Consider the following 216,972-nt stretch of genomic DNA (forward strand, 5'->3'; position numbering starts at 1 on the left):
TCTATGCCAACTTCCATGTCACGCGCGACCTGCTCGAACTGCGCAACCTGGTGCAGGTGGCCGAGCTGATCGTGCGTTCCGCGCAGGCCCGCCACGAGAGCCGGGGCCTGCATTTCAGCCGCGACTATCCTTCGCTCGCCGAGCCCACCGCGCCCACGGTGCTGGTACCGGCCGACCGATAGACCCACCCGTTCCCGCCTTCTTCAACCCAGGATGCCCGGCCACCGACGCCCGCAGGGAGAAACCCAACCATGTCCAACGCCTCCACCCCGAACGAAGCCACCACTGCCACGCCCTACGGCACGCTGCCGCCGGCCTCGCAGCCCGCCACGCGCAAGCCGCTCGGCCTGCCGCGGCTGGCCGAGCTGCATGCGCGCGGCGAGAAGATCGCGATGCTCACGGCCTACGACGCCACCTTCGCGGCCGTGGCCGATGCCGCGGGCGTCGAATGCCTGCTGGTCGGCGACTCGCTCGGCATGGTCTGCCAGGGCCTGTCGAGCACGGTCGGCGTCACGCTCGAGACCATGCGCCACCACACCGACAGCGTCTCGCGCGGGCTGCGCCGCGTGCAGGGCACGGCCTGGCTGATCGCCGACCTGCCCTTCGGCAGCTACCAGGAGTCGCGCGAACAGGCGCTGCGCAGCGCCACCGTGCTGATGCAGGCCGGCGCCCACATGGTGAAGCTCGAGGGCGGCGGCTGGACCACCGAGACCGTGCGCTTCCTGGTCGAGCGCGGCATCCCGGTGTGCGCGCACCTGGGCCTGACGCCGCAGACCGTGCATGCGCTCGGCGGCTACCGCGTGCAGGGCAAGGGCGACGCCGCCGCGGCCCGGCTGCGCGAGGAGGCCCAGGCGCTGCAGGATGCGGGCGCCGCGATGCTGGTGCTCGAGATGGTGCCGGCCGCGCTGGCCGCCGCGCTCACGGCCGAACTGACACGCTGCGCCACCATCGGCATCGGGGCCGGCCGCGGCACCGCGGGCCAGGTGCTCGTGCTGCACGACATGCTGGGCCTGAACCTGGGCCGCATGCCGAAGTTCGTGCGCAACTTCATGGACGGCGCCGGCGGCATCCCGCAGGCGCTCGCGGCCTATGTGCGCGCCGTCAAGGACGGCAGCTTTCCCGACGACCGGCTGCACGCCTGGTAAGCCCCCCTCTTCTTTTTTTCCATCGTTCCAAGGAGGACCGCCTCATGTTCATCGCCCGCACCATCCCCGAGCTGCGCGACCACCTGGCGCGCTTCGAGCGCCCCGCCTTCGTGCCGACCATGGGCAACCTGCACGACGGCCACATCGCGCTGGTCACGCAGGCGAAGCCGCTGGGCGACGCCACCGTCGCGAGCATCTTCGTGAACCGGCTGCAGTTTTTGCCGCACGAGGACTTCGACACCTATCCGCGCACCTGGGACAGCGACTGCGCCAAGCTGGAAGCCGCCGGCTGCGACGTGCTGTTCGCGCCCGACGAGAAGGCGCTCTATCCCGAGCCCCAGACCTGCAAGGTGCATCCCGACCCGGCGCTGGCCGACATCCTCGAGGGCCACTTCCGGCCCGGCTTCTTCGTCGGCGTGTGCACCGTGGTGATGAAGCTGTTCAGCTGCGTGCAGCCGCGCGTGGCGGTGTTCGGCAAGAAGGACTACCAGCAGCTGATGATGATCCGCCACCTGGTGCGGCAGTTCGCGCTGGCTATCGAGATCGTGGGCGGCGAGACCCGCCGCGCCGACGACGGCCTCGCGCTCTCCTCGCGCAACGGCTACCTGAGCGAAGGCGAGCGCGCCGAGGCGGTGCAGCTCTCGCGTGCGCTCAAGGAGATCGCCGAGGCCGTGCGCGGCGGCGGCGAGCTCGCGGCGATCGAGGCGCGCGCGATGCAGGCACTGGCCCAGCGCGGCTGGCAGCCCGACTACCTGACGGTGCGCCGCCGCCTCGACCTGCAGCCGCCGGCCGCGCTCGACGGCACCGAGCCGCTGGTGGCGCTCGCGGCCGCGCGCCTGGGCAGCACGCGGCTGATCGACAACCTCGAGATCGAGCCCTGGGCGGCGACGCGATGAGCTATAGCGTCAAGGAGATCTTCTACACGCTGCAGGGCGAAGGCGGCCAGGCCGGCATGCCGGCCGTGTTCTGCCGCTTCGCGGGCTGCAACCTCTGGAGCGGCCGCGAGGCCGACCGCGCCAGCGCGGTCTGCCGTTTCTGCGACACCGATTTCGTCGGCACCGACGGCACGCTGGGCGGCAAGTTCAAGGAGGCCGATGCGCTGGCCGACACCATTGCCGCGCAGTGGCCCGCCGACGATGCCGGCCACCGCCTCGTGGTGCTGACCGGCGGCGAGCCGCTGCTGCAGGTCGACGCCGCGCTGATCGATGCGCTGCATGCGCGCGGCTTCCGCATCGCCGTCGAGAGCAACGGCACCGTGGCCGCGCCCGAGGGCATCGACTGGCTCTGCATCAGCCCCAAGGCCGGCGCGCCCTGGGTGCAGCGGCGCGGCCAGGAACTCAAGCTGGTGTGGCCGCAGGAGGGCATCGACCTCGACGCGATGGCGCGCAGCGGCGAGTTCGCGCACCGCTTCCTGCAGCCCATGGACGGCCCGCGGCAGGCCGCCAACACCGCGCTGTGCATCGACGCCTGCCTGCGCCAGCCGCGCTGGCGCCTCAGCGTGCAGACCCACAAGTTCACCGGCATCCGCTGATGCCCGCTTCCCCGTTCCTGCGTTCCCCATGCGATTCACGATCAGCCAACGCTTCTTCTTCGACGCCGCCCACACCCTGAAACGCGAGATCGAGGCCGAAGGCAGCCGCCGCATCCACGGCCACACCTACCACGCCGAGGTCTGGCTCGCGGGCGAGCGCGATCCCGCGACCGGCATGGTGATCGACCTGGGCCTGCTGCGGCGCCGGCTCGACGACGTGCGCGATCGGCTTGACCACCGGCTGCTCGACGAGGTGCCGGGGCTGCATCCGCCCACGCTGGAGAACCTGTGCCTGTTCATCGCCGAGGCGCTGGGCGAGCTTCAGGCTTCGCTGGCGCGCGTGCGGGTGTGGCGCGAGGCGCTGGGAGACTCCTGCACGCTGGAGTTCTAGCCCCGGCCCGGCTGGTCAGGCCGCGCCGATCCCCGCCACCAGGCTGCCCGGCGCGATGCCGTTCTTCAGCCCGGCCGTGAAGGCCAGCATGCGGTCGATCGGCACGCGCGCGCGCAGGCCCAGCGCCGGGTCGACGTGGATCTCGCCGGCGCCGGTCTCGAGCGCGTTCGCGAGGTCGGCCAGCCCGTTCATCGCCATCCACGGGCAATGCGCGCAGCTCTTGCAGGTGGCGCCGTTGCCGGCCGTGGGGGCCTCGATGAAGGTCTTGCCCGGATTGAGCGTGCGCAGCTTGTGCAGCATGCCGTTGTCGGTCGCGACGATGAACTCGGTCGCGTCGAGCTGGCGCGCGGCATTGAGGATCGCCGAGGTCGAGCCCACGGCATCGGCCAGCGCGATCACCTCGGCCGAGGACTCGGGATGCACCAGCACCTTGGCGCGCGGATGGGCCTGCTTGAGCAGCTCGAGCTCGAGCGCCTTGAATTCGTCGTGCACGATGCAGGCGCCGTTCCAGCTCACCATGTCGGCACCGGTCTGGCGCTGGATGTAGTCGCCCAGGTGGCGGTCGGGGCCCCAGAGGATCTTGCGGCCCTGCGCATGCAGCGCGCCCACCACGTCGAGCGCGCAGCTCGAGGTGACGAGCCAGTCGGCGCGCGCCTTCACGGCGGCGCTGGTGTTGGCGTAGACGACCACGGTGCGGTCGGGATGGGCGTCGCAGAAGGCGCTGAACTCGTCGACCGGGCAGCCCAGGTCGAGCGAGCAGTTGGCGTCGAGGTCGGGCATCAGCACCCGCTTCTCGGGCGACAGGATCTTGGCGGTCTCGCCCATGAAGCGCACGCCCGACACCACCAGCGTGCCGGCCGCATGGTCGCGGCCGAAGCGCGCCATCTCGAGCGAATCGCTCACGATGCCGCCGGTTTCCTCGGCCAGGTCCTGCAGGTCGGGGTGGACGTAGAAGTGCGACACCATGACCGCGTTGCGCTCGCGCAGCAGGCGGCGGATGCGCTCCTTGAGCGCCTCTCGCTCGGTGGGCGTGGGCTCGGGCGGCACGCGGGCCCAGGCGCGGCGGGTGTCGCAGACGCTCCCTTCGGCCGGCTGTTCGTACTCGACATCGATGACGGCGGAGGAAGCCATGTGCGCGTCTCCCTCAGCGGTCCTGGAAGCGCATCGAGAAATCGATGGCCTTGACGTCCTTGGTCAGCGCACCGACCGAGATCCGGTCGACGCCGGTCTCGGCCAGTTCGCGCAAGCCCTCGAGCGTGACGCCGCCCGATATCTCGAGCACCGCGCGGCCTTCGCCGGCGGCGTCGTTGATGCGCACCGCCTCGCGCAGGGTCGGCAGGTCCATGTTGTCGAGCAGCACCATGCGCGCGCCGGCGTCGAGCGCCTCGCGCAGCTGCGCCAGGGTCTCGACCTCGATCTCGACGAAATCGGCACGCTCGGCGGCCGGAGCCACGGCGCGCAGCGCGGCGGCCACGCCACCGGCCGCGGCGATGTGGTTTTCCTTGATCAGCACGGCGTCGTACAGGCCGATGCGGTGGTTGAGGCCGCCGCCGGTGCGCACCGCGTACTTCTGCGCCAGGCGCAGGCCCGGCAGGGTCTTGCGCGTGTCGACGATGCGCGCGCGCGTGCCCTCGACGATGTCGCTGTAGAGAGCGGCCTTGGTCGCGACGGCGCTCAGCAGTTGCAGGAAGTTGAGCGCGGTGCGCTCGGCGGTCAGCAGCGCGCGGGCCGGGCCTTCCATCTCGAGCACGACCTGGTTCGGCTCGCAGCGCCCGCCCTCGGCGCAGCGCCAGTCGATGCGCACCTGCGGATCGAGCTGCGCCAGCGTGGCCTCGACCCAGGGCGCGCCGCACAGCACGGCCGGCTCGCGCACCAGCACGCGCGCCTGGGCGCGGCGGCCGGCATCGACCAGGGAGGCGGTGAGGTCGCCGTCGGCGACGTCCTCCTGCAGTGCGCGGGCTGCATCGGCCTGGGCCAGCGCGGCGATGGCCGGCGCGGAGAAATCGAAACGGGAACGCATGGGGCGGCTTGTCTTCCGGATGTTGTTATGGGGGCCGCCTTCAGGGCGGCGGCCGGACCGATTCGGGCACCGGGTCGCGCCCGGTCAGCGCGGCCACGGCGTCGGCGGGGCTCACGCGGCCGTCGAGCAGCGCGACCACGCCTTCGGCGATGGGCATTTCCACGCCCAGCCCGCGCGCGCGCTGCACCACGGTGCGGGCGCAGTAGACGCCCTCGGCCACGTGGCCCAGCGAATCGACCGCCTGCGCCAGGGTGCGGCCCTGGGCCAGCAGCAGGCCGACCTTGCGGTTGCGCGACAGGTCGCCGGTGGCGGTGAGCACCAGGTCGCCCAGGCCCGACAGGCCCATGAAGGTGTCGGTGCGGGCGCCGAGCGCGAGGCCGAAGCGGGTCATCTCGGCCAGGCCGCGCGTGATCAGCGCGGCGCGCGCATTGAGGCCCAGCGCGAGGCCGTCGCACAGGCCGGTGGCGATGGCCAGCACGTTCTTGACCGCGCCGCCGACCTCGACGCCGACGATGTCGTCATTGGCATAGACGCGCAGCGCGGGGCCATGGAAGGCGTCGACCAGCGCGTCGCGCACGGCGGCATGCGGGCTGGCCGCGACCAGCGCGGTCGGGCGGCCCTCGGCCACTTCCTGCGCGAAGCTCGGGCCGCTGAGCACGCCGGCCAGCAGATCGGGCGCGACCTGCGCGCGGATCTCGTGCGCCAGCAGGCCGAAGGAGGAGGCGGTGGTGTTCGCGGCCTGCGCGGGCTCCACGCCCTTGCAGAGCCAGGCGACCGGCACGCGGGTGCCGCTGTCGCGCAGGGTCTCGAGCTGCCGGCGCAGCGCGGCCATGGGCGTGGCCACGATGACCAGGTCGGCGCCGGCCTGCGCCTGGCAGATGCCGCCCGCGCGCACCGCGAGCGAGGCCGGCAAGGCCAGCCCCGGCAGGTAGCGGGTGTTCTCGCGGGCCCGGGAGATGGCCTCGGCCTGGGCCGCGTCACGGGCCCACAGCGTGACCTCGTGGCGGGCGGCCGCATTGACGGCCACCGCCGTGCCCCAGGCGCCGGCGCCATGAACGCAGATCTTCATCGGCGTCGCGGCGTTGCGTGCCGTCAGGCTTACTGCGTGACGATGGGCGAAGGCTGGCCGGCGGCCTGGGCCTGCTGCTGCTCGTACATGGCCTGGAAGTTGATCTCGGCCAGGTGCACGGGCGGGAAGCCGCCGCGCTGGATCACGTCGGCCACGTTGCCGCGCAGGTAGGGGTAGACGATCTGCGGGCAGGCGATGCCGAGGATCGGGCCCATCTGGTCTTCGGGCAGGTTGCGGATCTCGAAGATGCCGGCCTGCTTGGCTTCGACCAGGAACACGGTCTTGTCGCCGATCTTGGTCTGCACGGTGGCGGACACCGACACCTCGAAGATGCCGTCGGCCACGGGCTGGGCGTCCACGCCGAGCTGGATGTCGACGGTGGGCTGTTCCTGTTCCAGCAGGATCGCGGGCGAGTTGGGTTGTTCGAGCGACAGGTCCTTGAGGTAGACGCGCTGGATCTGGAACACGGGATCTTGGGCTTGCTGGTCGGCCATGGCTGAACTTTCGAGGGTCAAAACAAGGCCCGCCGGGGGATGGTTTCCCGCGGCGGGCCGCAGATGGTGAACGGGCGATTATCGCCCGGCGATGTGACGGCTACGGACCGGCGGTCGGCCGGCCTTGAATCAGGCCGCCTGGCCCTGCAGCAGCGGCACCAGGCCGCCGCGGCTGTCGAGCGCCATCAGGTCGTCGCAGCCGCCCACGTGGGTGTCGCCGATGAAGATCTGCGGCACCGTGCGGCGCTGGGTGATCTCCATCATGGCCATGCGCGCCTGGGGATCGCTGTCGATGCGGATCTCCTCGATCTGCTCGACGCCCTTGGACTTGAGGATCTGCTTGGCGCGTGTGCAGTAGGGGCACACGGCGGTGGTGTACATCTTGACGGCTTGCATGGTTCGTATCTCGGTGGGGTTCAGGCCTTTTCAACCGGCAGGTTAGCCGCTTTCCACGCCTTGAGCCCGCCGGACACCGCTTGGGCCTGCTCGTAACCCAGCTTCTTGGCCGCGGCCACCGCGCGCTGCGCGCGCGAGCCGTTCTCGCACACCAGCAGCAGCGGCACGTTCTTGTTCTTGACCGTGGAGGCCAGCTTTTCCTCGAGCTGGGCCAGCGGCACGTTCTTCGCGCCGATCATGTGGCCGGCGGCGAATTCCTCGGGATCGCGCAGGTCCACCAGCACCGCGCGCTCGCGGTTGATGAGGTGCACCGCCGCGTCGGCCGTCAGCGTGCCGCCCCCCGCGCCGCGAATCAGCGGCCAGGCCAGCATGGCGCCCGAGCTGAGCACGATCAGGACCAGCATCCAGTTCGCGGTGACGAATTCGATCAATTTCACGGGGGTTCCTTGGAGAGAGGCAAACCCGGGATTTTAGAATGTCGGGTTTACAAAGCGCTGCCAAAGGCCTCCGACATGCACAAACTGGTACTGATCCGCCACGGCGAATCGACCTGGAACCTCGAAAACCGCTTCACCGGCTGGACCGACGTCGACCTGACCGAGACCGGCGTCGAGCAGGCCAAGCAGGCGGGCCGGCTGCTGAAGGCCGAGGGCTACGACTTCGACGTGGCCTACACCAGCGTGCTCAAGCGCGCCACCCGCACCCTGTGGCACACGCTCGACGAACTCGACCGCACCTGGCTGCCGGTGGTGCATTCGTGGCGCCTCAACGAACGCCACTACGGTGGCCTGCAGGGCCTGAACAAGGCCGAGACGGCCAAGAAGTACGGCGACGAGCAGGTGCTGGTCTGGCGCCGCAGCTACGGCACCCCGCCGCCGCCGCTGGAAGCCGACGACCCGCGCAGCGAGCGCGGCGACGTGCGCTACGCCAAGCTCGCGCCCGAGCAGATCCCGCTGACCGAATGCCTGAAGGACACGGTGGCGCGCGTGTTGCCGTTCTGGAACGAGTCGATGGCCCCGGCCGTCCGCACCGGCCGCCGCCTCGTGGTGGCGGCGCACGGCAACTCGATCCGCGCGCTGGTGAAGTACCTGGACGGCATCTCGGACGACGACATCGTCGGCCTGAACATCCCGAACGGCATTCCCCTGGTGTACGAGCTCGACGACGATCTCAAGCCGCTGCGGCACTACTACCTGGGCGATGCCGCCGCCGCCGAGAAAGCCGCCGCCGCGGTCGCCTCGCAAGGCAAAGGCTGAAGCCGCGCTGTAGAAAAACCGTGCCCGCCGCTCCACCCGTGGAACCCCGGCGGGCAATTTGTTTCCAAGCTGTGTATATTGGTTCGACAGCCGACAAGGACACTTACCCATGGGCCAGAAACTCAAGATCACCGGCTGGGTCGCCGCCGGCGCCGTCGCAGGCGTCCTGACCACCGCCTCGCTGCAGACCGTCGCGCGCGGCTCGCTCGCGCCACTGCCGCTCGAGGAACTGCAGCAACTCGCTGCCGTGTTCGGCATGGTCAAGAGCGACTACGTCGAACCGGTCGACGAGAAGAAGCTGATTTCCGACGCCATCTCCGGCATGGTCGCCGGGCTCGACCCGCATTCCCAGTACTTCGACAAGAAGTCCTTCAAGGAATTCAGGGAAGGCACCACCGGCCGCTTCGTCGGCGTGGGCATCGAGATCTCGCAGGAAGACGGCCTGATCAAGGTGGTCTCCCCGATCGAGGGCTCGCCCGCGTTCCGCGCCGGCCTCAAGCCCAATGACCTGATCACCAAGATCGACGACACCGCGGTCCGCGGCCTGTCGCTCAACGAGGCGGTCAAGCGCATGCGCGGCGAAGCCAACACCAAGGTGCTGCTGACGATCTTCCGCAAGGACGAGAGCCGCACCTTCCCGGTCACGATCACGCGCGAGGAAATCCGCACCCAATCGGTGCGCGGCAAGATGATCGAGCCGGGCTACGGCTGGATCCGCCTGTCGCAGTTCCAGGAGCGCACGGTCGACGACTTCGTGAAGAAGATCGACGACCTGTACAAGGAAGACCCGAACCTCAAGGGCCTGGTGCTCGACCTGCGCAACGACCCGGGCGGCCTGCTCGACGCGGCCGTGGCGGTATCGGCGGCCTTCCTGCCCGAGAACGCCACGGTGGTCACCACCGACGGCCAGCTCGCCGAGAGCAAGGCGGTCTACAAGGCGGCGCCCGAGTTCTACCAGCGCCGCTCCGGCAGCGACCCGCTGCGCAGCCTGCCGGCCGCGCTGAAGTCGGTGCCGCTGGTGGTGCTCGTGAACGAAGGCTCGGCCTCGGCCAGCGAAATCGTCGCGGGCGCGCTGCAGGACCACAAGCGCGCCACCATCATGGGCAGCCAGACCTTCGGCAAGGGCTCGGTGCAGACGGTGCGTCCGCTCGGCCCCGACACCGGCCTGAAGATCACCACCGCGCGCTACTACACGCCCAGCGGCACCTCGATCCAGGCCAAGGGCATCGTGCCGAACGTGCTGGTCGACGAGAGCGCCGAGGGCAGCCCCTTCGCCGCGCTGCGCATGCGCGAGGCCGACCTCGAGAAGCACCTGGCCAGCGGCCAGGGCCCCGAGGTCAAGGACCCCGAGCGCGAGAAGGCGCGCGACGAGGCCCGCAAGCGCCTCGAGGAAGAAGCCAAGAAGCCGCCGCAGGACCGCAAGGTGCCCGAGTTCGGCTCCGACAAGGACTTCCCGCTGGTGCAGGCGCTCAACCGCCTCAAGGGCCAGCCGGTGCTGGTCAGCAAGACGCAGGTGATCGTCGACAACAAGGAAGAGAAGAAGGAGAACTGACCGGCCGGGGCGCGAGCCCCTTCCGCACGCTCCGACTTCGCATCCCACCGCAGGGGACCGGCCAGACCGGTCCCTTTTGCTTTCTCCCCGCCATGAACGAAGACGACGACCTGCTGCGCTATTCGCGCCACATCCTGCTCGAGGAATTCGGCATCGATGGCCAGGCGCGCGTGAGCGCCGGCCGGGTGCTGGTGATCGGTGCCGGCGGGCTGGGATCGCCGGCCGTGCTCTACCTCGCGGCGGCGGGCGTGGGGCGCATCGTGCTGGTCGACGACGACGAGGTCGACCTCACCAACCTGCAGCGCCAGGTCGCCCACACCGAGGCGCGCGTGGGCCAGCCCAAGGTGGCGTCGGCGGCGCAGGCCATGCGCGACATCAATCCCGGCATCGCCATCGAGACCCACGTGCTGCGCCCCGACGCCGACCAGCTGTCGGCGCTGGTCGCGGCGGCCGACGTGGTGCTCGACTGCACCGACAACTTCGTGACGCGCCAGGCCGTCAACCGCGCCTGCGTGGCGCACGGCAAGCCGCTGGTGGCGGGGGCCGCGATCCGCTTCGACGGGCAGCTCAGCGTATACGACGTGCGCGATCCGGCCTCGCCCTGCTATGCCTGCCTGTTCCCGCCCGACGCGGCCTTCGAGGAGACGCTGTGCGCGGTGCTCGGGGTGTTCGGGCCGGTGGTCGGCACCATCGGCACCCTGCAGGCGCTCGAGGCGCTCAAGCTGCTCGCGGGCATCGGGCCGTCGCTGGCGGGCCGGCTGCTGATGTTCGACGGGCGCAGCGCTTCGTTCGACACGCTTCGCGTGGCGCGCGATCCGCATTGCGGCGTCTGCGCGGCGCACCGCCCCGCACCCTAGCCCCGCTCGGGGTCAGGGCTGCTGCTTCGCGCCCTTGGCCCGTGCCGCACCGTTGGCGGCGGCACCGGCGGTCGGCTTGTTCGCCTGGGCCAGCACCGCCTTGCAGTCGGAATCCTCGCCGGGACCGGTCTCGATGGTCGCGGCCAGCGCCAGCAGCGGATTGACCGCGCCCAGCGCCAGCGCAGCCAGCCCACGGCCCGCCAGCGGCCCGACCTGCAGCCCGCCCTTGGGATCGCCGAAGCTGCCGCTGACCACCAGCGGCGTGCGGATCGACAGCAGGCTCTTGCTCTTGGGCTCCTGGTGGACCACGAAGTCCAGCCCCTCGGTGGCGAAATTGGCCTGCCCCGTGGCCGTGAACAGCGCGTTGGTGGTGTCGACCATCAGCGTGCGGCCGGTCGCCAGCCCCTTGTTCACGTCGAAAGCCACGGCCGCGCAGCGCAGTTCGACGTCGCGGTCGCCGCGCAGCAGGAACTTGAGGATGTCGCCGCCCACCAGCGTCGCGAACACCGGCAGCAGGTTGCCGAACTGGCCGCGGCCGGCCAGCACCGCCACGTCGCCCGAAGCGCCGCCGAGCCAGTTGGCGACCGTGCTGCCCGAGCCCGAGAGGTTGATGCGGCCGTCGAGCCGGCCCAGGCTGTTGCCGGTGGTCTCGAGCTTGGGGAACAGCCGCGCGAGCTGCATCGCGCGCACGTCGAGCGCGGCGCGGATGTCGGCCGGGTTCTTCGAGCCGTCGATGCGGATCGCGCCGCCCAGCTTGCCGCCGGCCACGCCGAGCAGCAGCGGATCGAGCGTGAGCACGCCGTCCTTGAGCTTGACCTGCACGCTGCCGCTGTCGAGCGGGACGTCGCGCACGTTGCGGATGCGCTCGGCCGTGTACTTCACGTCGGCATTCATCGCGCGCAGGCGCTCGAAGTCCAGCGGCGCGGTCGGCAGCACCTTGCCGCCCGGGCGCTTGACCTGGGTCACGGTCGGCGGCGGCGCCACGCCCTCGACGGTGGCGGCGGTGCGCGCGGTCGGCGGCAGGCCGATCAGCGGGCCGAGGTCGTCCATGTCCATCACCTTGGAGCGCAGTTCGCCCGCGAGGTAGGGCACCTGGGTCGCCTGGTCGAAGCGCATGTCGCCCGCGATGTCGGACAGGCCCAGCTTGCCCTGCAGCGCCTTGGCCTCCCACAGGCTGCCGCGCTTGCTGAGATTGCCGCGCACCGCGTAGGGCGAGGTCTGCGGCAGCGCGATGCCCAGCAGCGGGAACAGCGCGCCCAGGGTCTGGCCACGGATGTCGAACTTCGCATCGATGCCGTCGAGGTCGGCGAGCGAGCCCACGGTGCCGCCCGCCTTGAGCTTGGTCTGACCCGCGGCCGCGTCGATCTCGAGCGGGAACGGCGGCGCGCCGGCCGCGTTGATCTGCATCACGTTGCCGGTGCGGCCCTGGGCCGTGAGCGGCTGGCCCTTGTAGCGGCCCTTGATTCGGTAGCGCACCGGCAGCGCGCCGCGCGCGGTGTCGTAGCTGACATCGGCATGGATGTCCACGCCCAGGTGCTTGGCCAGGAAGTCGATGGCGCCGCCATCGACCTCGATGGTGCCGATGGTGGGCGCGGTGCCGGCGTCGGAGGTGTCCTTGCCGAAGGCCCAGGTGCGCCGGCCGTCGGCTTCCATCTGCAGGCCCACGGTGGGCGAGGCGAGCACCAGCCGCGGGATCTCGATGCGGCGCGACACCAGCGGCCAGAGGCGGATGTCGAACTCGGCGCGCTCGGCCTTCACGAGGTAGGGGTCACGCGCCCACGAGGGGTTGGCGAACTCGATGCCGTCGAACTTGACGGTGGCGCGGCGCCAGCCGAGATCGACGTCGAGCCGGCGCGTGATCTCGAACTTGCGGCCGGTCTTCTCGCTCACGTAGCGGTTGACCGGCTCGCGCAGCACGTCCCAGGGAAAGAACAGGATGGCGATCACCAACGCCGCGAGCAGCGCGAGCAGCAGCACGATCAGCTTCTGCCACAGCGGAAATCTGCGCGGTAGGGTGGTGCGGGTGGAATCCATCGCCATGGCTGCATGATGACCGCATCGCGCGCGCCGTCCAGGTCGGCGCAGGGCCGCAACCCACGTGCGGCATCACCTACCGCGCGCCGAGCGACGCCAGGGCCCTCGCCTGCGGGGGCGTCGGAACCCGCCTACAGATGCCTCGCACTGAACCCTGCATGATGCGCGGCAGGGAGGCCTCATCGTCCAGAGCCCGGTCCAGCCGCCGCCAGCCACGAGAACACGGCGGGCGCCGCGGCCCACATCATTCGGGCAACGTCGGAGGAAGCGCGGTTCGTCATGGATTCCAGATTGAAGACCTACATCGTCGAGGACAACCTCACGATCCGTGAAAACCTCATCGGCACCCTGGAAGAACTGGCGCGCACCGTGGTGATCGGCTACGCGGAAACCGAAGACCACGCGGTCGAATGGCTGCGCACGCATGCCGCCGACTGGAACCTCGCGGTGGTCGATCTCTTTCTCAAGCAGGGCAGCGGGCTGGGCGTGCTGAAGGCCTGCACCGAGCGGCGCCCCGAACAGAAGGTGGTGGTGCTCAGCAACTATGCGACGCCCGACATCCGCAGGCGTTGTGCGCAGTTCGGCGTGGACGCGGTGTTCGACAAGTCCAACGAGATCGACGCGCTGGTCGATTTCTGCCTGCGCGCGGTGGCGCTGCAGCCACCGGAGCCGGGCTGAGGCCCGGCGCGAACGGTGGCTTTCTCAGTCGATCAGCTTGTTCTTGAGGGCGTAGTACGTGAGGTCGCTGTTGGAGGAGAGGTTCATCTTTTCCATCAGCCGCGTGCGGTAGGTGCTCACGGTCTTCACCGACAGCGACAGCGTCTTGGCGATGTCGCCCGCGGTCTCGCCCTTGGCCAGCTTCAGGAACACCTGGAACTCGCGCTCCGAGAGCTGCTCGTGCGGCGCGGCGTCGTCCTTGCGGTCGAGCTGGCGGGCCAGCAGTTCGGCCACGGCCGGGGTGATGTAGCGGCGGCCCAGCGCGATGGTGCGGATCGCGTTGACGATCTCCATCGGATCGCACTCCTTGTTGAGGTAGCCGCTCGCGCCCTGCCGGATCAGGTTCATCGCGTAGTGCTCCTCGGGGTACCCGCTCAGGATCAGGATGCCGACGTCGGGCGCCTTGGCACGGATCATGGCGAGCGCATCGATCCCGCTCTGGCCCGGCATCGACAGGTCCATCACCAGCACGTCGAGCTCGGTGGTGCGCACGAGCTCGATCGCCTCGCGACCGCTGGCGGCCTCGCCGGCCACGCGCAGATCCACGTGCTCGGAGAAGAACTGCCTGAGGCCCGATCGCACGATGGCGTGGTCGTCCACAATTCCAATTTTGATCATCTGTTACTTTCGTCGTTGTGTTGCCGGTCCGCGGGCCGCAACATGCCGGTTCCCTGATCGTTGTCAATTATTCACGATCTTGTCTTGAAAGCGGATCCAAAAGTTTCATGCGTTGGCTAGCGTTCCCAAAAATGGCCTTGAGCCTGCTGCTCGCCGCACTGGCGGCGCTGGCGCTCGTCGGCATCAACGAGGCGGGCTACCGGCAGTCCAGTATCGCCCTGGCCGAGATCGACGCCGCGCAGAAGGTGCGCAGCGTGCTCAACCAGCTGCTGCAGAACATCCTCGATGCCGAAACGGGCCAGCGCGGCTATCTGCTGACAGGGGAAGCCGCCTACCGGCAGCCCTACGACAACGCCATCAAGCAGATCGACGGCAACCTGGCGAGCCTGCGCGAGCAGTACGCCGGCCGGCCGGCCGAGACGGCCCAGCTGGCCGAGCTGTCGAAACACGTGCTGCGCAAGGTGTCCGAGATGGACATGAGCGTGCGCCTGCGCTCGGACGGCAAGGAGGACGCCTGGAAGTTCGTCATCACCACCGACGTCGGCCGCGAGGAAATGGATGCCATCCGCGAGAAGGCCCGGGGCCTGGTGGAACTCAGCAACAAGACCCTGCACGACAGCCAGACCCAGGTGATGCTGTCGCTGCGGCTGGCGCGCTTCGGCACCAGCATCGTGGCGCTGGCCGCCCTGTTCGCCTTCTTTCTGTACCTGCGCCAGACGCACGTGCTGCGCTCGATCGGCGAGCGCCAGCAGGAGACCCTGCAGCGCGAGCGCAATGCCCTGGAGGACGAGGTGCGCGAGCGCACCGCCTCGCTGGCCGAGCTGGCGACCCACCTGCAGGACGTGCGCGAGACCGAGCGCGGCTTCCTGGCGCGCGAGCTGCACGACGAGCTGGGTTCGCTGCTGACCGCCGCCAAGCTCGACGTGGCGCGGCTGAAGTCGCGGCTGGCCGACGCGCCCGATGCGATCCAGCGGCTGCAGCATCTGACCGAGCTGCTCAACAGCGGCATCGCGCTCAAGCGCCGCATCATCGAGGACCTGCGCCCGTCGTCCCTGGCCAACCTCGGGCTGGTGGCCTCGCTCGAGATCCTCGGGCGCGAGTTCGGCGAGCGCTCGGGCATTCGCGTCGACATGCAGCTGGAGCCGGTCAGCACCGACGAGTCGCGCCAGCTCACCATCTACCGGATGGTGCAGGAGAGCCTCACCAACATCGGCAAGTACGCCGAGGCCACCGAGGCCACGATCGCGATGAAGAACCACGACACGCACGTGGTGGTCGAGGTGCTCGACAACGGCAAGGGCTTCGACGCCCAGAAGATGCGCCCGTCGACGCACGGCCTGGCCGGCATGCGCCACCGCGTGGAGGCCGCGCGCGGCAAGCTCACGGTGGCATCGACGCCCGGGCACGGCACGCGCATCGCGGCGATGCTGCCGGTGGCATAGGCCCGGACCACGCCCCCCCGCGCGGGCGCATCCGTGCCGGAATTCACGCGATTTCCAGGGCCGCCGGGCGGACTCGGCCATCTCCTACGCCCCGCCCCCCCTGTCACTGACAGGTCCGCCATGGGCCGGCCCTTAAGGTCTGTCCATGCCGTGTTCCTCCTCCTCGGACACGCGGCTTTTCCAACAACGAGGGCAGCCTCCAAGGAGTTCCGCATGTTGCACTACGCAGTGGTCTTTCTGGTCATCGCGCTGATCGCCGCCTTGTTCGGCTTCGGCGGTATCGCCGCCAGCGCCGTCGGTATCGCCAAGATCCTTTTCGTGATCTTCGCGGTGCTCGCCATCGCGAGCTTCCTGGCCGGCTTGCTACGAAGCAAGTAGCGTCGGTACGATCCACAGGCTCTCGCAATTCATTCCCGGAAAGGACTTTTCATGAACACGACCAAGACCCCCCAGCAACTCGCCGACGACGCACGCCAGACCGCCAACGACGCTGTCGATACCACGCGCGCCTATGCACAGAATGCGGTGAATGCGGCGGGCGAAAAGGTCCGCGAGCTGCGTCGCGACGCGGAACCGGCGGTCGAGCAACTGGCGGCGCGCGTGCAGCAGGCCGTGCAGCGCGGCCTCGATGCCGCCTCGACCACCAGCGCGCGCGCGCAGCGCCGCCTCGAGCAGGCCGCCGACGTGACCGGCCGCTACATCTCCGACCAGCCCGTGCGCTCGGTGCTGATCGCCGCCGCGGCCGGTGCCGCCATCACCGCACTGATCGTGCTGGCCAGCCGCCGTCGGGACGACTATTGATCGACTGAAGCATCGGCTCCGCTCCGCAGCACCATGCTTCATCCGATCTTTTCCACGGTGCTCGGGCATCCGGAGCTCATCGCCGAACACATCGCCAACTACGCGGCCCTGGTCCGGCAGGAGTCGGGCACCGCGGCCCGCGGGCTGATCGCCCGCATCGTCGCGGGTATCCTGGCCGCAGCCACCTTCGTGCTGGCGCTGGGACTCATCGGCGTGGCGGTGCTGCTGGGCGTGCTGCACGGCAGCTTTCATTGGGTGCTGGTCGCGGTCCCCGGCGTGGCGCTCGTGATCGCCGCGATCTGCGCCTGGATCGCATCCCGTCCCTTCATCGCCCATGGGTTCGACGATCTGCGTGCGCAGGTCGACGCCGACCTGCAGGCCCTTCACGAAGCCGGAGGCCGCCATGGCCGGCACTGATCCCCGCGCCCTGCTGACGCCGAAGGAACGGCTGGCGCTGTCGCGCCGCGCGCTGGTGCGCGAGCTCAACGGCGGCCGCGATCCCGAGCCGGAGCACCGCACGCCGCAGCAGGAACGCGCCCGGCGCGATGCCGAGGCGGCCTTCGCGCCATCCGACCCCGACGATGCCGGCGCCGCCTTCGAAGGCCAGCGCGCGCACGATCCGGGCGGCGGCCGCGGCGGCAATGCCCGCATCTGGGCCTCGGTCGCGCGCAGCATGGCCGAGCGCTGGTGGCGCCGCCATCCGGCGCATGCGGCGGGCCAGCTGGCGCGGCCGCTGCTCGAACGCTATGCGCGCAAGGAGCCGGCCAAGCTGATGGCGATCGCCGCCGCCACCGGCGCGGTGGTGGTGCTGGTCAGGCCCTGGCGGCTGCTGTCGGTGACGGCGGTGCTGGCGGCGGTGCTCAAGACTTCCGACCTGGCCGACATCGTGAACACGCTCATGCAGCAGAAAACAACTCCCCCACGAAAGGATCCCCCATGAAAGCCAATGCCTCCACTCCGGCAAAGGACCATCAGCACCTGGTGCTGGACCAGAAGGGCCTCGACGCCGCGGCCAAGAGCCTCGACGACGGCGCCGTCACCCCGGCCTACGGTCCGTGGCGCGACGACATCGTCAAGCTGCTGAACGACGCGCTCGCCACCGAGCTGGTCTGCGTGCTGCGCTACAAGCGCCACTACTTCACCGCCAACGGCGTGGAATCGCCGGCCATCGCCGACGAATTCCTCGTGCATGCCAACGAGGAATCGGCGCATGCCGACCGCATCGCCGAGCGCATCGTGCAACTGGGTGGCGAGCCCGATTTCGCGCCCGAACACCTGCGCGAACGCAGCCATGCCGGCTACGACGAATCGACCGACCTGCAGGCCATGGTGCGCGCCAACCTCGTGGCCGAGCGCATCGCGGTCGAGTCGTACCGCCAGATGATCAACCTGATCGGCGACAAGGACCCGACCACCCGCCGCATGCTCGAGGACATCCTCTCGGACGAGGAAGAGCATGCCGATGAACTGAAGGACTGGCTGGGCCACTGACCCAGCAGCCACCCAAGAGAAAGCCCGGCATGCCGGGCTTTCTTTTTGGGGGAGCCGGAAAAGCGGGTCCGGAAACTCAGCCCTTCACCTCGAGCCGGTTGTCGACCGAGGTCACGCCCTGCACGCCCTTGGCGATCTGCTCGGCGCGCTCCTTGGCGGCGGCGCTCGGTGCAGGTCCCTGCAGGCTCACGGCGCCGGCCTTGGTGTCGACGTCGATCTTGATGGCGCTGAGGTCGGGATCCTTCGCCAGGCCGGCCGAGATGGCGGCTGTGATGGCCGCGTCGTCCACCGTGTTCGCCACGGCGGTACCGGCGTCCTTCACGGCTTCCTTCGCATTGGCTGCGCCGTCCTTCACGCTCTGCGAATCGATCTTGGCCTTGGCCTCCTCGGCCATCTGCACGGTCTTGTCGCGCGCGGTGTCGACGGCCTGGCCCGTGCGCGCCACCGCGCTGTCGAGCTTCTCGCCGGCGGTGCGGCCATCGTTCCTGTCGCAGGCGGCGAGCGCGAGGCTGCCGCCTGCGATCGCCAGCACGGCAAGCCAGGTGCGCGTGCGCGAGGCGGACGGCTGTATCGAGATGGTCATGGGAACCTCCACATCGATGGAATGAAAAGAAAAATGGCTGCGCGCCCGCGGGCCGCAGCCATGTTGCATCAGAGCTTGTCGGCGCCGGACTTGATGGCGTCCTTGGCCTTTTCCTTCACGTCGCCGTAGGTGCTCTGCACCTTGCCGGCGGCCTGGTCGGCGATGCCCTCGCCCTGGAGCTTCTCGTTGCCGACGACCTTGCCGGCGACTTCCTTGATCTTGCCCTTGGCCTGGTCGACGCGGCCTTCCACTTGATCCTTGTTCATTGCGATGTCCTTCCTGATGCGGTCACGAAGCGCCCGGAGACTGGGCGCATGAGCCGGCGGCCCATGACTTCAATCTAGCGACGCGACCTGTGAGCCACGCCACGACGGGGGCGCAAAGCGCTGTAGGACAACCGGGGCCGGCCGGGGTCAGGCGGAGACGATCCAGCCCTCGAGCGGATCGAGGCCCGCGGGCAGTCCGTAGCCAGGGCCCGCGCTGTCCGCGCGCTGCAAGCCCCAGGCCGCCTGCATCAGGCACAGCACGGCATCGAGGTCGTCGCCGCGCGGGTCGTCGAGCAGCTCGCGGCGCCGCCCGGGCGAGAGCTCGAGGCGCAGGCCGAGCCGCGTGCGGCCGGCCTCGAGCGCGGCCAGCAATTCGACCCGCACGTCACGGCGCTCGGGCGTCTGCCTGGCGAGCTCGTCGCTCTTGTAGCTGCGACGGCCGACGAGCTCGCGCGCCAGCAGCCCGGGATAGGCCTCGAGCGCCACCCGATCGGCCGGCTGCACCGCGCGCAGCCCCGGCAGATGCGCACCGGCCGCGAGCAGCGGCGGCACCCCGGCGTGCAGCATGAAGGCCACCGGCGGATTGACCCACTTCATCGACGGGCTGGAACCCGCGGGCGCATCGGTGGCGCGATGCGCGAATTTCCCGCCCACCGGCCGCGCGGCGCAGAAGGCCGCGAAGGTCTCGCGGATCTCGGCGCGGGTGAGCGCGGCGTAGTGCGCGATCAGCGGCTCGAAGTGCAGCGGCCAGCCCAGGTGTTCGACCAGCTCGCGCGGCAGGCTGAACGGGAAGTCGAACCCGCCGACCCAGGCCGGCGTGGCGTGCAGCCAGCGGCTCCAGGCCTCGAGCGTGCTGAAGCGCTGCAGCTCGCGCAGCGCCAGGACGCCATCGGGCATCGATTCGCCGGTGGCGACCACGATCGGCTTGCGCGCGGTCGGAGCGCTCGAGAAGTCGCAGCCGAACAGCACCACCGGGGCCGGCAGCGTCGCGCCCATGGCTCAGCCCAGCGCGAGCGCCACCACGCCCGCGGCGATGAAGAGCGCGCCCAGCAGGCGCAGCAGCCGGTCGCCCTCGCGCAGCAGGTGGCCGCCGATCAGCGCCGCGAACAGCATCGACACCTCGCGCGCGGGCGCCACGTGCGAGATCGGCGCCTGCTGTACCGCGTAGAGCACCAGCACGTACGACACCGGGCTCACGGCCGCCACCACCAGCGCGTACTTCCACTGCGCGCGCCACATGCGCGCGGTGGTGGCGCGATCGTGCAGCGCGGCCGGCAGCAGCAGCACCAGCCGCACGAGGTTGCCGAAGTAGTCGAGCAGGATCGGCGACATCGCGAGGAACTTGACGGCGTAGCTGTCGGCCACGGTGTAGGCCGCGATGAAGCCGCCGGTCAGCACGCCGTAGCGGATGCCCTTGTGCACGCGTTCGCGCTGCGCCGGGTCGTGCGCCTTGTGCCAGAGCTTCGGGCCACCGGCGACCAGGAACACGCCGCCCACCACGCCCAGGATGCCCGCCACGCCCACGAGACTGATCTTCTCGCCGAGGAACAGCACCGCCACCAGCGACGACAGCAGCGGGCCCGAGCCCCGCGCCAGCGGATAGACCACCGTGAGGTCCGACTTGCGGTAGCCGCGCAGCAGCACGATGAAATAGAAGATGTGCAGCACGCCGCTGAGCACGACGAAGCCCCACTCGGTCGCGCCCCAGTGGGGCACCACGTTCCAGCCCAGCGCGATGCCCACGGGCGCCCAGATCAGCATGTTGAACACGCTGGTCTGGAAGCTGAAGCGCACGTCGCCGTTGGCCTTCTTGGCGACGATGTTCCAGCCCGCGTGGATGAGCCCTGCCAGCAGGATCAGCGCGAATGCGGAAAGAGGCACGGGATCAGATCAGGGAAGTCGCTCGCCCGCCGGCCGGCGGGCAACAAAAAGGGGGCCGAGGCCCCCGACGCATTTCAGTGGCGCCCGACGATGGCCGCCGTGGCCATCAATTCCTCGAGCAGCGCCAGCGAGACCTTGCCCGAGACCTTGTACGGGTCGAGCTCGGGCTTCTCGGAGTACTTCAGCAGCGTGGAGGCGTTGAGCTTGGAGAGGTTGACCTGCCCCATGGTCCAGCCGCCGAAGCGGCGCTCGAAGATTTCCTCGTAGTGCAGCAGCACCACGTCCTTGTGGCGCGCATCGCGCTGGATGTGGCCGTAGAGCTCGCTGATCGCCATGCGGCCGCCTTCGATCGCCTGCAGGAAGGTGCCGCCGCCATAGCAGAGGATGCCCGTGATGCCGCAGGCCGTGTTGTGCGAGCGCGATTGCGTGAGGATCGCCTCGATGGCCGCGGGGCTGGTGTCGACGGCGCGGCTGGCGTAGAGGAGTCGGACCAGCATGTCAGCTCTTTCGGGGCAGGAGGGACAGGAATTCGCGCCGCAGGCTCGGGTCCTTGAGGAACACGCCGCGCATCACGGAATTGATCATCTTGCTGTCCATTTCCTTCACGCCGCGCCAGGCCATGCAGAAGTGCTCGGCCTCCATGACCAGCGCGAGGCCGTCGGGCTGGGTCTTTTCCTGGATCAGGTCGGCCAGCTGCACCACGGCCTCTTCCTGGATCTGCGGACGGCCCATCACCCATTCGGCGAGGCGCGCGTACTTCGACAGGCCGATGACGTTGGTGTGCTCGTTGGGCATCACGCCGATCCAGAGCTTGCCGATGATCGGGCAGAAATGGTGCGAGCAGGCGCTGCGCACCGTGATCGGGCCGACGATCATCAGCTCGTTGAGGTGCTCGGCATTGGGGAATTCGGTCAGCGGCGGCGCCGGCACGTAGCGGCCGCGGAACACCTCGTTGACGTACATCTTGGCGACGCGCCGCGCGGTGTTGTCGGTGTTGTGGTCGTTCTCGATGTCGATGACCAGGCTCTCGAGCACGCCCTTCATCTTGACCTCGACCTCGTCGAGCAGGGCCTCGAGCTCGCCGGGTTCGATGAACTCGGCGATGTTGTCGTTGGCGTTGAAGCGCCGGCGCGCCGCGTTCAGGCGCTCGCGGATCTTCACGGAGACGGGCGTGCCCTCGTCGTCGTCTTTGGGAACGGGGAGCGTGTCCACTTCGGTTTTCCTCAGCATCGGGCCATCGTACCAGTGAATCGATGCCCGCCGTTCGGGCCGCGAATGCCCGCCCCTTCTGCGGGCCTTGCTATCAATTCGGCAGCAAGAAATCTGTGACCAGCGGCAGGTGGTCCGACATGCGGGCCCAGATCGGGCCGCGCGGCACGCTGCTGGTCAGGGGTTCGAGCTCGCGCCCGTAGATGAAATCGAGCTGCGCCACCGGCAGCCGCGAGGGATAGGTCAGCGTGCGCGGGCCGCGCAGGTCGCTGGTGTCGCGCAGGCCCATGGCGTTCATCGCGTAGCGCATGCGCGCGCCCCAGTCGTTGAAGTCGCCGGCCACCACCACCGGCTCGCCATCGGGTACTTCGCGCTCGATGAATTCGCGCAGCCGCGCCACCTGCCGCACGCGGCTGCCCTTGATCAGCCCGAGGTGCACCACGATGGCGTGCACCGGCCGCCCTTCGACCTCCATCACCACGTGCAGCAGGCCGCGCTGCTCGAAGCGGTGGTCGGAAATGTCCTGGTGGTTGGTGCGCAGCACGGGCCAGCGCGTGAGCAGCGCGTTGCCGTGCTCGCCGTGGCGCGTGACGGCATTGGTCTCGTAGACCGCCGTGTAGCCCTCGGGCGCGAGGAAATCGGCCTGCGGCAGCTCGGGCCAGCGCGGAAATCGCACCGCGGCCTGGCGGTTCATCTTGCGCACTTCCTGCAGGCAGACGATGTCGGCGTCGAGCTGCTCGATGGCGTGGCCGAGGTTGTGGATTTCGAGCCGCCGCGCGGGCCCGATGCCCTGCACCCCCTTGTGGATGTTGTAGGTGGCGACCCGGAAGTTGGGCGTCTGCGAGTTCATCGCGCAAATTCTGGCAGCAACAGAATGGCTTCGGCGTTCGATGGGGAAAAGCAGGCATCGGCCGCCTCGCGGTACGGCAGCCAGCGCCAGTCGGTGTGCTCGCGCGGCGCCAGCACCGGCACGATGCGTTCGGGCACGCACAGGCCGAACAGGTGCTCGGTGTTGTGCGTGACACCCGGCGCATAGCGCGCACGCCAGCGCGGATAGATCTCGTAGACGTTGCGCAGGCCCCAGTCGACCAGCTGCGCCGCGAGCGCACTGCCCTGCCCGCACAGGATGCCGGTCTCCTCCGCGACCTCGCGCGCGGCCGTGAGCGCGAGCGGCTCGTCCTCCGCGTCCTTGCTGCCCGTGACCGACTGCCAGAACTCGGTCTCGGCGTCGGCGCGGCGGATCAGCAGCACGTCGAGGGCGGGCGTGTGGATCACGACCAGCACGGACTGGGGGATCTTGAAAGACCGCATGGGGCGAAGCTCCTTCATGTCACCGGCTTCGCAAGGAAGCTGACAAGAAAAAAAGGGCACTCATCGAGTGCCCCTGTCGCCGATCAGGCCGCCTGCTGCGGCTGCACGTTGCGCAGCCGGATGTGCAGCTCGCGCAGCTGCTTCTCGTCGACCGGGCTCGGCGCCTGCGTCAGCAGGTCCTGCGCGCGCTGGGTCTTCGGGAAGGCGATCACGTCGCGGATCGACTCGGCGCCGGTCATCAGCATGACGAGGCGGTCCAGGCCGATGGCGATGCCGCCGTGCGGCGGGGCGCCGTACTGCAGCGCGTCGAGCAGGAAGCCGAACTTGAGCTGCGCGTCCTCCGCGCTGATCTTCAGCGCGCGGAACACCTTGCTCTGCACTTCCTCGCGGTGGATACGCACCGAGCCGCCGCCCATCTCGATGCCGTTGAGCACCATGTCGTAGGCCTTGGCGATGCACTTCTCGGGCGCGGTGTCCATGAGGTCCTCATGGCCGTCCTTCGGCGCGGTGAACGGGTGGTGCACGGCGCTCCAGCGCTGGCCTTCCTCGTCGAACTCGAACATCGGGAAGTCCACCACCCACAGCGGTGCCCAGCGGTCGTCGAACAGGCCGGTCTTCTTGCCGAAGGCGCTGTGGCCGATCTTCACGCGCAGCGCGCCGATGGCGTCGTTGACCACCTTCTCCTTGTCGGCGCCGAAGAACAGGATGTCGCCGTTGCGCGCGCCGGTGCGGGCGATGATCTCGGCCAGCGCGTTGTCGTCGAGGTTCTTCACGATCGGGCTCTGCAGGCCCTCGCGGCCCGCGGCCGCGTCGTTGATCTTGATGTAGGCCAGGCCCTTGGCGCCGTAGATCTTCACGAACTCCTGGTAGGCGTCGATCTCGCCGCGCGACAGGCCGCCCTCGGCACCGCCGCCCGGCACGCGCAGCGCGACCACGCGGCCGCCCTTCATCGTGGCGGCGTTCGAGAACACCTTGAATTCCACGCGCTTCATCAGCTCGGTGAGTTCGGTGAATTCGAGCTTCACGCGCAGGTCGGGCTTGTCCGAGCCGTACTTGAACATCGCCTCGCCGTAGGTCATGGTCGGGAACACCGGCAGCTCGATGCCCGCGGCGTTGCGGAACACGTTGCGGATCATGCCTTCGAACATCTCGCGGATCTCTTCCTCGGCGAGGAACGAGGTCTCGATGTCGATCTGCGTGAACTCGGGCTGGCGGTCGGCGCGCAGGTCCTCGTCGCGGAAGCACTTCACGATCTGGTAGTAGCGGTCGTAGCCGGCCACCATCAGCAGCTGCTTGAACAGCTGCGGCGACTGCGGCAGCGCGAAGAAGCTGCCGTCGTGCACGCGGCTGGGCACGAGATAGTCGCGCGCGCCTTCGGGCGTGGACTTGCCGAGCATCGGGGTCTCGATGTCGATGAAGCCGTTGGCGTCGAGGAACTTGCGCGTTTCCATCGTCACCTTGTAGCGCAGCATCAGGTTGCGCTGCATCGCCGGGCGGCGCAGGTCCAGCACGCGGTGCGTGAGGCGCGTGGTTTCCGACAGGTTGTCGTCGTCGAGCAGGAACGGCGGCGTGACCGAGGGGTTGAGCACCTTGAGCTCGTGCGCCAGCACTTCGATCTTGCCGCTCTTGAGCTGGTCGTTGGTGGTGCCTTCGGGGCGTGCGCGCACGAGGCCCGTGATCTGCACGCAGAACTCGTTGCGCAGGTTCTCGGCGACGGCGAAGGTCGAGGCGCGATCCGGGTCGCACACCACCTGCACGTAGCCTTCGCGGTCGCGCACGTCGATGAAGATCACGCCGCCGTGGTCGCGGCGACGGTTGACCCAGCCGCAAAGGGTGACGGTTTGGCCCAACAGGGCTTCGGTCACGAGACCGCAATAGTGAGTACGCATGGCCATGGCTAGATTCCGGCGCCGTTGCGGCGCGTTCGTTTTTATGGGTTGGACGGTTTGGTCGTCGCGATGCTGGCGGGGCTGCCAGGAACGACCACCCCCATCGAGACGATGTACTTGAGCGCCTCGTCCACGCTCATCCGGAGCTCGATGCAGTCGCTGCGCTTGAGCATCACGAAGTAGCCGCCCGTGGGATTGGGCGTGGTGGGCACGTAGACGCTGAGGAACTCCTCGTTGCCCAGGTGTTCCGCGACCTCGTTGCCGGGCGCGCCGGTGACGAAGGCGATGGTCCACACGCCCTCGCGCGGCCACTGCACCAGCACCGCGGTGCGGAAGGCGTTGCCGTTCTCGGAGAACAGCGTGTCGGAGACCTGCTTGACGCTCGAATAGATCGAGCGCACCACCGGGATGCGGCGCACCACGGCGTCGCCCCAGCCGAGCAGGCGCTTGCCGACGAAATTGCTCGCGGCGGCGCCCACCACCAGCAGGATCGCCAGCGTGAGCAGCACGCCCAGGCCGCGCACCCGGTGGTCGCTGAGCCAGACCTGCCACTGCTCGGGCAGCAGCCACAGCGTCTGGTCGAGCGTGCCGATGATCCAGTTCAGCACGCCGAGCGTGATGACCAGCGGCACGATCACCAGCAGGCCGGACAGCAACCATTTGCGCAGGGCGAGCATCGGGAGGTTTCTCTTCTGGGACAGCGGCGGGCGGTTCGGCGCCTCAGTCGGCGCTCTTGGCGGCCGGCGCGGGGGCGGGAGCCGGCGCGGGTGCCGGGCTGGGCGCGGCGGCGGGCGCATCGGCGGACTTGGCGGCGCCATCGCCCGAGGCGACCGGCGCGGTGGCGGCTTCGGACTTCTTGCCGCCGCCGTCGCGGAAGTCGGTGACGTACCAGCCCGAGCCCTTGAGCTGGAATCCGGCCGCGGTGACCTGCTTTTCGAACGCGCTCGCGCCGCATGCCGGACACACCGTCAGAGGCGGATCGGACATCTTCTGCAGGGCATCCTTGGCGAAGCCGCAGGCGCTGCACTTGTAGGCGTAGATGGGCATGGGAAATCGAGTGGGGAAAGCGGCCAGGCGGCCGCTCGCAAAGCCCTCGATTATAGGGGCGCCCCCCGGCCGCCCGACGTCCCCGGGGGATTGCGCCCCGGGCCGGATTCAGGCCGTTTCGGTCGCCAGCGGGCGGTGCGGCGTGTGAGTGTTCACCACCCACTGCGGCGCCAGCGAGCCGAGCACCATGCCCGCGAACGAGGCCAGCACCCCCGCGAGCTGGGCCGGGAACACCGCGCCCCAGGGCATGGCCATGAACAGCAGCCAGGTGCCGATGCCGAACAGGATCGCGGCGATCGCTCCCTGGGTGGTGGCGCGCTTCCAGTAGAGGCCGAACACCAGCGGGACGAAGGCCCCGACCAGCGGCACCTGGTAGGCGCCCGAAACCAGTTCGTAGATCGGCGTGCCCTGCATGCGGATCGCGTAGGCCAGCACCGCGGCGCTGAACAGCAGCACCGTGATGCGCATCGTCATGAGGTTTTCGCGGTCGGTGCCCGAGGGCCGGAACTGGCGCCAGATGTTCTCGGTGAAGGTGACGCTGGGCGCCAGCAAGGTGGCCGAGGCGGTCGACTTGATGGCCGACAGCAGCGCACCGAAGAACAGCACCTGCATCACGAACGGCATCTTCTCGAGCACCAGCGTGGGCAGCACCTTCTGCGGATCCTCCTTGAGCAGCGTGGCGGTCTGCTCCGGCATGATCAGGAGCGCGCTGGCCACGAGGAACATCGGCACGAAGGCGAACAGGATGTACGCCAGGCCGCCGATCACCGGGCCACGGGTGGCGGCCTTGACGCTGTTGGCCGACATCACGCGCTGGAACACGTCCTGCTGCGGGATCGAGCCAAGCATCATGGTGATGGCGGCCGCGAAGAAGAAGACCATGTCGTGCCAGTTGGGCTCGGGCCAGAACTTGAACAGGTCCTTGCTGACCGCGAAGGCGACCACCTTGTCGGCGCCGCCGGCCATGTTGCCCGCGAACATCGCGATGATGGCCAGGCCGGCCACCAGGATGATCATCTGGATGAAGTCGGTGACCGCCACCGACCACATGCCGCCGAACAGCGTGTAGGCCAGGATCGAGACCACGCCGATCACCATGCCGGTCGACAGCCCGATGGCGCCGCCCGAGAGCACGTTGAACACCAGGCCCAGCGCCGTGACCTGCGCCGAGACCCAGCCCAGGTAGCTCAGCATGATGATCAGCGTGCAGGCCACCTCCACGCCGCGGCCGTAGCGCTCGCGGTAGTAGTCGCTGATGGTCAGCAAGGTCATGCGGTAGAGCTTGCCCGCGAAGAACAGGCCCACGAGGATCAGGCAGGTGCCGGCGCCGAACGGGTCCTCGACCACGCCGTTGAGGCCGCCCTCGATGAACTTGGCCGGGATGCCCAGCACCGTCTCGGAACCGAACCAGGTCGCGAAGGTGGTCGTGACGATCATGAAGAGCGGCAGGTGCCGTCCGGCGATCGCGAAGTCGGTGGTGTTCTTCACGCGCCGGGCCGCATACAGGCCGATGGCGATGGTGAGCAACAGATAGACGATGACCAGGGTCAGCAGCACGTCAGGTTCTCCTCTTTCCTCGTTCCAAGGCAGCACGCCTTTCTTTCAGGCCGTGGCGGCCAGCGCCCGCGCGGTTCAGAAAATCCGAACGCGCACCAGCAACTGCATGGCCAGCAGACCCAATACAAAACCTATGCCACCGTAGAGGATGGACTGGAGCAACCGGTTGGTGCGCTTCTGCGCGGCCAGCAGCTCCAGCAGCTCGCGCCGGTGGTCGGGCGGCCGATTCTCCAGGAAATCGTGCAAGAGGCGCGGCAATTCCGGCAACAGCTTGGCGTACCGCGGCGCCTCGTCCTTGAGCTGCTGGAACAGCTTCTTGGGGCCGATCTGGTCGACCATCCACTTCTCGAGGAAGGGCTTGGCCGTGTGCCAGAGGTCGAGTTCGGGGTCGAGCTGGCGGCCCAGCCCCTCGATGTTGAGCAGCGTCTTCTGCAGCAGCACCAGCTGCGGCTGGATCTCGACATGGAAGCGGCGCGAGGTCTGGAAGAGGCGCATCAAGACCATGCCGAGCGAGATCTCCTTGAGCGGCCGGTCGAAGTAGGGCTCGCAGACGGTGCGGATCGCGGCCTCGAGCTCGTCGATGCGCGTGCCCTCGGGCACCCAGCCGCTCTCGAGGTGCAGCTCGGCCACGCGCTTGTAGTCGCGCCGGAAGAAGGCCACGAAGTTCTGCGCCAGGTACTCCTTGTCGGACTCGGTGAGCGTGCCGATGATCCCGAAGTCCAGCGAGATGTAGCGCCCGAAGGTCTGGGGCTCGAGGCTGACCTGGATGTTGCCCGGGTGCATGTCGGCATGGAAGAAGCCGTCGCGGAACACCTGGGTGAAGAAGATGGTGACGCCGTCGCGCGCGAGCTTCGGGATGTCGACACCGGCGGCGCGCAGCCGCTCGAGCTGCGCGATCGGCACGCCCTTCATGCGTTCCATCACGATCACCTCGGGATGGCAGAAGTCCCAGAACATCTCGGGGATCAGCACCAGGTCGAGCGAGGCCATGTTGCGGCGCAGCTGCGCGGCATTGGCGGCCTCGCGCACCAGGTCGAGCTCGTCGTGCAGGTACTTGTCGAACTCGGCCACCACCTCGCGCGGCTTGAGCCGCTTGCCGTCGGGCGAGAGCTTCTCGACCCAGCCGGCCATCATGGCCATCAGGCCCAGGTCCTTCTCGATCACGCCGCGCATGTTGGGGCGCAGCACCTTGACCGCCACCTCGCGCAGCTGGCCGTCGCCGGTGCGGATGGTCGCGAAGTGCACCTGCGCGATCGAGGCGCTCGCGATCGGCGTTTCGTCGAACTGCACGAACACGTCGCCGACGGGCCGGCGGAACGCGCGCTCGATGGTCGCCACCGCCACTGCCGAGGGGAACGGCGGCACGCGGTCCTGCAGGAAGGTCAGTTCGTCGGCGATGTCGGGCGGCAGCAGGTCGCGCCGCGTGGAGAGCACCTGGCCGAACTTGACGAAGATCGGGCCCAGCCGCTCGAGCGCCTCGCGCAGGCGCTGGCCGCGCGGTGCATCGAGCCGGCGGCCGAAGGAGACGATGCGCGCGACCACGCGCAGCCAGGGCTTCTGGAAGCTCGTGAGCACGAGCTCGTCGAGGCCGTAGCGCAGCGCGACCCAGACGATGAAGAGGCTGCGGTAGAAGCGGCTCATTCGGCGGTGCCCGCCGAACCGATACCGGATCTGCCGGCCGCCGCGCGGTTGCCCACGAACTGGCGCAACGCGCCCACCACGCGCCGCACCGCATTGCCGATGGCATGCGCGGGCACGTCGCCGATCACGCGCGCGAGGTCGTCCTCGACGTCCCAGCGCACGTGGTCGACCAGCCAGTTGACCTCGGCCGCGAGCTGCACGTCGCCCACGATCTGCACCGAGGGCTTGTCGCCGCGCAGCGTGGCGCGCGCGATCTCGAAGGGGTTGTCATCGGTGACCGACAGCGTGAGCTCTGGCACCGAGCCCGGCGGTGCCAGGTCGAGCAGGCCGGCGGGCGTGGCCACCAGTTCCATCGTGACGAAGCGCCACTGGAAGCGTACCACGCGGCCCTGCTGGCGCACCAGCCGCTGCTGGGCCTCGGGCTCCTGCTGCAGCACGTGGTTGAGGAACAGCACGGCGCGGTGCTGGATCTCGTGCACGGCCCAGGGCGGGGGCTGCAGGCGCTCGCCGACACGATTGAACAGATCGCCGAGCAAAGAAAAAGGGGACGATGGTGTGGCCATGGTCCCCATTATCCTTTCTGCAGGCGGCCGGGCCGCCCTCGAAGCCGCTGCTTATTGCAGGGCTTGCACGCCGGCCACGAGCCAGCCGTTGCCGCCGGTGGTCGGGCGCGTCATGTTCCAGACTTCGCGGAACGGGCCCGGGCCCGCCGAGGCGTCTTCGCGGATCATGCCGGAGAACTCCACGCTGGCCATGTAGGCATCGGCCAGTTCCTCGATGCCGAGCAGCTTGGCGTCGAGCATCACGACCTCGGTCTTGTTCGACGCGCCACCGGTGTGGCTGGCGCGGTCGGCGAGCTGGCTGCGGATCTCCGCGATCATCTCGTCGGTCATCATCGAACGCAGCATGGTGATGTCGGCGCGGTCCCAGGCGTCCTGCAGCGTCACGAAGTTGCGCTTGGCCGCGGCCAGGAAACCGTCGACGTCGAAGCCGGCCGGAATGCCCCAGCTCTGCGAACCCGCGAGGGCCGAGCCGATCATGCTGCCGCCACCGGCCGCGGCACCCGCGGACGAGAGGCTGCTGCCGTGCGAGGTCGCGGCGGGCGTGGCATCGAAGTTCGTCGTGTTGCGCTCCCACGGACGGGCCGAGGCATCGTTGCCGACGTTGTTCGGGCTGTACTGCGCCGGCGCCGCCGGGTTGCCCGGACCGCCCGCGCCCTGGAAGGCGAAGCCGCCCTGGCGTGCACCGGCGGGCTGCGAGCGCGACTTGATCATGCGCCACACGAACACCGCGGCCAGCACCAGCAGGCCGATCAGCAGGATGTTGGCGAAGCCCGCGCCCAGGCCCAGCGAGTTCGCGAGCCAGGCGAGGCCCAGGCCCGCGGCCAGGCCGCCGAGCATGGCGCCCCACGGACGCTTCGGAGCCGCGGCGGCGGGCGCCGGCGTGCCGGGCTTCGGCGCCGCGTTGGCGGCGTTCTGTTGCGCGGGCGCGGCCGGCGGCGTGGCCTGGCGTTGCGTCACGTTCGAGGATTGGCGGCCGACCGACTTGCCACCGCCCATGCGTGCGGCGTCGGCCTGGATGCTGACGAGCGCCAGTGCGCCGGCCAGAAGCAAAGTACCCAAACTCTTCATAACGTCTCCTCTCGAACGAAATCTCGTCTGATCAACACTTGATTCCAACATGGAGGGCGACCACGCCACCCGTCATGTTGTGATAGTCCACATGCCCGAAACCGCCCTCTTTCATGAGGGACTTGAGCTCGTCCTGGCCCGGATGCATGCGGATCGATTCGGCCAGGTAGCGGTAGCTCGCGTCGTCGCCCGCCACCACCTTGCCCAGGCGCGGCAGCACGTTGAAGGAGTACCAGTCGTAGACCTTCTCGAGCGGCTTCGCGACCTTCGAGAACTCGAGCACCAGCAGCTTGCCGCGCGGCTTGAGCACGCGGTTCATCTCCTTGAGCGCGACGTCCTTGTGCGTCATGTTGCGCAGGCCGAAGGCGACGGTGACGACGTCGAAGTGGTCGTCGGGGAAGGGCAGCTTCTCGGCGTCGCAGACCGTGGTGGGCAGCACCACGCCGGCGTCGAGCAGGCGGTCGCGGCCGGTGCGCAGCATGGCCTCGTTGATGTCGGTGTGGACCACCTGGCCGCTGGCGCCGACCTTCTTCGCGAAGGCCAGTGCGAGGTCGCCGGTGCCGCCCGCGATGTCGAGCACGCGCGAGCCTTCGCCGACGTTCGCGACCATGACGGTGTAGGCCTTCCATGCGCGGTGAAGCCCCATGGACATGAGGTCGTTCATCAGGTCGTAGCGCGTGGCGACCGAGTCGAACACGCCGCGCACGCGGCCGGCCTTCTCGCTCTCGTCGACTTTCTCGAAGCCGAAATGGGTGGTGGTCATGCGACCGATGTTAGGCCGTTCGTCCTCGCATCAAGACGACGACCCCGCTGTACCGGCGGTCATTTGTTGCTTTTTCTGCAAACGCAGAGGTCTTGTAACGCCCGTCACGTCTACCGACGAAGCTATGCTTTCAATAGCAAACGCCGGTCAATGGCTGCCGCAGGCGTGGCCGCCCTTCGCGGCCATCGGTGCATCGCGATCGACGCCCGCTTCGGCCAGCTTCCGCTCGTAGGCGGCCCAGAGTTCGGCCTCTTGCGAGCCCAGCTGATACAGCAGGTCCCACGAGTAGATGCCGGTGTCGTGCCCGTCGCTGAAGGTGGGCTGCACCGCGTAGTTGCCCACCGGCTCGAGCGCGACCAGCTCGACCTCGCGCTTGCCGGTCTGCAGCGTCTCCTGGCCCGGGCCATGGCCCTGCACCTCGGCCGAGGGCGAATGGATGCGCATCAGCTCGAACGGAATGCGGAAGGTGGCGCCATCGGAGAAGCCCACCTCGAGCACGCGCGAGCGGCCGTGAACGGTGATCGATTGCGGCGTCGGTGCGCCCTGTTTCAAGCCTGCCATCGCGAACTCCTCAGATGCCTCGACCATCCATGCGGCCGAGGCGCTCGATCATCGCAGCCTCCGCGGCCGGCAGGCTCGCCGCGACTTGCGCTTCGCGCTCAGCATCGCGTTCGCGCTGCGCGCCGGCCCACACCGAGCCCGGGAAATGGCTGTCGTCCGCGAAGCGCGCGATCACGTGCCAATGCAGGTGCGCCACCATGTTGCCGAGCGCGGCCAGGTTGATCTTCGCCGGCCGCAGGTGCTCGCGCAGGCACTGCTCGACCACCGTCACGGCCTCCATGCACCGCACGCGGTCGGCCGCATCGAGGTCGGAGAACTCGGGCGCATGCGCGGCCCACACGACGCGGTAGAAGGCCGGGAAGCCCGCCTCCTGCGCATGGATCACGCGCAGCTTCGCGCCCTCGAACACGAGGCGCCCGCCGGGCCCCTCGCACAGCACGCAGCCCGGCGCCGCGCTCACACCAGCACCCGTTCGATGCCACCCTGGTTCGCGGCCGCCACGTACTCGGGCATCCAGTCGGCGCCGAGGATCTTGTTGGCCATCTCGACCACGATGTAGTCGGCCTCGAGCAGGCCGTTGTTCAGGTCGCTGCCGTAGCGCGACAGGCCCTGCAGGCAGCTCGGGCAGCTGGTGAGGATCTTCACGTTCTCGCCGGCGCCGATCTTGCCGCCGTCGCGCAGCGCGGCCTCGCCCTTCTTCAGCTCCTCTTCCTTGCGGAAGCGGATCTGCGTCGAGATGTCGGGCCGCGACACGCCCAGCGTGCCCGACTCGCCGCAGCAGCGGTCATTCTTGAGCACGTTGTCGCCGACCAGCGCCTTTACCGTTTTCATCGGGTCCTGCTGCTTCATCGGCGTGTGGCAGGGGTCGTGGTAGAGGTAGCCGGCACCGCCGGCGTCGCCCAGCGTGATGCCCTTCTCGAGCAGGTACTCGTGGATGTCGATGATCCGGCAGCCCGGGAAGATCTTGTCGAACTGGTAGCCCTGCAGCTGGTCGTAGCAGGTGCCGCAACTCACCACCACCGTCTTGATGTCGAGGTAGTTGAGCGTGTTCGCCACCCGGTGGAACAGCACGCGGTTGTCCGTGATCATCTTCTCGGCCTTGTCGAACTGGCCGCTGCCGCGCTGCGGATAGCCGCAGCACAGGTAGCCCGGCGGCAGCACCGTCTGCACGCCCGCATGCCAGAGCATGGCCTGCGTCGCGAGCCCGACCTGCGAGAACAGCCGCTCCGAGCCGCAGCCCGGGAAATAGAACACCGCCTCGGTCTCCGAGGTCGTGGCCTTGGGGTTGCGGATGATCGGCACGTAGTCGGCGTCCTCGATGTCGAGCAGCGCGCGCGCCGTCTTCTTCGGCAGGTTGCCCGGCATCTTCTTGTTGATGAAGTGGATCACCTGCTCCTTGACCGGCGCCGGCCCGAGCGAGGCCGGCGGCGCCGCCGTCTGCTTCTTCGCGAGGCCGCGCAGCAGGTCGTTGGCCATGCGCTGCGCCTTGAAGCCGATGCCCACCATGCCCGCGCGCACCGTCTTGATGGTCTGCGGATTGGTCGCGTTGAGGAAGAACATCGCGGCCGCGTTGCCGGGACGGAAGCTCTTCTGCCCCATCTTGCGCAGCAGGTTGCGCATGTTCATCGACACGTCGCCGAAGTCGATCTTCACCGGGCAGGGCGTGAGGCACTTGTGGCACACCGTGCAGTGGTCGGCCACGTCCTCGAACTCCTCCCAGTGCTTGATGCTCACGCCGCGCCGGGTCTGCTCCTCGTAGAGGAAGGCCTCGACCAGGAGCGAAGTCGCGAGGATCTTGTTGCGCGGGCTGTAGAGCAGGTTGGCGCGCGGCACGTGGGTGGCGCACACCGGCTTGCACTTGCCGCAGCGCAGGCAGTCCTTGACGCTGTCGGCGATGGCGCCGATGTCGCTCTGCTGCATGATGATCGACTCGTGCCCCATCAGGCCGAAGCTCGGCGTGTAGGCATTGGTCAGGTCGGCATGCAGCGACTGCGCGCCGGCACCCGGCTCGCGCAGCAGCTTGCCCTTGTTGAAGCGGCCCTCGGGGTCGACGCGCTGCTTGTACTCGGCGAAGGGACGCAGCTCGTCGTCCGACAGGAACTCGAGCTTGGTGATGCCGATGCCGTGCTCGCCCGAGATCACGCCGTCGAGCCGGCGCGCCAGCTTCATGATGCGCGCGACCGCCTCGTGCGCGGTCTGCAGCATCTCGTAGTTGTCGCTGTTGACCGGGATGTTGGTGTGCACGTTGCCGTCGCCCGCATGCATGTGCAGCGCGACCCACACGCGTCCCTTGAGCACGCGCTTGTGGATCGCCGTGCACTCGGCCAGGATCGGCGCGAAGGCGGCGCCCGCGAAGATGGCCGACAGCGGCTGGCGCAGCTGGGTCTTCCAGCTCGCGCGCAGCGAATGGTCCTGCAGCTGCGGGAACAGCGCATCGACCTCGTCGAGCCAGCCGGCCCACAGCGCGCGCACCTCCTGCAGCAGCGCCACGGCCTGCGCCACGCGGTCCTCGAGCAGCTCGGCCGAGGGGATCTCGTTGGCATCGTCGGTCTTGCCCAGCGGCAGGTTGCCGTGCACGAAGAACTTCTCGAGCTCGTCGACCAGCGCGAGCTTGTTGCGCAGCGAGAGCTCGATGTTGATGCGCTCGATGCCGTCGCTGTACTCGGCCATGCGCGGCAGCGGGATCACCACGTCCTCGTTGATCTTGAAGGCGTTGGTGTGGCGGCTGATCGCGGCGGTGCGCTTGCGGTCGAGCCAGAACTTCTTGCGCGCCTCGGGGCTGATGGCGATGAAGCCCTCGCCGCTGCGCGAGTTGGCGATGCGCACCACCTCGGAGGTGACGCGCGCCACCGCGTCGGCGTCGTCGCCCGCGATGTCGCCGAACAGCACCATCTTCGGCAGGCCGCCGTGCTTCTTCGACTTGGTGGCGTAGCCCACGGCCTTCAGATAGCGGTCGTCGAGGTGCTCGAGGCCGGCCAGCAGCACGCCCGAGCGCTTCTGCTCGGCGAACATGAAGTCCTTGATCTCGACGATGCTGGGCACCGCGTCCTTGGCGTTGCCGAAGAACTCGAGGCAGACGGTGCGCGTGTGCGCCGGCATGCGGTGCACCACCCAGCGGCAGCTCGTGATCAGGCCGTCGCAGCCTTCCTTCTGGATGCCCGGCAGGCCCGAGAGGAACTTGTCGGTCACGTCCTTGCCGAGGCCTTCCTTGCGGAAGGTGCGGCCCGGGATGTCGAGGCGCTCGGTGCGCAGCGGCGTCTTGCCGTCGGCCGCGAAGTACTGGAGCTCGAACAGCGCACTCTCGGCGTCGTGGATCTTGCCGAGGTTGTGGCCGATGCGCGTGACCTCGAGCCATTCGGCCTGCGGCGTGACCATGCGCCACGAGGCCAGGTTGTCGAGCGCGGTGCCCCACAGCACGGCCTTCTTGCCGCCCGCGTTCATCGCGACGTTGCCGCCGACGCACGAGGCCTCGGCCGAGGTCGGGTCGACCGCGAACACGTAGCCCGAGCGCTCGGCCGCGTCGGCCACGCGCTGCGTGACCACGCCGGCCTCGGTCCAGATGGTGGGCACGGGGGCCTCGAGGCCCGGCAGCGCGACCAGCTCGACCTCGGTCATGGCCTCGAGCTTCTCGGTGTTGATGACCACGCTGTTCCAGGTCAGCGGGATCGCGCCGCCGGTGTAGCCGGTGCCGCCGCCGCGCGGAATGATGGTCAGGCCCAGCTCGATGCAGCCCTTGACCAGCAGCGCCATCTCGGCCTCGGTGTCGGGGCACAGCACGACGAAGGGGTACTCCACGCGCCAGTCGGTGGCATCGGTGACGTGGGCCACGCGCGAGAGGCCGTCGAACTTGATGTTGTCCTTGGCCGTGAGCCGGCCCAGCACGCGCGTGGCCTTGCGGCGCAGCGCGGCGACGTCGCGGAACAGGGTGTCGAAGGCCTGCACGGCCTCGCCGACGCGGGCCGTGAGCTCGCCCACGAGCTGGTCGCGCGGCAGGTCGCTGTCGGGCGTGCGGCGCTTCTGCACCTCGGCCAGGCGATGCCGCAGCGCATCGACCAGCAGGCCGCGGCGGCGCGGGTTGTCGAGCAGGTCGTCGATCAGGTAGGGGTTGCGCTGCACGACCCAGATGTCGCCGAGCACCTCGTAGAGCATGCGCGCCGATCGGCCGGTGCGGCGCTCGGCGCGCAGCGTCTGGAGCAATTCCCAGGCGCGCTCGCCCAGCAGGCGGATCACGATCTCGCGATCGGAGAAGCTGGTGTAGTTGTAGGGGATCTCACGCAGTCGTGCGGGCTCTGCGGCCTGCGACAGCAGCGCGTTCAACGCGGTCGGAGCATTCATCGGGGTGGGGCCTCGGCCGGGCGCCACGCGTCCATAGCCGGGGTGAGGATTTTAGGTCAGGGGACCGCTCCCTGCCTTGGCGCCCGGTATTGCGCCCTCCCCCCGCCGGGGGAGGGAGAAAGTCAGAACATCAGAACAGCACGCGGCTGCGGATCGTGCCCTGCACCTTCGCGAGCTTCTCGAGCGCGAGGTCCGAGGAGGCGGCGTCGATGTCCATCACCACGTAGCCGATCTTCTCGTTGGTCTGCAGGAACTGCGAGGAGATGTTGATGTTGTTGTCCGAGAAGATCTTGTTGATCTCCGACAGCACGCCCGGCACGTTGCGGTGCACGTGCAGCAGACGGTGCTTGCCCGGATGCGCGGGCAGCGCCACCTCGGGGAAGTTGACCGACGAGGTCGAGGTGCCGTTGTCGCTGTACTTGACCAGCTTCTCGGCCACCTCGAGGCCGATGTTGGCCTGCGCCTCCATCGTCGAGCCGCCGATGTGGGGCGTGAGGATCACGTTGTCGAGTCCGCGCAGCGGCGACTGGAACTCGTCCTTGTTGCTGCGCGGCTCGACCGGGAACACGTCGATGGCGGCGCCCAGCAGCTTCTTCTCCTTCAGCGCGCCGGCCAGCGCGTCGATCTCGACCACGGTGCCGCGCGAGGCGTTGATGAGGATCGAGCCGGCCTTCATGGCCGCGATCTCGGCCGCGCCGATCATCCATTGCGTGGCCTGCGTCTCGGGCACGTGCAGGGTCACGATGTCGCTCTGCGCCAGCAACTGGTGCAGGTCGCGCACCTGGCGCGCATTGCCCAGCGGCAGCTTGGTGACCACGTCGTAGAAGGCCACGTGCATGCCCAGCGCCTCGGCCAGCACCGACAGCTGTGCGCCGATCGAGCCGTAGCCCACGATGCCCAGCGTCTTGCCGCGGATCTCGAAGGCGTTCTCGGCCGACTTGAGCCAGCCGCCGCGGTGCGCCACCGCGCTCTTCTCGGGCACGCCGCGCAAGAGCAGGATCGCCTCGGCCAGCACCAGCTCGGCCACCGAGCGGGTGTTGGAGTAAGGCGCGTTGAAGATCGCCACGCCGTGCTCGCGCGCGGCCTCGAGGTCGACCTGGTTGGTGCCGATGCAGAAGCAGCCGGCGGCCACCAGCTTGTGGGCGGCCGCGAACACCTCGGCCGTCAGCTGGGTGCGCGAGCGGATGCCGAGGAAGTGCACGTCGGCGATCTTGGCCTTGAGCTGCTCGTCGGGCAGCGCGCCCGGCAGCGACTCGACGTTGGTGTAGCCCGCCGCATGGAGCACCTCCACGGCCGAGGGGTGGATACCCTCGAGCAGAAGAAACTTGATCTTGCTTTTGTCGAGGGAGGTCTTGCTGCTCATGCTGCTGCTCGCGGTAGCCCCGGCCATGGCAACAGGCTAGGCCGAAAAAGGGAGGGCGATGCTAGCATGGTGCAGCGCAGCAAGCAGGGGCCCGGCGCGCGAGCGCCCTGTCGTCCAAGGGGGTTTACCCGGGTTTCTCGACGTGTGCACTCCGTGCGACAAAGCCGCAGAACCGTCACGTATGTAACCTAACATCGCCGGTTTTACTTACTTTTCCCTACAGGAGTCTTAATGCGCTTCAAGACGCTCGCCATCGCCTCTACGCTGGCTGCCGCTCTGGCCGTGCCAGCCCTTGCCCAGGCCCAGACCGAGATCCAGTGGTGGCACTCGATGGACGGCGCCCTCAACGACTGGGTCAACGACCTCGCCAAGCAGTTCAACGAGAGCCAGAAGGACTACAAGGTCGTGCCCACCTACAAGGGCGAATACGACCAGTCGATGGCGGCCGGCATCGCGGCCTACCGCTCGGGCAACGCGCCCGACATCCTGCAGGTGTTCGAAGTGGGCACCGCCACCATGATGTATTCCAAGGGCGCGATCAAGCCCGTGGCGGACGTCATGAAGGAAGGCGGCCAGAAGTTCGACCCCAAGGCCTACATCCCCGCGGTGGCCGGCTACTACACCGCCCCCAACGGCCAGATGCTGTCGTTCCCGTTCAACAGTTCGACGACGGTGTTCTATTACAACAAGGACGCCTTCAAGAACGCCGGCCTCGACCCCGAGAAGGCCCCCGCCACCTGGCCCGAAGTGGTCTCGGCGGCCGCCAAGCTCAAGGCCAGCGGCAGCCAGTGCCCGTTCACCACCTCGTGGATGAGCTGGGCCCAGCTCGAGAGCTTCTCGGCCTGGCACAACACCTCGTACGCCTCGAAGAACAACGGCTTCGGCGGCCTCGACGCCCGCCTGGAATTCAACTCGCCGCTGCACGTGCGCCACTTCGAGAACCTGTCGAACATGTCCAAGCAGGGCCTGTTCGTCTACAAGGGCCGCGCCAGCAAGCCGATCACCTCGTTCACCTCGGGTGAATGCGCGATGTTCATCGGCTCGTCGGGCAGCTATGCCAGCGTGAAGCGCGACGCCAAGTTCAAGTTCGCCGAATCGGCGCTGCCCTACTACCCGGACGTGCAGGGCGCGCCGCAGAACACGATCGTCGGTGGCGCCAGCCTGTGGGTGATGTCGGGCAAGCCGGCCGCCAACTACAAGGGCGTGGCCGCGTTCTTCAGCTTCCTGTCGAGCCCCAAGGTGCAGTCGGAAAGCCACATGCGCACCGGCTACCTGCCGATCACCACGGCCGCCTACGAGCTGACCGAGAAGGCCGGCTTCTACAAGGAAAACCCGGGCACCGACGTCGCGGTGAACCAGATGATCAAGAAGACCACCGACAAGTCGCGTGGCGTGCGCCTGGGCAACCTGCCCCAGATCCGCGCCATCGAGGACGAGGAAACCGAGCTGATCTGGACCGGCAAGAAGACCCCGAAGGAAGCGCTGGACAGCGCCGTGAAGCGCGGAAACGAACTTTTGGTGAAATTCCAGGCCGCAAACAAGTAAGCTCCGCACCCGGATCGGCGCGAACGAATGTTCGTTTCGGTTCGTTTGACCCGCAACAAGCCAGGCTGACCCGTGCAGTCCTGGCTGTTTGCTTATTTAGTGTGTCCGTGACCTGAACGCCCTGCCCCATGGAAAAACGCGTCATCTTTCGTTCGAACTGGCTGCCCTGGGCATTGCTGGCGCCGCAGCTGATCGTCGTCGGCGTCTTCTTCTTCTGGCCCGCCGGCCAGGCGCTGGTGCAGTCGCTGCAGCAGCAGGACGCCTTCGGCAACTCGATCACCTGGGTGGGGCTGGACAACTTCGAGGCGCTGTGGAACGACAGCACCTACATGGCCTCGTTCCACACAACCATCGTCTTCTCGGTGCTGGTGACGGTCCTGGGCCTGAGCATCGCCCTGGTGCTGGCGGTGTTCGCCGACCGCGTGGTGCGCGGCACGCGCTTCTACCGCAGCGTGCTGATCCTGCCGTACGCGGTCGCCCCCGTCGTGACCGGCCTGCTGTGGTCGTTCATGTTTTCCTCCTCGATCGGCATCGTGGCCTACTGGCTCAAGAAGATCGGGTTCAACTGGAACCACCTGCTCAACGGCGACCACGCCATGGCGCTGGTCGTGATGGCCTCGGTCTGGAAGCAGATCTCCTACAACTTCCTGTTCTTCCTCGCGGGCCTGCAGTCGATCCCGAAGTCGCTGATCGAGGCCGCCGCCATGGACGGCGCGCGCCCGATGCGCCGCTTCTGGACCATCCAGTTCCCGCTGCTGACGCCCACCACCTTCTTCCTGCTGGTGATCAACATGGTGTACGCCTTCTTCGACACCTTCGCGATCATCGACGCCACCACCCAGGGCGGCCCCGGCAAGGACACCGCCACGCTGGTCTACCGCGTGTACTTCGACGGCTTCCGCGGCATGGACTTCGGCGGCGCCGCGGCCCAGTCGGTGGTGCTGATGGTGATCGTCATCGCGCTGACGGTGGTGCAGTTCCGCTACGTCGAGAAGAAGGTCCAGTACTGATGACCGCCCCCATGCATCCCCTCTTCCCCGCGCGCCGCGCGGCCAACGCCACGGAGGCCCGCCATGGTTGAGCGCCGTCCCTCCCTGGGCATCCTCGCGCACGTGATCATGATCATCGGCGTGCTGCTGGTGATGTTCCCGATCTACCTGGCCTTCATCGCCTCGACCCACACGCCGCAGGAGATCATGCAGGCGCCGATGCCGATCCTGCCCGGCAGCAACTTCTGGGAAACCTACAAGGCGGCGCTGACCGGCGGCGGGCGCACCAGCGCCAACGTGTCGGTGGCACGGATGATCTGGGTGAGCACGGTCATCACGCTCGTCATCACTTTCGGCAAGATCAGCATCTCGCTGCTGTCGGCCTTCGCGGTGGTGTATTTCCGCTTTCCGCTGCGCGGCCTGTGCTTCTGGCTGATCTTCATCACGCTGATGCTGCCGGTCGAGGTGCGCATCGGCCCGACCTACCAGGTCGTGGCCAGCCTCGGCATGATCAACAGCTTCGCCGGCCTCTCGATACCGTTGATCGCGTCGGCGACCGCCACCTTCCTGTTCCGGCAGTTCTTCCTGACGGTGCCCGACGAGCTGGTCGAGGCCGCGCGCGTCGACGGCGCCGGGCCGATGCGCTTCTTCAAGGACATCCTGCTGCCGCTGTCGAAGACCAGCATCGCGGCGCTGTTCGTGATCCAGTTCATCTACGGCTGGAACCAGTACCTGTGGCCGCTGATCGCCGCCACCAGCGAGGACATGTACCCGATCGTCGTCGGCATCAAGGCCATGATCGGCAACGGCGAGTCGCCGGTGGACTGGAACGTGGTGATGGCCACGGCCGTGCTGGCCATGCTGCCGCCCGCGGTGGTGGTGGTGCTGATGCAGAAGTGGTTCGTCAAGGGCCTGGTCGATACCGACAAATAAAACGCTGAACTGAAAACATGGCTGCCATTTCCCTACGCAACGTCATCAAGCGCTACGGCCACGGGCCCAAGGCCAACCAGGTCATCCACGGCGTGAGCGCCGAGATCGCCGACCACGAGTTCGTCGTCATCGTCGGCCCGTCGGGCTGCGGCAAGTCCACGCTGCTGCGCATGGTGGCGGGCCTGGAGGAGATCTCCGCCGGCGAGATCGCCATCGGCAACAAGGTGGTGAACCAGCTCGAGCCCTCCGAGCGCGACATCGCGATGGTGTTCCAGAACTACGCGCTCTATCCGCACATGACGGTGTTCGCGAACATGGCCTACGGCCTGAAGATCGCGAAGGTGCCGACGGCCGAGATCAAGGTCCGCGTGGACAAGGCCGCGAAGATCCTCGAACTGGGCCACCTGCTCGAGCGCAAGCCGCGCGAGCTCTCGGGCGGCCAGCGCCAGCGCGTGGCCATGGGCCGCGCCATCGTGCGCCAGCCGCAGGTGTTCCTGTTCGACGAGCCGCTGTCGAACCTCGACGCCAAGCTGCGCGCGCAGACCCGCCTCGAGATCCAGAAGCTGCACCGCGAGCTCGGCATCACCTCGCTGTTCGTCACCCACGACCAGGTCGAGGCCATGACGCTGGCGCAGCGCATCATCGTGATGAACGGCGGCGTGATGGACCAGTTCGCGACGCCCGAGGAGGTCTATTCGCGCCCCGCCACCACCTTCGTCGCGAGCTTCATCGGCTCGCCGCCGATGAACCTGCTGCGCCACGCGCCAGGCGTGCGTCCGGGCCAGATCCTGGGCATCCGCCCGGAGCACATGGCGCTCGACGAGAACGGCTGGTCGGTGCAGGTGGAGCAGGTCGAGCTGCTGGGCGCCGAGCGCCTGGTCTACGGCCGCATCGGCGACGAGCAGATCATCATGCGCACCGACGAGGCCGACCGGCCGCCGATGGCGGGCGACACGGTGAAGATCGCCGCGCGCGAGGACAAGCTGCACTGGTTCGACGCCGGCTCCGGCAAACGCGCGGAATGAGCGCGGAATGAGCACGCCCTGGCCCTATCCACGCTGGATCGCCCACCGCGGCGCCGGCAAGCTCGCGCCCGAGAACACGCTCGCGGCCTTCCGCTTCGGCGCCGCGCACGGCTATCGCATGTTCGAATGCGATGCCAAGCTCAGCGCCGACGGCGTGGTGTTCCTGATGCACGACGCCACGCTGGAACGCACCACCAGCGGCCGAGGCATCGGCGGCCGGAAGCCCTGGAGCGAACTGGCTCAGCTCGACGCGGGCGGCTGGCATTCGCGCGCCTTCGCGGGCGAGCCGCTGCCCACGCTCGAGAACCTCGCGCGCTTCTGCCTGGCCAACGGCCACCTGCTGAACATCGAGATCAAGCCCACGCCGGGCACCGAGCGCGAAACCGGCGAGGCGGTGGCGCGGCAGGCCGCGGCGCTGTGGCGCGATGCGGCCGTCCCGCCGCTGCTGACCTCGTTCCAGGTCGATGCGCTGAAGGGCGCGGCGACCGCCGCGCCCGAACTGCCGCGCGGCCTGCTGCTCGACACGCTCTGGAACGGCTGGCTCGAGACCGCGCGCGAACTCGGCTGCGTGGCCATCGTCTGCAACCATGCGCTGTGGGACGCCGCCGTGGTGGCGCAGGTGCACGGCGCCGGCCTGCGCGCGCTGAGCTACACGGTCAACGACGACTGGGCCGCGCAGCGCCTGATCGACCTGGGCACCGACGGCATCATCACCGACCGCGTCGACCTGTTCAGCCCCGCGCGCTGAACGCGGCGCCGTCACATGCTGTGACGCGCCGCGAAGCCGGGCCTTCAGGTGCGGCTTCTATGATGCGTCCATGAGCTGGACCTCCCGTCTCGCGGCCTTCCTGATGGCCGCCCTGCTGCTGTGCGGCACCGCCTTCGCGCAGCAGGACCCCGACCTCGCGGCCGCGCCGCCCGCGCCCACCGTGGCCGAGCTGCGCGCGCTGCTCGCGAAGATCGACCAGTCCACCGGCTCGGAAGACGACGCGCGCAGCCGCCTCACGCAGATCAACGCGATCGGCGCGCAGGCCGACAAGTTCGTGGCAGCGCGCACCGGCGAGCTCAACGACCTCAACGCGCGCCTGGGCGAGCTCGGCAACCCGCCCGCGGCCGGCGCCAGCGAAGACCCCGACATCACGCGCCAGCGCGCGCGCCTGACCAAGGAACGCAACGCGCTCGACGCCGACATCCGGCTCGCCAAGCTGCTGGCGATCGACGTGCGCCAGCGCGGCACCGACCTGCTGACGCAGCGCCGCGCGGTGTTCGAGGCCCAGCTCACCGAGCGCGCGGCATCGCCGCTCACGGGTGAGTTCTGGAGCGACCTGCAGGAGGCCTGGCCCGAAGACGTCGACCGGCTCCAGGGCATGGCCGCGGGCGTGCAGACCGGCCTCGCCACCGCGTTCGGCGGCGAGGGCCGCACGCTGGTGATCGCGGCGCTGGCCGGCGCGCTGCTGCTGGCCTTCGCGGGCGTCTGGGCGGCCGAGCACGGCCTGGCCCGGCTCGCGGTGAAGCTGCTGCCCGCCGGACGGCTGCGGCGCTCGCTGCTGGTGATCGCCATCGTCGCGGCCCACGTGCTGCTGGTGGCGCTGGCGGCGCACGGCTTCGTCCATGTGCTCGAGCAACACGCGGGCTGGGCGCCGCAGGCGCGCAAGGCGATGCTGTCGCTGGCGCAGTCGCTGGTGTTCATGGCCTTCGTGATCGGCCTGGGCCGCGCGCTGCTGGCCACCGGCCGGCCGTCGTGGCGGCTGCCGCCGATTCCCGACGCCATGGCCGCGCGGCTCGCGGCCCTGCCCTGGCTGGTGGCGCTGGTGGCGGCCCTGGCCTGGGCGCCGGCCGAGATCAACGCGCTGGTCGACGCCAGCTTCTCGGCCGTGGTCGCCACGCACGTGCTAACCGCGCTGCTGCTGACCGCGCTGGTCGGCGCGGTGCTCTACCGGCTCAAGGCGCTGCGCGCGGGCGCCCCCGGCGAGGACCTGCCCGAGCGGCCGATGTGGGTCGGCATCCTGGTCGCGCTGATCGCCATCCTGATGGTCGCGATCTGGGTGCTGGTGGCCGTGGGCTACGTGGCGCTCGCGAGCTTCCTGGCCTCGCAGCTCACCTGGAGCGGCATCGTCGCCACCGCGTTCTACGTGCTGTTCAAGTTCGCCGACGACGTGTTCATGGCCACCGTGTCGTCGCGCAGCGGCTTCGGCCAGCGGCTGCAGAAGAGCTTCGGCCTGGCACCGCAGACGCTCGACCAGATCGCCACCGTGCTGTCGGGCCTGAGCCGGGTGGCGCTGTTCTTCTACATGCTGATCGCGCTGGCCGCCCCGCTGGGCACCAGCCCCGGCGAAGTGTTCCAGCGCAGCGGCAAGTTCGGCACCGGCGTGAAGATCGGCGAGTTCCAGCTCGTGCCGGGCGCGATCCTCAGCGCGGTGGCGGTGCTGGCCGTGGGCTTCGTGATGCTGCGCATCTTCAAGCGCTGGCTGGCCGCGAGCTACCTGCCGACCACCAAGTTCGAGCCCGGCATGCAGAGCTCGATCAGCACCCTGCTGGGCTACGTGGGCGGCATCCTGGTGATCGCGTTCTCGCTCTCGGCGCTGGGCATCGGCATCGAGCGCATCGCCTGGGTGGCGAGCGCGCTGTCGGTGGGCATCGGCTTCGGCCTGCAGGCGATCGTGCAGAACTTCATCTCGGGCCTGATCCTGCTGGCCGAGCAGCCCGTGAAGGTGGGCGACTGGGTGGTGCTCGGCACGGCCGAGGGCGACGTGCGGCGCATCAACGTGCGCGCCACCGAGATCCAGCTCGGCGACCGCTCCACGCTGATCGTGCCGAACTCGGAATTCATCACCAAGACAGTGCGCAACATGACCTTGGCCAACGCCGAGGGCCGGGTGCTGATCCGCCTGCCGATGCCGCTGACCACCGACGCGCAGAAGGTGCGCGACCTGATCCTCGAGGCCTGCAAGGCGCACGAGGGCGTGCTCGAGACGCCGGCGCCCTCGCTCACGCTCGAGGGCATCGAGAACGGGCTGCTGATCTTCCAGGCGATCGCCTACGTGGCGAGTCCGCGGCTGGCCGGCGGCGTGCGCAGCGACCTGCTGTTCACCATCCTCGACGCGCTGCGCCAGGCCGACCTGCCGATGGCGACGCCGACGCTGGTGATGGCGGCCGCGCCGGCGGCACCCTCGGCGCTCTCGACCGCGCCTTCGCCGGTGCCCTCCTCGCCGGCCTCGCCGCTGCCGGGCGTGCAGGGCTGAGGGCCGGCCGCGCCCGGCTCAACCCAGCGGCAGGGTGGTCGTGCACTTCACCTCGTTGAGGCACACGCTCGAGCGCACCGCCGACACGCCCGGCATGTGCATCAGCGTGTCCATCAGGAACTGCGACAGCGAGTGCAGGTCGCGCGCGACCACCTTGATGACGTAGTCGAAGTCGCCGGTGACCGAATAGCACTCGAGGATCTGCGGCAGGTCGGCCACCAGGTCCTGGAACTTCGGCAGCTCGCCGATGTGGCCGCGCGCCATGGTCACGTGGATGAAGGCGATCACGCCGAGCCCCACCTGGCGCGCGTCGAGCCGGGCCGCGTAGCCGCTGATGAAGCCCATCTCCTCGAGCCGCCGGTGCCGCCGCAGGCACTGGGCCGGCGAAAGATTGGCCACTTCGGAGAGTTCGAGGTTCGATGCACGGCCATGCGCTTGCAGATGCTCCAGGATCTTCCTGTCGATGCGGTCGAGCGTGATCTCGTGCAATTTCGTCTCCTTCAAATGCCGACGACCGCAATCATATTTCTCAAAGCGGGGTAAGCACTGGCGCGGGATGCACCTTAATTGTGCAAACCACGCTCTAGACTCCAGGCTCGTGGAAGTGCATGCCGCATTTCCGTGCCATCGATTCCCTGCCCCGGTGCAAGCCGTGGCGTCGGACCCGCCCCCTTCCCTCTTTCCGGAGATCCCACGTGAAATTCGCCCTGCTTCGCACCCCTGTCGCCGCCGCCCTGGCCCTCGGCATGCTCGCCGCCGCGCCCGCCTTCGCGGCCGACAAGTCGGTGGCCGTGACCGCCATCGTCGAGCACCCGGCGCTCGACGCCGTGCGCGACGGCGTCAAGGCCGAGCTGAAGGCGGCCGGCTACGAAGAGGGCAAGAACCTCAAGTTCACCTACCAGAGCGCACAGGGCAACGTGGGCACCGCGGCCCAGATCGCGCGCAAGTACGTGGGCGACCAGCCCGACGTGATCGTCGCGATCGCCACCCCCTCGGCCCAGGCCACGCTGGCCGCCACCAAGACCATCCCGGTCGTCTACTCGGCCGTGACCGACCCGGTGGCCGCCAAGCTGGTGAAGAGCTGGGACGCCAGCGGCACCAACGTGACCGGCGTGTCGGACCTGTCGCCGCTGGACAAGCACATCGCCCTCATCAAGCAGGTGGTGCCCACCGCCAAGCGCATCGGCGTGATCTACAGCCCCGGCGAAGCCAACTCGGTGGCGATCGTGGCCGACCTCAAGAAGGCCGCCGCGGCCGCCGGCATGACGGTGGTGGAAGCCGCCGCCGCGCGCACCGTGGACGTGCCGACCGCCGCCCAGAGCCTGGTCGGCAAGGCCGACGCGATCTACACGCCGACCGACAACAACGTGGTGTCGGCCTTCGAGGGCATCGTGAAGGTGGCGCAGCAGGCCAAGCTGCCGGTGGTGGCGGCCGACACCGCCACCGTCGAGCGCGGCGCGGTCGCGGCGCTGGGCCTGAACTACACCGACATCGGCCGCCAGACCGGCAAGATCGTGGTGCGCATCCTCAAGGGCGAGAAGCCCGGCGCGATCGCCTCGCAGACCAGCACCAACTTCGAGCTGGTGGTGAACCCGGGCGCGGCCAAGCTGCAGGGCGTGACCCTGTCGGACGAGCTGCTGAAGACCGCCAAGGTCGTGAACACCAAGTAAACCCCGGCCTCATCGCCAGCGACGGGTCGTCCTGCGGGCGGCCCGTCTTTTCGTTCTTGCCGGGAGCTTCCTCCTCATGTCCCTCATCGCCTCGCTGGGCGCCATCGAGATCGGCCTGATATTCGGGCTGGTCGCGCTGGGCGTCTTCATGTCCTTCCGCATCATCAACTTTCCCGACCTCACGGTGGACGGCAGCTTCCCGCTCGGCGCCGCCGTGGCCGCCACGCTGATCGTGGCCGGCTGGAACCCGGTGGCCGCCACCGCGGTGGCCTGCGTCGCGGGCGCCGTCTCGGGCTGGGTCACGGCCTGGCTCAACGTGAAGCTCAAGATCATGCAGCTGCTCGCGAGCATCCTGGTGATGATCGCGCTCTACTCGATCAACCTGCGCGTGATGGGCAAGCCCAACGTGGCGCTGATCACCGAGCCCACCGTGTTCAGCATGGCCAGCTTCGGCGGCATGCCCGAGCAGTGGGCCAAGCCGCTGTTGCTGCTCTTGATCGTGATCGCCGCGAAGATCGTGGTCGACCTGTTCTTCGCCTCCGAAGCCGGCCTGGCGATGCGCGCCACCGGCGGCAATGCGCGCATGGCGCGCGCGCAGGGCATCTCGACCGACTTCCACACCATGGCGGGCCTGGCGCTGTCGAACGCGCTGGTGGCGCTGGCCGGCGCGCTGTTCGCGCAGAGCCAGGGCACGGCCGACATCTCGATGGGCGTGGGCACGATCGTGATCGGCCTGGCGGCGGTGATCATCGGCGAGACGCTGATGCCCGCGCGCAGCATGGTGATCACCACGCTGGCCTGCATCCTGGGGGCGCTGCTCTATCGCTTCTTCATCGCGATGGCGCTGAACACCGACTTCATGGGCCTGCAGGCGCAGGACCTGAACCTGGTGACCGCCGTGCTGGTGGCCTTCGCGCTGCTGGTGCCTGCCTACAAGCGCAAGCTCGGCGGGCTTTTCAAGGGGAAGAACTGATGCTGCGCGCCGAACAACTCGAGATGACCTTCAACCCGGGCACGCCGATCGAGAACCGCGTGCTGCGCGGGCTCGGCCTGGAGATTCCCACCGGCCAGTTCGTCACCGTGATCGGCTCGAACGGTGCCGGCAAGTCGACCTTCCTCAATGCGGTCAGTGGCGACCTGATCGTCGACAAGGGCCGCATCGAGATCGACGGCAAGGACGTGACGCGGCTCAACGCCTGGCAGCGTTCGGGCATGGTGGCGCGCGTGTTCCAGGACCCGATGGCCGGCACCTGCGAGGCGCTGACCATCGAGGAGAACATGGCGCTGGCCTGGAAGCGCGGCGAGCGGCGCGGCCTGGGCCTGTCGCTCAACCGCGGCCTGCGCGAGCTGTTCCGCGAGAAGCTGTCGATCCTCAAGCTCGGGCTGGAGAACCGGCTGGCCGACCGCATCGGCCTGCTGTCGGGCGGCCAGCGGCAGGCCGTGAGCCTGCTGATGGCTTCGCTCAAGCCCTCGCGCATCCTGCTGCTCGACGAGCACACGGCCGCGCTCGACCCGAAGACCGCGGCCTTCGTGCTCGAGCTCACGGCGCGCATCGTCGAGGAGAGCAAGCTCACCGCGATGATGGTCACGCACAGCATGCGCCAGGCGCTGGACTACGGCTCGCGCACGGTGATGCTGCACGAGGGCCAGGTGATCCTCGACGTGGCCGGCCCCGAGCGCTCGGGCCTCGATGTGCCCGACCTGCTGCGCATGTTCGAACAGACGCGCGGCGAGAAGCTCGACGACGACAAGCTGCTGCTGGCATGACCGTCGTGCGCGCGATGCGGCCCGAGGACCTGCAGGCGGTGCTGGCGATCCAGCTCGCCTGCTACGGCGCGGGCTTCGTGGAGGACGGGGCGCTGATCGTGCGCCGGCTCGCCGCGGCGCCGCGCACCGGCTGGGTGGTCGAGCACGCGGGACGGGTGGCCGCCTACCTCGCGGCCTATCCCTCGCGCGTGGGCAAGCTCACGGCCCTGCACGGCGATTTCGAGGTGCTGCCCGAGACACAGGCCGACGCGCTCTACCTGCACGATCTCGCGGTCGATCCGGCGGCCTCGGGCCATGGCCTGGGACCGGCGCTGGTGCGGCATGCGCTGGCCTTCGCCGACGCGGCGGGCTGGCGGCGCTCGGCGCTGGTGTCGGTGCAGTCCTCGCTGGGCTTCTGGGAACGGCACGGCTACGCGGTGCATGCGCTGGCCGACGCGGCGCAGCAGGCGCGCCTGGCGAGCTATCCCGCGCCGGCGCACTACATGGTGCGGACCTGAAGGCCGCCGCTCAGCGCCGCCAGCCGCGCTGCAGCAGCCACTGCACGGTGCCGCAGACCACCACCAGCGCGGCATAGCTCGCGATGCGGCCGTCGTGGCCCGTGAACACCAGGCCGGCCAGCAGCACCAGCACGCCAGCTATCGTATTGATAGCGAATTGCGCCCATATGGCGGGCGTTCCGGGCTTTCGCGGCATCAGGAAGCGGCCGCACAGCGCGAGCACCCCGGCCACGAAGACGGCCGGCAGCGCGAAGTTGAGGAGGTGGTTGAGCAGGGCGAGCGCGGACATTCGGGAAGGGGCGGAAGCGTCATCCGCCAGCCGCTATGGAGGTCATAGACAGCACGGTGCCGGGACGGGCTCCGCAAATTTTATAATCGTGACATGTCTGTCTGGGCTCTTGGCTTGAACCACACGACCGCGCCGCTCGATCTGCGCGGTCGTTTTGCGTTTGCGCTCGACCAGATCGCTCCCACCCTGCAGAGCCTGCGCAGTTCGTTCTCGAGCGGCCGCCACCCGCAGGTCGAGGCCGCCATCATCTCGACCTGCAACCGCACCGAGATCTACTGCGCCGCCGACCATGCCGCGATCGACCACACGGTCGGCTGGCTGGCCCAGAGCGGCGGCGTGGCCCCCGCGCTGCTGCGCTCGCATGCCTACACCCTGCACGACGGCGACGTCGCGCGCCATGCCTTCCGCGTGGCCAGCGGCCTCGATTCGATGGTGCTCGGCGAAGCCCAGATCCTCGGCCAGATGAAGGACGCGGTGCGCGCCGCCGAAACCGCCGGCGCGCTGGGCAGCACGCTCAACCAACTCTTCCAGCGCTCGTTCGCGGTCGCCAAGGAAGTGCGCACCGCCACCGAGATCGGCGCGCACTCGATCAGCATGGCGGCCGCCGCCGTGCGCCTGGCCGGCCAGCTGTTCGAGGACCTGCGCCAGACGCGCGTGCTGTTCGTCGGCGCCGGCGAGATGATCGACCTCGCGGCCACGCACTTCGCGGCCAAGGAGCCGAAGTCCATCGCCATCGCCAACCGCACGCTCGAGCGCGGCGAGAAGCTGGCCTCGCGCTTCGGCGGCGAGGCGATGCGGCTGGCCGACCTGCCGGCACGGCTGGCCGAGTTCGACATCGTCGTGAGCTGCACCGCGAGCACGCTGCCGATCATCGGCCTGGGCGCCGTGGAACGCGCGCTCAAGTCGCGCAAGCACCGCCCGATGTTCATGGTCGACCTGGCCGTGCCGCGCGACATCGAGCCCGAGGTGAAGGCACTCGAGGACATCTACCTCTACACCGTGGACGACCTCGCGCAGGTCGTGCAGCAGGGCCAGGCCAACCGCCAGGCCGCGGTGGCGCAGGCCGAGGTCATCATCGACGCCGGCGTGCAGAGCTTCATGCACTGGCTGGGCCAGCGCGGCACGGTGCCTCTGATCCAGCAGCTCAACGCGCAGACCGACGAATGGCGCGCCGCCGAACTGGCGCGCGCGCGCAAGCTGCTGGCCAAGGGCGAATCGGTCGACGCCGTGCTCGAAGCCCTGTCGCGCGGGCTCACGCAGAAGATGCTGCACGGCGCGCTGGCCGAGCTGCACGCGGGCGATGCCGCCTCGCGCGAGCAGACGGCGCAGACCATCTCGCGCCTGTTCCTGCGCAAAGAGCGTTAGCGGCGCTCGTCCGCGAGCCCGGCACGGCGTGCCGCGGCCTCCATGCGCCTTGCCGCCATGCCGCGGCACTTCCCCTCTTTTTCGAATCTCTCCGCCGTGAAGCCCTTCCTCCGCCACCAACTCGAACGCTATGCCGCCCGCCTCGGCGAACTCGACTTCCTGCTCTCGCGCGAGGACATCATGGGCGACATGGCGCAGTACCGCACCATCTCGCGCGAGCATGCCGAGGTGACGCAGGTGGCCGGCCGCTATGCGCGCTACGTGCAGCGCGAGGCCGACATCGCGGGCGCGAAGGAAATGCTCGACGACCCCGACATGGCCGAGATGGCCGCGCAGGAGATCGCCGAGGCCGAGGCCGAGCTCACGCAGCTGGAAGACGAGCTGCAGCGCCTGCTGCTGCCCAAGGACCCCGACGACGCGCGCAACGCCTTCCTCGAAATCCGCGCCGGCACCGGCGGCGACGAATCGGCGCTGTTCGCGGGCGACCTGCTGCGCATGTACACGCGCTACTGCGAGCGCGCCGGCTGGCGCTGCGAGATCGTGAGCGAGAACGAGAGCGAGCTCGGCGGCTACAAGGAAGTGGTGGTGCGCATCTCGGGCGACGAGGTGTTCGGCAACCTGCGCTTCGAATCGGGCGGCCACCGCGTGCAGCGCGTGCCGGCCACCGAGACGCAGGGCCGCATCCACACCAGCGCCTGCACGGTGGCGGTGCTGGCCGAGCCCGACGAGGCGCAGGCGGTGCAGATCAATCCGGCCGACCTGCGCATCGACACCTACCGCGCCAGCGGCGCCGGCGGCCAGCACATCAACAAGACCGATTCGGCGGTGCGCATCACGCACATCCCGACCGGCATCGTGGCCGAGTGCCAGGACGACCGCAGCCAGCACCGCAACAAGGCGAAGGCGCTGCAGGTGCTGTCGGCACGGATCCAGGAGAAGGAGCGCAGCGAGCGCGCCGCCAAGGACGCCGCGCTGCGCAAGGGCCTGATCGGCAGCGGCGACCGCTCCGACCGCATCCGCACCTACAACTTCCCCCAGGGCCGGCTCACCGACCACCGGATCAACCTCACGCTCTACAAGCTGCTCGCGATCATGGAGGGCGACCTCGGCGACGTGCTGGCGGCGCTGCGCGCGGCGCGCGAGGCGGAGCAACTGGCCGAGCTCGAATCGAGCCTGCCCTCATGAGCACCGAGCCGCTCGCGCCCTCGACCGTGGCCCAGGCGCTGGCCGCGGCCGCGCGGCTGGGCGTCGACCGGCTCGACGCCCAGTTGCTGCTGCTGCATGCGCTGGGCCGGCCGCCGCACGACCGCGCCTGGCTGCTCGCGCACGACACCGACGCGCTGCCCCAGCCGCTGTGGACCGCGCTGTCGGCGCAACTGCTGCGCCGCCTCGCGGGCGAGCCGGTGGCCTACCTGCTGGGCGAGAAGGAATTCCACGGCCTCGCGTTGCGCGTCGACCCGCGCGTGCTGGTGCCGCGGCCCGACACCGAGACGCTGGTCGACTGGGCGCTCGAGTGCCTCGAAGGCCAGGCCGCGCCGCGCGTGCTCGACCTGGGCACCGGCAGCGGCGCGATCGCGCTGGCGCTGCAGCACGCGCGGCCCGATGCACGGGTCGATGCCGTGGATGCCAGCGCCGACGCGCTCGCGGTGGCCCGCGCCAATGCCGAGCGCCTGAAGCTGCCGGTGCGCTTCGCCCAGGCCGACTGGCTGGCGGGCGCGGTCCGGGGTTACGCGCTGATCGCCAGCAACCCGCCCTACATCGCCGCCGGCGACCCGCACCTGCCGGCGCTGCAGCACGAGCCCGTCTCGGCGCTGGTGGCCGGCGCCGACGGGCTCGACGACATCCGCCGCATCGTGGCCGACGCGCCCGCGCACCTGGCCGAAGGTGGCTGGCTGCTGCTGGAGCACGGCCACGACCAGGCCCCCGCCGTGCGCCAGCTGCTGGCCGCCCAGGGCTTCGCCGAGGTGCAAAGCCGCGAGGACCTGGCAGGCATCGCGCGCTGCTCGGGCGGAATCCGGCGCTCGGTGAAATAATCCCTCCAGCCTACTTTTCAGGAGCCCCCATGTCCGACGCCCAGCAACGCATCGACGACCTCGTCAAATCCAACGATCTCGTGCTCTTCATGAAGGGCAACGCCAGTTTCCCCATGTGCGGCTTCTCGGGCCGCGCGATCCAGATCCTCAAGGCCGTGGGCGTCGACACCCGTTCGCTCAAGACCGTCAACGTCCTCGAGGACGACGGCATCCGCCAGGGCATCAAGGACTACAGCAACTGGCCCACCATCCCGCAGCTCTACGTCAAGGGCGAATTCGTCGGCGGCTCGGACATCATGATGGAGATGTACGAGTCGGGCGAACTGCAGAAGGTGCTGGCCGGCGACGCTGCCTGATCCGGGCCCGGCGATGAGCCACGGCCACGATCACGACCACGGACATCCGCACGACGAGGCTGCGGCCCCGGCGTGGAAGCACGACGGCGTGCGGGTGATCGCGGCCAACCAGCTCGACGTCAACACCGCCCAGACGCCCGGCATGAACCGGGCCGCGGCGATCAATTTCGCGCGCGTCGGCGCGCAGAAGCTCTGGGCCGGCACGGTCACCATCCATGCCGACGCCAAGACCGGCGCCCACCACCACGGCCACCTCGAATCGGTGATCTACGTCGTGCGCGGCCGCGCACGCATGCGCTGGGGCGAGCAGCTCGAGTTCACGGCCGAGGCCGGGCCGGGCGACTTCATCTACGTGCCGCCCTACGTGCCGCACCAGGAAATCAACGCCAGCCCGACCGAGACGCTCGAGTGCGTGCTGTGCCGCAGCGACGGCGAGGCTGTCGCGGTGAACCTCGACATCGAACCGGTCGAGAAGCCCGAGTCGGTGCTGTGGGTCGACCCGACCCATCCGCACGGCGGGGTCTGAGCGCACTTTCTCCCGCGGGTCGCGCCCGTGGCGGGCGCCCCCTGCGCCATGGCACCATCGGGGTCTGCTGGTGAACACCATGACCCTGACCCAAAGCCTGCTCGTCATCGCGCTGCTGATCGCGATGAGCGCCTTCTTCTCCCTCGCCGAGATCGCGCTGGCCGCCTCGCGCCGGCTGCGCCTGCGCCAGATGGCCGACGACGGCGACGCGCGCGCCGACCTCGTGCTGCGCATCCAGGAGCAGCCGGGCTACTACTTCACCGTGGTGCAGATCGGCCTCAACGCGGTCGCGATCCTCGGCGGCGTGGTCGGCGAAGGCGCGCTGAGCCCCTACTTCGCGCGCCTGTTCACGGGCTGGCTCGGCCCCGAGGGCGCGCAGAGCGCGGGCTTCCTGTGCTCCTTCGTGACCATCATCGCGGTGTTCCTGGTGTTCGCCGACCTGTTCCCCAAGCGGCTGGGCATGAACGACCCCGAACGGCTGGCGGTGCGCATCGCCAAGCCGATGCAGTTGCTGATCACCACCTTCAAGCCGCTGGTGTGGCTGTTCACCGCCTGCACCGACCTGCTGTTCAAGCTGCTGGGCATGCCGATGGCGCGCGACGACAAGATCACCTCGGCCGACATCCTCGCGATGACCGAGGCCGGCGCGCGGGCCGGCGTGCTCGCCGTGCGCGAGCAGCAGGTGATCGCCAACGTGTTCGAGCTCGAGACGCGGCTCGTGAGCAGCGTGATGACCGCGCGCGACAGCATCGCCTGGTTCCTGCACGACGACCCCGAGTCGGTGCTGCGCGCGCGCATCGTGGCCGAGCCCTTCTCGGCCTACCCGGTGTGCGACGGCGACATCGACCACGTGCTGGGCTACGTCGACGCCAAGGACATGTTCCAGCGCGTGCTCAGCGGCCAGCCGCTGGCCTTCGACCAGGGGCTGCCGCTGCACAAGGCGCTGGTGATTCCCGACCGGCTGTCGCTGACCGAGGTGCTCGAGCAGTTCCAGCAGGCCCACGAGGACTTCGCGATCATCGTCAACGAGTACAGCCTGGTGGTGGGCGTGATCACGCTCAACGACGTGATGAGCACGGTGATGGGCGACCTGGTGTCCACGCCCGACGAGGAGCAGATCGTGCGCCGCGACGAGAACTCCTGGCTGATCGACGGCATCACGCCGATCCAGGACGTGCAGCGCGCGCTGCACATCGACGAGCTGCCGCATGCCGACGAGTACGAGACGCTCGCGGGCTTCCTGATGGTGATGCTGCGCCGCGTTCCCAAGCGCACCGACAGCGTGAGCTGGGGGGGCTATACCTTCGAGGTGATGGACGTCGACAGCTACCGCATCGACCAGGTGATGGTCACCAAGACCTGACGGCCCGCACCCGGGTCAGGCCGCGGAACGGGCCTTGTCCTGTTCCTTGCGCTCGATCTCGCGCTCGCGGTCGGCCCAGGCCCACAGCCGCTGGTTCGAGAACACCGCGTTCGGGTACGGCGCCTTGCCGCGGCTGCCGTTGTAGCGGCCCAGCGTCATGAACAGGTCGCCGCTCTCGCGGTCGAGGTAGTGGCGCAGGATCACGCAGCCGAAGCGCAGGTTGGTCTGCATGTGGAACAGCTTGGCCGGGTCGCTGTCGCCGATCACGCGGGTCCAGAACGGCATGACCTGCATGTAGCCGCGCGCGCCCGCGCTCGACACCGCGAACTTGCGGAAGTTGCTCTCGACCTGGATCAGCCCGAGCACCAGGCTCACGTCGAGCCCCGAGCGCTTGGCCTCGTACCAGACCGTCTGCAGGAATTCGATGCGCGAGGGTGCGTCGGCGATCTTCTTCTTGAGCCGTTCGCTCATCTCGCCGAGCCAGCGCAGGTAGGCGAGGCGCGCCTCGGTGTTCGCGAACTGCGGCACCGGCGGTGCCTTGTTGTGGATGGCCGAGCTCAGCGCGGTGCGCACCGAGTCGATCAGCGGCTCCTCGATCTGCGCGCCGGCCAGTGCGGGGCGCGGCAGCGACAGCGCCGCGAGGGCGCCCGCCGCGGCCCCGATGCAATGGCGCCGCGAGAAGCCGCCCGCAAGGCTCATGCCGCGAGCTTGCCCGCGATGAAGTCCGCGATGCCGGCGGCCGGCACCTTGGTCGCGGCAGTGTCGCGGCGATGCTGGTATTCGAGCTGGCCTTCCTTGAGGCCGCGGTCGGAGATCACCACGCGGTGCGGCACGCCGATCAGTTCCCAGTCGGCGAACATCGCGCCCGGACGCTCGCCGCGGTCGTCGAGCAGCACGTCGACGCCCTTGGCGAGCAGCTCCTCGTAGAGCGCCTCGGCCGCGGCCTTGACCTCGGCGCTGCGGTCCATGCCGATCGGGCACACCACCACGGTGAACGGCGCGATCGCGTCGGGCCAGATGATCCCGCGCTCGTCGTGGTTCTGCTCGATGGCGGCCGCCGGCAGGCGCGTGATGCCGATGCCGTAGCAGCCCATCTCGAGGAACTGCGGCTTGCCGGCCTCGTCGAGGAAGGTGGCGTTCATCGACTTGCTGTACTTGGTGCCCAGCACGAAGACGTGGCCCACCTCGATGCCGCGCTCGATCGCCAGCACGCCCTTGCCGTCGGGCGAGGCATCGCCCGCGACCACGTTGCGCAGGTCGGCCACCAGCTCGGGCTCGGGCAGGTCGCGGCCCCAGTTGACGCCGGTCATGTGGAAGTCGATCTCGTTGGCGCCCGTGATCCAGTCGGCCATCAGCGCGACTTCGCGGTCGGCCACCAGCTTCACCGGCTTCTTGAGGTTCAGCGGGCCGAGGTAGCCCGGCTTGCAGCCGAAGTGCGCATCGATCTCGGCCAGGGTCGCGAAGCGGAAGCCCTTGTCGAGGCCGGGCAGCTTGCCGACCTTGATCTCGTTCATCTCGTGGTCGCCGCGCAGCAGCAGCAGCCAGACCTGCGAGCCCGTGATGTTGCCGGCCTCGTCGACGATGTCGGTGGCCAGCACCAGCGACTTCACGGTGGTGGCGAGCGGCACGCCGAGCAGCACGGCGACGTCCTCGCAGGTGCTCTTGCCGGGCGTGGGCGTCTTCTCGAGCGCGTTGGCGGCGGCGGGACGCGGGCCGGCCGGGGCCAGCGCCTCGGCCTTCTCCATGTTGGCCGCGTAGTCGCTGTCGGGGCAGTAGACGATCGCGTCCTCGCCGGTGGCGGCGATGACCTGGAATTCCTCGCTGAGGTCACCGCCGATGGCGCCGCTGTCGGCCGCCACGGCGCGATAGCGCAGGCCGAAGCGGTCGAAGATGTTGCGATAGGCCTGCGCCATCGCCTGGTAGCTGGCCTTGGCCGCGTCGAGGTCGCGGTCGAAGCTGTAGGCGTCCTTCATGATGAATTCGCGCCCGCGCATCAGGCCGAAGCGCGGACGGCGCTCGTCGCGGAACTTGGTCTGGATCTGGTAGAAGTTCTTCGGCAGCTGCTTGTAGCTGCGAATCTCCTGGCGCGCGATGTCGGTCACCACCTCTTCGCTGGTGGGCTGCACCACGAAGTCGCGGTCATGGCGGTCCTTGATGCGCAGCAGCTCGGGGCCCATCTTGTCGAAGCGGCCCGACTCCTCCCAGAGTTCGGCGGGCTGCACCACCGGCATCGTCATCTCGACCGCGCCGGCGCGGTTCATCTCCTCGCGCACGATCGCCTCGACCTTGCGGATCACGCGCAGGCCCATGGGCATGTACGTGTAGATGCCGGTGCCGACCTTCTTGATCATGCCCGCGCGCATCATGAGACGGTGGCTCGCCACCTCGGCATCGGCCGGCGCTTCCTTGAGGGTGGAGACGAAGAAACGGGATGCTTTCATCGGAAATGCGGTGCTGGTTCGGAGTGAAACGAGACGGACGACGGTCTCCGTAGAGACCCTGAGAGCCCGGAACCGGTCGCTTGCCGAGTGCAACCCGGCATGCATAATCGACTCAGTTCAAAAATTGGGGTTTGATTATGCTCGACCGGGACGGCTTCAGGCCCAACGTCGGCATCATCCTGCTCAACCAGAAAAACCAGGTTTTTTGGGGCAAACGCATCCGCACGCATTCCTGGCAGTTTCCGCAAGGCGGCATCGACCGCGGCGAAAGTCCCGAGCAAGCCATGTTCCGGGAATTGCACGAGGAAGTGGGTCTCCATCCGGAGCACGTGCGTATCGTGGCCCGTACCCGCGACTGGTTGCGCTACGAGGTGCCGGATCGGTTCATCCGACGAGACGCACGAGGTCACTACAAGGGCCAGAAACAAATCTGGTATCTGCTGCAACTGGTCGGCCACGACTGGGATCTCAACCTGCGTGCCACGGACCATCCCGAATTCGACGCCTGGCGCTGGCACGACTACTGGGTGCCACTCGACGTGGTCGTCGAATTCAAACGGGGCGTCTACGAAATGGCGCTCACCGAGCTTGCTCGCTACCTGCCACGGCAGGATTTCCGCAACCGCTTCCTGCGCAGCAACGTGCGCGCCCGAGAGTTCGAGCGCCATCCTTCCGCGGGCGGCCACGACGCCAACTTCGAACTGCCTCCGGGCGCGAGCTTCGACCCGGATCCCAATGTCAAACCTGCGACCGACTCTTCCGACGCACCCGTCTTCCCGTCCGCATCCGCTGCGCAGCCTCCCACGCCGCGCTAGCCCGGCGCTCGTTCTCGCGAGCGCCCTGCTGCTGGCGGCCTGCGGCTCGGGCCAGCACAACACCGACAACCCCGACTGGGCGCAAGGCGGCATGCCGCCACCGCCCAAGACCACGGTGTCGGATGGCGAATGGCAGGAATCGGCGGCACCGCCACCGCCGGCCTTCGACCAGAACCGCCTGGTGCCGATCGAGATGCCGCCCTACATGACGCTGAAGTTCGGCATCGACCCGCAGACCATCACGATCACGCCCGACGGCATCGTGCGCTACGTGGTGGTGGCAAGCAGCAAGTCCGGCGGCACGGTCAACGCCTTCTACGACGGCGTGCGCTGCAAGACCGGCGAGATGAAGAGCTATGCGCGCTACAGCGGCAATGCCTGGGAGCTGGCCAAGGCGCCCGAGTGGAAGCGCATCACCGACCTCAACTCGCGCTACACCTGGGCCATCGCGACCCAGGGCCTGTGCCGCGACAGCGCACCGCGCTCGACGGCCAGCGAGATCGTCCAGTACATCCGCAATCCGGTGCGCGAAGTGCAGTGAGCGGCACGCCGGCACGATGAGAAAAGGCCCCGATCGGGGCCTTTTTCTTTGGCGCGGGTCGAGGCGAGCCTCAGACCGGCATCAGCACCATGTTGTCCCGGTGCACCATCTCCGGCTCGGCCGCGTAGCCCAGCAGCCGCTCGAACTCGGCCGAGGGCTTGCGGCACAGCAGCCGCGCCTCGACGCTCGAGTAGTTGGCGAGGCCGCGCGCCAGCTCGATGCCCTCGGCGTCGCGCACCGCGATCACGTCGCCGCGCGAGAACTCGCCCGACACGCCCGTCATGCCGATCGGCAGCAGGCTCTTGCCCTCGGCGCGCACCTTGGCGGCCGCGCCGGCATCGACGATCACGGCGCCACGCAGTTGCAGATGGTCGGCCATCCAGCGCTTGCGCGCCTGGTGCTTCGCGGTCTGCGCCACCAGCAGCGTGCCGATCGCCTCGCCTTGCGCGAGGCGCAGCAATGCGTCGGTCTCGCGGCCCCAGGCGATCACGGTGGAAGCGCCCGAGCCGGCCGCGCGCTTGGCCGCGAGGATCTTGGTGATCATCCCGCCCTTGCCGATGCTCGAGCCCGCACCGCCGGCCATGGCCTCGAGCGCCGGGTCGCCCGCGGCGGCCTCGTGGATGAACTTCGCTTCGGGGTCCTTGCGCGGATCGGCCGAATAGAGACCGCGCTGGTCGGTGAGGATCACCAGCGCATCGGCCTCCACGAGGTTGGCGACCAGTGCGCCGAGCGTGTCGTTGTCGCCGAACTTGATCTCGTCGTTGACCACGGTGTCGTTCTCGTTGATGACCGGCACCACGCCGAGCCGCAGCAACGTCACCAGGGTCGAACGGGCATTGAGGTAGCGCTCGCGGTCGGCCAGGTCGGCATGCGTGAGCAGCACCTGCGCGCTGCCGATGCGGTTCTCGCGCAGCTTGGTCTCGTACATCTGGGCCAGGCCCATCTGGCCGACGGCCGCGGCGGCCTGGAGTTCGTGCACCTCGTGCGGCCGGGTCTTCCAGCCGAGGCGCTTCATGCCTTCGGCGATGGCGCCGCTCGACACCATCACCACCTCGCGCCCGTCGCGCACCAGCGCGGCCAGCTGCCGGCACCACTCGCCGATGGCGCCCTCGTCGAGGCCGCGGCCCTCGTTCGTCACGAGGCTCGAGCCCACCTTGACGACGATGCGGCGGGCGTCCCGCAGGGCTGTGGATCCGGTATTCGAGGTCATGGAAGGCTGTAGCAGGCGTGAAGACTGGCGATTATGCTATTTATTCAATAGCAATGCAGAAGCCGGGCCGAGGCCCGCTCAAGGCTTTTCGGGCGGCAGCTCGACGAAGCGCGGATCGATCTCGGCCGGCGGCTGCTCGGCCACCTGCTGCGCCTTCACCTGCTGGTAGATCGCATGCACGAGCGGCTCGCAACCCTCGCGGGTCAGCGCGGAGATCTCGAACACCGGGCCCTTGAAGCGCAGGCGCTTGACGAAGTCCTTCACGCGCGCGGCGCGCTCGTCCTCGGGGATCATGTCCAGCTTGTTGAGTACCAGCCAGCGCGGCTTCTCGTAGAGCTGCGCGTCGTACTTCTTGAGTTCACCGACGATCGCCTTGGCCTGCGCGACCGGGTCGATGCCCTCGTCGAAGGGCGCGAGGTCGACCACGTGCAGCAGCAGCCGGGTGCGCTGCAGGTGGCGCAGGAACAGGTGGCCGAGGCCGGCGCCCTCGGAGGCGCCTTCGATCAGACCGGGCAGGTCGGCCACCACGAAGCTCTGCTCGGGGCCGACGCGCACGACGCCGAGGTTGGGATGCAGCGTGGTGAACGGGTAGTCGGCGATGCGCGGACGCGCGTTCGAGATCGCGCTGATCAAGGTCGACTTGCCGGCGTTCGGCATGCCCAGCAGGCCCACGTCGGCCAGCACCTTGAGCTCGAGCTTGAGGCTCTTGCGCTCGCCGGGCCAGCCGGGCGTCTTCTGCCGGGGCGCGCGATTGATGGCGCTCTTGAAGCGCAGGTTGCCGAAGCCGCCGTCGCCCCCCTTGGCGATGGTGATGACCTCGCCCGGCGTCAGCAGCTCGTAGAGCACCTCGCCGGTCTCGGCGTCGCTGATGATCGTGCCGACCGGCATCTTCAGCGTGATGTCGTCGCCCGCGGCGCCGAACATGTCGGAGCCCATGCCGTGCTCGCCGCGCCTGGCTTCGTGCCGGCGCGAGTAGCGGAAATCCACCAGCGTGTTGAGGTTCGAGTCGGCCACGGCGAACACATGGCCGCCGCGCCCGCCATCGCCACCGTTGGGGCCGCCGAATTCCTTGTACTTCTCATGGCGGAACGACACGCAGCCGTTGCCGCCATCGCCGGCGGCGATGTCGATGAAGGCTTCGTCGACGAACTTCATGGGATGTCCAGTTTACAAATGAAGAAGCCCCGGCAAAGCGGGGCTCCGAGACAGTCGAAGTGGCTGGAGGCTCAGGCCGCCGGCGTCACATTGACCATGTGCTTGTTGAGCGCACCCTTGAAGCCGAACGACACGTGGCCGTCGACGAGGGCGAACAGCGTGTGGTCCTTGCCCACGCCGACGTTCACGCCGGGGTGGAACTGGGTACCGCGCTGGCGCACGATGATCGAGCCGGCGCTGATCAGTTGGCCGCCGAAGGCCTTCACGCCGAGCATCTTGGGCTTGGAATCGCGCCCGTTTCGCGTGGAGCCGCCGCCTTTTTTCTGTGCCATGGAGTCTGCTCCTTAACCGGCGATCGCGCCGATTTGCAGCTCGGTGAACTGCTGGCGATGGCCTTGACGTTTCTGATAGTGCTTGCGACGGCGCATCTTGAAGATGCGAACCTTGTCGTGCTTGCCGTGCGACAGTACCGTGACCGTCACCGTTGCACCGGACACCAGGGGCGTGCCAACCTTGATTTCAGCGCCGTTTCCGACGGCCAGAACCTGGTCGATCACGATTTCCTGGCCAACGTCCGCAGCAATCTGTTCTACTTTGATTTTCTCGCCGGAAGCAACGCGATACTGCTTGCCACCGGTTTTTATGACCGCGTACATGTGAACCTCTTGAGGATGGAGTCTCCGCGGCGAATTCCGCAGAGCCCAAGACTATAGCACGGTTTGCGTACGCTCACATGCCCAAGCAGTCGGTCCAGGCCGGCCGCCTCCTCCCGCTCCCTATAATCGGCGCCTTCCGGCGTCCGCGCCATCCCTGTATTCAGCAGCGCCCAGCGCCCACGCTTTGTCAGTTCCCGCCGCCGACACATCCCCCACCGCCGCAGTCCTCGGCCTGATCGCCGGTGACATGGTCGAAGTCGACCGCGTGATCTCCAACCGCCTCGACACCGGGGTACCGTTGGTCAGCCAAGTCTCGAAGTACATCATCTCCGCCGGCGGCAAGCGCCTGCGGCCGGCCCTGCTGCTGCTGATGGCCGGCGCGCTCGGCTACACCGGCGAGCAGCGCTTCAATCTCGCGGCCGTGGTGGAGTTCATCCACACCGCCACGCTGCTGCACGACGACGTGGTCGACGAATCCACGCTGCGCCGCGGCCGCCCGACCGCCAACGAATCCTTCGGCAATCCCGCCAGCGTGCTGGTCGGCGACTTCCTTTATTCGCGCGCCTTCCAGATGATGTTGGATGCCAACAACATGCGCGTGATGCAGATCCTGGCCGAGGCGACCAACGTGATCGCCGAAGGCGAGGTGCTGCAGCTGATGAACATGCACGACGCCTCGCTCGACGAGTCGGCCTACCTGCGCGTCATCCGCTCCAAGACCGCCAAGCTGTTCGAGGCCAGCACACGCCTGGCCGCCGTGCTGGCGGGCGTGACGCCCGAGGTCGAGGAAGCCTGCGCCACCTACGGGCAGGCGCTGGGCACGGCCTTCCAGGTGATCGACGACGTGCTCGACTACGCGGGCGATGCCAGCGAGACCGGCAAGAATCTCGGCGACGACCTGCGCGAAGGCAAGACCACGCTACCGCTGATCTTCGCGATGCAGCGCGGCAGCGCGGCGCAGAGCGCGCTGGTGCGTGCCGCCATCGAGGCGGGTGACACCGCCCAGCTGGGCAAGATCGTCGAGATCGTGCGCGAAACGGGCGCCCTCGATGCGTCGCGCGCGGCGGCTGCGGCGGAGGCTCAGCGTGCTATTTCTGCACTCGACGGCTTCGCGGCCAATTCGCACGCTTCAGGTTTGCTACAATTAGCGGCTCAGCTGCTTGAGCGGCGTGCCTGACACCTCTTACGAGTTGGCCAAGGACGACTGACTTTTCGCACCATCGGGGTGTAGCTTAGCCTGGTAGAGCGCTACGTTCGGGACGTAGAGGCCGGAGGTTCGAATCCTCTCACCCCGACCAGTCTTTTCGAGACTGGCATAAACCTTCAGAATGCCATTTTCTGTTGCTGTACGGCGATTTACAGCACCGGAGTGTTCAGCGATGATCGTGAAGCAATTTCTCACATCTCTTGCATTCGCTGATGGCTGCAGCCGAACTTCCCGTTAAAGAAAACCCGCAAGTCGCCTTGCCAGGGCTTGCACGCGCGCTGGTTTCGGCCGGCAAGCTGCCCGCGAAGACCGCGGAAGATCTCTATCAGAAGTCGCTGAGCAGCCGCTCCAGCTTCATCGCCGAGCTCACGGGCACCGGCGCCGTCTCGGCCGCCGACCTCGCCCACACGCTCTCGAATGCGTTCGGCGCCCCGCTGCTCGACCTCGACGCCATCGACCACCAGCGCCTGCCGAAGGACCTGCTCGATCCCAAGCTCTGCCAGGCCTACCGCATCGTCGTCCTCAGCAAACGCAACAACCGCCTGATCGTCGCCACGGCCGACCCGTCCGACCAGCAGGCGGCCGAGAAGATCAAGTTCGCCTCCCAGATGGGCGTGGACTGGGTCATCGCCGAGTACGACAAGCTCTCGCGCATGGTCGAGGCCGCCGCCGCGAGCGCGGCCGAAACCATCAACAGCATCGTCGGCACCGAGTTCGAGTTCGACGACGTCACGGCCGACACCGCCGGCGACGCCAACGAACAGGCGATCGCCGAGGTCGAGGACGCGCCGGTCGTGCGCTTCCTGCACAAGATGCTGCTCGACGCGGTCAGCATGCGCGCCTCGGACATCCACTTCGAGCCCTACGAGCACCACTACCGCGTGCGCTTCCGGGTCGACGGCGAACTGCGCGAGGTCGCGAGCCCGCCCACCGTGATCAAGGACAAGCTGGCGTCGCGCATCAAGGTCATCTCGCGGCTCGACATCTCCGAGAAGCGCGTGCCCCAGGACGGGCGCATGAAGCTCAAGATCGGCCCCGACCGCGTGATCGACTTCCGCGTGAGCACGCTGCCCACGCTGTTCGGCGAGAAGATCGTGGTCCGGATTCTCGACCCCAGCAGCGCGCGCATGGGCATCGATGCGCTGGGCTACGACGCCGACGAGAAGGAACGCCTGCTGCACGCGATCAGCCGACCCTATGGCATGGTGCTCGTGACCGGGCCGACCGGCTCGGGCAAGACGGTGTCGCTCTACACCTGCCTGAACCTGCTGAACCAGCCGGGCGTGAACATCGCGACCGCCGAAGACCCGTCGGAAATCAACCTGCCGGGCGTCAACCAGGTCAACGTGAACGAGAAGGCCGGCCTGACCTTCGCGGCCGCGCTGCGGGCCTTCCTGCGGCAGGACCCGGACATCATCATGGTCGGCGAAATCCGCGACCTCGAAACCGCCGACATCTCGATCAAGGCCGCGCAGACCGGCCACCTGGTGCTGTCGACGCTGCACACCAACGACGCGCCCACCACGCTCACGCGGATGCGCAACATGGGCATCGCGCCCTTCAACATCGCATCGAGCGTGATCCTGATCACCGCCCAGCGGCTCGCGCGGCGGCTGTGCATGACCTGCCGCACGCCCGCGGACATCCCGCGCGAGGCGCTGATCGAGGCCGGTTTCCAGGAGCACGAGGTCGACGGCAGCTGGAAGCCCTACCGGCCCGTGGGCTGCGCGGCCTGCACCGGCGGCTACAAGGGCCGGGTCGGCATCTACCAGGTGATGCCGATCTCCGAGGCGATCCAGGAGATCATCCTGCGCGACGGCAGCGCGCTCGACATCGCGCAGCAGTCGGAAGCCGAAGGCGTGCGCTCGCTGCGCAAGTCGGGCTTGCGCAAGGTGATGCAGGGCCTGACCTCGCTCGAGGAAGTGGTGGCGGTCACCAACCTATAACGAACACATCGGAAGCGGAGATCGAACCGAATGGCCACAGCAGCATCGACGACAAACCGGCAACGGCGCGACGTCAAGGAATTCGTCTTCGAGTGGGAAGGCAAGGATCGCAACGGCAAGCTGGTACGCGGCGAACTGCGTGCCGGCGGCGAAAACCAGGTGCAGGCCGCGCTGCGGCGCCAGGGCGTGCTCGCGACCAAGATCAAGAAGCGCCGCACGCGCTCGGGCAAGACGATCAAGCCCAAGGACATCGCGATCTTCACGCGCCAGCTCGCCACCATGATGAAGGCCGGCGTCCCGCTGCTGCAGTCCTTCGACATCGTGGGCCGCGGCAACGCCAATCCCAGCGTCGCCAAGCTGCTCAACGACATCCGCAGCGACGTCGAGACCGGTACCTCGCTGTCGTCGGCGTTCCGCAAGTTCCCGAAGTACTTCGACAACCTCTACTGCAACCTGGTCGAGGCCGGCGAAGCAGCCGGTATCCTCGAGGAACTGCTCGACCGCCTCGCCACCTACATGGAGAAGACCGAGGCGATCAAGTCGAAGATCAAGTCGGCGCTGATGTATCCGACCTCGGTGGTCGTGGTGGCCTTCGTGGTGGTGGCGATCATCATGATCTTCGTGATCCCGGCCTTCAAGCAGGTGTTCAGCTCCTTCGGCGCCGACCTGCCCGCGCCCACGCTCTTCGTGATGGCCGTCAGCGAGTTCTTCGTGGCCTACTGGTGGCTGATCTTCGGCGTGATCGGCGGCGGCCTCTACTTCTTCTTCCAGGCCTGGAAGCGCAACGAGCGCGTGCAGCGGGTCATGGACCGCCTGCTGCTGCGGGTGCCGATCTTCGGCGCGCTGATCGAGAAGTCCTGCGTCGCGCGCTGGACGCGCACCCTGGCCACCATGTTCGCCGCGGGCGTGCCGCTGGTCGAAGCCCTCGACTCCGTCGGCGGCGCCTCGGGCAACACCGTGTACGGCGACGCCACGGCCAAGATCCAGCAGGAGGTATCGACCGGCACCAGCCTCACGAATGCGATGACCAACGTCAACCTGTTTCCCTCGATGGTGATCCAGATGACCGCCATCGGCGAGGAATCGGGCTCCATCGACCACATGCTCGGCAAGGCCGCGGACTTCTACGAGTCCGAGGTCGACGACATGGTCGCCGGCCTGTCGAGCCTGATGGAGCCGATCATCATCGTCTTCCTCGGCGTGATCATCGGCGGCATCGTGGTCTCGATGTACCTGCCCATCTTCAAGCTCGGCCAGGTCGTCTGATGCCGGTGTCGCAGGGATTCGACGCCGCGCTGGCCGGCGTCCTCGGTCTGCTGATCGGCAGCTTTCTCAACGTGGTGATCTACCGTACGCCGGTGATGATGTACCGCGACTGGCTCAACGACGCGGTCGCGAACCTCATGAGCTCGAAGGACATGCCCTCGCTCTGGTCGCTGGTCTTCGGCCCGAAGGCGCAGCCGCCGGCCGGCCTCGAGGCCGCGGCCGACAAGGCCGCGATCGAGCTCGAGAAGCTGCCGCGCTTCGACCTCACGCGCCCCCGCTCGCGCTGCGGCGGCTGCGGCCACGAGATCCGCTGGTACGAGAACATCCCGGTGCTGAGCTACCTCGCGCTGCGCGGCCGCTGCGGTGCCTGCAAGACGCGGATCAGCCCGCGCTATCCGCTGGTCGAGCTGGCCACCGCCGCGCTGTTCGCGCTGTGCGGCCATCGCTTCGGCCTCACGCCGACGGGCGCGCTGTGGGCGGCCTTCGCGGCGCTGCTGGTCTGCCAGTTCCTGATCGACTTCGACACCCAGTTCCTGCCCGACTCGATCAACTACCTGCTGCTGTGGCTCGGCCTGATCGGCGCGGCCGCGGGCTGGACCGGCACCTCGCTGCAGCTCTCGGTCTGGGGCGCGGTGTTCGGCTATCTGAGCCTCTGGCTGGTCTACCATGGCTACCGACTCGTCACGGGCAAGGAAGGCATGGGCTACGGCGACTTCAAGCTGCTGGCGGCGCTGGGCGCATGGCTCGGTGCCGACTACCTGATCGCGATCATCCTGGTGTCGTCGCTCGTGGGCGCCGTGCTGGGCCTGGGCATGCGCATCGCGGGCAAGCTGGCCCACAAGGACATCCCGATCGCCTTCGGCCCCTTCCTCGCGGGCGCGGGCCTGGTCTGCCTCGTGATCGGCCCCGGCGCCGTCAAGCAATGGGCGCCCTTCGCCTTCCCGCTCGGCCCCTGGCTGCACTGAAAGCCTCGCCCCTCCCATGATCCGGCGCATCGGCCTCACCGGCGGCATCGGCAGCGGCAAGAGCACCGTCGCGGGCCTGCTGGTGGCCGAGGGCGCGGTGCTGGTCGATACCGACGCCATCGCACGCCGCATCGCCGAGCCCGGCGGCATCGCGATGCCGGCCCTCGAGGCCCGCTTCGGCACCGCGGTGCTGCGGCCCGACGGCGGCCTCGACCGCGCCCGCATGCGCGAGATCGTGTTCCAGGATCCCGAGGCCAAGCGCGCGCTCGAAGGCATCCTCCACCCCCTGATCGGCACCGAGACCCGGCGCGAGGCCGCGGCCGCCGGCCCCGATGCCACCATCGTCTTCGACGTCCCGCTGCTGGTCGAATCGGGGCGCTGGCGCGCACTGGTCGAGCGCGTGCTGGTGGTCGATGCCACCGAGGAAACCCAGCTGCGGCGCGTCGTCGCGCGCTCGGGCTGGACACCCGAGGCGGTACGCTCGGTGATCGCGCAGCAGGCCCCGCGGGCGCTGCGCCGGGCCGCGGCCGACGCGGTCGTCTACAACGAAAGCCTGTCGCTGGAGGAACTCGCCGTGCAGGTGCGGGGTCTCTGGAAACGGTGGACGTCGGCCGGCACGCGATAATCCCCGGTTAGCCGCAGCGGCGGCTGCACCACGATTACGACAAAAAGGCGCTCGCTGCAGCGCCTCCTTTCGAGATGCTGTTCAACTCGTACCCCTTCATCTTTGTCTACTTCCCACTGGTGCTGCTCGGGTTCTTCCTGATCGGCAAACGCAACATCCGGGCCGCGGCCGGATTTCTTGCGCTGGCCTCGCTGTTCTTCTACGGCTGGTGGAGCGTGCAGGCGCTGCCGCTGCTGCTGGCCTCGATCTGCGTCAACTACTGGTTCGGCCTGCGCCTGACGCCGGCCCCGGGGCGCGACGACCGCCGGCGCAAGACCTTGCTGATCACGGCGCTCACGGTCAACCTGGTGGTGCTCGCGGTCTTCAAGTACGCCAACTTCTTCGTCTCGAACGTCAACGACGGCCTGAGCGCCGCGGGCCTCGCGCCGATCCCGCTGCTGCACATCGTGCTGCCGATCGGCATCTCGTTCTATACCTTCACGCAGATCGCCTTCCTGGTCGACTGCTGGCAGGGCAAGGTGCACGAGCGCAGCTTCATCCACTACGTGCTGTTCGTCACCTACTTCCCGCATCTGATCGCTGGCCCGGTGCTGCACCACGCGCAGATGATGCCGCAGTTCGCCAACCCGGCGACCTACCGCGCCGACCCCAACAAGATCGCGCTCGGCCTGGCCATCTTCACCTTCGGCCTGGCCAAGAAGCTCTTGATCGCCGACCCGATGGGCCAGTACGCCGACCTGGTCTTCAATGGCGTGCACAACGGCATCGAGCCCACGCTCTACACCGCTTGGTTCGGCGTGCTCGCCTACACGCTGCAGATCTACTTCGACTTCTCGGGCTACTCCGACATGGCGGTCGGCCTGTCGCTGTGCCTGGGCGTGCAGCTGCCGCTGAACTTCAACTCGCCCTACAAGTCGACCAACATCATCGAGTTCTGGCGCCGCTGGCACATCTCGCTGTCGACCTTCCTGCGCGACTACCTCTACATCCCGCTGGGCGGCAACCGCAAGGGCCCGAAGCGCCGCCACGTGAACCTGTTCCTCACGATGGTGCTCGGCGGCCTGTGGCACGGCGCGGCCTGGACCTTCGTGATCTGGGGCGCGCTGCACGGCATCTTCCTGATGATCAACCACGTCTGGACCACCACCTTCCGCAAGGGCCCGTCGGGCATCGCCGGCCGCGTCTTCGGCTGGTTCCTGACCTTCCTGTGCGTGATGATCGCCTGGGTGATGTTCCGCGCCGAGAGCCTGCACGCCGCCATGGACATCTACCGCGGCATGCTGGGCCTGCATGGCGCGCCCGGCACCGCATTCCGCGAATTCCTCGCGGTGCCCTACCGCAAGCCAGAGTTCTTCCAGACCATGCTCGTGGCGATGGTCATCTGCCTCGCGCTGCCGCCCACCATCACGCTGCAGCGCTGGGTTCCGCAGGCCGCGGCGTTGGCCGGCCGTCCCGCGCTCAGCAAGCTGTTCACGGCCGCGATGGCGGTCTTCACCGTGACGCTGCTCGGCATCTGCATCTCGAAGCTGGGCACCTACAGCCCCTTCCTCTATTTCCAGTTCTGACATGACGCCCGCAAAACTGTGGCTGCGGATCTTCGTGGCCGGATTCCTCGTCATCTCGTCGCTGCTGGTGCTCACGCTCGCGACGCCCATTCCCTACGGCGACCTGAGCCGCATCGGCCTGATGTCCGACCGCGAGTTCGGCTGGACCCAGGAGCCGCCCAAGGTCGCACCCGAATACCTGCATGCCGTGCCGCTCGACCAGGCCGACATCGTCGTGATCGGCGACAGCTTCTCGATGACGCACCGCTGGCAGTCGGTGCTGGTCAAGGCCGGCTACAAGGTCACCACGGCTTTCTGGGGGCAGTTCGACGAGCGCCTGTGCGGCGACTTCGACGCCTGGCTCGCGCGCGCCGGCTTCAAGGGCAAGCTCGTGATCGTCGAGAGCGTGGAGCGCATCCTGCAGGAGCGCATGCGCTACACGCGCAGCTGCGAGACGATGAAGCGGCCCTTCGCCGCGCGCACCGAGCCCTTCGCGGTGCCGCTCGAGCACGTGCCCGGCTTCGCGCTCAACTGGGGCGCCAAGCTGACCTCGGGCCTGGACACGCTCAAGTACACGCGCGCCGCCAAGGCGACCACGGCCGACACCGTCTCCACCGACCGCACCAAGGCGCGCACGGTGGTCAATGGTTGCGACATGTTCAGCCACCGCCTGTGCAACAAGGCCCTGTTCTTCGGCGAGGACGACGAGAACGGCGAGCTGCCGGCCGCGGACGTGGCCGCGATGCAGGCCTTCACGAAGTCGCAGACCGCGTTCCCGATGCTCTGGATGGTGATCCCCAACAAGACCACCACCTACATCGATCCCTCGCACTCGAAGGCCTTCGTCGAGGCCTTCAGGACCTCGGGCCTGGGCCCCGACCTGTTCGCCTTCGCGCAGGAAAAGAAGACCCAGATCCGCGACTTCTACTTCCCCAACGACACCCATCTGTCGATGCACGGCCAGCTCGCGCTTGGCGAGCTGATGCTCGGCGAGGTGCGCAAGATCGTGCCTCAGCCCCCGTCACGCACGCCATGAGGCTATCATCGCCTCGTCAGGAGACCGAGCCCGCGTGATCCTCTACGAGTACCCCTTCAACGAGCGCATCCGGACCTATCTGCGACTGGAGCACCTGTTTCGCCGCCTCGGCGAGCTGGTGCCTGCCGAGTCGCCCCTGTCCCACCACTTCGCGCTCGTCACCATCTTCGAGATCATGGACGTGGCCGCGCGTGCGGACCTCAAGGCCGACGTCATGCGCGACCTCGAGAAGCACAAGTCCGCCTTCAACGCCTACCGCGGCAATCCGAACATCTCGGAAGCCGCGCTCGACCAGGTGGTGGCGCAGCTCGAGCGCAACTTCAACACGCTCAACGGCATCGCGGGCAAGGCCGGCCAGTCGCTGACCGAGAACGAGTGGCTCATGAGCATCCGCAGCCGCGCGAGCATTCCGGGCGGCACCTGCGAATTCGACCTGCCCGCCTACTACGCCTGGCAGCACCGCAGCACCCAGAGCCGGCGCGCCGACCTCGAGCGCTGGTCGGGCACGCTGGCACCGCTGGCCGAATCGATCTACCTGCTGCTCAAGCTCTTGCGCGATGCCGACGTGCCCTACAAGGTCATCGCCACCAACGGGCAGTTCCAGCAGAACCTGCCGCAGGGCCGCAGCTTCCAGCTGCTGCGCCTGCGCATCGACCCCAAGCTCGGCCTGATCCCCGAGATCAGCGGCAACCGGCTCATGGTCTCGGTGCGGCTCATGCGCCACGAGAGCGACGACCGCCTCCACCAGAGCAGCGACGACACCCCGTTCGAACTCACCCTGTGCGCATGACCGGCGAAGAGCGCATCGAGGCCCGCAAGGGCGAACGCATCGTCCGCTGCCCGACCTGCGGCGGCGACAGCGTCTATTCGGAACGCAACCCCTACCGCCCCTTCTGCAGCGCGCGCTGCAAGGGCATCGACCTCGGTGCCTGGGCCAGCGAGGAGTTCAGGATGCCGGCCGAGGCCCCGCCCGACGACGAGCCCTTCGGCGATCCGAAGGCGCAGCAGTAGCACGCTCCACGGAAATCCGTGGGTTGCGCTACCTGCCGCCCGCGGGCGGCGCTTCCCCGAGAAAGATCCTGTCGACGTAGTCCGCGTGCGCTCGCGTGTACACGGGCCGCAGATGTTCGCCGTCCTTGTAGACCGGCTTGCCGTCGGCCGTCACGCGCAGGCACTGGCCGTCCTTGCACAGCGAGGCCATCGGTTCGACCACCTGCGCACCGCTGTCCAGCGCGATCTGCCGCAGCCGCGCATTGAGCTCGGCCTGCGCCGCGGGCACCGGGGCCGTCGGCGAATCGAGCACCACCGTCATCGTGCCGAGCCGGCTGCCCGCGATCATGCGCTGCGGCTGGAAGTCCATGCCGCTCGGGTTGTCGAGCAGCAGGTAGACCTTCTTGCCCTGCTTCACGAGTTCGGCCATGGTGTGGCCCAGCATCGAGAGCGCCGGCGCGATACCGGGCCCGCCGTTGTTCACCGGGTAGACCGCGCGGCCCTCGCGGTACTCGTAGGCCAGCGGGAAATCGCCGCTGAAGTAGCAGTTCCAGCAGCCGCCGAACACCACGGTGTCGATCTGCGGCGCGCGCGCGAGCTCCAGCATGCCGTCGCGCTGTTCGCCGCAGGCCGGGTTGCCCTCGGCGAACATGCCGGGAATCGGCGCGCAGGCGCCCCAGGTGTAGAAGTAGGCGGTCGCCATGCGCTCGGGTGCCAGGCGCTCGAGCGCCTTGGCGCGCGGCCCGTACTGCTGCATGTGGCTGTCGCCGATCAAGAGCACCTTGCGCTCGCCGCGGCCGACCCGGTAGACCAGGTGCGGGCCCACCTTCTCGGGCGTGAAGCCGTCGTAGTAGCCGTCGTCCACGGTCGCGTCGGTCACCTTCTGCAGCATCTCGCCGCCGTTGCGCGCCGGCAGGCCGGCCACCACCATCGCGCCGGCCAGCACGATCGCGCAGCCGATGCCGACCAGCCCGCGCAAGAGCGGCGCGCCCGCGCGGGTGCGCGTGAAGCGTTCGAGAAAGCGGTAGGTCAGCCAGGCCAGCAGCACCGCCGCGACCACCGCGCCGGTGCGCACGCCCGCCGAGGGCTCCCAGCCGCCATTGAGGATGCGCGGGTACACCAGCAGCGGCCAATGCCACAGGTACAACGGATAGCTGATCAGCCCGATGCCCACCATCAGCGGATTCGACAGCAGGTAGCGGTTCAACACCCCCTGCGGCCCCGCCGCGATGCAGCTCGCCGCACCCAGCACCGGCAGCAGCGCCCACCAGCCCGGAAACGCCTTGTCCGCGCGGATCGTCGTCAGCGCCAGCACGATCAGCCCCACCCCCAGCACCGACTGCACATGGCTGCGCCACGCGGGCTTCGTCACCCCGGCATCCCTCAACCGCATGCACGCCAGGATCCCGCCCGCCATCAGCTCCCAGAAGCGCGACAGCGGCGAATAGAACGCCGCCGTGCGAAACGGATGGATCGTCAGCACGTTGATCAGGAACGACACCACCGCCAGCGCCCACAGCACGCGCAGCATCGGCCAGCGCCGGCGCCACGCCAGCGCCAGGAGCGGCGGCCAGAAGATGTAGAACTGCTCCTCGATCCCCAGCGACCACAGGTGCAGCAGCGGCTTGGTCTCCGCCGCCGTGTCGAAGTACCCCGCCTCGCCCCAGAACACGAAGTTAGCGATGAAGGCCGCCCCGCCCGCGGCCTGCTTGCCCAGCTCCACGAACTCGCGGTTCAGCAGCACGTACCAGCCGAAGGCCAGGGTCGCCGCCAGCACCAGCATCAGCGCCGGGAAGATGCGCCGCACGCGCCGTGCGTAGAAGTCGCGGTAGCTGAAGTCGCCCGCGGCCTGGCTTTGGAGAATGATGGTCGTGATCAGGAAGCCCGAGATCACGAAGAAGAGGTCCACCCCCACGAAACCGCCGGGCAGCGCCTTCGGAAAGGCGTGGTACACCACCACCGAGGCCACGGCCACGGCGCGCAGGCCATCGATGTCGGGGCGGTACTTGGGATGCATCGCTGCGCCTTTCGGCAGTCCTTTCAATTGCCCGCGCGCGGCGGCGCGGGTGCGAGAAACGCCGTGTCGACGTAGCTCGCGTGGTCACGGATGTAGGCCGGACGCAGATGGTTGTTGTCGAGATAGGCCGGTCCGCCGTCGGGCATGGTGCGCAGGCACCGGCCCTCGCGGCACAAGCGACCGGCCGCGTCGATCGGCTCGGCACCGCTCGCCGCCGCGATCGCCAGCAGCCGCTCGTTCAGCCGGGCCTGCCCGGGTGGCTGTACCGCCGTGCCGGCCATCGCCAGCACGCTCAGCGTGCCCAGGCGGCTGCCCGAGATCATGCGGCCCGGCTCGAAATCGCTGCCCATCGGGTTGTCCAGCAGCAGGTAGACCTTCTTGTGGCGCGCGAGTTCGCCCAGCAGCTTCTGCAACGATGCCAGCGCCGGCTCGATGCCGGGCCCGCCGTCGTTGATCGCCAGCGCCGAAGTGCCGTCCTCGAACACGTAGGGCATGTAGAAGTTGCCGGTGAAGTAGCAGTTCCAGCAGGCACCGACCACCACGGCGTCGATCTTCGGATCGAAGGCCGCCTCGAGCATCTGCGCACGCCGCGGCGCGCAGCCCGGATTGATCGGCACCATCATGCCCGGCACCGGCGCGCAGGCCGGGTATTCGAAGAAGTAGGTGGTGGACATGGTCTCGGGCGAACGCTGTGCCAGTGCGCGCGCGCGCGGCGCGTACTGCGAGATGTGGCTGTCGCCGATCACGAGCACCTTGCGCGCGCCCTCGCCCGCGCGGCGCACGAAGTTGCCGTCGAGCGTCTCGGAGGCGAGCCCCGCGTAGTACTCGCCATCCGAGGAGGCATTGCTCAGCGTCTGCAGCATCGGGTCGTCGTGCCGCGGCGCGGGCAGGCCCAGTTGCACCGCGACCGCCACGGCGATCACCGCGGCGGCGCTGCCGCCCAGCACGCGCAGCGTAGCGGGTCCCGTGCGCACCCGGACCGCGCGTTCCACCGTGCGGTAGGTGAGCCAGGCCAGCACCACGCTGGCGGCGACCATCGCGGCGCTCAGGGCCGCCGACGGCGCCGCGCCCTGCACGATGCGCGCATAGGACAACAGCGGCCAATGCCACAGGTACAGCGGATAGCTGATCAGCCCGATGCCCACCATCAACGGGTTCGACAGCAGGTACCGATTGAGCACCCCCTGCGGCCCCGCCGCGATGCAGCTCGCCGCACCCAGCACCGGCAGCAGCGCCCACCAGCCCGGAAACGCCTTGTCCGCGCGGATCGTCGTCAGCGCCAGCACGATCAGCCCCACCCCCAGCACCGACTGCACATGGCTGCGCCACGCGGGCTTCGTCACCCCGGCATCCCTCAACCGCATGCACGCCAGGATCCCGCCCGCCATCAGCTCCCAGAAGCGCGACAGCGGCGAGTAGAACGCCGCCGTGCGAAACGGATGGATCGTCAGCACGTTGATCAGGAACGACACCACCGCCAGCGCCCACAGCACGCGCAGCATCGGCCAGCGCCGACGCCACGCCAGCGCCAGGAGCGGCGGCCAGAAGATGTAGAACTGCTCCTCGATCCCCAGCGACCACAGGTGCAGCAGCGGCTTGGTCTCCGCCGCCGTGTCGAAGTACCCCGCCTCGCCCCAGAACACGAAGTTAGCGATGAAGGCCGCCCCGCCCGCGGCCTGCTTGCCCAGCTCCACGAACTCGCGGTTCAGCAGCACGTACCAGCCGAAGGCCAGGGTCGCCGCCAGCACCAGCATCAGCGCCGGGAAGATGCGCCGCACGCGCCGTGCGTAGAAGTCGCGGTAGCTGAAGTCGCCCGCGGCCTGGCTTTGGAGAATGATGGTCGTGATCAGGAAGCCCGAGATCACGAAGAAGAGGTCCACCCCCACGAAACCGCCGGGCAGCGCCTTCGGAAAGGCGTGGTACACCACCACCGAGGCCACGGCCACGGCGCGCAGGCCATCGATGTCGGGGCGGTACTTGGGATGCATCCGTCTCTTGTTCGTTCTTCGCTCAGGCCCGCGGCGCGCGCCGCCGGGGTCCTGGGGGCGGCGCAGGCATCGCCACGCCGCGGCACTCAGGCCAGGGTCGATACGGCCTGGGCCGCCGACGCGGGCAGGCCGCGCTCCTGCACCAGCCATTCGAGCACTGGCAGCGCGCCGGGCAGCACCGGCGCCACGTCCAGCGGCAGGTGCTGCCAGGCCATCTGCTGGCCTTCGCGCATCTCGAAGTCGCCGTGCCAGGCCGTGACCTTGCACCAGTGCAGGCGCACCAGCGCATGCGGGTAGTCGTGCTCGGTCACCTTCCAGACCGTGGCGCCGTCGATGGTGATGCCGAGCTCTTCCTGCAGCTCGCGACGCAGCGCCTGCTCGACCGTCTCGCCGGCCTCGATCTTGCCGCCCGGAAACTCCCAGTAGCCCGCATAGGGCTTGCCGGGCGGACGGGTCGACAGCAGCAGCGCATCGTCGGCCGTGCGGATCAGCACGCCGACCGCGACCTCGGTGTGCTTGCGCGGCTGACCCGGCTCCGTGCTCATGCGCCGGCCCGTCCCGCGTAATCGCGCGCGAACTGGTAGGCCACGCGACCACTGCGCGAACCGCGCTCGAGCGCCCAGACCAGCGCCTCGGGCCGCGCGGCCTCGATCGCGGCGGCATCGACACCGAACGAGGACAGCCACTGGGCCACGATGGTGAGGTACTCGTTCTGGCTGAACGGGTAGAAGCTGACCCAGAGGCCGAAGCGCTCCGACAGCGAGATCTTCTCCTCGATCACCTCGCCCGGATGGACCTCGCCATCTTCGGTGTGGGTGTAGCTGAGGTTGTCCTTCATGTACTCGGGCAGCAGATGGCGCCGGTTGCTGGTCGCGTAGATCAGCACATTGGGCGTGGCCGCGGCGACCGAGCCGTCGAGGATCGACTTGAGCGCCTTGTAGCCCGGCTCGCCCTCGTCGAAGCTCAGGTCGTCGCTGAAGACGATGAACTTCTCGGGCCGCTGCGACACCACCTCGACGATGTCGGGCAGGTCGGTGAGCTCGGCCTTGTCGACCTCGATCAGGCGCAGGCCCTGCGGCGCGTAGGCCTGCAGGCAGGCGCGGATCAGCGAGGACTTGCCGGTGCCGCGCGCGCCCGTCAGCAGCACGTTGTTGGCCGGCTTGCCCTCGACGAACTGGCGCGTGTTGCGCTCGATCTTGTCCTTCTGGACGTCGATTTCCTTGAGCGAATCGAGCGCCATCGCGGCCACGTGCCTGACCGGCTCGAGCACGCCGTGGCCCGAGCTGCGGCGGCGGTAGCGCCAGGCAATGGAAGCGTTCCAGTCGGCCGGCTCGGCCAGCGGCTGGGGCAGGATCGATTCGATGCGGTTGATGAGCTGCTCGGCGCGCTCGATCAGTCTCTGGAACTGCTCGTTCATCGAAAAATCAGGACCTGTAGTCGGCGTTGATCGACACGTAGTCGTGGCTGAAGTCGCAGGTCCAGACGGTTTCGCTGGCATTGCCGCGGCCGAGGTTCACGCGCACCGTGATCTCGCTTTGCTTCATCACGCGCTGGCCGTCCTCCTCGCGGTAGGCCGGGTTGCGGCCGCCCTTGACCGCCACGTGCACGTCGTCGAGGAACAGGTCGATGCCGGTCTGGTCGAGGTCGGCGATGCCCGCGTAGCCCACGGCCGCGAGGATGCGGCCGAGGTTCGGGTCGCTGGCATAGAAGGCGGTCTTGACCAGCGGCGAATGCGCGATCGCATAGGCCACCTGGCGGCATTCGGCGGCATCGCGCCCGCCGTCGATCTGCACCGCGATGAACTTGGTCGCGCCTTCGCCGTCGCGCACGATGGCCTGCGCGAGCAGGCGCGCCACGTCCTGCATCGCGGCCACGAGCGCCTGACCCTCGGCCGAATCGAGCGAGGTGATGGTCGCGTGCGCGGCCTTCTGCGTGGCGATGACCACGAAGGAATCGTTGGTCGAGGTGTCGCCGTCGATGGTCACGCGGTTGAACGAAGCGTCGGCCAGCTGCTTGGCCAGCGGCTGGATCAGCGCCGGGTCGATCTTCGCGTCGGTGGCCATGAAGCCCAGCATGGTCGCCATGTTCGGGCGGATCATGCCGGCGCCCTTGCTGATGCCGGTGACGCTGACCGTGGCGCCGCCGATCCGCACCTGGCGGCTGAAGGCCTTGGGCACGGTGTCGGTGGTCATGATGCCTTCGGCGGCACGGGCCCAGTGGTTATCGGCGGCATCGGCCAGCGCGGCGGGCAGGCCGGCCTCGATGCGGTCGATCGGCAGCGGCTCCATGATCACGCCGGTCGAGAACGGCAGGATCTGCTCGGGCGCCAGGTCGAGCTGGCGCGCCAGCGCGATGCAGGTGGCGCGGGTGCGCGCCAGGCCGTCCTCGCCGGTGCCGGCGTTGGCATTGCCGGTGTTGATCAGCATCGCGCGGATGCCGTGGCCGGCCGCGAGGTGGTCGCGGCAGACCTGCACCGGCGCGGCGCAGAAGCGGTTCTGCGTGAACACGCCGCCGACCGCGGCGCCTTCGTCGATCAGCACGACCGTCAGGTCCTTGCGGTTGGCCTTGCGCACGCCCGCTTCGGCCACGCCGATGCGGACGCCGGGGACCGCGAACAAGGCGGCGGGATCGGGAGCGGACAGGTTCACGGGCATGGCGGTATCTCTTCGGAGTTGCGGGTCAGCTGAGTTTGCCGTGGCAATGTTTATATTTCTTGCCACTGCCGCAGGGGCACGGGTCGTTGCGGCCGACGCGCGCGAAGGCGGCCGCCTCGGCGCTCAGCGTGCCCAGGCCCGCGGCCGCGATGCGGCGCTGGCTTTCCTCGTCGACGCGCACCTCGACCTCGCCGGTCTCGGTGGGCGCCGAATAGGTGATGTTCGAGACGTTCTCGCCGCGGTTCTCCATCGCCTCGGCCGCCTGGTCGAGCTGCTCGCTCGACTGCACGCGCACCGTCATGAGCTGGCGCGTGACCTCGTTCTTGACCGAGTCGAGCAACTGGCCGAACAGCTCGAAGGCCTCGCGCTTGTATTCCTGCTTGGGCTGCTTCTGCGCATAGCCGCGCAGGTGGATGCCCTGGCGCAGGTAGTCGAGCGAGGCCAGGTGCTCGCGCCAGTGGGTGTCGATGCTCTGCAGCAGCACCATGCGCTCGAACTGCGTGAAGTTCTCGGCGCCGATCAGCGCGACCTTGGCGTCGAAGGTCTCGTTGGCGGCCTGCACCACCTTCTCGACGATGTCCTCGTCGGAGATGGCCTCGGAGCCCTCGACGATCTTCGCGAGCGGCATGTCGATGCCCCACTCGTTGAACAGGGCCTGCTCGAGCGCCGGGATGTCCCACTGCTCTTCCACCGACTCGGCCGGCACGTACTGGCGCACCAGGTCGGTGAAGCAGCCTTCGCGCAGCGCCGCGATCTGGGCGCCGAGGTCGCCGGCGTCGAGGATGTCGTTGCGCTGCTGGTAGATCACCTTGCGCTGGTCGTTCGACACGTCGTCGTACTCGAGCAGCTGCTTGCGGATGTCGAAGTTGCGCGCCTCGACCTTGCGCTGCGCGCTCTCGATGCTGCGCGTGACGATGCCGGCCTCGATGGCTTCGCCGTCGGGCATCTTCAGGCGGTCCATGATCGCCTTCACGCGGTCGCCCGCGAAGATGCGCATCAGCGGATCGTCCAGGCTCAGGTAGAAGCGCGAGGAGCCCGGGTCGCCCTGGCGGCCCGAACGGCCGCGCAGTTGGTTGTCGATGCGGCGCGACTCGTGGCGCTCGGTGGCGATGATGCGCAGGCCGCCGAGCGACTTCACGAACTCGTGGTCGTTGTTCCACTCGGCGCGGATGTGCTCGATGTCGGCCTTCTTCGCGGCCTCGTCGCGGCCCTCGTCGGCCTCGACCGCCTCGATCATCTTCTCGATGTTGCCGCCCAGCACGATGTCGGTACCGCGGCCGGCCATGTTGGTCGCGATCGTGATCATCTTGGTGCGGCCGGCCTGCGCCACGATGTCGGCCTCGCGCGCATGCTGCTTGGCGTTGAGCACCTGGTGCGGCAGGCCCGCCTGCGTGAGCAGGCCGTCGATGATCTCGGAGTTCTCGATCGAGGAGGTGCCCACCAGCACCGGCTGGCCGCGCTCGTAGCACTCGCGGATGTCCTGGATCGCCGCCTCGTACTTCTCGCGCGTGGTCTTGTAGACGCGGTCGAGCTGGTCGTCGCGCTTGCTCACGCGGTTCGGCGGGATGATCATGGTTTCCAGGCCGTAGATCTCCTGGAATTCGTAGGCCTCGGTGTCGGCCGTGCCGGTCATGCCGGCGAGCTTGCCGTACAGGCGGAAGTAGTTCTGGAAGGTGATCGAGGCCAGGGTCTGGTTCTCGGCCTGGATCTCCACGCCTTCCTTGGCTTCCACGGCCTGGTGCAGGCCGTCGCTCCAGCGGCGCCCGGTCATCAGGCGGCCGGTGAACTCGTCGACGATCACCACCTCGCCCTGCTGCACCACGTAGTGCTGGTCGCGGTGGTAGAGGTGACGGGCGCGCAGCGCCGCGTTCAGGTGGTGCATCAGCGTGATGTTGGCCGGGTCGTAGAGCGAGGCGCCCTCGGGCAGCAGCTTGAATTCGCCGAGGATGCGCTCGGCGTTCTCGTGGCCGTCCTCGGTCAGGAACACCTGGTGCGTCTTCTCGTCGACCGTGAAGTCGCCGGGCACCGTGACGCCCTCGCCGGTGCGCGGGTCGGCTTCGCCTTCCTGCTTCTTGAGCAGCGGCACCACCTTGTTGATCGCGAGGTACAGGTCGGTGTGGTCCTCGGCCTGGCCGCTGATGATCAGCGGCGTGCGGGCCTCGTCGATCAGGATCGAGTCCACCTCGTCGACGATCGCGTAGTTCAGCTTGCGCTGAACCCGGTCGCCGGGCTCGTAGACCATGTTGTCGCGCAGGTAGTCGAAGCCGTACTCGTTGTTGGTGCCGTAGGTGATGTCGCTGCCGTAGGCGGCCTGCTTCTCCTCGCGCGGCATCTGCGGCAGGTTGATGCCGACCGTGAGGCCGAGGAAGTTGTAGAGGCGGCCCATCCAGGTCGCGTCGCGGTTGGCCAGGTAGTCGTTGACCGTCACCACGTGCACGCCCTGGCCCGACAGCGCGTTCAGGTACACCGGCAGCGTGGCGGTCAGCGTCTTGCCTTCGCCGGTGCGCATTTCGGAGATCTTGCCGTTGTGCAGCGCCATGCCGCCGAGCAGCTGGACGTCGAAGTGGCGCATCTTCATCACGCGCTTGGAGCCCTCGCGCACGGTGGCGAAGGCTTCGGGCAGCAGGTCGTCGAGGCTCTCGCCCTTGGCGATGCGGTCCTTGAATTCCTGGGTCTTGGCGCGCAGCGCGTCGTCGCTCAGTTTTTCGAATTCGGGTTCGAGCGCGTTGATGCGCGCCACCGTCTTGCGGTACTGCTTGAGCAGCCGATCGTTGCGACTGCCGAAGATCTGGGTCAGGAAGTTGGTGGCCATGGGTGGAGGTGGGCGGGCACCTGACACGACAGGCACTGCGACCGGATTCCCTAAGATATGGTGAGAGCAGTTGGGCGCACCGCCTTCAAAAGCAAGCCTTCGAAGCCGGAAGCCCGTGCCGGTTATCGGGTAGTCGGGTTATCGGGTTTGAACGATTTTCCCGGCGGGACCGCCGGCAAACCAGGCATTTTAGCTGTCTTGTTTCACCCACAGAATTACGAATGAATCGCCGTTCCACGCCCCCGTTCACGCTGCAGCAGGCGGCCGAGGATTCGCCCACGCTGGCGAGCCTGATCGCCCGTGCGCGCGACGCCGGCGACCGGCTGCGCGCGGTCGAGGAATTGATCCCGCCGCTGATGCGCCCCGCCATCCAGGCCGGTCCGGCCGAGGGCGACGAATGGTGCCTGCTGGTCAAGGGCAGCGCCGCGGCCGCCAAGCTGCGCCAGCTGGCACCGATGCTCGTGACCCGGCTGCGCAACCGCGGCTGGGAGATCCGCAGCATCCGCATCAAGGTACAGACCGGACGCTGAAGCCCGCGGCGGCCGGCCGCCTTCCTTGCATTTTACTTTTCGTCTGGAATTGGATAATATTTCCAGATGAATGAAACTCCATCGTCGCCCGCCGACGCCTCGCTGCTGCTGCTCGACCGGCACCAGGTCGACGCCCTGCTCGCTCCCGAGGACGTGCTCGAGGCCGTGCGCGAGGCCTTCGTGCTGCACAGCGCGCGCGAGGGCCGGGTGTTTCCGGTGGTGCGCGAGCCGCTGGCCAGCGGCGGCGTGTTCGGCATCAAGTCGGGCGACGTGCCCGCGCAGGGGCTGCTGGGCTTCAAGGCCGCGGGCTTCTGGCCGGCCAACCGCGCGCGCGGCGGCGAGCCCCACCAGGCCACGATCCTGCTGATCGACCCGCTGACCGGCCGGCCGCAGTGCCTGATCGACGGCAACGCGGTCACCACGCTGCGCACCGGCGCGGCCGGCGCGCTGGGCCTGCGCACGCTCGCGCGGCCCAACAGCACGCGCGCCTGCGTCTTCGGCACCGGCGTGCAGGCGCGGGTACAGCTCGATTTCGCGCTGCGCACCCTGCCCGCGCTGGCCGAGGTGCGCTATGTGAGCGCCCGCGGCGGGCGCGACGCCAACTTCGAGGCCGCCTTCGCCGCGCGCTGCGCGATAGCGCCGGCAGCCGACCGCCACGAGGCCGTGGCCCACAGCGACCTCGTGATCACCGCCACGCCCGGCGCCGGCGCGCTGTTCGACCTGGAGGCCGTGCAACCCGGCACCCATCTGAACTGCGTGGGCGCCGACACGCGCGGCAAGCGCGAGCTGCCCGACGGCCTGCTGCCGCGCGTGCGCCTCGTCGTCGACGACCGCGTGCAGGCACGGCAGATCGGCGAGACCCAGTGGGCACCCGACACCGCCAGCATCGAGCTCGGCGACCTGCTCTCGGGCCGCGCGGCCTTCGAACGCGCCGCCGACGACATCACCGTGTTCGACATGACCGGCCTCGCGCTGCAGGACCTGACCGTGGCGCGCATGCTGCAGCGGCGCGCGGCCGCGACCGGCACCGGCACGCGCATCGCCTGGCCCTGGTAATTCCCTCCTCGTCCCTCCCCGCCATGACCACCACCCCCTCCCTCGCCGAGCTCGACACCCCCGCCGCCCTGATCGACCTGCCGCGCATGCAGCGCAACATCGCGCGCATGCAAGAGCGCATGGACGCGCTGGGCGTGCGCTTCCGTCCGCACGTGAAGACCAGCAAGTGCACGCCGGTCGCGCAGGCGCAGCTCGCGGCGGGCGCGCAGGGCATCACCGTCTCCACGCTCAAGGAGGCGGCGCAGTTCCATGCCGACGGCATCGACGACATCCTCTACGCGGTGGGCATGGCCGCGGCCAAGCTGCCGCAGGCGCTCGCGCTGCGGCGCGCGGGCTGCCGGCTGAAGATCATCACGGACAGCCTGGCCTCGGCCCGCGCCATCGCCGATTTCGGCCGCGCGCAGGGCGAGGCCTTCGAGGTGCTGATCGAGATCGACACCGACGGCCACCGCTCGGGCATCAAGCCCGGCGAGGCCGCGCTGCTCGAGGTCGGGCGCGTGCTGCACGACGGCGGCATGCGGCTCGCGGGCGTGCTCACGCATGCGGGCTCGAGCTACGAGCTCGACACGCCCGAGGCACTCGCGGCCATGGCCGAGCAGGAACGCGCGGGCTGCGTGCAGGCCGCCGAGCGGCTGCGCGCGGCCGGCCTGCCCTGCGCGGTGGTCAGCGTGGGCTCCACGCCCACCGCGCTGTCGGCCGCGCGGCTCGACGGCGTGACCGAGGTGCGCGCCGGCGTCTACGTGTTCTTCGACCTCGTGATGCACAACATCGGCGTCTGCGCGCCCGAGGACATCGCGCTGAGCGTGCTGGCCACCGTCATCGGCCACCAGGCCGAGAAGGGCTGGGCCATCCTCGACGCGGGCTGGATGGCGATGAGCCGCGACCGCGGCACCGCGAAGCAGAAGCACGACTTCGGCTACGGCCAGGCCTGCGACCTCGAGGGCCGCGTGATCGAAGGCTATGTGCTGAGCGGCGCGAACCAGGAGCACGGCATCCTGTCGCTGGCGGACGGCACGGCCGCGGACATCGTCGAACGCTTCCCGATCGGCACGCGGCTGCGCATCCTGCCCAACCATGCCTGCGCGACCGGTGCCCAGTTCCCCGAATACCAGGCACTCGCGCAGGACGGCAGCCTGCGGGCCTGGCCGCGGCTGCACGGCTGGTAAAACGGTCGAGCGGCAGAGCGCCCCGCTGCGCGCGGGGCACCCGATCGATCAGCCGGCCGCGCCGCCGAACAGCTCGGTCATGAACTGCGTCGACTTCAGCCCCGTGCCCGTCAGCAGCACCACCGTCTTCTCGCCCGCGCGGATCTCGCCGCGCTGTTCCAGCACCTCGATGGCGGCAGCGGCCGACGAGGAGGTCGGCTCGGCATAGAGCCCCGTCGCCGCCAGCCGCCGCACGGCCGCCGCGATCTGTTCCTCGGTCAGCGCCACCGTGCCGCCGCGCGTCTCGCGCAACGCCTGCAGGATCTCGCGCAGCCGCACCGGCCGCTTGATCGCCGTGCCCTCGGCGATGGTCGGCGCCACCGCGCGCTCGACCAGCGTGTCTACGCCGACCGTGAAGCTCGCATCGATCGGCGAGCAGTTCAGCGGCTGCGCGACGAAGATGCGCGGCAGCCGACGGATCTGCCCGGCCGCGAGCAATTCATTGAATCCGATGTGGCAGCCCAGCACGTTGCTGCCCGCGCCGGCCGGGATGATCACGTTGTCGGGCGCCTCGAAGCCCAGGTCCTCCCAGAGCTCGTAGGCCAGCGTCTTCGTGCCCTGCAGGAAGAAGGGGTGCCAGTTGTGGCTGGCGTAGAAGATCTCGCCGGACTGGCGCACCGCCTCCTCCTCCGAGGCCTCGCGCGGGCCGGGCACGAGCTGCACCTCGGCGCCGAAGGCACGAATCTGCGCCACCTTGGGCGCGGGCGTGTAGGCGGGCGCGAGCACTTTCACGCGCAGGCCCGCCGCGGCACCGGAGGCGGCGATCGCGGCGCCGCCGTTGCCCGAGCTGTCCTCGAGCACCGCGTCCACGCCGATCTGGCGCAGGAAGGACATCATCACGGCCGCGCCGCGGTCCTTGAAGCTGCAGGTCGGGTTGAACCACTCGAGCTTGAAGAAGGGCTCGAGCCCGCCCCAGCGCTTCTGCACCAGCGGCGTGCAGCCCTCGCCCAGGCTCGCGGGCCGCTCGATCGCCACCGGCAGCGCCGCGCGGTAGCGCCACAGCGAGCGCACGCGCGTGTCGATGTCGTCGCGCGAGATGCCGGGCAGCGGCGTGATCATCATCGGATGGCCGTCGTCGGAGCGCCAGCGGCGCTCGAGCAGGCCATGGGTGCGGCCGGTGCGGGGGTCGACGTAGTGCGGGGTGTTCGGCATGGATCTGGTCCTTCGTTGCTTGATGAATCGAATCGAATGGGTTCAGCGGGCCTGGTAGGCCTCGGAGGGGTTGTCGTTCGGCGCCGCGATCGCCTGGCGCAGCGCGGCGCTCATCGGCAGGTTCAGCGCCGCGTTGCGCGGCGGGATCGGCTGCACGAACCACTTGTCGTAGAGCTTCGCGAGCTCGCCGTCGGCCATCAGCCGGCGCAGCTGGGCATCGACCGCGGCCTTGAAGGCCGGGTCGTCGCGCCGCAGCATGATCGCGATCGGCTCCACCGCGAAGGTCTCGCCCGCGACGCGGAAGTCGCCCGGCGTGCGCGCGCTCGCGATGTTGCCGGCGAGGATGTTGTCGTCGTCGATCCAGGCGTCGGCGCGGCCGGTCTGCAGCATGAGGAAGCTGTCGCCCGTGTCCTTGCCGTAGACCTCCTGGAACTCGACGCCGGCCGCCTTCCTGTGCAGCCGCGCGGTCTTCACCGCGCTCGAGCCCGAGGTCACGACCACCGTCCTGCCCTGCAGTTGCGCGATCGAGGCGATGCCCGACTTCGCGGCCACCGCGAGCCGCACCTCGGTGACATAGGTGGTGAGCGCGAACGCCACCTCCTTCTGGCGCGCCGCGTTGTTGGTGGTGGTGCCGCACTCGAGGTCGACCGTGCCGTTGCGCACCAGCGGAATGCGGTTCGACGAGGTCACGGGCTGATAGTCGATGGCCAGCGCGGGCAGCCGCTGCGCCTCGCGCAGGCCGGCGATCACGCGCTCGCAGAGCTCGACGTGGTAGCCGGTGTAGCGGCCCGCGCCCAGCGCATAGGACAGCGGCGCGCCCGAGTCGCGCACGCCCATCGCGATGCGGCCGCTGTCGGCGAGCTTGCGCAGGGTGTCGGCCGAGGCCGGGCCGGCACCGGCGGCCAGCAGCGAGAGGACGAGGACAGGGAACGCCAGACGGATCTTCTTCATGGGTTTCTCCGAGCAGAGAAAGAAAGAGGGAAGTCGGCGCGCCGCCCGCGAAGGCGGCCGCCGGAGGGCACCGCGGTTCCAGACAATATATCCATTAATGTACTTTTTGTACAGTTTTAGCGCGCGGTTTGGATGCTTCGTCCAGACCTGGATACATTCACCCGCATGAAGAAGAAGTCCGACAAGCACCTGCTCGAGATGCTCGACCACATCGCCGAGGGCCTGGGCCAGACCTTCGCGCCCTTCTGCGAGGTGGTGGTGCACGACCTGCGCAATCCCGAGAACGCGATCCATGCGATCGAGAACGGCCTGAGCGGCCGGCAGGTCGGCCAGTCGGTCACCGAGCTCGGGCTCGCGCGCATCCGCGATCCCGAATTCCCGGCCGTGATCGCGAACTACGCCAATGCCTTTCCCGACGGCCGCAAGGTCAAGAGCACCTCGATCGGCATCAAGGACGAGCACGGCGAGTACGTGGCCGCGCTGTGCCTGAACGTGGACCTGACCCTGTTCCAGAGCTTCCAGAGCGCGATGTCGCAGTTCACGCGCATCGACGACAGCGAGGTGCGCGAGCACCTCGAGCCAGGCAGCGGTCAGTCGGAACGCATCCATGCGCGCATCGACGCCTTCGCGGCCGCGCGCGCGACCACGCCGCGCTCGCTCAAGCCGGCCGACCGCAAGCAGCTGGTGCAGGAACTGAAGAAGGAAGGCTTTCTCGAGATCCGCCGCGGCGCCGAGATCGCGGCCGCGCACATGGGCGTGTCGCGCGCCACCGTCTACAGCGACGCCCGCTAGGAGTTCGCGCGGCTTACTGCGGCTGCAGCCCGATCTCGCGCGCCACGCGCTGCCAGCGCTCGGCCTCGGCGCGCATGAAGGCACGCAGCTCGCCGGTGGTCGAGCCGCGCAGCTGCACGCCGAGCGCCGACATGCGCTCCTTCACCGAGGCATGGGCCAGCGCCGCGACGGCCTCGGCGCGCAGCTTCTCGACCACCTCGAGCGGCGTGGTGGCGGGCGCGACCAGCGCCCACCACTGGTCGATCTCCATGCCCGCGAGGCCGCTCTCGGCGAGCGCGGGCACGCCCTGCAGGCCCGGGATGTCCACGCGCTTCGTGCTCGCCACCAGCAGCGGCCGGATGCGGCGCGCGCCCACCAGGCTCGAGCCGCTGGCCAGGGTCGCGAAATGGCCGGCCACCGTGCCCGCGGCCACATCGGTGAGCGCGGGCGCCGAGCCGCGGTACGGGACCATGTTGAAACGGATCCTCGAGCGCTGCGCCAGCAGCTCGCCCGCGAGATGGCTCACGGTGCCCGCGCCGCTGTGCGCGATCGCGGGCGGCGCGGCGCTCGCGGCGGCCGTCTTCATGAAGCCGCGGAAGTCCTTGCTGCCCTCGTCCATGCCCGCGAACAGCACCAGCGGCGAGGTGCCGATCATGGTCACCGGCGTGAAGTCGCGCAGCAGGTCGTAGGGCAGCTTCGCGGTCACGGCCGGCGCGATGGCATGCGGCAGCTCGACGATGACCAGCGTGTAGCCGTCGGGCGGCGCCTTGGCAGCGGCGTCGGTACCGATCTGGCCGGCCGCGCCCGGCCGGTTGTCGACGATCACCGACTGGCCCAGCGTCTGGCTCATGCGCTGCGCCATGGCGCGTGCGATGGCATCGGTGCTGCCGCCCGCGGCCCAGGGCACGACCAGCTTCACGGGCCGGTCGGGAAAGGCGCCCGCCCGGGCGTTGCCGGTGGCGCCCAGCAGGGCGCCTGCCGATGAAACGGCAAGGAAGGTACGTCGGCGCATCGCGTGCTCCGTGAACGAGGGACGAAGGAAGGAAGAAAGAACCGGTCTCAGACCGACGGATCGGGCCAGCTCGGATCGCAGGCGGCGCTCGCGGTCAGCATCAGCACCACGTGCGCATCGGCCGCCACCAGGCCGTTGTCGCGCAACTGCCGCAGCGCGCCCAGGCCCGCGGCCGCGCAGAGTTCGGCGCTCACGCCGGCGGCCGTCAGCAGCCGGCGCGCGGCGCGCGCCTCGTCGTCGCTGACCACCACCGCGCCGCCCGCGGTGGCGGTGGCGGCCTGCCATTGCAGGTAGGTGACGGTGGCGCCCGCGGTCGAGAACTGCGCCGTGTGGCCCGGGTAGCTGCCGTTGACGGCGCCGCCCGCGAGCACGCGCGACAGCCGCGGGAACGGCTCCACCAGCCACAGCCGCGGCAGCCGCGCGATGCGCCCGGCCGCCAGCAGGTCGCGAAAGCCCGCGTAGATGCCCCAGGCCAGGTCGCCGCGCGCGGTCGGCACCACGATGTGGTCGGGCAGGCCGCCCTCGGCCAGGCATTCGGCCGCGATCGGCTTGTAGCCCTCGATCGCGAGCGGCGCGCTGCCCAGCGCGGGCAGCCGGTAGTTGGTGAGCGCGAAGTAGCCCGGGTGCTGCGCGCGCTCGCGCACGAAGGCCCAGCGGCCCGCGTTGTCGGAGAAGGCATAGCGCCGCGCGCCGAGCGCGTCGAGCTGGCGCGCGTAGGCCGCCGGCAGGCCCTCGTAGCCCGCGACCTCGCAGGACAGGCCCGCGGCCCAGGCATAGTGGGCCGCCGAGACCGCGGCATTGCCCGAGGAGGCCAGCACCAGCGTGTGGGCGCCGGCTTCCAGCGCCTGCGCCACGCCGACGGCGGTCATGCGGTCCTTGTGCGAGCCGGTCGGGTTGACCGATTCGTCCTTGAGCGCCAGCCGCGCCACGCCGAGGCGCTGCGCCAGTTCGGGCAGTTCGCGCAGCGGCGTGCTGCCTTCGCCGAGCGTGAAGCCCGGCAGGTAGGGCATCGGGAGTCCGGCGTCGGTGCCCGGCAGATAGCTGGCCCGCAGGCCGATGTGCACGCCCATGCTGCGGCAGGCCGGGCAGCCTTCGTTGAGCGAGGTCACCGGATAGAGCGTCTCGCAGCGCAGGCACTGGAGGCCGCGCAGTTGCGGGTTGCGCAACGGCCGCGCGGCATCGGCCGCGAGGGCCTCGTCCGCGGCGTCGGAGGAAAGGTCGGCGGGCAAGGTGTCGAGCGCGTGGAGTGTCATGGCGGGCCGAATCTTATGCGTTCGGAAATAAAATCAGAATGCCCAAAATACTCAACCGATAACGGAACTTATCGATGCGATTTGCGGAGATCGAGACTTTCCGGGCGCTGATGCGCAGCAGTTCCACGCGCAAGGCCGCGGCGCTGCTGCATGTGACGCAACCGGCGATCAGCCAGTCGCTCAAGCGGCTCGAGACGCAGGCGGGCATGCAGCTGTTCCAGCGCACCGGCGGGCGGCTGGTGCCCACGCCCGAGGCGCGCGCGCTGTGGGTGGAGGTGGAGCGCGTGTTCATCGGCATGGACGCGATCGAGCACCGGGTGCGCAGCCTGCGCGACTTCGGCACCAACCAGCTCGAGCTCAGCTGCTACCCGGCCTTCGGGCTGGGCTTCATGCCGCGCGCGCTCGAGCGCTTCAAGGCACACCGCGGCGCGAGCGCCTGGCCGCAGGTGTCGCTGCAGGTGCTGAGTTCCAAGGACGTGCGCGACCGGGTCTCGATGGGCATCTCCGACTTCGGCCTGATGGCCGACGAGCTCTCGCTCGAGGGCCTCGAGCATTCGACCTTCGCGCATTTCCCGGGCGTGGTCGTGATGCCGCAGGGCCATGCGCTCGCGCGCTTCAGGAGCATCGAGCCCGAGCAGCTGGTGGAGGCGCCCTTCCTCGCGCTCAACCCCGAGGACCCCTCGCACCGCCGGCTCGAGGCCGCGCTGGCGCAGAAGAGCCTGGCGCTGCGCATGGTGGTGCAGACGCCCTACGCCGCCAGCGTCTGCGAGATGGCGCTGCGCGGGCTCGGCGTGGGCCTGGTCAATCCGATCACCGCGCTCGACTACGCCGAGCGCGGCCTGGTCGCGCGCAAGCTGTCGGTCGACATCTTCTTCGCCTGCATCCTCGCGCTGCCGGCCGGCAAGGTGCTGTCGTCGACCGCGCGCGACTTCCTCTCGGTGATGCGCCAGCAACTGGCCGACGACGAGAAGCGGATGCAACGCTACCTGCGCTGAGCCTTCAGCCCTCGGCCGGCAACCGGCCCAGCAGTTCGCCGATCGCCGCGCCGATCTCCGCCGCATGCGTCTCGAGCGCGAAGTGGCCGGTGTCGAGGAAGCGCACCTGCGCGTTCGGGTTGTCGGTCTTGAAGGCCTCGGCGCCCGGCGGCAGGAAGAAGGGATCGTTGCGGCCCCAGATCGCGAGGAAGGGCGGGCGGTGGCTGCGGAAGTAGTCGTGGAACTTCGGATACAGCGCCAGGTTGCTCGCGTAGTCGAGGAACAGGTCGAGCTGGATCTCGATGTTGTCGGGCCGCTGCATCAGCGCCCAGTCGAGTTCCCAGGCCTCGGGCGCCACCTGCAGCGGATCGGGCGTGCCGTGCACGTACTGCCAGCGCGTGGCCTCGTGCGTCAGTTGGGCCGCGCGCACGGCCTCGCGGTTGGCGGCATTCGGCTCGCGCCAATAGGTGCGCAGCACGCTCCAGCCCTCGCTCAGGCCCTGTTCGTAGGCATTGCCGTTCTGCGACACGATCGCGCTCACCCGCTCGGGCCGCGACAGCGCGAGCCGGAAGCCCACGGGCGCGCCGTAGTCGAACACGTAGAGCGCGTAGCGACGCAGCCCGAGCGCGTCGGTGAAGCCTTCGATCACCTTGGCGAGGTTGTCGAAGCTGTACGCGAAGGCCGGCCGCGCGGGCGACTCGGTGAAGCCGAAGCCCGGCAGGTCGGGCGCGACGATGTGGAAGCGGTCCGCCAGCAGCGGGATCAGGTTGCGGAACATGTGCGACGAGCTCGGGAAGCCGTGCAGCAGCAGCAAGGTGGGTCGCGAGCGATCGCCGGCCTCGCGATAGAAGACCTTGTGCGCGCCGACGGCGACGGTGTGGAAACGAACCATGGGAAGACTCCTGCAAGCCGATGGCGGCGCCCGGGGACTCCCGGGCTTGAATAACCTGCTAACGACGTTTTTAAAGGTTATTCACGGTCGAGTAACCTGTCAATCTATTTTTTGACGGTTATCATCGCGCCAGGAGTTTCGCCATGACCACCACCGCCGCCCCCATGCCCGCGCCCTTCGTCGGCGACCATCTCGCGCTCGATTTCGTCAACAGCACCGCCACGCCCGACGGCGTGCGCGTCGAATGGCTGGCCGACGGCGCGGCGCTGCTGCAATGGCTGCTGGCGGCGAAGCTGATCGCGCCGGCCGATGCCGAGCGGCTGCGGGCCGCCAAGGGCGGCGCGGCCGCGCTCGATGCGGTGGCGCAACGCGCGCGCGAACTGCGCGACGGCTTCCGGCACTTCGCCGAACGCCACGCGGGCCGGCCGCTCGACACGGAGGCGGCGGCCGAGCTCGGGGCCCTGAACCGCCTGCTCGCGCAGGACAGCAGCCATGTGGAGGTCGCGGCCAACCCCGAGGGCGGCGGCCTGCGGCTGCGCCGCGTCGAGCCCTTCTCGGCGCCCGATCAGCTGCTGCAGCCGATCGCGCGCGCCATGGCCGCGCTGCTGTGCGACGAGCGTTTCGAATGGGTGCGCGCCTGCGAAGGCCACGCCTGCACGCTGATGTTCCTGGACCGCACCAAGACCCACTCGCGCCGCTGGTGCAGCATGGCCTCGTGCGGCAACCGCGCGAAGGCGGCCGCGCACAGGGCGCGGCGCAACCTCACTTCCAGCTGAACTCGTGGTTCAGGCCGATCACGACCCCGCGCACGCCCTGCGGCCCGGTCCGTGAGGCGCTGAGGTCGAGGCTGATCAGCGGCGTGAGGTTGACCCGTGCCCCCACGCGCGAGGTCCACAGCCGCGAGACCCGGCTGCGCTCGGCGAGCAGCGACAGCGTGTCGTTGAGCGCCCACTCGCAGGCGAGGCCACCGCGCGCCGTGCGCTGGCCGGTGCCGGGCGCCCAGTCGGCGCCGAGGTTGGCGTGGATCTGCAGCTCCGGCGTAGGGCGCCAGCTGACCGGCACCACGAGCTGCCCGCCCGTGCGGCCGCCGGTGCGGAAATCCGACACCGTGCCGGCCGAGATCGCGGCGCTCCAGGTGGCATCGGGCGCCGGGCCGAAGAAATTCCACTTGATCTGCGGCCCGCCGGTGACCGTGCGAACGCCCAGCGTCGACAGCCGGTCGAGGTTGAAGCCCAGCTCCACGGGACCGATGCGGCAGGCCGGGCCCAGGTGGAAGCCGATGACCGGCTCTGGGCCGGTGCGGCCCCACCAGGTCTCGTACTGGCACTGGCCCGGATCGAGGGTGGCGGCATCGTCGATGTCGAAATGGCCGGCCGCGTGCGCGCCCGCGCCGGCCCACAGGCCGCAGGCGGCCAGCAGCCATCCGATGCGCATCCCTTTGGTGGCGTGTTCCTTGTTCTTCATCGCGGGCGTTCCGGTGAACCGGCGCGCGATTCTAGGCAGGCGGAAAGTCGGCGGCGTGACGCCGCCGCCCGAACGCTGGAACGCTAGATCTCGAACTGCGGCTGCAGCTCGCGGATGCGCTTGATCGCCACGCCGGCCGCGGCCGTGCGCGTCTCCACGCCGAGCTTCACGTAGACGCGCTCGAGGTGCTTCTTGGCCGTGGCCGGGCTGCTGCCGAGGATCTCGCCGATGTCCTTGTTGGTCTTGCCCTTGACCACCCAGTAGAGCACCTCGGCCTCGCGCGCCGTGAGCTTGAGGCTCAGGCTCATGGCCTCGATCACGGCGGTGTCGGACACCTCGCGCATGATGATCATCCACTCGTCGCCGTCGTCGTCGTGCCCGGTCTGCTGGTGCAGCCGCAGCGTGAGGCTGCTGGCGCCCTGCGCGATCGACAGCGCCGGCGGCTCCACGCCGCGCTGGCGCGCCGCCGGCGCATGGCTGCGCAGCCAGTCGAGCACGGCGGCCGGGGTCTCGGGCGCGCGCGTCTCGCAGTAGCGCTGCAGCAGGTCGCGCGCCAGCGCCGTCTGCCAGATCAGCCGGCCCTCGGGCAGCCGCACCGTGATGCTGGCGTAGCCGAAGGCGTCGAGCGCGTTGCGCGCCTGGCCGGCCTGGCGCGCCACCTGGCGCGCGCGCCGGGCGCCCTGCAGGTGCACGTTCATGCGCGCCAGCACCTCCTTGGGCTTGATCGGCTTGGTCACGTAGTCCACGCCGCCGGCCTCGAGCGCGGCCACCAGGTGCTCGGTCTCGGTCAGGCCGGTCATGAAGACGATCGGGATGTGCGACGTCATCCCGTCGGCCTTGAGCCGACGCGCGACCTCGAAGCCGTCGATGCCCGGCATCATCGCGTCGAGCAGCACGATGTCGGGCCGCGCCTGCGCGGCGCGCTGCAAGGCCTGCTCGCCGTTGGTGGCAATCAGCACCGTGTAGCCCGATTCGTCGAGCGCGTCGTGCAGCACCGCGAGGTTGTCGGGCACGTCGTCCACGATCAGCACCAGGTCGCTGTTGGCGCTCTTGTCGCGCAGCGACTGCGCGAGCGGCACGGGTTCGACAGAGGGGACCGGTGTATTCATCTGTTTGTCATCCCGCATGGGCCGCCTCGGCCAGCGCGCGGCCCATGGCCTCGAACTGGAACTGCCGCGCCAGCACGCGCTGCGCCTCGGTCCAGGCGGCGCACTCGGGCTGCTCGCGGTCGATGGCGTCGAGCTGGTTCATGATGCCGCGGAAGTAGCCGAGGCTCACGGCCTCGTCGAGCGCGCGCAGCCGCTCGCGCGAGGGCGGGCGCAGCACCGGCTGCACCGGCGCCGGCGCGCTCGCCGCGGCCGCTTCGGTCCAGCGCAGGCCGAGCCGGCGCTCGAGCCAGTCGAGCAGCTCGGTGTGGCGCACCGGCTTCACGAAGAAGTCCTCGGGCGCGATCTCCACGTCGTTGTCGAGCCCCTTGTCGAAGGCGTTGGCCGAGACGATCGCCACCGCCGCGTCGGCCAGCCCGAGCCGGCGCGCGCGGCGGATGGTCTCCCAGCCGTCGATGCCGGGCATCGCGAGGTCGACGAACATGGCGTCGGGCCGGTAACCGGCGGCGATCAGGTCGAGCGCGTCGTGGCCGCTGGCCGCGCTGCGCAGCTCGAAGCCCAGCGGCGCCAGCACATGGCCCAGCAGCTCGCGATCGGCCTCCTCGTTGTCGACCACCAGCAGCCGGCGGCGCGCGCCCTCGTAGCCGCGCCGCGCGCGCTGCACCGGCTGCGGCCGGCCGGCACCGGCCACCGCCTCGTGCACGCGCGGCAGGAACAGCCGCACGCAGAACAGCGAGCCCACGCCCGGCGTGCTGCTGACCTTCATCTCGCCGCCCATCAGGTCGGTCAGCATCTTGGCGATGGTGAGGCCCAGCCCCGCGCCCGGCGCGGCCGCGGCGCCGGCCGAATCGCCGCGCGCGAAGGGCTCGAAGATGCGCTCGATCTCGGCCGCCGTCATGCCCGGGCCGGTGTCCTCGATCTCCACCGCGGCGAACTCACGTGCGTAGGCCAGCCGCAGCGTGACCTGGCCCGCGGCCGTGAACTTGATCGCGTTGCCCAGCAGGTTGATGAGGATCTGGCAGACCCGCTTCTCGTCAGCGCGTACCACCTCGGGCAGCGTGCCCGCGGCCTCGAAGCGGAAGGCCAGGCCCTTCTCGGCCGCCTGCAGCTCGAACATGTCGGCCAGCTCGCGCAGGGTGTCGGCGAAGCGCATCGGCCGCGCATGCAGCGTGAGCTTGCCGGCCTCGATGTGGGCGATCGCCAGGGTGCCCTCGATCAGCGACAGCAGGTGCTCGCCGCCGCGCTTGATGACCGCCACCGCCTGCTGGCGGTGCGGCGGCACGGAGTGGTCTTCGCCCATCAGCTGCGCATAGCCGAGGATGCTGTTGAGCGGCGTGCGCAGTTCGTGGCTGATGGCGCTGATGTAGCGGCTCTTGGCCTGGTTGGCCTGGTCGGCGGCGCGCCGGGCCTGCTCGGCCGCGAGCTTGGCCTGCTCGGCCACCTCGCGCGCCTCCTCGGCGGTGCGCGTGGCCGACTGCAGCGCACGGTCGGTCTCGCGGTGCAGCTCGATCTCGCGCACCAGCAGGTGGGTCTGGCGGTTCGATTCCTCCTGCGCCACCTTGCGGCTCTGGTGCGCCAGCACCAGCCACCAGGCCACGATGCCCGCGATCACCAGCAGCGCCATGTAGGCCTTGAGGAAACCCGAGCGCAGCGAGGCCTGCTGCGCGGCCGCGAGCGCCTGCGCCACCTCGCTCTGCGCGGCCAGTTCGAGCGCGCGCTCGCCGAGCGCGCGCAGCTCCTGCTGGTAGAGCACGCCGAACACCACCGCCAGCAGCGGCACGATGATCAGCATCAGCAGCAGGAAGTGGCCCAGGCCGGTGTCGAGGTAGCGCCAGCTGCGCCGCGGCAGCAGCCAGCGCAGCACCGCCGACCACTGCGCCGACAGGCTCGCATGCGGCTTGCAGAGGTCGCCGCAGCGCGCGTCGAGCGTGCAGCACAGCGAGCAGATCGCGCCCTGGTAGGCCGGGCAGTGGGCCATGTCGGGGCCTTCGTACTCGCGCTCGCAGATCACGCAGCGCTGCACCGCGAGGCGGCGGTAGGCGCCTTCGGATTCCACCCGCGCCCACTGCACCGGCCGGCCGGCCGCCACCGCGGCGCCCTCGACCGAGCCGCGCGCCAGGTAGTAGCGCCCGCCCGTGGCCCAGGCCAGGAGCGGCGAGGCGACGAGCGCCGTGCCGAGCGCGATCAGCGCCGAGAAGGCCTGCGCCAGCGGCCCGAACACACCCAGGTGCGCGGTGATGGACAGCAGCGAGGCCAGCGCCATCGCGCCCACGCCCACCGGGTTGATGTCCCACAGGTGGGCGCGCTTGAACTCGATGCCCGGCGGCGAGAGGCCCAGCGGCTTGTTGATGACCAGGTCGGCCACCACGGCCATCATCCAGGCGATGGCGATGTTGGCGAACAGCCCGAGCACGTCGCCCAGCGCCTCGAACACGTTCATCTCCATCAGCATGAAGGCGATCAGCGCGTTGAACACCACCCACACCACGCGCCCCGGATGGCTGTGGGCCACGCGCGAGAAGAAGTTGCTCCAGGCCAGCGAGCCCGCGTAGGCGTTGGTGACGTTGATCTTGAGCTGCGAGATCACCACGAACAGCGCGGTGGCCGCCACCGCCCAGCCGTAGTTGGGGAACACGTACTCGTAGGCCGCGAGGTACATCTGGTTCGGGTCGACCGCGCGCTCCACCGGCACCATGTGCGTGATCGCGAGGTAGGCCAGCGCGGCGCCGCCCAGCATCTTGACCACGCCCAGCACCACCCAGCCCGGCCCGCCGGCCAGCACGCCGGCCCACCAGCGGCCACGGCTGGCCGCGGTGCGCGCGGGCATGAAGCGCAGGTAGTCGGCCTGCTCGCCCATCTGCGTGATGAGCGCGATGCCCACCGTGAGGGCGGCACCGAACAGGTGCAAGTTGAATCCTTGCGCACCACCCTTGGCGCCGTTGCAGTGCGTGATGCCCGCGAACGCACCAGGATCGCGCACCAGCACATAGGCGAAGGGCACGACCAGCATCAGCAGCCACAGCGGCTGCGTCCACAGCTGCAGCCGGCTGATCGCCGACACCCCGTGCGTGACCAGCGGGATCACCACCAGCGCACAGACCAGGTAGCCCCAGACCGGCGGGATGCCCAGCGCCAGCTCGAGCGCGTAGGCCATCACGGCCGCCTCGAGCGCGAAGAAGATGAAGGTGAAGCTCGCGTAGATCAGCGAGGTCAGCGTGGAGCCGATGTAGCCGAAGCCGGCGCCGCGCGTGAGCAGGTCCATGTCGACGCCGTAGCGCGCCGCGTACACGCTGATCGGCAGGCCCGCGAGGAAGATGATCAGCCCCGTGGCCAGGATGGCCCAGAAGGCGTTGGCGAAGCCGTACTGCACCAGCAGCGTGGCGCCCACCGCCTCCAGGATCAGGAACGAGGCCGCGCCGAAGGCCGTGTTGGCGACCCGCCACTCGGACCATTTGCGAAAGCGCTGCGGCGTGTAGCGCAGCGCGTAGTCCTCGAGGGTTTCGCTCGCGACCCAGCTGTTGTAGTCGCGCCGCACCTTGACGATGCGCTGCGGCGCGTCGTCGGACTCGGTGGGGGGGACGGCGGAGGGCGGGCCAGGGTTCACACCGTTTCGGTGCATCTTTCGTGCCACCCGGCGCCCCGCGGGCCCGGCGCCATACGGCATTCGGCGAACAGGGCACGACTGTTGCAACAGCCCTGCTCTGCCCATAATGGCCGCCTCCTCCCGCCACCCGATGCCGTCTCCATGGAACTGACTCCGCGCGAAAAAGACAAGCTGCTGATCTTCACCGCGGCACTGCTCGCCGAACGCCGCAAGGCCCGCGGTCTCAAGCTCAACTACCCCGAAGCCATCGCCCTGATCTCGGCCGCCGTCATGGAAGGCGCGCGCGACGGCAAGAGCGTGGCCGAGCTCATGAGCGAGGGCCGCAGCGTGCTGACCCGCGCCGACGTGATGGACGGCATCGCCGAGATGATTCCCGACATCCAGGTCGAGGCCACCTTCCCCGACGGCACCAAGCTCGTGACGGTGCACCAGCCCATCGTCTGAACGACCGCACACCCAGAACAACCAAGGACAAGCCCTCATGCGCCCATCGATCTCCTCCAGGACCCTCGCCCTGCTCGCCGCCGCCCTGCTGCCCCTGGCGGCCAGCGCCCACACCGGCGTCGACGGCGGCCTGCACCACGGCCTCGTGGCCGGCTTCATGCATCCGCTGACCGGCGCCGACCACCTCGCGGCGATGGTCGCGGTGGGCGTCTGGAGCGCGCTGTCGGCGCGCCGCGCCTGGCCCGACCTGCTGTGGGCACCGCTGGCCTTCGCCGGCATGCTGCTGGCGGGCGCGCTGGTCGGCCTGGCCGGCCTGCAGCTGCCGGCCGTCGAACCGATGATCGCGGCCTCGCTGCTGGTGCTGGGCCTGCTCGTGGCCGCGCGCGTGCACCTGCCGGCCGGCGTGGCGATGGCGGTGGTCGGCCTGTTCGCCGTCTTCCACGGCGTGGCGCACGGCCACGAGCTCGCGGGCGAGCACGACGCCGCCCTCACGCTCGCCGGCATGGTCGGCGCGACCGTGCTGCTGCATGCCGCCGGCATCGCGCTGGGCTGGGCGCTGCGCCATGCCAACGCCTGGCTGCCGCGCATCGCGGGCGCCGCGGTGGTCGGCCTGGGCGCCACGCTGCTGGCGCAGGCGATCTGAGGCGAGGCCCCGGTCCATGATCCCCGGCGAAATCCTCACCGACGACGGCGACCACCCGCTCAACCCGGGCCGCCGCACCCTCACGCTGGTGGTGCAGAACACGGCCGACCGGCCGATACAGGTCGGCTCCCACTACCACTTCGCCGAAACCAACGGCGCCCTCGGCTTCGACCGCGAGGCCGCGCGCGGCATGCGCCTGAACATCGCCTCGGGCGCCGCGGTGCGCTTCGAGCCGGGACAGCAGCGCACGGTCGAGCTGGTCGATTTCTCGGGCGACCGCATCGTCTACGGGTTTCGCGGACTGGTTCAGGGCAAGCTCTGAGCGGGCGCCGGCATGCTGTCACTCGCGCTCTCCGCCTTTCTGCTGGGCCTGGTGTTCAACGCCGCGCCGGGGGCCGTGTTCGCGGAAACCGTGCGCCAGGGACTGCAGGGCGGTTTCCGTCCGGCCTTCGCCGTCCAGGTGGGCTCGCTGGTCGGCGACGCGCTGTGGGCCGTGCTGGGCCTGGCCGGCGCGGGCGCGCTGATGCAGATCGATGCCCTGCGCTGGCCGCTGGGCATCGCCGGCGTGCTCTATCTCGCCTGGCTCGCGGCCGACAGCTGGCGCGCCGCGAAGCGCGATGCCGGCATCGAGCGCGCGCTGGCCATGCCCGCGAGGCGGGCGCTGCGCTCGGGCGTGATCCTCTCCGCCACCAATCCCCAGAACCTGGCCTACTGGGCCGCGCTCGGCAGCGCCATGGCCGGCCTCGGCATGGACCGACCGACCACCGCCCACTACGCCGTCTTCTTCACCGGCTTCATGGCGGCCTCCGTGCTCTGGTGCTTCGTCTGCGCGGGCCTCGTCGCCAGGCTCTTCGGCCGCTCGGCATCGCGCTGGGCCGGCGTGACGCACCGCCTGTGCGCCCTCGCGTTCATGGCGCTGGCGGTCGCCTCGATGCGCGACCTGCTGAATTTCACCGGCCCCGCCGAGAACCGGCCCGCGGCCTCCCCCGCAAGACAAGGAACGACATGGCAACCATAGGCAGGCGCGCCTACGCAGAAATCTTCGGCCCCACGGTGGGCGACCGCGTGCGGCTGGCCGACACCGAGCTGCTGATCGAGGTCGAGGCCGACTACACGCTGCGCGCCGGCGGCTACGGCGAGGAGGTCAAGTTCGGCGGCGGCAAGACGATCCGCGACGGCATGGCGCAGTCGCAACGCACGCGCGCGCAGGGCGCCGTCGACACGGTGCTCACCAACGCGCTGATCCTCGACCACTGGGGCATCGTCAAGGCCGACATCGGCCTGAAGGACGGCCGCATCGCCGCCATCGGCAAGGCCGGCAATCCCGACGTGCAACCGGGTGTCGATATCGTGATCGGCCCGGGCACCGAGATCATCAGCTGCGAGGGCAACATCGTCACCGCCGGCGGCATCGACAGCCACATCCACTTCATCTGCCCGCAGCAGATCGAGGAGGCGCTGGCCTCGGGCGTGACCACCATGCTGGGCGGCGGCACCGGTCCCGCCACCGGCACCTTCGCGACCACCTCCACGCCCGGGCCCTGGCACATCGAGCGCATGCTGCAGGCGGCCGACGCGTTCCCGATGAACCTCGGTTTCCTGGGCAAGGGCAACGCCAGCCTGCCCGGCGCGCTGCACGAGCAGATCGAGGCCGGCGTGATCGGCCTCAAGCTGCACGAGGACTGGGGCACCACGCCCTCGGCGATCAGCAACTGCCTCGACGTGGCCGATGCCACCGACACGCAGGTGGCGATCCACAGCGACACGCTCAACGAATCGGGCTTCGTCGAGAACACGATCGCGGCCGTGGGCGGCCGCGCGATCTGCGCCTTCCACACCGAGGGCGCGGGCGGCGGCCATGCACCCGACATCCTGCGCGTGGTGGGCGAGGCGAACTTCCTGCCCTCGTCGACCAATCCCACCATGCCCTACACCGTGAACACGCTCGACGAACACGTCGACATGCTCATGGTGTGCCACCACCTCGATGCCGGCATCGCCGAGGACCTGGCCTTCGCCGAGTCGCGCATCCGCAAGGAAACCATCGCCGCCGAGGACGTGCTGCACGACCTCGGCGCGATCAGCATGTTCAGCTCCGACAGCCAGGCGATGGGCCGCGTGGGCGAGGTGGTGCTGCGCTGCTGGCAGACCGCGCACAAGATGAAGCTGCAGCGCGGCACTCTGCCCGAGGACAGCGCGCGCAACGACAACTTCCGCGCCAAGCGCTACGTGGCCAAGTACACGATCAATCCCGCGATCGCGCACGGCATCGCACACGAGGTGGGTTCGATCGAGGTCGGCAAGTGGGCCGACATCGTGGTGTGGAAGCCGGCCTTCTTCGGCGTGAAGCCCTTCACCATCATCAAGGGCGGCAGCATCGCGATGGCCGCGATGGGCGACCCCAACGCCTCGATCCCGACGCCGCAGCCGGTGCACTACCGCCCGATGTTCGGCGCCTATGGCGGCTCGCTCGCGAAGGGCTCGCTGACCTTCGTCTCGCAGGCCGGCCTGGCCGCGGGCATCAAGGAGCGCTACGGGCTGGCGAAGAACCTGGCGGCGGTGAAGAACATCCGCGACGTACGCAAGAAGGACCTGATCCACAACGGCTACGCGCCGAAGATGGAGATCGATGCGCAAACCTACGCGGTGCGCGCGGACGGGCAGTTGCTGACCTGCGAACCGGCGAAGCTGCTGCCGATGGCGCAGCGCTACTTCCTGTTCTGAGACGGAGCCAGAAAGTCCGGCGCGGCACGCCGGCTTGACAGGCTGCGTATCCTTGAAAGCATCGTTCCTGTCTTCAGACGCGCCATGCGTCCCACCGCACCATGCTCACCGCCAACAAACTCATGCCCCAGGGCCGCGGCCTCGCGCCCGTGCTGCTCAAGCGCGCCGCCACCATCGAACTCGACTGGGACGTGCGCCAGAAAAGCCGTTTCGACGCCACCGATTCGCAAGGCCGGCAGATCGGCGTGTTCCTGCCGCGCGGCACGGCCGTGCGCGGCGGCGACGTGCTGGTGGCGGAAGACGGTTCGCTGGTGCGCGTGATCGCGGCGCCACAGCCGGTGCTGCGCATCACGCACTGCACGGCCCACGGCACGCCCTTCGACCTGACGCGCGCGGCCTACCACCTGGGCAACCGTCATGTGCCGATCGAGCTCAAGCCCGATCACCTGAAGATCGAACCCGACCATGTGCTGGCCGACATGCTGCGGTCGATGCACCTGATCGTGGTGGCGGTCGAGGAGGCCTTCGAACCCGAGGGCGGGGCCTATGGGTCGCATGAGCATTCGCATGGGGGTGGTCATAGCCATGACCATGGCCATGATCACTCGCATGGTCATGCGCACTCCTCGGGGCCGAAGCCGCTGGTGTTGGCGCCGGAGTTGCTCGATGCGCATGATCATGGTCATCATGGGCACTCTCACTGAGATGGGGGCTGGGTTCTCCGTTCGAGGCCGTTTGTTTCGGTGGGGGCGGGCGCACGCCGACGGGGTACTCCCCTCCGCGAATGTCCCCCGCCCTTCGGGCTCCTCCTTTATTTCGCTGCGGGGAGTACCCCATCGACGTGCGCCAGACGCGCCGTGCTTGATCGGCCGGCACCACCGCTGCGCTTCTCGTGCACAGGGCAGTGGGTGCTTCCCGCAGCGAAATAAAGGAGGAGCCGAAGGCGGGGGACATTCGCGGAGGGAAGTACCCGCTGTCCTGTGCACGCGCCCCGGACCAGAACAACCGATGCGTCACCCTTCGGACGAGAGCCGACATGGCTGACACACCACAGCCCCAAAGCCTCCTCCAGCTCATCTGGCTAGCCTCCCCCGCCCTCCCGGTCGGCGGCTTCTCGTACTCCGAAGGCGTCGAAGCCGCGGTCGAATGGGCCGGCGTCGACACCGAGGCCAGCGCCGCCGAATGGCTGTCCGACCAATTGCACCTGAGCTTCGCGCGCGGCGACCTTGCGCTGGTCGCGCAGGCCATCACCGCCTGGCGCACTGACGACAAACCGCGCATCCGCACGCTCAACGACTGGGTGCTGCAAACCCGCGAATCGGCCGAGTTCTTCCTTCAGACCGAACAGATGGGCCGCTCCTTCGTCGAATGGCTCAAGCTGCACCATGCCGACACGGCCGAGGTCTTCGCCGGCCTGCCCGCGAGCTATCCCGTGGCCTTCGCGTTCGCGGCCCACCGCTCGGGTGCTTCGGCGCACGACGGCTGCCTGGCCTTTGCATTCGGCTGGGCCGAGAACATGGTCGCGGCCGCGGTCAAGGCCGTGCCGCTGGGGCAGAGCGCGGGACAGCGCATCCTCGGGCGGCTCGCGCAGGAGATTCCCGCGGCCGTGAACCATGCGATGCAGCTGTCCGACGACGATCGGCAGGCCTTCGCGCCGCTCTTGGCCGTGCTGTCGGCGCGGCACGAAACCCAGTACTCGCGGCTCTTCCGCAGCTAGATTCTTTTCTTCACGCACCCACCATGACCTCCGCCCTGCACCACATCCCCCACCGCACCAAGAAGCTGCCGCCGCTGCGCGTGGGCATCGGCGGCCCCGTCGGCTCGGGCAAGACCACGCTGCTGGAGATGCTCTGCAAGTCGATGCGCGACAGCTACGACCTGGTCGCGATCACCAACGACATCTATACCAAGGAAGACCAGCGCCTGCTGACCGTGGCCGGCGCGCTGCCGGCCGAACGCATCATGGGCGTGGAGACCGGCGGCTGCCCGCACACCGCGATCCGCGAGGATGCCTCGATCAACCTCGAGGCCATCGACCGCATGCTCGAGGACTTTCCCGATGCCGACGTCGTGTTCGTCGAATCGGGCGGCGACAACCTCGCGGCCACCTTCAGCCCCGAGCTCTCGGACCTCACGATCTACGTCATCGACGTGGCCGCGGGCGAGAAGATCCCGCGCAAGGGCGGCCCCGGCATCACCAAGAGCGACCTGTTCGTCATCAACAAGACCGACCTCGCGCCCTACGTGGGCGCCAACCTCGACGTGATGGAGCAGGACACGCAGCGCATGCGCCGCCAGAAGCCCTACGTGATGACCAACCTCAAGACCCTGACCGGCGTGGCCGAGGTGGTGCGCTTCATCGAGGAACGCGGGATGCTCAAGACGGCCTGAGGCCGCCAACTCACGGCTTCACAGCTCGCTGCCGTCGCGCAGCTGGCGCTGCTTGTAGACCAGGCGAACGCTGGCGCGGCGCGGGTCGCCGACACGCTGCACGTAGACATCCATCTCGCCGCTGCTCCAGGCCGCATAGGCGCTGCCCGGATCGTTGGCCGCGAGTTCGGCACCGAAAGTACCGCGGCCCCACTGCAGCAGTTCGGCGAACGCCGCGCCGCCGCCATCGGGCAGGCCCTGCGCCGAGGCCGCGTACTCCACGCGCCGCAGCTGCGCATCGGCGAAGAAGAAGGTCGGCTCGAACACCAGCCCCGCCAGCGCCTGGGGCGCGCCATGCCAGCTGCCCAGCAGGCCGCCAGCGAGCCGCTGCGGCCGCGCCACGCGCTCGGCCGAGGGCAGCGCGGCGCGCAGCTCGTCGGCCGACATGCCGAGCCGCACGCCGGGCGGCAGCGCTTGCGCCTGGGCGGCGAGGCTCGCGAGACAGAGGGCACCGGCGCCGAGCAGGCGCGCCACGGGTGAAGAGAAGGAAGGAATGAACATCGGGGGACGGCGAAACAGGCAAAACGGACGACAGCGGCCTGTGACCCGCAGTATCGCCCCGAGTTCACGACGGCACCGTGTAACTGCCGATACACGGTCCGCCATCCCTTTGTAGACTGGCCCGATGACTCCCCAGGACGTGCTCGACCACTACGACCGCGCCACGCTGTGGCCCGCCGATCGCCCCGACCGCACTGCCGCCGGCCTGCCCGCCGCCTATGCCGACGCGCTCGCGCTGCGCGCCCTGCGGCTCGCGCGCGGCGAACGGCCCGTGGGCTACAAGGTCGGCTTCACCAACCGCACCATCTGGCAACGCTATGGCGTGTTCGCGCCGATCTGGGGCCCGGTGTGGAACACCACGCTGACGCTGTGCGACGGCCGGGGCAGCGTCGACCTCACGGGCACGGTGCAGCCGCGCATCGAGCCCGAGGTCGTGTTCGGCATCGCCGCCACGCCGCCGCAAGGCGCCACGCTCGAGCAATTGTTCGCCTGCGTCGAGTGGATCGCGCCGGGCTTCGAGATCGTGCAGTCGCACTGCGAAGGCTGGAAGTTCGGCGCCGCCGACACCGTGGCCGATGGCGCGCTGCATGCGCGCCTGCTGGTCGGACGGCAACGGCCGCCGCGCGAGTTCGCGAGCGACGGCGCGGCGCTCGACGCGCTGCTCGCGCGCACGCGCCTGCGCCTGTCGCGCGACGGCACGCCGATCGAGGAAGGCACGGGCGCCAACGTGCTCGACGGCCCGCTGCATGCGCTCTTGCACTTCCTGCACGAGCTGCAGGCCTGCCCCGGCGCGCCCGCGCTGCAGCCGGGCGAGGTGGTCACCACCGGCACCTGGACCGACGCCTGGCCGATCGAGCCCGGCCAGGTCTGGCGCAGCGAGTTCGACGCGCCCTTCGACGGCCTCGAGGTCACGCTGCGCTGAGCGCGCGGCTCAGCCGGCCTTGCGAAAGGTCAGGTTGATGCGCACGCTGCCCAGCAGCGGATGCGGCTTGTCCTTGAGCGGCAGCACGCCATGGAAGCGCAGCCGGTCGGGACCGCCCCACACCACCACGTCGCCATGCGCGAGCGGCACGCGCTCGACCGCGTCGCCGCGCGCGAGCCCGCCGAACTGGAACACCGCCGGCATGCCCAGCGACACCGAGACGATCGGTGCGCCATGGTCGCGCTCGTCGCGGTCCTGGTGCAGCGACAGCCGGGTGCCGGGCTGGTAGCGGTTGACCAGGCAGGCATCGGGCGCGAAGCCCGCGAAGCCCGCCGTCTCGGCCGCCTCGCGCGCGAGCCGCGCGAACGCGGCGGGCATCGCGGGCCAGGGCTTTTGCGACAACGGATCGATCGCGTCGTAGCGGTAGCCGCTGCGGTCGCTGACCCAGCCCAGCGGCCCGCAGTTCGTCATCGCCACCGACATGGTGTAGCCGCCAGGCGTCACCAGGTGCCGGAACGGCGACACGCCCTCGATGCGCGGCAGCGCGGCCAGCAGCTCGCTCGCGAACGGCAGCGCGAAGCCGCGCAGCACGCAGGCGCCGGGGCCCAGCGGCTCGGGTGCGCGAAACGGTTCGTCGGTGGCGGGGAAGAGCTCGAGGGTCATGGCGGATGCGGTCCTCGAAAATACCGCAAGCCGGCGCACCGGGTCCGGCCGGTTCCGGACATCCGGTGCCGCCGGCGTGGTTCTCAGGCAGTCTAGGGCCTGTTCACCCTATTCAAGGGGTCGCGTTGCCCCGCAAAGGGGCTGGATGCAAGGCGCCCGTGCGCAGCAAGGCGTCCGCCTTGCAAGCGCGGGCAACGCCGCAGACGGCCCCTTTGCGGGGCAACCCGGAGGGAAGCTCGCCAGAGCCCGCCCCTCGGCGTTGCGCTCCTAGCGTGTGCGGACGCACACGCGGCGTCACGCGCCTTGATGGGCGGGCTCTGGCGAGCTTCGCGACCCCTTGAATAGGGTGAACAGGCCCTAGAGCATGCCCGCGAGCCGCGCCGCGATCAGCCCATGGGCCTCGGCCATGATGCGGTCGACCAGTTCCTGCACGGTCGGCACGTCGTGGATCAGGCCCGCCACCATGCCGCAGCTGAAGGCGCCCGCGTCCACGTCGCCCTCGATCATCACGCGCGGATAGATGCCCGCCACCTGGTCGTGGATGTCCGAGATCTGAAGGTCCGCGCCCTTCGCGCGCTCGATCGCCAGCAGTTCCTCCACGCCCTTGTTGTTGAGCACGCGCTCGGTGTTGCGCAGGCCGCGCATCACCAGCCGCGTGTCGAGCTCGCTGGCCGCGACGATCGCGCGCTTCACGTTCTCGTGCACCGGCGCCTCCTGCGTGGCGATGAAGCGCGTGCCCATGTTCATGCCCTCGGCGCCGAGCGCGAGCGCGGCCACGAGGCTGCGGCCGTCGGCCATGCCGCCCGAGGCCACGAAGGGAATGCGCAGCTCGTCGGCCGCGCGCGGCAGCAGGATCATGTTGGGCACGTCGTCCTCGCCCGGATGGCCGCCGCACTCGAAGCCGTCGACGCTGACCGCGTCGCAGCCGATGCGCTCGGCCTTCAGTGCATGGCGCACCGAGGTGCACTTGTGGATCACCTTCACGCCGGCCGCCTTGAGCGCCGGCATGTGCTCCTCGGGGCTGCGGCCCGCGGTCTCGACGATGCGCACGCCGCCCTCGATGAGCGCGGCGATGTACTCGGGATAGGGCGGCTTGGAGAAGGTCGGCAGGAAGGTGAGGTTCACGCCGATCGGCTGGTCGGTCATCTCGCGGCAGCGCGCGATCTCGCGCGCCAGCAGCTCGGGCGTCTTCTGCGTGAGCCCGGTGATGATGCCGAGGCCGCCGGCATTCGACACCGCGGCCGCGAGTTCCGCGAAGCCCACGTAGTGCATGCCGCCCTGGATGATCGGATGGCGGATGCCGAAGAGTTCGGTGATGCGAGTTTTCATGGTCGATGAGGGTGGAGGAAGAGGACGGGAAACGCGGCGCGGTCGCTCACCAGCGTTCCATGTACGGACGCAGGTCGAGCTCGAAGGTCCAGGCATCGCGCGGCTGCGCGTGCAGGTGCCAGTAGTTCTCGGCGATGTGCTCGGGGTTCAGGATGCCGTCCTCCGACTTCAGCGCGTAGCGCTCGGGGAAGCTGGTGCGGATGAACTCGGTGTCGATCGCGCCGTCGACCACCACGTGCGCCACGTGGATGTTGCGTGGCCCCAGCTCGCGCGCCATGCTCTGGGCCAGCGCGCGCAGCGCATGCTTGGCGCCCGCGAAGGCCGCGAAGTTGGCGGCGCCGCGCAGGGCCGCGGTGGCGCCCGTGAAGATGATCGTGCCGCGGCCGCGCTCCACCATGCGCCTGGCCGCTTCACGGCCGTTGAGGAAGCCGCCGAAGCAGGCCATCTCCCAGATCTTGAAGTACTTGCGCGCGGTCTCGTCGAGGATGCTCGAGGGCACGTTGGCGCCGATGTTGAACACCAGCACCTCGACCGGCCCGACCTCGCGCTCGACCTGCTCGAACAGCGCGATCACCTCTTCCTCCTTGCGCGCATCGGAGCCGAAGGCCACGGCCTTGCCGCCGGCCGCCTCGATGCTCTCGACCAGCGGCTGCAGCTTCTGCGCGTCGCGCCGCGTCACGCAGGCGGTGTAGCCGCCGGCCGCGAAGCGCCTCGCGATCGCCCCGCCGGTGGAATCGCCGGCGCCGATGATCAGCGCCACACCGGCGCCCGCATTGCCCTGGCTCATGTCGTCTCCTTGATTGAACGCTCGTGGACCAAAGCACGGTAAAGGAGAGGCATCGGGCTGTCAATCGAGCGCGCGACAGCATTCCGGCGGTGCATGCGGCGCATGCGGCCGGCGCGGTTCAGTCCAGGTGGTTGCGCTCGATGTCGCGCCGGGTCGAGTTCAGGATGTCCTGGCGCGTGCGGTCGTTCTCGACCACGCGCGCCATCAGCAGCGCGCCCACGCACTGCGCCATCACGGCCCAGGCCGCGTCGTCGTCGCCCGCCAGGCGCTGGCTCCAGGCCTTGTGCAGCTTCTTCAGGCCGCGCTCGACCGCCGCGCGCACGGCCGGGTCGGAGCGCGCGATCTCGGCACCCAGCGCGGGCAGCGCGCAGCCGGTCTCGGGGTGCAGGGCATGCGCGCTGCTGAGGTAGCCCTTGAGGCAGCGCGCCACGTGATCGGGCGGCGAGTCGGGCGTGCCCGCGAGCATCTCGGCGCTGTTTTCCATCTCGCGCTCGATCAGCGCCGCGAACAGCTCGCCCTTGGAACCGAAGTGGCTGTAGAAGGCGCCGCCCGTGAGGCCGATGGCCGACATCAGCGCATCGACGCCGGTGCTGCTGAAGCCCCCCTTCTTGGCGATCGCTCGGCTGCTCTCGAGCAGCTTCTCGCGGGTCTCTTCCTTGTGGTTGGGGGCGTAGCGCATGGCGGTTCCTCGGCGCGGGATTCCGGTGGACAGGACGAAGGGAAAAATAACATACGATCGTTCAGCCATCCTGACACCGGGTGGCCGATCGCTGCTCGTTTTCCCTTGTCCCTTGCAAGGCCCGCGCCCGCCGCGGGAGGCTTTCTCAGGCCGCCGGCGCACCGATCGCGAGCAATTCCTTCACCAGCACGTACTGCGCATCGAGCATCGAGGTGCCCAGCGAGATGCGGCAGCCGCGCGCCTGCGCTGCGGCCAAGAGCGGCGTGATCGCGGGCGTCATGATGATCTCGGCCACGTCGGTGCCTGCCTCCAGATGCGCCAGGTGCGCCACGTCGAGCGGCAGCGCATCGCCCTCCTTCATGCCCATCGAGGTGGTGTTGACCACGAGGTCGAAGCCGCTCGGATCGTTCGTGCCCGCGCGTGCGCTGCAGCCCGGGTACGCGGCGGCCACGTCGGCCGCCAGCGCCTCGGCCCGCTCGCTCGTGCGGTTGTGGATCACCAGTTCGCGCGCGCCCGCCTCGGCGATGCCGAAGGCCACCGCGCGCCCTGCTCCACCCGCGCCGAGCTGCAGCACGCGGCGCCCCTGTAGCGTGATCCCCTGCCCCGCGAGCCCGTCGACGAAGCCGCGGCCGTCGAGGTTGTCGCCCGTGAGCCGGCCCTCGGCATCGCGCCGCACGAAGTTGACCGCGCCGATGCGCGCCGCGCGCGGCGTGGTCGCGTCGAGCAGCGGCAGCACCGCGATCTTGTGCGGGATGGTCACGCCGAAGCCGAGCACGTTGCGCATGCGGCGCAGCGCGTCGATCACGGTCGCGAGGTCGGCGGGCGCCACGTGCAGTGGCGACACCGCGATGTCGAGGCCCTCGGCCGCGAAGCGGTCGTTGAGCCGCAGCGAACCCACCACATGGGCCACGGGATCGGCCAGCATCAGCATGATGCCGGTGCGGCCGGTGATGCGCATCTCGGTCATCGCGGCGCTCAGGCGGGCAGCTCGAACGGGGCCGGGTCGAGGAAGCGCCGCAGCACGTTGCCGGTGATGCGGCTCACGTTGTTGTCGTAGCCGTTGTGGCTCAGCGAGAGCACATAGGAGATCGAACCGGTGGAGAACACCGCGCCGCCCTTGGCGGTCTCGAAGAACACCATGTCGGCGCGCACCAGCGCGTTCTGCTCGCCGTCGAGGCCGTGCACCGTGGTGCGGTACTCCTCGGGCGTGGGCAGCGCGCCCGGGCCCAGGCCGTGCGAGGTCGCGAGCATCACCGCATGCGGCGGCGAACCGAGGCCGACGTCGAAGCGGTCGATCTCGATGCCGACCGCGCCGCCGATGCGCACGCCGTAGTCGCCGATGCGCTCGCCCTGCGCGATGCCCTCGACCGCGAAGGCCACGCGCGCGTCGGCCGCATCGGGCGTCAGCAGGTAGTAGCCCGCGTGGTCGTAGACCATGGCCGAGAAACCCACGCCGATCAGCTTCTGCGGCGCGAAGCCGCTGTGGCGCCACAGCGCGCCGGGCTCGCCGGTGCCGGCCAGGTGCACCTCACCGGGCTGCGATTCCCAGGTCCGCGTGCCAGCCATGCCGCGCCGCACCTCGACCGCGGCCGGTGCCTTCGGATGGAAGGCGCAGCGCCAGTAGAAGCCGTTGGCGCCGAGCGCGAGATGGCGTCCGCCCGCGTTCTGGAAGGCCATGATGCCGTTCATCATCGCCTCGCTGTAGTACTCGGGATGCGACAGCGTCGCCAGCACGCGGTAACCCGCGAGCGCGCCCGCGCCCTGGCGGTCGAGCTCGACGTCGGTCACCACGTCGTAGTCGATGCCCTTCTCCTCGAGCCAGTCGAGGAAGTGGCTGTCGATCGCGAGGTTGCCGGGCTGCGAGCGCGGCCGCATGTTGAGCACCGGGCGCAGCCACGAGCTGTAGGCGCGGCCGCTGCCGTCGATGTGGTGGTCGTAGGTCGACTGGCCGACCTCGGGATGTTCCTGCAGGTAGATGTCGTCGCCGGTCAGCATCAGGAGGCGCTCGGTCAGCACCTCGAAGTGCACCGCGTGCAGCCGCAGCGCGCTGTTGGCGTAGGCCATGTAGGTCATGCTCGCGGCCAGCACCGCGAGCGGCGCGCGCTTCGCATCGGCCGCGGGCGTCACGAAGAAGGTGATGAAGGTCTCGGCCGCGCTGCCGTCCACGGGCCGCAGGCGCAGCGCGTGGAAGCCCGACTTCCAGTCGGCCGGCACGTCGAGCTCGAGCGTCGCGGGCCAGCCGCAGTCGTAGATGTCGTCGCTGTGGAAATGGATCGCGCCGTACTCGCGCGGCGCCAGCCGCCAGTCGTGCACGTCGCCGGTCCAGTGCACGCCGGTCATGCCGCGGCAGGGCAGCTGGTGCAGCCGGCCGTCGAGGCGGTTGGGCGAGCGGTCGAGCACCTCGAGCGTGTCGATGCCGTGCGAGAAGTCCCAGCAGGCGATCAGCGCGGCATCGGCGAGGCCCGGGCGCGCGAGGTCGTCGCAACGGCGCAGCGCGTCCACGCCCAGCAGGCCCTCGGCGATGCGCGGTGCCTCGATCTTGCCGTCGTAGTGCGCGCCGCAGCGGCCGCCGGTGGCCGACAGCGCATGCGCGGCCACGGTCAGCGGCCCCTGCGAGTCGAGGCGCCAGCCGCCCGGCTTCGTCGCGCGGGCCTCGCGACGCTGCTCGGGCAGCGCGCCATCGGCCAGCCGGCATTGCGACAGCACCATCTCGCCGGTCGTCGCATCGAGCGCGCCCTGCACCCAGTACCAGCGGCGCTGCTCGAGCGGCGCATCGGTCTTCAGCTCGATCGCGCCATCGGCGCCGCCCACGCGCAAGTGCAAGCCGTCGCGCGACACCTGCAGCGCCCAGCCGCGGCCGCTGTCCTCGCACCAGCGCGCGAGCACGGTCTGCGGCGTGGCCAGCAGCCGCGTCGGCCAGACGTAGCAGCCGAAGGAGAAGGCACCCTCGGGCGCGAGGCGCGCATCGGCGGGCACCGACATGAAGGAGCCGCAGGGCGCCTCGTGGAAAGCAACGGCATGCACGCCGTCGATCGGCGAGGCGAGCTCGCGGTACTTGATGCCGGGGCCGGTGGCGTCGGCATCGGCGCAGCGCACGCGCACGAACTTCACGTCGGCCTGCTGCTTCGCTTCGCTGCTGAGGTGGAATCGGATGCGTTCGCCGGCGCGCACGCTGAGGGTGTCGGGATAGCCGACGAAGGCATTGGTGTCGATGGGGGCGCTCATGGTCGTCTCGCGGTGTGCTTCTTCAATCCAGCTTCAGCTCGGTGCCGGTCAGCGCCTTCCAGCGCAGGCCGAACACATGCCACTCGGCGTCGTCGAGCGACTCGAACACCACGTCGTGGAACACCTTGACCTTCTGGCCGCGCTCGTCGGGCATCTGCGCCAGCGCCCAGCGGCGGCCCGGCTCGACCATCACCAGCAGATAGCGGCCGGGGAAGGCGCCCCAGCGCATGCGATGCAGGAGCTTCTTCAGTTCCTCGCTGTGCGGGCCGCGGATGCAGCCGCGGAATTCGCGCGCGAGGTCGGTGCGCTTCGGGTCGAGTACGTAGCGCGCCGCGTTCGGGTCGCTGGTGTGGTCCATCATGGGGTGGGAGGCTTTCTGCCGGTCGGTGGCGGCTGGTTGCGCAGCGCGAGCAGTTCTTCCGCGCGCGCGGGATTGGCGTCGATCTCCCCGAGCACGCGCACGAAGTCGCGGCCGCCCTCGATCAGGTCCTGCTCGATGGCGTGGCGCACCATCGCGGTGTCGCGCTGCTGCAGCCCGCGCAGCACGTTCACGTGCTGGTGCTCGGTGTCGTAGGTCGGGTGGCCGTGGGGATAGAGGAAGTTCATCATCGGCCCCACCTGCACCCAGATGCGGTCCAGCAGCTCGGTGAGCTGCGGCATGCCCGAGTGGCGATAGATGCCGAAGTGGAAGTCGAAGTTGTGCTGCAACGCGGCGCGGTAGTCCTTGGTCTTCTCCGCGCGCACCAGCAGCCGGTGGCTCTCGGTGAGCTGCTTGATCGTGGCGTTGTCGAGCAGCGGCACCGCGCGCTCGGCAGCCAGCGGCTCGAGCGCGAGGCGGATGTCGCGCAGCTCGAGGTACTCGGCCAGCGTGAGCTGGCGCACGCGGATGAAGTAGCCCTCCTTCATCTCGAGCGCGCGGTCGCGCACCAGCTGGATCAGGGCCTCGCGCACCGGCGTCTCGCTGGTGCCCATGGTCTTGGCCAGCTCGCGGATCTTCAGGCGCTGGCCCGGCTGGAAGGTGGCCGACATCAGCTGCTCGCGCAGGTGCTCGTAGATCTGGCTCGCCAGATTGGTGCGTTCGACCACGTTGATGACCGGGGTTGCCATGGGCTTCTCTCTCCTTGATTGCGTGTGTGCCGGGATTCGCGCGGCGGCGTATTGTGGCCCTGCCGTGGCCCCGCGAGCGGCACGCACGCGACCGGGATCAGCGTCCCAGCCAGGCGATCCAGCGGTCGCGCAGCATCTGGCGGTTGTTGCCGATCCACTCGTAGTCGGCCACGATCAGCTTGTCGAAGTTCTCGGCCGAGGTGGCGAGCATGGCGCGGCGCTCGGGCGGGAACAGGCTCGCGGTCTTGCCGTTGCCGGTGTCGTAGTTGACGGCATTGACGAAGTTCACGTGCTGCTCGGGCGCCGAGGCATAGAAGAAGTCGAGATAGGCCATGGCCGCCTTCGGGTGCGGCGCGCCCTTGGGGATCGACATGTAGCCGACGTCGCGCACGGCGCCGTCCCACGACACGGCGATCGGCACCTTGGCGTTCATCAGCGAGATCAGGCGGCCCGAGTAGCCCATGCTCATGACCACTTCCTTGTTGCGCATGATCTGCTGCAGCTGGTCGCCGCTCTTCCACCAGACAGCGACGTTGGGACGCAGCTTGTCGAGCTTCTTGTAGGCGCGGTCGAGGTCGAGCGGGAACAGCTTGTCGGGCGCGACGCCGTCGGCCAGCAGCGCCGCCACCGGCACCCACCATTCGCGGTCGCCGGTGTCGGGCAGGCCGCGCGGGCCGGGGAACTTGGCCGTGTCCCAGAAGTCGGCCCAGGTCTTGGGCACGTTGGCGCCCTTGAAGGCCTCGGTGCTGTAGCCGATCTGCATGCCGCCCACGGTCCGCATCACGCCGTAGGTGGTGCAGGCGCCCTTCACGCCGTTGGCGGTGACGTTGGGCAGCTTCCCGCAGTCGATGGCCTGCAGCAGTTCCTTCTTCTGCACCAGGTCGGGCGGGGTGGCGGTCACGATGTCGAACTCCATGCCGCCGCTGCGCGACATGGCCTGCACCTTGGCCCACTGGTCGGGCACCTCGATGGCGGCGGGCACCACTTCCACGCCCTTGGCCTTGGAGAACGGGGTGTAGAAGTACTGCACCAGCGTCTTCTCCATCAGGCCGCCGGTGGTGGCGATCACCAGTTCCTTCTCGAGCCCCTGCGCCGAGGCGCCGGTGAACGCCGCGCAGGCGAGCAGCGCGAGGGCGGCACCCTTGCTTCGAGCCAGACATTTCATCATCGCGAACTCCTTGTGAGTGAGGACCAGGAAAAAACGGGGGGATGCGCTCATTCGGCGCGGCGGCGGCGCTCGAGCACGCGCAGCAGCGCCACGGCGATCAGCACCGCGATCGACAGCAGCGTGAGCAGGGTGGCGATGGCCGGGATCACGGGCGTGAGGTTCTGCTCGATGTCCTCGAACATGCGCCGCGGCAAGGTGCGCTGGCGCACACTCGAGACGAAGAACGAGACCACGGGCTCGTCGAAGGAAATGATGAAGGCGAACAGCGCGCCGCTCAGCAGGCCCGGCACGATCAGCGGCAGGGTCACATGGAAGAAGGCGCGCGCGCGGCTCGCGCCGCAGCTCATGGCGGCCGATTCGAGGTCGGGGTCGACGCGCGACAGCGCGGCCGAGACGGTGAACACCACGAAGGGCAGCGCCAGCACCGTGTGCGCCGCCACGAAGCCGGCCAGCGAACCGACCACGCCCAGGCGCTGGTAGAACAGATAGCAGGCCACCGCCACCGCGATGTGCGGCGCGATCACCGGGCCGATCACCATCAGCTGCGTGGCCGAACGGAAGCGCTCGGTGCCGCGCACGATGGCGTACGACACCATGGTGCCGATGACCACCGAGCAGACCATGGTCAGCGCGGCCACCTGCAGGCTCAGCAGCGCCGCCTTCTGCCATTGCGGATCGCCGAAGAACTCCTGGTACCAGTGCAGCGTGAAGCCGCTGGGCGGGAACTCCAGGAAGTCGGCCGGGCTGAAGGACATCGGCACGATGATCAGCGTGGGCACCATGATGAACAGCACCACCAGCCAGACGTAGGCGCGCAGCGAGAAGGCGCCGAGGTCGAAGGGCGCCCGGTGGCGCACGGAGTTCTCGTTCTTGCTCATGCGCCGCCTCCGATCAGCCGGTTGAAGCTCACGGCCTTGTTGAAGACCATGGTCAGCGTGGCCACCACCACCATCAGCACGCCGATCAGCGCGGCCGCGAAGGGCCAGTCGAGCATCTCGCGCACCTGCTGCGAGACCAGCGTGGCGATCATCAGCTCCTGCGGGCTGCCGACCAGCGCCGGCGTGACGAAGAAGCCCAGCGCCGAGAGGAACACCATCAGGCAGCCGCTCCACACGCCCGCGCGGCTCATCGGCAGCAGCACCTCGAAGAAGGCGCGCCGTCGGTTGGCGCCGAGCATGGCGGCCGCGCGCATGTAGTCGTCGGGGATGTTCTTGAGCGCCGAGTAGATCGGCAGGATCAGGAAAGGCAGCAGCACGTGCGCCATCGCGAGCACCACCGCGCCCTCGGTGTAGAGCAGCTTCACGGGCTCGCCCGTGAGGCCCAGCCACTGCAGCGCGTTGTTGACGATGCCGTCGCGGCGCAGCAGCACGATCCAGGCGGCCGTGCGCACCAGCACGCTGGACCACAGCGGCAGCAGCACGCAGGCCGTGAGCAGCGCGGCCACCGCGCCCTTCACGCGCGTCATCAGGTAGGCGATCGGAAAGCCCAGCACCAGCGCGAGCACGGTCGTCAGCAGGCTGATCCAGCCGGTGCGCAGCATCACGCGCACGTAGACCGGGTTGTCGAACACGCGCGCGTAGTTCGCGAGCGTGGGATGCGGCTCGAGCACGCTGAGCGACAGCAGGCTCAGCAGCGGATAGAGGAACACCAGCAGCAGCAGCGCGAAGAAGGGCGCGAGCAGCACGGCCGAGGCCGCCACGCTGAGCTGCCGGCCGCCGAGCCACAGGCGCGAGAACGCCGAGGGCGAGGCCGCGATGGCGGGCACGGTCGCCGTGCTCATGCCGCGGCCACCTCTTCGCCATAGATGCGCAGCGCATCGGCCGGCCACAGCAGGCCGACGCGGTCGCCGGCCGCGAGCGCGACGCGGCTCGGGTCGGGCAGCCGCGCGCGCAGCTCGGTGCCGTCGGACAGCTGCGCGATGCACAGCACGGTGGAGCCGCTGTAGATCACGCCGCTCACGGTGGCGCGCAGCGCGGCCGGATCCTCGGGGCTGCCGATCACGATCTGCTCGGGGCGCAGCGCGGCCACGGCACGGCCGCCGGCGGCGACGCGGCCCACCAGCGCATCGGTGCGCACCTCGCGCGGGCTCGCGCCGCCGGGCAGCTGCACCAGCGCGCCCTGGGTGCGCAGCGGGCCGATCTCGGCCGGCATGAAGTTGGTCTCGCCGATGAAGCCCGCGACGAAACGCGTGCGCGGCCGCTCGTACAGCGCCTTGGGCGCGTCGAGCTGCTGGATGCGGCCCTGGTTGAGGATCGCCACGCGGTCGGCCATGGTCAGCGCCTCGCCCTGATCGTGCGTGACGAAGACCACCGTGATGCCGAGCTGCGACTGCAGCCGCTTGATCTCGAGCTGCATCTCCTCGCGCAGGTTCTTGTCGAGCGCGCTCAGCGGCTCGTCCATCAGCAGCACCTTCGGCTTGTAGACGATGGCGCGCGCCAGCGCCACGCGCTGCTGCTGGCCGCCTGAGAGCTGCGCCGGCATGCGCTTGCCGTAGCCTTCGAGCCGCACCGTGGCCAGCGCCTGCTCGGCCAGGCGGTGCCGCTCGGCGCGCGCCACGCCGCGCATCTTGAGGCCGAAGGCCACGTTGTCGAGCACCGAGAGATGCGGGAACAGCGTGTACTTCTGGAACACCATGCCGAGGTTGCGCTGGCTCGCGGGCAGGTAGGTGACGTCGCGGCCGTCGATGGCGATGCTGCCGGCATCGGGCAGCTCGAAGCCCGCGATGCTCATGAGGATCGAGGTCTTGCCCGAGCCGCTGGGCCCGAGCAGCGCGAGGAATTCGCCGGGCTGCACGCTCAGCGACACATCGTCGACCGCGCGCACCGCACCGAAGCGCTTGGCGAGGCCGCGGATCTCGATGCCGGCACCGCCGACGCGTTCGGAGCCCGCAACGGGCGGTTGGGTTGCCGTGGATGCCATGCTGCGGATTCCTCTTCGTGCGTGCGGGAGATGGGGACGTCAGCGCCGGCCGAAGCGCGCTGCGACGGCGGCGAAGGCCGCGTCGGTGGCCTGCAGGGCCCGATCGATGTCTTGCACGGTGTGTGCCAGCGACAGGAACATGTTGTGCCTGGGATGCAGGTAGACGCCGCGGCGCAGCGCCTCGATGGTGAACACCGCGCCCTTGTCGAAGCCCGGGTCCTCGTCGAACAAGATCAGCGGCAGCGCCGCCGGGCCCGTCTGGCGCACCGGCACGCCATGGCTCGCAGCCTGCGCGGCGATGCCATCGCGGAAGCGCTGGCCCATGGCCTGCACATGGCCCACCACGTCCTGCGCATCCGCCACTTCGATCGTCGCCAGGCCCGCGGCCATCGCCACACCGCCCGACCAGAACGAGCCCGTGGTGTAGATGCGCGTGGCCGCCTCGCGCAGCGCGTCGACGCCGGTCACGGCCGCGAGTGCGTAGCCGTTGGCGATCGACTTGCTCCAGGCGCTGAGGTCGGGGCGCACGCCCACGGTCTCCCAGCTGCCGCCCGCATGCACGCGGAAGCCCGCGCGCACCTCGTCGAGGATCAGCGCGGCACCGGCCTGGTCGCAGAGTTCGCGGGCACGGCGCGCGAACTCGGGCGTGGGCAGCTCCTGGTCGATGCCCAGGTCGTGCTTGAAGGCCGCGCAGACGATGGCGGCCAAGTCCGAACCCGCCTGGGTCACAGCCGCCTCGAGGCTCGCGATGTCGTTGTAGGTGTAGTGGATCAGGTGCGCGCGGTCCTCGGGCGTGATGCCCTGCGGGATCGGCGTGCACCAGGGGTCTGCGCCGTGATAAGCCTTGGTCGCGACCAGCACCTTGCGCTTGCCGGTGGCCGCGCGCGCCACCATCAGGCAGACGGTGGTGGCATCGGTGCCGTTCTTCTGGAACAGCACCCAGTCGGCATGGGCGCTGCGCGCGACGAAGCGCTCGGCCAGCTCGACGAAGCGCGCCGTGGGGCCATCGAGACAGTCGCCCAGCGCCTGCTGCCTGCGCGCCGCTTCATCGACCACCGGATGGTGATGGCCCAGCAGGTTCGGGCCCCAGCTGCACATGAAGTCGATGTATTCGTTGCCGTCGACGTCCCAGACGCGGCAGCCCTGGCCGCGCTCGAAGAACTGCGGATAGCCCGCGGGCAGGCCCGCGGCATTCAGGTGCCCCGTCATGCCGCCGGGCACGACCTTGGCGGCGCGCTGCCGGAGCTGGAGATCGTGCTGGTTCGGCCTGTTCTGCGAGGCGGCGGACGACATTCGGGAACCCTTCGTTGCGTTAGTTTTGAGGCATGATATATCATATTTACTGTAGCGCAATAGCTCACAAACCCGGCATCCGCCCTCGCACGAGAACGATCGGAGACACCCATGGCATTACTGTTCGGCGCCCTCGCCGATGACCTGACCGGCGGCATGGAACTGGCCGCGATGCTGGTGGCGCACGGCGTGCGCTGCGGCTTCGTGACGCGGCCCGAAGCCCTGGCCGAACTCGGCGACGAACTCGACGCGGTGGTGATCGCGCGCAAGACGCGCGTGGTGCCGGCGGCCGACGCGGTCGCGGCCTTCGAGGCCGCCGCGCGCGCGCTGCTGGAGCGCGGTGCGCGCCAGCTCTTCTTCAAGTACTGCGCCACCTTCGACTCCACCGACGACGGCAACATCGGCCCCTGCGCCGACCTGCTGCGCGAGCTCACGGGCGCGAAGCTCACCGCCTTCTGCCCCTCGTTCCCCGAGGCCGGCCGCCGCGTGTTCCAGGGCCACCTGTTCGCCGACCAGATGCTGATCTCGGAGTCGCCCAAGCGCTTCGACCCGCTGACGCCGATGCTCGATCCCAACCTCGTGCGCACGCTGCAGCGGCAGACCAAGACCCGCGTCGGCCTGATCCCGCAGCAGGTGGTGCATGCGGGCCTCGAGGCGATGCGCGCGCACGTGGCCGCGCTCGAGGCCGAGGGCACCGGCTTCGCGATCGCCGACGCGGCCGAGCCCGACGACCTGCGCGCCCTTGCCGTGCTGACCTGGGACTGGCCGCTGATGACCGGCAACTCCTCGATCGGCGCCTACTACCCCGCGCTGTGGCGCGAGCACGGCTGGCTGGCAGCGGACGACCGCGCGCCGCGCCTGCCGGCGGTCGAGGGCCCGGGCGTGGTGCTGGCCGGCAGCTGCGCCGACCGCTCGATCGAACAGCTGCGCGCCTTCGAGCGCGAACGGCCGGTGCACTGGATCGACGTCGAACGCGCGATCGACGGCGTCGACGTCATCGGCGAGGCATTGGACTGGGCGCTCGCGGCGCTGCCGCAGGGCCCGGTCGCGATCGCGACCTCGGCGCACGCGCCGGTGATCGAGCGCGTGCAGGCGCGCATCGGCCGGCACGAGGCCGCGGCGCTGGCCGAAGACATCCTCGGACGGCTCGCGGTGCGGCTGCGCGACGCGGGCGTCAAGCGCTTCGTGATCTCGGGCGGCGAGACCTCGGGCTCGGTGCTCGCGCACCTCGCCATCGACCGGCTGCAGGTCGGCCCCTATGCCGGCCCCGGCATCGCGCGCGCGGTGACCCTCGGCGCCGCGCCGCTCGCGCTGTGCCTCAAGTCGGGCAAGCTGGGGCCGGTCGACATGCTGCTGCCCATGCTGCAGAGCATGCGCGACGCGGCCCGCTGAAGAACCGAACGTTCCACCTTCGCTTCACCGCGCCGACGCGCGCAAGGAACCGCCCATGACCACGACCTCCACCCCCATCCCGCTGTCCGAAGACGCCCTGCGCCAGGCCCTGGCCGCGGGCTATCGCCGGCTCGCGCAGCTCGGCCTCAACAACGGCAGCGCGGGCAACATCAGCTGCCGCTTCGACGGCGGCGCGCTGATCAGCCCCACGGGTGCCGACGCCGACACCATCGACCCGCAGGCGCTGGTGTCGATCACGCTCGACGGCGAGACCCGCGGCGCGGGCATCCCCTCGAGCGAATGGGCGATGCACACCGCCATCTACCGCCGTTACCCGCAGGCCGAGGCCGTGGTCCACACGCATTCGGATGCCTGCGTGGCGCTGTCGGCGCAGCGCCGGCCGATCCCGGCCTTCCACTACATGCTCGCGGGCTTCGGCGGCGACGACATTCCCTGCGCGCAGTACGCCACCTTCGGCACCGATGCGCTCGCGCAATCGGCGGTCGATGCGCTCGAGAACCGCAACGCCTGCCTGCTCGCGAACCACGGGATGATCTGTTACGCGGCCACGGTCGAGAAGGCGGTGGCGAACGCCGCCAAGCTCGAGACCCTGGCACGCCAGTACTGGATGAGCGCGCAGCTCGGCGCGCCCGTGATCCTCGACGCGCGGGAGATGGAGACGGTGCGCCAGCGCTACCGCGGCTACGGCAAGTCGCGGCTGCCCACGCGCGGCTGAGTCAGTCGGCGCCGAACGCCAGCACGAAGGCCGCGGTCGCGCCCTCGGGGCAGCGCAGCGCGAAGCCCTCGGGCGTCGCGCGCAGCGCCAGGGCCGCGCCGCCTTCGATGCGGTCCGCCTCGCCGCGCGCGACCTCGGCGCCATCGCACCACAGGGTCCAGGCACCGCGCGATGCCAGCCGCCCGATCTCGACCTCGACGCCGCCGCGCGCGCCCTCGCAGCGGCGCAGCGCGAAGCGCAGCACCCGCGCTTCGGTGTCGAACACCGCCTGCAGCACGTCGACCGCGTCGTCCACGCGCACCAGCGCGGGCTGGCGATGGTGGTGCTCGGGCCAGGGCTGGTTGTAGAGGCGCCAGAGCCCGTCGGGCACGTTGAGGCTCGCGTAGCCCAGCAGCACGTTGCCGGTCATCGGCTCGACCAGCGTGCGATGGCCCTGCGCGTCCTCGAGCTGGTCGTTGCGCGGGAAGTGGAAGCCGCCATCGCGCCAGGCCGGCGCCATGTGGCGATCGGCATGGCGCATGAAGCCCGCGAGCGTCTCGGCGTCGCCCATCTCCGAGGCCCAGGCCGCGGCGAAACCGAAGTCGGAGTCGTCGTTGACCACCTGCTGGCCCATCACCGGCGGCCGCTCGGCCGAGCGCACCGAGCAGGCGCCGTCCTCGCCGCGCAGCAGCCAGCCCGCGAGCTGCGCCGGATAGTGCGCATGCACGAAGTCGCGGTTCCACATGTTCATGAGCATGCCGCACCAGGCATCGACCCAGGGCGAGGGGCCGGCGTTGTCGCGCAGCGCCTGCGTGTCCTGCGCCATCATCGTGAGGTAGTGGCCGTTGGCGCCGAGCCGGCCGAAGCGTTCCCAGGCCTGCTGGTAGGCCGTCGTGACCTCGGCCGCCATCGCGCCGCCATGCACCAGGTCGTGCAGGCGAAAGCCCAGGATCGCGGGCTGGTTGCAGATCTGGAACACGCAGTTGGGCTCGCAGGCCACGCCGAGGTAGCCGCTCTCGACCATCTGCCAGTAGACGTGCTGGTTGAGGCTGCGCTGGTCGTATTCGAAGCGGCGCTCCTTGCCGCCCCAGAAGAAGGACCAGTAGCTGAAGGTCAGCGCGCCGGGCTGCGCATAGCGGTCGTCGTCGAACAGGTAGTGATGCAGCAGCGCCATCGACTGCACGTAGGCGCTGTACATGATGTTGTCGCGCCCGACCGGGTTCCAGTCCTCCTCGTAGTCGTGCGAGCGGTGCATGTTGAACACGCTGCCGCCGCGGCTCACGCGCGCCCAGTACATCCAGACCTCGGGCAGCAGCATCTTGGCGATCAGCCGCTCGAACACCGGCCGGAAGGCGCCGGGCGCGGCGGGCAGCCGGTGGCGGTGCGCGAGCGCGATCGCATAGGCCATGTAGGCGAGCTGGAAGCGGTAGCCGCCAAAGTCGTCCTGGCCGGTGCCGCGGCCCTGCATGCCCGACCAGTCGTTGACCGGCCGGCGCGAGAGGTTGGCGAAATGGCGCAGGTGGCCGGCCTGCCGGTCGCTCAGCGGCGTCGAGGCTTCGGGGCTGTTCATGGCGTGTCTCCCTGCATCAGTTCCTTCATGCGTGCCGCCACCGCTGGCGCATCGAGCGATTCGGCGAAGTGCGCGAGGTAGCGGCCGCCCGGCGCCATGAAGTAAGCCAGCGCGGTGTGCGGCACCACGTAGCCGCCGGGCGCCGCCGCGTCGGGCACGCGGCGCGCGAACACGCGAAAGCTCTTCTTCGCGGCCTCGACCTGCGCCTCGCTGCCCGTGAGGCCGACGAAGCCGCCCGGATGGCGCGCCACGCAGGCGCGCAGCACCGCGGGCGTGTCGCGCGCGGGATCGACGCTCACGTAAAGCGGCTGCACGCGCGCGGCCAGCGGACCCAGCGCCCGCAGCGCCGCGCCGAGCTTGGCGAGTTCGCGCGGGCAGACCACGGCGCAGTGCGAGAAGCCGAAGAACACCAGCAGGTGGCGATCGCCATAGCTGCGCTGGTCGACCGGCGTGCCGAAGTGGTCGACCAGCGAGAAGGCGCCATCGATCGGCGCGGGCATCGGAGCCGGCGCGGCGGCAGCGGCGCCGCCGCAACAGCAGGGCGCGGGCGCGGCATCGGCGAAGGTGGAGAGGAAGGACATGGGCGCATTTTTATTTGAACGCGTTCATTTATAGCCCGGGTTTTCCCGCAGCGCCACCTATACTTCGGCCGTCCATCGCCCCCACTCCCCTCGCCGGCCCCACGCTCCATGCCCTTGCGCGACCCGAAGCACGACCTGCGCCGCCGCGCGCGCAGCCAGGAAGACAAGGCGCTGGTGCGCGAGGACTTCATCGCCGCGGGCCGGCGGCTGCTCGCGGCCGAGGGCGCGGCCGGCGTGTCGCTGCGGCGCGTGGCGGCCGAGGCCGGCTATGCGCCGGGCAGCATCTACCAGTACTTCCACGACCAGCAGGACCTGTTCTTCCACATCCGCGGCCGCGACATGGACAGCGCCACCGAGCACCTGCGCCGGGCCATCGCGCGCACGCGCGATCCCGCGCGGCGCGTGCACAAGCTGTTCATGGCCACCGCCGACCACTGGCTCGCGCACATGGAGGAGTTCCTCGAGATCTTCCCCGCGCCCAGCCTGCGCGAGCCGCCGCCGCTGGACAGCGAGGGCCGGCCCTTCGGCCGCTCGCGCGCGGTGGTCGACAGCCTGCAGCTCTACTACGACACGGTCGATGCCTTCTTCGCCACGCTGCCGCGCCCGCCGCTGTCCTCGCGGCTCGCGGCCGACACGCTGCTGGCGTCGGTGTTCGGCACCATCGCCTTTCCGTGCATGACGCGCACCATGGCCTGGTCGGATACGCGCGCGATGGTGTCGCAGCTGGTCGAGGCGATGCTCGCGCAGTGGGCGGCGAAGGGCGCGGCGGCCGCGACACGCGCGCGCTGAGCGGCAAGCGGCGCCGGCGCGAAGGCCGCGGGGCGATCGGTGCAGAATCGCCTGCGCCGCGCCGGCCGTTCCCGCTTCCATGCCGCCCTCCCCGCCCTCTTCCGCCCCCCAGCCGCCGCCGCGCCGCCGCCGGCGCGCGCTGCTGCTCGGCGCCGGCCTGCTCGCGCTCGCGGCGCTGCTGATCGGCGCCGCCGGCCAATGGGCCGCCGCGCGCGAGGCCAGCTTCCAGGCCGACTCGATCCGCCGCGCGATGGAAGTGCACGTGCTGGGCCTGCGCGACTCGGCCGGCAAGTACAGCTACCTGCCGTTCACCGCGGCGCTGCATCCCGAGGTGCTGGCCGCGCTCGCGCACCCCGGCGACGCGGCCGTGAAGCAGCGCGCCAACCTCTACATCGAGGAGGTGAACCGGCAGGCCGGCTCCGACGCGCTCTATCTGATCGACCCGCAGGGCCTCACGCTCGCGGCCAGCAACTGGGCCACGCCGCAGAGCTTCGTCGGCGAGTCCTATGCCAACCGGCCCTACTTCATCGATGCGCGCGCGGGCCGCAGCGGCCTGTTCTACGGCGTGGGCCAGACCACCGGCGAACCGGGCCTGTTCATCTCGGCGCCGGTGCGCTCGGACACGGGCGCGGTGATCGGCGTGGTGACGGTCAAGGTCAGCCTGCGCGCGCTGCAGGAGGCCTGGACCTTCGTGCGCGACCCGATCCTCTTGACCGACGCGCGCGGCATCGTGTTCCTGAGCTCGGTGCCCGCGTGGATGTATCAGGCCACGCGCCCGCTCGACGCGGTGCAGCTCGAGCGGCTGCGGCGCGACCAGCAGTACGGCGCGCGCGCCAGCTTCCCCGCGCTGCCCTGGAAGACCCAGCGCGGCGACGGCGAGCCCGGCTACCTGGTGCGTACCGCGCTCGGCGGCAAGCCGCGCAGCTTCCTCGCGATCGACGAGCCGCTGCCCGACCTGGGCTGGACGCTCACGGTGATGGTCGACCATGCCGAGGTCACGCGCGCGCGCGAGCGCACCTGGATGCTGGGCCTGCTGGGCACCGGCGTGCTGCTGCTCGGCGGCCTCTACTGGCGGCTGCGCGAGCGCCGCTTCGCCGAGCAGCGCGATGCGCGGCGCGAGCTCGAGCTGCGCGTGCGCGAGCGCACCCACGAGCTCGACGAGGCCCATGCCTTCCGCAAGGCGATGGAGGATTCGCTGCTGGTCGGCATGCGCGCGCGCGACCTCGAGGGCCGCATCACCTACGTCAACCCGGCCTTCTGCGAGATGACCGGCTACGGCGCCGACGAGCTGCTCGGCAAGCTGCCGCCCTACCCCTACTGGCATCCCGACGAGGTGCCGCGCCACTGGCACCACTACGACGCCATGATGAGCGGCCAGCCCGCGCTGTCGGGCTTCGAATCGCGGCTGCGCCATCGCGACGGCCGCGAGGTCATCACCATGGTCTACACCGCGCCGCTGATCGATGCCGACGGCGGCCACGCGGGCTGGATGAGCTCGGTGGTCGACATCACCGAGCAGAAGCGCGCCGAGCTGCGCCAGCGCCAGAACGACGAGCAGCTGCAGCATGCGCAGCGGCTCGCGAGCCTGGGCGAGATGGCCTCCACGCTGGCGCACGAGCTCAACCAGCCGCTGATGGCGCTGAGCAGCTTCGCGGGCGCGGCCAAGGCCTTCGCCGAGCAGGGCAACCAGGCGCTGCTGGCCAGCAGCCTCGACGAGACCATGGCGCAGGCGCGCCGCAGCGCCGAGATCGTGCGGCGCATCCGCGGCTTCGTGCGCCAGCGCACCGCGGGCACGGAAGACTGCGCGGTGGCGGCGCTGGCGGCCAATGCGCTGGCGCTGCTGCAGGGCGAGATGCGCCAGCGCCAGTCGCGCGCCGAGGTGCGCATCCCGGCCACGCTGCCGCCGGTGCGCGGCGACCGCGTGCTGCTCGAGCAGGTGCTGCTGAACCTGCTGTCCAACAGCCTGCAGGCGATGCAGGCCACGCCGGTCGAACGGCGCGTGGTCGAGCTCGAGGCCGGGGTGGTCGAGGGCCGCATGGAGATCCGCGTGCTCGACCGCGGCACGGGCATCGACGACGCGCTCGCCGAGCAGGTGTTCGCGCCCTTCTTCACCACCAAGCCCGGCGGCCTCGGGCTCGGCCTCAACATCTGCCGCACCATCGTCGAGGCGCACCGCGGCCGGCTGGTGTTCGACCACCGTCCGGGCGGTGGCACGGTATTCACCCTCGTGCTGGAGATCCCCTCCCCATGAACGCATCCGCCAACAACCTCTGCGTGGTCGACGACGACGAGGCCGTGCGCCGCTCGCTCGGCCTGCTGCTGCTCTCGCGCGGCTACGCGGTGCAGACCTTCGCCTCGGGCGAGGACTTCCTGGCCGGCGCCGACCTGCAGCGCGCGGGCTGCGCCATCCTCGACCTGCGCATGGACGGCATGAGCGGACTGCAGGTGTTCGACGCGCTGCGCGCGCAGGACAGCCCGCTGGTGGTGCTGTTCCTCTCGGGCCATGGCGACATCCCGATGGCGGTGGAGGCGGTGCAGAACGGCGCCTTCGGCTGGCTCGAGAAGCCCTGCAACGACGAGCAGCTGCTCGACAGCATCGCGCGCGCCCTGCAGCGCGCCGGCGAGATCGCCGCGAAGCGCCAGGCGCGGCAGGCCGCGCAGTCGCTGTGGGACAAGCTCACGCCGCGCGAGATGCAGGTGGCGCGGCTGGTGGCCGAGGGCAAGCCGAACAAGCAGATCGCGCTCGAGCTCGCGCCGCTCGAGCAGCGCACGGTGGAGACCCACCGGGCCCACGTTTTCGCCAAGCTGGGCCTCGCGAACAGCCACCAGCTCGACCGCTTCCTGCGCGAACACGGGCTGTAGCCGGGGCCGCGCCGACCCGGAAACGCCACCTAGGGTTAACCCTTGCGTACCGATACGTAGCCGCGCGGCGGTGGGCTACGGACGACGGCGCGCGGCCGCCGCGACAGACTCCCCGGGCACCGATTCAGGCCGCCGGGACACCGCCCGCGGCCGCGACCCGAGACAAGGACACGCCATGAACACCCTCGCCCGCACCGGCGGCGCCCCCGCCGGCGCCTCGCCGGCCGACACCACGCCCTACACCTTCGAGGAGAAGCGCAAGCGCATCTTCGCCATCTTCGCCGCCTCCTCGGGCAACCTGGTGGAGTGGTTCGACTTCTACGTCTACGCCTTCTGCGCGATCTACTTCGCGCCGGCCTTCTTCCCCAAGTCCGACCCCACGGTGCAGCTGCTCAACACCGCCGGCGTGTTCGCGGCCGGCTTCCTGATGCGCCCGATCGGCGGCTGGCTGTTCGGCCGCATCGCCGACCGCAAGGGCCGCAAGACCTCGATGGTGACCTCGGTCGTGATGATGTGCGTGGGCTCGCTGGTGATCGCCTGCCTGCCGACCTATGCGCAGATCGGCGCCGCCGCGCCCGCGCTGCTGCTGCTCGCGCGGCTGCTGCAGGGCCTGTCGGTCGGCGGCGAGTACGGCACCACCGCCACCTACATGAGCGAAGTGGCGATGCGCGGCCAGCGCGGCTTCTTCTCCTCGTTCCAGTACGTCACGCTGATCGGCGGCCAGCTGCTCGCGGTGGTGGTCGTGGTGGTGCTGCAGCAGGTGCTCGACGAGGCCGAGCTCAAGGCCTGGGGCTGGCGCATTCCCTTCGTGCTGGGCGCCGTGGCGGCCATCGTGGCGCTGCTGCTGCGCCGCACGCTGACCGAGACCGCCAGCACCAAGACCCGCGCCGCCAAGGGCGCCGGCACCATGGGCGAGCTGTTCCGCCACCACAAGCGCGCCTTCTTCGTGGTGCTGGGCTACACGGCCGGCGGCTCGCTGATCTTCTACACCTTCACCACCTACATGCAGAAGTACCTGGTGAACTCGGCCGGCATGTCGATCAAGACCGCCAGCAACGTGATGACCGCCTGCCTGTTCATCTACATGTGCATGCAGCCGCTGTTCGGCGCACTGTCGGACCGCATCGGCCGGCGCAGCAACATGCTGCTGTTCGGCGCGCTCGGCATGCTGATGACGGTGCCGGTGCTCAGCAGCCTGCAGAACGTCGCGAGCCCGCTGATGGCCGGCGTGCTGATCACCGTCGCGCTGGCGGTGGTGAGCTTCTACACCTCGATCAGCGGCATCGTGAAGGCCGAGATGTTCCCGCCCGAGGTGCGCGCGCTCGGCGTGGGCCTGTCGTACGCGGTGGGCAACGCCATCTTCGGCGGCAGCGCCGAGTACGTGGCGCTGGGCCTGAAGTCGATCGGCCACGAGTCCTACTTCTACTGGTACGTGACCGCGATGATGGGCGTGGCCTTCCTGGTCAGCCTGCTGCTGCCGCGCCAGGCCACCTACCTGCATCACGACAAGTAAGACAAGGCGCTCGCGCGTCGAGAAGAGTCCCGCCGCGGGGTCCGCGCCGGGACTCTTTTTTTGAGGCCCGATCACTCCGCGCCGAGGCTGCGCAGGTAGGCGCACAGCATGTCGGCCAGCGCCTCGGAGTAGGCCTTGATCTGCGCCTCGGTGCGCGGCGTTTCCGAGAACTGCTTGCCGACCGCGCTGAAGGTGGTGGTGACCAGCTCGCCGGCCAGCGCGCGCCGCGCCTTCGACAAGCCGGGCAGCGCCTCGCGCAGGAAGGCCTGCATCGCGCGTTCGCCCGCGGCGCGCGCGGCCTGCGCCTCGGGTGCGTCGCGGTAGAACGGCGCCGCGTCGTGCAAGGCGGTGCGCATGCCGGCCTCCTCGCACTCCGAGCGCACGAAGGCATGGACCAGCCGGCGCAGACGATCGAGCGGCGGTGTCTGCACGTCCTCGAGGATGCCGCACAGCAGCTCGGTGGTCTGGCGCCATTCGTCGCTCTGCAGCCGGAACAGGATCGAGGCCTTGTTCGGAAAGTACTGGTAGACCGAACCCACGCTCACGCCCGCGCGCTCGGCCACGCGCGTGGTGGTGAAGCGGTGCACGCCCTCCTTGGCCAGAACCTGAAGGGCGGCCTCGAGGATCGCCGCGACGAGGTCGCTCGAACGGGCCTGCTGGGGCTGTCTTCTCGAGGAGAGCGGGGCGCTGCGGCGGGTGGGCATGGCGTGGCTTCGGAACGCGAATGGAAAATATGAATGTTCCTTCATATTATCGACGCACACCGTCCAATCCCTGAAGAACACCATGAACACACTGACCACCGCACCGCTCGCGCCCCTGCTGGAGCGCCTGTTCGCCGAGGCCGATGCCTCCTCGCCGCGCACCAGCGCCGCCGTTGCCGGCCTGTCGAGCGACGAGCTCGCGCGCCTGATGCGAAGCCGCACCGAGTACCTCGATTTCTACGCCCGCCTGAAGGACTTCCCGCTCGCCGTCTCGCGCGAGACCGGCACGCTGCTCTACATGCTCGCGCGCGGCAACGGCGCGCGCAGCATCGTCGAGTTCGGCACCTCCTTCGGCATCTCCACCCTGCACCTGGCCGCGGCCCTGCGCGACAACGGCGGCGGCCGGTTGCTGAGCACCGAGTTCGAAGCCTCGAAGGTGGCGCGCGCCCGCGCGAACCTCGCGGCCGGCGGCCTCGCCGACCTGGTCGAGGTCCGCGAAGGCGATGCGCTGCGCACGCTGGCCACCGACCTGCCCGACAGCATCGACCTGCTGCTGCTCGACGGCGCCAAGGCGCTCTATCCCGAGGTGCTGGCACTGGTCGAGGCGCGCCTGCGCCCCGGCGCGCTCGTGATCGCCGACAACGCCGACCACAGCCCCGAGTACCTCGCGCGCGTGCGCTCGAGCGCGGCCGGCTACCTGTCGGTGCCTTTCGCGTCCGACGTCGAACTCTCGATGCGGCTCGGCTGAGCCTTCCTTTTTTTTCCGCCAGTCCCGCTGGCCGTAAGCGTCTGACGTCAAGCAACGCACCCCCGCGATCCTCGCGGCCGGGGTGCGTTTTCCTTTTCGCACCGGCCGTCCGAGGAACCACCTGGACCTCCCCAATGACCTCCACTTCCGCCCCGGCGATTCCCGCGCCGTCCCGCTCCGCGCAGAGCCGCCTGCTGCTGCTCGCCGCGGTGCTCTTCATCTCCTACCTCTGCGTCGGCCTCTCGCTGCCCGTGGTGCCGGTCCACGTGACGACGCGGCTGGGCCTCGGCAACTTCTGGGCCGGCCTCGCGGTCGGCATCGCCTTCCTCGCCACCGTGCTCACGCGCGCGACCGCCGGCAGCCTGTCGGACCGCCAGGGTCCCAAGCGCGCCGTGGTGCGCGGGCTGGCCTTCTATGTCGCGGGCGCGCTCGTCGCATGGCTCGCGGGCCTGTGGATTCCCACGCCGTGGATCGGCTTCGGCCTGCTGGTCGCGGGCCGCCTGCTGCTGGGCCTCGGCGAGAGCCTGGTGGCCGTCGGCGTGATCGGCTGGGGCATCGGCCTCGTCGGCCCCGCGCGCTCGGGCCAGGTGCTCGCGCTCGTCGGTGCCGCCATCTACGGCGCGCTCGCGGTCGGCGGTCCGGTCGGCCTCGCGCTGCTCGAACGCTTCGGCTTCGCCGGTGCGATGGCCGCGAGCGCGCTGCTGCCCTGCATCGGGCTGCTGGCCGTGTGGCGGCTCGAGGGCGTGGCGGTGCAGCCGGGCGCGGGCCGGCCCTCGCTGCGCAGCGTGCTCGGCATCATCTGGCCGCATGGGCTGATCGTGTGCCTGCAGGGCATCGGCTTCGCGGCCATCGGCGCCTTCTTCGTGCTGCACTTCCGCGGCCAGCACTGGTCGCATGCGGGCCTCGGGCTCACGGCCTTCGGCAGCGGCTTCGTGCTGGTGCGCATCTTGTTCGGCCACCTGCCCGACCGCATCGGCGGGCTGCCGGTGGCGATCGTGTCGCTGGCGGTCGAGGCCTTCGGCCAGGCGCTGATCTGGCAGGCGCCGAGCCCCGTCGCCGCGCTCGCGGGTGCCTTCCTCACCGGCCTCGGCTGCTCGATGATCTTTCCGGCCATGGGCCGAGAAGTGGTGCGGCTGGTGGCACCGCAACTGCGCGGCACCGCGCTCGGCGGCTTCTCGGCCTTCCAGGACCTGGCCTACGGGCTCACCGGCCCCGTGGCCGGGTTGCTCGCGGACCGCGCGGGCTATGGCGGCGTGTTCCTCATCGGCGCAGGCGCGGCGCTCGCCGGCCTGCTGATCGCACTGCGGCTGCGCAGCGTTGCGCGTGCATGAGAAAGCCCCACTCTCCCTTCGCACCGCAGGCCCTCTCTCGCGTTCGAATACACTCCACGCCGCTTGCAGCCTGCATCCGAGGCTGCGCCGTCATAGGCAACATGACGAATCAAACCTATCAGGAACTCAGTTGAACCGCATCGAACTCGTTGAGAAAATCGCCACCACCCACAACGTCAGCAAGGCAGAAGCCGCGCGCATCGTGGAAACGGTCACCAGCTCCATCGTCGCCGCCGTGAAGAAGGGCGACCCCGTCCAGATCGTCGGCTTCGGCACCTTCAAGCAAGTTGCTCGCGCAGCCCGCACCGGTTTCAACCCGAGCGTCGGCACCAAGATCAAGATCGCCGCCCAGAAGGTGCCGAAGTTCGTGCCGGGCGCCGCCTTCAAGGCCGCCGTGGACCCGAAGGCCGCCAAGCGCAAGGCCGATGCCAAGCCCGCCGCCAAGTCGGCTGCGAAGCCCGCTGCCAAGCCGGTCGCGAAGAAGGCTGCCGCCGCCCCCGCCAAGAAGGCCGTGGCCGCGAAGAAGAAGTGATGCACCGCGGCCTCTCGCAGGCCGCATGCACGCGATGAAGACGGCCCCGCGGGGCCGTTTTCTTTTGGGGCGGCCGAATCAGGCGCGCTTCCTCGGCCGCCGCACCACCTGCGCGCCCGTGCTGAACTCGGCCGCCGCCTCCACCACCCACTCGCTGAACAGCTGCACCGCCTGCGAATCGCGCTTGTGCTCGGGGTACACGAGGCAATAGCGCTTCTCGTGCTTGAGGCTGATGTCGAAGGGCATGGCCAGCGTGCCGCGCGCCACGTCCTCCTGCACGTAGAAGCGCGGCACCAGCCCCACGCCCAGGCCCGCGCGCGCGGCATCGATCACCATCGCATAGAGCTCGAAGCGCATCGCCGGCGGCGGCACCGGCTGCGTCGAGCCCGCGGCCTCGAACCAGCGCTGCCAGGCCTCGGGCCGCACGCGCTTGTGCAGCAGCGGCAGCGCGATCAGGCCGGCGGGCTTCTTCAGCTTCGACAGGTCGAAGTGGGCCGGGCTCAGCACCGGCACCACCTCCTCCTCGAACAGATGCACCTTCTCGACCGCATCCCACACCGGGTCGTCGAAGTGCAGCGCAGCATCGAGGTTGGTGCCGCGGAACGCGAAGGGCTCGGCGCGCTCCGACAGGTTGACGGTAATGCCCGGGTTCCTGCGCAGGAAGTCGTGCAGCCGCGGCAGCAGCCAGCGGCTCGCGAAGGTCGGGATCACGGCGAGCTCGAGCACGCCGCCCGCGCCCTTGTGCTGCATCAGCGACTTGGTATGCAGCTCGATCTCGTCGAGGTTGCCGCGGATGTTGCGCGCATAGAGCCGGCCCGCGTCGGTCAGCACCACCTGCTTCTTGCCGCGGCTGAACAGCTTCACGCCGAGGAAGCCCTCGAGCACGGCGATCTGCCGGCTCACCGCGCTCTCGGTCAGGTACATCTCGGCCGCGGCGCGCGCGAAGCTCTCGTGGCGCGCGGCCGACTCGAACAGCGACAAGGCGACGGTGCTGGGGATTTTTCGCTTCATGACGGATCGCGGCCCTTGGATCGAGGCCCCATTCTTGACCAGGACGAGCCGCGGCGGCACCTATTCCTCCACCTGGATGCGAGCCGCGCGCACCACCGCGCCCCAGCGCGCGTTCTCGCTCTTCACGAAGGCGCCGAAGTCGCGCGGCGCGATGTTCGAGGGCGTGTAGCCGATGTCGGTCATGCGCGCGCGTGCCGCCGGATCGCGCACCACCTTCTCGACCTGCGCCTGCAGCGCCTCGACCACGGCGGCGGGCGTGCCGGGCGGCGCGAGGATGCCGAACCAGGTGTCGGCATCGACCGCGTAGCCGAGCTCCTTGAGCGTCGGCACGTCGGGCAGGCCCGCGAAGCGCTCGGGCGAGCCGAGCGCGAACAGCTTGAGCTTGCTGCGGCTCGCGACCGCCAGCGGCGTGGGCACGAAGCCGTACTCGACGTCGCCGGCCATCACGGCCGACATCACGGGCGCGGCGCCCGCATAGGGCACGGGCAGCGCCTTCGTGCCCTCGGCGCGCGAGCGCAGCAGCTCCATGCCCATCTGCGCCATGCTGCCCGGGCCCCAGTGCGCATAGGTGACCTCCCTGGCGCGCGCGCGGGCCACGAAGTCGGCCACGTCCTTGGTCTCGCTCGCGGGCCGCGCGGCCATCACGAAGCCCATCTTCGCGACCAGTGCCACGGGCTGGAAGCCGTCGGGGTCGTAGCGCACGGCCTTCTTGTAGATGTGCGGCGAGACCGAGATGAAGTCGGCCGCCGCGAACAGCAGCGTGGTGCCGTTGGCCGGCGCGGCATAGACGTAGTTGGCGCCGAGGATGCCGTTGACTCCGGGCCGGTTCTCGACGATCAGCGGCTGGCCCAGCGTGCTGCCGATCTGCGTGGCGACCAGCCGCGCGAGCACGTCGGTGCCGCCGCCGGGCGCATAGGGCACGACCAGGCGAATGGGCCCGGGCGGTGCCCAGTCGGCGCGGGCCGCGAAGCCGCCGAGGGCCGCGCAGGCGATGGCCAGGGCCGCGAGGCGGCGCGTCGTGATGAAGGGCATGTCTGTCTCCTTGGTTGTATGGACGTGCCGCGCCGCACCGCGCGGGCGGTGATGGCTGGGCAGCCGGAAAGAAAGCGGGGGCCGCGTCAGCGCGGTATCGCGTGGCGCGCGGCATGCGCGCCAGCGATGCGTCCGAACACGGCGCCGCGCAGCACCGAGGTCGCGCCCGTGTAGACCTGGTGGTAGAGGCCCGCGGCCTCGCCGGCCGCATAGAGGCCGGGGATGGTGCGGCCGTCGTTGTCGATCACCTGCGCATCGCGGTTGGTCTTCACGCCGCCGAAGGTGAAGCAGATGCCCGACATCACCGGGTAGGCGCAGAAGGGTCCGCGCGCCAGCGGCAACGCCCAGTTCGACTTGGGCGGCGCGATACCCGCGGTGGCCACGCCGTCCACCGCGAGCGGCGAGAAGCGCGCGTCGGCATCGCCCGCGCAGGCCGCGTTGAAGGCCGCCACCGTGGCCAGCAGGCCGGCCGGATCGATGCCGCAGGCGCGCGCGAGCGCGTCCAGCGACCCGGCCTCGATCGGCGGCTGGTCGGTGCGGATGCCCTTCTTCCAGTTCGGCACCTCGTGGATGCGCTGGTCGTAGACCATGAAGGCGATGCCGTCGGGTTGGTCCTTGATGGCGCGCGCGATCGGGTCGTAGTGCACGTCGACCGGCCCCGGCGCCTCGTCGACGAAGCGCCGGCCGTCCTTGTTGACCAGCAGGCCGTACGAGAAGCTCATCACCAGCGGCTCGACCTGGGCCGAGCGCGGGTCCATCGGCTCGGCATGGTAGGAGCCGAAGTCGCCGGCCGGCGCGCCGCCGGCATCGAGCGCCATGCGGATGCCCTCGCCGCGGTTGTAGTAGCCGCCGCGCGCCACCGGCCGCAGGTAGCGCGCCTGCGGGCCGATGTAGCGCGTGAGCATCTCGGGGTTGCCCTCGAAGCCGCCCGTGCCCAGCACCACGCCGCGCGCCACGATGCGCCGCACGCTGCCGTCGGGCCCGACGGTGTCGACCGCCAGCTCGCCGCGCGCGTCGGCGCGCCGCAGCTGCTGCGCGGTGCTGCGGTAGCGGATCGCCACGCCCAGGCGCAGCGCTTCGTCGCGCAGCGCCTCGATCAGCGCGAGGCCGCCGCCCACCGGCATCAGCCGCGGCGCGGCCGCGGTCACGAAGTAGGTCGGCAGCGCAGCGAAGCGCACGCCGAAGCCCTGGAGCCACCGCACCGTGGCGCCGGCCTCGCCGGCCAGCGTGGCGACCAGCTCGGGGTCGGGCATGCCGTGCGCCTTGACGTGCGGCGGCCAGTCCTCGTAGGGCGCGGCCGCGTGCTGCACGATCTCGGGATCGATGTGGTGGCCGGCATTGGCCACCAGCAGTTGCTCGAAATCGTCGCTGACCTCGGTCTCGCTCTTCATGCGGAAGTAGGACTCGGTCCAGCGCGTGTTGCCGCCGAACTCCTCGGGCGTGGCGCGTTCCAGCACCGTCACGGTCGCGCCCGCGGCGGCCGCGGCCACCGCCGCGCTCAGGCCCGAGATGCCGCAGCCGACGACGAGCACGTCGCAGCGGTCGATGGGCAGGGATGCTTCGTTCATGTCTCCACTTTCTTCTCGTGTCGTTGCGTCGCGCGCGGCTGTCAGTACTTGCGGATGAACGGGTCCGGCATGTCGAGCTCGGTCGAGATCCACACGCTCTTGGTCTCGAGGAATTCCTTCACCGCCTCCACGCCGCCCTCGCGGCCCTGGCCGCTGTCCTTGAAGCCGCCGAAGGGCGTGGTGAAGCTGGTCGAGCGGTAGTTGTTGATCCACACCGTGCCGGCCTTGAGCCGCTCCGACATGTGCATCGCGCGGTGCAGGCTGCGCGTCCACACGCCGGCCGCGAGGCCGAAGCGGATGTCGTTGCCGATGCGCACCGCGTCGGCCTCGTCCTTGAACTTGAGCACCGACAGCACCGGCCCGAACACTTCCTCCTGCGCGATGCGCATGCCGTTGTCCACGCCCGTGAAGATGGTCGGCTCGACGAACTGGCCCGCGCCGTAGCCCGGGCCGCTGCGCACCTTGCCGCCGAACGCGCAGTGCGCGCCCTCGGCCTTGGCGATGTCGATGTAGCTCACCACCTTGTCGAACTGCGGCCGCGTGGCCACCGGCCCCACCTGCACGTCGGGCAGCGAAGGGTCGCCGAGCTTGGCCTTGGAGGCGATCGCGACCAGCCGCTCGACGAACTCGTCGTGGATGCTCTCCTGCAGCAGCAGCCGCGAGCCCGCCATGCAGGTCTGGCCGCCGGCCGAGAAGATGCCGGTGATCACGCCGTTGGCGGCGCGCGCGAGGTCGGCGTCGTCGAACACGATGTTGGGCGACTTGCCGCCGAGCTCGAGCGTCACGCGCTTGAAGTGCTTCGCCGCCGCCACGCTCACGCGGCGCCCGCCCTCGTCGCCGCCGGTGAAGGCGATGCAGGCCACACCCGGATGCTCGACCAGCGGCTCGCCCACCTCCTTGCCGAAGCCCGTGACCACGTTGAACACGCCGGGCGGAAAGCCCGCCTCGGCGAACAGCCGCGCGAGCTCGAGCAGCGACACCGAGGTGTGCTCCGAGGGCTTGGCGACGATGGCGTTGCCGGCCGCGAGCGCCGGCGCCACCTTCCAGGCCGTCAGCAGCAGCGAGGAGTTCCACGGCGTGATGGTGCCGACCACGCCGATCGGCTCGAGGCGCGTGTAGTTGAAGACCTTGGGCTTGTCGATCGGGATCACCGCGCCCTGGATCTTGTCGGCCAGGCCGCCGTAGTAATAGAAGTACTTCGCCATGTACGACACCTGGCCGCGCACCTCGCTGCGCAGCTTGCCGTTGTCGCGCGCCTCGGCCTCGGTGAGGGTGTCGAGGTTGGCCTCGATCAGCGCGCCCAGCCGGTGCAGCAGCATGCCGCGCTGCGTGGCCGACATCTGGCCCCACGGGCCCTGCATTGCGGCCTCGGCCGCCTTCACCGCGCGGTCGACGTCCTCGGCATTGCCCTGCGGAATGCGGGCCCAGGGCTCGCCCGAGAACGGGTCGAGCGAATCGAACCACTGGGCCGAGGCGCTCGCCTGCCATTCGTTGCCGATGAAGAGTCTGTACTGCTGCATTGCTTGCGTGCTCCGTGTGTGGGCCGGGTGAACTGGATGAATGGCTTTCAGTTTCCGGCGCGGCACGCGGGGGCACAAGCGATGAGTCCTGGGCCTCTCGTGAGCTTTCGTCATCGATGGCCGCGGCGGCGTTCAGCGCAGCACGCGCGACTTGTCGCAGGCCTCCTCGAAGATCCGGTGGATCAGCTCGCGGAACCAGCGGTGGCCCGCGTCGTGCTCGTTGCGCGGATGCCAGACCGCGTCGATCGACAGGCCCAGCTCGGGCAGCGGCATCGGCACCGCCACGCAGTCCGAACCCGAGAGCACGCTGTCCATCCAGTGCGCGGGCATGGCCGCGATCAGGTCGGTGGATTCGATCACCGGCACCATGCCGAGCCAGGTCGGCACCTGGATCATCACGCGGCGCGCGAGCCCGCGCTCGGCCAGGATCTCGTCGAGGATGCTGCTGCCCACGCCCGAGACCTTGAGGTGGCCCAGCGAGAGGTACCTGTCGAGCGTCATCGGTTCGGAGGCCGCGGGATGGCCCTTGCGCATCAGCACCATCCACTGGTCGTCGAGGATGCGCCGCGAGGCCGACAGCACCGAGCGGCCGCGCGACACCGACAGCCGGATCTCCACGCCCTCGTACTCCACGCGGTCCGAGGGCTGGTACATGTCGAAGGACTGCACCGACAGGCTGACGCCGGGCGCCACCGAGCTCAGGTGGATGCACAGCCGCGGCAGCAGCAGAACGCCGACGTAGTCCGACAGCCGCAGGTGGAAGGTGCGGCGCGCGGTCGCGGGATCGAAACCGCCGCGCACCTCGATCGCGCTCTCGATCTCGCTGAAGGCCTTGCGAAAGCTCGTGGCCAGCCGCACGGCCTCGGGCGTGGGCGCCATGCCCTGCGGCGTGCGCGTCAGGAGCGGGTCCTTGAACTGCGTGCGCAGGCGGCGCAGCGCATGGCTCACGGCCGAGGCGGTCAGGCCCAGCCGGGTCGCGGCCTTGACCACGCTGCGCTCCTCGAACAGGGCTTCGAAGATGACCAGCAGGTTGAGGTCGATGCTGCGCAGGTTCAGGGGCGGGCCGCCGGCGGCGTTCATGGGATGAATCCGGTTCACGATGAAGATGACAAAGATGATCTTGCCGCATGCGGGGGCGTCTTAGAACAATAAGCCCGCATCCCCAGCTTCCTCTCCATGACCTCGCTTTCCCCGCATGACCGCCACCCGCCCGTGAGCGATGACCGCCCCGAGATATTCCCCGAAGGCTCCTGCGACACCCACTTCCACGTCTTCGGCGACGCGCGCGAATTTCCGCTGATCGACGAGCGTTCGTACACGCCGGCTCCGGCCTCCATGGCCGACTACCGGGCCGCCTTCGGCCCGGTGGGCGTCGAGCGCTGCGTGCTGGTGCAGCCCAGCGTCTACGGCCGCGACCATTCGCTGCTCAAGCGCACGCTGCGCGAAGCGGCGCCCGGCAGCATGCGCGGCGTGGCCGTGATCTTCGAGGACACGAGCGAGCGCGAGATCGAGGAACTGCACGCGCTGGGCGTGCGCGGCGCGCGCTGCAACGCGCTGTTCTCGGGCGGCGTGTCGGCCGCCAGCCTGCGCGCCATTGCCAGCCGCATCGCGGCCTTCGGCTGGCACCTGCAGCTGCTGGTCGACGTGGAACGCGATCCCTTTCTGGTGCCGCGCGTTGCCGCCACCGGGTTGCAGGTGGTGGTCGACCACTTCGGCCATCCGGCCCCGGGCTGGACGCCGCAGGGCCGCGGGCTCGCGAACCTGCGCGCGCTGCTCGCGGAAGGGCGCGCCTGGGTCAAGTTCTCGGGCGCCTACCGGCTCAGTGCATCGGCCTGCGCCACCGATCCCGTCGTGATCCCGCTGGCCCATGCGCTGGCGCGCGCCAACCCCGAACGCATCCTCTGGGGATCGGACTGGCCGCATCCCGGCATCGACGCACGCGCTACCGCCAGCAGCGAACTGGCAGGAGCGCTGCGCGCCTGGTTGCCCGACGGCGACCTGCAGCAGGTGCTGGTGCGCAACCCCACGCAGCTTTACTGGAACCATTGATTCATCACAGGGAGACGTTCGAATGACCGACAACAAGTTCAACCGCAGGACCTTCATCCAGGGCGGCGTCGCGCTCGCCGCATCGGCGGCGGCCTGGCCCGGCAGGGCGCAGGGCCGCGCCTTTCCGACCAAGCCCCTCACGCTGATCGTGCCCTTCGCGCCGGGCGGCAACGTGGACATCACGGCCCGCACCCTGGGCGTGCCGCTGACGCGGCATGCGGGGCAGTCGGTGATCGTCGACAACCGCGCCGGTGGCGGCGGTGCCGTGGGCACGGGCTGGGCCGCGCGCGCCGAGAACGACGGCCATTCGCTGCTGGTGGCCACGCCGGGCCAGCTCGGCACCCTGCCCGAGATGATCAAGGTGCCCTACCGCGCCGACAACTTCGTGCCCGTGGCCGTGCTGAGCCGCACGCCCGTGGTGGTGGTGGTGCGCGCCAACGATGCGCGCTTCAAGACCGCGGGCGACTTCCTGCGGGCGATGCAGGCCGGGAGCGAGAACGTGACCATCGGCCATGCGGGCCCGGGCTCGCCGAACCACCTGGCGCTGCTGCAGCTCGAGGATGCCGCGAAGGCACGCGTCAATGCCGTGCCCTACAAGGGTTCGGGACCGGCCGTGGTCGACCTGCTCGGCGGTCAGATCGACGCCGTGATCGACCAGATCACGAGCTCGGCACCGCACATCAAGAGCGGCGGCCTGCGCGCGCTGCTGGTGCTCGGCCCGCAGGTCGGCGGCATGCTGGCCGGCGTGCCGAACCTGGCGCAGCAGGGCATTGCGAACTTCGACGCCACCACCTTCGTCGGCGTGTTCGCGCCCAGGGGCATCGCGCCGCAGACCGTCGCGAGCCTGCAGGGCTGGATCGCGAAGTCGGTGGCCGAGCCGGAGTTCTCGAAGCCGATCCGCGAACTGGGCAGCGAGCCCTTCGCCGAGAGCGCGGCCTACCTGCAGCGGCTGGTGCAGGAGGACGCGGTGCTGGCGGCGCGGCTGGTCAAGCAAGGCCGCCTCAAGGCGGACTGATCGGCACGCACGGCCAGCCATGATCGCCCACGTTCCACCCCCGGTCACGCTGGCGCAGCACTATCGGCAGTTTCTCGCGGCGCTGGCCGCCGCAGGCTTCGAGGGCGAGATCAGCCAGCGTCATGCCGACCGCACGGTGCTTGCGACCGACAACTCGATCTACCAGCGGCTGCCGCAGGCCGTGGTGTTCCCGAAGCATGCCGACGACGTGGTGCGGCTCGCGACGCTGATGGACCGCGACGAGCACCGGCGTGTGGTGCTCGCGCCGCGTGGCGGCGGCACCGGCACCAACGGGCAGTCGCTGACCGACGGCATCGCGGTCGACCTGTCGCGGCACCTGAACGGCATCGTCTGGATCGATCCGGTGCGGCGCGTGGCGCGCGTGCAGGCCGGGGTGGTCAAGGACCAGCTCAACGCGGCGCTCGCGCCGCACGGCCTGTTCTTCGCGCCCGAGCTGTCGACCTCGAACCGCGCCACCATCGGCGGCATGGTCAGCACCGACGCGAGCGGCCAGGGCAGTTGCAGCTACGGCAAGACGCGCGACCACGTGCTCGCGCTCGAGGTCGTGCTGCCGGGCGGCGAGCGCTTCGACAGCCGTCCCGCCGGGCCCGACGAACTCCAGGCCCAGCTGGCACGCCCCGGCCGCGTGGGCGATGCCTGGCGCTGCGCGCACCGGATCGCCGAGCGCGATGCCGCGCTGATCGAGCAACGCTTTCCCAGGCTCAACCGCTGCCTCACCGGCTACGACCTCGCGCACCTGCGCGAGCGCGACGGCCGCTTCAACCTCAACAGCGTGCTCTGCGGCGCCGAAGGCTCGCTGGGCTTCATCGTCGAGGCCGAGCTCAACCTGCTGCCGATTCCGCGCCACACGATGCTGGTCAACGTGCGCTATGCGAGCTTCATGGATGCGCTGCGCGACGCCCAGGCGCTGATGGCGCATGCGCCGCTGTCGATCGAGACCGTGGACTCGCGCGTGCTGATGCTCGCGATGCAGGACATCGTGTGGCAGGGCGTGGCCGACTACTTCCCCTCGAGCGAAGACGGCGCGCCCACGCGCGGCATCAACATGGTCGAGTTCAGCGGCGATTCGCTGGAGGCACTCGAGACCCGCGTCGCGGCCTTCGTCGCGCACCTCGCGCGCGATGCCGGCGCGGCGCGCCTGGGCCACACCATCGCGGCCGGCCATGCCGCCGTGACCCGGGTCTATGCGATGCGCAAGCGCGCGGTGGGCCTGCTGGGCAATGTGCAGGGCGAGGCGCGGCCGCAGCCCTTCGTGGAAGACACCGCCGTGCCGCCCGAGCGGCTCGCCGACTACATCGCCGAGTTCCGCGCGCTGCTCGACAGCCACGGCCTCTCGTACGGCATGTTCGGTCATGTGGACGCCGGCGTGCTGCATGTGCGGCCCGCGCTCGACCTCAAGGACCCGGCCCAGGCCGCGCTGATCCGCCCGCTGTCCGACGCGGTCGCGCGGCTCACGCAGAAGTACGGCGGCCTGCTCTGGGGCGAGCATGGCAAGGGCGTGCGCTCCGAATACGCACCGGCCTTCTTCGGCCCGCTGTATGCGTCGCTGCAGGAACTCAAGGCCGCCTTCGATCCGCACAACCAGCTCAACCCCGGCAAGATCGCGACGCCCGCGGGCGTCGATGCGGCGCTGCTGCGCATCGACGAGGTGCCGATGCGCGCCGACGCCGACCGCCGCATCGACGAACGCGTGTGGCAGAGCTACGCCAGCGGCCTGCATTGCAACGGCAACGGCGCCTGCTACGACTTCGACCCCGACGACGCCATGTGCCCCTCGTGGAAGGCCACGCGCGAGCGCCGCCATTCGCCCAAGGGGCGCGCCTCGCTGCTGCGCGAATGGCTGCGGCTGCAGGGCGAGGCCGGCGTCGACGTGCTGCAGGCCGCGGCGCGGCAGCCCTCGTTCCTGGCCGGGCTGCCCGAGCGCTGGCGCAACGGCCGGCGGAGCGCGAAGGCCGCCGACGATTTCTCGCACGAGGTCTACGAGGCGATGGCCGGCTGCCTGGCCTGCAAGTCCTGCGCGGGGCAATGCCCGGTGAAGGTCGACGTGCCGGAGTTCCGTGCGCGCTTTCTCGAGCTCTACCACGCGCGCTACCTGCGCCCGCTCAAGGACTACTTCATCGGCTCGCTCGAATACAGCATGCCCGGCCTCGCACGCATGCCGGCGCTCTACAACGGCCTGATGGCCCTGCCCGCGGTGCGCGGCCTGCTCGCGCGACATGCCGGCATGGTCGATGCACCGCTCTTGAGCCGCTTCGATTTCGGCGCCACCCTGCGGCGCTGGAACGTGCGCCACGCCACGCCCTCGGCGCTGGCGCGGCTGAGTGCCGACGAGCGCGCGCGTTCGGTGGTGCTGGTGCAGGACGCCTTCACGCGCTACTTCGAGACGCCCGTGTTCGCGGCCTTCATCGCGCTGGCCGCGCGACTGGGCTGCACCGTGTGGCTCGCGCCCTTCCGGCCCAACGGCAAGCCGCTGCAGGTGCAGGGCTTCCTGCGCGCCTTCGACCGCGCGGCGCGCCGCAACGCCGACATGCTCGATGCGCTGGCGCAATGCGGCGTGCCGCTGGTCGGCCTCGATCCCGCGATGACGCTGGTCTACCGCCAGGAGTACGCCAAGCTGCCGCGGATGGCGCGCCTGCCTTCGGTGCTGCTGCCGCAGGAATGGCTGCTCGATGCGCTGCCCGCCGAAGCGCCGCCGCGCGCCGCGCCGGGCGACTTCCGCCTGCTCGCGCATTGCACCGAGAAGACCAACGCGCCCGCGGCCGCCGCGCTGTGGCCCCGGGTGTTCGCGCGCGCCGGCCTGCGGCTCGAGGCGCAGGCCAGCGGCTGCTGCGGCATGTCGGGCACCTACGGCCACGAGCAGCGCAACCTGCAGACCTCGCAGCGGATCTTCTCGCAGTCGTGGGCGCCGCTGCTGGCGGCCGAGCCCGCGCCGGCGGAATTCCTCGCCACCGGCTATTCGTGCCGCAGCCAGGTCGAGCGGCTGCGGGCGCGGCGCCTGCGCCATCCGGTGGAGGTGCTGGCGCAGCTGTATGGCGGTGGTGACGAAGAGGACGCCGACGCCGCGCACTGAACCCCGTTGATGAAAGGCGCTATCTTGTGTGCCGATCCATCGACCGGGTTCTCATGTCCAACGCCAGACTGCCCTCCTTCAAATTCCTGATCGGCTTCGAAGCGGCCGCGCGCCTGGGCAACTACTCGCGCGCGGCCGAGGAGCTTCACGTCTCGCAATCGGCCATCAGCCACCAGATCGCGCAGCTCGAGCAGCAGGTCGGCCAGCCGCTGTTCCGGCGCAAGGGACGCGGCGTGGAGCTGACCGTGGCCGGCGGCCTGCTGCTCGACAGCGTGGGCAAGTCGCTCGAGCAGATCCGCCACGGCCTGCACCGCATCGAGACCTACATGGACGACCGCCTCGTCACGCTGGTCTGCCCCGCGCCCGTCGCGCACGGCTGGCTGCAGCCGCGCATCGACCGGCTGCTGCAGGCGCATCCCGACCTGTGCCCGATCGTCTCGGTCGACGAGAGCGCCCGCTTCATCGACGAGCTCGACGTGGACATCGCGATCACGCGCGAGCCGCTGCAGCAGCCGGGCGTGTTCGAGGTGCCGCTGCTGAGCGACGAGCTGGTGGCGGTCGGCCTGCCCGACGCCGACACGGATGCCGCGCCCGGCCTGCTGTGCCTCGAGGCCGACCTCACGAGCGACCGCATCGGCCCCTTCATCCGCGAGCACTTCGGCCAGTTGCGCAAGACCGCGATCTACGACGACCCGCGCCTGCTGCTCGACGCCGCACTGCGCGGCCGCGGCCTCGCGCTGGTGTCGCGGCTCTCGGCCGACGATGCGCTGCGCAGCGGCCGCTTGCGCCACCTGGCGGCCTCGCCGAGCCTGCCGCTCGGCACCCTCTGGATCTCCCGCACGGAAGGCCCGTCGCGCCTGCCGCTGGTGCGCGAGGTGTTCGACAGCCTGTGGGGCTTCGCGCGTGAAGACGGTCATTTCATGAGCCAGATCGATTGATATGGCCAGAAAAGATCAATTGTGCGGATGAGTGAGCGTCTACAGAATCCGGGACTCCGTAGAAACCCTGATTCTTATGACGACTCGACGAACGCTCCTGGGCCTCGGTGGCCTGGGCCTCTTCCATGGACTGCTGAGCGCCTGCGGCGGTGGCGGCGGCAGCGCCGGCGGCCCCTCGCTCCCCTTTCCGCCGCCGGCGCCCGCTCCCGCGCCCGCGCCTTCCCCTGCACCCGCCAGCGCCTGGCGCATGCCCGACGAGGGCGGTGCCCATCGCGCCGTCTGGATGGCGTTCGCCGCGCGCGAATCGATCTGGAGCGCCGAACTGCGCCAGCCGGTGCAGCGCGCGCTGGCGCGCATCGCCAATGCGATCAGCGTCTACGAGCCGGTGAAGATGCTCGTGAACGCCGAGGATGCGGCCACGGCACGCCAGCTCTGCGGCTCCAACGTGCAGCTGATCGAACACCCGATCGATGACCTCTGGGCGCGCGACACCGGTTGCGTGTTCGTGCGCAACGCCCGCGGCGAGCGGGCCGCCGTGAACTTCAACTTCAACGGCTGGGGCCGCAAGCAGCCGCATGCGCGCGACGCCACGGTGGCGGCGCGCATGGCCGAACTCGCGGGCGTGCCGCTGCTGCGCAGCCGCCTGGTGCTCGAAGGCGGCGGCATCGAGGTCGACGGGGAAGGCACGGCCATCGTCACCGAGAGCTGCGTGCTCAACGAGAACCGCAACCCGGGCGTGACCAAGGCCGCGGCCGAGGAAGAGCTTCAGCGCCTGCTGGGACTCACGAAGATCATCTGGCTGCCCGGCATCGCGGGCCGCGACATCACCGACGGCCATACCGACTTCTATGCACGCTTCCTCAAGCCGGGCGTGGTGGTGGCGGCACTGGACAACGACCCCGAGTCCTTCGACCATGCCGTGACCCGGCGCCACCTGGAACTGCTGCGCACGGCGACCGATGCGCACGGACGCGCCCTGCGCATCGTCACGCTGGCCACGCCGGGCCGGGTGCGCCCCACCTACGCACGCAAGGAGTTCGCGGCCGGCTACGTGAATTTCCTGCTGACCGACAAGGCCGTGTTCCTGCCCGAGTTCGGCGATGCGGCGGCCGACGCGGCGGCCCGCGCGGCGCTGTCCGCGGAACTGCCGAGCCACCAGGTCGTGCAGCTCGACATCGATGCCATCGCCGCGGGCGGCGGCGGCATCCACTGCACCACGCAGCAGGAGCCGGTGTGACCCCGAACGCTTTCGCCAGGAGACCGACATGCATTTCTCGATGACCCGCCGCCGCCTGACCAGCGCCCTCGGCCTCGCGCCGCTGGGCTGCATCGCCGCCTCGCCCGCCGCCACGCCCGAAAGCTGGCTGATGCCCGACGAAGCCGCGCCGCACCGCGCCACCTGGATGTCCTTCGGCCCGAGCGAGGCGATCTGGGGCCGGCGCCTGCTGACGCCGGTGCGCCAGCACCTGGCCCGCATCGCGCGCACCATCGCCGAGTTCGAACCCGTGCACCTGCTGGTGCGCGAACGCGAGCACGACCTGGCCGCGCGCCTGTGCGGCAACCGCGTGCAGCTCGAGGTGCAGCCGGTGGACGACCTCTGGATGCGCGACACCGGGCCGGTGTTCGTGCGCAATGCGGCGGGCGAATGGGGCGGCGTCGACTTCAACTTCAACGGCTGGGGCGGCAAGCAGGCCCATGCCGACGATGCCGAGGTGGCCGGCTACGTGAGCGGTGCAGCCAAGGCACGGCCGCTGGCGACGGAGCTGGTGCTCGAGGGCGGCGGCATCGAGGTCGACGGCGCGGGTACGGCACTGATCACCGAGAGCTGCGTGCTCAACGCCAACCGCAATCCCGGCTGGCGCAAGGAGGACTGCGAGGCCGAACTGCGGCGCCTGCTGGGCCTGCGCAAGATCATCTGGCTGCCCGGCATCGCGGGCCGCGACATCACCGATGGCCACACCGACTTCTATGCGCGCTTCGCGGCACCGGGCATCGTGGTGGCGGGCCTGGAGAACGACCCCGATTCCTACGATCACGCCGTGACCCGGCGCCACCTCGAGATCCTGCGGCAGGCCACCGACGCGCGCGGCCAGCGCCTGCGCGTGGAAGTGCTCGCGGGGCCGGATTCGGTGCGCGACGCCTACGACAGCGACGAGTTCGCGGCCGGCTACATCAACTTCTACGTCTGCAACGGCGCCGTCATCGCGCCGCAGTTCGGCGATGCGCGCGCCGACGGCAACGCCCGCGCACTGCTGCGCGAGCTGTTCCCGAAGCGCGAGGTGGTGCAGCTCGACATCGATGCGATCGCCGCGGGCGGCGGCGGCATCCACTGCACCACGCAGCAGCAGCCGCGTTGAGGCCGCTCACACCACCGGCGGCAGTCGATCGAGCAGCTTGTCGAGCGTGATCGGATAGCTGCGCACGCGGATGCCGGTCGCGTTGTAGACCGCGTTGGCGACCGCGGCCGCGACGCCACACATGCCGAGCTCGCCCACGCCCTTGGCCTTCATCGGCGAGGAGATCGGGTCGGTCTCGTCGAGGAAGACCACGTCCTGGTGCGGGATGTCGGCATGCACCGGCACCTCGTAGCCCGCGAGGTCGTGGTTGACGAAGAAGCCATGCCGCTTGTCGACCGCCAGTTCCTCCATCAGCGCGCCGCCCACGCCCATGGTCATCGCGCCGATCACCTGGCTGCGCGCGGCCTTGGGGTTGAGGATGCGGCCTGCTGCGCAGACCGCGAGCATGCGCCGCACGCGGATCTCGCCGGTGACGGCATCGACGCCGACCTCGACGAAGTGCGCGCCGAAGGTCGACTGCTGGTACTTCTTGTCGAGGTCGCCGTACTCGATGCCGTCCTCGGCCGAAAGGCCTTCGGTGCCCGCGGCCTCGGCCAGCGGCACCGCGCGCTCGCCGGCGCGCACCATGCCGTCGGCAAAGCTCGCATCGGCGACCGCGAAGCCCAGCTTGCCCGCCACCGCCTCGCGCAGCTTCATGCAGGCCGCGAACACGCCCGAGGTCGAGTTGTTCGCGCCCCACTGCCCGCCCGAGCCGGCCGAGGCCGGGTAGGCCGAATCGCCGAGCCGCACCTGCACCCTGTCGAGCGGCAGCCCCATGGTCTCGGCGGCGGTCTGCGCAATGATGGTGTACGAGCCTGTGCCGATGTCGGTCATGTCGGTCTCCACCGTGACCATGCCGCGGTTGTCGAGCCGCACGCGCGCGGCCGACTTCGTGAGCAGGTTGTTGCGAAAGGCCGCGGCCACGCCCATGCCCACGAGCCAGCGTCCGTCGCGCCGCTGGGCCGGCGCCGCGTTGCGCTGGCTCCAGCCGAAGCGCTCGGCGCCGGTGCGCAGGCATTCGATCAGGCTGCGCTGCGAGTACGGGCGCTCGGGCTTCTCGGGATCGACCTGGGTGTCGTTGAGCACGCGGAACGCGATCGGATCGATTCCGAGCTTCTCGGCCATCTCGTCCATCGCGACCTCGAGCGCCATCAGGCCCGGCGCCTCGCCGGGCGCGCGCATCGCGTTGCCCTCGGGCAGGTCGAGCACCGCGAGCCGCGTGGCCGTGAGCCGGTTCGCGCCGGCATACAGCAGCCGGGTCTGGTTGACCGCCGTCTCGGGCTGGCCGCCCTCGAGGTCGCCCGACCAGCCTTCATGGGCGATGGCCGTGATGCGGCCGTCGCGCGCGGCGCCGATGCGGATGCGCTGCACGGTCGCGGGACGGTGCGTGGTGTTGTTGATCATCAGCGGCCGCGTCAGCGCCACCTTGACGGGCCGGCGCGCCGCGCGCGCGCCCAGCGCGGCGAGCAGCGCGTCGGCGCGCACGAACAGCTTGCCGCCGAAGCCGCCGCCGATGAAGGGCGAGACCAGGCGCACGTTCTCCTTCGGGATGCCCAGCGTCTTGGCGACGTCGCCGACGCCCCAGGCGATCATCTGGTTGGCGGTCCAGATCGTGAGCCGGTCGCCCTGCCACTGCGCGATGGAGGCATGCGGCTCCATCATCGCGTGCGACTCATCGGGCGTGCTGTAGGTCGCGTCGAGCTGCACCGGCGCCGCGGCGAAGGCGCCCGCGAAATCGCCGACCTTCGTCTCCGGCTCGCCCGAGAAGGCACTGGCCTTGGGCGGCTTCGCCGACGCCATCTCGGCCGCGAGGTCGAAGCAGCCGGCCGCGCGCGTGTACTCGATGCGCACCAGCTGCGCCGCGGCGCGCGCCTGCTCGAAGCTCTGGGCCACGACCACGGCCACCGCCTGGTGGTAGTGGTCGATCTCGGGCCCGGCCAGCAGCTTGGCCGTGTTGAAGTCGCCCTTGGCGAGCTTGCCGGCATTGCGCGCGGTGACGATCGCCAGCACGCCGGGCGCGGCCTGCGCGGCGCGCAGGTCCATCGAGGCGATGCGGCCCTTGGCGATGCCGGCGCCGATCACGTAGCCGTAGGCCGCGCCGGGCACTTCGGCATGGCGTTCGTAGGCATAGCGTGCGCTGCCAGTGGTCTTGACCGGGCCGTCGATGCGGTCGGTCGGGCGGCCGATGACCTTGAGCTGGTCGATCGCGTTGGTGGTCGCGGGGGTGTCGAATTTCATGATGTTCAGCTCCTCGCCTGCACCAGGGCCGCCGCGAGCGCGCGTTCGGCCAATGGCAACTTGAATGCGTTCTCGTGGGTCGGCTGCGCATCGGCCAAAAGCCGTGCGCTCACCGCGCGCGCGCCCTGCGGCATCGCGGCCTCGGCGGCCTCGATGCGCCATGGCTTGTGCGCGACGCCGCCGAGCGCCACGCGCCCGGTGCCGTCGCGCTGCACGATGGCCGCCACCGACACCAGCGCGAAGGCATAGGAAGCGCGATCGCGCACCTTGCGGTAGATCTGCGTGCCGCCCACGGGCCGCGGCAAGGTCACGCCGGTGATCAGTTCGTCGCGCTCGAGCGCGGTCTCGATGTGCGGCGTGTCGCCGGGCAGCCGGTGGAAGTCGGCGATCGGAATCACGCGCGTGCGCCCGTCGGGCTTCACGGTCTCGACGGCCGCGTCGAGCACGCGCATCGCCACCGCCATGTCGCTCGGATGGGTCGCGATGCAGGCCTGGCTGGCGCCGATCACCGCGAGCTGCCGTGTCACGCCGCCGATGGCGCTGCAGCCGCTGCCGGGGCGGCGCTTGTTGCAGGGCTGGTCGGTGTCGTAGAAGTAGGGACAGCGCGTGCGCTGCAGCAGGTTGCCGGCCGTGGTCGCCTTGTTGCGCAACTGGCCCGAGGCGCCGGCCAGCAGTGCGCGCGACAGCACGCCGTAGTCGCGGCGCACGCGCTCGTCGGACGCCAGGTCGGTGTTGCGCACCAGCGCGCCGATGCGCAGGCCGCCGTCGGCGGTCGGCTCGATGCGGTCGAGCTTCAATGTGTTCACGTCGACCAGGTGCACCGGCGCCTCGATCTGCAGCTTCATCAGGTCGAGCAGGTTGGTGCCGCCCGCGATGAACTTGGCGCCGGGATGGCCGGCCACGGCCGCCGCGGCCTGCGCGGGCGTCTGCGCGCGCTCGTAGGTGAAGGGCTTCATGCGCGGCTCCCGGCCACCTCGGTGATGGCATCGACGATGTTCGAGTAGGCGCCGCATCGACAGATGTTGCCGCTCATGCGCTCGCGCAGTTCGTCGGCCGACAACAGCGGCCGCGCGGTGAGATCGGCGCTCACGTGGCTGGGCACGCCGCGGCGCACCTCGTCGATGACGCCGACCGCCGAACAGATCTGGCCCGGCGTGCAGTAGCCGCACTGGTAGCCGTCGTGCTTGACGAAGGCCGCCTGCAGCGGATGCATGGCCTGCGGCGTGCCCAGTCCCTCGATGGTCGTGACCTGCGCGCCCTCGTGCATGACCGCGAGCGTGAGGCAGGAATTGATGCGGCGTCCGTCGAGCAGCACGGTGCAGGCGCCGCACTGGCCGTGGTCGCAGCCCTTCTTGGTGCCGGTCAGGTGCAGGTGTTCGCGCAGTGCGTCGAGCAGGGTCGTGCGCGTGTCGAGTTCGAGCGCATGCGATTGGCCGTTGACCTGCAACGAGAGTCTGGTGGAGGGCATGTTCGTGGGCGGTGGTGATGCTGCGGCCGGCGCGGCCGCGGCGGGAAGGTGGGACGAGACTGCCGCGGCGGTGGCGGCGGTCGCGATGAGAGCATCGCGCCGGGTGATCGAGGTCGTGGGGCTTTCCATGGGGGACTCCTGTGGTTGGAGGGTCGGATGCGCGTGGGAACACTGCTGATAGCGCGAGCCATCGGGGATTGCAGTAGGAGAAGGGATGTTGTTGGGTCCCGTGGGTGGCTCGCCGCGCGCGGGTGGCGGGTGCTTGCGCTCGTTTGCCCGTCTGGTGCGGGCGTGGCGAAGCACCATTCTTGGGAAGCGCTCGCGGAATCGATTGCGCGTTTCGCGCGTTTTCTTGCCTGATTCGACGAGCTTGCGCGGGTGCGCGGCGATGCGAACGTTCGTGTGTAAGAAGGCGGGCTTACAAGTGGCTGTGGCTACGCCCGACGCCGCGAGCCAGCGCCTCGGTCGCGCCTACCAGCGTCCCAACGAAAAAAGTCCCGTCGCATGGGCTGCGCGGGACTTTCAAAAAAGCGGACCTGGATGATCCTGGCGGAGAGTGTGAGATTCGAACTCACGGACGGTCGCCCGTCGGCAGTTTTCAAGACTGCTGGTTTAAACCACTCACCCAACTCTCCGGAGCCCGCAATTCTATGCCGAGCCCGCCCCGTGCTCAGTCCTCGGGCAGGAACAGGGTCTGCAGGTCGCTGAGGAAATCGAGCCCGCGCTCGGTGGGCCACACGCGGCTCAGGTCGCGTTCGACGAGGCCCTTGCGCTCGGCCTCCTCCAGTCCGCGCTGGATCGCGGTGAAGGCCAGGCCGGTGCGCTCGCCGAACTGCATCAGCGTGAAACCGGCCTTCAGGCGCATGGCGTTCAGCATGAACTCGAACGGCAGGTCGGCCAGCGCGACCTCGTCGCTCTGCGCGACGGCGGTGCCGGCACGGGCGTTGTCCATGTACAGGCGCGGTTCGCGAAAGCGCACCTGGCGCACGATGCGGTGGGCGAAGCTGAGCTTGCTGTGGGCGCCGGCGCCGATGCCGAGGTAATCGCCGAACTGCCAGTAGTTGAGGTTGTGCGCGCAGGTATGGCCGGGCCGCGCATAGGCCGAGACCTCGTAGCGCGACATGCCGATGGCGCCGGTGCGCTCGGTGATGCGGTCGAGCATGGCGTAGGCGATGTCGTCCTCGGGCAGCTGCGGCGGGAACTTGGCGAACCAGGTGTTCGGCTCGATGGTGAGGTGGTAGACCGACAGGTGCGGCGGCGCGAGCGCGAGCGCCTGCGTGAGGTCGGCGTCGAGCTGCTCGAGCGACTGGCCCGGCAGCGCGTACATGAGGTCGAGGTTGAAGGTGTCGAACGAGGCCGCGGCCTCCTCGGCGGCGGCGATCGCCTGGGCACGGTCGTGCACGCGGCCCAGCGCCTTCAGGTGTTCGTCGTTGAAGCTCTGCACGCCCAGCGACAGCCGGGTGACGCCGGCCGCGCGGTAGGCGCGGAAGCGGTCGCGCTCGAAGGTGCCGGGGTTGGCCTCGAGCGTGATCTCGCAGTCGGGCGCGAGCTTGAGGCGCGCGCGCACGTCGCCCAGCAGGCGGTCGATGGCCTGGGGCGAGAACAGGCTCGGGGTGCCGCCGCCGATGAAGATGGCCTGGACGCCACGGCCCCAGATCAGCGGCAGCGCGGCATCAAGGTCGGCGACGAGCGCGTCGATGTACGCGGACTCGGGCATGCCTTCGGCCTCGGCGGTGCTCGTGGCGCGCCACTCGTGGGAATTGAAGTCGCAGTACGGGCACTTGCGCAGGCACCACGGCAGGTGGATGTACAGCGTGAGCGGCGGCAGCGCCGTCAGCTGCAGCGGGCCGGGACGCATCCAGTGCAGCACGTCGTTGGCGTGCGGCGCGCCGGCCGGCGCCGCGGGCTGGATGGGAACGACGGACGAGGGAGCGCTCACAGCCATCGCTCGCGCATCAGCGCCAGCATGGCGCGCGCGGCCTGGCCGCGGTGGCTGTGGGCGTTCTTCACCTCGGGCGTGAGCTGGGCGAAGGTCTTGCCGAACGCCGGCAGGTACATCACGGGGTCGAAGCCGAAGCCGTTGTCGCCGACCGGCGCCGGCGCGATCTCGCCGACCACGCGGCCCACGGCGATCAGCGGCTCGGGGTCGTCGTGGCGGCGCAGCGCGACCAGGGTGCTGACGAGCGCGGCGCGGCGGTTGGCCTGTCCGGCCAGTTGCTCGAGCAGCGCCTTCACGTTGTTGGCATCGCCCTTGGGATAGCCGAACTGGGTGGCGTAGTAGGCGGTGTCGACGCCCGGCAGGCCGCCGAAGGCATCGACGCACAGGCCGGCGTCGTCGGCGATGGCAGGCAGGCCGGTGGCGGCGCTGGCGTGGCGCGCCTTGGTCAGCGCGTTCTCGACGAAGGTGCGGAACGGCTCCTCGGCCTCGCTCACGCCGAGCTCCGACTGCCGCACGAGCGTGACGTCGAGTTCGGCGAAGAGCTGCTGCAGTTCGGCCAGTTTGCCGGCGTTGTTGGAAGCCAGGACGAGTTTCATACGTGGAAAGGAATAACGACGGCGGCCTTCTGCGGGCCGCGGTTCATGGCTGCTACTTCGACTGCAGGGCCTGCTGCTGCAGGACGACGAGTTCACCGATGCCTTTTTCGGCCAGGCCCAGCAGCAGGTTCATCTCCTCGCGCGTGAAGGCCACGCCCTCGGCCGTGCCCTGCACTTCGACGAAGTGGCCGGCGCCGGTCATGACGACGTTCATGTCGGTGTCGCAGGCGGAGTCCTCGGTGTACTCGAGGTCGAGCAGCGGCGTGCCGCCGACGATGCCCACCGAGATGGCGGCCACATGGCCCTTGATCGGCGAAGCGACCAGCGTGCCGGCGGCGATCAGTTTGTTGACGGCATCCTGGGCGGCAACGAAGGCACCGGTGATGGCGGCGGTGCGGGTGCCGCCGTCGGCCTGCAGCACGTCGCAGTCGAGGTGGATGGTGCGTTCGCCGAGCGCGGCGAGGTCGAACACGGCGCGCATCGAGCGGCCGATGAGGCGCTGGATCTCCTGCGTGCGGCCGGTCTGCTTGCCCTTGGCGGCCTCGCGGCTGCTGCGGGTGTGGGTGGCGCGCGGCAGCATGCCGTACTCGGCCGTGACCCAGCCTTCGCCGCTGCCCTTCTTGTGCGGCGGCACCTTCTCCTCGACCGAGGCGGTGCACAGCACGCGAGTCTGGCCGAACTCGATCAGCACCGAGCCCTCGGCGTGGATGGTGAAGCCGCGCGTGATGCGCACGGGGCGCAACTGGTCGGCGGCGCGGCCGCCGCTACGGGTGAAAGCTGTCATGGTCTGATGAAAAAGAAAGGAAGGGAAAAACACGGGCGCGCCCTCGAACGGGAAGGCGCGGAACGATTCAGGTCTTGCGGGCCGCCGAACGCCGGATGGCTTCGTTGATCTCGGCGATCGAACGCTCGATGGCGTCCTCGTCGAGGTCCTCGATCTCGTCGTCGGCGAGCATGCCGGCCTGGATGGTCGAGGCGAACACGCCGTCGCTGATGCTGTCGGTGGAGATGCCGGGCTCCTCGCCGGGCGCGTCGGGCATTTCCCATTCGAGCGCGATCAGCGTCACGTTGTCGCTGTGCGAGCCGCCCTTGCGCAGCGCCATCTCGGCGAGGTCGGGCGCGGCATCGGACACGGGCTTGCCGGACGACAGGGTGTGCACGATGAGCGCGTCGTCGAGCACGCCCCAGACGCCGTCGGAGCACAGCATGATGCGGTCGCCGCGCTGCAGCGCCAGCGGGGCCGACACGTCGAACAGCGGCGTGGTGGGCGAGCCGAGGCAGGTGAGCAGCAGGTTGCGGTTGGCGGGCGAGGACTCGGACACGCCGCGGTGGCGCGGGCGCTCGGCATGCGAATGATCGAGCGTGCGCACCAGCAGGCGGCCGTCGCGCACGACGTACAGGCGCGAGTCGCCGCAATGCATCCAGGTGGCCATGCCGGCCTGCAGCACGGCCGCGACCACGGTGGTGCGCGGCGTGTCGAGCATCGCCTTGCTGCTGGCGTAGCGCATGATCTGCTGGTGCGCGGCCATCGCCGATTCGGCGAGGAAGGCCTTGGGGTCCTTCACCATCGGGCGCGCCTCGCGCTGGTAGAGCGCGGCCACGGTCTGCAGCGCGATCTGCGCGGCCACCTCGCCCTCGGGATGGCCGCCCATGCCGTCGGCCAGCACGAACAGGCCCGATTCGCGCGTGTAGCAGTAGCCCATGCGGTCTTCGTTCTTGACGCGGCCGCCCTTGCGGCTGACCTGGAAGACGGAGAACTTCATGGCCGCGTTTCCAGGCGGGCAAGGATCGGGGAGGCGATGCGCTGCGTCGTCATGCCGGGCGGGTCGTCGGTGCCGCCGCGCGGGGCGCGCTCTTCTTGTCGAAGGAGCGGATGTTGTCGATCGACAGGCGCACCTTCTCGCCCACCGTGAGCTTGGTGTAGCGGCGCTCGCCCTCGCGGCTGAGTTCCTTCTGCAGCGCGAACACGGACTGCGGGCGCGAGAGCGGATCGAGCGACATGCACCACTCGACCACCTCGATGAGGTTGTCGGAATAGACGCCGCGCAGGCGCGACAGCGAGAGGCTCAGACGGTCCTTCTCGATGCGGCGCGGCGCGTCGTTGGGCGGGTAGCCCTGCATGCAGGCGTAGATGCAGGCGCCGATCGCGTAGATGTCGGTCCAGGGGCCCATCGAGGAATCGCGGCGATACATCTCGGGCGCGGCGAAGCCGGGCGTGTACATCGGGCGGATGAAGATGCCTTCCTTGCTGAGCACTTCGCGCGCGGCGCCGAAGTCGATCAGCACGGCCCGGTCGTCGTCGGTGACGAAGATGTTGGCGGGCTTGATGTCGAGGTGCAGCATCTTGTACTGGTGCACGATGCGCAGGCCGCGCAGGATCTCGTCGAACAGCGAGCGGATCGTCGATTCGCGGAACACCTTCTGCCGCTTGAGGTCGCGCGCGGTGACCACGAAGTCCTGCAGGGTCGCGCCCTCCAGGTAGTTCATGACCATGTAGACGGTCTCGTTCTCGCGGAAGAAGTTGAGCACGCTGACCACCGAGGCATGCGAGATCTGCGCGAGCGAGCGGCCTTCCTCGAAGAAGCTCTTGAGGCCGAGGCGGTACAGCGAGAGCTTCTCGGCCGGCACCTGCGGGGCGAGTTCGCCGGGGCCGCGGGTGGCGAGCGAAGAAGGGAGATACTCCTTGACCGCGACCTGCTGGCCGCTGGGGTCGATCGCCAGGTACACCACCCCGAAACCGCCCGCCGACAACCTGCGAACGATGCGGTAGCCGCCGATGGTCGTATCGGGCGGCAGAGGTGACGGCTTGACCTTTGACATAATCCGGGAGTTTCGCCCGAAGGCGATGGTGCGGCAAGCGAACGCCGTGCCGGTGCCTCGGTGCATGCAAGCAGAACCACAGAGAGGCGCAATGCCAGTTTACAGCATGACCGGCTATGCCAGCGGCCAGAACGGCCCCTCGGGCAGCCACGCCGAAGCCGACGCGCGGCCCTCCGCCGCGGGCCGGCTCGGGGTCGAAATCCGCTCGGTCAACAGCCGCTTCCTCGACCTCACCTTCAAGCTCCCCGAAGAGCTGCGCCAGCACGAGACCGCCCTGCGCGAACTGCTGACCGGCCGCCTCAAGCGCGGCAAGGTCGAGCTGCGCGCTGCCATCGAAAGCAATGCCCAGGGCGGCGTGGCGGAGCCTTCCGTCAAGCTGCTGCAGCGGCTCAACGGCGTGCAGGACGGCATCAAGGCCTGGCTGCCCGGCGCGCGCGAACTCAGCGTGGCCGACGTGCTGCGGCTGGCGGGCAGCGACAGCGCGCCGCGCGGCGACTGGGGCGCCGACCTGCTCGAGGTGGCCGGCAAGGCGCTCGATGCCCTGGTGTCGGCACGCCAGCGCGAAGGCGCGCGGCTGGCCAAGATGCTCGAGGCCCACCTGGGGCAACTGCGCGAGCTGGTCGCCCAGGCCGGACCGCTGGTGCCGCAGCTGGTCGAACAGCAGCGCACCCGTTTCCTCGAGCGCTGGCAGGAGGCCATGGGCCTGGGCGCCAACGGCGGAGGCACGCTGCCCGAAGCGGCGCAGGACCGCGCGCTGACCGAGGCGACCGCGTTCGCGATCCGCATCGACGTGGCCGAGGAGCTGACGCGGCTGAACTCGCATCTCGACGAGATCGAGCGGCTGCTCAAGAAGGGCGGCGAGATCGGCAAGCGGCTCGACTTCCTGATCCAGGAGCTGCATCGCGAGGCCAACACGCTGGGCTCCAAGTCGGCGGCGCTGGAACTCACGCGCATCGGCGTGGACATGAAGGTGCTGATCGAGCAGATGCGCGAGCAGGTCCAGAACATCGAGTGAGCGAGCGAGTGAAGGAAAGCATGGACTATCCCGGCAACATCTTCGTGGTTGCGGCACCGAGCGGGGCCGGCAAGTCGAGCCTCGTGAAGGCCCTGATGGAGCTCGACTCGGCGGTGCAGCCCTCCGTGTCGCACACGACGCGCTCGCCGCGCGGGCAGGAAAAGCACGGCCGCGAATACTTCTTCGCCTCGACCTCGGAGTTCGACGCCATGGTGGCCTCGGACGCCTTCGTCGAATGGGCCCACGTGCACGGGCAGCGCTACGGCACCTCCAAGAAGGCGATCGAGGAGCGCATCGCCCAGGGCGCCGACGTGATCCTCGAGATCGACTTCCAGGGCGCGCTGCAGATCCGCAAGGCCTTCGCGAACGCGGTGATGATCTTCATCCTGCCGCCGAGCTGGGAAGAGTTGCGCTCGCGGTTGGAACGCCGGGGCGAGGACAGCGCCGCGGTCATCGAACTGCGGCTGCAGAACGCCGCCGAAGAGATGGCGCAGGCCGGGAAATTCGATTTCGTTATAATCAACGAGTTATTTGAGCGCGCACTGTTCGATCTCAAGGCGATCGTCCACGCTCAGCGGCTCCGGTATTCCGCACAGCGACGCGCGCGTGCCGACACTTTCGCCGCCCTGAACATCCCCTGATTCCTCGCTCACCGACCGAAAGATTCCATCATGGCCCGCATCACCGTCGAAGACTGCCTGCAGCAGATCCCCAACCGCTTCCAGCTCGTGCTCGCCGCGACCTACCGCGCGCGCATGCTGAGCCAGGGCCATGCCCCGAAGATCGAAAGCAAGAACAAGCCGGCCGTGACCGCGCTGCGCGAGATCGCCGAAGGCAAGATCGGCCTGGAAATGCTCAAGAAGGTTCCCGGCTGATTGCTGACGCAGGCTTGCAACGGAAAAGCACCGCGACGCGGTGCTTTTTTTACGCCTGATCACGTCCACACAGCGGTCACGCTAAAGTGATAGCCATGAGCGCGGTCGCAAAATCTCAGTCCCATGCCCCTGCGGGCACGCCGAAGCCGAGCCCGGCGGCGCTGAATGCGGCCGCCGCCAGCTTCGCGGCCCTGACGGCCAGGCTCGACTACCTGAGCCCCGAAGACACCGAACTGGTCCGCCGCGCCTACCGTTTCGCCGACGAGGCCCACCTGGGCCAGCTGCGCAACAGCGGCGAGCCCTACATCACCCACCCGATCGCCGTGGCGGCGCAATGCGCCGAGTGGAAGCTCGACGCGCAGGCCCTGATGGCCGCCCTGCTGCACGATGCCATCGAGGACTGCGGCGTCACCAAGCCCGAACTGATCGAGCGCTTCGGCGCGCCGGTGGCCGAGCTGGTCGATGGCCTCACCAAGCTCGACAAGCTGCAGTTCAACACGCGCGAGGAAAACCAGGCCGAGTCCTTCCGCAAGATGCTGCTGGCGATGGCGCGCGACGTGCGCGTGATCCTGGTCAAGCTGGCCGACCGCACGCACAACATGCGCACGCTGGCCGACGCGCCGCGCGAAAAATGGGCCCGGATCTCGCGCGAAACGCTCGACATCTACGCACCCATCGCGCACCGGCTCGGCCTCAATCAGACGTACCGCGAGTTACAGGAACTGTCGTTCCGGCACCTCAAACCGTGGCGCTATGCAACGTTGGCCAAGGCCGTGGCCAAGGCGCGCGGTCGCCGGCGCGACCTGATCCAGAAGGTGCAGCGCGAGGTCGAGACCGCCTTCGCCGCCGCCAACATGACGCTGCGGATCGCGGGGCGCGAGAAGACGCTCTATTCGATCTACCGCAAGATGGAGGAAAAGCACCTGAGCTTCGCCCAGGTCACCGACATCTACGGCTTCCGGCTGATCGTGCCGAACGTGATCGCCTGCTACACCGGCCTGGGCATCCTGCACCAGATGTACAAGCCGCTGCCGGGCAAGTTCAAGGACCACATCGCGATCGCCAAGCTCAACGGCTACCAGTCGCTGCACACCACGCTGGTGGGCCCGGCGGGCGTCAGCGTCGAGTTCCAGCTGCGCACCGACGCCATGCACGTGGTGGCCGAGTCGGGCGTGGCGGCGCACTGGCTCTACAAGGCCGCGGACCCGAGCACGGCCAGCAACGACCGCCTGGGCACCAAGTGGCTGCAGTCGCTGCTCGACATCCAGGACGAGACGCGCGACGCCGCGGAGTTCTGGGACCACGTCAAGGTCGACCTGTTCCCCGACGCCGTCTACGTCTTCACGCCCAAGAGCCAGATCATGGCGCTGCCGCGCGGCGCGACCGTGGTCGACTTCGCCTACGCGATCCACAGCAACATCGGCGACCACACCTCGGCCGCGCGCATCAACGGCGACCAGGTGCCGCTGCGCACCGAGCTCAAGAACGGCGACGTGGTCGAGGTGATCACCGCGCCGGTCTCCACGCCCAATCCGGCCTGGCTCGGCTTCGTGCGGACCGGCCGTGCGCGCTCGAAGATCCGCCACTACCTCAAGACCCTGGCCCACGCCGAATCCGAAGGCCTGGGCGAGAAGCTGCTGGCGCAGGCCCTGCGCGCCGAAGGCCTGAGCAAGCTGCCCGAGGACGATGCGGAGCACCAGCCGCTGTGGGAAAAGCTGCTGCGCTTCACCGGCAACCGCACGCGCGCCGAGCTGCTGACCGACATCGGCCTGGGCAAGCGCATCGCGAGCATCGTGGCCAAGCGGCTGATGGCGCTCATGGCCGAGCTCGGCGAGCGCCCCGACGCGCTGCTGTTGAGCCGCGAGCGCTTCATCTCGCACGAAACCATCTCGCAAGGCGCGGTCACGCTCGACGGCAGCGAGAACTCGTCGGTGCGCTTCGCGCTGTGCTGCCGCCCGATCCCGGGCGACCCGATCGTGGGCTACCTCGGCCACGGCGAGGGCCTGGTGGTGCACACCGAGGCCTGCGGCGTGGGCCAGCGCCTGCGCCACAAGGACAGCGAACGCTTCTTCGCGGTCGAGTGGGCTGACGAACCGACACGCGCCTTCGAAACCGGCGTGATCATCACCGTACGCAACGACAAGGGCGTGCTGGCGCGCGTGGCCGCCACGCTGGCCGATGCCGAAGCCGACATCACCCACGTCGAGATGGCCGACGAGACGCCGCAGGATTCGACCGACCTGCGCTTCGTGATCGCGGTGCGCGATCGCTCGCACCTCGATGCGGTGCTGCGTTCGGTGCGCCGGACCACCTCGGTGCTGTCCGCCGCGCGCAGCGTTCCCGCGTCCTGATTCCGCGCCTGCGGCGCAGCCTCTATGCGGCGCCTGGCCCCGGCGCCGGATAGACGACCGACAGCAGCTCTACCTCGTGCGTGCCGCCCGGCGTCACGAGCTTGACCACGTCGCCCTCCCGCGCCTTCAGCAGCGCCCGCGCGATCGGCGAGATCCAGCTGACCTGCGACTGCGCGCTGTCGGCCTCGTCGATGCCGAGGATCGTCACGCTGCGCTCGTCGCCGTTCTCGTCCGCATAGCGCACCGTGGCGCCGAAGAAGACCTGGTCGCTGCCGTGGTGCACGGAGGGGTCGGTCACCTCGGCGATCTCGAGGCGCTTGGTGAGGAAGCGGATGCGGCGGTCGATCTCGCGCAGCCGCTTCTTGCCGTAGAGGTAGTCGCCGTTCTCCGAGCGGTCGCCGTTCTTGGCGGCCCAGTGCACGGCCTCGACCACCTTGGGCCGCTCCTCGTCCATCAGGTGCAGCAACTCGGTCCGCAGCCGCTCGTAGCCCGCCGGCGTGATGTAGTTCTTGCCGCCCGCGGGCAGCGGCGGCATGGCGCCGTCGGCGCCATCGTCGTCCGCGTCGGAATCCGTTTCCTTGGTGAATGCCTTGTTCAAGCGACGCCTTTCGGAGATCGAAAGAAAAGCGTGGCGTCCGCCGTGCACGGACGAGCCCCGCACCAAAAAGAAAAGGGTCAACTCGTTTCCGAGTTGACCCTTGAAGAGTGGTGCGGCTGGCAGGAATTGAACCCACGACCCCTTGGTTCGTAGCCAAGTACTCTATCCAACTGAGCTACAGCCGCACAGCTTGCGATCATAGCACGTATTTTTGGGACCTTTCCGATTCGTCGAAACAAATCTCAAAAATACGGGTGGTAGGCCGTGCTGGGCTTGAACCAGCGACCAACGGATTATGAGTCCGCTGCTCTAACCAACTGAGCTAACGGCCCACGTGGACCCGATTCTATTCGCGCCGAAAAGGCGCCCCGCTACTTGCGGTGGCTCAGCGCGTTGCTGACCAGCCTCGAGGTGATGTCGACGATCTGGATCATGCGCTCATAGGGCATGCGCGTCGGGCCGATCACGCCCAGCGTGCCCACGACCTGGCCGTCGACCTCGTAGTTGGCGCTGACGATGGACAGCTCCTCGACCGGCACCACCTGGCTCTCGCCGCCGATGAAGATGCGCACGCCCTCGGCCTTGCTCGACACGTCGAGCAGCCGCATCAGCTGCGCCTTCTGCTCGAAGAGCTCGAAGGCGCGCCGCAGCTGCCCCATGTCGCTCGAGAAATCGCTGACCGCGAGCAGGTTGCGCTCGCCCGAGATCACGACGTCGTCCTCCTGCGATTCGCTCAGCACGTCCGAGCTGACCTTCACGGCCGCCTGCATCAGCGCCGCGATCTCGCCGCGCAGCGTGTCGACCTCGGACTGCAGCCGGTCGCGCACCTGCTCGATCGTCAGGCCCGCGTAGTGGGCGTTGATGTAGTTCGCGGCCTCGACCAGCTGCGACTGCGAGTAATCGGCCTCGGGAAAGATCACGCGGTTCTGCACGTCGCCCTCGGGCGAGACGATGATCACCAGCAGCCGGCGGTCCGACAGGCGCAGGAACTCGATCTGCTTGAACACCGACGAACGCCGTGGCGCCATCACCACGCCGACGAACTGCGAGAGGTTCGACAGCAGGTGCGCGGCGTTGGCGATCACGCGCTGCGGCTGGTCGGGCGCGAGGCTCGGCGCGGCCAGGTGCTCGCGCTGCGCGGTGAGCATGGTGTCGACGAAAAGCCGGTAGCCGCGCGCCGTGGGCACGCGGCCGGCCGAGGTGTGCGGACTGGCGATCAGCCCGAGCGCCTCGAGGTCCGACATCACATTGCGGATGGTCGCGGGCGAGAGGTCCAGGCCCGAGGAACGCGAGAGCGTTCGCGAGCCGACCGGCTGGCCGTCGGCGATGTAGCGCTCGACGAGCGTCTTGAGCAGCAACTTGGCGCGGTCGTCCAGCATTGCAAGATTTTAGTGTTGTAATTTGTAGCCATGACTTCCCCCTTTCGTCACGTCGCGCTGATCGGCAAATACCAGGCTTCCGGTGCCCGGTGCGGCGAGCGCGACAGCGTGATGGAAGGCATCGCGAGCTTCCTCGAATCTCAAGGCTGCAAGGTCTACGTCGAGCAACCGCGCGGCGACGACGAACCGGCCCAGGCGCTGCCCACCGGCGACCGCTACGAAGCCCTCACGGTCGAGCAGATCGGCCAGCAGTGCGACCTCGGCCTGGTGGTCGGCGGCGACGGCACCATGCTCGGCATCGGCCGGCAGCTCGCGGCTTTCGGCATCCCGCTGATCGGCATCAACCGGGGCCGGCTCGGCTTCATCACCGACATCCCGCTCGACAACTACCAGGCCACGCTGATCCCGATGCTGGCCGGCGAATACGAGGAAGACCACCGCAGCCTGATGCACGCGCAGGTGATGCGCGACGGCGCCGTGGTGTTCGACGCGCTCGCGATGAACGACGTGGTGGTCAACCGCGGCGCGACCTCGGGCATGGTCGAGCTGCGGGTGTCGGTGGGCAAGCATTTCGTGGCCAACCAGCGCGCCGACGGCCTGATCATCGCGTCGCCCACGGGCTCGACGGCCTATGCGCTGTCGGCCGGCGGGCCGCTGCTGCATCCGGCGGTGCCGGGCTGGGTGCTGGTGCCGATCGCGCCGCACACGCTGTCGAACCGCCCGGTGCTGCTGCCCGATGCCGACGAGATCGTGATCGAGCTCGTGGGCGGGCGCGACGCCAGCGCGAATTTCGACATGCAATCGCTGGCCTCGCTCGCGATCGGCGACCGCGTGGTGGTGCGCCGCTCCGATTTCCGGGTGCGTTTCCTGCATCCGCGCGGCTGGAGCTATTTCGACACGCTGCGCAAGAAACTGCATTGGAACGAAGGAGGTTCCTGAGATGGCGCTCAGACGCATCGCACTGCGCGATTTCGTGATCGTGCGATCCCTGGAGATCGACCTGTCCGACGGCTTCACGGTGCTGACCGGCGAAACCGGCGCGGGCAAATCCATCCTGATCGACGCGCTGCAGCTCGCGCTCGGCAACCGCGCCGATGCGGGCGCGGTGCGCGAAGGCGCCGAGCGGCTCGACGTGAGCGCGGAGTTCGACCACGACCCGACCTTCGTGGCCTGGCTCGACGAAGGCGGCTTCGAGGCGGGCGATGCCCTGCTGCTGCGCCGCACCGTCGACCTGCAGGGCCGCAGCCGCGGCTGGATCAACGGCAGCCCCGCCACCGCGACGCAACTGCGCGACATCGGCGACCGGCTGCTCGACATCCATGGCCAGCATGCCTGGCAAAGCCTCACGCGGCCCGACGCGGTGCGCGGCCTGCTCGATGCCTACGCGGGCGTGCGCACCGATGCGCTCGACGCCGCCTGGCACGGCTGGCGCCAGGCGCTGTCCGCGCTCGAGCAGGCGCGCGGCACGCAGGATTCGCTGCAGCGCGAGCGCGAGCGGCTGCAGTGGCAGATCTCGGAGGTCGCGAAGCTCGCGCCCGGCGCCGACGAATGGGAAGAACTGTCGGGCAGCCACACGCGCATCTCGAACGCGCAGGCGCTGATCGACGCCGCCCAGGGCGCCAGCCACGCGCTCGAGGACGAGGACAACGGCGCGCTGGCCGCGCTGTCGCGCGCGGTCACGCTGCTGCAGAACTGCGAACACATCGAGCCCGAATTCCGCGCGCTCGGCGAAGTGCTGTCCTCGAGCATCGCGCAGGCCGCCGATGCCGCGCACTCGCTGCACGGCTACCTGCGCGACGCCGACACCGACCCGCAGCGGCTGGCCGAGCTCGACGAACGCATGAGCCTGTGGATGTCGCTGGCGCGCCGCTACAAGCGCCCGCCGGTCGAACTGCCGGCGCTGCTGGCCGGCTGGCAGGCCGAGCTGCAGGCCCTCGACGCACAGAGCGACCTCGAGGGCCTGGAACGCGCCGAGCAGGCCGCGCAGCAGGCCTACCTGAAGGAAGCCCGCGCGCTCGGCAAGCTGCGCAAGCAGGCCGCGCCCAGGCTGGCCCAGGCGGTCACGCAGGCGATGCAGGGCCTGGGCATGCAGGGCGGCCGCTTCGAGGTCGATCTGCAGCCGCTGGCCCAGCCGGGCAAGGCCGGTCTCGAGGAGATCGCCTTCCTGGTCGCCGGCCACACCGGCAGCACGCCGCGGCCGATCGGCAAGGTGGCCTCGGGCGGCGAACTCTCGCGCATCGCGCTCGCGATCGCGGTCACCACCAGCCAGCTCGGCACCGCGCAGACGCTGATCTTCGACGAGGTCGATTCGGGCGTCGGCGGCGCGGTCGCCGAGACCGTGGGCCGGCTCATGAAGCAGCTGGGCCGCGACCGCCAGGTGCTCGCGGTCACGCACCTGCCCCAGGTGGCGGCCTGCGCCGACCACCACCTCGTGGTCGCCAAGCGGCAGACCGCGGGAACCGCCGGCAAGGACGGCCCGCGCACCGAGAGCGGCGTGTCGCTGCTCGACGGCGACAACCGCGCGAACGAGATCGCCCGCATGCTGGGCGGCGAGAAGGTCTCGCAGACCTCGCTCGCCCACGCGCGCGAGATGCTGGGCCACAAGACGCCGGCGGCCACCTCATGAAGGCGGCGCGCCACGACCACGGGGCTGCGCGATGAGCCTCGACCTGGTGCTCATCACCGGCATGTCGGGCTCCGGCAAGTCGGTTGCGCTGCATGCGCTCGAGGACGCGGGCTACTACTGCGTCGACAACCTGCCGCCCGAACTGCTCACGCCCTTCATCGCGCTGCAGCATGCGCAGAACGCGCAGCGCGTGGCGATCGCGATGGACGTGCGCAGCGGCGTCTCGCTGCCGATCGTGCCGCAGCAGCTCGAGGCGCTGCGCAACGACGGCGTGTCGCTGCGCTCGCTGTTCCTCGACGCGACCACCGACGCGCTGCTGCGCCGCTATTCGGAAACCCGGCGCCGCCATCCGCTGTCGAGCCAGGAAGGCCGCACCGACGTGCCCGACCAGCAGCGCGTGCTGGTGCAGGCCATCGAGCTCGAGCGCGAACTGCTGGCCGACCTGCGCGAAGGCGCCGACGTGATCGACACCAGCCTGATCCGGCCGGCGCAACTGCAGAGCTACGTCAAGTCGCTGATCTCGGCGCCGCAGAGCCGCCTGACGCTGGTGTTCGAGTCCTTCGCGTTCAAGCGCGGCGTGCCGCTCGACGCCGACTTCGTGTTCGACGTGCGCATGCTGCCCAACCCGCACTACGTGCCCACGCTGCGGCCGCTGACGGGCCGCGACGCGCCGGTGGCCGACTGGCTGCGCGAGCACGACGACGTGGCGCGCATGTACGAGGACATCGAGCAGTTCCTCACGCGCTGGCTCGATGCGCTCGCGCGCGACCACCGCAGCTACGTGACGGTGGCGATCGGCTGCACCGGCGGCCAGCACCGCTCGGTGTTCCTGGTCGAGCAGTTGGCGCGCAGCTTCGGCGCGCGCTGGGGCGCGCTCAAGCGGCACCGCGAACTCGACGCGAGCTGAAGAAAAAAACAAGGCCCGGGCCTCAGCCCCCGGTGCTTTCGAGCAGCTTGCGCACCGGCGCGGGCAGTCCCAGGCCCGGCCATTCCGAGGCCTCGACCCAGCGCGCCGCATCGCCCTGCGGCGTTCCGCCATCGATGCGCACCGGATGCAGATGCAGGTCCTTGTGGGTCAGCACGTGCACGAAGGGCGCGAGGTCCTCGCAGCGATCGCGTTCGGCCGCGGGCAGCGCGGCCAGCAGTTCGTCGCGCGAATCGAACACCGGCAGGCAATGCAGGCCGGCCCAGATGCCCTTGGCGGGCCGTTTCTCGAGCCACACGCGCCCGCTCGCATCGCGCGCCAGCAGCACCCACAGCGACTGCGCCGTGCGCCGCAGCTTGCGCGTCTTGACCGGATAGCGCTCGGGCGAGCCTTCGCGCCGCGCCACGCAGCTGTCGTTGACCGGGCACAACATGCAGCTCGGCTTGCGCGGCAGGCAGACGGTGGCGCCGAGGTCCATCTGGCCCTGCGTGTAGCTCGCGATCGCCTCGCGGTCGTCGGCCGGCGGCAGCAGCCGCGTCGCATGCTCCCAGAGCAGGCGCTCGCTGGCCGAAGAGGACAGGTCCTCGCCGAAGCCCAGCACGCGCGTCAGCACGCGCTTCACGTTGCCGTCGAGGATGGCCACGCGCTCGCCGAAGCAGAAGGCCGCGACGGCCGCGGCGGTGGAACGGCCGATGCCGGGCAGGGTCGCCAGTTCGGCGGCCGTCTCCGGAAAGCGGCCGCCGAAGCGCGCCATCACCTCCTGCGCGCAGCGGTGCATGTTGCGCGCGCGGCTGTAGTAGCCGAGTCCGCTCCACAGGCCGAAGACTTCGTCCTCGGTGCCTTCGGCCAGCGCCCGCACGTCGGGAAAGCGTTCCAGGAAGCGCGCGAAATAGCCGAGCACGGTCGTGACCTGCGTCTGCTGCAGCATCACCTCCGACAGCCACACGCGGTAGGGATCGCGCGTGTTCTGCCACGGCAGCTCGCTGCGGCCATGGCTGCGCTGCCAGGCGACCACGCGCTCGGCGAAGTGCGCCGGGAGTTTCAAGGCGACGGACGCGGCAGCCTCGGGGCTGCTGCGCTTGCGCGTGCGCGCGGCAACGGTCGCCGGCACGCCGTGCTCAGGCCGCGGCACGCAGTTCGCCGGCCGAGGCCGCCGTGGCGGACGGCTTGCCCTGCTGCGCGATCAGCGCGGTGAATTCGCTCAGGCGCTGCTGCAGCCCGGCCAGCGCGCTCTCCTGCGTGGCCAGTTCGAGCAGCCGCTCGTCGAGGCTGCCGGCCGCGTTCTGGATGCGCTCGATCGCCTCGATGCGCTTGCTGAAGTTGCGGCGGCGCTCCTTGAGCTGCGCATCGATCTGCGCGCTGGCGCCCTTGCTCCAGCGCTCGACCTCGGTCATGGCGGCCTCGTTCACCAGCCGCAGCCGGCTCGCGAGCGCGCGCACCAGCTTGTCGCAGAAGTCGGCCTGCGCGAGCTTGAGCATGTTGCCCACGCCCAGGTAGTGGATGTGGCTGCGCTCGATCTGGCTGAGCTCCTGCTCGAAGCCGCTGAGGTCGGGCTCGGCCGGCGCCTGCAGGGTGAAGCCCTGCTCGGCATTGAGCTGGCGGAAGGTGGCGTGCAGCATCGACTGGATCTCGGCCGTGGTCGCCTGCACCTCGCGCAGGTTGTTGCGCAGCGAATCGAAGGTCTCGCCGTACACCTTGCGCACGTTGAACTTGACGCCGGGGCGCTTGAGCGCGGCCGACAGCCGCACCATGTCGGCCTTGAGCGCCGTGCGGCCCAGCACCGCGTAGACCTCGCGCAGCAGCTTGCCCTGCACCGAGCGCAGCGCCAGGATGCGCGCGTTGCTGCCCTCGAACTCGTTCTGTTCCTGGTCGATGCGCGCGCGCATGTGCCGGATCACCGACACGTTCTTGCCGCGCAGCCCCTGCAGCTCGAGCGCCTGCTCGGCCAGGTCGCGCTGGCGCACCTTGAGGATGCGCTCGGCCTCGGTCCGCAGCGCGGCCATGCCGGCATCGACGGCCAGCCGCAGCATGGTCTCGCGCTTGCCGAGCACGCCCTGGCCCAGCAAGGCCTCGAGCGCGGGCAGGCGGCTGGCCTCGAGCAGCCGCGCGTCGCGATGCACCTTGGCCTGCAGTCCCTTCTGCGCCGACACCGGCAGCACCTGCGCGAGCGGCACGTCGAGGTGCTTGGCGGCGACCTGGCGCTGCTGCTCGATCTGCTGCTCGATCTGCGCGTGGGTGCTCAGCGTGTCCCACAGGGTGTCGATCTTGTTGAGCACCACGAAGCGCGTGTCGCTGCCCTCGTTCTCGGTCACCAGGTGCTCGCGCCAGATCGACAGGTCGGAGCGGGTGACGCCGGTTTCGGCGCCGAGGATGAAGACCACCGCGTGCGCCTGCGGGATCAGGCTCACCGTCAGTTCGGGTTCGGCGCCGATCGCGTTGAGGCCCGGGGTGTCGAGGATCACCAGCCCCTGCTCGAGCAGCGGATGCGGCATGTTCAGCACGGCATGGCGCCAGCGCGGGATCTCGACGCGGCCCTCGGCGTCCTGCACCGGGTTGTCGTCGGGCGTTTCCTCGTTCCAGAAGCCCAGCGCGCGCGCCTCGTCCTGCGAGACCCAGCGCACCTCCGCCACCTTGGCCATGGCCTGGGCCAGGCGCTCGGCATCGCCGACGTCGATCGCGATCTCGGTCCAGCGCGCGGGCTGGTCGCGCCAGTAGGCGAGCGAATGCGGCTCCAGGCGGGTTTCGATCGGCAGCAGGCGCAGCTTGGGCGCCAGCGTGGCGTCGTAGCCGAGCTCGGTCGGGCACATGGTGGTGCGGCCGGCGCTCGCCGGCATGATGCGCCGCCCGTAGCCGGCGAAGAAGATCGCGTTGATCAGCTCCGACTTGCCGCGCGAGAACTCGGCCACGAAGGCCACCATGACCTTGCTGGTGCGGATCTGCGATTCGAGCCCGCGCAGCCGCTCGGCCACCGCCTGGTCGAGCAGCTCGTTCTCGGTCAGCCAGCGGGACAGCCACTGCAAGCGGTGGGCGAAGTTGCTCCGCCACGCACCGTGCTGGTCGAGTTGTTGGTTGAAGGAGCGGCTCAAGGTGGAAATGTAAAAACTTTCTTACAAATATAACATCGCAATCTGAAAACCGGGTGACCCGCGTGCATTGACCTGCGGCCGGGCTGCGGCACTGCGCCCCTTCGTCCGGGCTACTTCTGGCACACCGGACAGTAATAGGTCGAGCGCTGCCCCTGGCGCAGCAGCCGGATCGGCGTGCCGCAGACCCTGCACGGTTCGCCGGCGCGGCCGTAGACCGTGGCCTCGAGCTGGAAGTAGCCGTTCTGGCCGTCGATGGAGAAGTCGCGCAAGGTACTGCCGCCCTTCTCGACCGCCCGCGCCAGGATCTCCTTGACCGCGGCATGCAGCCGCGCGGCGCGCGGCCGGCTGATGCGCGCGGCCGACAGCGTGGGACGGATGCCGGCCTGGAACAACGCCTCCGAGGCGTAGATGTTGCCCACGCCCACCACCACGTCGCCCGCGAGCAGCACCTGCTTGATCGCGGTGCGGCGCTTGCGCAGGCCGGCATGGAAGGCATCGAGGTCGAAGGCCTCGCCCAGCGGCTCCATGCCCAGGCCGCCGAGCAGCTTGATCGCCCAGGGCGCGGCCTCGTCGTCGACGTAGACCACGGCGCCGAAGCGGCGCGGATCGTTGAGCCGCAGCGTGCCGCGGTCGGTGACCAGGTCGAAGTGATCGTGCGCACCGGGCTCGGGCAAGGCGGCATCGAAGCGCAGGCTGCCCGACATGCCCAGGTGCAGCAGCAGCAGGCCCACGTCGAGATCGATCAGCAAATACTTGCCGCGCCGGCGCACCTCGCGCACGCGGCGGCCCACCAGCAGCTCGGGCGCCACCATCAGCGCCCAGCGCAATGGCTTGCCGATGCGCACCGCGTCGATGCGCGCGCCGGCGATGCGGTCGGCGATTCCGCGCCGCGTGACTTCGACTTCGGGTAGCTCGGGCATGAGGCTCCAACAACTGCGTGACACGAAGCCCCACGCGGTGCTCGTTCAAATGCATGGATTATTATGGTTCGATGATTCCATCGCCCCGCCGACACCGCCTTGCGGCGGCCGCGTCACTCGTGCTCCTGGCCTGCGCCGCCCACGTCCACGCGCAGTCCTCCGACCCCGCCGCGCCGGACAGCCCGGCCCCCATCATCGAACGCAGCGCGCCGCCCAAGCCGGCGACGCCCGCGAGCCCGCAGCCCGCCAAGCCACCCGCGCGCACGGCGCCCGCGAAGCCTGCTGCAGCGGCCGCCGCGGCCGATCCCGCGCCGCAGCCCTCGGCCCTGAGCGCCGACATGTTCTACGAGATCCTCATGGGCGAGCTCAGCGCGCGCTCGGGCGATCCCGGCTCGGGTTACCAGTACGTGCTCGATGCGGCGCGCAGGCTGCGCGACGGCAGGCTGTTCCAGCGCGCGATCGAGATCGCGCTGCAATCGCGCTCGGGCGATGCCGCCCTCGCCGCGGCACGCGCCTGGCAGGACACGGTGCCCAATTCGCGCGACGCGCGCCGCTTCGAGCTGCAGATCCTGATCCTGCTCAACCGCATCGGCGACACCACCGAACTGCTGCGCGCCGAGATCGCGGCCAGCCCGCAGGTCGAGCGGCCGCTCCTGATGGCCGTGATCGCGCGCAACTACTCGCGCGCCACCGACAAGAAGCTCGCCGCCTCGGTGGTCGAGCAGGCGCTGGCCGACGAGCTCAAGAATCCCGCGACGGCGGGCATGGCCTGGGCCACGGTGGGCCGGCTGCGTCTCAATGCCGGCGACAACGCGGGCGCGCTCGAGGCCGCGCGCAAGGGCCAGCAGGCCGATCCGGCCTCCGATGCGCCGCCTGCGCTCGCGCTCGAACTCATCGATCCGGGCCAGCCGCTGGCCGAGCCGATCGTCACGCGCTACCTGGCCGGCAATCCGAAGGCTTCGCCCGAGCTGCGCGTGGCCTATTCGCGCGTGCTGGTCGAGAACCGCCGTTACGCCGACGCCTCGAGCCAGCTGCAGTCGCTGACCGTTGCGCGCCCCGAACTCGCCGAACCCTGGCTGCTGCTCGGCAGCCTGCAGGCCCAGGCACGCCAGGACGCCGCGGCCGAGACCTCGCTCAAGCGCTACCTCGAGCTGGCCAGCAGCCAGCCGGCCCCCGCGCAGGCCGAGGCCGTCGACCGCAACCGCGGCGTGACGCAGGCCTACCTGCTGCTGTCGCAACTGGCCGAGCGGCGCAAGGATTTCACCGGCGCCGAACGCTGGCTCGCGCGCATCGACAACACCGACGACCTGGTGATCGCGCAGACCCGCCGTGCCGGCCTGCTGGCGCGCCAGGGCAAGCTGCCGCAGGCGCGCGAGATCGTGCGCGGCCTGCCCGAGCGCACGCCCGAGGACAAGAAGCAGAAGTTCCTGGCCGAGGTGCAGCTGCTGCGCGATGCCAAGCAGTTCCAGGCCGCCTACGACATGCTGGCCCAGGCCTCGGCCGCCGCACCCGACGACACCGACCTCGTCTACGACCAGGCCATGATGGCCGAGAAGCTCGACCGCCTCGACGAGATGGAACGGCTGCTGCGCCGGCTGATGCAGCTCAAGCCCGAGAACCAGAACGCCTACAACGCCCTCGGCTACTCGTTCGCCGATCGCAAGATCCGGCTCGAGGAAGCCCGCACGCTGATCCAAAAGGCCGTGCAGCTCGCGCCCGAAGACCCGTTCATCGCCGACAGCCTGGGCTGGGTCGAGTTCAGGCTCGGCAACACCGCCGAGGCCATCCGCATCCTCGAGGCCGCCTACAAGACGCGCCCCGATCCGGAGATCGGCGCCCACTTCGGCGAAGTGCTGTGGAGCATCGGCCAGAAGGAGCGCGCGGTCACGATCTGGAAGGAAGCGCTGCTGAGCGACGCCGACAACGAGACCCTGCAGGAGACGCTCAAGCGCCTGCGGGTCAAGCCTTGATGGTGGCGCTCGCAGCCCCCGACGGCCGCCGGCGCCTGCTGCTGACGGCACTCGCGGCTTTCTCGGTGGCGGGATGCGCGCAGTTCACGGGCGGCTCGAAGGCCTCCGCGCCGCGCGCCACGAACGCCTGGAGCGGCCGCATGTCGCTGCGCGTGGACAGCGAGCCGGTGCAGACCTTCTCGGCCCTGTTCGAGCTGCGCGGCTCGCCCGAGGCCGGCGAGCTCTCGCTCACCACGCCGATCGGCAGCACGCTGGCCCAGTTGCACTGGTCGCCGGGCGAAGCCCTGCTGAAGAACGGCAACGACACCCGCCGCTATGCCTCGCTCGACGCGCTGATCGAGGCCGCCACCGGCGCCGCGATCCCGGTCGCCGCGCTGTTCGGCTGGCTCGACGGGCGCAACGACCCCGTGCCCGGCTGGCGCCCCGACCTCGGCCAGCTCGCGAGCGGCCGGCTGCAGGCCGTGCGCGAAACGCCGGCGCCGCGGGCCGACCTGCGCATCGTGTTCGAGCGCATGCCGGCGTCATGAAGGCGATCTACGACCTTCCCGCGCCGGCCAAGCTCAACCTCTTCCTTCACGTCACCGGCCGGCGCGAAGACGGCTACCACCTGCTGCAGTCGGTCTTCATGCTGATCGACTGGTGCGACACGCTCCACGTCGAGCTGCGCGGCGATGGCCAGCTGAGCCGCGAGGACCTGACCGTGCCGCTGCCGGCCGACGACCTCGTGCTGCGCGCCGCGCGCGCGCTGCAGGCCCATGCGGCGCCGGGCCAGGGCGCGCACATCGGCGTCGCCAAGCAGGTGCCCGCGCAGGCCGGCATGGGCGGCGGCTCGTCCGATGCCGCGACCTGCCTGCTGGCGCTCAACCGGCTCTGGAACCTGCGGCTGCCGCTCGCGGAACTCGCGCGCATCGGCCTGTCGCTGGGCGCCGACGTGCCCTTCTTCCTCTCGGGCCACAACGCCTGGGTCGAAGGCATCGGCGAGAAAATCCGCCCGATCGAACTGCCGTCGGCACGCTTCGTGGTGGTCAAACCACCCGAGGGACTCGATACCCGTTTAATTTTTTCTGCGGATGATCTGCAACGGGCCAGTCCTGTTGCTATAATCACGGGCTTTGCTGCAGTACGCGAACAGCACGCAGATCAAAACCCCTTACGCCTCGGCGAGGAAGTTTTCGATTTCGGCCACAACGACCTGCAGCCGGTTGCCCAGCGGCTCTGTCCCGCGATCACCGAAGCCATCGATTGGCTCGGCGCTCGAGGACTTCAAGCCAGGATGACCGGCTCCGGAAGTTCGGTGTTCGCCAGAATGCAGCAGGAACCGCAAAACGCGGAACTGCTTTCGGGCCCCACGGGCTGGCAGGTTCGCCAATGCAACAATCTGGCTGCTCATCCACTCCGGGGTTGGGCAGACTGAGAAACTGATCGGAGCGCCCAGGCGTTTCGATGCGACATATATCGGTAGGCGGTGCAAACCGTCGACCTGTGTAGGGGAGTCGCCAAGCTGGTTAAGGCACTGGATTTTGATTCCAGCATGCAAAGGTTCGAATCCTTTCTCCCCTGCCAAATCTTTCAGACACTACGGCCCGCGGGCCGTAGTTTCTTTTTGAAGCCGCGGTCCCTGGACCCGGCACTTCGTTTGCGGCCGACCCGCTGCAATAATCGGCGGCCCCAGGGTCGCCAGGACTCGTAACTCTTTGGCGGCTTTCCCAAGCCAAATCGCTCAGCCGGGACGCGCTCATGCAGGCTCACCATCCTGATTTCATGGTTTTCACCGGCAATGCCAATCCGGGCCTTGCCGCAGAAATCGCGAGCAACCTGGGCACCACCCTCGGTGCCGCCCGCGTCGGCCGCTTCTCCGACGGTGAAGTCACCGTCGAGATCAACCAGAACGTCCGGGCACGCGATGTGTTCGTGGTGCAGTCCACCTGCGCCCCGACCAACGAGAACCTGATGGAACTGCTGATCATGGTCGACGCGCTCAAGCGCGCCTCGGCCGAACGCATCAGCGCAGTGATCCCCTATTTCGGCTATGCCCGCCAGGACCGCCGCCCGCGCTCGAGCCGCGTGCCGATCTCGGCCAAGGTCGTGGCCAACCTGCTGGAAACCGTGGGTGTCGAGCGCGTGCTCACCATGGACCTGCACGCCGACCAGATCCAGGGCTTCTTCGACATTCCGGTCGACAACATCTACGCCTCGCCGGTGCTGCTGGGCGACCTGCGCGCCAAGAACTACGAAGACCTGATCGTGGTCTCGCCCGACGTCGGCGGCGTGGTTCGTGCCCGCGCGCTGGCCAAGCAACTGAATTGCGACCTCGCGATCATCGACAAGCGCCGCCCCAAGGCCAACGTCAGCGAAGTCATGAACGTGATCGGCGAGATCGACGGCCGCAACTGCGTGATCATGGACGACATGATCGACACGGCCGGCACGCTGGTCAAAGCAGCCGAGGTGCTGAAGGAACGCGGCGCCAAGAGCGTCTACGCCTACTGCACGCACCCGATCTTCTCGGGTCCCGCGATCGAACGCCTCAGCAAGGGCACGGCCCTCGACGAAGTGGTCGTGACCAACACCATTCCCCTTTCCGACAGCGCCAACGCCTGCGGAAAGATTCGCCAGCTCTCCGTGGCACCGCTGATCGCCGAGACGATCCAGCGCATTGCCAAGGGCGAGTCGGTGATGAGTTTGTTCTCGGACCAGGACAATCTCTTCTGAGATTGCGCTCCTGCCGTTCGGGCAAAAAGCCGGCTTCCCCGATCGGGAAGTCATTTTGAAACCGGCGCCGCACTGGTCGCGGTCGGCGCTCAAGAAGCGAAATGGCCGTCGTGCCTTCGCTCCAAGGAGTTAACCATGAAATTCGTCGCTTACGAGCGCGCCAAGCAGGGCACGGGTGCGAGCCGCCGTCTCCGCATTTCGGGCAAGACGCCCGGTATCGTCTACGGTGGCGAAGGCCAGCCGCAACTGATCGAGCTCGATCACAACGCGCTGTGGCACGCCCTGAAGAAGGAAGCCTTCCACGCCTCCGTCCTCGAGATGGAACTCGGCGGCAGCGTGAGCAAGGTGCTGCTGCGCGACGTGCAGTACCACCCGTTCCGCCAGCTGGTCCAGCACATCGACTTCCAACGCGTCGATGCCAAGACCCGCCTGCACATGAAGGTGCCGCTGCACTTCAAGGGCGAGGAAGAGTCCGATGCCGTCAAGCTCGACCACAACCTCGTGAACCACGTGATGACCGAACTCGAAGTCAGCTGCCTGCCCAGCGACCTGCCCGAGTTCATCGAGATCGACCTCTCGGGTCTGAAGAAGAACGCCACGCTGCACGTCAACGACATCAAGCTGCCCAAGGGCGTGAAGTTCGTGAGCCATGGCAAGACCAACCCGGTCGTGGTCTCGGCCGTGCCGCCGCTGGTCGCCGAAGAGCCGGCACCCGCCGCCGAAGGTGCCGAAGCCGCTCCCGCAGCAGCTCCTGCCAAGAAGTCCGGCAAGAAGTAATTCTTCTCGGCTTCGCGCTGCAAACCAAAGGCCCGCCTCGCGCGGGCCTTTTGCATTGCGCGACCGCCCGATAATCCCGCCCCATGATCAAACTGTTCGTCGGCCTCGGCAATCCCGGGCCTGAATACGAAGCCACGCGCCACAACGCAGGCTTCTGGTGGATCGACGCCCTCGCGCGCGACTGGAAGCTCAACCTCGTGCCCGAGCGCAGCTACCACGGCCTCGCGGCGCGCGCCAACATCGGTGGCCAGAGCATCTGGCTGCTCGAGCCGCAGACCTTCATGAACCTCTCGGGCAAGTCGGTCGCCGCGCTTGCGCGCTTCTTCAAGATCGCGCCCGAGGAGATCCTCGTGGCGCACGACGAGCTCGACGTGGTGCCCGGCCAGGCCAAGCTCAAGTTCGGTGGCAGCCATGCGGGCCACAACGGCCTGCGCGACATCCATGCGCAGCTCGGCACCGGCGATTACTGGCGGCTGCGCCTGGGCATCGGCCATCCCGGCGTGAAGTCGGAGGTGATCAACTGGGTGCTCAAGAAGCCGCTGAAGGAACAGCGCGATGCGATCGACGACACGATCGTGCGCAGCCTGCATGCCCTGCCCGCGCTGCTCGCGGGCGAAATGGAAAAGGCCACGGCCACCATCCACACGAGCAAACCGCCCCGGCCCAAGCCGCCGCGGCGCGAGCCTGGCGACGGCAGCGCGCCCGCCGCACCCTAGCCAGCGTTCATCGCGGGAAGCGCCGACAGAGCGCGAAGCAAGAGGGAGAGAAGAACGATGTCGACAACGAGGGAGAGAAGAAGAAGCATGCACGGCATGCACCGGACCATCGTCGCGAGCGCGATGGCCATCGGTGCCTGTGCGCTGACGAGCGCATTCGCGCAGCAGCCGGGCACGTCGACCTGGCGCTGCGGCAACAGCTACAGCGACCGCCCGTGCGCGGGCGGAACGACCGTGAAGGTGGACGACGCGCGCAGCGACGACGACCGCCGGGCCGCCAACGAAGCCACGCAGCGCAACGCGAAGCTCGCCGACCGGCTCGAGCGCACGCGACTGTCCGAGGAGAAGCAGGCGCACCAGCGCGACCAGAGCGCCGCGCAGGAGGCCCATCGCGCGGCGCTCGCGCAACGCAGGCTCGAAGCCCAGGAGCGCCTCGAGAAGATGCGCGCCGCCAAGCTCGCGGCCGAGCCGCGCAAGGCCACGGCGAGTTACGGAGAGAGACCGGGATCGAAGCCTGGCGAGGACGGCGGCGCGAAGAAGAAGCGCCGCAAGCCCGCGGCCTCAGACGCCGGCTGAGGGCGCGGACGGAGGCTGCGGCAGCGCGGTCTTCGTTGCCGTGAGACGCTCGTACTTCTGCAGCAGCGTCTCGCGGCTTTCCACGTGGGCCGGATTGATCGGGATGCAGGCCACGGGGCAGATCTGCACGCACTGCGGCTCATCGAAGTGGCCCACGCATTCGGTGCACTTGTGCGGATCGATCTCGTAGATCGCCTCGCCCATGTAGATCGCATCGTTCGGGCACTCCGGCTCGCAGACATCGCAGTTGATGCATTCGTCGGTGATCATGAGGGCCATGCCGCGATTATCCCCGCAGGCGGAGTCCCCGGCGGCAACGTGGGAGAGCGATCCCCTCGGGGATCCGGTGCTACGGCACGCTTGTTGCAGTTGTCGGGTTATGCTGCGCCCCGCCCCATGAGCCTCTTCTTAATCAAGCGCCTTGCCACGCTGATCGGCACGCTGATCGGCGCCTCCATCATCGTCTTCCTGGTCCTGGAGATCCTGCCCGGCAACGCCGCGCAGATGCTCATGGGCCCGGACGCCGCCCCCGAAGCCGTCGCCGCCCTGGCCACCAAGCTCGGCCTCGACCAACCCGCCTGGACCCGCTACTGGCACTGGATCGCCGGACTTCTCACCGGCGACCTCGGCGACTCCTACGCCTACAGCTCCCCCGTGCTCGACCTCATCCTCGAGCGCCTCGCACTCACCGTCCCCCTGGCCCTGCTGGCCATGGCCTTCACCACCGTGCTCGCCCTGCTCGTGGGCGTCACCGCCGCCGCCCGCCACAACAAGCTCGGCGACGTCGGCCTCATGGGCCTCACCCAGGTCGGCATCGCCATCCCCAACTTCTGGTTCGCCATCCTGCTGATCCTCGTCTTCTCCGTGCAGCTGCAGTGGTTCTCCGCCGGCGGCTTCGACGGCTGGGGCGAAGGCGTCTTCGCCGGCCTCAAGTCCCTGCTGCTGCCCGCCCTGTCCCTGGCCGTCGTGCAGGCGGCCATCCTCGCGCGCATCACCCGCTCGGCCGTGCTCGAGGTCATGCGCGAGGACTTCGTGCGCACCGCGCGCGCCAAGGGCGTGACCCAGCGGGCAGTGCTCTGGACCCACGTGCTGCGCAATGCCCTGATCCCCGTCATCACCGTCATGGGCATGCAGTTCTCCGAGCTGCTCGCCGGCACCATCGTGGTGGAGAACGTGTTCTACCTGCCGGGCCTGGGTCGCCTGATCTTCCAGGCCATCAGCAACCGCGACCTCATCGTCGTGCGCAACTGCGTCATGCTGCTCGCGGCCATGGTCGTCATCGTCAACTTCGTGGTCGACGTGCTCTATGCCGTCATCGACCCGCGCATCAAGGCGAGCGACATATGAGCGCCATTGCATCGGTGACCCCCAGCGCCGCCGCCCTCAAGCTGCCCGGCTTCTGGCAGCGCGCGCGCCATCACCGCAGCTTCGTCATCGGCGGCGTGCTCGCCGCCTTGCTCCTGCTCGCGGCCCTGGTCTCCTACCTCTGGACGCCCTACTCGCCCTACGCCATGGACATGGCCAACAAGATGCAGGCGCCCTCGACCAGCCACTGGCTGGGCACCGACGCCTTCGGGCGCGACGTGGCCTCGCTGCTGCTGGTGGGCGCCCGCGCCTCCATCCTGGTGGGCGTCATCGCCGTGGGCATCGGCCTGGTGGTCGGCACCGCCCTGGGCCTGCTGGCGGCCGCGCGCCGCGGCTGGGTCGAGGAAGCCATCATGCGTTTCTCCGATTTCTCGCTGGCCTTCCCCGCCATCCTCTCGGCCATCATGATGACGGCCGTCTTCGGCGCGGGCATCGTCAACGCCATCATCGCCATCGGCATCTACAACATCCCCACCTTCGCGCGCATCACACGCGCCTCGGCCAACGCCATCTGGTCGCGCGAGTACGTGGCCGCCGCGCGTGCCTGCGGCAAGGGATCATTCGCCATCACCATGCAGCACGTGCTGCCCAACATCTCGGCGGTGCTGATCGTGCAGATCACCATCCGCTTCGCCATCGCGATCCTGGCCGAGGCCGCCCTCTCCTACCTCGGCCTGGGCACGCAGCCGCCGCAACCCTCCTGGGGCCGCATGCTCAGCGAGGCGCAGACCCTGATGTTCCAGCAGCCCCTCCTGGCCGTCTTCCCGGGCATGGCGATCGCGCTGGCGGTGCTGGGCCTGAACCTCTTGGGCGACGGCCTGCGCGACCTGCTCGATCCGCGCCTGGCGCGTGCGAGGTGAGCGACATGGCCACCAACAATCCCATGCCCCTCCTCGAAGTCGACAACCTCCACATCGGCCTGCAGACCCAGCGCGGCCCCGCCCAGGCCGTGCGCGGCGTCTCCTTCTCGCTCGAGCGCGGCCAGACCCTCGGCATCGTGGGCGAGTCGGGCTGCGGCAAGTCCATCACGGTCATGTCCCTCATGGGCCTCTTGCCCGCCACCGCCAAGGTCACCGGCAGCATCCGCCTGGACGGCCAGGAGCTCATCGGGCAGCCCGAGTCGGCCCTGTGCCGGATCCGCGGCAACCGCATCGGCATGATCTTCCAGGAGCCGATGACGGCCCTGAACCCGGTCCACACCATCGCGCGCCAGGTCGGCGAGCCGCTGCGGCTGCACCGAGGCCTCACCGCCAGGCAGGCCCGCGCCGAGGCGCTGAACCTGCTGCAGCGCGTGGGCATTCCCGACGCGGCCTCGCGCCTGGATGCCTATCCGCACCAGTTCTCGGGCGGCCAGCGCCAGCGCATCGGCATCGCCATGGCGCTGGCCTGCGGGCCCGACCTGCTGATCGCCGACGAGCCCACCACCGCCCTGGACGTGACCATCCAGAAGCAGGTGCTCGACCTGATCCAGAACCTGGTGGCCGAGATGGGCATGGCGCTGATCCTGATCTCGCACGACCTGGGCGTGATCGCCAACAGCGTGCAGCGCATGCTCGTGATGTATGGCGGCAGCGTGGTGGAGAGCGGGCCGACGCGCGCGCTCTTCGCGAACCGGGCGCATCCTTACACCAAGGGGCTGTTCGCCGCGCGGCCGGTGATCGGGGCGCCGAAGGGGCAGCGGCTGGCGACCATCCGGGGCAGCGTGCCCGAGCTGGTGGACCTGCCCGCGGGTTGTCCCTTCGCGGGGCGCTGCAGCTACACGGTCGATGCCTGCCAGTCGACGCGGCCACCGGCGGTGATGCTGCCCGACGACCATGCGGTGCGCTGCATCCGACTCGACGAGATCGAAGCGGAGGCCGTGGCATGACGCAAGCGAAGACACCGCTGCTGCAGGTCACCGACCTCGTGCGCCACTACGCGCTGCCGCGCGAGAAGCTGCTGGGCCCGCCGCCCACGGTCAAGGCCCTCAACGGCGTGAGCTTCGAGGTGCAGGCGGGGCGCAGCGTGGGGATCGTCGGAGAGTCCGGTTCGGGCAAGTCGACCATCGCGCGCCTCGTGATGGCGCTGGACAAGCCCACCTCGGGCAGCGTGAAGCTCGAAGGGCGCGAACTGCACGCCTTGAGCAAGGACGAGTTGCGCACGGCCCGACGCGACTTCCAGATGGTCTTCCAGGACCCCTACGGTTCCCTCGACCCGCGCCAGACGGTAGCGCGCATCGTGGCCGAGCCGCTCGAAGCGCTGGCCCAGGTCTCGAAGAAGGAGCAGCGCGAGCGCGCCGCCGAGTCCCTGGCCGCCGTGGGCCTGCGCCCCACCGACCTCGACAAGTACCCGCACGAGTTCTCGGGCGGCCAGCGCCAGCGCATCGCGATCGCGCGCGCCCTCATCACCCGCCCCAAGCTCATCGTCGCCGACGAGCCGGTGAGCGCCCTGGACGTCTCCGTGCAGGCCCAGGTGCTCAATCTCATGCAGGACCTGCAGCAGCAGTTCGGCATCAGCTACCTGCTCATCAGCCACGACCTCGCCGTCGTCAACCACCTGTGCGACGAGGTATGCGTGGTCTTCAAGGGGCAGATCGTCGAGCGCGGCACGCCGCAGGAGCTCTTCGCCAACGCCCAGCATCCCTACACGCGCACGCTGCTCGGCGCGGTGCTGCAGGCACCGGGGCACTGAGCGCGCCCGTCATGCAACCAGGGCATAAGCATCTGGTTGCGCACCCGGCCTCTCCTCGCGGATGATGCGGCGCGCCCGGAGGGCGCATGCCCCCTGTCACCGCTCAAAGGACCGCCCGCCCATGCTTCACAGACGCACCCTCCTCGCCACCGGCGCCGCCGCGCTCGCGCCCCTCGTGCTGCCGGCCGGCGCTCTCGCGCAGGCACGCCGCAAGGACACGCTGGTGCTCGGCCTCACGCTCGAACCCACGGGCCTCGATCCCACGGCCAAGGCCGGCGCCGAGATCGCCGAGGTGGTGCTCTACAACGTCTTCGAGACGCTGACCAGGATCAACTCAGACGGCAGCGTCACGCCGCTCCTGGCCGAGAGCTGGGAGGTCTCGCCCGACCTGCGCACCTACACCTTCAGGCTCAGGCGCGGCGTGAAGTTCCAGAACGGCGAGGCCTTCGACGCGAACACGGTCAAGTTCTCGTTCGACCGCGCCTCGGCCGCCAACAGCACCAACAAGGACAAGCGCTTCTTCGCCAACTTCACGACCCAGGCGCTCGACGCGAACACGGTGGTGCTGATCGCCAAGGAGATCGAGCCCGACCTGCTGTTCCAGCTCGGCCAGGCCTCGGCGATCGTGGTCGAGCCCAAGTCGGCCGAGGGCAATGCCACCAGGCCCGTGGGCACCGGCCCCTACCGGCTCGAGAACTGGGCCAAGGGCTCATCGATCGTGCTCGCGAAGTGGGACGGCTACCGCCATGCCGATGCGGTGCAGATCCGTCGCGCGAGCTTCCGCTTCGTCTCGGAGCCGGCCGCGCAGACCACCGCGCTGCTGTCGAACGACATCGACCTGTTCCCGCATGCCTCGGTCTCGCGCAGCCTCTCGCAGTTCCAGAACGACAAGCGCTTCCAGATCCTGTTCAACGCCTCGCGCGGCAAGTCCATCCTCGCGATCAACAACAAGCGCAAGCCGCTCGACGACGTGCGCGTGCGCCGCGCGATCGCGGCCGCGATCGACCGCAAGGCGGTGATCGACGCGGCCGTTGACGGCCGCGGTATCCCGATCGGCAGCCACTACGTGCCGACCGCGCCGGGCTACGTCGACACCACCGGCATCAATCCCTACGACCCCGCGAAGGCCAAGCGCCTGCTGGCCGAGGCCGGCGTGAAGCTGCCGCTGCAGCTCGACCTGGTGCTGCCGCCCCCGCCCTATGCGCGCCAGGGCGGCGAGCTGATCGCCGCGCAGCTCTCCCAGGTCGGCATCGTCGCGAAGATCCAGAACGTGGAGTGGGCGCAGTGGATCAGCGGCACCTATGGCAACAAGAACTACGACCTGTCGGTGATCCTGCATGTCGAGCCCTTCGACCTCGTGAACTACACGCGACCCGAGTACTACTGGGGCTACCAGTCGGCGAAGTTCAACGAGGTGTTCGAGAAGTCGCGCAACGCGCCGCGCGAGGCCGACCGCCTGCGCCTGCTGGGCGAGGCGCAGCGCATCCTGGCCGAGGACTCGGCCAACGTGTTCCTCTACCAGCCGCAGCTCATCACCATCGCCGCGCGCGGGCTGCGCGGCCTGTGGAAGGACGCGCCGATCTTCGCCAACGACATCGCCGCGATGTCCTGGGCGTGAGTGGCCGCTGACCTTTCGCAGCGCCGCGCATCCGGGAACCTCCCGAGAAAAAAGCGCCGCGCCGCGGCATCGGCGGCAAGCGCGCTGCGCGAGAATGCTTTTGGCTGCACGGCGTGGCATCTTTCCTGCTGCGCCCTGGTCTTTCGCGGCATCGCGCCTTGATTCGGGGCGCCCTGCCCCTGGGCGCAGCCCTTTGCCTTTCCAGACGTTTTTCCGGAGATCACCACGTATGTTGAACCGTCGCACCCTCCTCACCACCGCTGGCGCCACCGTGGCCCTGGCCACACCGCTGGCCGGCCTGGCCCAGGGACGGAAGGACGCCATCGTGATCGGCATGGCGCTCGAGCCGCCGGGCCTCGATCCGACCGCGGGCGCCGCGGCCGCGATCGCCGAGGTGGTGCAGTACAACATCCTCGAGACGCTGACCAAGATCAATGCCGATGGCAGCGTCACGCCGCTGTTGGCCGAGAGCTGGGAAGTCTCGCCCGACCTCAAGACCTACACCTTCAAGCTGCGCCGCGGCGTGAAGTTCCAGAACGGCGAGCCCTTCAACGCGGCCACGGTCAAGTTCTCGTTCGACCGCGCCGGTTCGGACAAGAGCACGAACAAGGACAAGCGCACCTTCGCCAACCTCAGCACGCAGGCGACCGACGACTACACGGTGGTCGTGATCAACAAGGAGATCGACCCCGACCTGCCCTTCGTGCTGGGCCAGGCCACCGCGGTGATCGTCGAGCCCAAGAGCGCCGACGGCAACGCCACCAAGCCCGTGGGCACCGGCCCCTACAAGCTCGACAACTGGGTCAAGGGTTCCTCGATCACGCTGAGCAAGTGGGACGGCTTCCGCAACCCCGGCAACGCGAAGATCAACAAGGCGACCTTCCGCTTCATCTCCGACACCGCGGCCCAGGCCGCGGCCATGCTCTCGGGCGACGTCGACATGTTCCCGCGCATCGGCACGCGCGTGGTGCCGCAGTTCAAGGCCAACCCGCAGTTCCAGACCATCCTGGCCGGCTCGCGCGCCAAGACCATCCTCGCGATCAACAACCGCAAGAAGCCGCTCGACGACGTGCGCGTGCGCCGCGCGATCCTCGCGGCCATCGACCGCAAGGCCGTCATCGAGGGCGCGGCCGACGGCTTCGGCGTGCCGATCGGCAGCCACTACGTGCCCGGCGCGGCCGGCTATGTCGACACCACCGGCATCAACCCCTTCGACATCGAGAAGGCCAAGAAGCTGCTGGCCGAGGCCGGGGTGAAGACCCCGCTCGAGCTCAAGCTGACCCTGCCCCCGCCGCCGTACGCGCGCCAGGGCGGCGAGGTGATCGTGGCCCAGCTCGCCAAGATCGGCATCGTGGCGAAGGTGCAGAACGTCGAGTGGGCGCAATGGCTCAGCGGCACCTACGGCAACAAGGACTACGACCTGTCGATCGTCTCGCACGTCGAGCCCTTCGACCTCGGCAACTACGCCAAGTCGGACTACTACTGGGGCTACCAGTCGAAGGCCTTCGACACGCTGTTCGACAAGATCAAGACCACCGCCAACACCGCCGAGCGCAACAAGCTGCTGGGCGACGCGCAGAAGATGCTGGCCACCGACGCGGCCAACGGCTTCCTCTACCAGCCGCAGTTCCCGACCGTGGCGAAGAAGAACGTCAAGGGCATCTGGAAGGAAAACCCGATCTTCGTGAACGACCTGTCGGCCCTGTCCTGGGGTTGACGACGAGCCTCCTCCGAGCGCGGCGATAGCACCCGCCGCGCAACGCAGCGCCCCTCGTGCACGGGGCGCCAGCAAGGAACTCACCCCAGCTGCACAGCCAGCATCTCCCGCACCCGCGCCACGAATTCCGTCTCCCCCTTGCGCCCCGGCAGGAACTGGAAGGCCACGCGCGGCAAGGCCGGCAACCCATGCGGCGCCGCGAGCCGCGCCACCCCCTCGCCGATCGCCGACTCGTTGAGGCAGGCCACCCCGAGCCCCGCCGCCAATGCCGACTGCAGCCCCGCCACGCCCGAGGCCACGTGCGCGAGCACGTAGGGCACGTGCCGGCGCCGCAGCAACGCCACCGTGAACTGGTGCAGCGAGCAGGTGTCGGGCAGCACCAGCAGCCGCACCGGCTCGCCGCGCACCACCCGCATCCCGGCCGCGCCCAGCCAGGCCAGTGACTCGCGCCGCAGCACCGCCGGGCTGCCCGGCGGCGGTGTCGACACGCCCGCGATGTGCATCGCCAGCGCCACGTCGAAATCGCCGCGCGCGTAGGCCGCGCGCAGCTCGTCGCTCTTGAGGATGCTCACGTGCAGCCGCACGCGCGGATGGCCCTGCGCGAGCCGCGCCAGCAGCTGCGTCAGATCGCCCGGACGAAAGTAGTCGGTGACCGCGAGCCGCAGCTCGCCCGCCAGCGTCTCGCCATGCAGGTCGCGGAAGGCCTCGTCGCTGAGCGCCAGGATGCGCCGCGCATGGACCAGCAGCCGCGCGCCGGCCTCGGTCGGCGACACCCCGGCCTTGCTGCGCGTCAGCAGCGACTGGCCCGCGCGCTCCTCGAGCTTGCGCATCTGTTCGCTGACCGAGGACTGCGAGAGGAAGACCCGCGGCGCCGCGGCCGTGAGGCTGCCTGCGTCGACCACCGCCACCAGCGTGCGCAGCTGTTCCAGATCGAATCCCTGCATGGCTAATCCATCCGATATTCCGATGGCTTTCATCATATCTTCCCGCTTTTCCGATGACAAGGCGTTGCCCACAATCACCCCATCGACCACCCATCCACCAAGGAGTCCGCCATGCCCCACATCGTCGTCCACCTCTCCGGCCAAACCGATGCCGACCTCACGCGCCAGACCGTCGACGCCGTCGCCGAACTCACGCAGAGCGTGCTCGGCAAGCAGCTGCCGGTGATCGCCATCACCGTGCAGTACATCGACGCCGAGGCCTGGTTCATCGGCGGCCAGTCGCTGGCCGCGCTCGGGAAGTCGGCCTTCCACCTCGACATCAGCATCACCGACGAGACCAACACCAAGGCCGAGAAGGCGCGCTACCTGCGCGAGGTCCATGCGGCCATGGCCAGGCTGCGGCCGAACCTGCACGAGGTCTCGTACATCCACGTGATCGACGCGCGCGGCGCGGCCTACGGCTACGGCGGCAAGACCCAGGAGTACCGGCACCAGCAGGCCGGCGTCTGAAGACGGCGCGTTGAAGCCGCCGCGGGGGCATGGCACGATGCGCCATGCCTTCCGCCAGCCCCACGTCGAACACCGTCCGCCACGCCGACAGCCTCGGCAATCCCCTCACCCTCGACGACGCCGCCAGCCTGCCGCTGGTCGACGACTTCGTCATGGGCTTCATCTCGAGCGAGGCCCGCGCGGTCAACCTGCTCGCCGCCACCGAACACGACGCGAGCCCCATCGTGCAGGCCTACGGCGCCACGCTGCACCTGTTCGCCGAATCGCGCGAGGCCGTGGCCAATGCGCGTCCCTTCCTCGCCAGGGCACGCGAGCAGGCTGCGCGCGCCACGCCGCGCGAGCAGCGCTACATCGCCGCCATCGAGGCCTGGGCCGACGGCGACATCGCGCGCGCCATCGCGCTGCATGCCGAGCAGGCGCGCGAGCATCCGCGCGACCTGGTGTCGCTCAAGCTCGGCCAGTACCACTGCTTCAACACCGGCGACTGCCCCGGCATGCTGCGGCTCGCGCTCGCGGTGCTGCCGCATGCGGCCGAGGTGCCCTACGTGCACGGCATGGCCGCCTTCGGCTACGAGCAATGCCACCTGATGCGCGAGGCCGAAGCCAGCGCGCGCCGCGCGATCGACCTGTGCCGCAAGGAGCCCTGGGCCCACCATGCGCTCGCGCACGTCATGCTCACCGAGGGCCGACTCGCCGAAGGCCTGGCCTTCATGGAAAGCGTGAGCGACACCTGGGTCGGCCTCAACTCCTTCATGGTCACGCACAACTGGTGGCACGTGGCGCTGTTCCTCATCGACCTGGGCCGCGGCGACGAGGCGCTCGCGGTCTACGACCGCCATGCCTGGGGCGTGGTCAAGGAATATTCGCAGGACCAGATCGGCGCCGTCTCGCTGCTCGCGCGGCTCGAGCTCGCGGGCGTGGAGGTCGGCGATCGCTGGGACGACGTGGCAAGGCACCTGCTGCAGCGCCAGGCCGACCACGTGCTGCCCTTCCTCGACCTGCAGTACCTCTACGGCCTGGCGCGCGCGGGCCGGCCCGAGGCCGACACGCTGCTGGCCAACATCGAGGCCTTCGCGCCGCATGCGCCGGCATCGACGCGCGCGGCCTGGCAGCGCGTGTGCGTGCCGGCCGCGCACGGCCTGCGCGCCCATGCGCGCGGCGACCTGGCCGCGGCGATCGACGGCCTCGGCACCGCGCTGCCGCGCATGATCGAGATCGGCGGCAGCCATGCACAGCGCGACCTGTTCGAGCAGGTCTACCTCGACGCGCTGGTGCGCAGCGGCACCGAGGCCACGCTGACCGGCGCGCAGGGCATCCTGCAGCAGCAGGTCAACGGCCAGCCCGAATCGCTGCGGCTGCGCCGGCAGGCGGCCAAGGTCTACCGCCAACTGGGCCTGCCGGAGATCGCCGCGCGCTCATGAGTTCAGGACATGGGGCGTGCCGCAAAAGGAATTGGCGGCATGCGCGGGGCGACTCCACACTGGCCGGCGTTTCCACCAGCCGTCCCACCGCCCCATGCAGACCTCGCTCATCGCCCTGGCCGCGCTCGCCTTCCTCGCACCCTCGCTCCACGCCCAGCCGGCCGACGCACCGGTCGAACTCGACCTGCTGCTGCGCGGCGGCATCGTCTACACCGGCGACGATGACCGGCCCGTGGTCGGCGACGTCGGCATCGCGGGCGACCGCATCGTGTTCGCGGGCCGCGCGATGCCCGCGCAGTTCAAGGCGAAGCGCACCATCGACGCCACCGGCATGGTGGTGGCGCCGGGCTTCATCGACGCCCACACGCATGCCGACACCGACCTGCATTCGAACGATGCGCGCAAGCGCCTCAACATCCCGTTCCTGACCCAGGGCGTGACCACCGCCGTGATCGGCAACGACGGCTTCGGCGGCTGGGACATCGCGGCCCAGGCTCAAAAGCTGCGCGCCGTGCCGGTGGGCACCAACGTCGCGATGTACGTCGGCTTCGGACCGGTGCGCACCAGCCAGCTCGGCGAGGCCAACCGCCAGCCCACGCCCGAGCAGCTCGAGGCCATGGGCCGCCACGTGAGCCAGGCCATGTGCGAGGGCGCGCTGGGCCTGTCGACCGGGCTCTTCTATCCGCCGCAGAACTTCTCGAAGACCGAGGAGGTGATCGCGCTCGCGAAGGTGGCGGCGCGCCACGGCGGGCTCTACGACAGCCACATCCGCGACGAGTCCATGTACAACATCGGGCTCAAGGGCTCGATCGACGAGGTGATCCGCATCGGCCACGAGGCCAAGCTGCCGGTGCACGTGGCGCACATCAAGGCGCTCGGTGTCGACGTGCAGGGCCAGAGCGGCGACATCATCGAGCGCATCGAACGCGAGCGCGCGAAAGGCCTGGACATCACGGCCGACCACTACCCGTGGACCGCCTCCAGCACGCGCTTCTCGGCCGCGCTGATCCCGCCCTGGGCCATCGATGGCGGCCGCGCCGCGCTGCTGCAGCGTTTCGACGATGCCGCGGTGCAGGAGCGGCTGCGCGGCGGCATGCGCGAGAACCTGCGGCTGCGCGGCGGGCCCGACGCGATCCTGTTCTCGGCCGGCAGCGTGAAGTACGTGGGCAAGACGCTGGCGCAGGTCGCGAAGGACACGAACGCCGATCCGGTCGACGCCGCCATCGCGGTGCTGCGCGACGGCGACCTGATGATCGCCTCGTTCAACCAGAGCGACGACGACGTGCGCGCCTTCATGAAGCAGCCCTGGGTCATGACCTCGTCGGATTCCTCGCAGGGCCATCCGCGCGCCTACGGCACCTTCGCGCGCAAGTACGAGCAGTACGTGGTGAAGGAACACGCGATCTCGCTCGCGCAGTTCGTCCGCAGCAGTTCCTCGCTCACGGCCGACACGCTGGGGCTGGTGCAACGCGGCCACCTGCGGCCCGGCTACTACGCCGACGTGGTGGTGTTCGATCCCGCGCGCTTCGCCGCGCGTGCCACCTACACGCAGCCGACGCTGCTGTCGGAGGGCGTGCGCACGGTGCTGGTGAACGGCCAGCTCGCGGTGGACCAGGGGCAGCCGACGGGCGTCGGCGCGGGCCGGCCGCTGCTGCGCACGCCGAAGGCGGGCAGTTGCGGCTGAGCCGTTTCAGTCCTTGCGCTGGAGGTGCCGCGTCTGGTCGTAGGTCGGCTGCGGCGGCAGGTCGGCCAGGTGCCGCGTGTCGGCCCACTCGACGATCTCGATCGCCTCGGGCGCCGCGGGATCGGCGATGCGGATGCGGTTGAAGCCGGCGTTGGGAATCTCGCTGCGGCGCGGGCCGCTGAGGCTCAGGCCGTGCGCGGTGCGCCACACCATGTCGAGCACGCCGCCGTGCGTGACCACGATCAGGTGCTGCCCGCGGTGCGCGCCGGCGATGGTGCCGAGCGCCGCGACGATGCGCGCATGGAACTCGCGCGGCGTCTCGCCCTCGGGCATGGCGTGGTCCTCGCGGAACTCCAGCCACTCTTCCCAGGCACGCGGATGCAGGGACTGGATCTCCTCGGAACGCATGCCCTCGGCGATGCCGAAGAACTGCTCGCGCAGCGAGGCCGTGGTGGCGATCGGCAGCGAAAGCTGCGAGGCGCCCGGCGCCGCCGTCTGCTGCGCGCGCAGCAGGTCGCTGCTGATCACGTGCCGCACCGCGGTTTCCTGCGCCAGCCGCAGCCCGATGCGGCGCGCCTGCTCGTGGCCCATGTCGTTGAGCGGCACGTCGGCGTGGCCCTGGAAGCGCAGCTCGCGGTTCCAGGCGGTCTCGCCGTGGCGGATGAGGATGATGTCGGTGGTGGTGTCGGGTTTGGGCGTGGGCATCGACCGCCATTGTCCCACCACCGGCACCCGCGCAGGGTGCGCTTTCAGGCCAAGGCCAGCGGCAGTGCGCCCAGTCGCAGCGCCGGCGAGGGCGTGAGCAGCGAGAGCACCCAGGCGATCGTGAAGCCGCCGACGATCGCGCAGACCACCACCACCGCGGTGTAGGGCAGCGCGCGGTCGGCCGGGCACTTCATCAGCACCGGCAGGCCGAGGTAGATCAGGTAGATGCCGTAGAGGCCGCACAGCGCGCCCAGCACCGACAGCGAGGGCAGCAGGCTGAAGACGCCGCCGACCAGCGAGGCGGTGGAGGCATAGACCGCGAGCTTGAGCGCGGCGACCGGGCTCTGCACGCCGTCGAAGGTGGGCGCGAGCGCATCGACGACGAGGCCGACCACGAACACCACCACGAGCGACAGCACGTAGCCCACCACCATGTTGACCAGCCCCGCGAGCAGCGGCACGCGGAAGCTGACGCCGAAGGCGCCCATGCCGATCACCGACAGGCCGATGAAGCCGGCCACGGCCGGGATCAGCGCGAGGATCATCAGGTAGTTCTTGTAGAGCGAGGCGGCGTCCTCGGGCTCGGCGTCGATCACCGGCCAGGTGGCCTTGGGCTTGAGCAGGATGTCCTGCACGCGTTGAACCAGGTTCATGGCAGTCGAAAGGAAAAGGAGAAGGGGTGGCGGCGCGAGTATGTCGAGCCGCGGCGCGTCTGGCTGCTGGCCAGGAAGCCTATGTCGATGCGCCGACATCGGGTCCTCGCGCAGAATCGCGGCATGCCTGCCACCCTCGTACTTCTTCCCGGCCTCGCGTGCGATGCACGCCTGTGGGACGCCCAGCTCCCCGCCCTCCCCTCCTCGCTCTCGCCACGCGTGAGCGACGTCCAGCTGCGCCACGCCACCATCGAGGGCATGGCCGCGGCCGTGCTGGCCGAGAACCCCGGCCCGCTGGTGCTGTGCGGCGCCTCGATGGGCGGCATGGTCGCGATGGAGGCCGCGCGCCAGGCGCCCGGGCGCATCGCGGGCCTGGCGCTGCTGGGCACGAGCGCGCGGCCCGAGACGCCCGACATGCGCGCGCTGCGCGAAGGCGCGATCGAGTACTTCGCGCGCGGCGAGCTGCGCGAGGTGATCGAGCCCAACGTGTTCTTCGCCTTCCACCCGGCCCAGGCCGCCGACCCGGTGCTGGTGCAGCGCTACCTCGACATGGTGCTGGGCGCCGGCGCCGAGCAGCTCACGCGCCAGAACCGCGCCGTGATGGGCCGGCCCGATGCGCGCACGCACCTCGGGTCGCTGCGCGCGCCCGTGCTGCTGATGTGCGGCGACGACGACCGCCTCGCGCCGCCGGAATGCACGCGCGAACTGGCGGCGCTGCTGCCGCAGGCGGAAGTGGTCTGGGTGCCGCAGTGCGGCCACATGCTGACGATGGAGAAGCCGGCCCTGGTCAACGACGCGCTCAACGGCTGGCTGGCGAAACTCTTCGCCGCCTGAACGCCGGGGTCAGTGCAGCTGGCCGCCGGTCTCGGCGATGTCGCGCTCGACCTCGAGCGCGGTGCGCACCGCAATGCGCAGCGCTTCGACCAAGGTCGCGAGCGCCATGCTCGGCGCGCCCGGAAAGTTCGCCGCCTGCTCGGGCAGGTAGGGGATGTGGATGAAGCCGCCGCGCACGCCCGGCTTCGCGCGGCGTGCGAGCTCGTGCATCAGCCCATAGAAGAGGTGGTTGCACACGAAGGTGCCGGCCGTGTTCGACACCGAGGCCGGCACGCCCGCGGCGCGCAGGTCGCGCACCATGGCCTTGATCGGCAGCGTCGAGAAATAGGCCGTGGGGCCCTCGGGCACCACCGGCACGTCGACCGGCTGCCGCCCCGCGTTGTCGGCGATGCGGCCGTCGTCGATGTTGATCGCCACGCGCTCGGGCGTGACCTCGGCGCGGCCGCCGGCCTGGCCGATGCACAGCACCAGCCGCGGCTTGAGTTCGTCCATCGCCTCGGCCAGCGACTCGATGGCCGCGCCGAAGACGCAGGGCATCTGGCGCGCATGCACCAGCGCGCCGGCGTGCGTCCAGCCGTCGAGCGCGCGCACCGCTTCCCATGAAGGATTGATGGCCTCGCCGCCGAAGGGCTCGAAGCCGGTCAGCAGCACGGACGAAGGCGGCGGTTTTTTCGGCGATGGCATGGCGGCGGCGCGCGGGACGGGACCGCGAAGGGTACCGCAGGCACGCGCGCCGTGTCCTGCTAGCGCTGCGGCTTGGGCGCCAGGTCGAGCGGGCTGGCCGGCAGGTCGGTGCGCGCGGGCGCCGGTTTGTCCTCGACCTTGCAGTCCTGGTCCTTGTAGGGGCCGCCCTGCTTCACCCAGTCGGGACTGATCGGATTCTGCGAGCAGACCTGCTTGCCGCTGACCGTGCTGCGGTAGAGATGGAAGCCGCCGCTGGGCTGAGCGAGGACCGGACCGCCCGCGAACAGCAGGGCCAGGGCGAGCGGAAGAAGCTTGGATGTCATGGCGATGTTCCGTGGACGTCAGGGGGCGGGCGGCGACACGAGGCTGCGGGCCACCGCGAACACGAGATTGCGGGCCTGGGCCACGATCGAATCGCGATAGCCCTCGAAGGTGGCATCGGTGATCTTGCCGTCGCTGCCCGTGCCGAAGTAAGTCATGACCGGCGTGTGGATGTGGCCGGCGGGAATGGCGAGGCCGAAGGTGTCGCGCATCAGGGTGTTGCGGTAGGCGCTGGCGTTGGAGAGGTAGTTTCCGCCGCCGCCCTCGCTGGCGCAATTGGTTTCGAGCGGGCTGGGTGGCGTCAGCTTGCCGAATGCGTCGTTGGCGGCCAGGTATTTCTGGAGCAGGGCATTCATGTCGGCGCCCGGCGTCTGGAAGCCGGCGAAGTAGTCGGCCAACGCCTTGTCGACCGCGGCCTTCGCTGCATCGTAGGCGGCGCTCGTATCGCTCGCGGCCTGGGTGCAGGCCATCACGCCGTAGCTGTCGCGGCGCACCACGCTCCAGCCGCCGGTCGCGCCGGTGTCGCGGTTGACGATGCCCTCGCCGGTCCTGGCATCGATCATCTGCTGGAACGGCAGGCTCGCCTGGGTGAACTGCGGCGGCGCATCGCGGCGCCAGGGCTTGGCCGCGAAGCCGAGCCAGCGCTCGGGCGGCGAGATGTCGCAATCGAGCGCGGCGGGAAAGCCGCCTCCTTCGCTGCATGGCGGATTCAGGTTGTCGTTGCCCGGGAACGCCGCGTAGTGGTAGCGGCCGTTGTAGTGCTCGAGGTGGAAGGCGCCGCCGCCCTGGCTCATGCTGATCGAGGCATCGACGCGCTTCGGGCCGGACTTGAACCAGGGTCCGAGCGTGTCCTCCTGCATGCCGTCGATGAACGGCCCGTAGTTGACCGGCAGGATGAAGGTCCGGATCACGGCCGTGCTGCCGTCGGGCAGCGCCACCGTATTGCCGTCGAGGGACAGGATCGTGGCGCCCGAGGGATTGCCGATGCGGATGTTGGGGTTGCCGTTCTGGCCGGCGCCCCCGAGCGTGAACGGGTCGAAGCCGCTGACGAGGACTCGCCTGGAACCGGCGCCCTCGGGAAAGTCGATCGAGAGCTGGCCGCGCGACGCCCGCTCGAACTCTTTCTGCAGCCCGGCGCGCTGCTCGTCCGTCAGCGCGAACTCGGGCTTCCACTGGCGCAGCGCGAGCGTCATCGTCAGCCGCGCCCAATAGAGCATGCGGTCGTCGCTCTTCGGCAGCGTGCCCTGGACCGACCGGCCCTGCACGCGATCGAGCGCCGCCTGCCAGAGCTTTTTCCCCTCGGCATGCAGCAGCGCCACCGCCTCGTCATAGCTCGAGGCGCCCGCGAGGCCGTCGCTGCAGAGCCTCGCGGCGAACTCGGGGCCGAAGCGATCGAATCCGCTGGCCTGCAGCAGTTGCTGCGAGAAGCTCAGCGCGTCGCTGGCCGAGAGCTTGTTGGGCAGGCGTTGCTCCTCGTAGGAAGCCGCCACGGTGCTGTCCATCGCGCACTTGGCCCGCACGGCCGGTGGCGGCGCGGGCGGCGGCGGTGCCGGTGGAGCGGGCGGCTGCGCGCCCGCGGCGGCGGCCATCGCCGCCAGCACGGCGGGGTCGACGCCCCCACCCCCGCCTCCGCCGCCGCAGCCGGCGACCGCCAGCGCGCAGGCGCCAAGGGTGGCGCCGATCCGCAGGCGCCGCTTCGCTTTCGATCCCTTCATTCGATCTCTCCCTGCCTGTGTCTGACAGCAATGAAAACAAAAAGTGAACCCACTGGCACGACTTCTGCAGCGATCGGCCGGAGCCAGCGCCGCCGCCGGGGGGCGGGTTGCACCGCTTACGTGTGCGACAACTTGATGAAAACATGATCGATTGACTGCGTCGAACGAGTTTTTGTTAAACAATCCGATAACAAAAGTTCAACGATGCTCGATTCAGGGAGATGCAGAAGATGAACACCCGATTCCTCGAGACCCTGGTCATGCTCGACCGGCTCAAGAGCTTCCGAGAGACGGCGCAGATGCTCTGCGCCACCCAGGCCGCGGTGTCCAAGCGCATCGAGGCGCTGGAGGAAGAGCTCGGCGTGCAGCTGGTCGACCGTTCGCAGCGCTCGCTGCGGCTCACGCGCATCGGCGAGCAGGTGGTGGCGCAGGCCGAGCAGATCCTCGCGCTAGAGAAGCAGCTCAAGCGCTCGGTGCAGCCCGATGCGCCGCCCTCGGGGCGCGTGCGCATCGGCGTGATCGAGACGGTGGTCCACACCTGGCTCACGCCGCTGATCCACCTGCTGAGCGAGCGACTGCCCGCGGTCGAGCCCGACATCACGGTCGATACGGCGCACAACCTGCGCGAGCAGTTCCGGCAGCGCAAGTTCGACCTGCTGATCCAGAACGACGACGTCTCCGAGCTCGCGCGCAGCGGCGAGTCGGTGCTGCTGCCGCTGTGCAGCTTCCCGATGCGCTGGGTGGCGCGCCCGGCGCTGCTGCCGCACGCGCGCACCCTGCGGCTCGAAGACCTCGAGCGGGTGCCGCTCCTGACCTTCTCGCGCACCTCGGGCCCGCGCGCGCACGTGAAGGCGCTGTTCGCCGGGCGCGCCGCGGAACCGCGCGTGTGCAGCTTTCCGTCGGTGCAGTCGATCATCCAGCTGACCAAGGGCGGCTTCGGCGTGGCCGCGATCCCGCCGGTGTTCGTGCGCCAGGAACTGGCCGCGGGCGAACTCGAGGTGCGCGACGGCCCCGCGCTGCCGCCGATGGCGATCAGCCTCGCGCATGCCGAAGGCACGGCGCCCGCGGTCCAGGCGGTGGCGCGGCTCACGCGCACCGTGGTGGCCGACTACTGCGAAGAGATCGGGCCGCGCTGGGTTGGCGCGGCCGCCTGCGAGGAAGCGCTGCCCGCCTGAGCGGCGAAGGCAGCGCTTCGCCTCAGTCCGCGCGCACCTCGATGCCTTCGGACAGCAGCCGCTCGCGGATGCGGCGCGCGAAGGCCAGCGCATGCGCGCCGTCGCCATGCAGGCAGACGGTCTGCGCATTGACGGGCACGATGCTGCCGTCGATCGCCTTCACGTGGCGCTCGCGCACGAAGGCCAGGGTCTGGGCGATGGCCTGCGCGTCGTCCTCGATCAGCGCGCCGGGCTGGCTGCGCGGCACCAGGCTGCCGTCGGGCATGTAGCCGCGGTCGGCGAACACTTCCTCCACCGGCACGAGGCCGGCGCGGCGCGCGGCGTCGATCATGCCGCTGCCCGCGAGGCCGAAGAACTTCAACGCGGGATCGAAGCGGCGCACGGCCTCGCACAGCGCATCGGCGAGTTCGGGCTCCTTCACCGCCTGGTTGTAGAGCTGGCCGTGCGCCTTCACGTGCGCGAGCCGGCCGCCCTCGGCCTTGACGATGGCCGCGAGCGCGCCGACCTGGTAGAGCACGTTGGAGACGATCTCGTCGGGCGGCAGGTGCATGGTGCTGCGGCCGAAGTTCTCGCGGTCGGGAAAGCTGGGATGCGCCCCGATCGAGACACCCTGCGCGACGGCCCAGCGCACGCACTGGTGCATGGTCTTCGCGTCGCCCGCATGCCAGCCGCAGGCGATGTTGGCCGAGCTCACGAGCCCGAGCAGCGCTTCGTCGCTGCCGGCGCCTTCGCCGAGGTCCGCGTTGAGGTCGATGTGCATTGGGAGGACTCCTGGAGCGATGCGGCGGATGGAAAGACCGCAGTCTATGCCGGGGTCGGCCAGCCCGTCGCCGCGAGGCCTTGCGCCACTTGCGCGACGTAGCGCTGCTGCGCGGCCCAGGCCTCGAGCGCGGTGGCGGCATCGACCGGCACCAGCCGCAGGCTGCCGTCGAGCGGCGCCTGCGCGAGCTTCCAGAGGTCGGCGCGGATCACCACGCCGATGCGCGGATAGCCGCCAGTGGTCTGGGCGTCGCCCATCAGGATGATCGGCTGGCCCGAGGGCGGTACCTGGATCGTGCCGGGGATCACGCCCGAGGACAGCATGTCGGTGGCGCGCTTGCGCCGCAGCTCGGCGCCGTTGGCGCTCGCGAGCCGGCTGCCCATGCGGTTGCTCTGCGGCGTGATGCGCCAGCGCTCGCTCCAGAGCTGGTCGCGCGAGGCGACGGTGAATTGTTCGAACTCGGGGCCGGGCAGCACGCGCAGGGCGATGGCGCCATCGGCCGCGGCATCGCGTTCCCACTCGGGACCGCGCACCCCGAAGGCGCGCCGCGCGCGCTGCGCCTCGGCCAGCGCCGACTCGCCCAATGGCAGCCGGTCGCCCTTGCGCAGCGCGCGGCCTTCGTGGCCGCCGAAACCGGCCTTGAGATCGGTGCTGCGCGAGCCGAGCACCGGCGGCACGTCGATGCCGCCCGCCACCGCGAGCCAGCTGCGCAGGCCGGCCTTGCCGCCGCCCGTGCTGACGCTCGCGTTTGCGCCAGCAAGCCGCAGCGTCTGTCCGGCCGCGACCGGCACGCTCCAGCACGGCCACAGCGGCTGGCCGTCGAGCGTGGCGCCGAAGTCGTCGCCCACCAGCGCGATGCGCGTGTCGGTCTCGAAGCGCAGCACGCTGCCGCCCAGGGTCAGCTCGAGCCCGGCCGCGCCGGTGGCGTTGCCCACCAGCCGGTTGGCGATGGACAGCGCCAGCGTGTCGAGCGCGCCGCCCGGGCAGATGCCGAGCTGGCGATGGCCGTGGCGCCCGAGGTCCTGCACCGACGCCAGCGGGCCGGGCTTCTCGATCAGGAGCGTCATGGCTGCAGGCTTTCGACGACGAAGCGCACGCGGTCGCCGGGCCGCAGCAGGGTCGGCGATGCGGCCAGCGGATCGAAGAGCGCGACCTCGGTGCACCCGATCAGATGCCAGCCGCCCGGCGAGCGCAGCGGATAGATCCCGGTCTGCTCGCCGCCGATGCCGACCGAACCCGCGGGCACGGCCGTGCGCGGCACGGCGCGGCGCGGCGTCGCGAGTGCAGTGGGAAGTCCGCCGAGAAAAGCGAAGCCCGGCAGGAAGCCCAGCAGGTAGACCACGTACTCGGCCGCGGCATGGCGGCGCACCACCTCGGCGGCCGACAAACCGGTGTGGGCCGCCACGTCCGCGAGGTCGGGGCCGTGCTCGCCGCCGTAGGCGACGGGAATCTCGATGTCGCGGCCCTCGATGCCGCCGGCCTCGAGCCGCGGCCAGGCCTCGAGCACGCGCGCGCTCAGCGCCTCGAGGTCGACCGACGTCGGATCGAAGGTCAGCGTGAGGTTGTTCATGCCCGGCAGCACCTCGCCGACGCCGCTCCAGCGGCCGGCCTCGCGCGCCAGCGCCCAGATCTTTTGCTGCTGCGCGAGCGTGGCGGGACCGGGCAGGTCGCACAGCAGCGCCGCGTCGCCCAGCAGGTGCAGACGGGGCGCCGGGGCGCCGCTCATCGGCGGCGCCTACTCTCTGCCGAGGCTTCGGACCTTGGCCGCGAGCTGCTGTTCGACGTTGGGCGAGACGAACTTGTGCACCTCGCCGCCGAGCATCGCGATCTCGCGCACGAAGGTGCTGGAAATGAACTGGTACTTGTCGCTGGGCGTGAGGAACACGGTCTCGACGTCGGGCATCAGCGAGCGGTTCATGCCCGCGAGCTGGAACTCGTAGTCGAAGTCGGTGACGGCGCGCAGGCCACGCACCATGGCCTTGCCGCCGCGCGCCACGACGAAGTCGCGCAGCAGGCCCGAGAAGCTCTCGACCGAGACCTGGTCGCTGTAGGGCTTGACGGCTTCGCGCGCCATCTCGATGCGTTCCTGCAGCGTGAAGAGCGCCTTCTTGTGGTGACCGGCCGCCACGGCGACGATCACCTTCGAGAACAGTTGGGTCGCACGCCGCACCACGTCCTCGTGCCCGAGGGTGATGGGGTCGAAAGTGCCGGGATAAACCGCGATCACGTTGCTGGCCATGGTTGCTACCTCCTCATGCAGCCGATGCGGCTTGGGTCGGCGGATTATGCAGTGCCGTGTGCGGCATGCATCAAAAGGTGTGCATGCACCGCGCCGGCCTTCAAGTGTCGGAACACGACGAGGCCGAGCGCGGCCGCTTCCTCGTCGCTCCAGCGGCGCGGTGCCTCGAGATAGATGGCACCGCCCGCGCGTACCGCGCGCGCGGCGGCGCGCAGCGCGGGTTCGTAGAGCGTGGTGCTGTCGAAGGGTGGGTCGAGGAAGACCACGTCGAGGCTCGCGGCCGGCGCGCGCTCGAGCGCCGTGACGCCGTTGCCGCGCTCCACGCGCACCGCCTCGGCAGCGAGTTTGGTCTTGGCGGCCTGGATCTGCGCGACCAGTGCGGCGTCCTGCTCGCACAGCAGCACGCCGGCCGCGCCGCGCGACGCGGCCTCGAGGCCGAGCGCGCCGGTGCCCGCGAAGGCATCGAGGCACTGCCAGCCCGGCAGCTCGCCGCCACCGGCGCCGGCCAGGCTCGCGAGCCAGTTGAACAGCGTCTCGCGCACGCGGTCGGGCGTGGGCCGCAGGCCGGGCTTGTCGGCGACGGCGAGGCGGGTGCGTTTCCACTGGCCGCCGATGATGCGCACTTCGTGCGCGCGCGCCGGACGCGCGGGGGAAGAAGTCGTTGGGGTGCGCGAGGGCGCGGCGGCGGGCTTGCGGGGCATGCAGCGAGCTTAACGCGCTCGCCGGGGCTCAGAAGCCCGCGATCGCGCGCCGCGCGAGCAGCGCCGCCAGCACCAGCATCGTGCCGCCGATCAGCGCGTCGAGCATCTGCCAGGCGCGCGGCCGCGCGAACACCGGTGCCAGGAGCCGCGCGCCATAGCCGAGGGCCGAGAACCACAGCGCGCTCGCGAGCGCCGAGCCGGCCACGAACCATCCCTTGAGCGAGCCCGCGTACTGCGCGCCGGTGCTGCCCACGAGCAGCACGGTGTCGAGGTAGACGTGCGGATTCAGCAGCGTGAAGCCCGCGGCCTGGGCCAGCACCGCGGTGCGCGACAGCGAACTGCCCTGCGTGACCGTGCGCAACGCACCGGCCGCGCGCGAGCGCCACAGCGCGCGCAGCCCGTAGCCGGCGAGGAACAGCGCGCCGAAGCCGGCGAGCGCGGTGGCCAGCATCGGCCGGCCCTGCAGCGCCTGCGCCATGCCGGCCACGCCGGCCGAGATCAGCACCGCGTCGCTCACGGCGCAGAACAGCACGACCGCGCTCACGTGCTCGCGGCGCAAGCCCTGGCGCAGCACGTAGGCGTTCTGCGCGCCGATGGCGACGATGAGCACCAGGCTCATGAGGAGCCCGTTGAGGAAGGCGGTGGTGACGAGTTCGGCAGACATGGTGCGAGCTTGCCGCCGTCTCGGAATTAACTCAAACTAAACTTCCTTAAGCCAATTCAGTTTTGCTTCATCTCCATGCTCGACTACGCCGCCCTCAACGCCCTGGCCACCGTGGTGCGCGAAGGCAGCTTCGAGCGCGCGGCCCGCGCGCTCAACGTCACGCCCTCGGCGGTGTCGCAGCGCGTGAAGCTGCTCGAGGAACGCATCGGCGGCGCGCTGCTGGTGCGCGGCCAGCCCTGCGTGGCGACCGAGGCCGGGCTGCAGCTGTGCCGGCATGTCGAGCGCGTGGGCATGCTCGAGCACGAGCTGCGCGATGCGCTGCCGTTGCTGGGCGCCGGCGAGGCCGGCGAACGGGTCACGGTGCGGGTGGCGGTCAATGCCGACAGCCTCGCGACCTGGTTCGTCGCCGCGGCGGCCGCCTTCTCGCAGCAGCACGGCGCGCTGCTCGACCTCACGGTCGACGACCAGGACCACACGGCCGAGCGCCTGCGCAGCGGCGCGGTGCTGGCGGCGGTCACCGCGCTCGCGCAGCCGGTGGCCGGCTGCAACAGCGAGGCGCTGGGCACCATGCACTACGTGGCGGCCGCCAGCCCGGCCTTCGTGCAGTCGCATTTCGCCACGGGCGTGGGCGCGCGCACGCTGGCGCGGGCGCCGAGCCTGGTGTTCGACCGCAAGGACGCGCTGCAGGCGCGCTGGGTGCGGCGCATCTGCCATCGCGAGGTCGAGACGCCGCGCCACTGGCTGCCCTCGCCGCAGGCCTTTGTCGAGGCGGCGCGCGCGGGCATGGGCTGGGGCATGCATCCGCTGAGCATGGTGGCGCAGGCCTTGCGCGACGGCTCGCTGGTGGAGCTGGTGCCGGGCTCGCGGCTGCCGGTGCCGCTGTACTGGCAGCAGGCGCGCGCGGCGCCGCGGCTGCTCGCACGGCTCGGCGATTGCGTGCGCGCCGCCTCGCGCACGGGGCCGCACGCGCTGGCCTGAGGGGGGCCTACTTGCCCTGCGGCCTGGCCTGCGGGTCGCTGCCCACCACCACCGTCACCATGCGGTCGGGCTGCAGCTTGCGTGCGAACGCGGCCTTGATGTCGGCGGCGGTCACGGCATTCATGCGCGCGGTCCAGGTGTCGAGGTAATCGAGCGGCAGGTCGTTCCAGGCGATGTTGGCGACGTTGCCGATCAGCTTGCGGTTGCTGTCGAGCAGGAGCGGGAAGCCGCCGATCAGGTTGTCCTTCGCGGCCTTGAGCTCGTTCTGCGTGGGCCCCTCGGCGACGAACTTCGCGAGCACCTCGCGCGCCACCTTCACCGCCTCGGCCGCCTGGTCGGGCCGGGTCTGGAAGCCGACGCGGAACGCGCCCGCGTCGAGCCCCGGCGCGAAGCCGCTGTAGACGCTGTAGGTCAGGCCGCGCTTCTCGCGCACCTCGTCGGTCAGGCGCGAGACGAAGCCGCCGCCGCCGAGGATGTAGTTGCCGAGGTTGAGCGCGAAGTGGTCGGGGTCCTTGCGCGGATAGCCGGGCTGGCCGATGTAGACATGGGTCTGCGCCGACTCGAAGGGAATGCGCAGCTCCTTCGATTCGGCCAGCGCCGGCACCGGTGCGATCGCGGGCAGCGGCGTGCAGGCCTCGGGGCCGGGCAGCCGCGACAGCATCGCGTTGGCGATGCCTTCGGCCTGCGCGCGCGTCACCGCGCCCACGATGCTGAGCTTGGCGCGGCACGGCACGATCAGTTGCTGGTAGCGCTGGCGCATGGCCGCGGTGTCGATGCGCGCGAGCGTGGCCTCGGTGGTCTGCTGGCCATAGGGATGGCCGCCGTAGACCGCGGTCGCGAAGGCGCGCGCCGCGACCGTCGCGGGCTTGGTGTTGCCCTCGCGGATCGAGGCGGAAAGGCGCTCGCGTTCGCGCTGCCAGATGTCGTCGGGGAAGGTGGGTTCGCCGATCACGCGCGCGGCCAGCGCCACTGCCTTGTCGAGCAGCTGGGGGTCGGCGAGGCTGCGCAAGGTGTAGCTGGTGCGGTCGTTGCTGGCGCTGACGTCGAACTCGGCGCCCAGATCGGCCCAGGCCTCGCCCAGCGCGTTCTGGTCGAGCGCGGGCTCGCCGTTGCGGCCGGCGCGCACGCCCTTCTCGACCATGGTCGAGCTCACGCTCGCGAGGCCGGCCTGTTCGGCGGGATCGCGCCGGCTGCCGGCATCGAAGTCGACCTCGACGTCGACGATCGGCAGCGCCTGCGAGGACACCAGGTAGATCTTGGCGCCGTTGGCGAGCGTCCAGTGTTCGATCGGCAGCGCGGCCTGCGCGGCCAGGCCGGCGAAGCCGAGCATGGCCAGCACGCCGGTGCGCAGCAGGCGGCCGGCGGCGGCCGGCTTGGAAGGGAAGAGGGACATGGGGATCGAGCCTTCGAGCGATGCGGCGGCGTTCAACGCAGTTCTCCCGCGGGAGCGGCGAAGCCGCGGGCACGGGGCCGCGCATCGGGCGGCAGCGGGACCAGGGTGGCCACGGTGAGCTGGTCGTCGCCGAAGTACCTGGCGGCCACCGCCTGCACCTGCGCGGCGGTCACGGCCTGCAGCTTCGCGATCATGCGCGGGTCGGCATCGAGCGGCAGGCCCTGCACCCAGTTGCTGCCGAGTTCGCGCGCCTGCGCCATCACCGAATCGCGCTTGTAGGTCTCGCTCGCCACCCACTGCGTCTTGACGCGCGCGAGCTCGGCCTCGCCCACGCCTTCCCTGGCGATGCGCGCGACCTGCGCGCGCAGCGCGGCCTCGACCTGCGCGGCGGTCTTGCCGGCCGCGGGCACGCCCGCCAGGCCGAACAGCTGCGGGCCGCGCCCGATCAGCCCCGAATAGGCACCGGCCGAATCGGCCACGCGCTCGGGTCCCTGCGTGAGCGCGCGGTCGAGCCGCGCGCCGGTGTAGCCGTCGAGCACGGCCGACAGCACCTCGAGCGCCCAGGCGTCGCTCTCGGCATCGATGCTCTCGAGCTGCGGGATGCGGAAGGCCAGCGAGACGTAGGCCTGCTCGGCCGGCGCCTTGAACTCGATGCGGCGGATGCCGCGCTGCGGCGGCTCGATGCGCGGCTTGCGCACCGGCACCGCGCGCGCGGGAATGCCGCCGTAGTACTTCTCGGCCAGCGCGCGCACCTTGTCGACGTCGACATCGCCGGCGATCACGATCGCGGCATTGGCGGGCACGTACCAGCGGCGGTGGAACTCGCGCACGTCCTCGGGCGTCATCGCGTCGAGGTCGCTCATCCAGCCCACCACCGGCCGGTGATAGGGCGAGGCGGTGAAGACGGCCGCGCTCTGCTGCTCGCCGAGCAGGGCGCGCGGCTGGTCCTCGGTGCGCATGCGGCGCTCTTCCTTGACCACCTCGATCTCGCGCTTGAACTCGTCGTCGGGCCACTGGTTGTTGGCGAAGCGGTCGGATTCGAGCTTCATCACCTGCTCGAGGCTGCCGACCGGGATCTGCTGGTAGTAACCGGTGTAGTCGCGCGTGGTGAAGGCGTTCTCCTGCCCTCCCAGCGCCGCCACGCGGCGCGAGAACTCGCCGGGCTTGATCGACTTCGTGCCCTTGAACATCATGTGCTCGAGCGCATGGGCCACGCCCGAGGTGCCGTCGACCTCGTCGATCGAGCCCACGCGCACCCAGACCATCTGCACCGCGGTCGGCGAGCGCCGGTCGGGCTGCACGATCAGGGTCATGCCGTTGGAGAGGGTGAACTGCTGGGGACCTGGAGCCGAAGCGGTGGCGGCGGTGGCCGGGGGCGATGGCTGTTGCGCCTGCGCGGGCAGGCCCCAGGGCGCCACGAACGCCAGGGCCAGCACCGCACCAGACGCAGCGCGGCGTGGCGAGGGGTGTTTCATAGAATGGCTCCGATTCTAAAAAGCGCCCGATGTTCAGTTTCTTCAAGAAAAAACCACCCGCGGAAACGCCCGAAGCACCGGCCCCGCAGGCGCCAGCGACTCCGCCGGCCGAACCTGCCCCCGCCGCGGAGAGCGCGCCCTCGCGCTCGGTGTTCTCGCCCTCGAGCTGGTTCGGCGCGAAACCGGCGGCGAAGGAAACGCCGCCTCCCGCACCGGTGGAACCGCCCGCCGCACCGCCGGCGCCGGTGGCCGCGCCCCCGGTGCAACCCGTGGCGCCGGCCCCCTCCCCGGCCCCCGTCGCGGCACCGCCCACCGTCGACCTCCCGATCCTCGCGCCGGCCCCCGCGCCCGTGCCCGCACCGGTGCTCGAGATCGCCCCCCCGCCCGCGCCCGAGCGCCGAGGCTGGCTCGACAAGCTCAAGACCGGCCTGCGCAAGACCGGCACCGGCATCCAGGCGGTGTTCGTCAATGCCCAGATCGACGACGCGCTCTACGAAGAACTCGAGTCGGCGCTGCTGATGGCCGATGCCGGCGTGAAGGCCACCGAATACCTGCTCGACGACCTGCGCCGCCGCGTGAAGAGCCAGATGGCCACCGACGCATCGCAGGTCAAGCGACTGCTGGCCGAGGCCATCGCCGACCTGCTGCGCCCGCTCGAGAAGCCGCTGGAGATCGGCCGCCACACGCCCACCGTGATCATGGTCGCGGGCGTGAACGGCGCGGGCAAGACCACCTCCATCGGCAAGCTCACCAAGCACCTGGCCAACGAAGGCGCCTCGGTGCTGCTGGCCGCGGCCGACACCTTCCGTGCCGCGGCGCGCGAGCAGTTGCTGGTCTGGGCCGACCGCAACACGGTGGAGATCGTGAGCCAGGAAGGTGGCGACCCTTCCGCCGTGAGCTTCGACGCGGTCAACGCCGGCAAGGCGCGCGGCAAGGACGTGGTGCTGGTCGACACCGCCGGGCGGCTGCCGACGCAGCTGCACCTGATGGACGAGCTCAAGAAGATCAAGCGCGTGGTCACCAAGGCCGACGCCACCGCGCCGCACGAGGTGCTGCTGGTGATCGACGGCAACACCGGCCAGAACGCGCTGGCGCAGGTCAAGGCCTTCGACGAGACGCTGGGCCTGACCGGGCTGGTCGTGACCAAGCTCGACGGCACGGCCAAGGGCGGCGTGCTGTGCGCGATCGCGCGCGAGCGGCCGATCCCGGTCTACTTCATCGGCGTGGGCGAGAAGCTCGAGGACCTCGAGACCTTCGACGCGCGCGAGTTCGCGCAGGCGCTGCTGGGCAACTGAAGGCCCGCCGCTTCAGCCGGCGCGCACCGCCTCGCTCATCGCCTCGAGCAACCGGTCGGCCACCACCGGCTTGAACAGCACCGGCACGCGCGACTCGCGCACGCGCTGCAGCCGGTCGGGCGAGGTCTCGCCGGTGATCAGCAGCAGCGGCGTGGCACGCCCGCCGTTGCGGCTCAGGCGCAAGCCCACGTCGAGGCCGTCGACGCCATCGGCCAGCCGGTAGTCGCACAGCAGCAGCTCGAAGGGACGGCCCTCGCCGTGCGCCTGTGCCAGCGCCCGCGCGGCCGCCGCCTCGTCGTCCACGGCCCGCGCCTCGACCGCGTGCGAGCGCAGCAGGCCGGTCATGGCCTCGCGAATCTCCTGCTCGTCGTCGAGCAGCAGCACGCGCGCGGGCAGCCGCGCCGCGCCGCGGTGGCGCTGCTCCCCGGCATCGGTCGCCGCGGCTTGCGGCGAGAAGGGCCCGGCCAATGCGCCGGCCTGCGCGTTCGCGGCCTGCACCACCAGCCGGAAGTGCGTGCCGCGGCCCAGGCGCGAATGCATCTGCACCGGATGGCCGAGCAGGCGCGAGAGACGCTGCACGATCGACAGCCCGATGCCCAGCCCGCGCGAGCGGTCGCGGCCCGGGTTGTCGACCTGGTAGAACTCCTCGAAGATCCGGCCCGACTGCTCCGGCGCGATGCCGATGCCGGTGTCGCGCACCTCGATCCACACCGTCTCGCCGCGGTCGCGCGCGATCACCGTCACGCCGCCGCTGGCGGTGTACTTGAGCGCGTTGTCCATCAGGTTCGACAGCATGCGGTGCAGCAACTGCGGATCGCTGCGCACCCACAGGCCGCTGGCGCGCACGCGCAGCTGCAGCGACTTCTGCTCGGCGCGCGCCGAGAAAGTGTGGTTGAGCGGCAGGAACAAGGCGTCGAGCTGTACCGCCTGCACCTCGGGCACGACCACGCCGGCATCGAGCCGCGACACGTCGAGCATGGTGTCGAGCGAGGCGCCGAGCGCATTCACCGCGCGCATCAGCCGCTCGGCGTTGCGGCCCTCGGGACGGTGGCGCAGTTCGTTCTCGAGCGCCGCGCCGAACAGCGCGATCGCATGCAGCGGCTGGCGCAGGTCGTGGCTGGCGGTGCCGAGGAAGCGGGTCTTCTCGAGGCTGGCCCGCTCGGTGGCCGCGATCTGCTCGCCCAGGCGCGCGGCCAGTGCCTCGTTCTCGAAGCGCAGCATCAGCGAATCGGTCAGGAGCCGGTGCTGGCGAATGCCCGCGTGCAGGGTCAGCATCAGGTAGGCCGCACCGGCCGCGGCCAGGAACAGGTGCAGCCCGTCGCCCTGCCAGGCCAGCGCGGTGATCATGCCCAGCGACATCGGCAGCGTGTAGCCGAACAGCGCCGGCTTGAGCGGCCACAGCGACTGCGAGGCGCGCGCGCAGCTGCCGACGATGACCGCCATCAGCAGCGAGGTCATCGGCAGGTTGCCGGCCGGCACGACCAGCCAGGGCACGACGGCCGTGACCATGCTCACCAGCGTGACCAGGCGCGAGATCTTGCGCGCCCAGTACGGGCTCTCGACGGCCGGCCGCGCCGGGTACCAGCGCGGCGTGAAGAACACGTAGACGTCGGCCAGCACCATGCCGGCCATCCAGAACAGCAGCCGCGGGTCGTGCAGCTGCGCATAGAGGATGGCGCCGAACACCGCCACGAAGCACAGGTGGGTCAGCGTCGAGGCGCTGTAGGTGTCGTAGACCGAGGCGACGTGTTCGCGCAGCACGCGCTGGCCGAGAACGACGTCGGCGGCCGGGTCGTTCAGCACCGCGCGCCGTTCAATGCAGGGTGCTGATCAACTGGGCCCGCGAGCGCATGCCGAACAGCAGCAGGATGGTCGACACGTGGTTCTTCACCGTGCCTTCGCTCAGGTTGGCGAGCTGGGCGATCTCCTTGTTGGCCTTGCCTTCGAGCACCCACTGCAGCACCTGCATCTGGCGCGGCGTGAGTTCCTGCCAGGCGCTGGCATGGGCGAACTCGGCATAGCCCGTGAGCGCCTTCGGCACGGCCGGCGGCGGCGACTGTGCGGCATCGGGGTCGAGCAGGCCGCAGGCGCGGATGAAGCTCACCACTTCCTTCAGGTCGGCCGACTTGGGCAGGAAGGCGCTCGCGCCCAGCGCCAGCACGCCCTGCGCCAGGGTGCTGTTGCCGGTGCCCGAAAGCACCACGATGCGGGCATCGGGATAGCGCAGGCGGAACTCGGCCAGGCCGCTCAGGCCATGGGTGTCGGGCAGCGCGAGGTCGAGCAGCACCAGGCCGATGGCGTCCTGGTGCGCCTCGTAGAGCTTGAGCGCGTCGGCGACGTTGCCGGCCTCGTAGACCTCGATCGCGGCGCCCGAGGAGGTCGCCTGGGCCTGGACCAGCGCGCAGACGCCGAGCCGCAACAGGTCGTGGTCGTCGACCACCAGGATCGCGGTACGGCCGCGCGGCGCGATGCCGGCCTGCGCCGCCGAGGACGGGGGAGTGGAGGAGGAAGAGGGATCGAGCGGAGCCACGCGCCGCATCTTAGCGATGCCCCCAGGGGGCGACAGTGCCGGAAGTCATGCTGGTCCCAGCGGCGGCCGCTCGATGTAATGCTATTGTTTGTATAGCACTTGCCAGCGAGGCCGGCGCGGGGCACCATCGGCGGATTCCATCGCGGGCCGCGACGAACGGCCCGCACGAGCCACGGAGACACGCCATGCCGCACACCGCCACCGCCCACGCGCCCGAGGCCGCCAGCGACCGCAAGGTCGATCGCCTGCTCGCCCACTACGAACAGAGCCACCGGCACCCGACCAACGAACTGATCCACTTCGTGGCGATCCCCGCGATCATGGTCAGCCTGGTCGGGCTGATCTTCGCGATCCATCCCTGGGCTGCCTATGCCTTCCTGCTGGCCAGCCTCGTCTACTACCTGACGCTGCGCTCGCCGGTCTTCCTGCTTGCGATGGGCCTCCAGACCGCCATCCTGCTGGCGCTGGTCCATGCCATGGGCAGCCTTGTGTTGCCGATTTCCGCCGCCATCTTCGTGGTGGCGTGGATCTTCCAGTTCATCGGCCACAAGATCGAGGGACGGAAACCTTCGTTCTTCGAAGACATCCAATACCTCTGGGTCGGGCCGCTGTTCGTGGTGTCCAAGCTGCTGCTGAAGCTGGGCATCCGCTGGTAAGTACCCGCTTACGGGGCTTTGCCGGCCGCAAGTCGGACAAGACCGCGGTCCTTCGGGGCCGCCGGCCGACAGTCCCTGCCTATCGGCCCGATTGAGACTTTAGGGGAACCCTTGCCTTAGCACTCCCTCTAACCGAGTGCTAATATGGCCAATACGAAGGAGTTTCCCCTGATGACATCCCTGTCTGGAGCCTCTGCCAACCAGCTCGCCGTCGCCAACCCCTGGTCGATGGTGCCCCCGCTGGGTAACCTGGATGCTTATATTTCGGCCGCCAACCGACTGCCGCTGCTCACCCTCGAGGAAGAGCAGGGCTTCGCCCGCCGTTTGCGCGACCACAACGACCTCGAAGCGGCCGGTGCGCTGATCCTCTCGCACCTGCGCCTCGTGGTGTCCATCTCCCGCCAGTACCTGGGCTACGGGCTGCCGCACGGCGACCTGATCCAGGAGGGCAACGTCGGCCTGATGAAGGCCGTGAAGCGTTTCGACCCCGACCAGGGCGTGCGGCTGGTGAGCTACGCCATGCACTGGATCAAGGCCGAGATCCACGAGTACATCCTGAAGAATTGGCGCATGGTCAAGGTCGCGACGACCAAGGCCCAGCGCAAGCTGTTCTTCAACCTGCGCTCGATGAAGCAGGGCTTCAAGGCCGACTCGGCCGCGGCCGACACCGGCACGCACCGCGAAACGCTGAGCGCCGACGAGGTGACGCAGATGGCCGCGCGCCTGAACGTGAAGCCCGAGGAAGTGCTCGAGATGGAAACCCGGCTGTCGGGCGGCGACGTTCTGCTCGACCCGAGCCCGAACGACGACGGCGAGGAAGCCTTCGGCCCGATCGCCTACCTGGCCGACGCGACGCAGGAACCGACCGCGCTGCTCGAATCGCAGCAGCGCGACCGCCTGTCGAGCGACGGCATCGCGACCGCGCTCGAGGCCCTCGACGCACGCAGCCGTCGCATCGTGGAAGAGCGCTGGCTCAAGGTCAACGACGACGGCTCGGGCGGCATGACCTTGCACGACCTGGCCGCGGTCTATGGCGTGAGCGCCGAGCGCATTCGCCAGATCGAAGTGGCCGCGATGAAGAAGATGAAGAAGGCGCTGGCCGACTACGCCTGATCGGCTTCTTCCGCCCCTTCGAACGAGCCCGGCCCCGCGCCGGGCTTTTTCTTGGGGCGTTCAGCCCGAGGTCTTGGCGAGGGTGCGCAGCGCGCGCTTGGCGATGTAGCGCGTCTCGGGCGTGTTCGATTCCTTCACCCAGCGCGCGCACACGCCGTCGACCCACTCCGCCTGCGTCTTGCTCGCGTCGTTGAGCCAGTTGGCGACCGAGTTCTGCACGTAGCGGCTGCCGTCGGCGCGCAGCGGCTCCAGCAGCGGCAGCGCGCGCCAGGGCTCGGCCTTCAGCGCCTCGATCTGCGCGCACCACACGCCGCGCGGGCGCGTGAGTTCGCTCGCGAAGCGGCGGATGTTGGGATCGTCGTCGCGCACCCACGGCTGCAGCAGCGCGAGCGCCTCGTCGAGCGAGCCGACGACCGCGTCGCGCACCGCCATCCAGGCGATCTCGCGCACGCCGAAGTGCGGATCGGCCGCGAAGCGCCGCACCGCCTCGAGCTGGCCGGCCAGCGGCAATTGCGACAGCGTGACCCACTGCGCCGCCCAGCAACGCGCGACGTCGCTGGCATGCGTGGCGAGCCGGTGCGCAACGGCGTCGCGTTCGTCGTGCAGCGCGGCGAGGTCGTACAGCGCCCGCGCGATGTGGCCATGGCGCTGCATCGGCTTGAAGGCACTCAGCATCGCGAGCGTGTCGACCAGCCGCTCGCTCGCCGCGTCGAGGCCGATGTGGCCCGCCACGCTGCGTGCCAGCTGCGGCAGTTCGAGCGCGAGGAATTCGTTGAGGTTGACGGTCTCGATCAGCCCGTCGTTGAGGGCGCGCAGCACCTCGGGCGGAATCAGCGCGATGCGGAACGCGCCCTTGCGCGCCTTCAGGTGCGCGACCGCCGCGATGGCCGCGGCGAGGCTCTCGGCCTCCGTGCCGCTCGCCATGGCCTCAGGCCGCCAGCAGGGTCTTGATGTCGGCCACCATCGGCGGCACGCCGGCGCCGTAGCGCGCGTACAGCCGCAACCGGCCCTGCGGGTCGTAGACGAAGCTCGCGGCCGAGTGGTCCATCGAATAGCTGGTGGGCGTCTTGCCGTCCACCTTCTTGTAATAGACCTTGAAGTCCTTGGCGGTGGAGACGAGTTCGTCGGCGGTCGGGATCAGCGCGACGAAGCTGGGGTCGAAGGCGCCCATGTAGGCCTTCATCACCTCGGGCGTGTCGCGCGCCGGATCGACCGTGACGAACACCACCTGCAGCTTGTCGCCGTCGGCGCCGAGCTGCTGCTTGACCTGCGCCATCTCGGTCATGGTGGTCGGGCAGACGTCGGGGCACTGCGCGTAGCCAAAGAACAGCACGACCACCTTGCCCTTGAAGTCGGCCATGGTGCGCTGCTTGCCGTCCGCGTCCTTCAGCGAGAAGTCGCGCGCATAGTCGGCGCCCGTGATGTCGACCGCATTGAAGCTCTGCTTGGGTTCGCTGCAGCCCGCGAGGCCCAGCCCCACGGTGGCGGACACGGCCGTCCAGCCCGCGCCGGCGGCGATCAACTTCAGGGCATTGCGCTTGTTCATGGGGTCAGCGGAGGTAATGGTCGACGAGCAGCGCCGCGAACAGCACGCTCAGGTGGATCAGCGAGAACCGGAAGGTCTTGCGCGCCAGGGCGTCGGAGTAGTTGCGCCACAGCGCGAAGGCGTAGCCGGTGAAGCCCACGCTCACGGCCACGGCCACCACGAGGTAGAGCCAGCCGCTCATGCCGTAGGCGAAGGGCATCAGGCAGGCCGCGAACAGGATGAAGGTGTAGAGCAGCACCTGCAGCCGCGTGAACTCGTTGCCGTGCGTGACCGGCAGCATCGGCAGGCCGGCCTTGCGATAGTCCTCGACGCGGTAGAGCGCCAGCGCCCAGAAGTGCGGCGGCGTCCACAGGAAGATGATGAGGAACAGGATCAGCGCCTCGGGCCCGACCTCGCCCGTCATCGCGGCCCAGCCCAGCACCGGCGGCATCGCGCCCGAGGCGCCGCCGATCACGATGTTCTGCGGCGTCAGCGGCTTGAGGATCACGGTGTAGATCACCGCATAGCCGACGAAGGTGGCGAAGGTCAGCCACATGGTGAGAGGGTTGACGGTGAACCACAGCAGCACCGAGCCGGCCGTGCACAGCGCCGCCGAGAACAGCAGCGCCTGGCGGTCGCTGAGCTCGCCGCGCGCGGTCGGGCGCCAGGCGGTGCGCTTCATCTTGGCGTCGATGCCCTTCTCGACCAGGCAGTTGAACGCGGCCGCCGCGCCCGCCACCAGCCAGATGCCGATGCAGGCCAGCACGGCGCGCTGCACGTCGAGCCACGAAGGCGCGCCGGGCACGGCGAGCACCATGCCGATCAGCGCGCAGAAGACGATCAGCTGCACCACACGCGGCTTGGTGAGCGCATAGAACTGCCGCAGCACGCTCGCGCCATGCGCCTGCTGCAGGGGAATCGGGGTGCTCATCGGGGGACCTCCGCGCCGCGCAGGGGGGCGCCAGGTGGAACGGCGGGCTTCGCGCGCGACAGGCGGGCGCCGGCCGCCTGCTCGCGCCGGCTCTCGCACAGCGCCCAGACCAGCACCACCGCGAGCGCAGCGGCACCGCCCGTGTGCAGCAGGGCGGCCGCGAGCGGCCAGCCGAGCAGCACGTTGCCCAGGCCGGTCGCGAGCTGCAGCAGCGCGAGGCCGGCGAGCCAGCCGGCCTGCGGGCGCAGGCTGTCGATGCGGCGCATGCGCCAGGCCAGCAGGCCGAGCGCGACGAACACGAGGTAGGCCATGAGCCGGTGCGCGTAGTGGATCGCGGTGAGCGCCGCGAAATCGAGCGGCACGCCCTCGCCGGTCACGCCGAGGTGGCGCCAGATCTCGAAGCCCTGCGCGAAATTCATCGGCGGCCACCAGCTGTCCTGGCAGGTCGGGAACTGGGTGCAGGCCAGCACCGCGTAGTTGGTGCTGACCCAGCCGCCGAGCACGATCTGCAGCACCAGCAGCACCGAGGTCGCGATCAGGCCGTTGCGCAACGCCGGCGACACCGGCGTGGGCAGGCGCTGCGCGGCCACCTGGCGGTAGCGCACGGCCTGGATGCACAGCAGCGCGAGCAGCACCACGGCGCCCAGCAGGTGCAGCGTGACGATGGCGGGGAAGAGCTTCCAGGTGACGGTGAGCGCGCCGAAGGCCCCCTGCAGGCAGACCCAGACCAGCGTGGCCGCGGGCCACCAGGCGCTGAGCGCGGCATGGTCGCCCTCGCGCCGCGCCGACGACGGTGCCGCCCTCGCCTGCTGGCGCTGCCGCGCGCGCACCACCCAGGTCGCGACCGCGAGCACGGTGATCAGCGCGCCAACGCCGGTGGCAAGGTAGCGATGGACCATCTCGACCCAGGCCTTGCTGTGCGTGACCGGGCCGGTGGGCTGCGCGGCCTGCGCCGTCGCGATCTCGTGGCGCGCGCCGACCGGGCTCGCATTGCCGTAGCAGCCGGGCCAGTCGGGGCAGCCCAGGCCCGAATCGGACAGGCGCGTGAAGGCGCCGAACAGCGTGAGGTCGAAGGTCAGGAACAGCGTGAGCACGGTCAGCGCATGCAGCCGCCGCGCCGGGCCCGCGCCCGCGTTGCGCCGCCACACCCAGACCAGCGGCCCGAGCGCGATCAGCGCGCCGGCCGCCAGCAGCCAGGCGATCGGCGTGAGGTCGTAGAGCGAGCTGGTGTCCATCTTGATTGAAATCGTCGTGCGTCTTCGTCGTCGCGAGCTCAGCGGCCCGGCTCGTCCCACGAGGCGGAGGCGCGCAGCAGGCGGTCGAGGTCGCGCTTGGCGCGGCCCGCGCCCTTGGCATCCATGCGCGCGGGGAAGCGCATCATGAAGTTGCCCATCGGGTCGACCACGAACAGGTGCTCGGCCAGCGTGTGGCCGGTTTCGGGCGTAAGCCACCTGGCGAGCTGCTCGGGCGGCAGGCGCAGCACGGTGGCGCCGCGCAGGCCGTTCTCGAGGCGCTCGGGCACGGGCGCGGCATCGCTGACCAGCCAGACGCGGTCGAGCCGGTCCTTCTCGCGGCCCAGCACCTCGCGCAACTGGCGCTGCAGGTAGAGCTGCTGCTCGCACAAGGCGTCGCAGGCGGCATCGGCCACCGCCACCAGCAGCCACTGGCCCTTGAGCGTCTGCAGGCTGACCGGCGCGCCCGCGCGGTCGGCGGCGGTCAGCGCCGGCATCTCGTGCTGCGGATCGATCAGCTGGCCATAGACGCTGCGGCCCTCGGGCCGGATCACGTAGTAGGTGAAATACGAGGCGATCACGGGTGCCGCGCACATCAGCATGACGGCGATCATCTTCCAGCGCCCGACGACCGTGCGGCGGCCCTCCGCGCCGTCGAGCGCCTGGGTCGGCGACGGCATCGAGTGCACGGTCAGCCCCAGCGGCTCGTCAGAGGCCTGCATCGCGGCGTGCGCGGCGCGAGCGCCGGAGGGGGGCAATGAATTGGAACCAGACATAGAGGATCACCACGAGGGCCGACAGGCCGAACCACTGGAATGCATAGCCATAGTGTTTCTCCAGGCCCAGCGCCGGCGCCGGCCAATCGCGCTGCAGGCCCTCGGAAGCGGGCCCGGTCTGCTGCAGCGACACGTCGGTGCGCAGCGGCAGTTGCGTTTCGGCACGGAAGCCTTCGAGGTCGAGATTCTGCCGGATGGGCGAAGACCCCTCGCCAGCCGGTGCCGAGGCCGGCGCGGCGGGCTTGCCGAGCTCGAGCAGGTGGCCCGGCGGCGGCTCGATCAGGCCGGTGACGTCGACGAGGCCGGCCGGCGTCTCGACCGCGCCCAGCTGCGTGCGGTCGTTGAAATTGCGCTGGATCCAGCCGCGCTGCACCATCACCGTCTGGTTGCTGCCCTCGAGCGCGAGCGGCGTCAGCACGTAGAAGCCGGGCACGCCGTGCATCTGGCGATTGTCGAGGTAGACCGATTGCGCCGCGAGCCACAGCCCGCGCAGGTGCACGGGGCGGTGCAGCATCTCGGCGGGACGCTCGAGCGCGAGGAAGTCGGCCTGCTCGAGCGGCGGCTTGAGCTTCTGGGCCTCGATCTCGGCCTGCAGCGCCTCTTTTTGCGCCGCGCGCGAAAGCTGCCAGCGGCCCAGCGAGATGGTCGACGAGACGGTGACCAGCGCGGCGATGGTCATCAGCCAGAAGCGGGCCCAGGTCCAGCCGCGGTCGCTGCGCTGGCGGGAGGAGGCGCGGTCCGGCGCGGGGGGCGGGGTCAGGGGATCGGGAGTCACTGGAGCGCGGGTGGCAGGCGGCCGATAATGCGGGTCATGAAATACTTCGTTGCCCTGTTGTTCGTGGGCATCTTCGCGAGCCTGGCTTTCGCGCTCTTCTACATGTTGAAGGACGGTCGCAACGGGCGCGCCAAGAGCGGCGGCATGGCGCGCGCGCTCACCTTTCGGATCGGCCTCTCGGTCTTTTTGTTCCTCTGCATGCTGCTGGCCTGGAAATTCGGCTACATCCAGCCCACCGGGCTCCCTCTCGGCAAGTAGGTGGTGCTCGTTCCACGGGAACCATGAAAAAGGCGCCTGACGGCGCCTTTTTTCTGGAATGCCGCGAGGTGCTTCGCTCAAAGCCAATAGACCAGCATGTAGAGGCCCAGCCACACCACGTCGACGAAGTGCCAGTACCAGGCGGCGCCCTCGAAGCCGAAGTGGCGCTCGGGCGTGAAGTGGCCCTTCTGCAGGCGCAGCGTGATGAACAGCAGCATCAGCATGCCGATGAACACGTGCAGGCCGTGGAAGCCGGTCAGCATGAAGAAGGTCGAGCCGTAGGTGCCCGAGCTGAGCTTGAGGTTCAGTTCGGTGTACAGGTGGTGGTACTCGTAGCCCTGCACGCCCAGGAAGATCACGCCGAGCAGCACGGTGAGCCACATGAAGCGGATGGTCTGCGCGCGATGGCCGGCACGCAGCGCGTGGTGGGCGATGGTCAGCGTCACGCCCGAGCTCAGCAGCAGCGCGGTGTTGATCGTGGGCAGCCAGAACGGGCCGACGGTCTGGAACGGCTCGACGATGCCGGCCGGCGAACCGGTCGCGCCGGCCGCGACGCTGGGCCACACGGCCTTGAAGTCGGGCCACAGCAGCGCGTTGTCCAGGCTGCCGAGGTTCGGCAGCGCGTGGGTACGGGCCCACCACAGCGCGGTGAAGAAGGCGCCGAAGAACATCACCTCGGAGAAGATGAACCAGCTCATGCTCCAGCGGTACGAGAGGTCGATCTTGTGGCCGTACTGGCCGCTCTCGCTCTCGCCGATGGCGGCGCGGAACCACACGAACAGCGTGCCGAGCCAGATCAGCATGCCCAGCAGCAGCGACCACGCACCCCACTGGTGGCCGTTGATCCACTGCCCCGCGCCGAGGATCACGAAGAACAGGCCGATGGCGGACACGACCGGGTAGGCCGAGGGTCCTGGCACGAAGTAGTAAGGCGTGGTGCCGTGGGTGGTTGAACTCATATCAGCTCCTGGCTTTCTTTCTTCTCTCGATTCGATGGGTTCTGGGTATCGTGGGTTCGTTCGGGTCTCAGGGCGCGACCACGAAGCGCACCACCAGCACGAGGCCGACGATGAACGCGATCACCATCACGAAGGCGACCGCGATGATGTGCAGCGGGTTCAGCTTGGCCAGGTCGTCCTGGTAGGCGCTCTTCTTGCGGATGCCGAAGAACGACCATGCCACGGCCTTGAGCGTCGCGAGCAGCGAGCCCTTGCGCTGCGTGGCGGGGGTCGGGGTGGGCGGCGAATCGACCATCACGAACGCGGCTCGGCGGCGGTGGCGGGCGCGACGGCGACCGGCGCCGCGGGCGTCTTGCCGCCGACCTCGAAGAAGGTGTACGACAAGGTGATCGTCTTCACGTCCTTCGAGATCTTGGGATCGATCACGAAGGCGACCGGCCACTGCTTCTTCTCGCCCGCGTCGAGCGTGTACTGGTTGAAGCAGAAGCACTCGAGCTTGTTGAAATAGGGCGCGGCCTGCTGCGGCGCGTAGCTCGGGATGGCCTGCGCGGCCATGCGGCGGTTCTGCACGTTCTGGAACTCGTACATCACCGTGTTGAGCTCGCCCGGGTGCACTTCCATCGTGCGCTCGGCCGGCTTGAAGTCCCAGAGGCCGCCGCGCACGTTGGAGTCGAACTCGACCTTGATCGTGCGGGTCATGTCGATCTGCGTGTTGTCGGGCACGCGCACGTTCTTGCCGCCGCTCGCGCCACCCGGCACCTCGAGCTCGGAGAGCGCGAGGATGTTGATGCCGGTCATCTCGCAGATGGCGCGGTACAGCGGCACCAGCGCGTAGCCGAAGGCGAACATGCCGCAGGCGACCACGGCCAGCTTGCCGACCATCTGGACATTGGCGCGCCGGATGCGTTGACCGAGGCTCATGTGCGTGTGCTCCCGTGCCTGGAAATTGATGGAGGCGTCAGCGGCCGCTGAACCAGACCATGCGCACGACGAAGCCGACGAAGAAGATCAGCGCGATCGAGGCCAGCGTGAGCCCCATGCGGCGGTTGCTTCTTCTCTGTTCGGGCGTCATCGCGTGGCGGTCTCGGTCGTCGGGGTTGCGTGGGGCGGTGCGGCGCTCAGCCGATCACCTTGGTGGCGGTCGCGTCGAGCTTGGGCGGCGTCTCGAAGGTGTGGAACGGCGCCGGCGACGGCACTTCCCACTCGAGGCCCTCGGCGGCTTCCCACGGCTTCTGCGGTGCCTTCTCGCCCTTGCCGAGCATGGTCGGCAGCACGACGAAGAAGAAGAAGTACACCTGGGCCAGGCCGAAGGCGAAGGCGCCGACCGATGCCACCGCGTTGAAGTCGGCGAACTGCATCGGGTAGTCGGCATAGCGGCGCGGCATGCCCGCCAGGCCCAGGAAGTGCATCGGGAAGAAGGTGATGTTGAACGAGATCAGCGACCACCAGAAGTGGATCTTGCCGCGCGTTTCGTTGTACATCACGCCGGTCCACTTGGGCGCCCAGTAGTAGTAGCCCGCGAACATCGCGTAGAGCGAGCCGGCCACCAGCACGTAGTGGAAGTGGGCCACTACGTAGTAGGTGTCCTGCAGCTGGATGTCGATCGGCGCGATCGCGAGGATCAGGCCGGTGAAGCCGCCCATCGTGAACACGAAGATGAAGCCCACCGCGAACAGCATCGGCGTCTCGAAGGTCATCGAGCCCTGCCACATGGTCGCGATCCAGTTGAAGATCTTCACGGCCGTCGGCACCGCGATCAGCATGGTCGCGTACATGAAGAACAGCTGGCCCGTGACCGGCATGCCGGTCGTGAACATGTGGTGCGCCCAGACGATGAACGACAGGATCGCGATCGACGAGGTGGCGTACACCATCGAGGCGTAGCCGAACAGCTTCTTGCGCGCGAAGGCCGGCACGATCTGGCTGATGATGCCGAAGGCCGGCAAGATCATGATGTAGACCTCGGGGTGGCCGAAGAACCAGAAGATGTGCTGGTACATCACCGGGTCGCCGCCGCCCGCGGGGTTGAAGAAGCTGGTGCCGAAGTGGCGGTCGGTCAGCGTCATCGTGATGGCGCCGGCGAGCACCGGCATCACGGCGATCAGCAGGTAGGCGGTGATGAGCCAGGTCCAGCAGAACATCGGCATCTTCATCAGCGTCATGCCGGGGGCGCGCATGTTGAGGATGGTCACGATGATGTTGATCGAGCCCATGATCGACGAGGCGCCCATGATGTGCATCGCGAAGATGCCGGCGTCCATCGAGGGGCCCATCTGCAGCGTGAGCGGCGCGTAGAGCGTCCAGCCCGCGGCCGGTGCGCCGCCGGGCATGAAGAACGAACCGACCAGCATCAGCGCCGCCGGGATCAGCAGCCAGAAGCTGAAGTTGTTCATGCGCGCGAACGCCATGTCCGAAGCGCCGATCTGCAGCGGGATCATCCAGTTCGCGAAGCCCACGAAGGCCGGCATGATCGCGCCGAACACCATGATCAGGCCGTGCATGGTGGTGAACTGGTTGAACAGCTCGGGGTTCACGAGCTGCAGGCCCGGCTGGAACAGCTCGGCGCGGATCAACAGCGCGAGCACGCCGCCCACCATCAGCATCGTGAAGCTGAACAGCAGGTAGAGCGTGCCGATGTCCTTGTGGTTGGTCGCGAACACCCAGCGGCGCCAGCCGGTGGGCGCGTGGTGGTCATGGTGGTCGTCGTGCGCGTGGTCGCCGTGGGCGTGACCGTGGGGGTCGAGGACTGCACTCATTTCATCGTTCCTTGAATATCTCGTCGCTGGGCGCTGTTCGCTGTGTTGTTCCGGTCAACCGATCACTTGCCGCGCAGGGCAAGGACTTCGGCCGGCTGCACGATCTGGCCCGTCTTGTTCGACCAGCTGTTCTTGGTGTAGGTGGCGACGGCCGCGAGGTCGGTGTCGCTCAGTTGCTTCCAGGACGGCATCGCGCCGTTGTTCTGGCCGTTGAGCAGCACCATCAGCTGCACCTTGTGGTCGGCGTCGAGCACCTTCGGGTCGCCGTCGAGCGCCTTGATCGGGCCCGCGCCCTTGCCGTTGGCCTGGTGGCAGGCCGCGCAGTTGGCGGCGTAGACCTTCTCGCCGCGCGCCATCATGTCGGGCAGGGTCCAGACCTTGGTCGGGTCGTCGAGCTTGGCGGCGGCTTCCTTGCGCTTGGCGGCGACCCAGGTCGTGTAGTCGGCGGCCGAGACCACCTTCACGTGGATCGGCATGTAGGCGTGTTCCTTGCCGCACAGTTCCTGGCACTGGCCGTAGTAGTCGCCGACGGTCTCGGCGCGGAACCAGGTGTCGCGCACGAAGCCGGGGATCGCGTCCTGCTTGATGCCGAGCTGCGGCACCGCGAAGGCGTGGATCACGTCGTTGGCGGTGGTGATGATGCGAACCTTCTTCTGCACCGGCACGACCATGGGGTTGTCGACCTTGAACAGGTAGTCGTCGGGGATCGCGCCCTTGGCGCCGGCGTCGGACATCGCGCGCTGCGAGCTGTCGAGCGTGGAGATGAAGGCCAGGCCCTCGCCTTCGCCGTTCAGGTAGTCGTAGCCCCACTTCCACTGGTAGCCGGTGGTCTTGATCGTGAGGTCGGCATTGGTGGTGTCCTTCTGGGCCACCAGCACCTTGGTGGCGGGCAGCGCCATCGCGATCACGATCAGGAAGGGAACGATGGTCCAG

Annotated in this window: 216 protein-coding genes and 5 tRNA genes (2 of these 221 cut by a window edge); 104 read left to right on the top strand and 117 right to left on the bottom strand. The window is 69.5% G+C overall.

Features of this window, described 5'->3' with window-relative positions; genetic code table 11:
• The 5 genes from nadB to AC1HIL_RS30045 form a co-directional block, all read left to right on the top strand.
• On the top strand, positions 1-182 hold the final stretch of the coding sequence (nadB, locus tag AC1HIL_RS30025) for an L-aspartate oxidase (protein ID WP_057598114.1). It extends 1,399 nt beyond the left edge of the window; 182 of the gene's 1,581 nt are visible here — the last part of the coding sequence; its start codon lies beyond the left edge, outside the window; the stop codon is at positions 180-182.
• Positions 183-251: 69 nt separating this feature from the next.
• The gene (gene panB, locus AC1HIL_RS30030; RefSeq protein ID WP_479670713.1) at positions 252-1,145 is read left to right on the top strand and encodes a 3-methyl-2-oxobutanoate hydroxymethyltransferase; all 894 of its coding nucleotides are present in this window, start codon (positions 252-254) and stop codon (positions 1,143-1,145) included.
• 44 nt (positions 1,146-1,189) lie between these two features.
• Positions 1,190-2,041, top strand: coding sequence for a pantoate--beta-alanine ligase (gene panC / locus AC1HIL_RS30035; RefSeq protein WP_057592029.1), 852 nt, complete (start codon positions 1,190-1,192; stop codon positions 2,039-2,041).
• Complete coding sequence (gene queE, locus AC1HIL_RS30040; RefSeq protein ID WP_057592030.1) at positions 2,038-2,676, top strand: 7-carboxy-7-deazaguanine synthase; 639 nt, start codon at positions 2,038-2,040, stop codon at positions 2,674-2,676. The genes panC and queE overlap by 4 nt, the downstream gene beginning before the upstream one ends.
• 28 nt (positions 2,677-2,704) lie before the next feature.
• Positions 2,705-3,067: a 6-carboxytetrahydropterin synthase gene (locus AC1HIL_RS30045; RefSeq protein WP_057592031.1), complete on the top strand. Its 363-nt coding sequence runs from the start codon at positions 2,705-2,707 to the stop codon at positions 3,065-3,067.
• Between the two features lie 15 nt (positions 3,068-3,082).
• Here AC1HIL_RS30045 and nadA read toward each other — a convergent pair whose 3' ends face one another.
• From nadA to AC1HIL_RS30075, 6 genes are all read right to left on the bottom strand, one after another.
• Positions 3,083-4,198: a quinolinate synthase NadA gene (gene nadA / locus AC1HIL_RS30050; protein ID WP_296728965.1), complete on the bottom strand. Its 1,116-nt coding sequence runs from the start codon at positions 4,196-4,198 to the stop codon at positions 3,083-3,085.
• Between the two features lie 13 nt (positions 4,199-4,211).
• Complete coding sequence (gene nadC, locus AC1HIL_RS30055; RefSeq protein ID WP_413762484.1) at positions 4,212-5,087, bottom strand: carboxylating nicotinate-nucleotide diphosphorylase; 876 nt, start codon at positions 5,085-5,087, stop codon at positions 4,212-4,214.
• A gap of 40 nt (positions 5,088-5,127) precedes the next feature.
• A complete protein-coding gene (locus AC1HIL_RS30060; RefSeq protein ID WP_479670714.1) occupies positions 5,128-6,156 on the bottom strand; it encodes an NAD(P)H-dependent glycerol-3-phosphate dehydrogenase in 1,029 nt (342 codons plus the stop codon).
• Positions 6,157-6,185: 29 nt separating this feature from the next.
• On the bottom strand, positions 6,186-6,650 hold the full coding sequence (secB, locus tag AC1HIL_RS30065; RefSeq protein ID WP_057592035.1) for a protein-export chaperone SecB: 465 nt from the start codon (positions 6,648-6,650) through the stop codon (positions 6,186-6,188).
• A 129-nt stretch (positions 6,651-6,779) separates the two neighbouring features.
• Positions 6,780-7,046 carry a glutaredoxin 3 gene (gene grxC, locus AC1HIL_RS30070; RefSeq protein WP_057592036.1) on the bottom strand — a complete coding sequence of 89 codons (267 nt, stop codon included), beginning with the start codon at positions 7,044-7,046 and terminating at the stop codon, positions 6,780-6,782.
• 20 nt (positions 7,047-7,066) lie between these two features.
• Positions 7,067-7,450 carry a rhodanese-like domain-containing protein gene (locus AC1HIL_RS30075; protein WP_281077002.1) on the bottom strand — a complete coding sequence of 128 codons (384 nt, stop codon included), beginning with the start codon at positions 7,448-7,450 and terminating at the stop codon, positions 7,067-7,069.
• Between the two features lie 108 nt (positions 7,451-7,558).
• Between AC1HIL_RS30075 and gpmA the strand changes: the two genes are divergently transcribed.
• From gpmA to AC1HIL_RS30090, 3 genes are all read left to right on the top strand, one after another.
• Positions 7,559-8,302, top strand: coding sequence for a 2,3-diphosphoglycerate-dependent phosphoglycerate mutase (gpmA, locus tag AC1HIL_RS30080; protein ID WP_479670715.1), 744 nt, complete (start codon positions 7,559-7,561; stop codon positions 8,300-8,302).
• A gap of 109 nt (positions 8,303-8,411) precedes the next feature.
• Entirely contained in the window at positions 8,412-9,854 is a 1,443-nt protein-coding gene (locus AC1HIL_RS30085; protein WP_057592038.1) for a S41 family peptidase, read from the top strand.
• 92 nt (positions 9,855-9,946) lie between these two features.
• Entirely contained in the window at positions 9,947-10,711 is a 765-nt protein-coding gene (locus tag AC1HIL_RS30090; RefSeq protein WP_296742399.1) for a HesA/MoeB/ThiF family protein, read from the top strand.
• Positions 10,712-10,723: 12 nt separating this feature from the next.
• Here the strand turns inward: AC1HIL_RS30090 and AC1HIL_RS30095 are convergent, their stop codons facing one another.
• Positions 10,724-12,745, bottom strand: a complete 2,022-nt coding sequence (locus tag AC1HIL_RS30095) for an AsmA family protein (RefSeq protein WP_479670716.1) — start codon at positions 12,743-12,745, stop codon at positions 10,724-10,726.
• Between the two features lie 279 nt (positions 12,746-13,024).
• Between AC1HIL_RS30095 and AC1HIL_RS30100 the strand changes: the two genes are divergently transcribed.
• Positions 13,025-13,423, top strand: coding sequence for a response regulator (locus AC1HIL_RS30100; RefSeq protein ID WP_057592040.1), 399 nt, complete (start codon positions 13,025-13,027; stop codon positions 13,421-13,423).
• 24 nt (positions 13,424-13,447) lie between these two features.
• On the opposite strand, the gene AC1HIL_RS30105 is transcribed toward AC1HIL_RS30100, so the two are convergent.
• Complete coding sequence (locus AC1HIL_RS30105; RefSeq protein ID WP_057592041.1) at positions 13,448-14,080, bottom strand: response regulator; 633 nt, start codon at positions 14,078-14,080, stop codon at positions 13,448-13,450.
• 131 nt (positions 14,081-14,211) lie between these two features.
• On the opposite strand from AC1HIL_RS30105, the gene AC1HIL_RS30110 reads away from it, so the two are divergent.
• The 6 genes from AC1HIL_RS30110 (at position 14,212) to AC1HIL_RS30135 (ending at position 17,814) form a co-directional block, all read left to right on the top strand.
• Positions 14,212-15,522 carry a CHASE3 domain-containing protein gene (locus tag AC1HIL_RS30110; protein ID WP_057592042.1) on the top strand — a complete coding sequence of 437 codons (1,311 nt, stop codon included), beginning with the start codon at positions 14,212-14,214 and terminating at the stop codon, positions 15,520-15,522.
• A 213-nt stretch (positions 15,523-15,735) separates the two neighbouring features.
• Positions 15,736-15,900 (top strand): DUF1328 domain-containing protein, encoded by a 165-nt coding sequence (locus tag AC1HIL_RS30115; protein WP_082321940.1) that lies wholly within the window; start codon positions 15,736-15,738, stop codon positions 15,898-15,900.
• A gap of 51 nt (positions 15,901-15,951) precedes the next feature.
• Entirely contained in the window at positions 15,952-16,323 is a 372-nt protein-coding gene (locus AC1HIL_RS30120) for a hypothetical protein (protein ID WP_057592043.1), read from the top strand.
• A gap of 33 nt (positions 16,324-16,356) precedes the next feature.
• Positions 16,357-16,740, top strand: a complete 384-nt coding sequence (locus AC1HIL_RS30125; RefSeq protein ID WP_479670717.1) for a hypothetical protein — start codon at positions 16,357-16,359, stop codon at positions 16,738-16,740.
• The gene (locus AC1HIL_RS30130; protein ID WP_261213974.1) at positions 16,727-17,263 is read left to right on the top strand and encodes a hypothetical protein; all 537 of its coding nucleotides are present in this window, start codon (positions 16,727-16,729) and stop codon (positions 17,261-17,263) included. The genes AC1HIL_RS30125 and AC1HIL_RS30130 overlap by 14 nt, the downstream gene beginning before the upstream one ends.
• Positions 17,260-17,814: a ferritin-like domain-containing protein gene (locus AC1HIL_RS30135; protein WP_261213976.1), complete on the top strand. Its 555-nt coding sequence runs from the start codon at positions 17,260-17,262 to the stop codon at positions 17,812-17,814. The genes AC1HIL_RS30130 and AC1HIL_RS30135 overlap by 4 nt, the downstream gene beginning before the upstream one ends.
• A 76-nt stretch (positions 17,815-17,890) precedes the next feature.
• Here the strand turns inward: AC1HIL_RS30135 and AC1HIL_RS30140 are convergent, their stop codons facing one another.
• The 20 genes from AC1HIL_RS30140 to serA all read right to left on the bottom strand — a co-directional run bounded on the left by AC1HIL_RS30140 (position 17,891) and on the right by serA (position 37,851).
• Positions 17,891-18,397, bottom strand: coding sequence for a BON domain-containing protein (locus AC1HIL_RS30140; RefSeq protein ID WP_479670718.1), 507 nt, complete (start codon positions 18,395-18,397; stop codon positions 17,891-17,893).
• Positions 18,398-18,465: 68 nt separating this feature from the next.
• Positions 18,466-18,663, bottom strand: coding sequence for a CsbD family protein (locus AC1HIL_RS30145; RefSeq protein ID WP_057592048.1), 198 nt, complete (start codon positions 18,661-18,663; stop codon positions 18,466-18,468).
• 147 nt (positions 18,664-18,810) lie between these two features.
• A complete protein-coding gene (locus tag AC1HIL_RS30150) occupies positions 18,811-19,659 on the bottom strand; it encodes a DUF429 domain-containing protein (protein WP_479670719.1) in 849 nt (282 codons plus the stop codon).
• 3 nt (positions 19,660-19,662) lie between these two features.
• Complete coding sequence (locus tag AC1HIL_RS30155; RefSeq protein ID WP_261213982.1) at positions 19,663-20,544, bottom strand: EamA family transporter; 882 nt, start codon at positions 20,542-20,544, stop codon at positions 19,663-19,665.
• 74 nt (positions 20,545-20,618) lie between these two features.
• On the bottom strand, positions 20,619-21,041 hold the full coding sequence (locus AC1HIL_RS30160) for a BLUF domain-containing protein (protein ID WP_057592051.1): 423 nt from the start codon (positions 21,039-21,041) through the stop codon (positions 20,619-20,621).
• Position 21,042: 1 nt separating this feature from the next.
• The gene (gene folE, locus AC1HIL_RS30165; RefSeq protein WP_057592052.1) at positions 21,043-21,774 is read right to left on the bottom strand and encodes a GTP cyclohydrolase I; all 732 of its coding nucleotides are present in this window, start codon (positions 21,772-21,774) and stop codon (positions 21,043-21,045) included.
• 73 nt (positions 21,775-21,847) lie between these two features.
• Positions 21,848-22,603 (bottom strand): endonuclease/exonuclease/phosphatase family protein, encoded by a 756-nt coding sequence (locus AC1HIL_RS30170; RefSeq protein WP_057592053.1) that lies wholly within the window; start codon positions 22,601-22,603, stop codon positions 21,848-21,850.
• Entirely contained in the window at positions 22,600-23,064 is a 465-nt protein-coding gene (gene nudB / locus AC1HIL_RS30175) for a dihydroneopterin triphosphate diphosphatase (RefSeq protein ID WP_479670720.1), read from the bottom strand. The genes AC1HIL_RS30170 and nudB overlap by 4 nt, the downstream gene beginning before the upstream one ends.
• An 83-nt stretch (positions 23,065-23,147) precedes the next feature.
• A complete protein-coding gene (gene aspS, locus AC1HIL_RS30180; RefSeq protein ID WP_209541736.1) occupies positions 23,148-24,959 on the bottom strand; it encodes an aspartate--tRNA ligase in 1,812 nt (603 codons plus the stop codon).
• A 35-nt stretch (positions 24,960-24,994) separates the two neighbouring features.
• Positions 24,995-25,630: a DUF502 domain-containing protein gene (locus AC1HIL_RS30185; protein ID WP_057592056.1), complete on the bottom strand. Its 636-nt coding sequence runs from the start codon at positions 25,628-25,630 to the stop codon at positions 24,995-24,997.
• A 43-nt stretch (positions 25,631-25,673) separates the two neighbouring features.
• Entirely contained in the window at positions 25,674-26,000 is a 327-nt protein-coding gene (locus AC1HIL_RS30190; protein ID WP_057592057.1) for an FmdB family zinc ribbon protein, read from the bottom strand.
• A 108-nt stretch (positions 26,001-26,108) separates the two neighbouring features.
• Positions 26,109-27,557 carry a high affinity choline transporter 1 gene (locus AC1HIL_RS30195; RefSeq protein ID WP_261213993.1) on the bottom strand — a complete coding sequence of 483 codons (1,449 nt, stop codon included), beginning with the start codon at positions 27,555-27,557 and terminating at the stop codon, positions 26,109-26,111.
• Positions 27,558-27,632: 75 nt separating this feature from the next.
• Positions 27,633-29,198 (bottom strand): ubiquinone biosynthesis regulatory protein kinase UbiB, encoded by a 1,566-nt coding sequence (gene ubiB, locus AC1HIL_RS30200; protein WP_479670721.1) that lies wholly within the window; start codon positions 29,196-29,198, stop codon positions 27,633-27,635.
• Positions 29,195-29,761 carry a hypothetical protein gene (locus AC1HIL_RS30205; protein WP_057592116.1) on the bottom strand — a complete coding sequence of 189 codons (567 nt, stop codon included), beginning with the start codon at positions 29,759-29,761 and terminating at the stop codon, positions 29,195-29,197. The genes ubiB and AC1HIL_RS30205 overlap by 4 nt, the downstream gene beginning before the upstream one ends.
• A gap of 51 nt (positions 29,762-29,812) precedes the next feature.
• Complete coding sequence (locus tag AC1HIL_RS30210; protein ID WP_057592060.1) at positions 29,813-30,829, bottom strand: Tim44 domain-containing protein; 1,017 nt, start codon at positions 30,827-30,829, stop codon at positions 29,813-29,815.
• Positions 30,830-30,860: 31 nt separating this feature from the next.
• A complete protein-coding gene (gene ubiE, locus AC1HIL_RS30215; RefSeq protein WP_057592061.1) occupies positions 30,861-31,592 on the bottom strand; it encodes a bifunctional demethylmenaquinone methyltransferase/2-methoxy-6-polyprenyl-1,4-benzoquinol methylase UbiE in 732 nt (243 codons plus the stop codon).
• Between the two features lie 147 nt (positions 31,593-31,739).
• On the bottom strand, positions 31,740-32,153 hold the full coding sequence (locus tag AC1HIL_RS30220) for a gamma-butyrobetaine hydroxylase family protein (RefSeq protein ID WP_479670722.1): 414 nt from the start codon (positions 32,151-32,153) through the stop codon (positions 31,740-31,742).
• Positions 32,154-32,163: 10 nt separating this feature from the next.
• Entirely contained in the window at positions 32,164-32,613 is a 450-nt protein-coding gene (locus AC1HIL_RS30225) for an HIT family protein (protein WP_057592062.1), read from the bottom strand.
• Positions 32,610-36,488: an FAD/FMN-binding oxidoreductase gene (locus tag AC1HIL_RS30230; protein ID WP_261214000.1), complete on the bottom strand. Its 3,879-nt coding sequence runs from the start codon at positions 36,486-36,488 to the stop codon at positions 32,610-32,612. The genes AC1HIL_RS30225 and AC1HIL_RS30230 overlap by 4 nt, the downstream gene beginning before the upstream one ends.
• A 130-nt stretch (positions 36,489-36,618) precedes the next feature.
• Positions 36,619-37,851 (bottom strand): phosphoglycerate dehydrogenase, encoded by a 1,233-nt coding sequence (serA, locus tag AC1HIL_RS30235; RefSeq protein WP_057592118.1) that lies wholly within the window; start codon positions 37,849-37,851, stop codon positions 36,619-36,621.
• A gap of 231 nt (positions 37,852-38,082) precedes the next feature.
• Here serA and ugpB point away from each other — a divergent pair, with 231 nt between their 5' ends.
• The 6 genes from ugpB (at position 38,083) to AC1HIL_RS30265 (ending at position 45,585) form a co-directional block, all read left to right on the top strand.
• On the top strand, positions 38,083-39,396 hold the full coding sequence (ugpB, locus tag AC1HIL_RS30240; protein WP_057592064.1) for a sn-glycerol-3-phosphate ABC transporter substrate-binding protein UgpB: 1,314 nt from the start codon (positions 38,083-38,085) through the stop codon (positions 39,394-39,396).
• 128 nt (positions 39,397-39,524) lie between these two features.
• Positions 39,525-40,406 (top strand): sn-glycerol-3-phosphate ABC transporter permease UgpA, encoded by an 882-nt coding sequence (ugpA, locus tag AC1HIL_RS30245; protein ID WP_057592065.1) that lies wholly within the window; start codon positions 39,525-39,527, stop codon positions 40,404-40,406.
• Positions 40,407-40,469: 63 nt separating this feature from the next.
• The gene (gene ugpE / locus AC1HIL_RS30250; RefSeq protein WP_057592066.1) at positions 40,470-41,318 is read left to right on the top strand and encodes a sn-glycerol-3-phosphate ABC transporter permease UgpE; all 849 of its coding nucleotides are present in this window, start codon (positions 40,470-40,472) and stop codon (positions 41,316-41,318) included.
• Between the two features lie 17 nt (positions 41,319-41,335).
• Positions 41,336-42,343: a sn-glycerol-3-phosphate ABC transporter ATP-binding protein UgpC gene (gene ugpC / locus AC1HIL_RS30255; RefSeq protein WP_413762475.1), complete on the top strand. Its 1,008-nt coding sequence runs from the start codon at positions 41,336-41,338 to the stop codon at positions 42,341-42,343.
• A gap of 7 nt (positions 42,344-42,350) precedes the next feature.
• On the top strand, positions 42,351-43,091 hold the full coding sequence (ugpQ, locus tag AC1HIL_RS30260) for a glycerophosphodiester phosphodiesterase (protein WP_296729598.1): 741 nt from the start codon (positions 42,351-42,353) through the stop codon (positions 43,089-43,091).
• Between the two features lie 70 nt (positions 43,092-43,161).
• Positions 43,162-45,585 (top strand): DUF3772 domain-containing protein, encoded by a 2,424-nt coding sequence (locus tag AC1HIL_RS30265; RefSeq protein ID WP_057592069.1) that lies wholly within the window; start codon positions 43,162-43,164, stop codon positions 45,583-45,585.
• A gap of 18 nt (positions 45,586-45,603) precedes the next feature.
• Here AC1HIL_RS30265 and AC1HIL_RS30270 read toward each other — a convergent pair whose 3' ends face one another.
• Positions 45,604-46,074, bottom strand: a complete 471-nt coding sequence (locus AC1HIL_RS30270) for an Lrp/AsnC family transcriptional regulator (protein ID WP_057592070.1) — start codon at positions 46,072-46,074, stop codon at positions 45,604-45,606.
• A gap of 206 nt (positions 46,075-46,280) precedes the next feature.
• On the opposite strand from AC1HIL_RS30270, the gene AC1HIL_RS30275 reads away from it, so the two are divergent.
• From AC1HIL_RS30275 to AC1HIL_RS30290, 4 genes are all read left to right on the top strand, one after another.
• Positions 46,281-47,255 carry an ABC transporter substrate-binding protein gene (locus AC1HIL_RS30275; RefSeq protein ID WP_409976567.1) on the top strand — a complete coding sequence of 325 codons (975 nt, stop codon included), beginning with the start codon at positions 46,281-46,283 and terminating at the stop codon, positions 47,253-47,255.
• A 76-nt stretch (positions 47,256-47,331) separates the two neighbouring features.
• Positions 47,332-48,228 (top strand): ABC transporter permease, encoded by an 897-nt coding sequence (locus tag AC1HIL_RS30280; RefSeq protein ID WP_057592072.1) that lies wholly within the window; start codon positions 47,332-47,334, stop codon positions 48,226-48,228.
• Positions 48,228-49,022 carry an ABC transporter ATP-binding protein gene (locus AC1HIL_RS30285; protein ID WP_057592073.1) on the top strand — a complete coding sequence of 265 codons (795 nt, stop codon included), beginning with the start codon at positions 48,228-48,230 and terminating at the stop codon, positions 49,020-49,022. Before AC1HIL_RS30280 ends, AC1HIL_RS30285 begins: the two co-directional genes overlap by 1 nt.
• Positions 49,019-49,519: a GNAT family N-acetyltransferase gene (locus tag AC1HIL_RS30290; protein WP_261214005.1), complete on the top strand. Its 501-nt coding sequence runs from the start codon at positions 49,019-49,021 to the stop codon at positions 49,517-49,519. Before AC1HIL_RS30285 ends, AC1HIL_RS30290 begins: the two co-directional genes overlap by 4 nt.
• Before the next feature lie 10 nt (positions 49,520-49,529).
• Here AC1HIL_RS30290 and AC1HIL_RS30295 read toward each other — a convergent pair whose 3' ends face one another.
• The gene (locus tag AC1HIL_RS30295) at positions 49,530-49,808 is read right to left on the bottom strand and encodes a hypothetical protein (protein WP_057592075.1); all 279 of its coding nucleotides are present in this window, start codon (positions 49,806-49,808) and stop codon (positions 49,530-49,532) included.
• A gap of 93 nt (positions 49,809-49,901) precedes the next feature.
• On the opposite strand from AC1HIL_RS30295, the gene hemA reads away from it, so the two are divergent.
• From hemA to paeA, 6 genes are all read left to right on the top strand, one after another.
• The gene (gene hemA / locus AC1HIL_RS30300; protein WP_057592076.1) at positions 49,902-51,173 is read left to right on the top strand and encodes a glutamyl-tRNA reductase; all 1,272 of its coding nucleotides are present in this window, start codon (positions 49,902-49,904) and stop codon (positions 51,171-51,173) included.
• A 96-nt stretch (positions 51,174-51,269) separates the two neighbouring features.
• On the top strand, positions 51,270-52,358 hold the full coding sequence (gene prfA, locus AC1HIL_RS30305; protein WP_057592077.1) for a peptide chain release factor 1: 1,089 nt from the start codon (positions 51,270-51,272) through the stop codon (positions 52,356-52,358).
• Positions 52,355-53,206: a peptide chain release factor N(5)-glutamine methyltransferase gene (gene prmC / locus AC1HIL_RS30310; protein ID WP_479670723.1), complete on the top strand. Its 852-nt coding sequence runs from the start codon at positions 52,355-52,357 to the stop codon at positions 53,204-53,206. Before prfA ends, prmC begins: the two co-directional genes overlap by 4 nt.
• A 29-nt stretch (positions 53,207-53,235) precedes the next feature.
• The gene (gene grxD, locus AC1HIL_RS30315; RefSeq protein WP_057592080.1) at positions 53,236-53,562 is read left to right on the top strand and encodes a Grx4 family monothiol glutaredoxin; all 327 of its coding nucleotides are present in this window, start codon (positions 53,236-53,238) and stop codon (positions 53,560-53,562) included.
• A 13-nt stretch (positions 53,563-53,575) separates the two neighbouring features.
• Positions 53,576-54,088 (top strand): cupin domain-containing protein, encoded by a 513-nt coding sequence (locus tag AC1HIL_RS30320; protein ID WP_057592084.1) that lies wholly within the window; start codon positions 53,576-53,578, stop codon positions 54,086-54,088.
• 79 nt (positions 54,089-54,167) lie between these two features.
• Positions 54,168-55,451, top strand: coding sequence for a polyamine export protein PaeA (paeA, locus tag AC1HIL_RS30325; protein ID WP_057592085.1), 1,284 nt, complete (start codon positions 54,168-54,170; stop codon positions 55,449-55,451).
• A gap of 15 nt (positions 55,452-55,466) precedes the next feature.
• Here paeA and AC1HIL_RS30330 read toward each other — a convergent pair whose 3' ends face one another.
• Complete coding sequence (locus AC1HIL_RS30330; protein ID WP_057592087.1) at positions 55,467-56,150, bottom strand: lytic transglycosylase domain-containing protein; 684 nt, start codon at positions 56,148-56,150, stop codon at positions 55,467-55,469.
• Positions 56,147-57,892, bottom strand: coding sequence for a proline--tRNA ligase (locus AC1HIL_RS30335; RefSeq protein WP_296729620.1), 1,746 nt, complete (start codon positions 57,890-57,892; stop codon positions 56,147-56,149). Before AC1HIL_RS30335 ends, AC1HIL_RS30330 begins: the two co-directional genes overlap by 4 nt.
• A 137-nt stretch (positions 57,893-58,029) precedes the next feature.
• On the opposite strand from AC1HIL_RS30335, the gene AC1HIL_RS30340 reads away from it, so the two are divergent.
• Positions 58,030-58,707, top strand: a complete 678-nt coding sequence (locus AC1HIL_RS30340) for an RNA pyrophosphohydrolase (RefSeq protein WP_057592091.1) — start codon at positions 58,030-58,032, stop codon at positions 58,705-58,707.
• A gap of 91 nt (positions 58,708-58,798) precedes the next feature.
• On the top strand, positions 58,799-59,248 hold the full coding sequence (locus tag AC1HIL_RS30345) for a CNP1-like family protein (protein WP_261214011.1): 450 nt from the start codon (positions 58,799-58,801) through the stop codon (positions 59,246-59,248).
• A gap of 70 nt (positions 59,249-59,318) precedes the next feature.
• On the opposite strand, the gene proB is transcribed toward AC1HIL_RS30345, so the two are convergent.
• The 4 genes from proB to rplU all read right to left on the bottom strand — a co-directional run bounded on the left by proB (position 59,319) and on the right by rplU (position 62,269).
• The gene (proB, locus tag AC1HIL_RS30350) at positions 59,319-60,458 is read right to left on the bottom strand and encodes a glutamate 5-kinase (RefSeq protein WP_261214012.1); all 1,140 of its coding nucleotides are present in this window, start codon (positions 60,456-60,458) and stop codon (positions 59,319-59,321) included.
• Positions 60,459-60,536: 78 nt separating this feature from the next.
• On the bottom strand, positions 60,537-61,613 hold the full coding sequence (gene cgtA / locus AC1HIL_RS30355; RefSeq protein WP_057592095.1) for an Obg family GTPase CgtA: 1,077 nt from the start codon (positions 61,611-61,613) through the stop codon (positions 60,537-60,539).
• 71 nt (positions 61,614-61,684) lie between these two features.
• On the bottom strand, positions 61,685-61,945 hold the full coding sequence (gene rpmA / locus AC1HIL_RS30360) for a 50S ribosomal protein L27 (protein WP_057592096.1): 261 nt from the start codon (positions 61,943-61,945) through the stop codon (positions 61,685-61,687).
• A gap of 12 nt (positions 61,946-61,957) precedes the next feature.
• On the bottom strand, positions 61,958-62,269 hold the full coding sequence (rplU, locus tag AC1HIL_RS30365) for a 50S ribosomal protein L21 (RefSeq protein ID WP_057592097.1): 312 nt from the start codon (positions 62,267-62,269) through the stop codon (positions 61,958-61,960).
• A gap of 184 nt (positions 62,270-62,453) precedes the next feature.
• Here rplU and AC1HIL_RS30370 point away from each other — a divergent pair, with 184 nt between their 5' ends.
• From AC1HIL_RS30370 to AC1HIL_RS30415, 10 genes are all read left to right on the top strand, one after another.
• Positions 62,454-63,446, top strand: coding sequence for a polyprenyl synthetase family protein (locus AC1HIL_RS30370; protein WP_057592098.1), 993 nt, complete (start codon positions 62,454-62,456; stop codon positions 63,444-63,446).
• A gap of 44 nt (positions 63,447-63,490) precedes the next feature.
• Positions 63,491-63,567, top strand: a tRNA-Pro gene (locus AC1HIL_RS30375).
• Positions 63,568-63,688: 121 nt separating this feature from the next.
• Positions 63,689-65,422 carry a type IV-A pilus assembly ATPase PilB gene (gene pilB / locus AC1HIL_RS30380; protein WP_057592120.1) on the top strand — a complete coding sequence of 578 codons (1,734 nt, stop codon included), beginning with the start codon at positions 63,689-63,691 and terminating at the stop codon, positions 65,420-65,422.
• A gap of 30 nt (positions 65,423-65,452) precedes the next feature.
• On the top strand, positions 65,453-66,688 hold the full coding sequence (locus AC1HIL_RS30385) for a type II secretion system F family protein (RefSeq protein ID WP_057592099.1): 1,236 nt from the start codon (positions 65,453-65,455) through the stop codon (positions 66,686-66,688).
• Positions 66,688-67,653, top strand: coding sequence for a prepilin peptidase (locus AC1HIL_RS30390; protein WP_057592100.1), 966 nt, complete (start codon positions 66,688-66,690; stop codon positions 67,651-67,653). The genes AC1HIL_RS30385 and AC1HIL_RS30390 overlap by 1 nt, the downstream gene beginning before the upstream one ends.
• Positions 67,654-67,669: 16 nt before the next feature.
• Positions 67,670-68,278: a dephospho-CoA kinase gene (coaE, locus tag AC1HIL_RS30395; protein WP_172705374.1), complete on the top strand. Its 609-nt coding sequence runs from the start codon at positions 67,670-67,672 to the stop codon at positions 68,276-68,278.
• 74 nt (positions 68,279-68,352) lie between these two features.
• The gene (locus AC1HIL_RS30400) at positions 68,353-69,843 is read left to right on the top strand and encodes an MBOAT family O-acyltransferase (protein ID WP_057592102.1); all 1,491 of its coding nucleotides are present in this window, start codon (positions 68,353-68,355) and stop codon (positions 69,841-69,843) included.
• 1 nt (position 69,844) lies between these two features.
• Complete coding sequence (locus AC1HIL_RS30405) at positions 69,845-70,858, top strand: hypothetical protein (protein ID WP_479670724.1); 1,014 nt, start codon at positions 69,845-69,847, stop codon at positions 70,856-70,858.
• Positions 70,859-70,892: 34 nt separating this feature from the next.
• Positions 70,893-71,648 carry a cell division protein ZapD gene (gene zapD / locus AC1HIL_RS30410; RefSeq protein ID WP_057592104.1) on the top strand — a complete coding sequence of 252 codons (756 nt, stop codon included), beginning with the start codon at positions 70,893-70,895 and terminating at the stop codon, positions 71,646-71,648.
• A complete protein-coding gene (locus AC1HIL_RS30415) occupies positions 71,645-71,869 on the top strand; it encodes a DNA gyrase inhibitor YacG (RefSeq protein ID WP_057592105.1) in 225 nt (74 codons plus the stop codon). Before zapD ends, AC1HIL_RS30415 begins: the two co-directional genes overlap by 4 nt.
• A 28-nt stretch (positions 71,870-71,897) precedes the next feature.
• On the opposite strand, the gene AC1HIL_RS30420 is transcribed toward AC1HIL_RS30415, so the two are convergent.
• From AC1HIL_RS30420 to secA, 6 genes are all read right to left on the bottom strand, one after another.
• The gene (locus tag AC1HIL_RS30420; protein ID WP_479670725.1) at positions 71,898-73,865 is read right to left on the bottom strand and encodes an acyltransferase family protein; all 1,968 of its coding nucleotides are present in this window, start codon (positions 73,863-73,865) and stop codon (positions 71,898-71,900) included.
• Between the two features lie 23 nt (positions 73,866-73,888).
• Positions 73,889-75,853, bottom strand: a complete 1,965-nt coding sequence (locus AC1HIL_RS30425; protein WP_479670726.1) for an acyltransferase family protein — start codon at positions 75,851-75,853, stop codon at positions 73,889-73,891.
• A gap of 86 nt (positions 75,854-75,939) precedes the next feature.
• The gene (locus tag AC1HIL_RS30430) at positions 75,940-76,398 is read right to left on the bottom strand and encodes an NUDIX domain-containing protein (RefSeq protein ID WP_057592108.1); all 459 of its coding nucleotides are present in this window, start codon (positions 76,396-76,398) and stop codon (positions 75,940-75,942) included.
• Positions 76,395-77,270, bottom strand: coding sequence for an ATP-binding protein (locus AC1HIL_RS30435; RefSeq protein WP_057592109.1), 876 nt, complete (start codon positions 77,268-77,270; stop codon positions 76,395-76,397). The genes AC1HIL_RS30430 and AC1HIL_RS30435 overlap by 4 nt, the downstream gene beginning before the upstream one ends.
• A gap of 7 nt (positions 77,271-77,277) precedes the next feature.
• Positions 77,278-78,507, bottom strand: coding sequence for a bifunctional glutamate N-acetyltransferase/amino-acid acetyltransferase ArgJ (gene argJ, locus AC1HIL_RS30440; RefSeq protein WP_413762464.1), 1,230 nt, complete (start codon positions 78,505-78,507; stop codon positions 77,278-77,280).
• Between the two features lie 25 nt (positions 78,508-78,532).
• Positions 78,533-81,319 (bottom strand): preprotein translocase subunit SecA, encoded by a 2,787-nt coding sequence (gene secA, locus AC1HIL_RS30445; RefSeq protein ID WP_261214034.1) that lies wholly within the window; start codon positions 81,317-81,319, stop codon positions 78,533-78,535.
• A gap of 221 nt (positions 81,320-81,540) precedes the next feature.
• Here secA and AC1HIL_RS30450 point away from each other — a divergent pair, with 221 nt between their 5' ends.
• From AC1HIL_RS30450 to AC1HIL_RS30460, 3 genes are all read left to right on the top strand, one after another.
• The gene (locus AC1HIL_RS30450) at positions 81,541-81,849 is read left to right on the top strand and encodes a hypothetical protein (RefSeq protein WP_057592112.1); all 309 of its coding nucleotides are present in this window, start codon (positions 81,541-81,543) and stop codon (positions 81,847-81,849) included.
• 66 nt (positions 81,850-81,915) lie between these two features.
• Positions 81,916-82,905 (top strand): ornithine cyclodeaminase family protein, encoded by a 990-nt coding sequence (locus AC1HIL_RS30455; protein WP_479670727.1) that lies wholly within the window; start codon positions 81,916-81,918, stop codon positions 82,903-82,905.
• 23 nt (positions 82,906-82,928) lie between these two features.
• On the top strand, positions 82,929-84,071 hold the full coding sequence (locus tag AC1HIL_RS30460; protein WP_422096020.1) for a DSD1 family PLP-dependent enzyme: 1,143 nt from the start codon (positions 82,929-82,931) through the stop codon (positions 84,069-84,071).
• A 48-nt stretch (positions 84,072-84,119) separates the two neighbouring features.
• Here AC1HIL_RS30460 and AC1HIL_RS30465 read toward each other — a convergent pair whose 3' ends face one another.
• On the bottom strand, positions 84,120-85,262 hold the full coding sequence (locus tag AC1HIL_RS30465; RefSeq protein ID WP_479670728.1) for a threonine synthase: 1,143 nt from the start codon (positions 85,260-85,262) through the stop codon (positions 84,120-84,122).
• Positions 85,263-85,304: 42 nt separating this feature from the next.
• Positions 85,305-86,213: an amino acid ABC transporter substrate-binding protein gene (locus AC1HIL_RS30470; RefSeq protein WP_479670729.1), complete on the bottom strand. Its 909-nt coding sequence runs from the start codon at positions 86,211-86,213 to the stop codon at positions 85,305-85,307.
• Between the two features lie 165 nt (positions 86,214-86,378).
• Between AC1HIL_RS30470 and AC1HIL_RS30475 the strand changes: the two genes are divergently transcribed.
• Positions 86,379-87,005 (top strand): helix-turn-helix transcriptional regulator, encoded by a 627-nt coding sequence (locus AC1HIL_RS30475; protein ID WP_093341052.1) that lies wholly within the window; start codon positions 86,379-86,381, stop codon positions 87,003-87,005.
• 13 nt (positions 87,006-87,018) lie between these two features.
• Here AC1HIL_RS30475 and AC1HIL_RS30480 read toward each other — a convergent pair whose 3' ends face one another.
• Positions 87,019-87,996 (bottom strand): Bug family tripartite tricarboxylate transporter substrate binding protein, encoded by a 978-nt coding sequence (locus tag AC1HIL_RS30480; protein ID WP_479670730.1) that lies wholly within the window; start codon positions 87,994-87,996, stop codon positions 87,019-87,021.
• A gap of 47 nt (positions 87,997-88,043) precedes the next feature.
• Entirely contained in the window at positions 88,044-89,249 is a 1,206-nt protein-coding gene (locus AC1HIL_RS30485; RefSeq protein ID WP_479670731.1) for a pyridoxal-phosphate dependent enzyme, read from the bottom strand.
• A gap of 74 nt (positions 89,250-89,323) precedes the next feature.
• On the opposite strand from AC1HIL_RS30485, the gene AC1HIL_RS30490 reads away from it, so the two are divergent.
• A complete protein-coding gene (locus AC1HIL_RS30490; RefSeq protein WP_057591406.1) occupies positions 89,324-90,244 on the top strand; it encodes a LysR substrate-binding domain-containing protein in 921 nt (306 codons plus the stop codon).
• A gap of 4 nt (positions 90,245-90,248) precedes the next feature.
• On the opposite strand, the gene AC1HIL_RS30495 is transcribed toward AC1HIL_RS30490, so the two are convergent.
• Positions 90,249-91,115 carry an alpha/beta fold hydrolase gene (locus tag AC1HIL_RS30495; protein WP_479670732.1) on the bottom strand — a complete coding sequence of 289 codons (867 nt, stop codon included), beginning with the start codon at positions 91,113-91,115 and terminating at the stop codon, positions 90,249-90,251.
• A 143-nt stretch (positions 91,116-91,258) separates the two neighbouring features.
• On the opposite strand from AC1HIL_RS30495, the gene AC1HIL_RS30500 reads away from it, so the two are divergent.
• Positions 91,259-91,891, top strand: a complete 633-nt coding sequence (locus AC1HIL_RS30500; protein ID WP_479670733.1) for a CGNR zinc finger domain-containing protein — start codon at positions 91,259-91,261, stop codon at positions 91,889-91,891.
• Here AC1HIL_RS30500 and AC1HIL_RS30505 read toward each other — a convergent pair.
• From AC1HIL_RS30505 to AC1HIL_RS30515, 3 genes are all read right to left on the bottom strand, one after another.
• Complete coding sequence (locus AC1HIL_RS30505) at positions 91,878-92,579, bottom strand: hypothetical protein (protein WP_479670734.1); 702 nt, start codon at positions 92,577-92,579, stop codon at positions 91,878-91,880. The two genes, AC1HIL_RS30500 and AC1HIL_RS30505, sit on opposite strands and share 14 nt — an antisense overlap.
• A gap of 83 nt (positions 92,580-92,662) precedes the next feature.
• Positions 92,663-93,688, bottom strand: a complete 1,026-nt coding sequence (locus AC1HIL_RS30510) for a response regulator (protein WP_413762457.1) — start codon at positions 93,686-93,688, stop codon at positions 92,663-92,665.
• 7 nt (positions 93,689-93,695) lie between these two features.
• Complete coding sequence (locus AC1HIL_RS30515) at positions 93,696-97,304, bottom strand: ATP-binding protein (protein ID WP_479670735.1); 3,609 nt, start codon at positions 97,302-97,304, stop codon at positions 93,696-93,698.
• A 126-nt stretch (positions 97,305-97,430) separates the two neighbouring features.
• Here AC1HIL_RS30515 and AC1HIL_RS30520 point away from each other — a divergent pair, with 126 nt between their 5' ends.
• From AC1HIL_RS30520 to ureG, 8 genes are all read left to right on the top strand, one after another.
• Positions 97,431-97,733 (top strand): urease subunit gamma, encoded by a 303-nt coding sequence (locus tag AC1HIL_RS30520; protein ID WP_057591402.1) that lies wholly within the window; start codon positions 97,431-97,433, stop codon positions 97,731-97,733.
• A gap of 37 nt (positions 97,734-97,770) precedes the next feature.
• Positions 97,771-98,376: a HupE/UreJ family protein gene (locus tag AC1HIL_RS30525; protein ID WP_479670736.1), complete on the top strand. Its 606-nt coding sequence runs from the start codon at positions 97,771-97,773 to the stop codon at positions 98,374-98,376.
• 16 nt (positions 98,377-98,392) lie between these two features.
• Positions 98,393-98,698 (top strand): urease subunit beta, encoded by a 306-nt coding sequence (locus tag AC1HIL_RS30530; RefSeq protein WP_057591400.1) that lies wholly within the window; start codon positions 98,393-98,395, stop codon positions 98,696-98,698.
• 12 nt (positions 98,699-98,710) lie between these two features.
• A complete protein-coding gene (locus AC1HIL_RS30535) occupies positions 98,711-99,394 on the top strand; it encodes a LysE family transporter (RefSeq protein WP_479670737.1) in 684 nt (227 codons plus the stop codon).
• Entirely contained in the window at positions 99,382-101,100 is a 1,719-nt protein-coding gene (ureC, locus tag AC1HIL_RS30540; RefSeq protein WP_479670738.1) for an urease subunit alpha, read from the top strand. The genes AC1HIL_RS30535 and ureC overlap by 13 nt, the downstream gene beginning before the upstream one ends.
• A 101-nt stretch (positions 101,101-101,201) precedes the next feature.
• Entirely contained in the window at positions 101,202-101,804 is a 603-nt protein-coding gene (gene ureE / locus AC1HIL_RS30545; RefSeq protein WP_057591397.1) for an urease accessory protein UreE, read from the top strand.
• 332 nt (positions 101,805-102,136) lie between these two features.
• Positions 102,137-102,817: an urease accessory protein UreF gene (locus AC1HIL_RS30550; RefSeq protein ID WP_479670739.1), complete on the top strand. Its 681-nt coding sequence runs from the start codon at positions 102,137-102,139 to the stop codon at positions 102,815-102,817.
• 23 nt (positions 102,818-102,840) lie between these two features.
• Entirely contained in the window at positions 102,841-103,491 is a 651-nt protein-coding gene (gene ureG, locus AC1HIL_RS30555) for an urease accessory protein UreG (protein WP_057591369.1), read from the top strand.
• An 18-nt stretch (positions 103,492-103,509) separates the two neighbouring features.
• Here the strand turns inward: ureG and AC1HIL_RS30560 are convergent, their stop codons facing one another.
• Positions 103,510-104,031 (bottom strand): hypothetical protein, encoded by a 522-nt coding sequence (locus AC1HIL_RS30560; protein WP_296729774.1) that lies wholly within the window; start codon positions 104,029-104,031, stop codon positions 103,510-103,512.
• A gap of 124 nt (positions 104,032-104,155) precedes the next feature.
• Between AC1HIL_RS30560 and AC1HIL_RS30565 the strand changes: the two genes are divergently transcribed.
• Positions 104,156-104,953: a 2-keto-4-pentenoate hydratase gene (locus AC1HIL_RS30565; protein WP_422096007.1), complete on the top strand. Its 798-nt coding sequence runs from the start codon at positions 104,156-104,158 to the stop codon at positions 104,951-104,953.
• Between the two features lie 9 nt (positions 104,954-104,962).
• Here the strand turns inward: AC1HIL_RS30565 and alkB are convergent, their stop codons facing one another.
• The 13 genes from alkB to AC1HIL_RS30630 form a co-directional block, all read right to left on the bottom strand.
• The gene (alkB, locus tag AC1HIL_RS30570; RefSeq protein WP_261214068.1) at positions 104,963-105,616 is read right to left on the bottom strand and encodes a DNA oxidative demethylase AlkB; all 654 of its coding nucleotides are present in this window, start codon (positions 105,614-105,616) and stop codon (positions 104,963-104,965) included.
• A 357-nt stretch (positions 105,617-105,973) separates the two neighbouring features.
• Complete coding sequence (locus AC1HIL_RS30575; protein WP_479670740.1) at positions 105,974-106,945, bottom strand: NAD(P)H-dependent flavin oxidoreductase; 972 nt, start codon at positions 106,943-106,945, stop codon at positions 105,974-105,976.
• A gap of 46 nt (positions 106,946-106,991) precedes the next feature.
• The gene (locus AC1HIL_RS30580) at positions 106,992-107,732 is read right to left on the bottom strand and encodes an SDR family oxidoreductase (RefSeq protein ID WP_479670741.1); all 741 of its coding nucleotides are present in this window, start codon (positions 107,730-107,732) and stop codon (positions 106,992-106,994) included.
• A 118-nt stretch (positions 107,733-107,850) separates the two neighbouring features.
• Positions 107,851-108,411, bottom strand: coding sequence for a TetR/AcrR family transcriptional regulator (locus AC1HIL_RS30585; protein WP_057591375.1), 561 nt, complete (start codon positions 108,409-108,411; stop codon positions 107,851-107,853).
• A gap of 145 nt (positions 108,412-108,556) precedes the next feature.
• Positions 108,557-109,378 (bottom strand): shikimate dehydrogenase family protein, encoded by an 822-nt coding sequence (locus AC1HIL_RS30590; protein WP_479670742.1) that lies wholly within the window; start codon positions 109,376-109,378, stop codon positions 108,557-108,559.
• Positions 109,379-109,386: 8 nt separating this feature from the next.
• The gene (locus AC1HIL_RS30595; protein WP_479670743.1) at positions 109,387-111,636 is read right to left on the bottom strand and encodes a N,N-dimethylformamidase beta subunit family domain-containing protein; all 2,250 of its coding nucleotides are present in this window, start codon (positions 111,634-111,636) and stop codon (positions 109,387-109,389) included.
• Between the two features lie 22 nt (positions 111,637-111,658).
• Entirely contained in the window at positions 111,659-111,997 is a 339-nt protein-coding gene (locus AC1HIL_RS30600) for a N,N-dimethylformamidase alpha subunit family protein (protein ID WP_177239245.1), read from the bottom strand.
• Positions 111,994-112,743: a GntR family transcriptional regulator gene (locus tag AC1HIL_RS30605; protein ID WP_057591378.1), complete on the bottom strand. Its 750-nt coding sequence runs from the start codon at positions 112,741-112,743 to the stop codon at positions 111,994-111,996. The genes AC1HIL_RS30600 and AC1HIL_RS30605 overlap by 4 nt, the downstream gene beginning before the upstream one ends.
• A gap of 97 nt (positions 112,744-112,840) precedes the next feature.
• Positions 112,841-113,911: an extracellular solute-binding protein gene (locus tag AC1HIL_RS30610; RefSeq protein ID WP_209541788.1), complete on the bottom strand. Its 1,071-nt coding sequence runs from the start codon at positions 113,909-113,911 to the stop codon at positions 112,841-112,843.
• A 47-nt stretch (positions 113,912-113,958) separates the two neighbouring features.
• On the bottom strand, positions 113,959-114,789 hold the full coding sequence (locus tag AC1HIL_RS30615; RefSeq protein ID WP_422096003.1) for an ABC transporter permease: 831 nt from the start codon (positions 114,787-114,789) through the stop codon (positions 113,959-113,961).
• Positions 114,786-115,691, bottom strand: coding sequence for an ABC transporter permease (locus tag AC1HIL_RS30620; RefSeq protein ID WP_057591380.1), 906 nt, complete (start codon positions 115,689-115,691; stop codon positions 114,786-114,788). Before AC1HIL_RS30620 ends, AC1HIL_RS30615 begins: the two co-directional genes overlap by 4 nt.
• A complete protein-coding gene (locus tag AC1HIL_RS30625) occupies positions 115,688-116,830 on the bottom strand; it encodes an ABC transporter ATP-binding protein (RefSeq protein ID WP_057591381.1) in 1,143 nt (380 codons plus the stop codon). Before AC1HIL_RS30625 ends, AC1HIL_RS30620 begins: the two co-directional genes overlap by 4 nt.
• 39 nt (positions 116,831-116,869) lie before the next feature.
• A complete protein-coding gene (locus AC1HIL_RS30630) occupies positions 116,870-118,123 on the bottom strand; it encodes an aminotransferase class III-fold pyridoxal phosphate-dependent enzyme (protein WP_479670744.1) in 1,254 nt (417 codons plus the stop codon).
• 111 nt (positions 118,124-118,234) lie between these two features.
• Between AC1HIL_RS30630 and otnK the strand changes: the two genes are divergently transcribed.
• A complete protein-coding gene (gene otnK, locus AC1HIL_RS30635; RefSeq protein ID WP_479670745.1) occupies positions 118,235-119,515 on the top strand; it encodes a 3-oxo-tetronate kinase in 1,281 nt (426 codons plus the stop codon).
• Positions 119,516-119,570: 55 nt separating this feature from the next.
• Positions 119,571-120,251 (top strand): class II aldolase/adducin family protein, encoded by a 681-nt coding sequence (locus tag AC1HIL_RS30640; protein ID WP_479670746.1) that lies wholly within the window; start codon positions 119,571-119,573, stop codon positions 120,249-120,251.
• Position 120,252: 1 nt separating this feature from the next.
• On the opposite strand, the gene AC1HIL_RS30645 is transcribed toward AC1HIL_RS30640, so the two are convergent.
• Complete coding sequence (locus tag AC1HIL_RS30645; protein ID WP_479670747.1) at positions 120,253-121,800, bottom strand: linalool dehydratase/isomerase domain-containing protein; 1,548 nt, start codon at positions 121,798-121,800, stop codon at positions 120,253-120,255.
• A complete protein-coding gene (locus tag AC1HIL_RS30650) occupies positions 121,797-122,381 on the bottom strand; it encodes an SCO family protein (protein ID WP_479670748.1) in 585 nt (194 codons plus the stop codon). The genes AC1HIL_RS30645 and AC1HIL_RS30650 overlap by 4 nt, the downstream gene beginning before the upstream one ends.
• A 108-nt stretch (positions 122,382-122,489) precedes the next feature.
• On the opposite strand from AC1HIL_RS30650, the gene AC1HIL_RS30655 reads away from it, so the two are divergent.
• The 4 genes from AC1HIL_RS30655 (at position 122,490) to AC1HIL_RS30670 (ending at position 127,545) form a co-directional block, all read left to right on the top strand.
• The gene (locus tag AC1HIL_RS30655; protein WP_261216946.1) at positions 122,490-123,170 is read left to right on the top strand and encodes a TetR/AcrR family transcriptional regulator; all 681 of its coding nucleotides are present in this window, start codon (positions 122,490-122,492) and stop codon (positions 123,168-123,170) included.
• 79 nt (positions 123,171-123,249) lie between these two features.
• Positions 123,250-125,421 (top strand): sensor histidine kinase, encoded by a 2,172-nt coding sequence (locus tag AC1HIL_RS30660; RefSeq protein ID WP_479670749.1) that lies wholly within the window; start codon positions 123,250-123,252, stop codon positions 125,419-125,421.
• The gene (locus AC1HIL_RS30665; RefSeq protein WP_422095995.1) at positions 125,418-126,032 is read left to right on the top strand and encodes a response regulator transcription factor; all 615 of its coding nucleotides are present in this window, start codon (positions 125,418-125,420) and stop codon (positions 126,030-126,032) included. The genes AC1HIL_RS30660 and AC1HIL_RS30665 overlap by 4 nt, the downstream gene beginning before the upstream one ends.
• Positions 126,033-126,207: 175 nt before the next feature.
• A complete protein-coding gene (locus AC1HIL_RS30670; protein ID WP_057591388.1) occupies positions 126,208-127,545 on the top strand; it encodes an MFS family transporter in 1,338 nt (445 codons plus the stop codon).
• Between the two features lie 71 nt (positions 127,546-127,616).
• Here AC1HIL_RS30670 and AC1HIL_RS30675 read toward each other — a convergent pair whose 3' ends face one another.
• Complete coding sequence (locus tag AC1HIL_RS30675) at positions 127,617-128,294, bottom strand: TetR/AcrR family transcriptional regulator (RefSeq protein ID WP_479670750.1); 678 nt, start codon at positions 128,292-128,294, stop codon at positions 127,617-127,619.
• A gap of 37 nt (positions 128,295-128,331) precedes the next feature.
• Between AC1HIL_RS30675 and AC1HIL_RS30680 the strand changes: the two genes are divergently transcribed.
• From AC1HIL_RS30680 to AC1HIL_RS30690, 3 genes are all read left to right on the top strand, one after another.
• Positions 128,332-128,997 (top strand): O-methyltransferase, encoded by a 666-nt coding sequence (locus tag AC1HIL_RS30680; protein WP_479670751.1) that lies wholly within the window; start codon positions 128,332-128,334, stop codon positions 128,995-128,997.
• Between the two features lie 134 nt (positions 128,998-129,131).
• Positions 129,132-130,328, top strand: coding sequence for an arabinose transporter (locus AC1HIL_RS30685; protein WP_479670752.1), 1,197 nt, complete (start codon positions 129,132-129,134; stop codon positions 130,326-130,328).
• Positions 130,329-130,458: 130 nt separating this feature from the next.
• On the top strand, positions 130,459-130,860 hold the full coding sequence (locus AC1HIL_RS30690; RefSeq protein ID WP_093341107.1) for an HU family DNA-binding protein: 402 nt from the start codon (positions 130,459-130,461) through the stop codon (positions 130,858-130,860).
• Between the two features lie 78 nt (positions 130,861-130,938).
• Here AC1HIL_RS30690 and AC1HIL_RS30695 read toward each other — a convergent pair whose 3' ends face one another.
• The 5 genes from AC1HIL_RS30695 to AC1HIL_RS30715 all read right to left on the bottom strand — a co-directional run bounded on the left by AC1HIL_RS30695 (position 130,939) and on the right by AC1HIL_RS30715 (position 137,071).
• Positions 130,939-131,871 (bottom strand): LysR family transcriptional regulator, encoded by a 933-nt coding sequence (locus AC1HIL_RS30695; protein WP_479670753.1) that lies wholly within the window; start codon positions 131,869-131,871, stop codon positions 130,939-130,941.
• A 60-nt stretch (positions 131,872-131,931) separates the two neighbouring features.
• Positions 131,932-132,903, bottom strand: coding sequence for a Bug family tripartite tricarboxylate transporter substrate binding protein (locus AC1HIL_RS30700; RefSeq protein WP_398492600.1), 972 nt, complete (start codon positions 132,901-132,903; stop codon positions 131,932-131,934).
• 86 nt (positions 132,904-132,989) lie between these two features.
• A complete protein-coding gene (locus tag AC1HIL_RS30705) occupies positions 132,990-134,471 on the bottom strand; it encodes an FAD-dependent oxidoreductase (RefSeq protein ID WP_479670754.1) in 1,482 nt (493 codons plus the stop codon).
• A 41-nt stretch (positions 134,472-134,512) separates the two neighbouring features.
• Positions 134,513-135,991 (bottom strand): aldehyde dehydrogenase, encoded by a 1,479-nt coding sequence (locus AC1HIL_RS30710; protein ID WP_057591394.1) that lies wholly within the window; start codon positions 135,989-135,991, stop codon positions 134,513-134,515.
• A gap of 132 nt (positions 135,992-136,123) precedes the next feature.
• Entirely contained in the window at positions 136,124-137,071 is a 948-nt protein-coding gene (locus AC1HIL_RS30715; RefSeq protein WP_261216966.1) for a LysR family transcriptional regulator, read from the bottom strand.
• Positions 137,072-137,203: 132 nt separating this feature from the next.
• Here AC1HIL_RS30715 and AC1HIL_RS30720 point away from each other — a divergent pair, with 132 nt between their 5' ends.
• The 6 genes from AC1HIL_RS30720 (at position 137,204) to AC1HIL_RS30745 (ending at position 145,441) form a co-directional block, all read left to right on the top strand.
• The gene (locus AC1HIL_RS30720; protein ID WP_479670755.1) at positions 137,204-138,040 is read left to right on the top strand and encodes an amidohydrolase family protein; all 837 of its coding nucleotides are present in this window, start codon (positions 137,204-137,206) and stop codon (positions 138,038-138,040) included.
• Between the two features lie 22 nt (positions 138,041-138,062).
• Positions 138,063-139,055, top strand: coding sequence for a tripartite tricarboxylate transporter substrate binding protein (locus AC1HIL_RS30725; protein WP_479670756.1), 993 nt, complete (start codon positions 138,063-138,065; stop codon positions 139,053-139,055).
• A 19-nt stretch (positions 139,056-139,074) separates the two neighbouring features.
• Positions 139,075-142,146 carry a D-2-hydroxyglutarate dehydrogenase YdiJ gene (gene ydiJ, locus AC1HIL_RS30730; RefSeq protein WP_479670757.1) on the top strand — a complete coding sequence of 1,024 codons (3,072 nt, stop codon included), beginning with the start codon at positions 139,075-139,077 and terminating at the stop codon, positions 142,144-142,146.
• A 53-nt stretch (positions 142,147-142,199) separates the two neighbouring features.
• A complete protein-coding gene (locus AC1HIL_RS30735) occupies positions 142,200-143,084 on the top strand; it encodes a LysR family transcriptional regulator (protein ID WP_479670758.1) in 885 nt (294 codons plus the stop codon).
• 76 nt (positions 143,085-143,160) lie between these two features.
• Positions 143,161-144,321, top strand: coding sequence for an agmatine deiminase family protein (locus AC1HIL_RS30740; RefSeq protein WP_479670759.1), 1,161 nt, complete (start codon positions 143,161-143,163; stop codon positions 144,319-144,321).
• A 28-nt stretch (positions 144,322-144,349) separates the two neighbouring features.
• Complete coding sequence (locus tag AC1HIL_RS30745) at positions 144,350-145,441, top strand: agmatine deiminase family protein (protein ID WP_422095986.1); 1,092 nt, start codon at positions 144,350-144,352, stop codon at positions 145,439-145,441.
• Between the two features lie 6 nt (positions 145,442-145,447).
• Here AC1HIL_RS30745 and paoC read toward each other — a convergent pair whose 3' ends face one another.
• From paoC to AC1HIL_RS30790, 9 genes are all read right to left on the bottom strand, one after another.
• The gene (paoC, locus tag AC1HIL_RS30750) at positions 145,448-147,658 is read right to left on the bottom strand and encodes an aldehyde oxidoreductase molybdenum-binding subunit PaoC (RefSeq protein ID WP_479670760.1); all 2,211 of its coding nucleotides are present in this window, start codon (positions 147,656-147,658) and stop codon (positions 145,448-145,450) included.
• A 5-nt stretch (positions 147,659-147,663) separates the two neighbouring features.
• A complete protein-coding gene (locus AC1HIL_RS30755; protein WP_479670761.1) occupies positions 147,664-148,614 on the bottom strand; it encodes an FAD binding domain-containing protein in 951 nt (316 codons plus the stop codon).
• On the bottom strand, positions 148,611-149,255 hold the full coding sequence (gene paoA, locus AC1HIL_RS30760) for an aldehyde dehydrogenase iron-sulfur subunit PaoA (RefSeq protein WP_422095984.1): 645 nt from the start codon (positions 149,253-149,255) through the stop codon (positions 148,611-148,613). Before paoA ends, AC1HIL_RS30755 begins: the two co-directional genes overlap by 4 nt.
• 418 nt (positions 149,256-149,673) lie before the next feature.
• Positions 149,674-149,761, bottom strand: a tRNA-Ser gene (locus tag AC1HIL_RS30765).
• Between the two features lie 35 nt (positions 149,762-149,796).
• Positions 149,797-151,071: a radical SAM family heme chaperone HemW gene (hemW, locus tag AC1HIL_RS30770; protein WP_479670762.1), complete on the bottom strand. Its 1,275-nt coding sequence runs from the start codon at positions 151,069-151,071 to the stop codon at positions 149,797-149,799.
• Positions 151,062-151,661: an RdgB/HAM1 family non-canonical purine NTP pyrophosphatase gene (gene rdgB, locus AC1HIL_RS30775; protein ID WP_479670763.1), complete on the bottom strand. Its 600-nt coding sequence runs from the start codon at positions 151,659-151,661 to the stop codon at positions 151,062-151,064. Before rdgB ends, hemW begins: the two co-directional genes overlap by 10 nt.
• Before the next feature lie 52 nt (positions 151,662-151,713).
• Positions 151,714-152,445, bottom strand: a complete 732-nt coding sequence (gene rph, locus AC1HIL_RS30780; protein WP_479670764.1) for a ribonuclease PH — start codon at positions 152,443-152,445, stop codon at positions 151,714-151,716.
• A 67-nt stretch (positions 152,446-152,512) separates the two neighbouring features.
• Entirely contained in the window at positions 152,513-153,424 is a 912-nt protein-coding gene (locus AC1HIL_RS30785; protein ID WP_057595161.1) for a PP2C family protein-serine/threonine phosphatase, read from the bottom strand.
• A 49-nt stretch (positions 153,425-153,473) separates the two neighbouring features.
• The gene (locus AC1HIL_RS30790; protein ID WP_057595160.1) at positions 153,474-154,481 is read right to left on the bottom strand and encodes a serine/threonine protein kinase; all 1,008 of its coding nucleotides are present in this window, start codon (positions 154,479-154,481) and stop codon (positions 153,474-153,476) included.
• A gap of 91 nt (positions 154,482-154,572) precedes the next feature.
• Between AC1HIL_RS30790 and AC1HIL_RS30795 the strand changes: the two genes are divergently transcribed.
• The 4 genes from AC1HIL_RS30795 to AC1HIL_RS30810 all read left to right on the top strand — a co-directional run bounded on the left by AC1HIL_RS30795 (position 154,573) and on the right by AC1HIL_RS30810 (position 158,722).
• Positions 154,573-155,496 carry a YicC/YloC family endoribonuclease gene (locus AC1HIL_RS30795; protein WP_261216980.1) on the top strand — a complete coding sequence of 308 codons (924 nt, stop codon included), beginning with the start codon at positions 154,573-154,575 and terminating at the stop codon, positions 155,494-155,496.
• Between the two features lie 20 nt (positions 155,497-155,516).
• Entirely contained in the window at positions 155,517-156,137 is a 621-nt protein-coding gene (gene gmk, locus AC1HIL_RS30800; RefSeq protein WP_057595158.1) for a guanylate kinase, read from the top strand.
• A gap of 30 nt (positions 156,138-156,167) precedes the next feature.
• Entirely contained in the window at positions 156,168-156,371 is a 204-nt protein-coding gene (rpoZ, locus tag AC1HIL_RS30805; RefSeq protein ID WP_057595157.1) for a DNA-directed RNA polymerase subunit omega, read from the top strand.
• A gap of 95 nt (positions 156,372-156,466) precedes the next feature.
• Positions 156,467-158,722 carry a RelA/SpoT family protein gene (locus AC1HIL_RS30810; RefSeq protein WP_057595156.1) on the top strand — a complete coding sequence of 752 codons (2,256 nt, stop codon included), beginning with the start codon at positions 156,467-156,469 and terminating at the stop codon, positions 158,720-158,722.
• Between the two features lie 22 nt (positions 158,723-158,744).
• On the opposite strand, the gene greB is transcribed toward AC1HIL_RS30810, so the two are convergent.
• From greB to hrcA, 4 genes are all read right to left on the bottom strand, one after another.
• Positions 158,745-159,320, bottom strand: coding sequence for a transcription elongation factor GreB (greB, locus tag AC1HIL_RS30815; protein WP_057595155.1), 576 nt, complete (start codon positions 159,318-159,320; stop codon positions 158,745-158,747).
• A 108-nt stretch (positions 159,321-159,428) separates the two neighbouring features.
• Positions 159,429-159,505, bottom strand: a tRNA-Arg gene (locus AC1HIL_RS30820).
• A gap of 70 nt (positions 159,506-159,575) precedes the next feature.
• Positions 159,576-159,652: transfer RNA gene (locus AC1HIL_RS30825), tRNA-Ile, on the bottom strand.
• Positions 159,653-159,691: 39 nt separating this feature from the next.
• Entirely contained in the window at positions 159,692-160,699 is a 1,008-nt protein-coding gene (hrcA, locus tag AC1HIL_RS30830; protein ID WP_057595154.1) for a heat-inducible transcriptional repressor HrcA, read from the bottom strand.
• Positions 160,700-160,729: 30 nt separating this feature from the next.
• Here hrcA and AC1HIL_RS30835 point away from each other — a divergent pair, with 30 nt between their 5' ends.
• The 3 genes from AC1HIL_RS30835 to rapZ are packed head-to-tail and all read left to right on the top strand — an operon-like array spanning position 160,730 to position 164,232.
• Positions 160,730-161,638, top strand: coding sequence for an NAD kinase (locus tag AC1HIL_RS30835; RefSeq protein WP_057595153.1), 909 nt, complete (start codon positions 160,730-160,732; stop codon positions 161,636-161,638).
• Between the two features lies 1 nt (position 161,639).
• A complete protein-coding gene (recN, locus tag AC1HIL_RS30840) occupies positions 161,640-163,325 on the top strand; it encodes a DNA repair protein RecN (RefSeq protein WP_479670765.1) in 1,686 nt (561 codons plus the stop codon).
• Between the two features lie 31 nt (positions 163,326-163,356).
• Entirely contained in the window at positions 163,357-164,232 is an 876-nt protein-coding gene (gene rapZ, locus AC1HIL_RS30845) for an RNase adapter RapZ (protein ID WP_057595151.1), read from the top strand.
• A 22-nt stretch (positions 164,233-164,254) separates the two neighbouring features.
• Here the strand turns inward: rapZ and mutY are convergent, their stop codons facing one another.
• The 3 genes from mutY to mutM all read right to left on the bottom strand — a co-directional run bounded on the left by mutY (position 164,255) and on the right by mutM (position 168,256).
• Positions 164,255-165,295, bottom strand: a complete 1,041-nt coding sequence (gene mutY / locus AC1HIL_RS30850; RefSeq protein ID WP_479672450.1) for an A/G-specific adenine glycosylase — start codon at positions 165,293-165,295, stop codon at positions 164,255-164,257.
• A 73-nt stretch (positions 165,296-165,368) separates the two neighbouring features.
• Entirely contained in the window at positions 165,369-167,336 is a 1,968-nt protein-coding gene (locus AC1HIL_RS30855; protein WP_057595150.1) for a dynamin family protein, read from the bottom strand.
• Between the two features lie 110 nt (positions 167,337-167,446).
• Positions 167,447-168,256, bottom strand: a complete 810-nt coding sequence (mutM, locus tag AC1HIL_RS30860) for a bifunctional DNA-formamidopyrimidine glycosylase/DNA-(apurinic or apyrimidinic site) lyase (protein WP_057595149.1) — start codon at positions 168,254-168,256, stop codon at positions 167,447-167,449.
• Positions 168,257-168,327: 71 nt separating this feature from the next.
• Between mutM and AC1HIL_RS30865 the strand changes: the two genes are divergently transcribed.
• The 8 genes from AC1HIL_RS30865 to AC1HIL_RS30900 all read left to right on the top strand — a co-directional run bounded on the left by AC1HIL_RS30865 (position 168,328) and on the right by AC1HIL_RS30900 (position 175,007).
• The gene (locus tag AC1HIL_RS30865) at positions 168,328-170,226 is read left to right on the top strand and encodes a tetratricopeptide repeat protein (protein WP_479670766.1); all 1,899 of its coding nucleotides are present in this window, start codon (positions 168,328-168,330) and stop codon (positions 170,224-170,226) included.
• Positions 170,226-170,753: a lipoprotein insertase outer membrane protein LolB gene (locus tag AC1HIL_RS30870; RefSeq protein WP_479670767.1), complete on the top strand. Its 528-nt coding sequence runs from the start codon at positions 170,226-170,228 to the stop codon at positions 170,751-170,753. The genes AC1HIL_RS30865 and AC1HIL_RS30870 overlap by 1 nt, the downstream gene beginning before the upstream one ends.
• Positions 170,750-171,640, top strand: coding sequence for a 4-(cytidine 5'-diphospho)-2-C-methyl-D-erythritol kinase (ispE, locus tag AC1HIL_RS30875; protein WP_261216999.1), 891 nt, complete (start codon positions 170,750-170,752; stop codon positions 171,638-171,640). Before AC1HIL_RS30870 ends, ispE begins: the two co-directional genes overlap by 4 nt.
• A gap of 72 nt (positions 171,641-171,712) precedes the next feature.
• Positions 171,713-171,789 (top strand) — tRNA-Gln (locus AC1HIL_RS30880).
• A gap of 174 nt (positions 171,790-171,963) precedes the next feature.
• Positions 171,964-172,938, top strand: coding sequence for a ribose-phosphate pyrophosphokinase (locus tag AC1HIL_RS30885; protein ID WP_057595146.1), 975 nt, complete (start codon positions 171,964-171,966; stop codon positions 172,936-172,938).
• 135 nt (positions 172,939-173,073) lie between these two features.
• Positions 173,074-173,715: a 50S ribosomal protein L25/general stress protein Ctc gene (locus AC1HIL_RS30890; RefSeq protein ID WP_057595145.1), complete on the top strand. Its 642-nt coding sequence runs from the start codon at positions 173,074-173,076 to the stop codon at positions 173,713-173,715.
• Positions 173,716-173,798: 83 nt separating this feature from the next.
• A complete protein-coding gene (gene pth, locus AC1HIL_RS30895) occupies positions 173,799-174,431 on the top strand; it encodes an aminoacyl-tRNA hydrolase (protein WP_479670768.1) in 633 nt (210 codons plus the stop codon).
• 96 nt (positions 174,432-174,527) lie between these two features.
• Positions 174,528-175,007, top strand: a complete 480-nt coding sequence (locus AC1HIL_RS30900) for a hypothetical protein (RefSeq protein ID WP_422095978.1) — start codon at positions 174,528-174,530, stop codon at positions 175,005-175,007.
• Here AC1HIL_RS30900 and AC1HIL_RS30905 read toward each other — a convergent pair.
• Positions 174,993-175,286 carry a YfhL family 4Fe-4S dicluster ferredoxin gene (locus AC1HIL_RS30905; protein WP_479670769.1) on the bottom strand — a complete coding sequence of 98 codons (294 nt, stop codon included), beginning with the start codon at positions 175,284-175,286 and terminating at the stop codon, positions 174,993-174,995. The two genes, AC1HIL_RS30900 and AC1HIL_RS30905, sit on opposite strands and share 15 nt — an antisense overlap.
• A gap of 117 nt (positions 175,287-175,403) precedes the next feature.
• Between AC1HIL_RS30905 and AC1HIL_RS30910 the strand changes: the two genes are divergently transcribed.
• The 6 genes from AC1HIL_RS30910 (at position 175,404) to AC1HIL_RS30935 (ending at position 182,377) form a co-directional block, all read left to right on the top strand.
• Positions 175,404-176,354: an ABC transporter permease gene (locus AC1HIL_RS30910; RefSeq protein WP_057596054.1), complete on the top strand. Its 951-nt coding sequence runs from the start codon at positions 175,404-175,406 to the stop codon at positions 176,352-176,354.
• Positions 176,351-177,232: an ABC transporter permease gene (locus AC1HIL_RS30915; RefSeq protein WP_479670770.1), complete on the top strand. Its 882-nt coding sequence runs from the start codon at positions 176,351-176,353 to the stop codon at positions 177,230-177,232. Before AC1HIL_RS30910 ends, AC1HIL_RS30915 begins: the two co-directional genes overlap by 4 nt.
• A gap of 23 nt (positions 177,233-177,255) precedes the next feature.
• Complete coding sequence (locus tag AC1HIL_RS30920; protein WP_479670771.1) at positions 177,256-178,239, top strand: ABC transporter ATP-binding protein; 984 nt, start codon at positions 177,256-177,258, stop codon at positions 178,237-178,239.
• Positions 178,236-179,042, top strand: a complete 807-nt coding sequence (locus tag AC1HIL_RS30925; RefSeq protein WP_479670772.1) for an ATP-binding cassette domain-containing protein — start codon at positions 178,236-178,238, stop codon at positions 179,040-179,042. The genes AC1HIL_RS30920 and AC1HIL_RS30925 overlap by 4 nt, the downstream gene beginning before the upstream one ends.
• A gap of 121 nt (positions 179,043-179,163) precedes the next feature.
• A complete protein-coding gene (locus AC1HIL_RS30930) occupies positions 179,164-180,660 on the top strand; it encodes an ABC transporter substrate-binding protein (protein WP_479670773.1) in 1,497 nt (498 codons plus the stop codon).
• 229 nt (positions 180,661-180,889) lie between these two features.
• On the top strand, positions 180,890-182,377 hold the full coding sequence (locus tag AC1HIL_RS30935) for an ABC transporter substrate-binding protein (protein WP_479670774.1): 1,488 nt from the start codon (positions 180,890-180,892) through the stop codon (positions 182,375-182,377).
• Between the two features lie 80 nt (positions 182,378-182,457).
• On the opposite strand, the gene AC1HIL_RS30940 is transcribed toward AC1HIL_RS30935, so the two are convergent.
• Positions 182,458-183,321: a LysR substrate-binding domain-containing protein gene (locus tag AC1HIL_RS30940; RefSeq protein ID WP_057596060.1), complete on the bottom strand. Its 864-nt coding sequence runs from the start codon at positions 183,319-183,321 to the stop codon at positions 182,458-182,460.
• Positions 183,322-183,432: 111 nt separating this feature from the next.
• On the opposite strand from AC1HIL_RS30940, the gene AC1HIL_RS30945 reads away from it, so the two are divergent.
• The 3 genes from AC1HIL_RS30945 to AC1HIL_RS30955 all read left to right on the top strand — a co-directional run bounded on the left by AC1HIL_RS30945 (position 183,433) and on the right by AC1HIL_RS30955 (position 186,936).
• A complete protein-coding gene (locus tag AC1HIL_RS30945; RefSeq protein ID WP_479670775.1) occupies positions 183,433-183,831 on the top strand; it encodes a tautomerase family protein in 399 nt (132 codons plus the stop codon).
• Positions 183,832-183,875: 44 nt separating this feature from the next.
• Positions 183,876-185,252: a tetratricopeptide repeat protein gene (locus AC1HIL_RS30950; RefSeq protein ID WP_479670776.1), complete on the top strand. Its 1,377-nt coding sequence runs from the start codon at positions 183,876-183,878 to the stop codon at positions 185,250-185,252.
• A 94-nt stretch (positions 185,253-185,346) separates the two neighbouring features.
• Positions 185,347-186,936, top strand: coding sequence for an N-acyl-D-amino-acid deacylase family protein (locus tag AC1HIL_RS30955; protein WP_479670777.1), 1,590 nt, complete (start codon positions 185,347-185,349; stop codon positions 186,934-186,936).
• A 6-nt stretch (positions 186,937-186,942) separates the two neighbouring features.
• Here the strand turns inward: AC1HIL_RS30955 and AC1HIL_RS30960 are convergent, their stop codons facing one another.
• Together AC1HIL_RS30960 and AC1HIL_RS30965 are read right to left on the bottom strand one after the other, a co-directional pair.
• Complete coding sequence (locus AC1HIL_RS30960) at positions 186,943-187,641, bottom strand: histidine phosphatase family protein (protein WP_057596064.1); 699 nt, start codon at positions 187,639-187,641, stop codon at positions 186,943-186,945.
• A 44-nt stretch (positions 187,642-187,685) separates the two neighbouring features.
• Positions 187,686-188,294: a Yip1 family protein gene (locus tag AC1HIL_RS30965; RefSeq protein WP_057596065.1), complete on the bottom strand. Its 609-nt coding sequence runs from the start codon at positions 188,292-188,294 to the stop codon at positions 187,686-187,688.
• A 123-nt stretch (positions 188,295-188,417) separates the two neighbouring features.
• On the opposite strand from AC1HIL_RS30965, the gene AC1HIL_RS30970 reads away from it, so the two are divergent.
• Positions 188,418-189,128: an alpha/beta fold hydrolase gene (locus AC1HIL_RS30970; RefSeq protein ID WP_479670778.1), complete on the top strand. Its 711-nt coding sequence runs from the start codon at positions 188,418-188,420 to the stop codon at positions 189,126-189,128.
• A gap of 9 nt (positions 189,129-189,137) precedes the next feature.
• Here the strand turns inward: AC1HIL_RS30970 and pcp are convergent, their stop codons facing one another.
• The 3 genes from pcp to AC1HIL_RS30985 are packed head-to-tail and all read right to left on the bottom strand — an operon-like array spanning position 189,138 to position 191,848.
• The gene (gene pcp, locus AC1HIL_RS30975) at positions 189,138-189,812 is read right to left on the bottom strand and encodes a pyroglutamyl-peptidase I (protein WP_479670779.1); all 675 of its coding nucleotides are present in this window, start codon (positions 189,810-189,812) and stop codon (positions 189,138-189,140) included.
• A 59-nt stretch (positions 189,813-189,871) separates the two neighbouring features.
• Entirely contained in the window at positions 189,872-190,135 is a 264-nt protein-coding gene (locus AC1HIL_RS30980; protein WP_479670780.1) for a hypothetical protein, read from the bottom strand.
• Positions 190,136-190,153: 18 nt separating this feature from the next.
• Positions 190,154-191,848 (bottom strand): hypothetical protein, encoded by a 1,695-nt coding sequence (locus tag AC1HIL_RS30985; protein WP_479670781.1) that lies wholly within the window; start codon positions 191,846-191,848, stop codon positions 190,154-190,156.
• A gap of 230 nt (positions 191,849-192,078) precedes the next feature.
• Between AC1HIL_RS30985 and AC1HIL_RS30990 the strand changes: the two genes are divergently transcribed.
• Complete coding sequence (locus tag AC1HIL_RS30990) at positions 192,079-193,023, top strand: LysR family transcriptional regulator (RefSeq protein ID WP_057596078.1); 945 nt, start codon at positions 192,079-192,081, stop codon at positions 193,021-193,023.
• Between the two features lie 22 nt (positions 193,024-193,045).
• Here AC1HIL_RS30990 and pxpA read toward each other — a convergent pair whose 3' ends face one another.
• From pxpA to AC1HIL_RS31020, 6 genes are read right to left on the bottom strand one after another with little or no spacing between them, the layout of a single operon-like run.
• The gene (gene pxpA / locus AC1HIL_RS30995) at positions 193,046-193,783 is read right to left on the bottom strand and encodes a 5-oxoprolinase subunit PxpA (RefSeq protein WP_261213516.1); all 738 of its coding nucleotides are present in this window, start codon (positions 193,781-193,783) and stop codon (positions 193,046-193,048) included.
• A 44-nt stretch (positions 193,784-193,827) separates the two neighbouring features.
• The gene (locus tag AC1HIL_RS31000) at positions 193,828-194,850 is read right to left on the bottom strand and encodes a 5-oxoprolinase subunit C family protein (protein ID WP_057596069.1); all 1,023 of its coding nucleotides are present in this window, start codon (positions 194,848-194,850) and stop codon (positions 193,828-193,830) included.
• Positions 194,847-195,509 carry a 5-oxoprolinase subunit PxpB gene (gene pxpB / locus AC1HIL_RS31005; RefSeq protein WP_057596070.1) on the bottom strand — a complete coding sequence of 221 codons (663 nt, stop codon included), beginning with the start codon at positions 195,507-195,509 and terminating at the stop codon, positions 194,847-194,849. The genes AC1HIL_RS31000 and pxpB overlap by 4 nt, the downstream gene beginning before the upstream one ends.
• A gap of 9 nt (positions 195,510-195,518) precedes the next feature.
• On the bottom strand, positions 195,519-196,022 hold the full coding sequence (coaD, locus tag AC1HIL_RS31010) for a pantetheine-phosphate adenylyltransferase (RefSeq protein WP_057596071.1): 504 nt from the start codon (positions 196,020-196,022) through the stop codon (positions 195,519-195,521).
• Positions 196,023-196,066: 44 nt separating this feature from the next.
• The gene (locus tag AC1HIL_RS31015) at positions 196,067-196,723 is read right to left on the bottom strand and encodes an RsmD family RNA methyltransferase (RefSeq protein ID WP_479670782.1); all 657 of its coding nucleotides are present in this window, start codon (positions 196,721-196,723) and stop codon (positions 196,067-196,069) included.
• Positions 196,724-196,751: 28 nt separating this feature from the next.
• A complete protein-coding gene (locus AC1HIL_RS31020) occupies positions 196,752-197,387 on the bottom strand; it encodes a LysE/ArgO family amino acid transporter (protein ID WP_479670783.1) in 636 nt (211 codons plus the stop codon).
• 75 nt (positions 197,388-197,462) lie between these two features.
• Here AC1HIL_RS31020 and AC1HIL_RS31025 point away from each other — a divergent pair, with 75 nt between their 5' ends.
• A complete protein-coding gene (locus tag AC1HIL_RS31025) occupies positions 197,463-198,365 on the top strand; it encodes a LysR family transcriptional regulator ArgP (RefSeq protein ID WP_479670784.1) in 903 nt (300 codons plus the stop codon).
• Positions 198,366-198,372: 7 nt separating this feature from the next.
• Here the strand turns inward: AC1HIL_RS31025 and AC1HIL_RS31030 are convergent, their stop codons facing one another.
• Positions 198,373-199,695: a M16 family metallopeptidase gene (locus tag AC1HIL_RS31030; protein ID WP_479672451.1), complete on the bottom strand. Its 1,323-nt coding sequence runs from the start codon at positions 199,693-199,695 to the stop codon at positions 198,373-198,375.
• Between the two features lie 95 nt (positions 199,696-199,790).
• Positions 199,791-201,233 (bottom strand): M16 family metallopeptidase, encoded by a 1,443-nt coding sequence (locus AC1HIL_RS31035; protein WP_057596075.1) that lies wholly within the window; start codon positions 201,231-201,233, stop codon positions 199,791-199,793.
• A gap of 29 nt (positions 201,234-201,262) precedes the next feature.
• Between AC1HIL_RS31035 and ftsY the strand changes: the two genes are divergently transcribed.
• The gene (gene ftsY, locus AC1HIL_RS31040) at positions 201,263-202,528 is read left to right on the top strand and encodes a signal recognition particle-docking protein FtsY (protein ID WP_479670785.1); all 1,266 of its coding nucleotides are present in this window, start codon (positions 201,263-201,265) and stop codon (positions 202,526-202,528) included.
• 12 nt (positions 202,529-202,540) lie between these two features.
• On the opposite strand, the gene AC1HIL_RS31045 is transcribed toward ftsY, so the two are convergent.
• Both AC1HIL_RS31045 and AC1HIL_RS31050 read right to left on the bottom strand, forming a co-directional pair.
• The gene (locus tag AC1HIL_RS31045) at positions 202,541-204,331 is read right to left on the bottom strand and encodes an ATP-binding response regulator (RefSeq protein ID WP_057597538.1); all 1,791 of its coding nucleotides are present in this window, start codon (positions 204,329-204,331) and stop codon (positions 202,541-202,543) included.
• A 10-nt stretch (positions 204,332-204,341) separates the two neighbouring features.
• Positions 204,342-205,067 (bottom strand): response regulator transcription factor, encoded by a 726-nt coding sequence (locus AC1HIL_RS31050; protein WP_479670786.1) that lies wholly within the window; start codon positions 205,065-205,067, stop codon positions 204,342-204,344.
• A gap of 176 nt (positions 205,068-205,243) precedes the next feature.
• On the opposite strand from AC1HIL_RS31050, the gene AC1HIL_RS31055 reads away from it, so the two are divergent.
• Both AC1HIL_RS31055 and rpoH read left to right on the top strand, forming a co-directional pair.
• Positions 205,244-205,714, top strand: coding sequence for an Mpo1 family 2-hydroxy fatty acid dioxygenase (locus AC1HIL_RS31055; RefSeq protein ID WP_057597536.1), 471 nt, complete (start codon positions 205,244-205,246; stop codon positions 205,712-205,714).
• 171 nt (positions 205,715-205,885) lie between these two features.
• Entirely contained in the window at positions 205,886-206,827 is a 942-nt protein-coding gene (gene rpoH, locus AC1HIL_RS31060; protein WP_057597535.1) for an RNA polymerase sigma factor RpoH, read from the top strand.
• Between the two features lie 60 nt (positions 206,828-206,887).
• On the opposite strand, the gene AC1HIL_RS31065 is transcribed toward rpoH, so the two are convergent.
• Genes AC1HIL_RS31065 through AC1HIL_RS31090 form a run of 6 tightly spaced genes read right to left on the bottom strand, consistent with a single transcriptional unit; the run spans position 206,888 to position 212,066 of the window.
• Positions 206,888-207,751: a DNA alkylation repair protein gene (locus tag AC1HIL_RS31065; protein ID WP_479670787.1), complete on the bottom strand. Its 864-nt coding sequence runs from the start codon at positions 207,749-207,751 to the stop codon at positions 206,888-206,890.
• 4 nt (positions 207,752-207,755) lie between these two features.
• Positions 207,756-208,373 (bottom strand): SCO family protein, encoded by a 618-nt coding sequence (locus AC1HIL_RS31070; RefSeq protein ID WP_479670788.1) that lies wholly within the window; start codon positions 208,371-208,373, stop codon positions 207,756-207,758.
• A 4-nt stretch (positions 208,374-208,377) separates the two neighbouring features.
• Positions 208,378-209,283, bottom strand: coding sequence for a heme o synthase (cyoE, locus tag AC1HIL_RS31075; RefSeq protein WP_057597532.1), 906 nt, complete (start codon positions 209,281-209,283; stop codon positions 208,378-208,380).
• The gene (locus AC1HIL_RS31080) at positions 209,280-210,518 is read right to left on the bottom strand and encodes a COX15/CtaA family protein (protein WP_479670789.1); all 1,239 of its coding nucleotides are present in this window, start codon (positions 210,516-210,518) and stop codon (positions 209,280-209,282) included. Before AC1HIL_RS31080 ends, cyoE begins: the two co-directional genes overlap by 4 nt.
• Before the next feature lie 38 nt (positions 210,519-210,556).
• The gene (locus AC1HIL_RS31085) at positions 210,557-211,237 is read right to left on the bottom strand and encodes a hypothetical protein (RefSeq protein WP_479670790.1); all 681 of its coding nucleotides are present in this window, start codon (positions 211,235-211,237) and stop codon (positions 210,557-210,559) included.
• Positions 211,224-212,066 (bottom strand): SURF1 family protein, encoded by an 843-nt coding sequence (locus AC1HIL_RS31090; RefSeq protein WP_409976561.1) that lies wholly within the window; start codon positions 212,064-212,066, stop codon positions 211,224-211,226. The genes AC1HIL_RS31085 and AC1HIL_RS31090 overlap by 14 nt, the downstream gene beginning before the upstream one ends.
• A 27-nt stretch (positions 212,067-212,093) precedes the next feature.
• Here AC1HIL_RS31090 and AC1HIL_RS31095 point away from each other — a divergent pair, with 27 nt between their 5' ends.
• Positions 212,094-212,324, top strand: coding sequence for a twin transmembrane helix small protein (locus AC1HIL_RS31095; protein ID WP_057596471.1), 231 nt, complete (start codon positions 212,094-212,096; stop codon positions 212,322-212,324).
• Positions 212,325-212,401: 77 nt separating this feature from the next.
• Here AC1HIL_RS31095 and AC1HIL_RS31100 read toward each other — a convergent pair whose 3' ends face one another.
• The 6 genes from AC1HIL_RS31100 to coxB form a co-directional block, all read right to left on the bottom strand.
• Complete coding sequence (locus AC1HIL_RS31100; RefSeq protein ID WP_057596470.1) at positions 212,402-213,283, bottom strand: cytochrome c oxidase subunit 3; 882 nt, start codon at positions 213,281-213,283, stop codon at positions 212,402-212,404.
• Between the two features lie 67 nt (positions 213,284-213,350).
• Positions 213,351-213,578 carry a DUF2970 domain-containing protein gene (locus tag AC1HIL_RS31105; protein ID WP_057596469.1) on the bottom strand — a complete coding sequence of 76 codons (228 nt, stop codon included), beginning with the start codon at positions 213,576-213,578 and terminating at the stop codon, positions 213,351-213,353.
• Positions 213,578-214,204: a cytochrome c oxidase assembly protein gene (locus tag AC1HIL_RS31110; RefSeq protein ID WP_057596468.1), complete on the bottom strand. Its 627-nt coding sequence runs from the start codon at positions 214,202-214,204 to the stop codon at positions 213,578-213,580. Before AC1HIL_RS31110 ends, AC1HIL_RS31105 begins: the two co-directional genes overlap by 1 nt.
• Positions 214,205-214,241: 37 nt before the next feature.
• Entirely contained in the window at positions 214,242-214,355 is a 114-nt protein-coding gene (locus tag AC1HIL_RS31115) for a cytochrome oxidase small assembly protein (protein ID WP_261213493.1), read from the bottom strand.
• A 46-nt stretch (positions 214,356-214,401) separates the two neighbouring features.
• Positions 214,402-216,039: a cytochrome c oxidase subunit I gene (ctaD, locus tag AC1HIL_RS31120; RefSeq protein WP_057596467.1), complete on the bottom strand. Its 1,638-nt coding sequence runs from the start codon at positions 216,037-216,039 to the stop codon at positions 214,402-214,404.
• Between the two features lie 62 nt (positions 216,040-216,101).
• Positions 216,102-216,972, bottom strand: the 3' portion of a protein-coding gene (gene coxB, locus AC1HIL_RS31125; RefSeq protein WP_261213491.1) for a cytochrome c oxidase subunit II. Its footprint extends 302 nt past the window's final position; the window shows 871 of its 1,173 coding nt (coding positions 303-1,173); the start codon falls outside the window, past its right edge; it ends in the stop codon at positions 216,102-216,104.

The organism is Variovorax sp. ISS6 (genome assembly GCF_056523145.1).

Excerpts from the sequence above, each read along its gene's own strand:
- AC1HIL_RS31030 (WP_479672451.1), bottom strand. The coding sequence starts at position 199,695 with ATGCTCGGCTTCGCCGGCCTGGCCGCGCAGGCCGCGCTGCCGATCGAA.
- AC1HIL_RS30665 (WP_422095995.1), top strand. The coding sequence starts at position 125,418 with ATGAACGCATCCGCCAACAACCTCTGCGTGGTCGACGACGACGAGGCC.
- ureC (WP_479670738.1), top strand. The coding sequence starts at position 99,382 with ATGGCAACCATAGGCAGGCGCGCCTACGCAGAAATCTTCGGCCCCACG.
- AC1HIL_RS31085 (WP_479670790.1), bottom strand. The coding sequence starts at position 211,237 with ATGCAGGCCTCTGACGAGCCGCTGGGGCTGACCGTGCACTCGATGCCG.
- AC1HIL_RS30205 (WP_057592116.1), bottom strand. The coding sequence starts at position 29,761 with ATGGCCACACCATCGTCCCCTTTTTCTTTGCTCGGCGATCTGTTCAAT.
- gmk (WP_057595158.1), top strand. The coding sequence starts at position 155,517 with ATGGACTATCCCGGCAACATCTTCGTGGTTGCGGCACCGAGCGGGGCC.
- AC1HIL_RS30950 (WP_479670776.1), top strand. The coding sequence starts at position 183,876 with ATGCCTTCCGCCAGCCCCACGTCGAACACCGTCCGCCACGCCGACAGC.
- ctaD (WP_057596467.1), bottom strand. The coding sequence starts at position 216,039 with ATGAGTGCAGTCCTCGACCCCCACGGTCACGCCCACGGCGACCACGCG.
- AC1HIL_RS30985 (WP_479670781.1), bottom strand. The coding sequence starts at position 191,848 with ATGAAGGGATCGAAAGCGAAGCGGCGCCTGCGGATCGGCGCCACCCTT.
- AC1HIL_RS31080 (WP_479670789.1), bottom strand. The coding sequence starts at position 210,518 with ATGGACACCAGCTCGCTCTACGACCTCACGCCGATCGCCTGGCTGCTG.
- AC1HIL_RS30115 (WP_082321940.1), top strand. The coding sequence starts at position 15,736 with ATGTTGCACTACGCAGTGGTCTTTCTGGTCATCGCGCTGATCGCCGCC.
- rapZ (WP_057595151.1), top strand. The coding sequence starts at position 163,357 with ATGAGCCTCGACCTGGTGCTCATCACCGGCATGTCGGGCTCCGGCAAG.
- AC1HIL_RS30230 (WP_261214000.1), bottom strand. The coding sequence starts at position 36,488 with ATGAATGCTCCGACCGCGTTGAACGCGCTGCTGTCGCAGGCCGCAGAG.
- AC1HIL_RS30330 (WP_057592087.1), bottom strand. The coding sequence starts at position 56,150 with ATGAGCCTTGCGGGCGGCTTCTCGCGGCGCCATTGCATCGGGGCCGCG.
- AC1HIL_RS30955 (WP_479670777.1), top strand. The coding sequence starts at position 185,347 with ATGCAGACCTCGCTCATCGCCCTGGCCGCGCTCGCCTTCCTCGCACCC.
- AC1HIL_RS30620 (WP_057591380.1), bottom strand. The coding sequence starts at position 115,691 with ATGAGCACGGCGACCGTGCCCGCCATCGCGGCCTCGCCCTCGGCGTTC.
- cgtA (WP_057592095.1), bottom strand. The coding sequence starts at position 61,613 with ATGAAGTTCGTCGACGAAGCCTTCATCGACATCGCCGCCGGCGATGGC.
- AC1HIL_RS30060 (WP_479670714.1), bottom strand. The coding sequence starts at position 6,156 with ATGAAGATCTGCGTTCATGGCGCCGGCGCCTGGGGCACGGCGGTGGCC.
- AC1HIL_RS30460 (WP_422096020.1), top strand. The coding sequence starts at position 82,929 with ATGACCACCACCCCCTCCCTCGCCGAGCTCGACACCCCCGCCGCCCTG.
- AC1HIL_RS30900 (WP_422095978.1), top strand. The coding sequence starts at position 174,528 with ATGCACCGGACCATCGTCGCGAGCGCGATGGCCATCGGTGCCTGTGCG.
- AC1HIL_RS30695 (WP_479670753.1), bottom strand. The coding sequence starts at position 131,871 with ATGAAGCGAAAAATCCCCAGCACCGTCGCCTTGTCGCTGTTCGAGTCG.
- AC1HIL_RS30385 (WP_057592099.1), top strand. The coding sequence starts at position 65,453 with ATGGCCACAGCAGCATCGACGACAAACCGGCAACGGCGCGACGTCAAG.
- AC1HIL_RS30420 (WP_479670725.1), bottom strand. The coding sequence starts at position 73,865 with ATGCATCCCAAGTACCGCCCCGACATCGATGGCCTGCGCGCCGTGGCC.
- AC1HIL_RS30345 (WP_261214011.1), top strand. The coding sequence starts at position 58,799 with ATGCCGCCACCGCCCAAGACCACGGTGTCGGATGGCGAATGGCAGGAA.
- AC1HIL_RS30615 (WP_422096003.1), bottom strand. The coding sequence starts at position 114,789 with ATGAGCAAGAACGAGAACTCCGTGCGCCACCGGGCGCCCTTCGACCTC.
- AC1HIL_RS30290 (WP_261214005.1), top strand. The coding sequence starts at position 49,019 with ATGACCGTCGTGCGCGCGATGCGGCCCGAGGACCTGCAGGCGGTGCTG.
- AC1HIL_RS30605 (WP_057591378.1), bottom strand. The coding sequence starts at position 112,743 with ATGGCAACCCCGGTCATCAACGTGGTCGAACGCACCAATCTGGCGAGC.
- nadC (WP_413762484.1), bottom strand. The coding sequence starts at position 5,087 with ATGCGTTCCCGTTTCGATTTCTCCGCGCCGGCCATCGCCGCGCTGGCC.
- AC1HIL_RS30530 (WP_057591400.1), top strand. The coding sequence starts at position 98,393 with ATGATCCCCGGCGAAATCCTCACCGACGACGGCGACCACCCGCTCAAC.
- AC1HIL_RS31070 (WP_479670788.1), bottom strand. The coding sequence starts at position 208,373 with ATGAACAAGCGCAATGCCCTGAAGTTGATCGCCGCCGGCGCGGGCTGG.
- AC1HIL_RS31020 (WP_479670783.1), bottom strand. The coding sequence starts at position 197,387 with ATGTCTGCCGAACTCGTCACCACCGCCTTCCTCAACGGGCTCCTCATG.
- AC1HIL_RS30870 (WP_479670767.1), top strand. The coding sequence starts at position 170,226 with ATGGTGGCGCTCGCAGCCCCCGACGGCCGCCGGCGCCTGCTGCTGACG.
- AC1HIL_RS30120 (WP_057592043.1), top strand. The coding sequence starts at position 15,952 with ATGAACACGACCAAGACCCCCCAGCAACTCGCCGACGACGCACGCCAG.
- AC1HIL_RS30550 (WP_479670739.1), top strand. The coding sequence starts at position 102,137 with ATGGCTGACACACCACAGCCCCAAAGCCTCCTCCAGCTCATCTGGCTA.
- AC1HIL_RS30495 (WP_479670732.1), bottom strand. The coding sequence starts at position 91,115 with ATGGTTCGTTTCCACACCGTCGCCGTCGGCGCGCACAAGGTCTTCTAT.
- AC1HIL_RS30925 (WP_479670772.1), top strand. The coding sequence starts at position 178,236 with ATGACGCAAGCGAAGACACCGCTGCTGCAGGTCACCGACCTCGTGCGC.
- AC1HIL_RS31095 (WP_057596471.1), top strand. The coding sequence starts at position 212,094 with ATGCGGGTCATGAAATACTTCGTTGCCCTGTTGTTCGTGGGCATCTTC.
- ugpQ (WP_296729598.1), top strand. The coding sequence starts at position 42,351 with ATGAGCACGCCCTGGCCCTATCCACGCTGGATCGCCCACCGCGGCGCC.
- AC1HIL_RS30110 (WP_057592042.1), top strand. The coding sequence starts at position 14,212 with ATGGCCTTGAGCCTGCTGCTCGCCGCACTGGCGGCGCTGGCGCTCGTC.
- AC1HIL_RS30935 (WP_479670774.1), top strand. The coding sequence starts at position 180,890 with ATGTTGAACCGTCGCACCCTCCTCACCACCGCTGGCGCCACCGTGGCC.
- rpoZ (WP_057595157.1), top strand. The coding sequence starts at position 156,168 with ATGGCCCGCATCACCGTCGAAGACTGCCTGCAGCAGATCCCCAACCGC.
- AC1HIL_RS30210 (WP_057592060.1), bottom strand. The coding sequence starts at position 30,829 with ATGAAGAGTTTGGGTACTTTGCTTCTGGCCGGCGCACTGGCGCTCGTC.
- AC1HIL_RS30890 (WP_057595145.1), top strand. The coding sequence starts at position 173,074 with ATGAAATTCGTCGCTTACGAGCGCGCCAAGCAGGGCACGGGTGCGAGC.
- folE (WP_057592052.1), bottom strand. The coding sequence starts at position 21,774 with ATGCTGAGGAAAACCGAAGTGGACACGCTCCCCGTTCCCAAAGACGAC.
- AC1HIL_RS30585 (WP_057591375.1), bottom strand. The coding sequence starts at position 108,411 with ATGCGCTACGCCCCCAACCACAAGGAAGAGACCCGCGAGAAGCTGCTC.
- AC1HIL_RS30945 (WP_479670775.1), top strand. The coding sequence starts at position 183,433 with ATGCCCCACATCGTCGTCCACCTCTCCGGCCAAACCGATGCCGACCTC.
- AC1HIL_RS30970 (WP_479670778.1), top strand. The coding sequence starts at position 188,418 with ATGCCTGCCACCCTCGTACTTCTTCCCGGCCTCGCGTGCGATGCACGC.
- AC1HIL_RS30505 (WP_479670734.1), bottom strand. The coding sequence starts at position 92,579 with ATGAAGAACAAGGAACACGCCACCAAAGGGATGCGCATCGGATGGCTG.
- AC1HIL_RS30335 (WP_296729620.1), bottom strand. The coding sequence starts at position 57,892 with ATGAAAGCATCCCGTTTCTTCGTCTCCACCCTCAAGGAAGCGCCGGCC.
- paoA (WP_422095984.1), bottom strand. The coding sequence starts at position 149,255 with ATGGAAAGCCCCACGACCTCGATCACCCGGCGCGATGCTCTCATCGCG.
- AC1HIL_RS30710 (WP_057591394.1), bottom strand. The coding sequence starts at position 135,991 with ATGCAGCAGTACAGACTCTTCATCGGCAACGAATGGCAGGCGAGCGCC.
- AC1HIL_RS30400 (WP_057592102.1), top strand. The coding sequence starts at position 68,353 with ATGCTGTTCAACTCGTACCCCTTCATCTTTGTCTACTTCCCACTGGTG.
- AC1HIL_RS30905 (WP_479670769.1), bottom strand. The coding sequence starts at position 175,286 with ATGGCCCTCATGATCACCGACGAATGCATCAACTGCGATGTCTGCGAG.
- aspS (WP_209541736.1), bottom strand. The coding sequence starts at position 24,959 with ATGGCCATGCGTACTCACTATTGCGGTCTCGTGACCGAAGCCCTGTTG.
- AC1HIL_RS30600 (WP_177239245.1), bottom strand. The coding sequence starts at position 111,997 with ATGATGGACCACACCAGCGACCCGAACGCGGCGCGCTACGTACTCGAC.
- AC1HIL_RS30185 (WP_057592056.1), bottom strand. The coding sequence starts at position 25,630 with ATGCTCGCCCTGCGCAAATGGTTGCTGTCCGGCCTGCTGGTGATCGTG.
- AC1HIL_RS30835 (WP_057595153.1), top strand. The coding sequence starts at position 160,730 with ATGACTTCCCCCTTTCGTCACGTCGCGCTGATCGGCAAATACCAGGCT.
- AC1HIL_RS31050 (WP_479670786.1), bottom strand. The coding sequence starts at position 205,067 with ATGCGGCGCGTGGCTCCGCTCGATCCCTCTTCCTCCTCCACTCCCCCG.
- AC1HIL_RS30610 (WP_209541788.1), bottom strand. The coding sequence starts at position 113,911 with ATGATGAAATGTCTGGCTCGAAGCAAGGGTGCCGCCCTCGCGCTGCTC.
- AC1HIL_RS31000 (WP_057596069.1), bottom strand. The coding sequence starts at position 194,850 with ATGACGCTCCTGATCGAGAAGCCCGGCCCGCTGGCGTCGGTGCAGGAC.
- AC1HIL_RS30755 (WP_479670761.1), bottom strand. The coding sequence starts at position 148,614 with ATGAAGCCCTTCACCTACGAGCGCGCGCAGACGCCCGCGCAGGCCGCG.
- AC1HIL_RS30485 (WP_479670731.1), bottom strand. The coding sequence starts at position 89,249 with ATGACACTCCACGCGCTCGACACCTTGCCCGCCGACCTTTCCTCCGAC.
- AC1HIL_RS30435 (WP_057592109.1), bottom strand. The coding sequence starts at position 77,270 with ATGAACGAGCAGTTCCAGAGACTGATCGAGCGCGCCGAGCAGCTCATC.
- ydiJ (WP_479670757.1), top strand. The coding sequence starts at position 139,075 with ATGATCGCCCACGTTCCACCCCCGGTCACGCTGGCGCAGCACTATCGG.
- AC1HIL_RS30675 (WP_479670750.1), bottom strand. The coding sequence starts at position 128,294 with ATGAAGGAACATTCATATTTTCCATTCGCGTTCCGAAGCCACGCCATG.
- nudB (WP_479670720.1), bottom strand. The coding sequence starts at position 23,064 with ATGCGGTCTTTCAAGATCCCCCAGTCCGTGCTGGTCGTGATCCACACG.
- ftsY (WP_479670785.1), top strand. The coding sequence starts at position 201,263 with ATGTTCAGTTTCTTCAAGAAAAAACCACCCGCGGAAACGCCCGAAGCA.
- rpoH (WP_057597535.1), top strand. The coding sequence starts at position 205,886 with ATGACATCCCTGTCTGGAGCCTCTGCCAACCAGCTCGCCGTCGCCAAC.
- AC1HIL_RS30580 (WP_479670741.1), bottom strand. The coding sequence starts at position 107,732 with ATGAGCCAGGGCAATGCGGGCGCCGGTGTGGCGCTGATCATCGGCGCC.
- AC1HIL_RS31105 (WP_057596469.1), bottom strand. The coding sequence starts at position 213,578 with ATGGTCGATTCGCCGCCCACCCCGACCCCCGCCACGCAGCGCAAGGGC.
- AC1HIL_RS31100 (WP_057596470.1), bottom strand. The coding sequence starts at position 213,283 with ATGAGTTCAACCACCCACGGCACCACGCCTTACTACTTCGTGCCAGGA.
- gpmA (WP_479670715.1), top strand. The coding sequence starts at position 7,559 with ATGCACAAACTGGTACTGATCCGCCACGGCGAATCGACCTGGAACCTC.
- AC1HIL_RS30415 (WP_057592105.1), top strand. The coding sequence starts at position 71,645 with ATGACCGGCGAAGAGCGCATCGAGGCCCGCAAGGGCGAACGCATCGTC.
- hemA (WP_057592076.1), top strand. The coding sequence starts at position 49,902 with ATGTCTGTCTGGGCTCTTGGCTTGAACCACACGACCGCGCCGCTCGAT.
- AC1HIL_RS30425 (WP_479670726.1), bottom strand. The coding sequence starts at position 75,853 with ATGCATCCCAAGTACCGCCCCGACATCGATGGCCTGCGCGCCGTGGCC.
- AC1HIL_RS30655 (WP_261216946.1), top strand. The coding sequence starts at position 122,490 with ATGCCCTTGCGCGACCCGAAGCACGACCTGCGCCGCCGCGCGCGCAGC.
- AC1HIL_RS30865 (WP_479670766.1), top strand. The coding sequence starts at position 168,328 with ATGATTCCATCGCCCCGCCGACACCGCCTTGCGGCGGCCGCGTCACTC.
- AC1HIL_RS30150 (WP_479670719.1), bottom strand. The coding sequence starts at position 19,659 with ATGGGCGCGACGCTGCCGGCCCCGGTGGTGCTGTTCGGCTGCGACTTC.
- AC1HIL_RS30220 (WP_479670722.1), bottom strand. The coding sequence starts at position 32,153 with ATGGCAGGCTTGAAACAGGGCGCACCGACGCCGCAATCGATCACCGTT.
- ureG (WP_057591369.1), top strand. The coding sequence starts at position 102,841 with ATGACCTCCGCCCTGCACCACATCCCCCACCGCACCAAGAAGCTGCCG.
- hrcA (WP_057595154.1), bottom strand. The coding sequence starts at position 160,699 with ATGCTGGACGACCGCGCCAAGTTGCTGCTCAAGACGCTCGTCGAGCGC.
- AC1HIL_RS30515 (WP_479670735.1), bottom strand. The coding sequence starts at position 97,304 with ATGCACCGAAACGGTGTGAACCCTGGCCCGCCCTCCGCCGTCCCCCCC.
- AC1HIL_RS30465 (WP_479670728.1), bottom strand. The coding sequence starts at position 85,262 with ATGCCGAACACCCCGCACTACGTCGACCCCCGCACCGGCCGCACCCAT.
- pth (WP_479670768.1), top strand. The coding sequence starts at position 173,799 with ATGATCAAACTGTTCGTCGGCCTCGGCAATCCCGGGCCTGAATACGAA.
- AC1HIL_RS30960 (WP_057596064.1), bottom strand. The coding sequence starts at position 187,641 with ATGCCCACGCCCAAACCCGACACCACCACCGACATCATCCTCATCCGC.
- AC1HIL_RS30625 (WP_057591381.1), bottom strand. The coding sequence starts at position 116,830 with ATGGCATCCACGGCAACCCAACCGCCCGTTGCGGGCTCCGAACGCGTC.
- AC1HIL_RS30455 (WP_479670727.1), top strand. The coding sequence starts at position 81,916 with ATGAATGAAACTCCATCGTCGCCCGCCGACGCCTCGCTGCTGCTGCTC.
- mutM (WP_057595149.1), bottom strand. The coding sequence starts at position 168,256 with ATGCCCGAGCTACCCGAAGTCGAAGTCACGCGGCGCGGAATCGCCGAC.
- AC1HIL_RS30340 (WP_057592091.1), top strand. The coding sequence starts at position 58,030 with ATGCTCGACCGGGACGGCTTCAGGCCCAACGTCGGCATCATCCTGCTC.
- AC1HIL_RS30575 (WP_479670740.1), bottom strand. The coding sequence starts at position 106,945 with ATGAAAACTCGCATCACCGAACTCTTCGGCATCCGCCATCCGATCATC.
- pcp (WP_479670779.1), bottom strand. The coding sequence starts at position 189,812 with ATGCCATCGCCGAAAAAACCGCCGCCTTCGTCCGTGCTGCTGACCGGC.
- pxpB (WP_057596070.1), bottom strand. The coding sequence starts at position 195,509 with ATGAGCGGCGCCCCGGCGCCCCGTCTGCACCTGCTGGGCGACGCGGCG.
- ugpA (WP_057592065.1), top strand. The coding sequence starts at position 39,525 with ATGGAAAAACGCGTCATCTTTCGTTCGAACTGGCTGCCCTGGGCATTG.
- AC1HIL_RS30725 (WP_479670756.1), top strand. The coding sequence starts at position 138,063 with ATGACCGACAACAAGTTCAACCGCAGGACCTTCATCCAGGGCGGCGTC.
- AC1HIL_RS30480 (WP_479670730.1), bottom strand. The coding sequence starts at position 87,996 with ATGCGCCGACGTACCTTCCTTGCCGTTTCATCGGCAGGCGCCCTGCTG.
- AC1HIL_RS30520 (WP_057591402.1), top strand. The coding sequence starts at position 97,431 with ATGGAACTGACTCCGCGCGAAAAAGACAAGCTGCTGATCTTCACCGCG.
- AC1HIL_RS30965 (WP_057596065.1), bottom strand. The coding sequence starts at position 188,294 with ATGAACCTGGTTCAACGCGTGCAGGACATCCTGCTCAAGCCCAAGGCC.
- AC1HIL_RS30475 (WP_093341052.1), top strand. The coding sequence starts at position 86,379 with ATGAAGAAGAAGTCCGACAAGCACCTGCTCGAGATGCTCGACCACATC.
- AC1HIL_RS31110 (WP_057596468.1), bottom strand. The coding sequence starts at position 214,204 with ATGAGCCTCGGTCAACGCATCCGGCGCGCCAATGTCCAGATGGTCGGC.
- AC1HIL_RS31015 (WP_479670782.1), bottom strand. The coding sequence starts at position 196,723 with ATGCCCCGCAAGCCCGCCGCCGCGCCCTCGCGCACCCCAACGACTTCT.
- AC1HIL_RS30885 (WP_057595146.1), top strand. The coding sequence starts at position 171,964 with ATGCAGGCTCACCATCCTGATTTCATGGTTTTCACCGGCAATGCCAAT.
- AC1HIL_RS30105 (WP_057592041.1), bottom strand. The coding sequence starts at position 14,080 with ATGATCAAAATTGGAATTGTGGACGACCACGCCATCGTGCGATCGGGC.
- secA (WP_261214034.1), bottom strand. The coding sequence starts at position 81,319 with ATGGCCACCAACTTCCTGACCCAGATCTTCGGCAGTCGCAACGATCGG.
- AC1HIL_RS30785 (WP_057595161.1), bottom strand. The coding sequence starts at position 153,424 with ATGAAGTTCTCCGTCTTCCAGGTCAGCCGCAAGGGCGGCCGCGTCAAG.
- AC1HIL_RS30735 (WP_479670758.1), top strand. The coding sequence starts at position 142,200 with ATGTCCAACGCCAGACTGCCCTCCTTCAAATTCCTGATCGGCTTCGAA.
- ugpE (WP_057592066.1), top strand. The coding sequence starts at position 40,470 with ATGGTTGAGCGCCGTCCCTCCCTGGGCATCCTCGCGCACGTGATCATG.
- rpmA (WP_057592096.1), bottom strand. The coding sequence starts at position 61,945 with ATGGCACAGAAAAAAGGCGGCGGCTCCACGCGAAACGGGCGCGATTCC.
- AC1HIL_RS30095 (WP_479670716.1), bottom strand. The coding sequence starts at position 12,745 with ATGGATTCCACCCGCACCACCCTACCGCGCAGATTTCCGCTGTGGCAG.
- proB (WP_261214012.1), bottom strand. The coding sequence starts at position 60,458 with ATGACCTCGAATACCGGATCCACAGCCCTGCGGGACGCCCGCCGCATC.
- coaE (WP_172705374.1), top strand. The coding sequence starts at position 67,670 with ATGATCCGGCGCATCGGCCTCACCGGCGGCATCGGCAGCGGCAAGAGC.
- AC1HIL_RS30810 (WP_057595156.1), top strand. The coding sequence starts at position 156,467 with ATGAGCGCGGTCGCAAAATCTCAGTCCCATGCCCCTGCGGGCACGCCG.
- AC1HIL_RS31065 (WP_479670787.1), bottom strand. The coding sequence starts at position 207,751 with ATGGCGAGCGGCACGGAGGCCGAGAGCCTCGCCGCGGCCATCGCGGCG.
- AC1HIL_RS30920 (WP_479670771.1), top strand. The coding sequence starts at position 177,256 with ATGCCCCTCCTCGAAGTCGACAACCTCCACATCGGCCTGCAGACCCAG.
- AC1HIL_RS30470 (WP_479670729.1), bottom strand. The coding sequence starts at position 86,213 with ATGAAGAAGATCCGTCTGGCGTTCCCTGTCCTCGTCCTCTCGCTGCTG.
- ispE (WP_261216999.1), top strand. The coding sequence starts at position 170,750 with ATGAAGGCGATCTACGACCTTCCCGCGCCGGCCAAGCTCAACCTCTTC.
- prmC (WP_479670723.1), top strand. The coding sequence starts at position 52,355 with ATGAGCACCGAGCCGCTCGCGCCCTCGACCGTGGCCCAGGCGCTGGCC.
- AC1HIL_RS31055 (WP_057597536.1), top strand. The coding sequence starts at position 205,244 with ATGCCGCACACCGCCACCGCCCACGCGCCCGAGGCCGCCAGCGACCGC.
- otnK (WP_479670745.1), top strand. The coding sequence starts at position 118,235 with ATGGCATTACTGTTCGGCGCCCTCGCCGATGACCTGACCGGCGGCATG.
- AC1HIL_RS30940 (WP_057596060.1), bottom strand. The coding sequence starts at position 183,321 with ATGCAGGGATTCGATCTGGAACAGCTGCGCACGCTGGTGGCGGTGGTC.
- AC1HIL_RS30430 (WP_057592108.1), bottom strand. The coding sequence starts at position 76,398 with ATGAGCACGGAGCCGGGTCAGCCGCGCAAGCACACCGAGGTCGCGGTC.
- AC1HIL_RS30790 (WP_057595160.1), bottom strand. The coding sequence starts at position 154,481 with ATGTCAAAGGTCAAGCCGTCACCTCTGCCGCCCGATACGACCATCGGC.
- rph (WP_479670764.1), bottom strand. The coding sequence starts at position 152,445 with ATGACAGCTTTCACCCGTAGCGGCGGCCGCGCCGCCGACCAGTTGCGC.
- AC1HIL_RS30295 (WP_057592075.1), bottom strand. The coding sequence starts at position 49,808 with ATGTCCGCGCTCGCCCTGCTCAACCACCTCCTCAACTTCGCGCTGCCG.
- hemW (WP_479670762.1), bottom strand. The coding sequence starts at position 151,071 with ATGGCTGTGAGCGCTCCCTCGTCCGTCGTTCCCATCCAGCCCGCGGCG.
- AC1HIL_RS30910 (WP_057596054.1), top strand. The coding sequence starts at position 175,404 with ATGAGCCTCTTCTTAATCAAGCGCCTTGCCACGCTGATCGGCACGCTG.
- AC1HIL_RS31025 (WP_479670784.1), top strand. The coding sequence starts at position 197,463 with ATGCTCGACTACGCCGCCCTCAACGCCCTGGCCACCGTGGTGCGCGAA.
- AC1HIL_RS30590 (WP_479670742.1), bottom strand. The coding sequence starts at position 109,378 with ATGACCGAGATGCGCATCACCGGCCGCACCGGCATCATGCTGATGCTG.
- grxD (WP_057592080.1), top strand. The coding sequence starts at position 53,236 with ATGTCCGACGCCCAGCAACGCATCGACGACCTCGTCAAATCCAACGAT.
- AC1HIL_RS30980 (WP_479670780.1), bottom strand. The coding sequence starts at position 190,135 with ATGACATCCAAGCTTCTTCCGCTCGCCCTGGCCCTGCTGTTCGCGGGC.
- secB (WP_057592035.1), bottom strand. The coding sequence starts at position 6,650 with ATGGCCGACCAGCAAGCCCAAGATCCCGTGTTCCAGATCCAGCGCGTC.
- AC1HIL_RS30045 (WP_057592031.1), top strand. The coding sequence starts at position 2,705 with ATGCGATTCACGATCAGCCAACGCTTCTTCTTCGACGCCGCCCACACC.
- AC1HIL_RS30650 (WP_479670748.1), bottom strand. The coding sequence starts at position 122,381 with ATGTCCTTCCTCTCCACCTTCGCCGATGCCGCGCCCGCGCCCTGCTGT.
- AC1HIL_RS30160 (WP_057592051.1), bottom strand. The coding sequence starts at position 21,041 with ATGCTGGTCCGACTCCTCTACGCCAGCCGCGCCGTCGACACCAGCCCC.
- AC1HIL_RS30085 (WP_057592038.1), top strand. The coding sequence starts at position 8,412 with ATGGGCCAGAAACTCAAGATCACCGGCTGGGTCGCCGCCGGCGCCGTC.
- AC1HIL_RS30795 (WP_261216980.1), top strand. The coding sequence starts at position 154,573 with ATGCCAGTTTACAGCATGACCGGCTATGCCAGCGGCCAGAACGGCCCC.
- AC1HIL_RS30090 (WP_296742399.1), top strand. The coding sequence starts at position 9,947 with ATGAACGAAGACGACGACCTGCTGCGCTATTCGCGCCACATCCTGCTC.
- AC1HIL_RS30700 (WP_398492600.1), bottom strand. The coding sequence starts at position 132,903 with ATGCCCTTCATCACGACGCGCCGCCTCGCGGCCCTGGCCATCGCCTGC.
- AC1HIL_RS30280 (WP_057592072.1), top strand. The coding sequence starts at position 47,332 with ATGTCCCTCATCGCCTCGCTGGGCGCCATCGAGATCGGCCTGATATTC.
- AC1HIL_RS30525 (WP_479670736.1), top strand. The coding sequence starts at position 97,771 with ATGCGCCCATCGATCTCCTCCAGGACCCTCGCCCTGCTCGCCGCCGCC.
- AC1HIL_RS30565 (WP_422096007.1), top strand. The coding sequence starts at position 104,156 with ATGACTCCCCAGGACGTGCTCGACCACTACGACCGCGCCACGCTGTGG.
- AC1HIL_RS30450 (WP_057592112.1), top strand. The coding sequence starts at position 81,541 with ATGAATCGCCGTTCCACGCCCCCGTTCACGCTGCAGCAGGCGGCCGAG.
- AC1HIL_RS30715 (WP_261216966.1), bottom strand. The coding sequence starts at position 137,071 with ATGAACGCCGCCGGCGGCCCGCCCCTGAACCTGCGCAGCATCGACCTC.
- AC1HIL_RS30135 (WP_261213976.1), top strand. The coding sequence starts at position 17,260 with ATGAAAGCCAATGCCTCCACTCCGGCAAAGGACCATCAGCACCTGGTG.
- serA (WP_057592118.1), bottom strand. The coding sequence starts at position 37,851 with ATGAGCAGCAAGACCTCCCTCGACAAAAGCAAGATCAAGTTTCTTCTG.
- AC1HIL_RS30640 (WP_479670746.1), top strand. The coding sequence starts at position 119,571 with ATGACCACGACCTCCACCCCCATCCCGCTGTCCGAAGACGCCCTGCGC.
- AC1HIL_RS30265 (WP_057592069.1), top strand. The coding sequence starts at position 43,162 with ATGAGCTGGACCTCCCGTCTCGCGGCCTTCCTGATGGCCGCCCTGCTG.
- AC1HIL_RS30560 (WP_296729774.1), bottom strand. The coding sequence starts at position 104,031 with ATGTTCATTCCTTCCTTCTCTTCACCCGTGGCGCGCCTGCTCGGCGCC.
- AC1HIL_RS30075 (WP_281077002.1), bottom strand. The coding sequence starts at position 7,450 with ATGCTGGTCCTGATCGTGCTCAGCTCGGGCGCCATGCTGGCCTGGCCG.
- AC1HIL_RS30915 (WP_479670770.1), top strand. The coding sequence starts at position 176,351 with ATGAGCGCCATTGCATCGGTGACCCCCAGCGCCGCCGCCCTCAAGCTG.
- AC1HIL_RS30500 (WP_479670733.1), top strand. The coding sequence starts at position 91,259 with ATGACCACCACCGCCGCCCCCATGCCCGCGCCCTTCGTCGGCGACCAT.
- AC1HIL_RS30190 (WP_057592057.1), bottom strand. The coding sequence starts at position 26,000 with ATGCCCATCTACGCCTACAAGTGCAGCGCCTGCGGCTTCGCCAAGGAT.
- AC1HIL_RS30930 (WP_479670773.1), top strand. The coding sequence starts at position 179,164 with ATGCTTCACAGACGCACCCTCCTCGCCACCGGCGCCGCCGCGCTCGCG.
- AC1HIL_RS30990 (WP_057596078.1), top strand. The coding sequence starts at position 192,079 with ATGAACACCCGATTCCTCGAGACCCTGGTCATGCTCGACCGGCTCAAG.
- AC1HIL_RS30125 (WP_479670717.1), top strand. The coding sequence starts at position 16,357 with ATGCTTCATCCGATCTTTTCCACGGTGCTCGGGCATCCGGAGCTCATC.
- queE (WP_057592030.1), top strand. The coding sequence starts at position 2,038 with ATGAGCTATAGCGTCAAGGAGATCTTCTACACGCTGCAGGGCGAAGGC.
- paoC (WP_479670760.1), bottom strand. The coding sequence starts at position 147,658 with ATGAAATTCGACACCCCCGCGACCACCAACGCGATCGACCAGCTCAAG.
- AC1HIL_RS30405 (WP_479670724.1), top strand. The coding sequence starts at position 69,845 with ATGACGCCCGCAAAACTGTGGCTGCGGATCTTCGTGGCCGGATTCCTC.
- AC1HIL_RS30490 (WP_057591406.1), top strand. The coding sequence starts at position 89,324 with ATGCGATTTGCGGAGATCGAGACTTTCCGGGCGCTGATGCGCAGCAGT.
- AC1HIL_RS30100 (WP_057592040.1), top strand. The coding sequence starts at position 13,025 with ATGGATTCCAGATTGAAGACCTACATCGTCGAGGACAACCTCACGATC.
- AC1HIL_RS30670 (WP_057591388.1), top strand. The coding sequence starts at position 126,208 with ATGAACACCCTCGCCCGCACCGGCGGCGCCCCCGCCGGCGCCTCGCCG.
- AC1HIL_RS31035 (WP_057596075.1), bottom strand. The coding sequence starts at position 201,233 with ATGAAACACCCCTCGCCACGCCGCGCTGCGTCTGGTGCGGTGCTGGCC.
- cyoE (WP_057597532.1), bottom strand. The coding sequence starts at position 209,283 with ATGAGCACCCCGATTCCCCTGCAGCAGGCGCATGGCGCGAGCGTGCTG.
- pilB (WP_057592120.1), top strand. The coding sequence starts at position 63,689 with ATGGCTGCAGCCGAACTTCCCGTTAAAGAAAACCCGCAAGTCGCCTTG.
- grxC (WP_057592036.1), bottom strand. The coding sequence starts at position 7,046 with ATGCAAGCCGTCAAGATGTACACCACCGCCGTGTGCCCCTACTGCACA.
- ugpC (WP_413762475.1), top strand. The coding sequence starts at position 41,336 with ATGGCTGCCATTTCCCTACGCAACGTCATCAAGCGCTACGGCCACGGG.
- AC1HIL_RS30660 (WP_479670749.1), top strand. The coding sequence starts at position 123,250 with ATGCCGCCCTCCCCGCCCTCTTCCGCCCCCCAGCCGCCGCCGCGCCGC.
- AC1HIL_RS30320 (WP_057592084.1), top strand. The coding sequence starts at position 53,576 with ATGAGCCACGGCCACGATCACGACCACGGACATCCGCACGACGAGGCT.
- AC1HIL_RS30595 (WP_479670743.1), bottom strand. The coding sequence starts at position 111,636 with ATGAGCGCCCCCATCGACACCAATGCCTTCGTCGGCTATCCCGACACC.
- AC1HIL_RS30510 (WP_413762457.1), bottom strand. The coding sequence starts at position 93,688 with ATGAATACACCGGTCCCCTCTGTCGAACCCGTGCCGCTCGCGCAGTCG.
- panC (WP_057592029.1), top strand. The coding sequence starts at position 1,190 with ATGTTCATCGCCCGCACCATCCCCGAGCTGCGCGACCACCTGGCGCGC.
- ubiE (WP_057592061.1), bottom strand. The coding sequence starts at position 31,592 with ATGACCACCACCCATTTCGGCTTCGAGAAAGTCGACGAGAGCGAGAAG.
- ureE (WP_057591397.1), top strand. The coding sequence starts at position 101,202 with ATGCTCACCGCCAACAAACTCATGCCCCAGGGCCGCGGCCTCGCGCCC.
- AC1HIL_RS30645 (WP_479670747.1), bottom strand. The coding sequence starts at position 121,800 with ATGAACAGCCCCGAAGCCTCGACGCCGCTGAGCGACCGGCAGGCCGGC.
- AC1HIL_RS30390 (WP_057592100.1), top strand. The coding sequence starts at position 66,688 with ATGCCGGTGTCGCAGGGATTCGACGCCGCGCTGGCCGGCGTCCTCGGT.
- rdgB (WP_479670763.1), bottom strand. The coding sequence starts at position 151,661 with ATGAAACTCGTCCTGGCTTCCAACAACGCCGGCAAACTGGCCGAACTG.
- panB (WP_479670713.1), top strand. The coding sequence starts at position 252 with ATGTCCAACGCCTCCACCCCGAACGAAGCCACCACTGCCACGCCCTAC.
- AC1HIL_RS30745 (WP_422095986.1), top strand. The coding sequence starts at position 144,350 with ATGCATTTCTCGATGACCCGCCGCCGCCTGACCAGCGCCCTCGGCCTC.
- ubiB (WP_479670721.1), bottom strand. The coding sequence starts at position 29,198 with ATGAGCCGCTTCTACCGCAGCCTCTTCATCGTCTGGGTCGCGCTGCGC.
- AC1HIL_RS30140 (WP_479670718.1), bottom strand. The coding sequence starts at position 18,397 with ATGACCATCTCGATACAGCCGTCCGCCTCGCGCACGCGCACCTGGCTT.
- AC1HIL_RS30285 (WP_057592073.1), top strand. The coding sequence starts at position 48,228 with ATGCTGCGCGCCGAACAACTCGAGATGACCTTCAACCCGGGCACGCCG.
- coaD (WP_057596071.1), bottom strand. The coding sequence starts at position 196,022 with ATGGCCAGCAACGTGATCGCGGTTTATCCCGGCACTTTCGACCCCATC.
- AC1HIL_RS30535 (WP_479670737.1), top strand. The coding sequence starts at position 98,711 with ATGCTGTCACTCGCGCTCTCCGCCTTTCTGCTGGGCCTGGTGTTCAAC.
- paeA (WP_057592085.1), top strand. The coding sequence starts at position 54,168 with ATGACCCTGACCCAAAGCCTGCTCGTCATCGCGCTGCTGATCGCGATG.
- nadA (WP_296728965.1), bottom strand. The coding sequence starts at position 4,198 with ATGGCTTCCTCCGCCGTCATCGATGTCGAGTACGAACAGCCGGCCGAA.
- argJ (WP_413762464.1), bottom strand. The coding sequence starts at position 78,507 with ATGCCCGTGAACCTGTCCGCTCCCGATCCCGCCGCCTTGTTCGCGGTC.
- AC1HIL_RS30685 (WP_479670752.1), top strand. The coding sequence starts at position 129,132 with ATGACCTCCACTTCCGCCCCGGCGATTCCCGCGCCGTCCCGCTCCGCG.
- AC1HIL_RS31115 (WP_261213493.1), bottom strand. The coding sequence starts at position 214,355 with ATGACGCCCGAACAGAGAAGAAGCAACCGCCGCATGGGGCTCACGCTG.
- AC1HIL_RS30170 (WP_057592053.1), bottom strand. The coding sequence starts at position 22,603 with ATGAACTCGCAGACGCCCAACTTCCGGGTCGCCACCTACAACATCCAC.
- AC1HIL_RS30680 (WP_479670751.1), top strand. The coding sequence starts at position 128,332 with ATGAACACACTGACCACCGCACCGCTCGCGCCCCTGCTGGAGCGCCTG.
- AC1HIL_RS30145 (WP_057592048.1), bottom strand. The coding sequence starts at position 18,663 with ATGAACAAGGATCAAGTGGAAGGCCGCGTCGACCAGGCCAAGGGCAAG.
- AC1HIL_RS30705 (WP_479670754.1), bottom strand. The coding sequence starts at position 134,471 with ATGAACGAAGCATCCCTGCCCATCGACCGCTGCGACGTGCTCGTCGTC.
- alkB (WP_261214068.1), bottom strand. The coding sequence starts at position 105,616 with ATGACCCTCGAGCTCTTCCCCGCCACCGACGAACCGTTTCGCGCACCC.
- AC1HIL_RS30130 (WP_261213974.1), top strand. The coding sequence starts at position 16,727 with ATGGCCGGCACTGATCCCCGCGCCCTGCTGACGCCGAAGGAACGGCTG.
- pxpA (WP_261213516.1), bottom strand. The coding sequence starts at position 193,783 with ATGCACATCGACCTCAACGCGGACCTCGGCGAAGGCGCCGGCAGCGAC.
- rplU (WP_057592097.1), bottom strand. The coding sequence starts at position 62,269 with ATGTACGCGGTCATAAAAACCGGTGGCAAGCAGTATCGCGTTGCTTCC.
- ugpB (WP_057592064.1), top strand. The coding sequence starts at position 38,083 with ATGCGCTTCAAGACGCTCGCCATCGCCTCTACGCTGGCTGCCGCTCTG.
- AC1HIL_RS30740 (WP_479670759.1), top strand. The coding sequence starts at position 143,161 with ATGACGACTCGACGAACGCTCCTGGGCCTCGGTGGCCTGGGCCTCTTC.
- recN (WP_479670765.1), top strand. The coding sequence starts at position 161,640 with ATGGCGCTCAGACGCATCGCACTGCGCGATTTCGTGATCGTGCGATCC.
- AC1HIL_RS30630 (WP_479670744.1), bottom strand. The coding sequence starts at position 118,123 with ATGTCGTCCGCCGCCTCGCAGAACAGGCCGAACCAGCACGATCTCCAG.